Genomic DNA, 172743 nt, shown 5'->3' on the forward strand with positions numbered 1-172743 from the left:
CTCCAGCCAGATTTCCGGGGCACGATGCGCACGGGTGGCGAACTTCTCGCCATTCAATGTCAGCCGGCCATGAGCGCCGGGACCGACGCCGACATAGTCGCCATAGCGCCAATAGGTCAGGTTGTGGCGGCTTTCCTCGCCGGGGCGGGCGTGGTTGGAAATCTCGTAGGCCGGCAGCCCCGCCGCGCTCAACTGGCTCTGCGTCGCCTCATAGAGATCGCCGGCCAGTTCCTCGTCGGGCAGCACCAGATCGCCGCGGGCGTGCAGCGGATAGAAGGCGGTGCCCTCCTCGATCGTCAGCTGATAGACCGACAGATGGCCCACGGCGTAATCCAGCGCGCGCGCCAGCTCCGCCTGCCACGCCGCCACCGTCTGGCCGGGACGGGCATAGATCAGGTCGAAGGAGAAGCGGTCGAAGGTCCGCGCCGCCAGCTCGATGGCGCCGGTGGCCTCCGCCGCATTGTGCTGGCGGCCGAGGAACTTCAGGCTGGCGTCGTCCAGCGCCTGGATGCCCAGCGAGACGCGGTTGATCCCGGCGCTGCGGAAGGCGCGGAACTTGTCGGCCTCGACGGAGGTCGGGTTGGCCTCCAGCGTCACCTCCAGCCCGTCGGCAACCTGCCAGCGTTGGGCGACGCGGTCGATGATGGCGCCGACCGTTGCCGGTTCCATCAGCGACGGGGTGCCGCCGCCGAAGAAGATCGAGGTGACGGTGCGGCCGGCGGTCAGGTCGGCGTAATGGTCCAGCTCGCGCAGCAGCCCGGCCCGCCAGCGGTCATGGTCGACCCGCTCGCGGACATGGCTGTTGAAATCGCAATAGGGGCACTTCGACTTGCAGAAGGCCCAATGGACGTAGACGGCAAAACCAGGGTCAGACATGGTCACCGGAAACACCGCTCCACCAGCTGGCGGAAGGCGTCGGCACGGTGGCTCATCTCGTGCTTCCTGGCCGGATCCATCTCGCCGAAGGTCAGATCGTGGCCGTCCGGCAGGAACATCGGGTCATAGCCGAAGCCGTGGGGACCGCGCGGCGGCCACACCAGCGTGCCGTAGCAGCGACCCTCCACCGTCTCGACATGGCCGTCCGGCCAGGCGAGCGACAGGGCGCAGACGAAATAGGCGCTGCGGTCTGTCTTGCCGGCCCGAGACTGTTGGACGAGCCCGTCCTCGACCTTCCGCATCGCCATGGCGAAGTCCTTGGCCGGACCGGCCCAGCGGGCGGAATAGATGCCGGGATCGCCGTTCAGCGCCGGTACCACCAGCCCGCTGTCGTCGGCGAGCGCGACATGGCCGGCGGCCGCCGCGGCCTTCGCTTTCAGCTCGGCATTGGCGATGAAGGTGGTCCCGGTCTCTTCCGGTTCGGGCAGGCCCAGCTCCCCGGCCGAGGTGAAGGTGGCGACATAGGGGCCGAGCAGGTCGGCGATCTCGCGCACCTTGCCCTTGTTGTGGCTGGCGATGACGAGCGTGTCGCCGGTGAAGCGGCGGGGAGCGGACATGATGATGAACCTCTGGCTGATGCCGGCTTACTTGATGCCGAGGACCTGCTTCTGCAACGCCACCAGCTCGGTCACGCCCGTGCGGGCGAGCGCCAGCAGCTCCATGAACTGAGGCTCGGAGAAGGGGGTTTCCTCGGCGGTGCCCTGGATTTCGACGATGCCGGCCTTGCCGGTCAGGACGAAATTGGCATCGGCCTGCGCCTTGGAATCCTCGTCATAGTCGAGGTCGAGCACGGCGTTGCCCTGATAGAGGCCGCAGGACACGGCGGCGACCTGATCGGTCAGCGGCATGGTCTTCAGCGCGCCGATCTGCATCAGGTGCTGGAAGGCCAGATGCAGGGCGACATAGCTGCCGGTGATGGCGGCGGTGCGGGTGCCGCCGTCGGCCTGGATGACGTCGCAGTCGATCTTGATCTGCTTCTCGCCCATCGCCGAGCGGTCGGTGACGGCGCGCAGCGCGCGGCCGATCAGGCGCTGGATCTCCTGGGTGCGGCCGGACTGCTTGCCCTTTGCCGCTTCGCGGTCGGTCCGGCTGTGGGTGGAGCGCGGCAGCATGCCGTATTCGGCGGTGACCCAGCCGAGCCCGGTGTTCTTCAGGAAACGCGGCACCGTCTCGTCGACGCTGGCGGTGCACAGCACATGCGTGTTGCCGAAGCGCACCATGCAGGAGCCCTCGGCATAGCGGCTGAAGCCGGGCTCGAGGGAGACGGTGCGCAGTTGATCGAAGGCGCGGCCGGAGGGGCGCATGGGCATCATTCCGAAGGTCGTTTGCGGTTCGGCGGCAAGCTAACGGCTCTGCCCGCCCCCGTCCAGCACGGCGTCGGCGACCACCGGTACAGGTGCCGGTACAGGGGGCAAGCGCGTCGCCCGCTCCAGCCACAGCGTCAGCAGCGGCACGGCAAGCCCGATGGTGATGGAGAAGGTCGCCATGGTCGTCACATGCTCCAGCCGGCCGTCCGGCGCGTTGGTCAGAATCTCGGCCGACAGGAAGGCGCCGAAGGCGGAGCTGAGATGCTGCACCGCCGACACCAGCGCCATGAAGCCGGCGCGCTCCTGCGGGTCCGGCACGCGGGTGAAGGCGGCGCCGTTGGCGACCATGCGGATGCCGACGAAGGTCATGAAGAAGGGGAACAGCCCCAGCACCGGCATCCAGGGCCGATAGCCGATGAAAGCGAAGAAGATCACCATGCTCAGCCCCACCGTCGCCGCGAAGGTGACGGCGCTGGAGCCATGGCGGTCGACCAGCCGTCCGGCCCAGCGCGCGGCGAAGAAGCTCAGCGTGCCGCCGGTCATGTAGACCAGGCTCAGATGGTCGCGTGGGAAGCCCAGATTGCCCTGCACATAGGCGGCGATGTTGGGGACGATCATGAATTGCTGGACCTGCACCAGCGCGACGGTGACATAGGCCAGCCAGACCTTGCGGCGCGACAGCAGCGCCGCCATCCGCACCCATGCTCCGGTCTTCACCCCCACCCCGCCGAGATGGCCACGCTGCGGCGGCAGGATGGCGATGGCGGCGACGGCGACGATCAGACCGGCGAAGGCCACCGCGAAGAAGGGCAGCCGCCAGCCGCCATAGAGCGCCAGCTCCAGTCCCACCGGCACCCCGGCGATGGCCGACAGCGAGAAGGCCGACATGACGGCCCCCATCGCCTGCCCTCGCCGTTGCGGCGCCACCTGATCGGTCACCGTGGCGATGGCGACCGCGACGGCCGGGCCGCCGAACAGGCCGGCAAGCACGCGCGCCGCCAGCAGGGAGTGGAAGTCCCAGGCCAGCCCGCCCAGCGCGGTCGAGACGATCAGCCCGGCCATGGCGACGGCGAGCGCCCGGCGCCGGTCGAAGCGGTCGAGCACCATCGAGCCGATCAGTCCGGCCAGGGCCGCGGCGGCGGTGTAGCTGCCGCCGATATAGCCGATGTGCGCCGCCGGGATGTCCAGGGCCCGCGCGAAGTCGGGACCGAGCGGCATCACCATCATGAAGTCGAGGATGTTGATGAACTGCACCGCCGCGATGACCAGCGTGATGCGGCGTTCGTCCGGCGTCAGCGCGGCTGCGGATTTGGGGGCCAGGGACAAGATGGCGGCTCCGGCGGGCGGAATAGCGGGAGTTGTGTTTTGCACCGCATGATACCAGCCGCCTCCGGGCCTTCCCAACCGGCATGGTCATGCGTGGCGAGCGGATCAGATAGGACGTGCGGCAAACTGGATGTGTCGCCAATCGTCAAAAAATTGCATGATTCGTACAAAAAGCGGGCGTTGAAGGCTTGGCGAGTTGCGCGTGCGGCGTATACCATCGCGGCCCCACCGTCGGCAGCGCACCGCACAAAAGGCACCAACGAAGACCGACGGGCATCAGCACTCCGTTGAGGAACACGACATCCATGTCCGACACCAAGCGCGTCACCGACGAAGAGGCCCTGCTGCTGCATTCCAGCGGCCGGCCCGGCAAGCTGGAAATCACCCCGACAAAGCCGCTGACCACCCAGCGTGATCTGGCGCTGGCCTATTCGCCCGGCGTCGCCGCGCCCTGCCTGCGCATCGCCGAGGATCCGTCGCTCGCCTATGACTACACCGCCAAGGGCAACATCGTCGCCATCATCTCCAACGGCACGGCCGTGCTGGGGCTGGGCGACCTGGGCGCGCTCGCCGGCAAGCCGGTGATGGAAGGCAAGGCGGTGCTGTTCAAGCGCTTCGCCGATGTCGACGGCATCGACCTGGAGGTCGACACCCGCGATGTCGACGAGTTCGTCAACTGCGTGCGCTTCCTCGGCCCCAGCTTCGGCGGCATCAACCTGGAAGACATCAAGGCACCCGACTGCTTCATCATCGAAGAGCGGCTGCGCGAACTGCTGGACATTCCGGTCTTCCACGACGACCAGCACGGCACCGCGATCATCGCCGCCGCCGGCCTGATCAACGCCTGCGACATCACCGGCCGCCGGATCGAAGACGTGAAAATGGTGGTGAACGGCGCCGGCGCGGCGGGCATCGCCTGCGCCGAGCTGTTCTGCACGATGGGTGTTTCACGTGAAAACATCATCCTGTGCGACACCAAGGGCGTGGTCTACCGCGGCCGCACCAACGGCATGAACCAGTGGAAGTCGTCCTTCGCCGTCGACACCGACAAGCGCACGCTGGAAGAGGCGGTGGCCGGCTCCGACGTGTTCGTCGGCCTGTCGGCCAAGGGGGCGATGACGCAGGAGATGGTGAAGTCGATGGCGGCCAAGCCGATCATCTTCGCGCTGGCTAACCCCGATCCGGAGATCACGCCGGAGGATGTGAAGGCGGTGCGCGCCGACGCCATCGTCGCGACCGGCCGCTCCGACTATCCCAACCAGGTCAACAACGTCCTGGGCTTCCCCTACCTGTTCCGCGGCGCGCTGGACGTCCGCGCCACCACCATCAACGAGGCGATGAAGGTGGCCGCCGCCAAGGCGCTTGCGGCGCTGGCGCGCGAGGATGTGCCGGACGAGGTCGACGCAGCCTATTCCGGGCGCCGGCTGCGCTATGGCCCGGACTACATCATCCCGGTGCCCTTCGACCCGCGCCTGATCGTCACCGTCCCGGCCGCCGTCGCCCAGGCGGCGATGGAAAGCGGCGTGGCGCGCAAGCCGATCCTCGACCTGACCAGCTACAAGCACTCCCTGCGCACCCGCCTCGATCCGACCGCCGACAGCCTGGAACTGATCCTGGAGAAGGTGCGGACCAACCCGCGCCGCGTCGTCTTCGCCGAGGGCGAGGAGGAGCGGACGATCCGCGCCGCCATGGCCTTCCGCGCCCACGGCTACGGCATCCCGGTGCTGATCGGCCGCGAGGAGGTCATCAAGGAACAGCTGGTGGCGATGGGCCAGCCGCACATCCAGTTCGAGATCCACAACGCCCGCCTGTCGGATGCCAACCGGCGTTACGCCGACCACCTCTACCGTCGCCTGCAGCGCAAGGGCGCTCTGCTGCGCGACTGCCAGCGGATGGTCAACCAGGACCGCAACGTCTTCGCCGCCTGCATGGTGGCGCAGGGCGATGCCCACGCCATGGTGACCGGCCTGACCCGCAGCTTCGGCGTCGCCTACGAGGAAATCCGCCGCGTCGTCGATCCGAAGGCGGCCGAGCCGGTGTTCGGCCTGCACCTGTTCATCACCCGCAGCCGCACCGTCTTCATCGCCGACACCACCGTCCATGTCCGTCCCGACGGCAAGACGCTGGCCGACATCGCGGTCGGCGCCGCGGCCAAGGCCCGGCAGATGGGGCACGAGCCGCGGGTGGCGCTGCTGTCCTTCTCCAACTTCGGCCAGACGCCGCACCCGAACACCGATCCGCTGCGGGAAGCCCTGTCGATCCTCGACAGCCGCCGGGTCGATTTCGAGTATGACGGCGAGATGTCGGCCGACGTGGCGCTGGACTACCAGCTGATGAAGCGGGTCTATCCGTTCTCGCGGCTGTCCGGTCCGGCGAATGTGCTGATCATGCCCGGCCTGCATTCCGCCAACATCTCGGCCAAGCTGCTGAACAAGATGGCCGGCGGCCAGATGATCGGCCCGCTGCTGATCGGTCTGGACAAGCCGGCGCAGATCGTCAGCATGGGCGCCTCGGTCAACGACATCGTCACCGCCGCAGCACTGGCGGCACATGATTCGCTGCCGTGGTAAAGTAACGCTTTATCCAAGAGTCCCCTCTCCCCCGCTCTCGCGCAAACTCCGTTTGCGCTGACGCGACAGGCGGACCTTTGGTCCGCCGAAAGCGGGGAGAGGGTTAGGGTGAGGGGGGCGCACATACCGGACTGTCTTCGGCTGCGCCGAACCCCCTCATCCCGACCTTCTCCCCAGGGGGGAGAAGGAGAGTTCAGGCCTCACCCCAAAGCCTTGTAAAAAAACGTCGTGTCGCAGAGCCCACCCTGCGGCCACAGGGCGTAGTTCGGGATGACGCCGACCTTCACCCAGCCGGCGCGCTGGTACAGACGTTCGGCGTCGGGCGAGGCCGTGTCCAGCACCAGCAGGGTCTTGCCGGCGGCGCGGCCGGCTTCCTCGGCCGCCTGCATCAGGGCGGCGCCGACGCCACGGCGGCGGGCGCGGCGGTGGACCAGCATCTTCGACAGGTCGGCGCGATGCGGCTGGTTCGGGGGCTGGCCGACCACCAGCTGGACGGTGCCCAGCACGCCCTCCCCGTCTTCCGCCACCAGCAGGATGCGCTCCCCCTGCTCCACCCCGGCCACCACCTGGCCCCAGAAGCCTTCGGCGGTGGCGCGGTCGAGCGGCGCCATGAAGCTGACCGACGCACCGCCGTCCACGCAATCCAGCAGGACGTCGGTCAGCCCCGGCACGGCTGCGTGAGCCTCCGCGGAAGACAGCACGCGCACCGTCACGGCAGCGGCGCCGCTTTCCGCTCCGCGCTGGCCGGAGTCCAGGCAGGCACTGTCCATCGCATGCTCCTTTCAGCGTTTAACGGCGTTTAAGGAGGGGCGCCCGTCGGTGGTCAGCGCCACGATGTAGCGGACGGTGCGGTCGGTCGGATTGTGGAAGCCGGTCGGCCGGTCGAGCCGCATGGCGAGGCAGTCGCCGGTGGACAGCCGGTGCGTCACCTCCCCCACCGTCAGGTCGATGGTGCCGTCCAGCAGATAGACCTGCTGCTCCACGGCGGCGGCGCGGTTGCCGCTGTCGTAGGAGACGCGGGCGCCCGGCGGCAGTTCCACCTCCACCAGTTCGATCGGCGACGGATAGCCCGGCGGCGACAGGTTGCGGCGCCGATAACCGGTGGCGGGGTCGGCCCAGGCGATCTGGTCGGCGCGGCGGGCCACCGGACTGGCATCGGCGCGCTCGGCTTCCGCGAACAGGGCCGCCAACGTCACCCCCAATCCGGCGGCGAGCCGGTCGAGCACGGAAGCCGTCGGGCTGCTCTCCCCCCGCTCCACCAGCGAGATCATCGAGCGGCTGACGCCCGAGCGTTCGGCCAAGCCGTCCAGGGTCAGGCCCCGCTCCGCCCGCAAGGCACGCAGTCGGGTGGCTAGACGGCTGTCGATATCGTTTCCCGCATTTTCCATGAAGGTAGAATGATGATCCAGGATATTGGAGTCAACGATCGACCGCATTGTCATGGTCATGAATCTTTTATGACCGTCGCGCGGTGTGCGCGACGATGGTGTAGAAGGGCCGTGCAGGCGGGTGGTGTGGAAGGACCGACCGTCACGCCGCCCGCCCCTAATCCTTACCCGAACCCGGTGCCGAACCCATGCGCCCGAAGGCGTTGCCGCCCGCCCCGCTGTTGACCGCGATCCTGCTGATGCTGGTACCCATGGCCGGCGTGCTTGCCTGGGCGGTCCATGCCGGCGCGCTGCATGGCGTGCTGGCGCTGGTGGCTGGCGCCGCAGCGCTGGCGGGAGCGGTCCTGGTCCTGCGCACCTATCGCAGCAATGCCGATGCGATGACCGACTACGCCGCCCGGCTGGCCGAGACCGACGAGCCGCTGGCTCCGGCCGGCACGCCGCCCGCCTTGAAGGCGCTGGCCGCCACCATCGGCCGGCTGCACCGGGTCGGCCTGCGCCGGGCCGAGGGCGTGCGGCTGCAGCTCGACGCCGACGAGGCGGTGATCGACGCCCTGCCCGCCCCGCTGCTGCTGATGGATGCCGAACGGCAGGTGGTGCGCGCCAACCGAACCGCGCGGGAGCTGTTCGGCGACAAGGTCGTCGACCGCGACCTCGCTTCCTGTCTGCGCACGCCGGCGGTGCTGGAAGCGGTGGATTCGGTGCTGCGCGGCGGTGCGTCGCGTGTCATCGAGTTCACGCTGCCGGTTCCGGTCGAGCGCAGTTTCGAAGCGCAGGTGAAGCCCTTCCAGCGGCTGGTGCCCGAACCCGATCCCTCCCTGCTGGACGGCGATATCGAGGAGGAGCCGGCGCCGCGTCCGCCCACCGTCGCTCGCATGGCGATCCTGACGCTGCACGACGTCACCGCCGCCCGCCGGTCGGAGCAGATGCGCGCCGACTTCATCGCCAATGCCAGCCACGAGCTGCGCACGCCGTTGTCTTCGCTGCTGGGCTTCATCGAAACGTTGCGCGGCCCCGCCCGCGACGATCCGGAGGCGCAGGACCGCTTCCTGGCGATCATGCACGATCAGGCCAGCCGCATGACCCGGCTGGTCAACGATTTGCTGTCGCTGTCCCGCATCGAGCTGGACGAGCATATGCCGCCCAGCGGGCGGGTCGACGTGGTGGAGGAGCTGGAGAACGTCATCGCCGCGCTGCAGCTGAAGGCGGCGGAGCGCCGCATCCGCCTCCATCTCGAAGCGCCGGAGGACCTGCCGGCCGTCGTCGGCGACGAGGACCAGCTGACCCAGGTCTTCCAGAACCTCGTCAGCAATGCGATCAAATACACGCGCGAGGACACCGACGTCACCGTCACCGTCGCGCTGGCCGACGGAGCGGCGGTGGGCTTCACCGGCCTGCCCGCATCCGGCGGTGTGGCGAAGGACAAGCGTACGGCGCGCGGCGGCACTGCCATGGTGGCGGTTTCGGTGCGCGACCGCGGCGACGGCATCGCCCGCACCCATTTGCCCCGCCTGACCGAACGCTTCTACCGGGTCGATGCCGCGCGCTCCCGCGCCATGGGCGGAACCGGGCTGGGGTTGGCCATCGTCAAGCACATCCTGAACCGCCACCGTGGCCGCCTGACCATCGAAAGCGAGGTCGGGGTGGGCAGTGCCTTCACCGTCTATTTGCCGGCGGTGGGAGAGGCGGTTTCTCCCTCTCCCTGGGAGAGGGAGGCCGGGTGAGGGGACGCACTGCGTGTTTTCTCCAAAGCTTCCGCCGCGCTTCCCCTCCCTAACCTCTCTCCCCGGGGGAGAGGGGACTTGGCGGTATGTGAGAGGGACTGGCCATTCTGTGACGCTGTCATGAAAGTGTCATAAAAACGCAATCATTCGGTCGCCCTCCCGGTCTATGGTCCGCGCCATTCCGCTGGACCAGTCTCCGTTTCCTGAAGGAGGGGCACCCGTGACCACCCGGACGCATGTCTTCGCCGCGACCGCCCCGGCCCTGACTCTGGCCTTGGCGCTCGGTCTCGCCGCCGCCCCCGCATCGGCGCAATCGCGCGACCAGATCCGCGCGGTCGGCTCCTCCACCGTCTTTCCCTTCACCACCGCGGTGGCGGAGGCCTTCGGCAAGACCGGAAAGTTCAAGACCCCGGTGGTCGAATCGACCGGCACCGGTGGCGGACTGAAGCTGTTCTGCGCCGGCGTCGGCCCGGCCCATCCCGACATCGCCAACGCTTCGCGCCGGATCAAGAAGTCGGAGGTCGACCAGTGCGCCGCCAACGGCGTCACCACGATGACCGAGCTGAAGATCGGCTATGACGGCATCGCGCTGGCTTCGTCCAAGAAGGCGGCGCCGGTGTCGCTGTCGACCGTCGTGCTGTGGAAGGCGCTGGCGAAGGAGGTGCCGGTGAACGGTGCGCTGGTCGCCAATCCTTACCGGCTGTGGTCCGACATCGACCCGTCGCTGCCCAAGGCGGCGATCGAGGTGCTGGGTCCGCCGCCCACCTCCGGGACGCGCGACACCTTCAACGAATTGGCGATGCTGGAGGGGTGCCGGAAGGTGGCGGACGTCGCCAAGGCGGTTCCCGACGAGAAGGCGCGCGAACGCGCCTGCATGACCATCCGCGAGGACGGCGCCTATGTCGAGGCCGGCGAGAACGACAATCTGATCGTCCAGAAGCTGACCGCCAACCCCAACGCCTTCGGCGTCTTCGGCTACAGCTATCTCGACCAGAACCGCGACACGCTGCAGGCGGCGAAGATGGACGGGGTCGACCTGACGGCGGAGACCGTCGCCGCCGGCAAGTACGAGCTGGCGCGCCCGCTCTACATCTATGTCAAGAACGCCCATGCCGGCGTCATTCCGGGCATCCGCGAGTTCATCGGCGAATACACCTCCGAACGTGCGCTGGGCGACGACGGCTATCTGGTCGACAAGGGCCTGATCCCGGAGCCGAAGGCGCTGCGCGAGGCGGCCCGCGTCGAGGCGGTGAACCTGACCCCGCTCCAGTTTTGACCAGAGCCGTTCTCCGCCTGCCTCTTTTCCGCCTGCCCCTCTTCCGCCGAAGCGACCCGCATGCAGCTGACCTTCCTCGCCCTGATCCTGGCCCTGCTCACCGTGATCGGCTTCCTGATCGGCCGGTCGCGCGCGGCATCGTCGGTCGGCGGGCGGGTGGCGGAGCTGCATTCGGTCCCCTCCTACCATGGCGTCTATGTCGCGCTGTGGGCCGGTCTGCCGGCGCTGCTGCTGTTCGTCGCCTGGACGGCGTCGGAAGGCTGGCTGGCGATGCAGCTGGTGCTGTCGGCCTTGCCGGAGCGGCTGACCACCGGCGACGGCCAGTCGGTCGGCCTGCTGAAGGCCGACATCCTCAATCTCGCCCACGGCATCGCCACTGGGCGCGAGGCCGATCCGCTGGTGATGGAGGCGGCCCGTCGCTACGCCGCCTTGCGCGACCTTGCCGACTGGAGCCTGCTGGCCGTCGGCGCCAGCCTCGCCGTCGCCGGGCTGGCCTGGGGCCGCCATCGCATCGGCCCCGACCTGCGCGCCCGCCCGGCGGTGGAGCGGGTGGTGCGGGTGGCGCTGGTCGTCTGCTCGCTGGTCGCCATCCTGACCACGGTCGGCATCGTCCTGTCGCTGCTGTTCGAGGCGCTTCGCTTCTTCACCGTCGTCTCGCCGCTCGACTTCCTGTTCGGCACCCATTGGAGCCCACAGATGGCGATGCGGGCCGATCAGGTCGGGTCCAGCGGCTCCTTCGGCGCGATCCCGCTGTTCGCCGGGACGCTGCTGATCACCGTCATCGCGATGCTGGTGGCGGTGCCGGTCGGGCTGATGGCGGCGATCTACATGTCGGAATATGCCGGGCGCGGCGTGCGCACCTGGCTGAAGCCGGCGCTGGAGATCCTGGCCGGCATCCCGACGGTGGTCTACGGCTTCTTCGCCGCGCTGACGATGGCGCCCTTCGTGCGCTCGGTCGGCGAGGCTTTGGGGCTGGACGTCAGTTCGGAATCGGCGCTGGCCGCCGGCATCGTCATGGGGGTGATGATCATCCCCTTCGTCAGCTCCCTGTCGGACGACGTCATCAACGCGGTGCCGCAGAGCCTGCGCGACGGCTCCTACGGTCTCGGTGCCACCAAGTCGGAAACCATCAGGCAGGTGGTCCTGCCGGCGGCGCTGCCGGGCATCGTCGCCGCGGTGATGCTGGCGGTCAGCCGCGCCATCGGCGAGACGATGATCGTCACCATGGCGTCCGGCCTGACCGCCAACCTGACCGCCAACCCGCTGCAGGCGGTGACCACCGTCACCACCCAGATCGCCACGCTGCTGGTCGGCGATCAGGAGTTCGACAGCCCGAAGACGCTGTCGGCCTTCGGCCTCGGCCTCGTGCTGTTCCTCGTCACGCTCTGCCTCAACATGGTCGCCCTGCGGGTGGTCCGGACCTATCGGGAGAAATATGACTGACCTCGTCGAGCAGGACGTGGCGGCCGTGACGCCATCCTCCGCCCCCACCCCCGTGAAATCGCGCCTGCGTGGCGAGGCCTTCGCCCGCCGTCTGCGCGCCCGCCACGCCGCGGAGCGCCGCTTCCGGCTGGCCGGGGCCGCCGCGGTGGCGCTGGCGGCGCTGATCCTGGTGCTGCTGCTGGGCTCCATCGTCGCCAAGGGCGCCAGTGCCTTCCTGGAGGCGCGGATCCGGCTGGAGGTGACGCTGGACCCGGCGGAGGTCGCCGACCGCAACTACACCGCCCTGCTGCGCCGGGCGCTCTACGCCCAGTTCCCGCAGGTGACCGACCGCGCCGGCAAGCGCGTTTTGAACGACCTGCTGTCGTCGGGCGCGCCGTACGAGCTGGAGGCGATGGTCGCCAAGGACCCGGCGCTGGTCGGGACGACGCAGACCGTCTGGGTCCGCGCCGACGACCAGATCGACCAGCTGGTGAAGGGCGGCTACCGGCGCGACCTGCCGGAAAGCGAGCGCGGCCTCAGCGATGCCAAGGTTGCGGCAACCGACGCGCTGCTGGCCTCCGGCGCGCTGGCGCAGGGCTTCAACACCACCCTGTTCACCGCCGGCGACAGCCGCGAGCCGGAACAGGCCGGCATCGGCGGCGCCATCGTCGGCTCGCTGCTGACCCTGCTGGTGACCATGGCGCTGTCGGTGCCGGTCGGGATATCCGCCGCGGTCTATCTGGAGGAGTTCGCGCCGAAGAACCGCTGGACCGACCTGATCGAGGTGAACATCAACAACCTTGCCGCGGTGCCGTCGATCATCTTCGGCCTGCTGGGTCTCGCGGTGTTCCTCGGCTTCTTCGGCATGCCGCGCTCCGCCCCGCTGGTCGGCGGGCTGGTTATGGCGCTGATGACGCTGCCGGTCATCATCATCGCGTCCCGCGTCGCGTTGAAATCGGTGCCGCCGTCGATCCGCCAGGCGGCGCTGGGCATCGGCGCCTCTCCCCTGCAGACGGTGCTGCACCATGTGCTGCCACTGGCGATGCCCGGCATCCTGACCGGCACCATCATCGGCATGGCCCGCGCCCTGGGCGAGACGGCGCCGCTGCTGATGATCGGCATGGTCGCCTTCATCGTCGACATCCCCCACGGGCTGACCGACAGCGCCACGGTGCTGCCGGTGCAGATCTACATGTGGGCCGACAGCCCGGAACGTGCCTTCACCGAGCGCACCTCCGCGGCGATCCTGATCCTGCTCGGCGTCCTGATCCTGCTGAACGGGGCGGCCGTGATCCTGCGCAAGATTTTCGAGAGACGGTGGTGAGCGCCCCATGAGCATTCCAGGCAGCATGAAAAGCGGCATCCCGAGCCCGCTGAAGCTGCGGTCCCGTGGCGACCGGCAGCCGGACCGGGCGTCCGCCACCGCCCTGCCCGCCAAGATGACCGCCCGCGGGGTGAAGGTGTTCTATGGCGCCAAGCAGGCGTTGAAGGGCATCGACCTCGACATCCAGGAAAACCGGGTGCTGGCGCTGATCGGCCCGTCCGGCTGCGGCAAGTCGACCTTCCTGCGCTGCCTGAACCGGATGAACGACACCGTCGAGGGCTGCCGGGTCGAGGGGCGGATCGCGCTGGACGGCGAGGACGTCTATGGCAAGGCGGTCGATGCGGTTCAGCTGCGCGCCCGCGTCGGCATGGTGTTCCAGAAACCGAACCCCTTCCCCAAGTCGATCTACGACAACGTCGCCTACGGCCCGCGCATCCATGGCCTCGCGTCCGGACGGGACGAGCTGGACGAGGTGGTGCAGACCTCGCTGAAGCGCGCCGGCCTGTGGGCGGAGGTCAAGGACCGCCTGCGCGAACCCGGCACCAGCCTGTCCGGCGGCCAGCAGCAGCGGCTGTGCATCGCCCGGGCCATCGCCGTCAGCCCCGAGGTGATCCTGATGGACGAGCCCTGCTCGGCGCTCGACCCCATCGCGACCGCCCATATCGAGGAACTGATCGACGAGCTGCGGGCCAACTACACCATCGTCATCGTCACCCACAACATGCAGCAGGCCGCCCGCGTGTCGCAGCGCACCGCCTTCTTCCATCTCGGCGAGATGGTGGAGTGCGACGACACCGAGGAAATCTTCACCAACCCGCGCGACGAGCGCACCCAGGGCTACATCACCGGCCGCTATGGCTGAGCCGCTGTCCCTATGCCCGCCCCCCTTCCCTCCTGTGTTGAAAAGGCTGTGCCATGCCGGTTAACGTCGAGACGCGCGCTGTGAACGGAGCCACCATGAACGCGGCCCTCAAGCCGCTCGTCCTGATCGTCGAGGACGAGGCCGACATCCTGACGCTGCTGAAGTACAACCTGGAAAAGGAAGGCTTCCGCGTCGCCACCGCCAGCGACGGCGAGGAGGCCCTGCTGGCCGCCGGCGAACAGACGCCGCACATCGTGCTGCTCGACTGGATGCTGCCGCTGATGAGCGGGCTGGAGGTCTGCCGCCAGCTGCGCCGCAACGCCAAGACCCGCGACATCCCGATCATCATGCTGACCGCCCGCGGCGAGGAGGGCGACCGGGTGCGCGGCCTGAATTCCGGCGCCGACGACTACATCACCAAGCCCTTCTCCCCCACCGAGCTGGTTGCCCGCATGCGCGCCGTGCTGCGCCGCGCCTCCCCCGGCATGACCGACGAGGTGCTGACCTTCGCCGACGTGACGATGGATCTGGCGGCCCACCGCGTACGCCGCAACAGCCGGGACGTACATCTGGGGCCCACCGAATTCCGCCTGCTGCGCCACTTCATGCAGCATCCCGGCCGCGTCTTCTCGCGCGAACAGCTGCTCGATCTGGTGTGGGGCCATGACGTGTACGTCGAGCCGCGTACGGTCGACGTACACATCCGCCGCCTGCGCAAGGCGATGAACGAAGAGGACGAGCTGGACCTGATCCGCACCGTGCGGTCGGCGGGCTACGCGCTGGATACGAAGTCGGTGTGAGGGGAAGGTTGGGCATGCAAGGTTAGACCCCCACCTATCCTCCCCCGCTGGGCGGGGGAGGGACTGCCGCCGCTCTCCCAAACATGCACTTGTCCCCTCCCCCGCCCAGCGGGGGAGGGTTAGGGTGGGGGTCTAACGCAGCGGCACTGGTGAGATTGCCCGTCATGATCCTGCTCTTCACCGACTTCGGCCTCTCCGGCCCCTATACCGGCCAGATGAAGGCGGTGTTGGCGCAACAGGCACCCACCGTCCCCGCCATCGACCTGTTCGCCGACGCCCCGGCCTTCGACCCGCAGCTTTCGGCCTATCTGCTGGCCGCCTACGCCCCGGCCTTCCCCGCCGGCAGCGTCTTCCTCAGCGTCGTCGATCCCGGCGTCGGCACCGAGCGGCGGCCGGTGATGGTGGAAGCCGACGGGCGCTGGTTCGTCGGCCCCGACAACGGCCTGTTCGCCCTGATCGCCCGCCGCGCAACGTCGCTAAACGCCTGGAAAATCGACTGGATCCCGGACAACCTGTCCGCCAGCTTCCATGGCCGCGACCTGTTCGCTCCCGTCGCTGCGAGCCTCGCCACCGGCCGTCCTGTCGAGCGCAGCCCCCTTCCCGCCTCCGCCATCGACCGGCCGGGCTGGCCGGACGAGCTGCCGCGCATCGTCTATGTCGATGTCTACGGCAACGCCATGACCGGCCTGCGGGCATCCACCCTGCCCGCCGACGCGGTGCTGATCGCCGCCGGAACCCGCATCGCCCGAGCGCGCACCTTCGGTGCCGTCGGGCCGGGACAGCCACTGTGGTACGAGAATTCCAACGGGCTGGCGGAGATCGCCGTCAACCGCGGGCGGGCCGACCGGGTGCTGGGGCTGGCGGTCGGCGACCCGGTGACTGTGGAAACCTGAAGAAGCCCAAAAGAAAACCGCCCGGAAGCGGGTGCTTCCGGGCGGCTGTTGCTTGATCCGATGCCCTGGTCCGATGCTTGTCCGATCAGGCGTCTCGGGGGTCAGTCGTTGTTGCGCTGGCCCAGGAACTGCAGCAGGAACTGGAACAGATTGATGAAGTCCAGGTAGAGCGTCAGGGCGCCCATCAGGGCCAGCTTGCCGGTGCTCTCGTGATCGTAGCCCTCGGCGTAGCTTTCCTTGATCGACTGGGTGTCATAGGCGGTCAGACCGGTGAAGATCAGCACGCCGATGGCGGAGATCGCGAAGTGCAGGGCCGGCGACTGGAAGAAGATGTTCGCCAGGCCGGCGATCACCAGGCCGATGACGCCCATCATCAGGAAGGACCCCATCTTCGACAGGTCGGCCTTCGTGGTGTAGCCGTACAGGCTCATCGCCAGGAAGGTGGCGGCGGTGACGAAGAAGGTCAGCGCGATCGACGCCCCGGTGAAGACCAGGAAGATGGCCGACATCGACAGGCCCATGGCACCGCAATAGGCCCAGAAGATCATCTGTGCCGATGCGAAGGACAGGCGCTGGATGCCGAAGGACAGCACCATGACGAAGGCCAGCGGGGCCAGCATCACCACCCACTTCAGCGGCGTGCCGAAGATGGCCTGGAGCATGGCCGGGCTGGACGACACGAGCGCGGCGACCAGACCCGTCAGGATCAGGCCGGCACCCATGTAGTTGTACACGCGCAGCATGTGCTGCCGCAGGCCTTCGTCGAAGTATCCCCGATCTGTCGCGCGGCCTGCGGTCGCGAAGCGGTTATAGGTCGGGTCTGCCATGGTTTGGTTTCCTCGGTGGAATTGGGTGATCCCGTCGCAGGACATATTGGCGAGTCCGCCATGCGGTTCAATAGGAATCGACAGCGCTTTTTCTAGATGAAAAAGCTTTCACGATTCGTTTTTCCTGCGGCTTTCTGACGCGCGAATCATTCGTTCCGAAGCAATGGTGCCGAAGGCTGGCCCAAAGCCCGCCAAGTACCATAGAACCCGAAAGCGAGCGTGATCGCCGTGCTCAGCAATGCGGTGGTGACGACCGCCGACGGCAGGAAGCTCCATTCCCAATGCATGAGGAACGTCAGCACCGCCCAGGCGGTCAGCGTGCCGATGACACCGGCGATGAGCGCGGTCAGCAGGCCGAGCAACCCATATTCCAGCAGGAAGGCGCGCAGCACGTCGCCGCGCGTCGCCCCAAGCACCTTCAGCACCACCGCATCATAGACCCGGCGGCGATGCCCGGCGGCGACCGCGCCGGCCAGAACCAGCGTGCCGGCGGCCAGCGTGATGCCGGCGACGATGCGCACCGCGGTGCCGATATGGCCCAGCATCTCCGACACCGTGTCCAGCGCGTCCTTGACCCGCACCAAGGTGATGTTGGGAAAGCGTTGCAGCACGGCGCGCTGCACCTGCGTCTCGGCGTCCGGCGTGGCGCGGACGGTGGCGACCCAGGTCTGCGGCGCGCCTTCCAGCGTGCCGGGGGCGAAGACCATGGTGAAGTTGATCGCCATGCTGCTGAAATCGGCGGAGCGCACGTTGGCGACCTTCGCCTCGATGCTGCGGCCCAGGATGTTGATGGTCAGGGTGGCGCCGGGACCGATGCCGAAGGCCTCGGCCACGCTCTGGTGGATGGAGATCAGCGGCGGTCCGGCATAATCCTGCGGCCACCAGCTGCCGGCGGTGACGGTGGAATGCTTCGGCACCGTCGCGGAATAGGTGATGCCGCGGTCGCCGGCCAGGATCCAGGCTTGCTCCGGATTGACCAGCGCCTTTTCGGCCTCCTGCCCGTTCACCCGCTCGATCCGGCCGCGCAGGCTCGGCACCGCCTCGAAGGCGCTGGTGCCGGGAACGGCGGTGACGAGGTCGCGCAGGGGATCGAACTGGTCGCGCTGGATGTCGACGAAGAAGAAGGCGGGGGCGTCCTGCGGGATCGTCTCCGACACCCGGCGGGAGAAGTTGCCCTGGATCAGCGCGATGGCGACCAGCACCGTCAATCCCAGCCCCAGCGACAGCACCACCGCCGCCGTCGGGTTGCCCGGCCGGTGCAGGTTGGCGAGCGCCAGCCGGAGACCGGGGCGCCGGACGCGGCCCACCCGCTTCGCTCCCCAGGTGACCAGCGCCGCCGCGGCGCGGAAGGCGAGGAAGGTGGCGACGGAGCCGCCGACGAACCACAGCGCGAACAGCCTGTTGTGCGCCGTCAGCACCGCCAGCCCGGCGAGCGCCAGGGCCGACAGGATCATGGCGGCGGTATAGGGCGTGCGCGGCCGCCCGCCGGCCGGGGCGATGACGTCGCGGAACAGGGCGCCCGCCGGCACCTCGCGCGCCCGGCCGAGCGGCCACAGCGAGAAGGTCAGCGCCGTCAGCAGGCCATAGAGCGCGGCGAGCGCCAAAGCCCCCGGATAGACGCCGATGTGGGCCGACACCGGCAGCACGCCGTCGAGCAGCCGGCCCAGCGCCAGCGGCGCCACCGCGCCCAGCGCCAGCCCGATGACGATGCCCAGCAGCGCGAGCGCCAGGATCTGCGCCAGATAGAGCTGGAACACCAGCGCGCCGGGCGCGCCGATGCACTTCATCATGGCGATGGTGCGGGCGCGCGAGTCCAGATGGCTGCGCACCGCGTTGCCCACCCCGACGCCGCCGACCAGCAGCGCGGTCAGCCCGACCAGCGTCAGGAACAGCGTCATGCGGTCGATGAAGCGTTCGATCTGCGGCGAGGCGTTGGTGTAGTCGCGCATCCGCCAGGGCGCATCGGGAAAGCGGGCGCGAAGGGTCTCCTGCCACGCCTTCAGGTCGGTCTGCGGCGGCAGCGCCACCTTGGCGCTCCACCAGGTGAGGCTGCCCGGTTGCAGCAACCCGGTGCCCTGCAGCGACGGCAGCGCCACCATCAGGCGCGGCCCCAACGAGAAGGCGTTGGAGGACGCGCGGTCCGGCTCGCGGTCCAGCACGGCGGCGACGCGGTAGACGCCTTCGCCGACGCGGATGGTGTCGCCGGGCTTCACCCCCAGCCGGTCGGTCAGGCTGGCCTCGACCACCGCACCCCAGCGGCCGTTCTTCTGCGCCAGCGCGTCCTGCAGGTCGCCGCCGCCCTCCAGCGTGACGGTGCCGTAGAGCGGATAGAGGTCGTCCACCGCCTTCAACTCGACCAGGGAGGAGCGCGTCTCGTCGCCGGCGCGGGCCATCGCCCGCATCTCGGCGGAGGTCGACACCCGGCCATCGGCTTTCAGGGCGGCCATCTGGTCGCCGGACGGCGGGCTATAGAGTTGCCGCAACGCGACGTCACCGCCCAGGATCGACCGCCCGTCGCTCGCCAGCCCGTCGAGCAGCCCGCTCGACACCGACTGCACCGACGCAATGGCCGCCACCCCCAGCGCGAGGCAGGCGAGGAAGACCCAGAAGCCCTTCAGGCCGGTGCGCAGCTCCCGCCGGGCAAGGCGGAGCGCGAGGGTGAGGTTGGTCATCTTGCGGCCCCCTCACACCCGCACTCGTCCCCTCTCCCCCCCGGGGAGAGGGTTAGGGTGAGGGGGACGCGTGGCGAGGAGTATTCTGGTGAAAAGCGCATTGCGCGCCGAGCCACGCCACGCTGTGCGTCCCCCTCACCCCGACCCTCTCCCCGGGGGGGAGAGGGGGAAACGGCCCGTGTAAGTTCTCCCATCCCCCTCACTCCCCCGCCGCCTGCAGCTTCGCGCGGCGCGCCGCCTGCCCGTCGTCGGCGATGCGGCCATCCGCCAGCCGCACCGTGCGGTCGCAGCGGGCGGCCAGCGTCTGGTCGTGGGTGATCAGCACCAACGTCGTGCCGCGCCGCTCGGCAAGATCGAACAGAAGCTTCACGATGGTGGCGCCGGTGTCGATGTCGAGGTTGCCGGTCGGCTCGTCCGCCAGCAGCAGCGACGGCTCGGTGACGAAGGCGCGGGCCAGCGCGGTGCGCTGCTGCTCGCCGCCCGAAAGCTGACCGGGGTAATGGTGGATGCGGTGGCCCAGGCCCACCTGTTCCAGCCCGATGCGGGCGCGGTCGAAGGCGTCGGCGACCCCGGCGAATTCCAGCGGGATGGCGACATTCTCCAGCGCCGTCATCGTCGGCACCAGATGGAAGGCCTGGAAGACGATGCCGACATGCTGCCGGCGGAAACGCGCCAGACCATCCTCGTTCAGGCGCCCGAGATCCTGGCCGGCGACGCGGACGGTGCCGCCGCTGGGGCGTTCCAGACCGGCCATCACCATCATCATGGTCGATTTGCCGGAGCCGCTGGGACCGACCACGCCGACCCGCTCCCCGGCCGCCACCTGAAGATTCACGCCGCGCAGGATGTTGACGGGTCCGGCACCGCTGTCCAATTTCAGGTGGACGTCGTCGAGTTCAACGATGATTTCGTTGGAAGACCGGGCGATGGATTTTGACGACGTTGCAGAGGACTGAGCCTTGGACATGCGATTCTCGCACAAGCGGAACGGACCATCGCCATATGGCGCGACCCGCCGGGCTTTCAACATGGGCGCCCTCGCCGGGTCGCTGGCCTTCCTTTTCGCCGCAGGGGTATCGATGACCGTTCCGACCCGCGCGGATGCCGCGCAGCCGGTGAAGCTGCTGGCGCTGGGCGACAGCCTGACCGCGGGCTACGGGTTGCCGGAACAGCAGGGGTTCACCCGCCAGCTGGAAAAGGCGCTGGCCGCCAAGGGCTATGACGTAACCGTCATCAATGCCGGCGTGTCGGGCGACACCACAGCCGGCGGCCGGGCGCGTCTGGACTGGGCGCTGGCCGACAAGCCGGACGCCGCCATCGTCGAGCTGGGCGCCAACGACATGCTGCGCGGGCTCGATCCCGATCAGGCCAAGGCGAATCTCGACGTCATCCTGAAGACGCTGAAGGAGCGCAAGATTCCGACGCTGCTGGCCGGCATGCTCGCCTCGCCCAGCCTGGGCAAGCCCTACACCGACAAATTCAACGCCATCTATCCCGATCTGGCGAAGAGCTACGACCTGCCGCTCTATCCCTTTTTCCTCGATGGGGTGGCGCTGGACCGCTCGCTGATCCAGCCGGACGGGATGCATCCCAATGCCCAGGGCGTGGCGGTGATCGTGGAGCGCATCCTGCCCTCCGTCACTGCGCTGCTCGACGGCCTCCCCAATATGGGCAAGACTACAGCCAAGACCGGAGGCTGACCCATGACCGTGACCCTCGACAGCGACACCCGCTTTCACGCCGCCTGCGCCGCCGGGGCGGAATGGGGGCCGACGGTCAAGGCCTGTCTCGACCGGCTGGGGCCGGTCGCCGGCTGCAACCTGGGTTTCGTCTACTTGACCGACGGGCTGGCGGAGCATGCGACCAGCATCGTCACCCTGCTGCGCGGCGTCACCGGCATCCGCCATTGGGTCGGCACCGCCGGCATCGGCGTGATGGCCAATGGCGAGGCCCTGTTCGACGAGCCGGGGATGGCGATCATGGCCGCCCGCCTGCCGGAGGACAGCTTCCGCCTGTTCCCCACCCTGACCGACGGGCTGGAGCCGCTGCGCGGCAGCGCCGGCGGCTGGCTCGACAAGCATGGCGCGGCGCTGGCGCTGGTCCATGTCGACCCGCACCATGCCGACATGGCCGGGCTGGTCGCCCGTCTGTCGGAGGAGGCCGGCGTCTTCCTGGTCGGCGGCCTGACCGCCTCGCGCGGGGAATTCCCGCAGATCGCCGCCGGGGCCGAGGATGCCGATCCGGTCACCGAGGGCGGCGTGTCGGGCGTGCTGTTCGCACCGAACCTGCCGGTCGCCACCGCCCTGACCCAGGGCTGCCGCCCGATCGGGCCGACGCGCACCGTCACCGCCAGCGACGACAACGTGATCCTGGAAATCGACAACCGCCCGGCGCTGGAAATCTTCAAGGAGGACATCGGGCCGGAGCTTGCCGCCGACCTGCGGCAGGTCGCCGGGGTGATCTGCGCCGGGCTGCCGATTGCCGGCTCCGACACCCAGGATTATCTGGTGCGCGACCTGATCGCCATCGACCCGCGCGCCGGCTGGATCTCCATCGCCGAGCGGGTGACGACCGGCCAGCCGGTGATGTTCACCCGCCGCGATCCGGAGACCGCCACCGCCGACATGCGCCGGATGCTGGACAGCCTCAAGAAACGGGTGAAGGCGACGCCGAAGGGAGCGGTGTATGTCAGTTGCATCGCCCGTGGCCCCGGCCTGTTCGGCGCCGCGAACGCCGAGCTGTCGATGATCCGCGACACCTTCGGCGACATCCCGCTGACCGGCTTCTTCGCCTCGGGCGAGGTGTCGCACAACCGGCTCTATGGCTACACCGGCGTGCTGACGCTCTTCCTCTAAAAGATCATTACGGATAAGGAACGTTCCGGATGCAGTATCGTCCGCTTGGCCGCACCGGCCTGTCGGTCAGCGCCATCGGCCTGGGCACCATGACCTGGGGCCGCCAGAACACCGAGGCCGAAGGCCACGCCCAGATGGATGCCGCGCTCGACCGCGGCATCAATTTCTGGGACACGGCGGAGATGTACGCCATCCCGCCCACCGCCGACACCTATGGCAAGACCGAGGCGGTGATCGGCGGTTGGTTCCAGTCGCGCGGCAAGCGTGACAAGGTGATCCTCGCCAGCAAGATCATCGGCGCGCCGGCCGGCGGCTTCGGTTGGGTGCGCGAGGGCAAGTCGCGGCTCGACCGCGCCAACCTCTTCGCCGCGGTGGAGGCCAGCCTGTCGCGGCTGCAGACCGACTACATCGACCTCTACCAGATCCATTGGCCCGACCGCGTCACCAACCGCTTCGGCGTCCGCACCTACCGCCACAAGCCCGAACAGGACGGCGTGCCGATCGAGGAAACGCTGGCGGCGCTGGCCGAACTGGTTCAGGCCGGCAAGATCCGCCATGTCGGCCTGTCGAACGAAAGCCCGTGGGGCGTGATGCGCTGGCTGCGCGCCGCCGAGGTGGCGGGGTTGCCGCGCGTCGCCTCCATCCAGAACGCTTACAACCTGCTGAACCGGACCTTCGAGAATGGCCTGTCGGAAGTGGCCCTGCGCGAGGATGTCGGGCTGCTGGCCTATTCGCCGCTGGGGGCCGGCACGCTGACCGGCAAATATCTGAACGGCGCCGTCCCGCCGGGCAGCCGCCGCGCGCTCGACCACCGGCCGTCGCGCTACGCCACCGTCAATGCCGACGCGGCGACGGAGGCCTATCTGGACATCGCCCGCCGCCACGGTCTGGCGCCCAACCAGATGGCCATCGCCTTCACGCTGCAGCAACCCTTCGTCACCTCGTCCCTGATCGGGGCGACGACGATGGAAACGCTGATCTCCAACATCGACTCGATCGACGTGACCCTGTCGCCGGAGGTGATGGCGGAGATCGACGCCGTGCACAACCGCATGCCGGATCCGTGTCCGTAAGCTGCCTTACGGCCCACTCCCTTTTCCGAAAGGGGGTGGGCCGTAGCAGCACCCCCGGAGGTGTTCCATGCTCCGCCTGTTCGTCGCACTCGACCTGACGGAGGAGATTCGCCAGCGGCTGGCCGGGCTGGCCGGCGGGGTGCCCGGCGCGCGCTGGACCGAACCGGAGGCGATGCACCTGACCCTGCGCTTCATCGGCGAGGTGCCGGAGGATCAGGCGATGGACATCGACGCCGCCCTTGCGGAGGTCCGGGCGCCGGCGTTCCAACTCACCCTCGACGGCGTCGGCATGTTCGGCAGCGGACGCAGGGCGCGGGTGCTGTGGGCGGGGGTGGAGCGCAACGAGGCGCTGGCCCATCTGCAGGCCAAGGTCGAATCTGCCCTGGTGCGTTGCGGCCTGCCGGCGGAGGAGCGAAAGTTCTCCCCCCACATCACGCTGGCCCGGCTGAGGGACGCGCCGGCCGACCGCATCGGCCGCTTCCTGTCCGACCGCGGCCTGTTCCGTGCCGGGCCGATGCCGGTCGATCACATCACGCTCTACCGCAGCCATCTCGGCAACGGCGGTGCGGTGTATGAGGCGCTGCGGGACTATCCGCTGGAAGGTCAGGCGGTGATGCCGTCCCAGGGCTGAGCCTCGGCGGGGCCGTTGCCGCCGCCGGTGACCACACGATCCTTGCCGTCCTGCTTGGCGCGGTACATGCGCTGGTCGGCCAGTTCGACCAGGGACTCCCAGTCGGCGGGGCGGTCGGCCGTCTGTTCGGCGATGCCGATGCTGGCGGTCTGCAGGCTGCCGTCCGGCCGCTTGCCGAATCCGGCGCGCCGCATCCGCTCCACCGCGATCATCGCGCCTTCGACCGGGGTGTCCGGCATGACGACCAGGAACTCCTCCCCGCCCCAGCGCACCAGCGCGTCGGACTGGCGCAGCAGGCTGCGGATGGTGTTGGCGGCATGGCGCAGGACGCGGTCGCCCTCCTCATGGCCATAGCGGTCGTTGACCGCCTTGAAGTCGTCCAGATCGACGAAGATCGCCGACAGCGGCTGCGCCGCCCGTTCAGCGTGGGCGACCTGGAGCTTCAGCAACTCCTCGCCGATGCGGCGTGAGAAGGCCCCGGTCAGCGCGTCGTGCGCCGCCTGTTCCAGCAGCGCGATCATGAAATGCAGCTGGCTGATCGCCGCCAGCGTCGCCACCACCGCGATCAGCGCCAGCAGCCACAGCGCGCTGATGTAGGAGGGAAACGGCATCACCAGCGAGCCGTAGAAGCCGGCGGCCAGATGGGCGCCCAGCATCGGGGCGGCGAACAGCGCGCCCTCCAGCGCGGTCAGCGGAAAGACGCTGAGCCCCGCCACCATCACGAAGGGCAGATAGCCGTAGCCGGCGCTGACGGCGATGCGCAGGTCGTCGACACCCTGGTTGTAGAGCAGCGGGTGCGAGATGGCGAAGAACAGCGTCGGGATCGCCAGCAGCGCGGTCAGCCGCCACCAGGCGCAGGTCATGTCCTCGCACGACCGGCGGTCGAAGGCGAGCGCCAGGAAGGCGGCACTGGCGCTCAGACGCAGGACGATCAGCCAGACCGCCAGCCTCCATTCGAAGACGGTGACGTCGATGGCGATCCACAGCGGCGTCAGGACGCCGAAGATCAGCGCCACCATGCGCACGCGCGACTGGATCATCGCGGCGCGGCGGCGCTGCAGGATCGGCGTGTGACCGGCCGGACGGATCAGGTCGGGCAGTTCGTCGCCGCGGACGAAGGCGCCGAACAGGGCGGCAAGAAGCCTGTCAACCCGCATCAGGCAGCCTGCCCCCGGCACCGGCCGGACATGTCGCCAATGGATTAGCCATGCTGGGTGATTACACGGGCATGACCTCCCCTTCAACGGCTTTCGCGCTGAAACGGCTCATAAGTTGCCGGAAAACGCGGAAAGATCCCGGCATGCGACAAAAAGTAACGGGCGGCGCATCACCGATACGCCGCCCGTCGATAATTTTCGCATTGGTGAAGGATCAGTCCTTCAGGTCCTCCCAAAGCTCCTTCACCTTGGCGAAGAAGCCCTCCGACTGCGGGTTCGACCCTTCCTTAGCGGCGCCCTCGAACTCGCGCAGCAGTTCCTGCTGGCGCTTGGTCAGGTTCACCGGGGTCTCGACCACCGCCTGGATGTACATGTCGCCGCGCTGGGCGCTGCGCAGCACCGACATGCCCTTGCCCTTGATGCGGAACTGGTGGCCGGACTGGGTGCCCGGCGGCACCGTCACCTTGGTGCGGCTGCCGTCGATGGTCGGCACCTCCACCGAACCGCCGAGCGCCGCCGTGGTCATCGGGATCGGCACCCGGCAGTGGATGTTGGCGCCGTCGCGCTGGAAGATCGGGTGCGGCGCCAGCGCCAGGAAGATGTAGAGGTCGCCGGCCGGCGCCCCGCGCAGCCCCGCCTCGCCCTCGCCGGCCAGACGGATGCGGGTGCCGTCCTCGACGCCGGCGGGGATGTTGACCTGCAGGGTCTTTTCCTTGCGCAGACGGCCGGAGCCGCCGCAGTTCTTGCAGGCGTCCTTGATGACCTTGCCGGCGCCGTGGCAGCCGGGGCAGGTCCGCTCGATGGTGAAGAAGCCCTGCTGCGCCCGCACCTTGCCGTGACCCTGGCAGGTCGGGCAGGTGATCGGCTGGGTCCCCGCCGCGGCGCCGGAGCCGTTGCAGCTGTCGCACTGCACGGTGGTGGGCACGCGGATGGTGGTCTGGGTGCCCTTGAAGGCGTCCTCCAGCCCGATCTCCAGATTGTAGCGCAGGTCCTGGCCGCGGCCCGACGCACCGCCGCCGCCGCGGCGTCCGCCCATGAATTCGCCGAACATCTCGTCGAAGATGTCGGCGAAGCCGCCGCCGCCGCCGAAGTCGAAGTTGAAGCCGCCGGCGCCCGCACCCGGTCCCGGACCACGGCCGTTCTCGAAGGCGGCGTGGCCGAACCGGTCGTAGGCCGCGCGCTTCTGATCGTCCTTCAGGACGTCGTACGCTTCGCTGATTTCCTTGAACTTCTGCTCGGCGTCCTTGTCACCCTGGTTGCGGTCCGGGTGGTACTGCATCGCCATCTTGCGATAAGCTTTTTTCAGCTCATCCGCGCTGGCGTTCTTCGCCACACCGAGCAGCTCGTAATAATCCTGTTTCGCCATGGGGGCCGACCGCCTTTGAGTCGTTCTGGTCCAAACTGTCCGCGTCGCGCCGGAGCCTGACCCCAGCATACCGAAGGCCCGCCGCCGGGAAAAGGCGGCGGGCCATCGATGCTCGCGTCAGGTCCGTATCAAAAAGAAGCTGGCCTAACCTCAGGCCGACTTCTTCTTGTCGTCCTGGACCTCTTCGAAGTCGGCGTCGACGACGCCCGGCTCGTTCGGCTGGGCGCCCGGCGCCTCGCCGCCCGCAGCCGGGGCCTCGCCCTGGCCGGCCTTGTACATCGCCTCGCCCAGCTTCATCGAGACCTGGGCCAGCGCCTCGGTCTTCGCCTTGATGCCGTCCAGATCCTCGCTGTCCAGCACCGACTTCAGCTCGGCGACGGCAGCCTCCGCGGCGGTCTTGTCGGAGGCCGGGATCTTGTCGCCGTTCTCCTTGATGGTCCGCTCGGTGGTGTGGATCAGGGCGTCGGCATGGTTGCGGGCGTCGACCAGCTCGCGGCGCTTCTTGTCGTCGGCGGAGTGGGCCTCCGCGTCCTTGACCATCTTCTGGATGTCGGCGTCCGACAGGCCGCCCGAGGCCTGGATGCGGATCTGCTGCTCCTTGCCGGTCGCCTTGTCCTTCGCCGTGACGCTGACGATGCCGTTGGCGTCGATGTCGAAGGTCACCTCGATCTGCGGCACGCCGCGCGGGGCCGGCGGGATGCCGACCAGATCGAACTGGCCCAGCATCTTGTTGTCGGCCGCCATCTCGCGCTCGCCCTGGAAGACGCGGATGGTGACGGCGTTCTGGTTGTCCTCGGCGGTCGAGAAGGTCTGGCTCTTCTTCGTCGGGACCGTGGTGTTGCGGTCGATCAGACGGGTGAAGACGCCGCCCAGCGTCTCGATGCCCAGCGACAGCGGGGTGACGTCGAGCAGCAGGACGTCCTTGACCTCGCCCTTCAGCACGCCGCCCTGGATGGCGGCGCCGATGGCGACCACCTCGTCCGGGTTCACGCCGCGGTGCGGCTCACGGCCGAAGAACTGCTTCACCGCGTCGATGACCTTGGGCATGCGGGTCATGCCGCCGACCAGGATCACCTCGTCGATCTCGCTGGCCTTCAGGCCGGCGTCCTTCAGGGCCGCCTTGCAGGGCTCGATCGTGCGCTGCACCAGATCGTCCACCAGGGCTTCCAGCTTGGCGCGGGTCAGCTTGATGTTCAGGTGCTTCGGACCGGTCTGGTCGGCGGTGATGAAGGGCAGGTTGACTTCGGTCTGCGTGGTGGACGACAGCTCGATCTTCGCCTTCTCCGCAGCTTCCTTCAGGCGCTGCAGCGCGAGCTTGTCCTTGCGCAGGTCGATGCCCTGCTCCTTGTTGAACTCGTCGGCCAGATACTCGATGACCCGGCTGTCGAAGTCCTCGCCGCCCAGGAAGGTGTCGCCGTTGGTCGACTTCACCTCGAACACGCCGTCGCCGATCTCCAGCACGGAGATGTCGAAGGTGCCGCCGCCCAGGTCATAGACCGCGACGGTGCCGGTGCCCTTCTTCTCCATGCCGTAGGCGAGCGCGGCGGCCGTCGGCTCGTTGATGATGCGCAGCACGTCCAGGCCGGCGATCTTGCCGGCGTCCTTGGTGGCCTGGCGCTGGCTGTCGTTGAAGTAGGCCGGGACGGTGATGACCGCCTGCGTGACCTTCTCGCCCAGATAGTTCTCGGCGGTCTCCTTCATCTTGGTGAGGATGAAGGCGCTGATCTGGCTGGGGCTGTACTTCTTGCCGTGCGCCTCGACCCAGGCGTCGCCGTTGTCGCCGGAGATGATGCGGTAGGGAACCAGGCCCTGGTCCTTCTTCGTCAGCGGATCGTCGAAACGGCGGCCGATCAGACGCTTGATGGCGAAGAGGGTGTTTTCCGGATTGGTGACCGCCTGGCGCTTGGCGGGCTGGCCGATCAGCCGCTCGCCGCCCTGGCTGAAGGCGACCATGGACGGCGTGGTCCGCGCGCCCTCGGCGTTCTCGATCACCTTGGCGCTGCCGCCTTCCATCACGGCGACGCACGAGTTCGTGGTGCCGAGGTCGATACCAATCACTTTGCTCATGTTCAGCCTCTTTCGTTCGGCAGATGCGTGGCGGCCCGTCTGGTCCGGCACCGCCGCGATCCCCATAGGGTCGGTGAAACGTCGGTGGAGCGCGTGGGGGTCCGGCGCCCGGGGGAACGATGCTTGAGAGCAAGGCCCCCGGGTCCGGCCCGTGCTGGCGGAGATATAGGCGGAGCCGTTTCGGGCTGCAACAGGGTGGAGCGCCTTTCGACCCGCAAATACGGCGAAAAAGCGCTGCCGCGACATCCTCCGCCACGCCGTTGCCGTCCCGCTGCTCTTCGCAATAGAATACCGGTGTATTCAAGCAAGCGAAGGCGAGTATCCCGATAATCACCCTCTCTGATTCAAATCGTCACAGATGTTACAAGTGAATAATACTTCGATTATGAACCAACCAATGCAGTTAACCTTTCATTAACAAGCAATGGCGTGCAGAGCCTCTTCCAATCAATTCGCGGTTGCTGTGTTTATTCAAGTTCCAGAGAATCTATATAGTGAAAAACCAAAAGGAATATGCTATCTCCTTTGTGTCATAAGGGACGACCGCAAGGGATTGGGCCAGCGACGCTTCCGTCGCCGCCACCGGAGCATGCGGTTCCATGCAAAGCTGGTCACACAGGTGTGAAAGGGAAGCGCGATAATGGACGAACGACGCGATGTGGCACTGGCCATCAAGTCCTGCCTGGACAGCCTGATGAGCGACGCGACGCGCTGCGACCTCGACGACCTGGCGCGCTTCATCAGCCTCGCGGCCCTCGCCGCGGAAGAGGCGGCCGTCGCCCACGACCCCCAGGCCGTCCGCCTGAAGGCGCTGATGGCGACCGGGGCCGGCCACTGCTGACCGGCACCCCGGCCTGCCTTGAATTGCAGGGGCGGAAGCCCCTCTGCCCTACAGGATCCTGCCTTACAGGATCTGGGCGTTGCGGATGGCGTCGTCGATCCGGCCCAGCATCTCGGCACAGGATTCATCGCCATCCATCAGGTCGGGAAGCGCGAAGCTGAACATCGCGACCGCGGCCACACTCCCCGCCGCATCCGGCCGTTCCGCGCCGACCAGCCACAGATAGTGGGTCTCGGCGCGGCCTTCCTCCTCCGTCCGCATCATCGCCTGGGCGATCACGGCGCCGTCGGCGCGGCTGTCCACCGTCCGGTCGCCCGCCCGCGGGTCCTGCGGCCGGACGAAGCGCAGCGCCATCTCCTGCAGGGTGGCTGCCGTTCCGCCGGAGTCCGGCCGCGGCACCACCCGGTCGGTCACCAGCCGCAGCACGCCGGCGGCCGGCGGCGGCGGCCGGAAGGTGCCCACCGGCTGCCCTTCATGCTCTTCCACATCGACCGCCCAGCCGGCCGGCAGCCGGAACCGCACCGTGTCGGACCAGCCGATGTCGGAGCCGGGACCGTTCCCCTGCCCGTCCGGTGAATAGCTATCGTCGGCCATCGCCTGCTCCCGAAAAATCGCCGCGTGCTGCTGTGGCACGCCGGGACCGGCACCATAGGCGGCGGCCGTCCTTCCGCCAATGCCCGTTTGGACCGGTCGGGATTGCCGCCGCGACCGCTTGCGCCGGGATTTACTCGGGGATCAGGAACTGCACGCCCAGCCAGCGCCAGCGGCCGTCGGCGGCCGGCAGGGTGCAGTTGACGCGGGCGCGGCCCGGCGGGAAGGGATCCTTGATGCGGACCTCCACCCGATCCTCGGCGATGCGCTCCAGCGCGGTGCGGCCCTGGCCGGTGGCGAAGCAGGCGAGCTTGGAGCTGTCGCCCACCCCGTCGGCGATGGTGAAGCCCAGCGGCGGCGGGTTGACGGTGACCAGCGGGTCGTCGGGCGTCAGGTCCGACACCGGCAGCGGCAGCGCGTTGGCGGCCAGTTCGAAACGGTCGGCGCTGCCGTAGGTCTCGTTCATGACGAAGCGCGGCAGGCTCCAGGGATCGGCCTGCGGGTGCAGGACCCCCGACTGCTGGCCGAAGGCGGCGGTGAAGCCCTGGTCGACCACCAGCTGCCGCACGGCCAGCGAATATTCCCCCTGCGGATAGGCGAAGACCGCCGGGCGCTTGCCCAGTTCGGTCTGGAAGCGGTCGGACATCCGGCGCAGGTCGGCCGCCAGCTGGTCCGGGCTGCGCGCCAACATCGACTGGGTCGAGGTGCCGAGCGCCCCGATGGTGACCCCCGCCGCCGCCAGCTGGCGGATTTCGGCCCAGGTCATGTGGGTGGGAGCGCCACGATCCACCGCGTCGGTGGCGACGAACAGGGTAAAGGGCAGATTGGCCGCCTTCAGCCGCGGCCAGGCCTCGGTGAAGGCGGAGCGGCTGGCCTCGTCGATGGTGATCGCCACCGTGCGGTCGGGCAGCGGCTTGCCGGTGCGCAGGGCGTCCAGGATCTTCGGCAGCGGCAGGACGTGGTAATCGCCGTCGGTCAGCTCGTCGAGATGGGCTTCGAACTGGTCGATTCGGATGCTGATCGAGGGGTTCTGGTCCTCGCCGAAGCGGTCATAGGCGAAGACCACCGCGCTGGCGCCCAGCGGTGAAGCGGATTCGGCGGCGGCGGGCCGGGACACCGGCACGAACGCGGTCCAGACGGACAGCGCGGCGGCGGCGAGTACCCTGACGGCACGACGGAACGGCATGGCGGCCTGCGGAAAAGGCTGATCGGGGCGACCTTCGCCCAGACGCAAAGGATGTGCCATAGTCCCCGCCATGCGAACAAGCTCCGTCCACCGCTTTTCCACGGACGGCGGCGATGCGGTGCGCGCGTGCAACAATGGAAGACGTCCGCGCCGGCACAAGCCCCGATATAGGAGCCGGCGCCCAGCCCTTCCTACATCAGCCGGCCGCCGGCCGCCGCGTCGGTCAGCAGCGGGTAGCGCTCGGCATTCGGAAGCTGATAGTGCCACCATTCCGACGGGTAGTGCTCCCACCCGGCGCCGACCATCACGCCCAGCAGCAGGGCGCGGTTGCGCTGCTGTTCGGCGGTCAGGTCGCTGCGGCCATGGTGCGACCGCTCGGTCATCGCGTCGAAGCCGGTGCCCATGTCCAGGGCTGCGCCGGCGCCATCCACCAGCGTCAGGTCGACCGCGACGCCGCGGGTGTGGTTGGAGCCCAGCCGCGGGTCGGCGATATAGACGGGGTCGGGAAAGGCGTGCCAGAGCCTCCATTGCGCCTCCGCCGGGCGGAAGGCATCGTAAATCCGCAGGCGGCAGCCGATGCCGCGGGCCAGCCGGATGGCATCGCCGAGCCGGCGGGCCGCTTCGGGATGCAGCAGGCACACCGCCGAGCGGTAGATCGGCACGCCGGACAGGTTGTCGGCGGTGGCGTAGAGAAGCTCCAGATCGATGTCGAAGGCCGGGGGCGCGATCTCGGTCAGCATGGAATGGACAACCATGGGCGTATGAGGACAAGGATCGTCCTCTAGCATGGCCGCGGCGCCATCTGCCATGGTCACGGGTCTGCCATGCCGGAGGCGGTCTTTCCCGATGGAACGGTCCCGGTGTGGCAATCCAGGGAAGGCGTGTCTGCGTATTACACAGCGGCCGTCCGCGCGACGCGGCGGCCAGGAAGGCGGAGCGATGAAGGTTCTGGGTCTGGATACGGCCACGTCCGGCTGTTCGGCGGCAGTGTGGGAGGGAGTGTGCGCGGGAGCGGCCGGTCAGGCCGGCGGGGCGCGCGTGACCGTAAGGCGCAGCCCGCCGATGTCGCGCGGTCAGGCCGAGGTGCTGGTGCCGCTGGCGCAGGACGTGCTGGCCGAGGCCGGCGTCGGCTTCGGCGACCTCGACCGCATCGCCGTCACCGTCGGGCCGGGCGCCTTCACCGGGCTGCGCATCGCGCTGGCCGCCGCGCGCGGCATCGCCGTCGCCCAGGACCTGCCGGTGGTCGGGATCACCAGTTTCGACGCCATCGCCCATGGTGTGCCGGCGGCCGAACGCGCCGGCCGTTTCCTGCTGGTCGCCGTCGACAGCCGGCGGGCCGAGCCCTTCCTGCAGTTGTACGACGCGGCTCTGGCCCCCGTGGGCGAGCCGGCGATGCCCGACCCGTCGGCGATCGCCGGCTGGCTCGACGCGCTGTGCCCGTCCGGTCCGCTGCTGCTGGCCGGCGACGCGGCTGCGGCGCTGCTCCCGCTGCTGGATGGGCGGGCCGATGTCGTCCAGGCGTCCGGCGACGGGCTGCCGGACGCGGCGGTCGTTGCGGCGCTGGGGGCGGCCCGTCCCACCGGCCTGCCGGTCGAGCCCTTCTACCTCCGCCCGCCCGACGTCACTTTGCCGAAGTCGGTTGCCCGCAATCCCGCCGCCAAGCCGGAACCGGGAGCGGCGGCATGACCGCGCCCACCATCCGCCTCCACCCCGCCGGTCCGCTGGAGGCCGGGGTGGTCGCGGCCCTGCAGCAGGCCTGCTTTCCCGACGATCCGTGGGACGAGGCGTCGGTCGCCACCCTGTCAACGCCGCCGGCCGGCTTCGCCGTCATCGCGCTCGACCCGCAGGACCAGCCGGTCGGCTTCGTCATGGCCCGCGTCGCGGCGGAGGATGCCGAGATCCTGGCGATCGGCGTGCTGCCCCAGGCGCGCCGCGGCGGCATCGGCCGCCTGCTGGTCGAGGCTGCCGTCACCGGGGCGCAAGACCTGGGGGCGACTGCGCTGTTTCTTGAAGTCGCCGAGGATAATCCGGCGGCATCGAGTCTATACAAGGCCAGCGGCTTTTTTTCCGTCGGCCGCCGCCCCGGATACTACAGGCGTGTCGACGGCCGGGTCGCGGCGCTTGTCCTGCGCCGCAATCTGGATGGGGCATAGGGGTTAATTTTTCCGCACGATCAGGCGGTGGACTCCGTCAGGATCATCCAATCGTTCGGGGTGGACAGATAGAATGCTGTGACCCAACTCGACCAAGGATCGTGGAACGTTTTCCAAGGGTTCACCGGCATTCAGCCGGACTTCGAGTGTCTGCCCCGCGTCCATCCGCTCTACCATCAACTTGGTCTTGACGAAGGTTAACGGACAAACCTGCGAGGTGATGTCGAGAAACAAGTCTGCGGAGATTTTTTCGGTCACCGATTCCTCTTTGCGCCAAAGGATGGATATTGCACGATGCAGAAAACCTCTTTATATGGTGAGGTACGAATGCCGCGGAGCAAGCTTACATGAGCAACGGGTCCCCTTCCAACGCGCTGTTGTCTCTGACCACGGAGATCGTGGCGGCGCATGTCTCCAACAATACAGTCTCGCTGACCGATCTTCCGACGCTGATCGAACAGGTCTACAAGTCGCTGGCCAACGTCGGCACCGAACCGGTGGTGGCGGAGGAGCGGCCGCAGCCCGCCGTGCCGATCAAGAAGTCGGTCACGCCGGACTATATTGTGTGCCTGGAAGACGGCAAGAAGCTGAAGATGCTGAAGCGCCATCTCAAGACGGCGTACAATATGACTCCAGAAGAATACCGTGACCGCTGGGGCCTGCCGACCGACTACCCGATGGTCGCGCCGAACTATGCCCGCCAGCGCAGCTCGCTGGCCAAGCAGATCGGTCTCGGCACCCGCGCCCGCCGCGGCGCCTGACGGCCGGGGCTTCCGCAGGGCGGACCGGCGTCATGACGGCGCCGCCGCCCGTGCCTGCCCTCTCCCGCTTCTTCCTTCCGCATCGGTTGCCGGCATTGGCTGCCGGTACACCCGGAGCGCCGTAGCGGCTGCATCCCCGAAGTTCGCCGCAGGGTTCGGCTGACGGCACGCGACGATGTCGGTTGACCGGCAACCGGCGGATCGTGTTATGCCTTGTGGTGCGTGCGACGCTGTCCGTCCCGACCCTGGCCGCCGTGGCCCGGCGGCGGCAGACCGGCGCGGCGCACAGTCCCGAACCATCGCAGCGGACCGTCGACATGGCTGATGCAAGCTTGGACCAGCCGGGCATGATCCGGACTAGCCCGGAGCGGAGCGAGGCGTCCGCACCCGAGGCCGCCACCATCGAAAATGCGACCGCCGGCGAAAAGCTGACCGATGGCATCCGCCTCGGCACGCTGGAGGTGCGGCTTGCCCGTTCCGCGGAGGAGATCGACTGGGCGCAGGCCTTGCGCTACCGTGTCTTCTACGAGGAGATGGCGGCGATCCCCTCCCCCGAGATGCAGGCACGGGGGCGCGATTTCGACGATTACGACGGCGTCGCCGACCATCTGCTGGTCATCGACCACTCCCGCGGCAACGGTCCCGACATGGTGGTCGGCACCTACCGCCTGATCCGCCGTCCCGCCGCCGAGAAGGTCGGCCGCTTCTATTCCAGTGACGAGTACGACATCGGCCGCCTTGCCAGCTATCCCGGCGAGGTTCTGGAGCTTGGCCGGTCCTGCGTCGATGCCGGCTACCGCACGCGCGGCAGCATGCAACTGCTGTGGCAGGGCATCGCCGCCTACGTGTTCCAGCACGACATCGCCCTGATGTTCGGCTGCGCCAGCCTGCCCGGCACCGATCCGGACGCCATGGCGGAGCCGCTGTCCTACCTCTATCATCATCATCTGGCCCCGGCGGAGCTGCGGGCGACGGCCTTGCCGGAACGCTTCGTGTCGCTGGACCGCATGGCGAAGGAGCATATCGACCCGCGGCGGGCGCTGAACATCCTGCCGCCGCTGATCAAGGGCTATCTGCGGCTCGGCGGCTTCATCGGCGACGGTGCGGTCATCGATCACCAGTTCAACACCACCGACGTCTGCATCGTGGTGAAGACCGATCTGATCACCGACAAATACGCCAAGCATTACGAACGTCGCAGCCGCGACAGCCAAGCCGGCTGAGGCGATCCATGACCCGCACCGCCCGCGCCCTGGGGTCGTCCGGCCGCGGCGCCCTGCGCCTGACGCTTTACCTGCTGTGGACGCTTCTGCTGATCCCGCTGCAGGCACTGGCGGTGGCGCGCGGCTGGCGGCTGTGCCGTACCCTGCCGGCCTTCTACCACCGGGTCTGCACCCGGCTGATGGGGCTGGACGTGGTGGTGCGCGGCCAGCGTGCCGCCGACGGGCCGGTGCTGTTCGTGTCCAACCACTCCTCCTACCTCGACATCACGGTGCTGGGTTCGCAGATCCCCGGCTCCTTCGTCGCCAAGTCGGAGGTCGGGAGCTGGCCCTTCTTCGGCCTGCTCGCCCGGCTTCAGCGCACGGTGTTCGTCGAGCGCAAGGCGCGCAGCACGGTCGACAAGCAGCGTGACGACATCGGCAGCCGCCTGGATGCCGGCGACAGCCTGATCCTGTTCCCGGAGGGCACCTCCAGTGACGGCAACCGCACCCTTCCCTTCAAGACCGCGCTTTTCGCCGTTGCCGCCCGCCGCATCGACGGCCGTCCGCTGACCGTCCAGCCGGTCAGCATCGCCGCCACCCGGCTGGACGGCATCCCGATGGGCTTCGCCTTCCGTCCCTTCTATGCCTGGTACGGCGACATGGATCTGGCGCCGCATCTGTGGCAGGCCTTCCGGCTGGGCGGCATGACGGTGGAGGTGGAGTTCCATCCGCCGGTAACCATCGACGGGTTCAGCAGCCGCAAGGCCCTGGCCGAGCATTGCCAGCGCGTGATCGCCGACGGCGTCGCCCGCGCCATCTCCGGCCGCCCCGACGGGCCGGCCCCGGCAAAGCACGCCGTCGTCCCAGCCGCCGCCGGTGCCGCCGCCGGTGTTGCCACGCCTGCGCCGCCGGTCGCCGATCCCGCTCCCGGGAGTGCTTGATTCCGCTCTTGTATCCGCCGCGGCAGTCGCCTATAAACAGCGGGCGCGCGGGTGTAGCTCAATGGTAGAGCAGAAGCTTCCCAAGCTTACGACGAGGGTTCGATTCCCTTCACCCGCTCCAGACGCCATGCAGACTGCATGGCAGCCGGCCTTGAGCCGCTTCCATTCAAAAGCTCTTTGAAATCCGGTTTTCGCCGACGAGCGGTTCGCACCGATGGGTGCGGATGGGCGCTCTCCTTTGCGTTGGCGGTTCGCCGATGGCGCGGTTGCCGGGATCACCCGTAATCGCTGAAGCTGGGCGGCATTGTCCCTCAGCCGAAAGGAGAACGCCGATGCCGCCGATCGAAAGAGCCCGCCGGCTGAGCCGGTCCCTGCAGGCCCGCTTCCGCATCGACCTGTTCTCCGCCCTCGTGGAACGCGAATTCGAGCGGCGTCTGGCCGACGCCATTTTGGAGGCTGAGCGCGACGCCTACCGGCGCGGGCGCGAAGAGGCGCAGGCCGGAGCCAACGCCGGCACGGTCAGTCCATCTCCGCGGTCGGAAGCGGCGGTGCGGCCGGGCGGCCCGACCATGACCATGTGAGGCCGGCACGCTCTGCACAGTTATAGTGCCAGGGGTTCTGATGGCCATGTCCGGCCCAATGCGGGTCTCCGGCGCGGATCGGCCGGCCGCAGCCACAGCATAGATGCCCGCTGCGGCTGGCGCGGCCGGCATGGCCGCGCGCGTCGCCGGTCTTGCCCGATTTCGGCTTTGGTTCCCAGCCAAGCGAGGCAGGATGGCGGCCGTACAGCGCCATGATGGTTCCCCCAATTCGTCCGGATTGCGCCAATTACCGGCCAATCATCGGATGATCCCCCGATCCCGGTCCGCCAGCGCCGATAAAGACTTCGTCGATAACGATGCTGTCGTGACGGTGCGAGAATGCCGCTGTACGGCGTCAAAGCCAACGGCAAGGATGGGCAGGATCCCCTCCGAAATCGCCGGGCTGCCGCCTGACAAACCTTTCACAACCCTTTCCATGGGAGCGCTGCGGTGCAGAGGACACACAATAATAACGGGAGTTATCCATACGATCAACATGATTGAATTTGGAAACTGTCCGGGACATAGCGGCGACCATCTTTTGGTCTGTTTCCGGTCACATTGATATTCATATCTGCTTAACCATCCGGAACTAGCGTCCGCCGCCTTCGCTGCACTGCGGCATGTTCTTCATGCGAAGGCGCTCCATGACGGTATTTCTGCTCGATTATCTTCCGACCCTCTCGGCTTTCCCCGCGACGATCTCTCCGGTTGCAATGACCGGCATTGCCGGGTTGTCGGCCGCCACGCTGTCGACGCTTCTGGGCGGCCGGCGGGCGATTCTGCTGGCGCAGGCCGCGGCCGCCTCGCTGTTTCTGCTCCATTTTTTGCTGATGGGCGCCCGGACAGGCATGCTGATGTGCGGGTTGGGGCTGATCCAGATGGCGCTGAGCGTCCAACGGCAGCCCTCCCGGATGCTCGGGCTGCTCTATGGGCTGACGGTTCCGGCGGCTCTGGCCGTGGCCGCGCTGAGCTGGCAGGGACCGATGTCGGCACTGTCGGCCACCGGCTTCCTGCTGGCGACGCTCGGCCGCTGGCAGACGGCAGTCGGACGGATGCGGGTGTTCTTCATCATGGCGACCGTGGTCGGGGCGGGGCACAACCTGCTGGCGGGGTCGGTCTTCGGGTTGGTGTCGGACGCGATGGGGCTTTCCGGTCATTGCGTCAGCCTGTGGCGGGCCGGGCTGATCCGCCGCCGATCGCCCGCCGCGCACGGCCTTTCCGAGGCGTCGGCGTAAGGGGGCGGCACCCGGCATCGCACCCGTCTCTACCGGAGTGCTTCCGCTGGAAGGTGGGAACATTCAGCCCCGCGGCCGGGTTGTGGCAGCGTAGGGGACGCATGGGAGGGCCTGCCGCCATGGAAAAAGACGAGATCGTCGATACGCTCAATGACCTGATCCGCATCGTCGAGGACAGCCACGAGGGCTACCGGCAAGCCGCGGAATCCGCCGAGGACGAGGATCTGAAGGCTCTGTTCAACGATCTCGCCGCCCAGCGCGGCGCCATCGTGCGCGAGACACAACGGCTGGTCGCCGAACAGGGCGGGGCGCCCGACATGGGCGGCACCATGCTGGGCGGTGCCCACCGCTTCTTCCTGGAATTGAAATCCGCCGTGCTCGGCCATGACCGCGCCACCATCATCCAGGAGGTCGAACGCGGAGAAAGCGAATGCCTGCGCCGTTACGAAGAAGCGATGGCGAAAGAACTTCCCCTGCCCATCACCGCAGTGATCGCCCAGCATCTGGACCGCATCCGCGTCGACCGTGACCGCATGGCCGCCCTGCGCGGGGTGGTGGCGTGATGGTGCGTTGCAACATTGCGGGTGTGGGAAAGCGGGCGTAGGCTTTCATTGGTGGCTGCAACGCATTGATACGGCTTCATGGTCGTATCGCAGCCTCCGCCGATGAACGGCTCCGATCATCCGGCCCCGCCCGTCCAAAGCCGGCGGCCGGATGTCCACTCCATCTGGACATGGATTGATGAACAGCGACAAATCGAAGACTGCAGACCCGGTCGGCAACGATCTGGTGACGAAGGGCGCTTTCGCCCTGTACCGCGCCGAGAATGCCCACCGCGTGTCCGAGTTCCAGAAGTCCCAGAATGCCGAAGCGGCCATCGCCGCCGATTTCGACGCCTACCGCACGCGCTATCTGCGGAAGTTCAAGGACATCTTCGACAGCCTGTCCGAACAGGGCCTGACCGTCACACGCGCGGTCTGACCCCAGCCGATGGGGCCGGGGCGGCACTGAAACGAATGGGAAAGCCGCGGGGCCGCCGCTATACTGCGCGGCATGGCCCGTATGCTGTTCCTCCGCGACATCGACGCCGACGTGCAACTGCGCTGCCGCGCCTGCGGACATGGCGGTGTGCTGCCCCGTGCCATGCTGGAACGGCGCTTCGGCCCCAATTACCCGGTGCTGTCGATCGCGCCGCATTACCGCTGCTCGCGCTGCGACTCCCGCGACATCGAAAGCCGGCCGATCCTGCCCGAACCCCCGGCCGCCAATTCCCCCGTCGGGAATGACGAGCCGTCCTTCGATGCGCCGCTGGCAGCGCTGAACGGGCTGCTCGCCTCGCTGCGCGGTGGTGACGGCGGCCGGGACAGGACGGCCGATGCGGAGGAGCCGCCCGCCCCTCCTTCCCCCTCTCCTCCCCCTCCTCCGGCGCCTTTTCGCGGCAAGCCGGTGTCGGAACTGCCGCTGTCCGACCTTGTGGCCGACGGTCCGGCGGAGGATGGCGCCGCTCCATTGTGGGAACCCGTTTCGCTCGCCGACATGGCGGCGCGCCTTGGCCGTCCGTCGCCGGCGGATGATTGGTCCAACGATTGGGATGACGAGCCGGCGCCAAGCGATGTCAGGACTGCCGCCAACGACGAGGGGCCGGAGCCGGCCCGCGACGAGGTTGGCGATACCGCTGAGCCGGACGGCGCCGAGTCCGGGGATGTCGATCCCGACGACGATGGCGACGAGACGCTGATGGCGATGCGCCGGCTGCTGGCGCAGGCCTACGGCTCCGACGACGATGAGGACGACCCTGCGCCCGAGCCCCAAGCCGGCCGCGCTGCAAGCTTTGCCGCCCCCCCGTCCTTTGCCGGTTCCGCCGGCGACGGGCCGGACTTGCATGGCGGTGACCAGGACGAGGCCCCCCAGGACGTGGCCCGCCAGGACGAGGACGAGCCGCCGGTCTTCTCGCACAAGGTCCTGGTGCGCCGGGATTTCGAGGACGACGGCGCGGATGCGGGGGCCGATCCCTGGCACCTGGAGTCCGGGGACAGCGGCCGGGAGGATGATCCGGAAGACGACGATCCGGACGGCGACGATCTGGACGGCGAGGAACCGTCGGAGGACGAGATCCTGTCCTTCGCCATCCGCGATCCGGAGAAGCCCGTCCCGGCATCCGCCCCCCGCCCGGCCAAGCCCGCGCCGCCGCCTGCCGAGCCGCTCGACTTCGACCAGCATCGCGCCGAACGCCGGGCCCTGCGCCCGCCCCCGCCGCCCGAGGATGAGGAAGGCTTCGACCGGACCCTCGCCGCCCTGCGCTCCATGATCGAGGACGCGGCGAACGAGCCTGCGGAGGAAGAGGAGGAGGCTGCGCCGCCGCCGGCCAAGAGCCCGCGCAACGCCGGCAGGACGGTGGACAAGCCCGACCGCCGCGAGGATGCGCGCGAGGAGCCGGATGATCCGGCGCCGTACCGGGGCGGGGATGACTGGTCGGTGCCCGCCGGCTGGGGCGAGTCCGATCCGGCGCCGGAGGCCGCGGAACAGGAACCGGAGCCGTCACCCGCCGGCCGCCGCTCCGCCCAGGAGCGCGAGATCGAGGAGGCGATGAAGGCCCTGCGCGGGATGATCGAGGACGAGATACAGCCGGAGTCGCCGCCACCCGCTTCCCAGCCGAAGCCCCGCGCCGCCAAGCCGCGTCCGCCGGCCCGCAGCGGACCGGCCGCGCCGGAGACGGGGACGCAGCCCGGCGCCAAGCTGCCGGACGGTCAGCCGGAGACGGCAAAGCCCGCCAATCCTGACGCCAAGCTGGAGGTCAAACCCGGCGGCGAACCGACGCCGCTCAGCAAGACCATTGCCGCGCTGCGGGGCATGCTGGAACTGGACGGCCGCCGCAAGCGCTGAGGCGCCGCCCGGCCGCCGGCCTTCCGCTTACTTGCGCAGCCGCTTTTCCTGCATGATTTCCAGCTGCAGCTGCTGGATTTCGGTCAGCCGCTGCCATTGGCGCTGGATCAGATAGTCCATCTTCTCGTGCAGGTGCCGGATTTCCAGCTCGGCCTTCAGGTTGACGCGGTAGTCGTTTTCGGAACGCAGCCGGTCCTTCGCCTCCTGCCGTTTCTGGCTCATCATGATGACCGGCGCCTGGATGGCGGCCAGACAGGACAGCACCAGATTCAGCAGGATGAAGGGATAGGGGTCGAAGGCCCGCGTGTCCCCTTCCAGGATGTTGATGAGCATCCAAACGAACAGGACGACGGCGAAGGAGATCAGGAAAGCCCAGCTGCCGCCGAAGCTGGCAAGGCCGTCCGACAGCCGTTCGCCCAGCGTGCGGTGGTCGTCGTATTCCTCCTCCGGGTTCTCGGCCAGCGTCTCGTGCCGGGCGAGGCTTTCGGCGACCTCGCGGTCCAGTTCGCTGAGTTCGCCATGCTCCTCCTTCAGCAGTTCCGCGACATAGAGCGAGCGGTAGCGCGCCAGCTCCTGCCGGCTGATCTGCGCGTCAGGTTCCAGATGCGGGTGGTCGTGGCGGATGCGGTCGGCCAGGCTGGGGCGCAGCGCGTCCAGCGCGATCAGGTCGCGCTTCGGCCGGCGCTTGCCGCTGATGGCGCAGGGCTGGCGCTTGGACGACAGCGGGCCGCCGGCATCCTCCGGATCGGTGGACGGGAAGGTCGGTTCCGCGGAATCGTCACCATCCTGCGGCGGAAACTGATGATCGGACATGACGTCGCCCTCCCTGGCATGCGCGAACCGGCGCGGGCGACTTTATGCCCGATCTTTTTGACACGCCGGTTAAATCACCGACAGACAAAAGCGGCAGGTAAGGATGGCATCGCCTTGCAAAGGCTGAACCTTGGCCTTCCTGCCGCGGGAACCCGCCGCCAACCGGCTGGTTTCGGATGAATTCCCGTTCATCTCGGCCGCCACAATGGAAAAGGGGCCGCCTTGCGGCAGCCCCTATCCTTACCTGCTGACAGGCTTTTTGCCGATGGCGTGCGCCGGTCAGCCGATGCGCCAGACGTCCGGGCTGTTCTCCAGCCGCTTCAGGACGTTGACGCGCTGCTGTTCGATCTCTTCCGGCAGGCGGTCGCCGAAGCGGTTGAACAGTTCCTCCTGGTCCTTCGCCTCGGCCTCGGCCTCCTTGCGGTCGATGTCCATGATCTTGGCGAACTTGTCGGCCGGGAAGTTCAGGCCGGACCAGTTCAGATCCTGGTAGCGCGGGGAATAGCCGAAGGGCGATTCCGCCACGTCGGTGGCACGGCCGCGGACGCGGTCGACGATCCACTTCAGCACGCGCATGTTGTCGCCGAAGCCCGGCCAGACGAACTTGCCGTTCTCGTCCTTGCGGAACCAGTTGACGCGGTAGATGCGCGGCAGGCTTTCGACCTTGCCTTCCATCGACAGCCAGTGGTTCCAGTAATCGGCCATGTTGTAGCCGCAGAAGGGCAGCATGGCGAACGGGTCGCGGCGGATGGCGGCTTGGCCGACGGCGGCGGCGGTGGCCTCCGAGCCCATGGTCGCGGCCCAATAGACGCCTTCGCGCCAGTTGTAGGCCTCGAACACCAGCGGGAAGGTCTTCGACAGGCGGCCGCCGAAGATGAAGGCGCTGATCGGAACGCCGGCCGGATCCTCCCAGGCCGGGTCGATCGACGGGCACTGCGCCGCCGGCGCGGTGAAGCGGCTGTTCGGATGGGCGGCCGGACGGCCGCAACCCGGGGTCCAGTCCTTGCCCTGCCAGTCGATCAGGTGGGCCGGCGCCTCGTCGGTCAGGCCTTCCCACCACACGTCGCCGTCGTCGGTCAGGGCGACGTTGGTGAAGATGACGTTGTGGTCCAGCGTCTTCAGCGCGTTCGGGTTCGACTTCACGCTGGTGCCGGGGGCGACGCCGAAGAAGCCGGCCTCCGGGTTGATGGCGCGCAGCGTGCCGTCGGGCTGCGGCTTGATCCACGCGATGTCGTCACCGATGGTGCGAACCTTCCAGCCCTCGAACTCCTTCGGCGGGACCAGCATGGCGAAGTTGGTCTTGCCGCAGGCCGACGGGAAGGCGGCGCCGACATAGGTCTTCTCGCCGGTCGGGCTTTCCACGCCCAGGATCAGCATGTGCTCGGCCAGCCAGCCCTGCTCGCGGCCCATCGACGACGCGATGCGCAGCGCGAAGCACTTCTTGCCGAGCAGCGCGTTGCCGCCATAGCCGGAGCCGTAGGAGACGATGCGGTGCTCTTCCGGGAAATGGACGATGTACTTGTTGTCGGCGTTGCAGGGCCAGGCGACGTCCTGCTGGCCGGGCTCCAGCGGGGCGCCGATGGAATGCAGGCAGGGGACGAAATCGCCGTCGCCCAGGATGTCGAGAACCTTCTGGCCCATGCGGGTCATCAGCCGCATGTTGACCGCGACATAGGGGCTGTCGGAGATCTGCACGCCGATGTGCGCGATGTCGGAGCCCAGCGGCCCCATGCTGAACGGCACCACATACATGGTGCGGCCGCGCATGCAGCCCTCGAACAGGCCGTCCAGCTTGGCCTTCATCTCCTCCGGGTCCATCCAGTTGTTGGTCGGACCGGCTTCCTCGCGCGTCTTGGAACAGATGTAGGTGCTGTCCTCGACACGGGCGACGTCGCCCGGATCGGAGCGGCAGAGGAAGGAGTTCTGGCGCTTGGCCTCGTTCAGGCGGATGAAGGTGCCGGATTCCACCATCTCGTTGCAGAGACGGTCATATTCCTCCTGCGACCCGTCGCACCAGTGAACGCGCTCCGGCTTGCATTTCAGCGCGATCTCCTCGACCCAGGCCAGGAGCTTCTTGTTCCGCGTCCGCGTATGTCCAGTCATATCGTCCCTCTCGAAGGCTGGGCCGGTCCCCTTGCGCGCGTGCATGCCCCTCGCCGGGGGTCCCGCGGCCGGTCCGGCCATTCTTTCGTCCGTTGTCGTGTCGTCAGATGGAAGGCATCCGCCGCATCAGCGGGGCGCCGGTCCGAAGAGGCGGCCGGGCCGGAAACCCGCCGCGATGCGCTGCACCGGCGGGGTGCGGCGACGATACGGTGCAAAAGGCGGTCCTGAGGCGACAGGTCTGGGGGCCAATGGCCCGGACGGGAAACGGGTCGATCCGTTATGGTCCACTGAAGTGTTCTCCTGGTTGCGCGTGCCCGCGCGCCGCGTTCTTGTTTTTGGTGCGGCGCCCGGTGGTGTCGAAGCGACCTCTCGGCTGGTCGTTCAGGCTGACGGTTGGCTTCTCGTCTCTCTCGTTGTTTTCTTTTTGCTGACCGTTCTTCTTATTCTTCTTTTATCTTCTTGTTGTTATTTCCGACGCCGGGGTCCGTCAGGCACCCTCGTCGCCGGCTGTTGCGGTTCCAGCCTTTTCGGTCCCGGATGTCGATCCTCCGGGTTGTCCGGACCCGTCCTGCGGCCGGATCAGCGTGTCCAGCGTCAGTTTAGCCGATTCGGGGTCGTGGATTCTCTGCTCAAAATCGACGCGGGCGACGTACCCCCCGCGTCGCAGGTCGCATCCCTCCGGGTCGATCCCGGTCAGGCTCCAGCTTTCTCCATCGCCGTCCGTGGCTGGACCAAGCCGGGGGCCGTACCCCTCGCCGTTCAAGCGGTCGAGCAGCGCCGCCTCGCCCGCCGCCAGGGCGGGGGCTGCGGCAGGCAGGTCCAGCTCCGCGGCGGACAGCCAGTGGATGCGGCCGAAGCCGGCGACCAGATGGGCGCGCTCCACCGCCACGCGGTAGATCGCGAAGTCGGCGAAGCCGGCATAGAAGGTGGCGTCGGGATGGCGGCGCAGATAGCGCGCCCGGTGGATCGGATCGTCCGACCGCTCGGCCCGGCCCAGCACCGACAGGCGGGCGCCGGTCAGCGGCTGCGCCAGCCCGGCGGTGCCGTCGAACAGCAGCCCGACCCGGCCGTCGGCCAGCAGGTTGCGGGTGTGGTCGGCCAGCGTGGAGAGCAGAAGCAGCGGACTGCCGTCATGGTCGAACGCCACCAGGACCAGCGATGGGTAGGGCCAGCCGGCGGCGCCGGTTCCGGTGCCGTCATCGGCAGGCCGCTGGGCGGTCGCCAGCGCCGCGCGGTCGCAGGCGCGCATCAGGCGCCGGGCGCGCAAGGACGGAGCCATGGTTGCCGGAACCTGCATGGCGGAATCCGGGCCGCTCCGGCCGGTGCCCGGCGGCGTCGCGCCCTCCTTGCCGTCCGGCATGGCGCCGGCCGGAGAGGACGCGGGAAGGGCGTTCGAAAAACTCATTCCGAAACGAGTGCGTTCTCCCGCGCGGCACCGTTGTTCGGCGCCGCATTGCCGCCATATTGGACCATACAAATGCTGCGGGAAAAGGGAAAACTGCCTCTGGTACCTGGACTCTGGCATAAAGTATTGGAATGACCACTCCGCCTATGCCTGATGTTTCCGCTAACATTTCTGTGAACCGGCACTTCGACCGCCCCGCCCTGACCTGACCCGTTTCAATAGGATCTGTTACGACCATGGCCCACACCGTCGCCCTGGTGGATGACGACCGCAACATCCTGGCTTCGATCTCCATCGCCCTGGAGGCCGAAGGTTTCGACGTGCGCACCTACACCGACGGCGCCGAGGCGCTGCGCGGATTGAGCCAGCGCCCGCCCGACCTCGCCGTGCTCGACATCAAGATGCCGCGGATGGACGGCATGGAGTTGCTGCAACGCCTGCGCCAGACCAGCCAGATGCCGGTCATCTTCCTGACCAGCAAGGACGACGAGCTGGACGAGCTGATGGGCCTGCGCATGGGGGCCGACGACTACATCAAGAAGCCCTTCTCGCAGCGCCTGTTGATCGAGCGCATCCGCGCGCTGCTGCGGCGCGAGGCGTTGCGCGGCGAGACGGTGGAGGCCGATCCCGGCCAGCTGATCACCCGCGGCCCGCTGCTGCTGGACGGCGCCCGCCATGCCTGCAGCTGGAAGGGCCAGCCGATCGACCTGACCGTGACCGAATTCCTGCTGGTGCGCGCGCTGGCCCAGCGGCCGGGCCATGTGAAGAACCGCGACCAGCTGATGGACGCGGCCTATGGCGAGCATGTCTATGTCGACGACCGCACCATCGACAGCCACATCAAGCGGCTGCGCAAGAAGTTCAAGGCGGTCGACCCCGACTTCTCCCAGATCGAAACGCTCTATGGCGTCGGCTACCGGTACAAGGAATAGCGCGGTGTCCACCTTGGGCCGCGGCGGGACCAGACGGCGCGTGTCGCCGCTGACCCTGCGCATCCTTGCGGTGAACGTGCTGGCGCTGGTCCTGCTGATGGCCGGCCTGCTCTATCTCGGCCGCTATCAGGACCGGCTGATCCAGGCGGAGACCGAGGCGCTGGAGACGGAGGCGCGCATCTTCGCCTCGGCGCTCGGCGAAGGGGCGGTGAACCGCATCCTGACCGCCCCCTCCCCCACCGGCGACGAGGGGGGCGAGCGGTTCGAACTGGCGCCCGAACTGGCCCGGCCGATGATCCGCCGCCTGGCGGAGGCGACGGCGACGCGCACCCGCCTGTACGACATCGACGGGCGCATGCTGTCGGACAGCCGGGTGCTGGTGGGATCGCAGGGCCGCATCGAAATCCGCGAGCTGCCCTCCCCGCCGGCCGGCGACCCGCTGTCGCGTGCGATCAACGACCTCTACACCCGCCTGATCGACGTGGTGCCGAGCCGCGAGGGGCTGCCGGTCTACCGAGAGCAGCCGGGCGAGCCCAATCCGGATGTGGAGCGGGCGCTGGGCGGCGAGGCGGCGGCCACGGTCTGGCGCGTCGACGGCGCCGGCGGCGATCCCGAACTGCTGCTGACGGTGGCGGTGCCGGTCCAGCGCTACCGCGAGGTGCTGGGCGCGGTGCTGCTGACCCGCGGCGGCGGCGAGATCGACCGCGCCATCCGCTCCGTCCGCTTCGACATCCTGCGGGTGTTCGCGGTGGCGCTGCTGGTGACGGTCGCGCTGTCCTTCTATCTGGCCGGCACCATCGCCCGGCCGATCCGCCGGCTGGCCCAGGCCGCCGACCGGCTGCGCACCAGTCACGGGCGCCATGCCGAGATTCCCGACCTGACCCGGCGCGGCGACGAGATCGGCGAGCTGTCCGGCGTGCTGCGCGAGATGACCGACGCGTTGTGGACGCGGATGGACGCCATCGAACGCTTTGCCGCCGACGTCGCCCACGAGATCAAGAATCCGCTGACCTCGTTGCGCAGCGCGGTGGAGACCGCCGGCCGCGTCAGCGATCCGCGCCACCGCGACCGGCTGATGGCGATCATCGCCGACGACGTGCAGCGGCTGGACCGCCTGATCAGCGACATCTCCAACGCCTCCCGTCTGGATGCCGAACTGTCGCGGGCGGAACCGGAACCGGTGGACATCGGCCTGCTGCTGACCATGCTGGCCGAACTGCGCCAGACGGTCGCCGAAACCGTGGCCGAAACCGTGGCCGAAACCGTCGATGAACCGGTGGCGGCCGGCGGGACGGGAGAGGCCGGGCCTGCACCGCCACGCGTCGTCGTCGACGTGCCGGCGGGCGAGCGTCTGGTGGTGCCGGGACTGGAGGGGCGGCTGACCCAGCTGTTCCAGAACCTGATCGACAACGCCCTGTCCTTCTCGCCGCCCGGCGGTCTGGTGCGGCTGACCGCCCGTCGCAACGGCCGCAGCGTCACGGTGGTGGTGTCGGACCAGGGACCGGGCATCCCGGAGGGGAAGGAGGAGGCGATCTTCGACCGCTTCTATACCGAGAGGCCGGCGGGCGAAAAGTTCGGCACCCACTCCGGTCTCGGACTATCGATCGTGAAACAAATAGTCGGCGCGCACAACGGTTCAGTATTTGCGCAAAATAGGAAGATATCGGACGGGAGCATCAATGGTGCCGACTTCGTCGTGACCCTGCCTCTGCTGTAAGAAGCTCTGCGGAAATTCATACATCCTTTGCACTCTCGGCTAGACAAGCCGCCTGCAAGCACCGATCATGGCTCAGGTCGTTCTCTCCTGTCGGCTGCCGAGGCGCCCGGACCATGCCGGTTCGGTTGTTCCCGTCAGATCGACACGCCTGGAAGAGGGTGGCCACAGCCCGGAACAAGGATGTGGGGTTGCCATGCCTGAGTCCGCTCCACCCGACTCTCCCGTGCAGTTCCCGCTCAATCCCGGCCGCCGTCCCGCCGGCATCGACGCCGCTTCGGCGGAGGTCGTCGATCTGCGCCGTTACCGTCTGGCCCGCCTGATCCGCGATGCCGGCCGGCAGCAGGGGGAACTGGCGAAGCTGATGCGGGACTCCGCACATGAGCGGACGCAGCTGGCGGAGGCGCTTCATGGCGCGCAACGCCACCTCGCCAGCATCGCCGACAACTACAAGGTCCTGCTGGTGCGGCTGAAGCGGGAGAAGGACTTCCGCGACGCCTGCCAGGAGGCGGCGGAGCTGGAGGATCTGGACGAGATGATCCGGCGCCGCGACGCGCTGGCCCTGGAACTGGAGGCGATCCGCCGCACCCCCCGCGGCGCCGCTGGCGCCTGAGGAATCTCACCGCACGAGCAATCAGACCGAAAGAACGGTCGGAAGCGGATGGGGGAGCCCGGACAGGTTTCCCCGCCTGACATCAGGAGCCACCGTTCCGTTTCCATTGACAGAATCGGCGCCACGTCTCACCTTCGCCAGACTATGGTGACGATTCACGGCACCTGCGTCTTGCTCTCCGGAATCGGCGTGCTGCTGCGTGGAGAGTCCGGACGGGGAAAATCGGATTTGGCCTTGCGACTGATCGATGGCGGCGCCCTGCTGGTCGCGGATGACCGGGTGGCGCTGCAGAGCGAGCCCGGCCGCCTGACCGCCTCTTCCCCGCCCACGCTGGCCGGGCTGCTGGAGGTGCGGGGCGTCGGCATCCTGCCCGTTCCCTCGGCTCCGTCCGCTCCCGTCGGTCTCGTCGTCGATCTGGTTTCCCGTCCGGAGGTGGAGCGCCTGCCGGAGGCGGAGACCGAGACGCTGCTGGGCGTCGCCCTGCCCCGCCTCGGGCTCTGCGCCTTCGACGCCTCGACCCCCGCCAAGATCCGCCTTGCCGCCGCCAGCCTGCGCGGCGGCCGGCTGGACCGGGTGCCCGCCAGCCTGTCCGCCCAGCCGAGCCCGGTCACATCATGACATCTTCCGACGTGCCGTCTTCCGAAGGGCTGGGCGACTCCGCCACCACCGCTGCCTCCCGCGGGCGCGTCGTGCTGGTCACCGGCCTGTCGGGCGCCGGCATGTCGGTGGCGCTGAAGGCGCTGGAGGATCTGGGCTACGAGGCGGTGGACAATCTGCGCCTGTCGCTGGTCCCCGCCCTGATCCGGCAGGCCGACCCGAAACGCCGGCCGCTGGCCCTGGTGATCGACAGCCGAACCCGCGACTTTTCCGCGCAGAACTTCCTGGACGAGCTGGAGGAGTTGCGGGGCGACGGCGATCTCGACGTCAGTCTCGTCTTCCTGGATTGCGGCGACGAGGTGCTGCAGCGCCGCTTCACCGAGACCCGCCGCCGCCATCCGCTGGCGGAGGACCGCACGGTGCCCGACGGCATCCAGCGCGAACGGGCCCTGCTGTTCCCGCTGAAGGAGGAGGCCGACGTCACCATCGACACCACGCAACTGTCCATTCACGATTTGCGGCGCATCCTGTCCGGACATTTCCGGCGTGACGCCCAGGCAGCCTTGCAGGTGTTCGTGACCTCCTTCTCGTTCCGCCAGGGACTTCCGCGCGAAGCCGATCTGGTCTTCGACGTGCGGTTCCTGACCAACCCGCATTACGATCCGGAGCTTCGGCCGCTGACCGGCCTGCATCCGGCCGTCGCCGCGCGGGTGGAGGGTGACGCCGACTACCCGGCCTTCTTCCGGAACCTGACCGAACTGCTGCGCCCGCTGCTGCCGCGCTACAACCAGGAAGGCAAGAGCTACCTGACCATCGCCATCGGCTGCACCGGCGGCAAGCACCGTTCCGTCTTCATCGCCGAACGGCTGGCGGCCTGGCTGAAGGAGCAGGGGCTGCGGGTCAACCTGAGCCATCGCGAACTGGACCGGCAGGGCCTGCGCACCGGGGCTGGCGCCCTGGGCGGCAGTCAGGCCCCTTACCCGGCCCCCCAGCAGGCCCCTCACCAGGGATGATGCAAATTGCGCCTTGACGACCATACGTCCAACCAACGATCCAGATGCGATGAGCGCAGGCGCCTTGCGGCACCGGCCCTCGCGCAGGTCTCCGGGGAGGACCCAACCTTGAAGGATGTCCCATGATCGGTATGGTTCTTGTCACCCACGGGCGGCTGGCCGAGGAGTTCATCGCCGCGCTGTTCCACGTCGTGGGCGAACAGCAGCAGGTGCGCGCCGTGTGCATCGGGCCGGACGACGACATGGAACAGCGCCGCCAGGACATCCTGAATTCGGTGGCGGAGGTCGATGACGGGTCGGGTGTCGTGGTGCTGACCGACATGTTCGGCGGCACGCCCTCCAACCTCGCCATCTCCATCATGGACAAGGCGAAGGTCGAGGTGATCGCCGGCGTCAACCTGCCGATGCTGATCAAGCTGGCCAGCGTGCGCAAGACCGAGCCGCTCGACAAGTCGGTGATCGCCGCCCGCGACGCCGGGCAGAAATACATCAACGTCGCCTCCACCCTCCTGTCGGACTGAACCGCCCGCGATGAGCCACCCCGACGACATGGCGCCGACCGACGGCGAGATCCGCCGCACCGCCACCATCACCAACCAGCGCGGCCTGCACGCGCGCGCCTCGGCCAAGTTCGTCAAGCTGGTCGCCACCTTCAACGCCGAGATCTCGGTGCGCCGCGGCGATTCCGTGGTGTCCGGCGAATCGATCATGGGGCTGATGATGCTGGCCGCCGGTCCGGGGACCAGTGTGGAACTGCGCGCCAGCGGCGCCCAGGCCGACGCGGCGATGGATGCCCTCCTGGATCTGATCAACCGCAAGTTCGATGAAGAGTGACCTGCCCCCCGCCGTCCCGGCCGCCATCCCCACCGGCGGCCCGGTGGCCGGCCCCGACCGCGGCGGTTCGGGCGGAACACCGCCCCTCGACCAGCTGAGCGGATCGGCCAGCGGTTTCGGGCGGGCCCTGCGCGGCCTCGGCGTGTCGCCCGGCATCGCCATCGGCCCGGCCCATGTGGTGGAAAGCGGCGCCGTCGCCATCCCCGAATACATCATCGAACCCGACGCCGTCGAGGCGGAGGTCGCCCGCTTCAACGAGGCGGCGACCAAGGCGCGCCGCCAGATCAAGAAGCTGAAGAGCAAGGCGTTGGTCCTGCCCGACTCGGCGTCGGAGGAGATCGGCTTCCTGCTGGACGCCCACCTGTCGATGGTCACCAACTCGCGCCTGACCCGCGGGGTGGAACATCGCATCAAGCAGGACCGCGTCAACGCCGAGGCCGCCATCCAGGCGGAGATCGCCGCCATCGCCGCGACCTTCGCCGGCATGGACGACGCCTATCTGGCCGGCCGCATCGACGACATCCGCGAGGTCGGGCGGCGGCTGACCCGCAACCTGATGAAGCAGGAATACCGGGCCTTCAGCACCCTCGCTCCCGGCAGCATCATCCTGGCGGAGGAGCTGACTCCCGCCGACACCGCCCTGCTCGACCCCGCCGTCGTCGGCGGCTTCGCCACCGTGCTGGGCGGCGCGGAGGGGCACACGGCGATCCTCGCCCGCTCGCTCGGCCTGCCGGCGGTGTTGGGCGCGCCCGGCCTGCTCGCCGGCGTGCGCAACGGCGTGACGGTGATCGTCGACGGAATACAGGGCCGCGTGCTGATCGACCCGCCGGCCGATGTGCTGGACGACTACGGCGAACGCCGGGCCGCCCGCGAACGCGAGCGCCAGGGATTGAAGAGCTTGCGCAAGCTGCCCGCCGTCACCCGCGACGGCACCGCCGTGACGCTGATGGCGAACCTGGAGCTGCCCCGCGACCTGGACCAGGCGCTGGAACATGGCGCCCAGGGCATCGGCCTGCTGCGGACCGAGTTCATGTTCATGAACCGCGACCATCTGCCCGACGAGGATGAGCAGTACACCGTGCTGCGCACCATGATCGAGGGGATGGGCGGCCGCACCGTCACCGCCCGCACCATGGATCTGGGCGGCGAGAAGCTGGCCGGCTGGATGGCCGGGCGCTATGGCGAGCCGGCCAACCCGGCGCTGGGCCTGCGCGCCATCCGGCTGGGCCTGCGCGAACCGAAGCTGCTGGAGACCCAGCTCGCCGCCATGCTGCGGGCCGGCGCCCATGGGCCGCTGCGCATCCTGCTGCCGATGATCGCCTCGGTCACCGAGGTGCAGAAGGTGCGGGAGATGATGGGGCAGGTCGCCCGCCGCCTGCGCCGCCGCGGCGTCGCCATCGCCGACCCGCTGCCGCCGGTGGGCGTGATGGTGGAGGTGCCGGGCGCTGCGCTGGCGGCCGACGCGCTGGCCTATGCCGCCGACTTCTTCTCCATCGGCACCAACGACCTGACCCAATACACGCTGGCCATCGACCGTGCCGACGAACAGGTCGCCACCCTCTACGACCCGCTGCATCCGGCGGTGTTGCGGCTGATCCAGTTCACGGTGGAGGCGGCACTGCGCGCCCGCATCCCGGTGTCGGTCTGCGGCGAGATCGCCGGCGACCCGCGCTATTGCGCGCTGCTGCTGGGGTTGGGCGTGCGCGAGCTGTCGATGGCGCCGCTGTCGGTGCCGGCGGTGAAGAAGCGCATCCGCTCGCTCGACCTGATGGAGGCGGGCAAGCGCGCCCGCGTCATCATGGATCAGAGCGACAGTGGCCGCATCGCCACGCTGCTGGACGACTTCAACGCCATCCTGTAGCGCCCCCGCTCAAGGTGCCTTGCGTCCTGCCATGTGGCCGAGATAGGCGACGACGCGGTCCAGATCGGCATCGCTCAGCATCGCCGGATCGAAGCCCGGCATCTGCTGGCCCGGCCATGTCCGGACGGAGCGGGGATCGCGGACCAGCCGCTTCAGCCCGGCGGGGGTGAGGTATTCGGTCGGGTTCATCGGCCGGTTCAGGTCTGGCCCCATCGTGGCGCTGCCGGCGCCGTTCAGGGTGTGGCAGGCCATGCATTGGGTGATGAACACCGCCTGACCGGCGCGGATCGGCGAATCGGCGGCCAGTCCCGGCTCGACCGCCAGCTGCGGCCAGCGCCGCAGCGGATCGTCCGAAGCGACGATGCGGGCCAGCTGGTAGGGCCATTGTTCGCTGCGCACCCCCGACGCCTCCGGCCGCACCCACACCAGATAGAAGGGTCCGGCGGACACTTCCTTGCCCGGGAGGTTGGGCCAGGGCCGGTCGGCCGGTTCCACCGCCAGGAAGGCGACGGCTCCGTCGGGACCCGTGCGCAGGCACAGCTCCGGCGGCAGCTGCGCGGTGAAGCCGTCCGACGCCACCCCTTCCAGCATGGTACCGGGCGGGAAGTCATCGATGCCCAGCAGGCTGGCGAGCGGCACAGCGCGGTAGCGCATCGGCCGGCCATAGGCGATGTCGGCGGGTACGTCGACGGTCACCACATCGGGCCGGGCCAGCAGGGCGTCGCGGTCGAACACCCGCTCGGCCCCCGCCCCGGCCCCGGCAATGGCGATCGTCAATGTCGGCCCGCCGGCCAGCGCCCCATGCAGCGGCAAGGCGGCAAGAAGAAGAAACAAGAAGGCGGCGAGCAGGCGCCCGCCCCTACGCGCAATCGACGTCTTCATCATTCCGGGTCGTCCTCCGCTTCGTCCTCATCCCACGGGTCTTCATCGTCCGGCTTGGCGCTTCGCTGGGCGGAGGCCGGTTCCCGCTCCAGCCGCTCGATCTGTTCGGGATGGGTGATCTCGATCATCGGGCCGTTGCGCAGTGTGATCCAGCCGCGCACGCGCACGCGGCGGCCCTCATAGGACAGCGGGTCGATGCCGGCGCGGGTGACCTCGCGCATCGCGGCGCGGCCGATATGGACGGTGACATCGCTGCGCCAGTCGGCGCCGAAATCCAGCCAGGTCTCGCCGCCGCCCTTGGAGACCGCCAGCACCACCCCCTCCACCAGCTGGAAGCTGTCGCGGTCGCGGGCGAGTTCGTCGGCGTCGGCGGCATCGCGCACGGCATAGACCCGGCTGCGCCACAGCCCACGCCCGGCATCGCGCGCGGTAGTCTCGCCCGCCAGCAGCTCGGCGGCGTAGGCGCGGGCGTCGGGCCGGGTGTGGACCCGCGCCGTCCCGCGCACCAGCAGCGCCGACTGCAGCCACAGCCCATCCTCCCGCACCAGTTGGGCGAGCAGCCGGCCATGGCGGTCGACCGGCGCCGGCCCATGCAGCAGGATGCGGCGGTTCAGCGCCAGATCGCTCAGCGCCCGGGTCGCGGCCTCCGCCAGCGGCCAGACGCGGCCGTCGGCGGGATTGGCGCTTCGCGGCGGCTTGGCTGCCTCGATGCCGGCCAGCCGGACCTGTCGGCCGTCCTCCAGTTCCAGCGTATCGCCGTCCAGCACGGCGGTGACCCGCAGCGGCTCAGCCGCGGCGGCACCGGCCAGCAGCAGCAGCCAGCCCAGAAGCGGCAAGGCCAAGCTCACAAGCGGAAGCGTGACATATCGCATCGGGAATGCCGTCCTTGCGGAACATCCGCCGCCGGGCGGGGTTCTGACCGGTATGCCGACCCACGTCCCCTTCCGCAAGCCGTTCCGCATGGCGCTGGCCGCGATCTGGCTTGCCGCCACTCCCGTCCTGGCTCCGACTTCCCAGGCCGGGCTGCTCGACAACGTCCTGTCGGGCGGCGACGAGGCGGCGCTCGGCGCGCAGGAGCATCCCAAAATCCTGGCCCAGTTCGGCGGGGCGGTGAAGGATGCCAGGCTGCAAGGCTATATCGACCGGCTCGGCCGCAAGCTCGCCGCGACCACCGAGCGGGCGCGCGAGCCCTGGACCTTCACCGTGCTGGACAGCGACGTGACCAACGCCTTCGCCCTGCCCGGCGGCTATGTCTATGTCACCCGCGGCCTGCTGGCGCTGGCGGAGGACGAGGCGGAGGTGGCCGGCGTGCTGGCGCACGAGATCGGCCATGTCACCGCCCACCATTCGGCGCAGCGCCAGACCCGGCAGACCATCGCCGGCATCCTTGCCGCCGGGGTCGGGCTGGTGTTCGGCAACGACACGCTGGCGCAGCTGGCCGGGCTGGGCGGTACCGCCGTGGTCGCCAGCTATTCCCGCGAGCAGGAGCTGGAGGCCGACCGTCTCGGTGTCGAGACCCTGCAGCGCACCGGCTACGACCCTTTCGCCATGGCGACCTTCCTGGAGACACTGCGGCGCGACAGCCAGTATGAGGGCCTGCGCGCCGGCAACAAGGGCGAGGGCGGCTTCGACTTCCTCGCCAGCCATCCGGCGACCGAGGAACGCGTGCGCATCGCCGCCGACCTCGCCCGCAAGATGCCGCAGGGCGGCGCCCGGCCGCGCGATCCTTACCTCGCGGCGGTCGACGGCATGATCTATGGCGACAGCCCGGAGAACGGCTATGTCCGCGGCCGGACCTTCGCCCACCCGCAGCTCGGCATCGCCTTCACCGTGCCGCAGGGCTATTCGCTGCTGAACGGCGCCGATCAGGTGGTCGCCAAGGGGAAGAACGGCACCGCCATGGCCTTCGACGGCGGATCGGCCGCCGGTGTCTCCGACCCGGTCGCCTTCCTGACCGGCGTCTGGGGCAAGGGGGCCAACCTGTCCAATGTCCAGCGCATCACCATCGGCGGCATGCCGGCGGCGACCGCCACCACCCGCGGCGAGTCCAACGGCGACAGCGCCGACATCCGGCTGGTGGCGATCCGCGCGCCGGACGGCAAGATGTACCGCTTCACCTTCCTGGCGCCGGTGGGAACGCTGGCTCGTTTCGATACCGATTTCCAGGCGGCGGCCAACAGTTTCCATCGCCTGACCGCCGAGGAGGCTGCCCGCTACCGCCCACGTCGCGTCCAGGTGGCGGCGGTGCGGCCGGGCGACAGCATCGACGGCTTCGTCCGCCGCATGCCGCAGGAGCCTTACGCCGAGGAATTGTTCCGGATCATCAACGACCTGCCGCCGGGAACGCCGCTGCAGCCCGGCCAGCGGGTGAAGGTGATTGTCGGCGAATAGAGCCTTGCCCGGCGTGAGCGTGGCCGCATGAAATCCGCGTAAGGATACAGCCCGGCGGGTTGCCGCCGGACGGACGGGCGGGTAGGCTGCCGCGCATGTCCGACACCCCGTCAGCGCGCGCTCAGATCGCACCGGCCGTTCCGGCAAAGGCTGCGAAGCCGGCGCAGAAGCCGAAGCCCGCCGGGCGCCGGCGGCTGCGGCTGCCCATCGCCGCGGTGCTGGTGGCGGGGTTCGGCTCCCTGATGCTGGCGGCGGTCGCCAGCGTGCTCGTCCTGGGTCTGGTCAGCGCCACCACCAACACCTTCGCCCTGCTGAACGACAAGGCCGATCTGGCGCTGGCCGGGGTGGAGGTGCGGGTGCGCCACCAGCTCGACCCGGCGCGGGAGATGGCGCGCTTCGTCGCCGGGCTGGTGGAGCGGGGCGACCTGCGCACCGGCGACAGCACGGCGATGATCGACACGCTGCGCGGCGCGTTGGCCGGCGCGCCGGACGTCACCGGCCTCGCCTTCATCCGCCCCGACCTGACCGGGGTGCGCGTTGGCCGACTGAACGGCGAGCTGATCGCCGAGCCCTTCGACATGCAGGGCGAAAGCGACATTCCGCCGGAGGTTCTGGACGGTCCCAACCGCAGCGCCGCCAGCTGGGCCGAGCCGCGCTGGCTGAAGGAGGCGCAGAACAGCTTCGTCACCGTCTACCAGCCGGTGCGGCGCGACGGCCGCTATCTGGGGCAGGTGGCGGTCGGCGTCTCCTTGGGAGACCTGTCGCGCTTCCTGCAGGTCCTGTATGTGGAGCAGGGGCTGAACGCCTTCGTGCTGTACGACCACAGCCATGTGCTGGCCCATCCGGCGCTGGTCGGTCGGAGCTTCGATTTCTCCGGCAAGCTCGACGGCCCGCCGCTGCCGCGCATCGATCAGGTCGACGACCCGGCTCTGGCGGCGCTCTGGTCCGGCGGCGTGCCGGTCCAGTCGCTGAAGAAGCGGGTGGAGGCACGCGGCGTGCGCGTTCTCGGCAGCGACTACACCTTCCTGACCCGCAAGATGGCGGGATACGGCCAGCAGGACTGGATCATCGGCATCGGCTATCGCGACGGCGAGATGGGGGTGGAGATCCGCCGGCTCTACGTCACCGGTGCCGTCGGCTTCGCCATCCTGCTGGTGTCGGTCGGGGTGGCGCTGCTGGTCGGGCGGCGGATCAGCCGGCAGGTGGCGCGGCTGGCCGAGGCCGCCGACCGCGTCCGCGCCTTCGAATTCCGCGCCATCCCCGACCTGCCGGATTCCCGCCTGCGCGAGATGGCGCGGGCCGCCGCCGCCTTCAACGCCATGATCGCCGGCCTGCGCTGGTTCGAAACCTATGTTCCGAAGGCGCTGGTCCTGCGCCTGATGCGCCAGCGCGAGACCGAGGGCGGGCTCGATTCCGTACAGCGCGAGGTGACGGTGATGTTCACCGACATCCGCGGCTTCTCGCGCATGGCCGAGCATATGGCCGCCGCCGACACCGCCGCCCTGCTGAACGAGCATTTCACCCTGCTCGCCGCCTGCATCGAGGCGGAGGGCGGCACGGTGGACAAGTTCATCGGCGATTCCCTGATGGCCTTCTGGGGCGCGCCGGAGGCGCAGGAGGACCATGCCGTCCGTGCGCTGCGCGCCGCGCTGGCGATCCACCACGCCATCCGCGCCGACAACCGCCGCCGGGTCGCCGCCGGCCGGGCGCCGATCCATGTCCGCGTCGGGCTGCACAGCGGCCCGGTGGTGGTGGGCAACATCGGCTCCGACAGCCGGATCAACTACACCATCGTCGGCGACACCGTGAACGTCGCCGCCCGCATCGAGGAGCTGTCGGCCGCCCTCCAGGGCGAGGCCGAGGTCATCGTGCTGACCAGCGGCGTCACCGCCGCCAAGGGCAAGGACGCCGTCCCGCTGGTCCGCCAGGGCGGCCGGTCGCTGCGCGGTCGCACCGGCATGACCGAACTCTGGCGTCTGGTGCTGGAGGAAGAGAAGAAGGCCGCACCGCCGGCGGGGGAGAAGGCGATGCCATCTCTCCCCCTCCCTTCCCTTCCCGATGCGGGAGAAGGCGCGAAGCCGGCATTCGCAGGTAAGGATACACCCTAAATCTGGTCGGCACTTCCAGCTAACTCACTGATAAAGCTGGAACATCCCCTCGCCCATCCTTACGTCAACGCCAGCCGCGGCGGCCACCGCGACGGTCGTCCTCGTCGAACAGTTCGGCCAGCTTGTTCATCATCGTGCCGCCCAACTGCTCCGCGTCGACGATGGTCACGGCGCGGCGGTAGTAGCGGGTCACGTCGTGGCCGATGCCGATCGCCACCAGTTCCACCGGGGACCGGGTCTCGATCTGCTCGATGGTCTGGCGCAGATGGCGCTCCAGGTAATTGCCGGCATTCACAGACAGGGTGGAGTCGTCCACCGGCGCGCCGTCGGAGATCACCATCAGGATGCGGCGCTGTTCCGGCCGGCCGAGCAGCCGGTTGTGCGCCCATTGCAGCGCCTCGCCGTCGATATTCTCCTTCAGGATGCCTTCGCGCAGCATCAGCCCCAGATTCTTGCGGGCGCGGCGCCACGGCATGTCGGCCGCCTTGTAGACGATGTGGCGCAGGTCGTTCAGCCGGCCGGGATGCGCCGGCTTGCCGGCGGCGACCCAGGCCTCGCGCGCCTGTCCGCCCTTCCAGGCGCGGGTGGTGAAGCCCAGCACCTCCACCTTCACCGCGCAGCGCTCCAGCGTGCGGGCGAGGATGTCGGCGCTCATCGCGGCGATGGAGATCGGCCGGCCGCGCATCGAGCCGGAATTGTCGATCAGCAGCGACACCACCGTGTCGCGGAAGTCCATCTCCTTCTCCGCCTTGAAGGAGAGCGGCAGGACCGGGTTGGCGACGACGCGGGCCAGCCGGGCGGCGTCGAGGATGCCCTCCTCCAGGTCGAAGTTCCACGAGCGCTGCTGCTTGGCCATCAGGCGGCGCTGCAGCCGGTTCGCCAGCTTGGAGATCACGCCCTGCAGATGCTGCAGCTGCTGGTCCAGCAGGTGGCGCAGCCGTTCCAGTTCCGCCGGGTCGCAGAGGTCGGCGGCGTCGACCACCTCGTCATACTGGGTGGTGTAGGCCTTGTAGGCGTTGGGATCGGGCTCGTTGCGGCGGTTGACGTCGTTGCGCCAGGGCTGGCCGGGGCCGGCGGGCTCCTCCGCCCCCTCGCCCTCGCCCATCTCCATGTCGCCTTCCTCGCCGGCGCCCTCCTCGGCGCTTTCGCCGGCCTCCGACGAATCCTGCATGTCCGACGACGCCATGGATTCGGAGTCCGACTGGTCCTCGTCCTGGCCGCGGGTCTGGCCGTGCTGGGGCGACTCCTCGTCTTCGGAGGACTGGGTCTGCTGGTCCTCCTCCTCTTCCTGGTCGGCTTCCTGCCCGACTTCCATGTCGAGATCGGCCAGCAGGCGGCGGACGGCCTTGGCGTAGGCCTCCTGGTCGCCGGCATAGTTGGCCAGCCCCTTCATGTCCCGGCCCAGCCGCTCCTCGATCCAGGGGCGCCAGAGGTCGACGGCATGGGCGGCGGCGGGCGGCGGCGGCGCGCCGGTCATCGCCTCGCGCGCCATCAGCCGCAGCGCTTCGGACAGCGGAACCTGCCCGCGGTCCTCGACACGGTCGAGGCCCTGGCGGGTGTAGCGGTCGTCCAGCGCCGCTTCCAGGTTATGGGCAACGCCGGCCATGTCGCGGCTGCCCAGCGCCTCGCAGCGTGCCTGCTCCATCGCGTCGTAGGCCTGGCGCGCGGCATCGCCCAGCGGCATGCGGTGGGCATGAACGGTGGCGTCGTGATAGCGCAGCCGCAGCGCAACGGCGTCTGCCGCCCCGCGCAGCTTGGCGACCTCGACCGGATTCAGGTCGCGCGCCGGCAGCGGCACCCGCACCCGCTGGCCCGACAGGCCCGGCGGATCGGACGAAAAGCCCACCTGCACCTCCGCCCGCCGGGACATGGCGCGCACCGTGGCGGTGGTTGACCGCTTGAAGGCTTCGACGGGGGTGTCGTTCTGGGTGGTCATCGCGGGGGCGTCTTCGTTCTTGGGAGAGTTACGGCGCGGTGGGCAGGATCGACACCGAGCAGGGCATGGCTCTTACGGACATGCCGGGACGTGAACCGCTGATCAAGCTCTTGCCCGGAAATGCCGCCCGTCCCGATCCATGTGAATCCTTGTGTGCTGCGCCCCGACTTCACCGAAGATCAGGGCACAGCACGGACACTCACACGAGGTTCGCCTGGACCCCCGTCTCCGGCAGTTCGACGCCGAAGCAGCGCTGGTAGTATTCGGCCACCGTCGGCCGCTCCACCTCGTCGCACTTGTTGAGGAAGGTGATGCGGAAGGCGAAGGCGACGTCGTTGAAGATCTTCGCGTTCTCGGCCCAGGTGATGACCGTGCGCGGGCTCATGACGGTGGAGATGTCGCCGTTGATGAAGCCGGCGCGGGTCAGGTCGGCCAGCCGCACCATCGACGCCACCGTGTCACGGCCCTTGGCGTCGTCATAGGACGCGACCTTGGCCTGGACGATCTTCACCTCGGCATCGACCGGCAGATAGTTCAGCGTCGCCACGATGTTCCAGCGGTCCATCTGGCCCTGGTTGATCTGCTGCGTGCCGTGATAGAGGCCGGTGGTGTCGCCGAGACCCACGGTGTTCGCGGTGGCGAACAGGCGGAAGGCCGGGTGCGGACGGATGACGCGGTTCTGGTCGAGCAGCGTCAGCTTGCCCTCCACCTCCAGCACGCGCTGGATCACGAACATCACGTCGGGACGGCCGGCGTCATATTCGTCGAACACCAGGGCGCACGCATGCTGCAGCGCCCAGGGCAGGATGCCCTCGCGGTATTCGGTGACCTGCACGCCGTCGCGCAGCACGATCGCGTCCTTGCCCATCAGGTCGATGCGGCTGATGTGGCTGTCCAGGTTGACGCGGATGCAGGGCCAGTTCAGCCGGGCCGCGACCTGTTCGATGTGGGTCGACTTGCCGGTGCCGTGATAGCCCTGGACCATGACGCGGCGGTTGTAGGCAAAGCCGGCGAGGATGGCCAGCGTCGTGTCCCGGTCGAACCGGTAGGCGCTGTCGAGGTCGGGGACATGCTCCGAGCGCTGGCTGAAGGCCGGCACCTGCATGTCGCTGTCGATGCCGAAGACCTCGCGCACCGAGACCGTCGTGTCGGGTTTGTGGTCGAACAGGGCCGAGCTGGCCTGGGTCGCTCCTTGGGAAGCCATGGGTGGTTTCTTACGTTCCAGCGAGTGTCGGTTGTCCGGCGGCCGCGGGATCGACCCGGCCCGCCAACGGGGTTTCAGGCAGCATAACAGGCTTTCAGCGTATTGTAGGCCTGATTGATTTCTTTCAGGCGTTCTTCCGCAGCCTTGTCGCCGCCGTTGGCATCGGGATGATGCTTTTTCGCAAGCTCCCGATAGCGTGCCTTGATCCGTGTGAAGTCCACGGGCGGCGTCAATTCCAGGACCGCCAGCGCCTTTTCCTCGTCGGTGCGGGCGTGGTGGCGCCGGTGCGCCTTTTCCTCATCCTTCGTCTTGCCGGCTTCGTGGCCGAATTCGAAACTGAAGCCGTTGACCACGCGCTCGCGGATGAAGCGCTCCTGCGTCGCCCATTTGCCGAGAGGCCAGCTCGGCCGCTGCCAGGTGGTGTCGCGCCGCACCTCCGCCTCGATCTGGTCGGTCGACATGCCGGCGTAGTAATCCCAGGCGCGGTTGTATTCCCGGACATGGTCCAGGCAGAACCACCAGTACTCGTTGAGACTGCTGCGGCTTTTCGGCGCACGGTATTCGCCCGCGGCGACGCACTCGGGGTGGTCGCACACACGGGCGGCCGCACGCGGAGCGGCGTAGCTGTCGTAACTGGAGCGGGTGCGGTTCCTGGTCATCGGCCAAGTATGGGAAGAGCCGATGGCTCTGGCAAGCGCGCCGAATCGGGCTTCCGTCATCCGCAATCCGCGGGACGTTGCGCTTGACAGGCGCTTGACAGAAGCGGGGCTCGCACCCTCTCCTGGCTCGCGGCGCGGCCGTCGGGAACCGCTTCCCAGGCGCCGCTCGTCCCACGCATTCCCGACCAGTGCCCAGACATCAGGACCCGCCATGGAATACGCCACCCGTATCCGCGAAAAGCTGACCGCCGGACTGGCCCCGGACCGGCTCGAGGTCGTCGACGACAGCGCCCGTCATGCCGGCCATGCCGGGGCGGACGCCGCCGGGGAGACCCATTTCCACGTCACCGTCGTTTCCGCCGCCTTCGCCGGCAAGTCGCGGGTGGAGCGCCAGCGGATGGTCTACGCCCTGCTGGCCGACGAACTGCGCGAGCGTGTGCATGCGCTGGGCCTGACCACCAACGCCCCGGGCGAAGCCGGGGCCTGACCTTACCCAAGGGATCCGCCGCGGTCACGGATCGACCGTTCGCACGCTCAAAGTAATGGGCGGACGGACGGCGGAAATAGCATACATATGGATGCAACCAAGAGTCGATTTTAGGAAATCTTGTAAGAACGAAAGACGCTAGCGTGGTTGCAATTCCCGCCGCGTTTAGTAAAGTGCCAGATATGCAACCATTTATCGCGCCGTGGCGGACACAAACTTCGCATGTCCGCCGGCGGCTTCGTGGAAGGGGCTGCGGATGGCGAAGCGTGGGCCGAAGAAAAAGCGGGTGGACGCTCCCCAGACGGGGGTGGAACCGCTGAGGAGCCAGAACATCATGATCGGCGGGCACCGCACGAGCATGCGGCTGGAGCCGTCGATGTGGGATGCTCTGGAGGATATCGGCCGTCGGGAAGGTCTGACCGTCAACCGCCTCTGCACCCAGATCAAGGAGCGGATCGAAGAGCAGGCGCGCCGCCGGGGCATCAACCCGGAGGATGCGGATGTCACCCTGACGTCCGCGGTGCGTGTTTTCATTGCCTCCTATTACCGCCGGGCCTGCACGGAGGACGGCCATCAGCGCGCCGGGCACGGCGGCAGCGATCCGTTCGTCGGCACGCCGTTCGATCTGCCGCCCTCCGACGAGGCCGAAGGCATCCAGGCCGCGGTCGCTGTCGGCGGAAATTTCCCGTCACCCGGCCCGGTTCCGGCCGGTTCCGCCCATTCCCATCTGGACGCCTGAGCGGGATCTTCAGCGGCTTCGGTGCTTATTCCACCGCCTCTTCGCGGGCGTCCTCGTTTTCACCGCCGGTGTAGTGCGCAGGCCAGTGCTTGCGCACAACCTCCCCATTGCTGTCGAAGATGTGGCACATGTTCAGCAGGGCCGGCCGCTTGCCGTCGTCCAGGGTCGGCTTGCCGGCTGCCTTGGCGCGTTCCGCCGCCTCGCGCGCCAGGATCGGGTAAACGGTCTGGAAGGCGGTTGTCGCCAGCGGCCCCAGCAGCTCCACCAGATGGGTGCAGCCCTTCGGCCCGCCCAGCCGTTCCTTCACCGCGCGGGTCCAGCCCGGACCGATGCGCAGGCCGACCAGCTGCTGGAACCGCGGCGTAATGCTGCCGCAGGCCTTGTAGGGGCTGTGTTCGGTCACCGCCTCCACCGCCTGGACGGTCAGCTTGTCGTCCACCGTCAGGCGCATCCACATCTGGTGGATCGGCGTTCCTGGCTCCAGGTGGCCGCGCTCCTCGGTGTGGAAGCCGTAGCTCTTGACGTCGGTCAGGTGGCCTTCGATGTCCCACAGCCCGTCGGCGCGCCGGAAGCCCTGACAGGTGACGCGGCGGGTGTGGATCGGCTCGCGCGCGGCGGGGGCGGACAGCGAGGGCGCGGACATCGGGCGTTCCAGTTCAGCAGTGAGGGTGGCTCACCCTCGACTATCGGCGGGGCCGGGCGCCCGGTCAACCCGACCCCGCCGCAACGCAGCGTTACCTATAGGTCAACCTTGCGGTCATCCCAGGGTGGCTTCCGCCGAATAGCCGGTGCCGAACATGTAGGCTTCGCGGCTGCGCAGTTCGTCCTCCAGATGGGTGCGCACCACGGCGAACAGGTCGCGGATCGACACCATGCCGACGACCTCGCCGCCCACCGCGATCGGCAGGTGGCGATAATGGTGCCGTTCCATCAGGTCGAGCGCCGCCAGCGCGGTGGCCGAGGGTTCCAGCGTGTCCGGATCGGCGGTCATCACCGCGGACAGCCGGGTGGTGTCGGGGTCGAGGCCGGCGGCGACCACGCGGGCGGTCATGTCGCGCTCGGTGACGATGCCCTTCAGCGTGCGCCCTTCGGTGACCAGCACCGCGGCGATGCGCTTTTCAGCCATCAGCGTGGCGGCATCGCGCACGGTGGCGTCCGGCGGCAGGCAGGTCAGCTCCTGGTTCTTGATGACGTCAGGCATCAGTCGGCGTGTCGGCATGTGTCCCATCTCCCTCGTGATTGCAGGTTTTGTGGACGAACGATGCACTCGACCGCGATTTCGCAGCGCGGCATACCGATCCTGTCAGCTTAATGCGCGGATAGTCAATAGAACCGATTGCTGTAAACTTACCACATATCTTGGTATGTCTTTGCCGCCCGCCCGGTTATGGCCCGGTTATTGGCCGGATTCCAGCCGCTTGCGCAGCCCGTCGAAGCCGCTGGTGTAGATGCCGGCGATGGCCTTGCGGGCTTCGGCGTCGGAGGCGCCCTTGGCCTCGAACTTCGAGGACCAGGTGATGCGGGTGGTGTGGGCGTCCACCGCGCTCAGCCGGATTGTGGAGTTGTAGTTCTTCACCGGCAGCGGCCCGCTCAGCAGCGTGTAGCGCAGCCGGTGCTTGGCGGCGGACAGGCCGGTCAGCCGTTCCTGGATGGCGCCGCCGCCCTTCAGCGCAAGGTCGCGCTCCTGGCTTTTCCCGGTCTTGCGCAGGTTGCAGCTCTCGACCGCCGGGTGCCAGTCGCCGATGGCGCAGAAGGGGCCGATCTGCTTCCACACCTGCTCGATCGGCGCCTTGATCGTCGCCTGCTCGCGAACCTCAAGCGCCATGGCCGGCGCCGCCGCCAGCAGCACCGCCCCCACGGCCGCCCCCAAGGCCGCCGTTGGGGCCGACACACCCACCATTGCCTTCATCGCCCATCCTCCCGGTTCCCGCCGCGGCGGAATGGCCGCGGTCTTGTCGGGGGAGTATGGGCGGGCAATCGTCGGCGCGGCTATTGTGCGAAAGGCGGATTGTCAGCGATATGGTGGATCAGGCGGGCCGGACCGACTCCTCCAGCACGGCGCGGACGGCGGCGGCATCGACATCGCGGCGGGTGAAGGCGTTGCCGATGCGGTCGGCCAGGATGAAGGTGATGCGGCCGTCCTGCACCTTCTTGTCCTTGGCCATCGATCGCACCAGCCCATCGACGTCCCAGGCGACGCCGGGGATGTCGGCCGGGCGCACCGGCAGGCCGACCTCGGCCAGATGGGCGCGGGCGCGCCGGGCGTCTTCGGCCGGACACAGGCCCAGCCGGACCGACAGGTCGAAGGCCAGCACCATGCCGATCGCCACCCCTTCGCCATGCAGCAGGGTCTGGCCGAAGCCGGTCGCCGCCTCCAGCGCATGGCCGAAGGTGTGGCCCAGGTTCAGCAGCGCGCGGTCGCCGCTCTCGCGCTCGTCCACCCCGACGATGTCGGCCTTGGCGCGGCAGCTGACCGTCACCGCATGGCGCCGGGCGTCGCTGTCGCCGTCCACCACCCGCCGGCCGTTCCGCTCCAGCCACGCGAAGAAGTCGGGCTGGCGGATCAGGCCGTATTTCACCACCTCGGCGTAGCCGGCCAGAACCTCGCGGCGGGGCAGGGTGTCCAGCGTGGCGGTGTCGGCGATGACCAGGCGCGGCTGGTGGAAGGCGCCGATCAGGTTCTTGCCGTGGCGGCTGTTGATGCCGGTCTTGCCGCCGACCGAGCTGTCGACCTGGCTCAGCAGCGTCGTCGGCACCTGGATGAAGTCGATGCCGCGCAGCGCCGACGCCGCGGCGAAGCCGGTGATGTCGCCGATCACCCCGCCGCCCAGCGCCAGCAGGACGGTCGACCGCTCGATCCCGCGGCCCAGGATGTCGTCCATCAGCTGCTGGAAATGGGCGAAGTCCTTGGTCTTCTCGCCGGCCGGCAGGACGATGGCCGGTTGCGGCGCGATCCCCGCCCCCTGCATCGCCGCGTTCAACCGGTCCAGATGCAGCGGCGCCACGTTGGCATCGGTCACCACGATCGGCGCCCGGCCGCGGGTGACGGCGGCGATGCGCTCGCCGGATCGGGCCAGCACGCCGTCGCCGACCAGGATGTCGTAGCTGCGGGCGCCCAACTCCAGGCGGACGGTGTCGAGAGCGGCCGGGGTGGTGGCGGAGACGGAGGTCATCGGGGCAGTCCGCGAAGCTGGTGGTTCAGGGATAAGGATGGGAACGGCGGGTCAGGAGGCGTCCGTCTTGCCGGATTCGGTTTTGGTGGCGTCGCCCTTGCCGGGCCGACCGCCGCGCGGCGCACGGTGGGGAAGCTGGACGCCGAAATGCGCCTCCAGCGCGTCGATCACCAGCTCCACCGTCACGTCGGGCGGGCGTTCGTCGCTGACCACGGTCAGGTCGGCCTCGGCATAGATGGGATAGCGCTGTTCCATCAGCCGGCCCAGGATGGCGCGCGGGTCGCCCTGGTTCAGGATCGGGCGGTGGGTGCGCCGGGCGGTGCGGGCGACCAGCACGTCCAGTTCGGCACGCAGCCAGACCGACACGCCGTGCTCGCGGATGGCGGCGCGGGTCTCCGGGTCCATGAAGGCGCCGCCGCCGGTCGCCAGGATATGCACCGGCTCGTCCTTCACCAGACGGCTGATGATGCGGCGTTCGACGGAGCGGAAGACCGGCTCGCCGTCGCGGGCGAAGATTTCGGCGATCGTGCAGCCGGCCGCCGCCTCGATCTCGGTGTCGGCGTCGCGGAAGGGCAGGTGCAGGCGCGTCGCCAGCCGGCGCCCGATGGCGCTCTTGCCGGCCCCCATCAGCCCGACCAGCACCACGGTGCGCGGCAGCAGCGGCTCCGCATCCTCCGCCGCACCCGTGCCCGGACCTGTTCCCGGATTTGTCCCCGGGCCCTGGGCCGTCATCGCCTTGCGCAGTCCCATCACATCCATCCGATCCGCCACCCGTCCCCTTCGATGCCGGCAGGCCCAATTCCCCGCTCCAGGTCCCCGCCGGCCGTCATACCGCTGAAACAGACAACACTCATACCCGCCGACAGCTGGCCGGCACAAGCGCCCCGGCCTTGTCGGAAGATCGGGTGGACGGGTTGCGCCGCGATCCGACCTGTGGCTACACTGCGCCGCCTTCCGGCCCCCGGCCGGGGTCGCGGATGCTTTAGCAGAAAAGCCATTGCTTGTCCCAAGCCCTGCGGACGCAGGGCGTGGTAGCTCCGCTCCGCTCCTCCGTTTTTTCCGACACAACACGTCCCTGGTGCCATGAGCCGGTTTCTCTCCATCCTCCTCGTCCTGCTGTTGCTGGTGATCGCCGGTGGCATGGTGTTCCTCGCCTCGTGGGACCTGCCGGCTCCGTCGAAAACGGTGGAGAAGGTTCTGCCGGATGAGCGCTTCCCGCGCTGAACCCCGACCATCGGCCGGGGGCGTCCCCCGGATCGCGGTTCCGCTGCTGGCCGGGCTGCTGGCGGCCGGCTGTGCCGCGTTTGCCCACGCTCAGGCATTCGGCCCGCCGATCCGGCTGACGCCCGACGTGGCGTCCCCCGCACCCGCTCCGGCCCCCGCGCCGGCGGTCGTACCGGTCTATCCGCCCGTGGTGACCCCGCCGCCCGCCGTCTCCCCCGTGGTGGCGCGGCCGGCCCCCGTCGCGCGCGAGGCATTGGGCGCGCCCGACCCCGACGGCGCCGGCACCCTCAGCGGCGTGCAGGGGCTGGGCGGCGATCCCTGGCGCGGCATCGGCCGGGCGGAGCTTCTGCCGCTGATCGCCGCCCTTCCGGTCGATACCCCGTCCCCCACCGTCAAGGCGCTGGAGCGCCGGCTGCTGCTGAGCGCCGGCTCCCCCGCCGTCGCGACGGGTGAGGCGCCGCCGCCCCGCCGCTTCGGCGCCCTGCGCATCGAAAAGCTGGCGCGGCTCGGCGATCCCGCCGGGGCGGCCGATCTGGCCGACCTGCTGCCGGCGGCGCTGGCGGCGGACGAACCGGCGGCCAGGGCGCTGACCGATGCGGAGCTGGTGCGCGGCGGCCTGGACTGCACGCGGGCGCTGGCCCGCGGCCGGAGCTTTGCGTCCGCCTACTGGACCCGGCTGGCCCTGTTCTGCCGCGCCCGCGTCGGCGACCGGGCCGGCACCGACGAGGCGCTGGCCACGCTGCGCGGCGGTGGCCGGCGCTCCGACCCGTTCCTGATGGTTGCCGAGGCGCTGGCCGGCGCCGCCCCGCCGCCGGCCCGGATGCTGTCGCTGCAGGGTGACGGCGAGGGGCTGTCGCTGCTGCTCGCCGCCATGCGCACGGCGCGGATCGGCGTTCCGCCCGACCGGCTGCCGCTGGACAACCCGCCGGCGCTGGCCGCCATCGCCACCAACCCCTCCACCGATCCCACCACCCGCGCCGCCGCCGGCGAACGGGCGGCGGCCTCGCTGTTCCTCGACGCCCGCCAGTTGACGGACCTCTATGCCCAGGTTCCGGCGGTGGGGGACGAGCTGCTGCGGGTGCGCGACATCGCCCGGCGCGATCGCGGCGCCCGCACCCGCGCGCTGGTCCATCAGGCGATGGCGGCGGCGATGGATGGGCGGCGGCGCGTCGCGCTGGCCGCTCTGGCGGTGGAACTGGTCGATCCGCGGCTGCGCGCCGGGCCGGTCGGCAATGCCGCCGCCGGGCTGCTCGACAGCGTGTCGCCGAGCGGCGACGCCGCGGCGCTGGCCCCGGCGGCGACCCGGCTCTATTACGCGCTCGGCCGGCTCGATCAGGCGCGGCGCTGGCAGGATCTGGCCCTGCGCAGCGGGCGGAGCGCCGACACCGCCTGGCTGTGGCCGCTCTCCGTGGTCGCCACCGGTCGCGGTGCCGAGAATCCGCAAGCCCTGACCGCATGGCTGGACGAGGCGCTGCGCGGCGCCGACGGCCTTGCCCGCAACCGCATCGCCGGCCAGTTGGCGCTTCTCCAGGCCATCGGAGTAGCGATCCCGGACGAGGCGTGGATGAAGGCGACCGACGGCGCCGGCCCACCCAGCGGCAGCGATGCCGGCGTCGATCCGGCGCTGTGGCAGCGGCTGGGCGACGCCGCGGCCGGCGGTCGCATCGGCGAGACGGTGGCCGTCGCCCTGCTGCTGATAGGGGAGGCCGGGCCGGCCGCGCTGCCACCCGTCGTCACCGCCCGCGTCGCGGCCAACCTGAAGGCGGTCGGGCTGGAGCCGGACGCCCGCGCGCTGGTCCGCGAGGCGATGGCCGCCATCGCCGGCCCCTCCGTGCCCACCTCAACCGACGAATGACCTCATGTCCGGGAAGTCCACCACCACCATGACCGGCAGCAAGTCCTCCGCGAAGCCTCCCGCCAAGCGGCGCGGCCGGCCGTGCAAGCCGCGCACGGTCGCCACTTCGCCGCATCTGGACGCCTTCCTCGACATGCTGACGGCGGAGCGCGGGGCGGCGGTGAACACGCGGCTGGCCTACGAGCGCGACCTCGCCGACCTCGGCCGCTGGCTGGCCCAGCGCAGCGTCGCGCTGGAATCGGCCGGGACCGAGGACCTCCGCGCCTATCTGGCGGTGCAGAGCAAGGACGGCGCGCCGCGCACCGTGGCGCGGCGGCTGTCGGCGATGCGGCAGTTCTACCGCTTCCTGCTGTCGGAAGGCCGCCGCGTCGACGACCCCGCCTCGCCGCTCGACAGCCCCAAGCAGGGCCGCCCGCTGCCCAAGATCCTGACGGAGGCGGAGGTCGGCGCCATGCTGTCCACCGCCGAGGCGCGCGGCGGGCCGGAAGGCTTGCGGCTGGTGGCGCTGCTTGAGGTGCTCTACGCCACCGGCCTGCGCGTGTCGGAACTGGTCGGCCTGCCGATGACCGCGATCATGCGCGACGGCCGCGGCCTGTTGGTGCGCGGCAAGGGCGGCAAGGAACGCATGGTGCCGCTGTCCGATCCGGCGCTGGCGGCGCTGGCCGGCTACATCCCGTTGCGCGGCCACTTCATCCCGCCGACCGCCGGGGCAGGGGGTGAGGCCGGGCACAGCCCCTTCCTGTTCCCGTCACGCAGCTCCGCCGAAGGGCACCTGACGCGCCAGCGCTTCGCCCAGCTGTTGAAGCAACTGGCCATCGACTCCGGGATCGACCCGGAAAAGGTCAGCCCGCACGTGCTGCGCCACGCCTTCGCCACCCATCTGCTCGACCATGGCGCCGACCTGCGCTCCGTCCAGAAGATGCTGGGGCATGCCGACATCGCGACGACGCAGATCTATACGCACGTGGTGACCGAGCGGCTGAAGAAGGTCATGCACGACCACCACCCGCTGGCGCGCCGCAGGGTGGAAGAACCCTCGGAGGGGTAGGGGGGTAAGGATGGAGGGGAGGTGTCGGCTTCGATTGCCCCCACCCCAACCCTCCCCCGCTGGGCGGGGGAGGGGGCTAAGTGCTTGTTCGTTAAGGCGTCGGCAGTCCCTCCCCCGCCCAGCGGGGGAGGTTAGGTGGGGGCATCGTCAGCCAACTACTCCCCACAAACCCCTACTTCTTCTCCAGCATCAGCGTGCCCTGGCGGGTCACCTTGTTCTTGATCTTGTCGGCCAGCAGTGCCAGCGCCCAGGGCAGCTGCACCTCCATCTCGACGCTGTCGTCCAGCACGTCGATGTGGCCGGCGATGGTCTGGGCCAGGGCCACGACGCGAAAGTTCAGGCGGTCGTCTGTCCAACTGTCGTCGACGCTGGCCGCCACGGCGCTGAGGCGCGCCCGCACCTCGCCCATGCCGTCGACCAGCCGGCGCTTGGCCTCCGCCCGGCCGAGCGAGTGGGGGATGGACAGGGTCAGGGGCTTCGGCATGGTCGGCGGCTCCGCACGTCACAGGGATAGGGTAACGCCCGCAAGCGGGCGTTGGGTCCCGAACCCATACCCTCAGCGGTCGTGCAGCGGCGCCATCTGGTCCAGGCGGTGGGCGAAGTCGATGTCGGCCTGGGTCACGGCGTCGGCGCTGCGGGTGTAGAGGATCACCTCCACCCGGCCGACGTCGTTGAACCATTCGGGATGGTGGCCGGTCTTCTCGGCCAGCAGGGCGACCTGGGTCATGAAGCCCCAGGCGGCCGGGAAATCGGCGAAATGGTAGGTCTTGCGGATGGCGTCGCGTTCCAACACCTCCGCCCAGCCGTGCAGTTCCTTCAGCGCCGTCTGGCGGGGTACGCCGACAAGGCGATCGGACATGATGACCTCCCTTTCTTCCGTCTCTCTTTTGCCGCCCGCAGCTTCTTGGCGAACGGGCGGCGGTTCGCTACCTTCTGCGGCATGATACGGAAACCTTCAGGTCCCCATACGGTTCCGCCCACGGTCGAAGACCTGGAGCGCATGGCCGAAGAGGCGCTCGACACCATCCCGGCGGAGCTGCTCGCCCCGGTCGGGAACCTCGTCATCCATGTCGAGGATTTTCCCGATGAGGATACCGAGCGGGAGATGGAGCTGGAAAGCCCATTCGACCTGTTGGGGCTCTATCGGGGCGTGGATCTGACGCGGCAAAGCGTCGCCGACCTGCGCGGCGGGCCGGACATGATCTTCCTCTACCGCCGCCCGATCCTGGATTACTGGTGCGAGACGGGGGAGGAACTGCCGGCCATCGTCCGCCATGTCCTGATCCACGAGATCGGCCACCATTTCGGCTTCTCCGACGAGGACATGGAGCGGATCGAGACAATGGAGTAGGGGGAGGGGAACAGGGCGGGGCCGTTCAGCCCTCCAGCGCGTCCGCCACCCGGCGGCGCAGGGCCGGCACCAGTTCCTCCTCGAACCAGGGGTTCCGGTTCAGCCAGCCGGTGTTGCGCCAACTCGGGTGCGGCAGCGGCATGAAGGCCGGGCCGTACTCCCGCCAGCTCGCCACCGTCTCCGTCATCGTCGCCTTCCGCCGTTCACCGAGATAGCGCGCCTGGGCATACTGACCGACCAGCAGGGTCAGCCGCACCCCCGACAGGGCGTCGAGCAGCGGCGGGTGCCACAGCGGCGCGCATTCGGGCCGCGGTGGGTAATCGCCACCCTTCGGCATGGTTCCGGGATAGCACAGCCCCATCGGCACCACGGCGATGCGGGATTCATCGTAGAAGGCGGTGCGGTCCATCGCCAGCCACTTGCGCAGCCGGTCGCCGGAGGCGTCGTCCCAGGGGATGCCGCTGGCATGCACCCGCGCGCCGGGCGCCTGCCCGACGATCAGCAGCCGGGCGGTCGGGCTGCCGCGCACGACCGGGCGGCAGCCGTGGGGCAGCACCCCCGCGCACAGCGTGCAGGCGCGCACCGTCGCGAACAGGCGGTCGAGATCCGAACCGCCCTCGACCATGTCATCAGACACCGGTTCATCAGACAAGCGTCAGCAAATCCTGGACGAAGGCCGGCACCACCTGGGTCGCCGGGCCGTGGATCGAGCTGTGGAAATAGGAGGCGCCCTCCGACGGTTCCAGGTTCAGCTCGACCGTATAGGCGCCGGCCGACCGCGCCTCCGCCACGAAACCGGCGGCGGGGTAGACATGGCCCGACGTGCCGATCGACACGAACAGGTCGCATTCCTCCAGCGCCCGCTGGATGCGTTCCATCTGATAGGGCATCTCGCCGAACCACACCACGTCGGGCCGCATGCCGCCCTTGCGCCCGCAGGTCAGGCAATGGTCATGCACCGACAGGTCGCCCTGCACCTCCGTCACCGTGCGGCAGTGCAGGCAGAACGCCTTCAACAGCTCGCCATGCATGTGCAGCGGCGATTTCGACCCGCCGCGCTCGTGCAGGTCGTCGATGTTCTGCGTCACCAGCAGGACCTCGCCCTTCCAGCGCCGCTCCAGCTCCGCCAGCGCCTTGTGCGCCGCGTTGGGCTGCACCGCCGGGTCGGCGAGACCGCGGCGGCGGTCGTTGTAGAAGCGATGGACGAGGTCGGGGTTGCGCGCGAACCCCTCCGGCGTCGCCACATCCTCCAGATCGATCCGGCTCCAGATGCCGCCGGCGCAGCGGAAGGTGTCCAGCCCCGATTCCTTGGAGATCCCGGCCCCGGTCAGGATGACGATCGAGTCGGTCGGACGCAGTCGGTTGGTCAGCGCGGGTGAGGGCATGGCATTCCCTTGGTATTTGGCGATCGGATTCACGCTTCAAATCGAATTCGATTTTACGCGATCCGATCTAACGGTTCGGAAACCGGTCACATGGAAAACTGCTGCGGCGTACGCTCGTCGCGCCCGGAAGTAAAGCCGCTGAGAAGAAAGAAGGGGGATACCGCAGGTGGTCAAGGTCCTGTTCGTCTGCACGGGCAACATCTGCCGCTCGCCCACCGCCGAGGGGATGTTCCGCCATCTGGCCGAACGCGCCGGCCTCGGCAGCCAAGTGATCGCCGACTCGGCCGGTACTCACGGCTATCACGTCGGCGAGCCGCCCGACCCGCGCACCCAACGCGCGGCGCTGGCCCGCGGCGTCGACCTGTCGGCCTTGCGCGCCCGCAAGGTGACGGCGGCCGACTTCACCCGCTTCGACCATATCCTGGCGATGGACCACGGCCATCTCGCCCAGCTGCGCCGCCTCGTCCCGGCGAACGCAACAGCGGCGCTGCGCCTGTTCCTGGACGATGCGCCTGGGCTGGAGGGACGGGAGGTGCCCGACCCCTATTACGGCGGCCCGGACGGGTTCGAGCAGGTGCTGGACCTGTGCGAGGCCGGATCGCGCGGCCTGCTGGACCGCCTGTCGCGGGAAAGCGGGTTTCCGATTCGCGAAAGCATGGGGTAACGTGTCGCGGTTCCCCGGCCGCTTGGTCTATGCTGCCGGGACAAAGCCCATTCGGAGCATCCGTCAGCCATGACCAGCGCAGCCACCGGCACCACCACGCCCGGCGGGATCCTCGACGGCATCGTCCTGTTCGAGGCCTTCTCGCCGGAGGAGCGCGCTGCCGTGGCCTCGCGCGGGCGGGTGTTCGATGCCCCGGCCGGCACGGTGCTGATGCGCGAGGGCGACATCGCCAGTTCGCTCTACGTCCTGCTCGACGGCACGGTGCGGGTGGTACGCAACGACCCGTTCGGTGCCCAGGTTGAGGTCGGCTTCCGCCGCGCCGGCGACTGTTTCGGCGAGATGGCGCTGATCGACGGCGGTGCCCGTTCCGCCTCCGTCATCGCCGCCACGCCGGTGACGGTGTTCGAGCTGGAACGCGACCTGTTCCTGGCGCTGATCTCCCCCTCGCCCGACCTGCTGGCGAAGCTGCTGCGCGAACTCAGCCGCATGATCCGCGAGGTGTCGGAACGAGTGGTGCGCGAGGATCTGGAACGCCGCGCCCGCATCGCCGAATCGGCGCTGGCCCGTCAGCGCGCCATCACCCAGGCGGTGACCGGGTTGGCGCATGAACTGAACACGCCGCTCGGCGTCTGCGTCACCACCGCCAGCCACCTGCAGGATCTGGCCCGGCCCGGCAACGGCCCGCTGTCGTCCGAGGAATTGCGCGAACCGGCAGCATTGCTCGACGCCAACCTCGCCCGCGCGGTGGAGCTGGTGGAGGCGTTTTCCGCCATCGCCGCCTGCCAGAATTCCGAACCGCTGGAGGCGCTGGAACTGCGGCGCATGGCGGAGGACGCAGCGGCCCTGTTCACCGTCCAGCATCCCGACCTGCCGCTGGCCATCCGGATCGCACCGGGTCCCGCCTGCCCCTGGATCGGCTGTGCCGCGCATCTGGACCGCGTGCTGCACCACCTGTTCGCCAACGCCGCTGCCCATGGCTATGGTGGCGGTCCGGGCGAGGTCGAGGTGACGATCCGGCCGGCGATGCTGGAAGCCGTCCCGGCCTGGAGCCTGACCGTCCGCGACCGCGGCGCCGGCATCCCCGCCGGCAATCTGCCGACCCTGACCGACGCCTTCTTCACCACCGCCCGTGGTCGCGGCCACAAGGGGCTGGGGCTGGCGGTGGTGTTCAACACGGTGACCGGCCCGCTCGGCGGCCGGCTCGCCTTCGACAGCAGGCCGGGTGCCGGCACCGCCGTGACGATCACGGTGCCACAGGAGCTTTGACGGGCAGGAGGGAGAACCCCTCACCCGTGCAGGGCAAGCCCCTTCACCGTCTTGTCGACCGCCTTCTTCGGCCCGCGCAGGGCCAGCCCGACCAGATCGGGGGCGTCGGGGTCCTCGGCCCGGAAGGCGGCGCGGTTGGCGGCGTCATGGCCGGTGCCGAACATCGCGGCGACATAGGGCACCAGCGTCAGCCCCCGTTCCAGCGCGGCATCGCGGACGGCCCGCAGCTGCCCGCCGTCGGCGGTGAAGATCATCATCGGCTGGCCCAGCATCCGGCCATAGCGGCGGCCGGCGCCATCGACATACTCCTCCCCCAGCGCGTCCGGCGCCGCGGCGGCGATCCCGGTGGCGAGGAAGGCGGCGACGTTCAGCTTCTGCCACACGGCCAAATCGGCGCGGATGACCAGCGCGACCTTGGTGCCGAAGCGGACGGGGGCATCGGAGGACATCGTTTCGGTCATCAGGCTGTCGGGCATGGTGGTTGTCTCCTTTGCCCAACCAGATGCCGGATGATCGCGCCTCAGTCTGGAACGTTCGTGCACAGATCGCGATAGGCGGCTGGCGTCAGGCCATAGGCGCGGCGGAACCAGCGGCCGAGATGGCTCTGGTCGGCGAACCCGACCTCCGCCGCGACCAGGGCCGGCGCCTCTCCCTCGGCCAGACGGCGCCGGGCGGCGCGCAGGCGCAGCCGAACCAGATAGGCGTGCGGCGACAGGCCGAAGGCGGCGCGGAAGGCGCGGTTCAGCCGGAAGCGGTCGACGCCGGCCGCCGCCGCCAGCTCGTCCAGCCCGATATCCTCGGCCATCCGGGCATGAAGCAGCTCGCGCGCCAGCGCGGCGGCGCGGTCGGGACGCAGAGGCCGGCGCTCCTGTGGCGGCGTGAGATGGCCGGCCAGCCTCGCCGCCAGCCGGTCCACCGACAGGTCGCGGGCCAGCCGCCCCTCGCGCTGGTGCAGGGCCAGGAAGGCGGAGCGGATCGTCGCCGCAAGGCCGGGATCGTCGGCCAGCGTGTCGCGGAAGCCCAGCGGCAGACCGGTTCCGCGCGGCGTCAGGCTGCGCAACGCCTCGCTGCGGGCGGACAGCAGCGGCACCGGCAGATAGAGCATGGCATAGGTGAAGCCCTCTTCCCCCGGACTGTGGCCGTCATGGGCCTCGCCGGGTTCGATCAGGATGACGCGGCCGGGGACACTGGTGTGCAGCCGCCGCCGGCAGCGGAAGGCCTGCACCCCCTGCTCGGTGACGCCGACCAGAAGCTCGTCATGGTCGTGCAGGTCATAGGCATGGCCGCGGAAATGGGCGCGGATGGTTTCGATGCCGGTCTCCGCATCGCGGCGCACCGCCACCCAGTCGTCCTTTCCGCCGGGCACTCTATCCTCCCGATCAGTAGATCAGCTCGTTCTCGCCGCTGCCTTCGGCCAGGACCAGTTCGCCGCGGGCGGCAAGGTCCTTCGCCAACTGCACCATGTACATCTGCGCCTCGTCCACGTCGCGCACGCGCACCGGACCCATCGCCGCCATGTCCTCGCGCAGAATCTTGGCGGCGCGCTCCGACATGTTGGAGAAGAACAGATCCTTCAGCGTTTCCGACGCGCCCTTCAGCGCGGTGCCCAGCTTCTGCTTGTCCACGGTGCGCAGCATCGTCTGGACGCCGCTGGGGTCGAGCTTCGACAGGTCCTCGAAGGTGAACATCAACGACTTGATGCGCTCGGCGCTGTCGCGGTTGCGTTCCTCCAGCGCGGCCATGAAGCGGTGTTCGGTGGTGCGGTCCAGGCCGTTGAAGATCTCCGCCAGCATCTCGTGGCTGTCGCGGCGGCTGGTGCGGGCGAGGTTGGTCATGAACTCGGTGCGCAGGGTGCGCTCGACGTCGTCCAGAACCTCCTTCTGCACCGCCTCCATGCGCAGCATGCGCATGATGACCTCCATTGCGAAGCTTTCCGGCAGTTGGGTCAGCACGCGGCCGGCATGTTCGGGACGGATCTTGGACAGGACCACCGCGACGGTCTGCGGATACTCGTTCTTCAGATAGTTGGACAGCACCGACTCGTTGACGTTCGCCAGCTTGTCCCACATCGTCCGGCCGGCCGGACCACGGATTTCCTCCATGATCTGGTCGACCTTGTCCTTCGGCAGGGTCTTCATCAGCAGGCGTTCGGTCGAATCGAAGGAACCGACCAGCGATCCGGTGGCCGACATCTGCTCGGCGAACTCGACGAACAGTCGTTCGATCAGGTTGGCCGACACCGTGCCCAGGTTGGCCATCACCTGGGACAGTTCCTTGATCTCCTCGTCATCCATCAGCGAGAACAACCTGGACGAATGCTCCTCGCCCAGCGCCAGCATCATGATGGCGGCCTTTTCCGGGCCGGTGAGGGTCCGGTAATCCTCGCGAACCTTCAACGCCATCTGTCCGCCTCCGCCACTCCGCCCACCTCACGACGGGCGCGGGCGGTTCATTCTTATACGTCTGGTTTGCTGTTCTTCCGTTTTAATACGTTCCGCTTGCGCATTCCATCCCTTCGGGGGCGAAGGGCGGGGACAAATTCGGCCGATTCCCCGCCCCTCCTGCCGTTCTCCGCCGGCCTTACCGTCAGCCGAACCGCTTGGCGATCACCGCATAGGCGGCGCGCAGGCCCAGCGCCTCGCCGCCCTCCGGCCGGCCGGGCCGATTCGTCCCGTTCCAGGCATAGGTGTCGAGATGCGCCCAGGGCGTGCCCTTCGACACGAATTCCTGCAGGAACAGCCCGGCGGTGATGGCGCCGGCGAAGCCGTTGCTGGTGACGTTGTTGATGTCCGCCACCTTGCTGTCCAGCCCCTTGCGGTAGGGCGCCCACAGCGGCAGACGCCACATCGGGTCGTCGACCGCGGTCCCGGCCTCCGTCAAGTCGTTGGCCAGCGCATCGTCGTTGCACATCAGCGCCGGCAGGTCGGGCCCGAGCGCCACGCGGGCGGCACCGGTCAGGGTGGCGAAGTCGATCAGCAGCGCCGGCTTCTCCGAATCCGCCTCGGCCAGCGCGTCGCACAGGATCAGGCGCCCCTCGGCGTCGGTGTTGCCGACCTCGACCGTCAGGCCCTTGCGGGTCTTCAGCACGTCCTGCGGCTTGAAGCTGTCGCCCGACACGACATTCTCCACCGCCGGCACCAGCACGCGCAGCCGCACCGGCAGTCCGGCCATCATGATCATCCGGCCGAGCGCCAGCGCATGCGCCGCCCCGCCCATGTCCTTCTTCATGATCAGCATGGCCGACGACGGCTTCAGGTCGAGCCCGCCGGTGTCGAAGCAGACGCCCTTGCCGACGATGGTGACCTTGGGATGCTCCGGGTTGCCCCAGCGCAGGTCGATCAGCCGCGGCGCCCGCGGGCTGGCGCGGCCGACGGCATGGATGGCGGGATAGTCGCGGTCGAGCAGATCCTGCCCGACGATCACCTCGACCGCCGCGTCGAACTCGGCCGCCAGATCCTGCGCCGCCTGGGCCAGTTCCGCCGGCCCCATGTCGCAGGCCGGGGTGTTGACCAGATCGCGCACCATCCAGGTGGCGGTCGCCGCCCGCTCCACCTCGCCGTGGTCGGCCTCCGCCGGCCAGACCAGATTGGCGAAGCCCTTCTCCGGCGGCTTCCTGTAGCGGCTGAAGCGATAGCTGCCGAGCGCCCAGCCCAGCGCCGCCCGCGTCGCCGCCCGCGCGTCCATCGCCGCGTCGATCCGGTAGGAGCCGGCCGGCAGCGAGGCGGGCAGGCCGGCGAAGGCCCACAGGTCGTCGACCGCCGACACGCCGGCCAGCACATGGGCGACGGCGCCGTCCGGCCCCGGCAGGAAGACGGTCGATCCGGCCTCGCCGGTGAAGCCCACCGCCTTGACCCAGGAGGCGACGGCCGGCGATTGCCCGGCCAGCCAGTCGGCCAGCCCGGCCTTGGTCACGGGGGTGAGGGCGACGGTATCCGGACCGTCAACGGCAAGCAGGGTGGCGAGCAAGACTGGGGATCCTTCTCACGAGATCACGTCACGCATCCGACACGGATGCCCATCCCCCAAGGATGGCGCGCCGGGCGTCGGCTGGAAAGGGGGGCGATGCGCCGGGCAGGCATGGGCGGGTGTCAAGCAGGCAGCATCTGCAAATTGTGAAGAGCCAAATTGCTTGTCTTGTGGGTGGAGTCTTGCCACCCTGAGTAACGCCGCAGCCGATATGGACAACCGACCTTCGCTGAGCCCTCGATCCGCGACTGGTACGCCATGTCGGAGGGAACCGATGTGTCGGCGTGGTGGCCGTGCTCCGGAAATCCACACCCGGCGGCGGAAAGGAGGCCGGGAATGACGACTAACGAAGCTGTGGTCGTTGTGCTGATGATCGTCCAGATCGTCGTCGCTATCTGGGCGGCGAAACGGTGATCTAGGCCGGAAGGGCGCTTTCGAGGGAAGGCGCCCTTCCACCTCCGGAAAAGGAATGAGGCCCGCCGGTGGTGGACAGCGGGCCTCTGGCTTTGGAGGCCAGCATTCACTGACCGACTAACGAAGCTCCCTAGATATACGCTCGCTTCGGGTTTTCGGCAACGCCCCAGCGTCGCTATCAGCGGTAACGGCGCTAAGCGCCCCAACCGCCCGATGCCGGCTTACGGTCAGAATAGCGTGGGTTCGACCGCGTGGCAGGGCCGGTGATGTTCTCGTCCGGCGAGAAAACCATGCTTGTGTCCGGGTAGCCGGAGCAGCATCCTCATTCGCCGAACTTTACGCCCGATAGGATTTTTCAGCGATGTCCCACCTGACCCTGGTGATTGGGAACAAGACTTATTCCTCCTGGTCGCTGCGCCCCTGGCTGGCGCTCAAGCAGGCCGGGCTGGGCTTTGCCGAGACCGTCATCCCCCTGCGCCAGCCCGACACCGCTGCGCGCATCGCGGCGCATTCGCCGTCGGGCCGCGTGCCGTCCCTGATCCATGATGACCTGACGGTCTGGGATTCGCTGGCGATCTGCGAGTATGTGGCGGAACTGGCGCCGGAGGCCCGGCTGTGGCCGGCCGACCGGGCGGCGCGGGCGGTGGCGCGGGCGGTGTCGGCGGAGATGCATTCCGGCTTCGTCTCCCTGCGCACCACCATGTCGATGGACCTCAAGCGCGACCGCAAGGGCCAGGGCATGACCGAGGCGACCGCCGCCGACATCGCCCGCATCGAGGCGCTGTGGGCCGATGCCCGCGCCCGCTTCGGCAAGCCGGCGGGCGGGCCGTTCCTGTTCGGCGCCTTCACCATCGCCGACGCCATGTTCGCCCCGGTGGTGACGCGGCTGCAGACCTACGGCGTGGCGGTGTCGCCCGAGTCGCGCGCCTATATGGACGCGGTGCTGGCCCTGCCGGCGATGCGGGAGTGGATCGCGGCGGCCAAGGCGGAGCCGTGGGAATTCGAACCGTAAGCTCAGTCAAGCTTGCGCCTGGATATGCACGAGGCCGTCTGCGCGGACGGGACGATGCCGGAAACTGCGCCTTGAAAGATAGGAGATTATCTGTGGCTTAATTTTCTCCATAGTTGCATATGGAGAAAAGTGAATGCAAAAGAATGGCATTAATCCGACAAGACGCGCTCTTTTGGCGAGCGGGGCCGCGGTGGCCGGTCTGGCGGCGGTCGGCACTCCGATCCGGTTGGCGCAGGCCGCCACGGCCAACCGCCCCAACATCGCCACGCCGGCCGGGCAGGCGATGATCGCGATCTACGAGCAGGCCGTGAAGGCCATGAAGGATCCGGCGATCAACAACCCGCCGCAGCCGCAGAGCTGGACCTTCCAGGCCTACATCCATTCGCTTCCCTATAATCCGCAAGACCCCAATTCCGACGGCTATGTCAACGGGTCGGCCAGCTTCAAGGCGAAGATCGACCAGATCTATGGGAAGAACCCGACCGGGGCGGCGGCGTCCTGGAAGAAGGCGGCGCTTGCCTGCTGGTCGACCTGTCCGCACGGCAGCCCCTATTTCCTGCCCTGGCATCGCTGGTACATGTATTACTTCGAGCAGATCATCCGCTCGGTCAGCAAGCAGCCGGATTTCGCGCTGCCCTATTGGGATTACGGGGCGAGCACCAGCAAGTACCTGCAGCTTCCGCCGCAGTTCCAGGACCCGGCGAGTGCGCTGTACGAGCCGATCCGCGGCAACGGCTTCACCGATCCGCTGAAACTGGTTTCCCAGACCCAGCCGATGAACAAGAACGGCTATCTGGGCTTCCCGCTGGTGGATTACAGCGGTTCGCTGGTGGCGGCGGCCTATTATCCGGCCGATGCCGGCAGTCCGCTGGTCTTCCCGCCCTCGTCGGGCTGGTACGCCTACGGCTATACCGGGCGGACCGAGACGCAGCCGCACGACAACGTGCATGACGGCGTCGGCGGACTGATGGGCAATGTGCCGACCGCCGCCCATGATCCGATCTTCTACATGCATCACTGCCAGATCGACCATCTGTGGGCGAGTTGGCAGAGCTATCCCGGGAACGACACCATCAATTTCGCGCCTCCGGGCCAGGGCACGACGGCCCAGCCGAGCAAGGCGGACTGGGACGCCAAGGTCTTCTCCTTCGTCGACGGTATGGGCCGGCTGGTCACGGCGACGGCACAGGGCGCGCTGAATTACAAGGCCCTGGGCTATGGCTACGATTCCCTGGCGCCCAAGCCGGGCGACAGCGCAGTGATGGCGTCGACGCCGAAATCGGCCCCCGTCGCGGCACTGGCATCCGCCGGCGCGACCGCTTCGGTGATCCCGGTGTCCACGGTGGCCGCCAGCCAGAACGTGGCGGTGGGCGGCGGCGGCACCACGCTGACCCTGACCCCCGTCCCGCAGGCAAACCTCCAGGGAGCGGCGCGGGCGACCGCTTCGCCGGCAGCGCCGGAAACCCTGGTGCTCAAGGGGCTGACGGTGCAGAAGCGACCGCCGGCGCCGCTGTATGTGTTCGTCAACCTTCCGGCCGGCACCGCCGCCGCGGTGGGCGGCGATTATTACGCCGGCCCGATCAACCTGTTCAAGGTTGGGACCGTCGGCGCGGCCGGCGGCAATGCGGCGGGACCCGGTGGCACCGGGCATGCCGGCCATGGCGCCGGACACGGGATGGACACCGCCTCCTTCGTCTATGACGTCTCCAAGCTGCTGGAAACGCAACGCCAGAAGGGGATCTGGTCGGGCGGTCCGGTGACTGTGACGATCACCACCATCGGTCAGCAGCCGGGGGCGGGAACGACCTACGTCAACATCGGGTCGGTCGAGTTGAAGGACTGATCCGGGCTGCCCGCTTCGGCGGTTACGGTCGGAAAACGGAAAGGGCCTGCCTTCCGGGTGGCGAACCACCGGGTCGGCAGGCCCTTTTCCGTCGATGCCCAGGCCCGCGATCGGTTCGGCCGGGGCCGCCCGAACCGATCGCGGTGCGGCAGGTCACTCCGCCGGGATGGCGCGCGGCAGGGTCACCGGCACGGCCAGACGGTGCAGCATCTCCTTCGGAACCACCTGCCAGAAGTGGCCGAGTTCCCGCTCCCAGTCGTTGAGGATTTCGGCGGCGAAACGGCTCTGCGTCTCGGCGACGTGCTCCTCGATCAGGGCGCGGAGCTGGGCCTCGTAATGGGGCACCTCGATCCGCTGGAAGATGACGCTTTCCTCGTTGATGTGCAGCGGCAGCGAGTCCTCCGGGTCGTACAGGTAGGCCATGCCCCCGGTCATGCCGGCGGCGAAGTTGTCGCCGACCTTGCCCAGGATGACCGCCGTGCCGCCCGTCATGTACTCGCAGCCGTTGGAACCGCAGCCCTCCACCACCACGGTGGCGCCGGAGTTGCGCACCGCGAACCGCTCGCCGGCCTGACCGGCGGCGAACAGCTTGCCGGCGGTGGCGCCGTACAGCACCGTGTTGCCGATGATGGTGTTCTTGTTCGACTCCAGCGGGCTGCTGGTCGCCGGACGGACGACGATGGTGCCGCCCGACAGGCCCTTGCCGACATAGTCGTTGGCGTCGCCCATCACCTCCAGCTTGATGCCCTGGACCGCGAAGGCGCCCAGCGACTGGCCGGCGGTGCCGCGCAGGCGGACGGTGATGTGGCCGGGCTGCAGCCCGAACATCCCGAACTTCCGCGTCACCATCGAGGACAGCCGCGTGCCGATGGCGCGCTGCGTGTTGCGGGCGTTGTAGGCGAGCTGCATCTTCTCGCCTTCCTCGAACAGCGGGCGGGCGTCGGCGACGATGCGGGCGTCCAGCGTGTCCGGCACCTCGTTGCGGCCCTGCAGGGTGCAGTAGCGGGCGTTCTCGCCCGGATCGACCTGGGCCAGCAGCGGGTTGAGGTCGAGGTCGTCGAGGTGGGCGCCGCCGCGGCTGACCTGATGCAGCAGGTCGGTGCGGCCGATCACCTCGTTCAGCGAGCGGAAGCCCAGGCGGGCCAGGATCTCGCGGACCTCCTCGGCCAGGAAGGTGAAGAGGTTGACGACCTTCTCCGGCGTGCCGACGAACTTCTCGCGCAGCTTCTCGTCCTGGACGCAGACGCCGACCGGGCAGGTGTTGGAATGGCACTGCCGGACCATGATGCAGCCCATGGCGATCAGGCTGGCGGTGCCGATGCCGTACTCTTCCGCGCCCAGCATGGCGGCGATGACGATGTCACGGCCGGTCTTCAGGCCGCCGTCGGTGCGCAGCCGCACGCGGTGGCGCAGCTTGTTCAGCGTCAGGACCTGATGCACCTCCGACAGGCCCATCTCCCAGGGCAGGCCGGCGAACTTGATCGAGGTCTGCGGGGACGCGCCGGTGCCGCCGGAGTTGCCGGAGATCAGGATGATGTCGGCATTGGCCTTCGCCACGCCGGCGGCGATGGTGCCGATGCCCGACCGGCTGACCAGCTTCACCGTGACCTTGGCGTCCGGGTTGATCTGCTTCAGGTCATAGATGAGCTGCGCCAGATCCTCGATCGAGTAGATGTCGTGGTGCGGCGGCGGGCTGATCAGCATGACGCCCGGCGTCGAGTGACGCAGCCGCGCGATCATCTCCGTCACCTTGAAGCCGGGAAGCTGGCCGCCCTCGCCGGGCTTGGCGCCCTGGGCGACCTTGATCTCCAGCTCGCGGCACTGGTTCAGGTACTCGGCGGTGACGCCGAAGCGGCCCGACGCCACCTGCTTGATGGCGGAGTTCCAGTTGTCGCCGTTCTTGTCGGGGCGGAAGCGCGCCGGATCCTCACCGCCCTCGCCCGAGTCGGACTTGGCGCCGATGCGGTTCATCGCGACGTTCAGCGTGCCGTGCGCCTCAGGCGACAGGGCGCCCATCGACATGCCCGGCGTGATGAAGCGCTTGCGGATGGCGGTGATGCTCTCCACCTCGTCCACCGGAACGGCGGCCTTGGTGGTGCGGAACTCCAGCAGGTCGCGCAGCTGCATCGGCGGCCGCTTGTTCACCTGTTCCGAATACTTCTTGAAGGTGGTGTAGCTGTCGTTGGTGACGGCCTGCTGCAGGGTGTGGATGATCCCACCCTCCCAGCCATGGCGGTCGCCCGACTTGCGGAAGCGGTAGAAGCCGCCGACCGGCAGGGGCAGCGCCTCGCCGGCATAGGCCAGCGCATGCTGCTCCAGCACCTTCTTCTGGATGCCGTTCAGGCCGATGCCGGAGATGCGGCTGACCATCGCCGGGAAATGCTCGGCGACGAGGGCGCGCGACAGACCGATGGCCTCGAAGTTGCCGCCGCCGCGGTAGCTGCTGATGACCGAGATGCCCATCTTGGACATGATCTTCAGCAGGCCGTCGTCGATGGCCTTCTTGTAGTTCGTCATCGCCTTTTCCAGCGACAGCGAGCCGAGCAGGCCGCGGCGCTGGCGCTCGGCCACCGCCTCCTGCGCCAGATAGGCGTTGACGGTGGTGGCGCCGACGCCGATCAGCACCGCGAAGTAATGGGTGTCCAGGCATTCCGCCGTGCGCAGGTTCAGCGAGGTGAAGGTGCGCAGGTTGGAGCGGATCAGGTGGGTGTGAACGGCGCCGGTCGCCAGGATCGCCGGGATGGCGGCGCGGGCCGGGCCCATCGCCTCGTCGGTCAGGATGACGTGGTTGGCGCCGCCGCGCACGGCGTCCTCCGCCTCCTGGCGGATGCGGCGGAGCGCGTCGCGCAGCGCGTCGGGGCCGGCATCGACCGGGAAGGTCGCGTCGATCTCCGCCGCCGTCTCGCCCATATAGGCGCGCATGGCGCGGAATTCGGCGGTGGTCAGCACCGGGCTGTCGAGTTGCAGCAACCGGGTCTGGCTCTCATCCTCGTCCAGGATGTTGCCGAGGTTGCCCAGACGCGTCTTCAGGCTCATCACCCGGCGCTCGCGAAGCGAGTCGATCGGCGGATTGGTGACCTGGGAGAAGTTCTGGCGGAAGAAGTGATGCAGGCCGCGGTACTTGTCCGACAGCACGGCGATGGGGCTGTCGTCGCCCATCGAGCCGACGGCCTCCTTGCCGTCCTCCGCCATCGGGTGGAGGATCAGCTCCATGTCTTCCATGGCGAGGCCGAAGGCCATCTGGCGACGGCGCAGCTCCTCCTTCTCCATCTCCGACGCTTCGCCCTTCGACGCGGCGGTCTTGACCAGTTCGTCCAGGTGCGTGGTGTTCTTGACCCACTGGCCCCAGGGCTTCTGGGCGGCCAGATGGTCCTTCAGCTCGCGGTCGTTGAACAGCTTGCCGGCCTGCAGGTCGACGGCGATCATCTCGCCCGGGCCGAGGCGGCCCTTCTCGACGACCTGGTTCTCCTCGATCTTGACCATGCCGGTCTCGGAGCCGCCGATGATCAGGCCGTCGGTGGTGATGGTGTAGCGCATCGGGCGCAGGCCGTTGCGGTCCATGCCGCCGACGACCCAGCGGCCGTCGGTCATGGCGAGCGCGGCCGGGCCGTCCCACGGCTCCATCACCGAGTTGCAGTAGGCGATCAGCGCCTTGTGGTTCTCCGGCGTGGTCTGCGAGCTGGTCAGCGCCTGCGGCACCAGCATCATCTTGACCATCGGCGCGCTGCGGCCGGCGCGGACCATCACCTCGAACACGGTGTCGAGCGCGCCGGAGTCCGACAGGCCGACGCCGATCACCGGCTTCAGGTCGCCCATGTTGGCGCCGAACACCGGATGCTCCATCCGTGTCTCATGCGCCTTCATCCAGTTGACGTTGCCCTTCAGCGTGTTGATCTCGCCGTTGTGGGCGAGCATGCGGAAGGGCTGGGCCAGCGGCCAGGTCGGGAAGGTGTTGGTCGAATAGCGCTGGTGGTAGATGGCGAAGGACGACTCGAAGCGGTCGTCGGTCAGGTCCGGATAGAAGGTGGACAGCTGTTCGGCCAGGAACATGCCCTTGTAGATGATCGAGCGCGCCGACAGCGAGCAGATGTAGAAGTCGCTGATCTGTTCGCCATGCACCGCCTTCTCGATCCGGCGGCGGATGATGTAGAGGTCGAGTTCGAACTGCTCGTCCGACACGCCCTTCGAATTGCCGATGATGATCTGCTCGATCTCGGGCCGGGTCGCGTTGGCCTTCTCGCCGATGATGTCGACGTTGATCGGCACCTGACGCCAGCCATAGATGTAGTAGCCGAAGGCCAGGATCTCGGTCTCGACGATGCAGCGGCAGGCTTCCTGGGCGTCCAGGCTGATGCGCGGCAGGAAGACCTGACCGACCGCCAGGTTGTTCTCCGGCGGGGTGTGGCCGATGACCTTGACGTGGTCCTTGAAGAACTTCTGCGGCACCTGGACATGGATGCCGGCGCCGTCGCCGGTCTTGCCGTCGGCGTCCACCGCGCCGCGGTGCCAGACCGCCTTCAGGGCCTCGATGCCTTTCTCGACCACCGAACGGCGGGGCTTGCCGTCGATCGCGGCGATGAAGCCGACGCCGCAGGCGTCGTGCTCGTCGGCCGGATTGTAGGCGTGGGCAGTGGTCAGCGCCGCGGCGTTGGCGCGGAAATCGGCGACGAACTGCTCACCCTGGTTCAACGAGCCCTGGTTAAACTCGGCGGTCATGGAACGACCCTTTCACAGTCTGGACGTTGACCTGGGGGGCCGAAGGGAAGGCCCCCTGGGGTAGACGGTGGTTCTTCTTGGAGAGGGCAAACGGCCCCCTCCCTAACCCTCCCCCGCCTTTGGCGGTGGAGGGGACTGCCGCCGCCTTCCCGTAAGGCACCCTCTCCCGTGATCGGACCGGCCTTCGGCCGGCCGAGAGCGGGGGAGGGTTGGGGAGGGGGCAAGCGGCTTGGCGACGTAAGCGCCTTACTCCGCTGCGACCGCCAGCTTCGGCGCGCCGACGGTCTGGGCGTAGGCGTGCATGGCGTCGGCGGCGTCGCGGCCGTCGCGGATGGCCCACACCACCAGGGACGCGCCGCGGACGATGTCGCCGGCGGCGAAGACGCCGTCCAGGCTGGTCATCTTGGTGCGGTGGTCGACCAGCAGCGTGCCCCAGCGGGTGACGGTCAGGTCCGGCGACCCGAACATGCCCGGCAGATCCTCCGGCTCGAAGCCGAGAGCCTTGATGACGAGGTCGGCCGGCTCGGTGAACTCGGAGCCCTCGATCACCTGAGGGGTCTGGCGGCCGGTGGCGTCAGCCACGCCCAGATGGATGCGGACGGCGCGGACGCCGGTGACCACGTCATCGCCGGTGAAGGCTTCCGGCGCGGCCTGCCAGACGAACTCGACGCCCTCCTCCTCGGCATGCGCCACTTCGCGCTGCGAGCCCGGCATGTTCTTGCGGTCGCGGCGGTACAGGCACTTGACGGAGGTCGCGCCCTGGCGGATCGCCGTGCGCACGCAGTCCATCGCGGTGTCGCCGCCGCCGAGAACCACCACCTTCTTGCCGGCGGCGTTCAGCGAGCCGTTCTCGTAGGCCTCGACGGAGTCGCCCAGGCCGACGCGGTTGGAGGTGGTGAGGTATTCCAGCGCCGGCACGATGTTCTTCAGCCCCGCGCCGGGGGCCTTGATGTCGCGGGCCTTGTAGACGCCGGTGGCGACCAGGATGGTGACGTGGCGCTCGCGCAGCTCGGCCAGCGAGGCGTCGCGGCCGACCTCGAAATTCGAATGGAAGATCACGCCGGCATCGGCCAGACGCTGGACGCGGCGGGCGACGACGTCCTTCTCCAGCTTGAAGCCGGGGATGCCGTAGACCAGCAGGCCGCCCATGCGGTCGTAGCGGTCATAGACATGGACCTCGTAGCCCTTGGCGCGCAGCTCCTCGGCGGCGGCGAGGCCGGCTGGGCCGGCGCCGATCACGCCGACCGACAGCCCCAGCTCGCGGGCCGGCTTGCGCGGTTTGACCCAGCCGTTCTCCCAGGCGGTGTCGTTGATGTACTTCTCGACCGAGCCGATGGTGACGGCGCCGTGGGTCGACTGCTCGATGACGCAGTTGCCCTCGCACAGGCGGTCCTGCGGGCAGATGCGGCCGCAGATTTCGGGGAAGTTGTTGGTGGCCTGGGAGACCTCGTAAGCCTCCTCGAGACGCCCCTCGGCGGTCAGCTTCAGCCAGTCCGGGATGTTGTTGGAGACCGGGCAATGCACCTGGCAGAAGGGAACGCCGCACTGCGAGCAGCGGTTGGCCTGCTCGCCGGCGCGCTCGTCGCTGAAGCGGGCGTAGATCTCCGCGAAGTCCTGGCGGCGGTCGGCGGCAGACCGCTTGTCGGGCATCTTCTGCGCGGTGTGCACGAAGCCCAACATTTTCTGGTTCGCCATGACGTCTGCTCCTTCGCTTCGCGGCCCCGCCATCCGTTGCGGGGACATCGCCTTGCTGGGCCTGACCGGGGGCTGCGGCGTTGGCCTACACCGACCGGCTGGGTTGAAATCGAACGTCCGCAAAGTGGCGGACGCTCGTCATATAACGCATGAGCCGGGCCTGCGGAAGCACAAAAGCACCGATAGGTCCGGTTTGTTGACCTTTTCCTTCGCAAGGCTGGAATGCGTGGGCGTGGCGGTAGGGTGTCACAAAAACGAGACAGAAAATTAGTCCCGAAAAAGGACTATCACTCGAATAGGGGTACCGACCCCTCGCCGTCGCCAAGCATGGCCGTGGCCTGCTATAAGCACCGCAACATTCACCGTGCCGAAGGCTGCGTGCCGCGATGATGATCGATCAATATCTGGACGCCACACTCATGGGGCTGGTGGAGGGGCTGACCGAGTTCCTGCCCGTCTCCTCGACCGGCCATCTCATCATGCTGGACGAGTTGCTGGGCTTCCAGGGACCGCCCGGCAAGGTGTTCGAGGTGGTGATCCAGCTCGGCGCCATTCTGGCGATCTGCGTGGTCTATTTCCACCGGCTGTGGCGAGTTGCCACAGGGCTGAAGGACGATCCCGCCGCGCGGCGTTTCGTCATGGCGGTGCTGATCGCCTTCCTGCCGGCCATGGTGCTGGGCGCCGGGCTGCACGGCGTCATCAAGGCGGTGCTGTTCAACCCCACCGTGGTCAGCATCGCGCTGATCCTGGGCGGGGTCGCCATCCTGCTGGTGGAGCGGCTGATCCCGGTCGCCCGTTATCACCAGATCGAGAATTTCCCGGCCCCGCTGGCGCTGAAGATCGGCTTCTGCCAGTGCCTGGCGCTGGTGCCGGGCGTGTCGCGCTCGGGCGCCAGCATCCTGGGCGCCCTGCTGATGGGGGTCGACCGCAAGACGGCGGCCGAATTCTCCTTCTTCCTGGCGGTGCCGACCATGGCCGGCGCCACCGTCTACGACCTCTACAAGAACTGGTCGGTGATGAGCCTGGACAGCGGCCTGCTGATCCTGGTCGGCTTCGTCACCGCCTTCATCGCCGCGGCCCTGGTGGTGAAGACGCTGGTCGATTTCGTCGGCCGCTACGGCTTCACCCCCTTCGGCTGGTACCGCATCGCCATCGGCACCGGCATGCTGGCTTTCCTTTATCTGTAAGTTTTTTCCCTGCCGTCAAGCCGGCGGCCGCGGCACCGCACGGGCCGCGGCCGCCGCCATCCCCAGCACGAGTAGCGCGATCATCGCGAAGGCGGTGGCGAGGCTGGTCGCCTGGGCGATGAAGCCGACCAGCGGCGGACCGGTCAGCACGCCGGCATAGCCCATGGTGGACACCGCGGCGACCGCATGGTCGGGATGCCCGGTCTCCACCGCGCCCGCCGTGCTGAACAGCACCGGCACCATGTTCGACAGGCCGATCCCGGTCAGCCCGAAACCGGCGATCGCCAGCAGCGGCGTCCCGTCCGCGACCATTCCTCCCGCCAATACGAGTCCCAGCCCGGCCGCGGCCAGCAGCCCGCCGCCGCGCATCAGCGTCGCCCCTCCGAAGCGGTGGCGCAGCCGGTCGCCGCTGAACCGCCCAGCCGCCATGGCGGCGCTGAAAACGCCGAAGCCCATGCCGGCGACCGCGGCCGGTGCGCCGAGGTCGTCGCGCAGGTGAATGGCGCTCCAGTCCAGGATGGCGCCCTCGCTCATGAAGGACAGGGCGGCCAGCAGCCCCAGCAGCAGGGTCTTGCGGTCGGGCAGCACCAGCCCGCCGCCGCCGGCATTGCGGTCGGGCAGGAAACGCCCCTGCAACGCCAGGAAAAGGACGAGCAGCCCGGCCGACACCAGCGCGGCCTGCGCCGCCGCCGGCATCAGCGGCAGCAGCAGCCCGCCGAGGCCGGCGCCGGCCAGCCCGCCCAGGCTCCACATCCCGTGCAGCGACGACATGATCGGCCGGCCGAGCCGCCGCTCCACCAGCGCACCTTGCGCGTTCATGGCGACGTCCATGGTGCCGCCCGACGCGCCGAACAGCGCCAGCACGATGCACAGCGTCACCACGTCCGGCACCAGCGCCGGCAGCGGCAGCAGCCCGGCGAACAGCAGGGCGGTCACCCGCATCACCGGCGCGCTGCCGATCCGCCCCAGCAGCGGGCCGCTTGCGATCATCGCCGTCAGGGCGCCGACGGCAAGGCACAGCAGCGCCGCCCCCAGCACCGCCGGGCTGAGATCCAGCCGGTTCTTCAGCAGCGGGATCTGAGTCGCCCAGACGCCGAAGACGGTGCCGTTCAGGAAGAAGGCGGCGACGGTGGCCCAGCGCGCGGAGGCGGCATCAGCTGTGGCCGGATAGCCGGCTTCGCGGCCTTTTGTGACGTCGGACATCAATTTCCCAGAGGGTTCGACCCGGTTGCAAGGGATGACGCAGGCGGGAAGAGCGGAAGGCCAAGCCAAATGTTGCATCGGCTGAAACCTTTACAGCCAAGTCTGAAATGACGGCTGCCTTCCCGGAACCTTCCGATTAACGGGAGGAGATCGTTGATGAACTTATGCAAAATTGAGATGCCTCGTATGTCCTTCGACTTTCGCGGAGTGGGGAAAGGAAAACCCTTATTAATATCAGGGCCTTACAGAATAATCCGAAGTAAATTGAGTATTATTGTATGTGACAAAAAGTTAAGTTAGCGATGTGTGCGTATAAAAATCTGACTCGTAAGCATATCTCCCAAACTGCATAGTCTTCATGCCCCTTGGTTTTGAGGGGTGACACCGAAAGCCATCTTACTCGTGGAGGCCAATCTTGATAGATCGAGCAGTCCCCCAGAGTATCGCGCTTCTTTCCATCATGGCATTTGTCTTGACTGGAGAGGCGCAGGCTGAGGTCGTCACCATGGGGGGAGACATGGTGGTCGAAGCGCTCAAGTTCCGCTCCGAACAGGTCCGGGACTGGAACGTGACCACCACGTACTCTTCGTGGCTCTACTATGTCACTTTTCCGTTCTTCGCTTTAATATATGCTGTGCGGAAGTGGTATGGAGAGAACTGGACCAGATGGTTGATCGTACGGAACTTGATTGATGATCTTGAAGAGACGATCATCGTGACTTTCTGGAAGGTCATCCGGTGGAAGCTTATCGCCTTGATTGCGTTGTCTGCTTACTTGATCATTAAGTTGTTGCTCGGCTGATAAGGCGAAGCTCGGCGAGATGGGATAGTGCGACCCTGATCGATGGTGAGTGGCTGCATCCTGTTGGCGACTTTGGTGCCGGACGGAAACGTCGGGACAGCGCCTCCGGTCCTGTGACCGGAGGCGTTTTCCTTTTCAATTCTCATTCTCGGTGGGCTTGACATCCACGAACAATGGCGACGGAAACGGCGTCAATGCCGCCACATCCGGACGGCCGACAGCAGCAGGATCGCCGCCAGCACCGGCAGCAGCAGCGATTCCGGCACCACGCCCAGCAGCAGCCCGCCGATGAAGGCGCCGGCCAGCGACCCCGCCGCCATCAGCAGGACGAAATCCCGGTTCCGGGCGAGCACCGCCAGACTGCCGCCGCGGGCATAGCGGGTGAAGCCGACGACCATGGTTGGCAAACTGACCGCCAGCGACAGGCTGCCCGCCAGCTTGAGGTCCACCCCGAACAGCAGGACCAGCGTCGGGATCAGCAACTCGCCGCCGGCAACGCCCAGCAGCGAGGCGACGACTCCGATGGCGAAGCCGGCCATTGTCCCGACGACGGTCAGTGCCGGCCCCTCCAGCAGCGGCCCCGCCCCTCCCGTGAGGCCATGCCCGAACAGCAGCGCGGCGGCGATCAGCGCCAGCAGCGCGGCCATCACCCGCTGCAGCCGGGCCGCCTCCATCCGCATCGCCCATCCCGCGCCGATCCAGGCGCCCAGCAGGCTGCCGGCCAGCAGGGTGGCGACGACTCCGCCATTGGCGGCGACGAGGCCGAGCGGCACCGTCCCGGCGCGCAAGGGCAGGGCGGCGGCGACGACGACGAGGCTCATCGCCTTGTTCAGGATGACGGCGTCGAGCGCGGCAAAGCGGAAGGCGCCGATCAGCAGCGGCAGGCGGAACTCCGCCCCGCCCAGCCCGATCAGGCCGCCCAGCGTGCCGATGACCGCGCCGCAGACGAAGGCGGCAAGCGCGCGCAGCCAGGAAAACGCAAAAGCCCCGGCGCGGGGGCCGGGGCTTTCGGGAGTCATGGAACCGGACCTGCCGCTCAGTGGGCGTTTTTGGAGCGGGCGTTGTTGGTCAGGCCGCTGTATTTGCCGCCGACGATGAAGCGCGACAGGTAGGTCGGCAGGATCACCTCGCAGGTCGCCAGCTCGGTGATGCCCAGGTCCTTGAAGCCCAGCGCCGTCGGGGAGACGACGTTGTCCTGCTTCAGCAGCGCGACCTGATCGCGGGTCAGCGCCGGGGCCAGCAGCGGCACCTTCTCCAGGATGCCGCCCAGCGACTCGGCGGTGCTCCAGGGGATGGTCACCAGCGGACGGTGGCGCTGGATGTCCTTCTGGGTCAGCTCCAGCAGTTCGCGGAAGGTGTAGACGCGCGGGCCGCCCAGCTCGTAGGTCTTGCCGCGGGCAGCGTCGGACGCCAGCGCGGCGACGACGGCGTCGGCCAGATCGCCGACATAGACCGGCTGGAACAGGGTCTTGCCGCCGCCGATCAGCGGCAGGACGGGGGCCTTCTGCGCCATCGCCGCGAACTTGTTGAAGAAGTTGTCCTCCGGCCCGAAGACGATGCTGGGGCGCAGGATCGTCGCCGCCGGGAAGGCGGACAGCACCGCCTGCTCGCCGGCCGCCTTGGAGCGGGCATAGACCGACGGCGAGGCGGCGTCGGCGCCGATGGCCGAGACATGGATCATGCGGCTCACCCCGGCCTCGGCGGCCAGACGGGCGATGCGCGAGGCGGCGTCGACATGGACGCCCTGGAAGCTCTGGCTCCCGCGCTCGTACAGCACACCCAGCAGGTTGATGGCGATGTCCGCCCCCTGCAGGGCGCGGGCGACCGACAGGTCGTTGGTGCAGTCGGTGGCGAAGGGCACGATCTGGCCGACGGCGCCGGCCGTCTTCAGGAAGGCGGCCTTGCCCGGATTGCGGGTGGCGATGCGGATGAGGGCGCCCGACTTGGCGAGGCGCCGGATCAGGTGGCGGCCGATGAAGCCCGAACCGCCGAACACCGTGATAACCTGAGTGCGATAGGACATCGACCGTCTCCCGTGTCGTTGCGCGCCAAATCCAGGGGGGAACCGGGGTTTCCGCGCGGCGGCCTTTCCATGGTCCGCCTCGCGCCCCCCCCGCGCGTCGTCCGACTGTGTGTCGCCTGGATGACTGCTGAAACTGCGGCCATGCTTATAGCGAATGGACCGCCGCCAATCTAGGGACTGCATCGTCGCGCCCGCCGGCCGCGCGCGAAAACCCGCGATGCGGCAAAAAAATGAAAGGGGTCGAAAAAAAGCTGTTGACGCCCCCCGGCCGGATCATTAAACAACCGCCCACACACCGAGCACCGAGCCCAGGTGGCGGAATTGGTAGACGCGCAGGTTTCAGGTACCTGTGGCAGAAATGTCGTGGAAGTTCGAGTCTTCTCCTGGGCACCATTTCTTTCTACCCGGCTGCGCCGCATGCACGGCTCCTTCGATCGAGAGGGAGATAGTGCAGAGCGGCGTTCGTCGTTTCTAGGGTCCATGGCCGGGGGCCTGACCACCCCGGGACGCGACCATGCCCATCGACCTTCATGACGGCGACCTCCCCGACGGCCTCGACCTCGCCGCCGGCGCCCGCGACAACTGCGTGGCCATCGACACCGAGACCATGGGGCTGAACCCCCACCGCGACCGCCTCTGCCTCGTGCAGCTGTCGGCCGGCGACGGCGCCGTCCATCTGGTCCAGTTCCGCCCCGGCCAGTACGAGGCGCCGAACCTGAAGCGCCTGCTGACCGATCCCGGCGTGACCAAGCTGTTCCACTTCGCCCGTTTCGACGTGGCGGTGATGAAGGCCTATCTCGGCGTCAGCTGCCAGCCGGTCTATTGCACCAAGGTGGCCTCCAAGCTGGTCCGCACCTTCACCGACCGCCATGGCCTGAAGGATCTGTGCAAGGATCTGCTGGGCGTCGAGATCTCCAAGCAGCAGCAGTCCTCCGACTGGGGCGCGCCCGAGCTGACCACCGACCAGATGAAGTATGCGGCATCCGACGTGCTGCACCTGCATGACCTGAAGGCGAAGCTGGACGTCATGCTGGCGCGCGAGGGGCGCACCCATCTGGCCCAGGCCTGCTTCGACTTCCTGCCCGCCCGCGGCGAGCTGGACCTCGGCGGCTGGGAAACCCCGGACATCCTGGCGCACTGACGCCTGCGCCAATTGACGCGGATAGTCCCCTCTCCCCCCCGGGGAGAGGGTTAGGGTGAGGGGGACCCGCGGCTTGGATTCATTTGGCCGCGCCGGAGTTTGCCCCCACCCCGACCCTCCCCCGCTGGGCGGGGGAGGGGGAAATCTCTCCCCACCCACCCCCCGACCGGCCGTGGATTTGACCCGGCGTCCGCCGGGGGGCATACTGCGCGACGCGCCTGCCGGGAGTCCTCCGGGCAGGCGCCGTGTTTGTGAACGGCCCGCGGACGGGCCTTTTGAATGGAAGGCATGACAGCCTTGACCAGCGTTATCACCTCCAGCCTGACTGGCAGCCCGACCGACAGCTCCACCGCTTCGACGGAGTCCAGTGCCGTGGAGAACCGCGATCTCGCCTGCGCCACCCGCGTCCTGCGGACCGAGGCCGATGCGCTGGTCGCGCTGGCCGGCAGCCTCGACGGGGAGTTCCTGCGGGCGCTCGACATCCTGCAGGGCATCGAAGGCCGCGTCGTCGTCACCGGCATGGGCAAGTCGGGCCATGTCGCCCGCAAGATCGCCGCGACCATGGCCTCCACCGGCACGCCGGCCCTCTTCGTCCATCCGGGCGAGGCGAGCCACGGCGACCTCGGCATGATCGCGCGGATCGACGCGGTGGTGGCGCTGTCCAACTCCGGCGAGACGCACGAGCTGGCGGACATCATCGCCTACACCCGCCGCTTCGGCATTCCGCTGATCGGCATGACGCGGCGCGCCGCTTCCTCGCTGGCCGAACAGTCGGACGTGGCGCTGGTGGTGCCGCCGGAGCCGGAAGCCTGCCCGCTGGGGCTGGCGCCCACCACCTCCACCACCATGATGCTGGCGTTGGGCGATGCGCTGGCGGTGGCCCTGCTGGAACGGCGCGGCTTCTCCGCCGCCGATTTCCGCGAGTTCCACCCCGGCGGCCAGTTGGGCCGCGCATTGCTGAAGGTCACCGACATCATGCACAAGGGCGATGATTTGCCCCTGTGCCGTCTTGACTCGCCGCTGTCCGACGTCATCTTCGAGATGACGGCCAAGCGGCTGGGCTGCGTCGGGGTGACCGACGAAGCCGGGGCGCTGGTCGGGATCATCACCGACGGCGACGTGCGCCGTCATCTGACGCCGGAGCTTCTGGCGGAACGCGCGGACAGCATCATGTCGCCGCGGCCCAAGACCATCCGCCCGAAGGCGTTGATCGTCGAGGCGCTGCGCGAGATGAACGAAAAGAAGATCACCACCCTGTTCGTGATCGAGGCGGATCGGCCGCTCGGCATCGTGCACATCCACGATGTCCTGCGCGCCGGCGCCGCCTGACGCCGTTCCCGCCCATCATGGAAGCCAAGCGCCGAGCCGGAGGGACGAAGAGTTGAGCCTGGACGACCTGCGCAGCACCGACCGTACGGCAGCCGACCGCACCGCATCCGCCCCCATCGGCAGCGGTCGGGACGTCCGCATCCCGGCGCCGGCGGTGGAGCCGCCGACCGCGCTCCGGGCGCACCGGCGGCGCGACACCCGTCCGGTCAGCCGCGTCTACAGCCGCTTCGTCTCGGCCATGAAGTTCGTGCTGCCGGCGGCGGCGCTGGCGATGGTGGCGCTGCTGGCCGCATGGCCGTCGCTGAACAGTCCGCCGACCCCGCGCGTCTCCGCCGACGCCGGGCAGAGCGAGATGCTGAAGCCGCGCTATTTCAGCCTGGACGAACACAACCAGCCCTTCTCGCTGGTGGCCGCCAAGGCCGACAAGTCTGCCGACCAGCCCGACATCGTCCTGCTGGACGAACCGCAGGCGGAGATGACCGAGACCACCGGCACCTGGGTGACCATGCGGTCCGACAAGGGCTGGTACAACCAGAGCACCGGCATCCTGCTGATGCGCGGCAATGTCCATGTCCTGCGCGACGACGGCAACGAGTTCACCACCAGCGAGGCCGAGGCCGACATCCGCAAGGGCAACGCCTGGGGCGAAAAGGCGGTGACCGGCCAGGGTCCGCAGGGCGAGATCAACGCCGTCGGTTTCCGCATGACGGACCGTGGCAAGAACGTCGTCTTTCTCAACCAGTCGAAGGCCGAGGTCCAGGCCGCCGAGCGCCCCGGGAGCAAGAAGCCGTGACGTCCAAACGGTCGCCATTCCGTACCGTCTTGACCCTGTCGGCCATCCTGGCCGGCGGGTTTTTCTCTTTCTCTGCCCCGGCCTTCGCCCAGGGGCTGCCCGGCATGGGCGGCAAGCAGCCGGTGGAGATCAACGCCGATCAGGCGATCGAATGGCACCAGGACGTCCGCGCCTATGTGGCGCGCGGCAACGCGTCGGCCAAGCGCAACGACTCGACCGTCTTCGCCGACGTGCTGACCGCCTATTACCGCGAGGTTCCCGGCAAGGGCAACGAGGTGTTCCAGCTGGTGGCCGACGGCAATGTCCGCATCGTCAGCCCGACCCAGCAGGTGTTCGGCGACCATGGCGTCTATGACGTCGACAAGCAGGTGGCCGTCGTCACCGGCAAGGACCTGAAGCTGGTCACCACCAAGGACGTGGTCACCGCCCGCGACAGCCTGGAATATTACGAGGCGCAGGACCTGACCGTGGCGCGCGGCGACGCCGTTGCGGTGCGCGGCAACGACCGGCTGCGCGCCGACGTGCTGATCGGCCGGCTGAAGAAGATGCCGGACGGCACCACCCAGATGGAGCGGATCGACGGGTCCGGCAACGTCGTTGTCACTACCCCCACCGACGTGGCGCTGGCCGAAAAGCTGGTCTATTCCGTCGCCGACAACGTCGCGGTGCTGATGGGCAACGTCAAGATCACCCGCGGCGACAACCAGCTGAACGGCGAAGCCGCCGAGATGAACATGAACACCAAGATCAACCGCGTCATCGCCGGCCGCGATGCCGGCGGCCGTGTCAGCGGCCTGCTGATCCCCGGCGAGAAGAACGGACCCGGCGCCCCTGCGGGCAAGAAGCCGTGACCGTGCTGACCGCGAACGGACCCGGCGCCGCGCCCGCCGGCAGCAGCCCCACGGCATCGGTCCCGACCGAAGGGCTGGTGGCCCAGCATCTCGGCAAGTCGTTCAAGAAGCGGCCGGTGGTGCGCGACGTTTCCATCAGCGTCCAGCGCGGCGAGGCGGTCGGGCTGCTCGGTCCCAACGGCGCCGGCAAGACCACCTGCTTCTACATGATCACCGGCCTGATCGCCGCCGACTCCGGCACGATCACCCTGGACGGCCAGGAGATCACCGCCCTGCCGATGTACCGCCGCGCCCGGCTCGGCATCGGCTATCTGCCGCAGGAGGCCTCGATCTTCCGCGGCATGACGGTGGAGAACAACATCCGCTCCGTGCTGGAGGTGGTGGAGAGCGACCGCGACGCGCGCGAGGCGATGCTGGACGAGCTGCTGGCCGAGTTCTCGGTTACGCATCTCCGCCGCTCCCCCGCCCTGGCGCTGTCGGGCGGCGAGCGGCGGCGCGTGGAGATCGCCCGCGCGCTGGCCGGACAGCCGCACTTCATCCTGCTGGACGAACCGCTGGCCGGCATCGATCCCATTGCGGTGAACGACATCCGCGAACTGGTCGGCCATCTGCGCGACCGCGGCATCGGCGTGCTGATCACCGACCACAATGTGCGTGAAACGCTCGACCTCGTCGATCGGGCATACATTTTGCACGATGGTGTGGTACTAATGGAGGGACGGCCGGACGAGATCGTGGCGCACGAGGGCGTGCGCCGGGTCTATCTCGGCGACCGGTTCAGTCTGTAGCCCTCCGTTCCCACTGGTCCCGGTTCCACAGCCATGGCGCTTGCTCAACGTCTCGACCTTCGACAAGCCCAGACACTGGTGATGACGCCGCAGCTGCAGCAGGCGATCAAGCTGCTGCAGCTGTCGAACATCGAACTGTCGGACTTCGTCGACCGCGAGATCGAGCAGAACCCGCTGCTGGAGCGCGACAGCGGCCCCGGCGACGGCGGCAGCGATCCGGTTGTCGGCGACGGTGCCGGCGGCGAGGCGCCGGGCGGGCTGGACGGCCCCGGCGGCATGGAGGCGAACGGTCTCAGCATCGACGGGCTGAACGGCCGCGACGACGGGCCGGCCCTGCCGATGAGCGACGGGCGCACCCGCGACACCGTGGAGATGACCTCGTCGGACACGATGGCCTCCTCGTCGGAGGCGCCGCTCGACACCGACTTCGAGAATGTCTATGGCGACGACCGCTTTTCCGACGGCTCGGACGGCGGCAGCGAGGTCTACGGCTCCTATGGCGACCGCGGCGGTCGCAGCGGCTTCGACGATGACGACAGCAACCTCGAAGCGACGCTGACCAGCGAAAAGAACCTGCGCGACCACCTGACCGAGCAGCTGAAGATCGACCTGCCCGACCTCGGCGACCAGCTGATCGGGCTGGCCCTGATCGACATGCTGGACGAGGCCGGCTGGCTGGTCGGCTTCGACGCCCAGGCGATGGCCGAACAGTTGGGCTGCGACCCGGAGCGGGTGGAGCGGGTGCTGGCCGCCTGCCAGCGCTTCGACCCGCCCGGCATCTTCGCGCGGTCGCTGAAGGAATGCCTGGCGATCCAGCTGCGCGAGAAGAACCGGCTCGACCCGGCGATGGCGGCGCTGCTCGACAATCTGGAGCTTCTGGCCGCGCGCAACCTGCCGGCCATCATGAAGGTCTGCGGCGTCGATGCCGAGGACGTCGCCGACATGGTCGTCGACATCCGCAAGCTGAACCCGAAGCCGGCGCTGGCCTTCGACCACACCCCGGCCCAGCTGGTCACCCCCGACATCCTCATGCGCGCCAACCCCGGCGGCGGCTGGCTGATCGACCTGAACCCGGACACGCTGCCGCGGGTGCTGGTCAACCACCGCTATTTCGCCCGCATCTCCGACAGTGCCCGCAACAAGGCCGACAAGGAATACATCTCCGAACGCTTCCAGTCGGCGAACTGGCTGGTGAAGTCGCTGCACCAGCGCGCCACCACCATTTTGAAGGTGGCGAGCGAGATCATCCGGCAGCAGGACGCCTTCTTCATCCACGGCGTCTCGCATCTTCGGCCGCTGATCCTGCGCGACATCGCCGAGGCCATCGGCATGCATGAGAGCACCGTCAGCCGCGTCACCACCAACAAGTTCATGGCGACCCCGCGCGGCGTCTTCGAGCTGAAATACTTCTTCACCTCCGCCATCCAGAGTGCGGACGGCCAAGCGTCGCATTCCGCGGAAGCGGTTCGGCACCGCATCAAGACCATGATCGATGCGGAAAAGCCGGACGACGTGCTGTCCGACGACAAACTGGTGGAGATTCTCCGGGCGGAAGGGATCGACATTGCGCGAAGGACGGTCGCGAAGTATCGTGAAGCGATGAAAATACCGTCATCGGTGCAGCGGCGCCGTGCCAAGATGTCACGCATGTAAGCGGGTCGAACGGGGGAGGGCTCGATTGACAGTCAGATGCCCCTTGCCTATCGTCCCGGCCCGCAAGCGGCGGACCAGCATCTTCTAGCCGGCATCTTCGGGCGTCGTCTCTACACCGTCCCCAGCGGACCAATTTTTGGAAACGTTCCACCATGCAACTCTCCGTCAAAGGCAAGCAGCTCGATGTGGGCGACGCTCTGCGCACCCATGTGGCCGATAGCCTGAACGCCGTCGTCGGCAAGTACTTCGACAAGCCGATCGAGGCGAACGTCGTCCTGACCAAGGACGCGCATCTCTACAAGGCCGACATCCAGGTCCATGTGGGCCGCGGCATCGTCCTGCAGAGTGCCGGCGACGCCACCGAACCCTATCCGGCCTTCGACATCGCCTGCGAGAAGCTGGCCAAGCGCCTGCGCCGCTACAAGCGCCGCCTGCGCGACCACCACGCCGCCGAGAACGGCGCCGCCCTGCCGGCCAGCTACCGCGTGCTGGAAGCCGAGGCCGAGGAGCATCACGACGAGGTCGAGACGGCCGCCGACGGCGCCGCCAACCCGATGGTCGTGGCCGAGATGGAGACCAGCATCGCCACCCTGTCGGTCAGCGAGGCGGTGATGCGCCTTGAACTGGCGCAGGCCCCCGCCCTGATGTTCCACAATGGTGCGCATGGCCGCCTGAACATGGTCTATCGCCGCGCCGACGGGAACATCGGCTGGGTCGACCCGGCGGAGAAGGCCGGCGCCTGACGGCGCCGACCCGTCCTCCTGGTCAAGAAGCGTCATGCTCGACCTCATCTCTCCGCACGCCATCCTCCCGAACCTGAAGGCCGGCAACAAGAAGCAGGCCCTGCAGGAGATGGCGCGCAAAGCGTCCGAGCTGACCGGTCAGCACGAGCGGGCGATCTTCGACGTGCTTCTGGAGCGCGAAAGGCTGGGCACGACCGGCGTGGGCCATGGCATCGCCATCCCGCACGGCAAGCTGTCCAGCCTGGACCGCGTCCACGGCGTCTTCGCCCGCCTGGAGCGGCCCATCGATTTCGACGCGATCGATGAGCAGCCGGTCGATCTGATCTTCCTCCTCCTCGCCCCGGAACAGGCGGGAGCCGACCATCTGAAGGCGCTCGCCCGCGTGTCGCGCCTTCTGCGCGACCAGTCCATGTGCGAGAAGCTGCGCGGAGCCGAATCCGGCGACGCGATGTACGCGCTCCTGACCCAGCACGAGCCGACCCCGTCCAACTGACGGGCCGCCGGTGAAGGGGCACAGCATGCCGAAAGGGCCGTTGCACGGGCTGTGCGCGGCCCTTTTTCTTTGGCGACGGATGGGCCAAGTGGAGTGGGGTCGGGTGGGCTGGTACACTGGGCCGAGCCGGTTTTTTGACGGGGGCCAAAGCCATGGCAGGCGTATGGCGCAAGCCGTGGATTACGCCGCAGGACTATCTCGCCGCCGAGCGGGTCGTGGAGGTGCTGTCCGACAGCACCGAGGCCATCGACCGCCGCGAGAAGCGGACCAACTACCAGAAGATCCCGTCCCTGCGCGAAATCGTCCTGGTCTCGCAGACCGAGCGTCTGGTCGAGGTCTACCGGCGTGACGGCGCCGGCTGGACGATCGACATGGTGCGCGACGGCCCGGTCATGCTGGCCGCGTCGGACCTCTCTCTGCCGCTGGACGCTGTGTACGAGGATTGAGGGTAACCGGCGCTTTTTAAATCCCCCTCATTCGGCCGTCATCCCCGCGAAGGCGGGGATCCAAAGTTTCCAACTCAAGTGATCGCAATGACTAGATTCCCGCCTTCGCGGGAATGACGGTCGAAATGAAGCGGCGTCGGCTCCGGTCGGACTTCACCCCCTCACCCCCGCTCCGCCCAGCCCATATAGTTCACGTCCAGATCGCGCGGGTTCAGCCGGAACTCGTCGCTCAGCGGGTTGTACGTGATGCCGGTCAGGTCGCGTACGCTCAGCCCGTACGTGCGTACGGCGGCGTTCAGTTCGGACGGGCGCAGGAACTGGCGCCAGTTGTGGGTACCGCGCGGCAGCCAGCGCAGGATGTACTCAGCCCCGACGATGGCCAATGCGAAGGACTTCGGCGTGCGGTTCAGCGTCGCCAGGAACAGCACGCCGCCGGGGGCCAGCAAGTCGGACAGCGACTTCACGAACAGGTCCACGTCGGCGACATGCTCGATCACCTCCATCGCCAGCACCACGTCGAACTTTTCGCCGCTCGCCGCCAACGCCTCGGCGGTGGTGGCGCGGTAGTCGACGGTCGTGCCGGTCTCGGCGGCGTGGGTGGCGGCGGTCTTGATGTTCTTTTCCGACGCATCGACGCCGACCACCTCGGCACCCATCCGCGCGATCGGCTCGGCCAGCAGGCCGCCGCCGCAGCCGATGTCGACCACGCGCAGGCCCGCCAGCGCGTTGGGGGCCAGCGGGTCGCGGCCAAGCCGCTTGCAGACGCTGTCGCGGATGTAGGTCAGGCGCAGCGGGTTCAGCCGGTGCAGCGGCTTGAACTTTCCGGTCGGATCCCACCATTCGGCGGCGATGGCGGAGAAGCGGGCGACATCCTCCGGATCCACGGTTCCGCCGGCAGGAGCGGTTGCGGACGCGTGCGGGAAGGCGGAGGATGAGGCGGTCATGGTGAAAATCCGTAAACTGTGAGGCGGGACGGGTGCGGGCAACTTGCCTCGCTTCCACCGACGGAGTATGGATACGCCGCCCCGCGCCGGCAACGGTGGAGCGGGGGTGCGCTCAGCCGACCCGTATGATCCTGATGGCATGATCCTGATGGCATGACCGGGCGGCCAGACATGGTGTGAGGTATGGCGCGGATCGTCCTGAAGTTCGGAGGCACGTCGGTCGGCGACATCGACCGCATCAAGAACGTGGCCCGGAAGGTCGAGCAAGAGGTGAAGGCGGGGCATCAGGTCGCCGTCGTCGTGTCGGCGATGTCCGGCGTGACCAACCAGCTCGTCAAATACTGCAACGACATCGACAAGCTGCACGACGCGCGCGAATATGACGCAGTCGTCGCATCGGGCGAACAGGTGACCTCCGGTCTCCTGGCCATCGCCCTGCAGTCGCTCGGCATTCCCGCCCGCTCCTGGGCCGGCTGGCAGGTGCCGATCCGCACCGACGACACGCACGGCAAGGCGCGCATCGTCTCCATCGACACCACCGAGATGGAAAAGTCCCTGCAGACCGGCGAAGTCGCCGTGGTCGCGGGCTTCCAGGGCGTGTCGGAACAGGGCCGCATCGCCACGCTGGGCCGCGGCGGCTCGGACACCTCGGCGGTGGCGCTGGCGGCGGCGGTGAAGGCCGACCGCTGCGACATCTACACCGACGTCGACGGCGTCTACACCACCGACCCGCGCATCGTCACCAAGGCGCGCAAGCTCGACAAGATCACCTACGAGGAAATGCTGGAGATGGCCTCGCAGGGGGCCAAGGTGCTTCAGACCCGCTCGGTCGAGATGGCGATGAACCACCGCGTGCGCGTGCAGGTGCTGTCGAGCTTCGAAGCCGCTGCGGGCAGTTCGCTTCCCGGAACCCTGGTTGTTGACGAGGACGAGATCGTGGAAAAGGAAGTTGTTAGCGGCATCGCCTACAGCCGCGACGAGGCGAAGATCACCCTGGTGGGCGTCGCCGACCAGCCGGGCGTCGCCGCCGCCATCTTCGGTCCGCTGACCGACAACGCCGTCAACGTCGACATGATCGTCCAGAACGTGTCGGAAGACGGCAAGTCCACCGACATGACCTTCACCGTCGGCAAGGCGGACATCGCCCGCGCCGTGAAGGTGCTGGAGGACGCGCAGTCCACCCTGAACTACAAGCGCATCATCTCCGATGCCAACGTGGTCAAGGTGTCGGTCATCGGCGTCGGCATGCGCAGCCATGCCGGCGTCGCCCAGCGCATGTTCAAGGCGCTGGCCGACAAGGGCATCAACATCCAGGTCATCTCGACCTCGGAGATCAAGATCTCGGTCCTGATCGCCGAGGAGTATGCGGAGCTGGCGCTGCGCGCCCTGCACACCGCCTACGGCCTGGACGCCGCCTGAGCGCAGGTGGCGACCCGGGTGCCGGGGACCGCAACAGCAGGGGAGGGCCGGCCATGACCGACGCCACATCATACGCGGCGGCAGCATCGGCCCGGCTCGACCGGCTCTGGCAGCGGGGCCGGGAGTTCCTCGGCACCCGCACCGCCGTGATGGGCGGAGCCATGAGCTGGGTGTCGGAACGGCACCTGGTCTCCGCCATCTCCAACGCCGGCGGCTTCGGCGTGCTGGCCTGCGGCTCCATGGCCCCGGACCAGCTGGCGGTGGAGATCGCCGGCACCCGGGCGCTTACGACCAAGCCGTTCGGCGTCAACCTCATCAACATGCACCCGGCGCTGGACCAGCTGATCGACGTCTGCCGCGAGCAGCGCGTCGGCCATGTGGTCGTCGCCGGCGGCCTGCCGTCCGGTGCCACCCTGCGCCGCATCAAGGACGGCGGGGCCAAGGCGATGGCCTTCGCGCCGACGCTGACCGCCGGCCGACGGCTGGCGAAGCACGGCGCCGACGCGCTGGTGATCGAAGGAACCGAGGCCGGCGGCCATATCGGCCCGGTCTCCACCACCGTGCTGGCCCAGGAAATCCTGCCCGAGCTGCGCGAGGTGCCGGTGTTCGTCGCCGGCGGCATCGGCCGGGGCGAGACGATCCTTTCCTATCTGGAACTGGGGGCGGCCGGCGTGCAGGTCGGCACCCGCTTCGTCTGCGCCACCGAATGCGTGGCCCATCCCAACTTCAAGCAGGCCTTCATCCGGGCGTCGGCCCGCGACGCCCAGCCGTCGGTGCAGATCGACCCGCGCTTCCCGGTCATCCCGGTGCGGGCGCTGGCGAACGAGGCGTCCAAGCGCTTCATGGAGTTCCAGCGCGAGGTCATCGCCAAGGTCGATTCCGGCGTCATGAGCCGTGACGAAGGCATGCTGGAGATCGAGCATTTCTGGGCCGGGGCCCTGCGCCGCGCGGTGATCGAAGGCGATGTCGAGACCGGCTCGCTGATGGCCGGGCAGAGCGTCGGGCTGGTCACCCGCGAACAGCCGGTGTCCGACATCCTGGCCGAATTGATCGCCCAGGCCGAATCGGCTCTGGCCCGGCGGGCGATGGATGAGGCATCGTTGACGGGATTGGGGAGCCTGATGGCGGAGCCGCCCGTGGGAGCGCTGTAGCGACATGACCGACACCCTCGACACGGCATCCGGTGGCGGCGGTATGGAGGGGGGAATGGACGTCCGTTTCGACGGCACCTCGTCGCGCCGGCTGCTCGCCCGGCTGCGTGACATCATGGCCGGGTCGGGGTCGGGGCAGGACCGGCTGGACAAGATCGTCACGCTGATCGCGGCGGAGATGAAGGCCGACGTCTGCTCCTGCTACGTCATGCGCGCCGGCGAGGTGCTGGAGCTGTTCTCCACCGAGGGCCTGAACAAGACCGCCGTCCACAACACCCGCCTGCGCGTGGGCGAGGGCATCGTCGGCTACATCGCCGGCCACGCCCGCCCGGTGGCGCTGGACAACGCGCCCTCCCACCCCAGCTTCGCCTACCGCCCGGAAACGGGGGAGGACCCGTTCCAGTCGCTGGCCGGCGTGCCGATCCTGCGCGGCAGCAAGGTGCGCGGCGTGCTGGTGATCCAGCACAAGGACCGCCGCCGCTATGTCGAGGAGGAGGTGGAAACCCTCCAGACCATCGCCATGGTCGTCGCCGAGCTGGTGGCGCAGAGCGAACTGGTCAACCCGGTGGAGGTCACCACCACCGGCGACCCCGTGCTGCTGCCGGCCCGCCTGTCGGGCACGGCAATGAGCGCCGGGCTGGCCATCGGCCTCGCCGTCATCCACCGGCCGCAGTTGACCGTCCGCCAGATGGTGGCGGAGGATGCCGATGCCGAGCTGGAGCGCTTCAACACCGCGCTGCAGACCATGCACAGCGCCATCGACGACCTGCTGGAAGCGGCGTCGCTGGCGGGCCTCAGCGAACCGCGCGACATCCTGGAGACCTACCGGATGTTCGCCGAGGACCGCGGCTGGCTGTCGCGCATCCGCGAGGCGATCCGCGTCGGCCTGACCGCCGAGGCGGCGGTGCAGCAGGTGCAGAACGACACCCGCGCCCGCATGAGCCATCTGACCGATCCCTACATCCGGGAACGGTTGATGGATTTCGAGGATCTGACCAACCGGTTGCTGCAACATCTGGCCGGCAAGACCACCGGCACGGACAGCGCGACCCTGCCCGACGACATGATCCTGGTCGCCCGCTCCATGGGGCCGGCGGAGCTGCTGGATTACGACCGCTCGCGCCTGCGCGGCCTGCTGCTGGAGGAAGGCTCACCGGCCAGCCATGTCTGCATCGTCGCCCGCGCGCTGAACATCCCGGTTGTGCAGGCGGCCGACGCGCTGAACCGGATCGAGCCGCTGGACCAGTTGATCGTCGACGGCGACCACGGGCAGGTCTTCATCCGCCCGGCCGAAGACATCCAGATGGCCTTCGGCGAAGCGGTGGCGTTGCAGCACCGCAAGGAGCAGATGTATGCGGAGATCCGCAAGTTTCCGTCGGTGACGCGCGACGGGGTGCCGATCTCCCTGCATCTGAACTGCGGCCTGCTGATCGACCTGCCGCACCTGACCGCCAGCGGGGCGGAGGGCGTCGGGCTCTACCGCACCGAAATCCCCTTCATGGTCCGCGCCTCCTACCCCGACGTGAAGGCGCAGACCGACCTTTACTCCCGCATCATGGACGAGGTCGGCGAGAAGCCGATCGTCTTCCGCACGCTGGATGTCGGCGGCGACAAGATGCTGCCCTACATGACCGGCGGCGAGGAGGAGAACCCGGCGCTGGGCTGGCGCGCCGTGCGCATCGGGCTGGACCACCCGTCGCTGCTGCGCCAGCAACTGCGCGCCCTGCTGCTGGCCGCCGCCGGCCGGCCGCTGTCGGTGATGTTCCCGATGATCGCCGAGGTCGCGGAGTTCGACGGCGCCCGCCGCCTGCTGGACCTGGAACTGAAGCGGCTGGATTCGCAGGGGATCGCGCGGCCCGACGGACTGCGCGTCGGCACGATGCTGGAGGTGCCGTCGCTGTTGTGGCAACTTCCGGCGCTGCTGCCCAAGCTGGATTTCCTGTCGGTCGGCTCCAACGACCTGACCCAGTATCTGTTCGCCGCCGACCGCGGCAACCCGCGCACCTCGACCCGCTACGACCCGCTGTCGCCGTCGATGCTGTGCGTGCTGCGCCGGCTGGTCGACGAATGCGCCCGGCACAAGGTGTCGCTGAGCATCTGCGGCGAGATGGCCGGCCGGCCGCTCGACGCCATGGCGCTGATCGGCGTCGGCTTCCGCACCCTGTCGATGTCGCCGCCATCGGTCGGTCCGGTGAAGTCGATGCTGCGCTCGCTCGAGGTCGCGGCGCTGCGGGATTACATGAGCGGGCTCTACACCGGGGCCGATCACAGCCTGCGCGACAAGCTGAAGACCTTCGCCAAGGACCATGGCGTGATGATCTGAGGGCTTCCTTATGGACCAAGCCCTGCTGGCGGGTTTACCGGTCGATTTGATTCGGGCGGCCTACGAGGAAGCGCCGGGCAACGAGATCGCCAGCGGGAAGTTATTCAGCCCGGAGTCTTCGTCGGCTCTGGTCGCAAACACATTTGGGCTGTTCCTTGATCGTCCGGGCGATCTGCCGGCGTTGCCCAACTGTGATAATCTTGACTGGCCGGCGACGTCGGTTCGTCTAGAGGCTATCGTTCGCTTCCCATGGTCCGGAGGCCGCCATCCATGCCTGGATGTGCTGGTGGAGACGCCCACGGCTTTGATCGGTATCGAATCAAAACGCTTTGAGCCGTTCCGGTCGAAAGCTCATCCGGCAATGTCGGAGGCTTACTGGCGACCGGTCTGGGGCGATGCAATGGCGGGCTATGCTTGTGTCCGTGACGGGTTGAGGGACGATGTCCTAGCATTTTGTCACCTCGACGCCGGCCAACTGGTCAAGCATGCATTCGCACTTCGCACAGCCGTCCACCGTGCGGGGACTTCCTTCGGAAAACGAGCGGTGCTGCTCTATCTGTACGCAGAGCCTTCCGCGTGGCCGGACGGCAGGCCGATTCCAGATGCGGACGTGGCGCTGCACAACGCCGAGATCGCTTGGTTCACCTCGATTGTGGGCGAAGACGAGGTCGCGTTCAGACACTGCACCTATCGTCAATTGCTCGACAGTTTGGCGGCTTGCGGAGAAGCGATCATCGCAATGCACGCAGAGGCGGTTCGCGCGCGTTTTAACTTACCCTGACCTACGCTCTTGGAATTCTTTCATCTGAAGCAAGAACCACGACGTTTCTGAGGCTTGCATATAAAAAGGCGGAGCCTCGCAGCTCCGCCTTTTTCGTTCTTTATACCGCCAGCCCAAGTAACGGGGCGACGCAAAGACACACACCGATCACACGTCCAGGTTCGACACCTTCAGCGCGTTGTCCTGGATGAACTCGCGGCGCGGTTCGACGATGTCGCCCATCAGGGTGGAGAAGACCTCCTCCGCCTGATCGGCGTGATTGACGCGGACCTGCAGCAGCGAGCGTTTGGTCGGGTCCAGCGTGGTTTCCCACAGCTGGTCCGGGTTCATCTCGCCCAGGCCCTTGTAGCGCTGGATGGTGACGCCGCGGCGGCCAAGCTCCATCACCGTGTCGAACAGGGCGACGGGGCCGGTCAGGGCGCGGGTTTCCTTCTGCTTTTCGAAGGCCTTGCCGGCGGTGCCGAACACCCGCTTCAGGTCGGCGGCCAGCCCGTCGAGACGGCGGGCCTCGCCGCTCTTCAGCAGGTCGGCGTCGAACAGATGGCGGTGAGTGACGCCGCGGCGGGCGCGGATCACCGCATAGCCGCCCTGGGGCAGCGCCTCGCCGCGCCAGCCGCCGTCGGCGTCCATCGCGTTCATCCGCTCGGCCACCGCCTTGGCCGCAGCCTCCGCCGCCGCCTTGTCGTCGGCCAGCGCGGCGGACAGGGCGCCGGCGACCGAGGCCTGCTCCACCACCATGGCGTTGCCGACCTTGCGGGACAGCGTGTCGATCGCCGGCCGCGCGGTGCGGGCCTGATCGACCAGACCGGACAGCTGCTCGCCGATCAGCAGGGTGCCGTCGGACAGCTGGACCGACAGGTCGCCCAGAGCCGCCTCGACCAGATACTCTTCCAGCGCCCGGTCGTCCTTCAGGTAGCGTTCCTTGGCGTTGCCGCGCTTGATGCGGTAGAGCGGCGGCTGGGCGATGTAGAGATAGCCACGCTCGATCAGGTCGGGCATCTGCCGGAAGAAGAAGGTCAGCAGCAGGGTGCGGATGTGGCTGCCGTCCACGTCCGCGTCGGTCATGATGATGATCTTGTGGTAGCGCGTCTTGTCGGCGTTGAACTCGTCGCGGCCGATGCCGGTGCCGAGCGCCGCGATCAGCGTGCCGATCTCCGCCGAGCCCAGCATCTTGTCGAAGCGCGCCCGCTCCACGTTCAGGATCTTGCCGCGGAGCGGCAGGATGGCCTGGAACTGGCGCGAGCGGCCCTGCTTGGCCGAGCCGCCGGCCGAATCGCCCTCGACGATGAACAGCTCCGAAGACGCCGGGTCGCGTTCCTGGCAGTCGGCCAGCTTGCCGGGCAGCGAGGCCATGTCGAGCGCGCCCTTGCGGCGGGTCAGCTCGCGCGCCTTGCGGGCGGCCTCGCGGGCGGCGGCGGCCTCCACCACCTTCTGGACGACGCGGCGGGCGTCGGCCGGATGCTCCTCGAAATACTGGGCCAGCGCCTCGCCCACCACCGCCTCGACGACGGGACGGACTTCCGACGAGACCAGCTTGTCCTTGGTCTGGCTGGAGAATTTCGGATCGGGCACCTTCACCGACAGGACGCAGGTCAGGCCTTCACGGGCGTCGTCGCCCGACAGGTTGACCTTCTCCTTCTTGGCGATGCCGGATTCGTTGGCGTAGTTGTTGATGGCACGGGTCAGCGCCGCACGGAAGCCGGCGAGGTGGGTGCCGCCGTCCTTCTGCGGGATGTTGTTGGTGAAGCAGAGCGTCGTCTCGTGGTAGCTGTCGTTCCACTGCAGCGCGCATTCCACCGTCACCACGCCGCCATGTTCGGTCGGGCGTTCGTTCTTCAGGGTGATCGCCGGCTTGTGCAGCGGCGCCTTGGAACGGTCGAGCCAGTTGACGAAGGCTTCCAGGCCGCCTTCGTAATGCAGGTCCTGCACCTTCGGCTCCACCCCGCGCGCGTCGGTCAGCACCAGGCGGACGCCGGAGTTGAGGAAGGCCAGTTCGCGCAGCCGGTGTTCCAGCGTGGCGTAATCGAACTCGATGTTGGTGAAGGTCTCGGCAGAGGGCATGAAGGTGACTTCGGTGCCCGACAGCTGCTTGCCCTTCTCCGGCACCATCGGCGCCTCGCCGACATCGGCCAGCGGCGCCTCGGCGACGCCGTGGCGGAAGCGCATGGTCCAGGTGCGGCCGCCGCGCCAGATGCGGAGATCCAGCGTTTCGGACAGCGCGTTCACCACCGACACGCCGACGCCGTGCAGGCCGCCGGAGACCTTGTAGCTGTTCTGGTTGAACTTGCCGCCGGCATGGAGCTGGGTCATCACGACCTCGGCCGCCGAGACGCCTTCCTCCGAATGGATGTCGGTCGGGATGCCGCGTCCGTTGTCGCGCACCGTGACCGATCCGTCGGCGTTCAGCAGAACCTCGACCTTGTCGCAATAGCCGGCCAACGCCTCGTCGATGGCGTTGTCGACCACCTCGTACACCATGTGGTGCAGGCCGGACCCGTCGTCGGTGTCGCCGATGTACATGCCGGGGCGTTTGCGCACGGCATCGAGCCCGCGCAGAACGGTGATCGACTCCGCCCCATAGTCCGCCTGTTGGGGCTCCGACTGCGGGAGGTCGTTCTTCAGTGCTTCCTGTGCCATGCGTCGACTATAACAGATTCGGTTGTGGATTCGGCGGTTTAGCGTGCGTGAACACGGCTTTTTTTTGGGTCTTGGCCCGAATTTCCACCCCTATCCGGGGCGGATGTGGGCGTCTTCGATGCGGAACCGGCGGGCGTCCTCGCCGAGCGGGTCGAAAACCCCTTCGTCGGTGCCGGTCATCCAGGCCTGGGCGCCCAATGCCAGGATTTCGCCGAACAGCGCGGCACGCCGTTCGGGGTCGAGATGGGCCGCCACCTCGTCCAGCAGAAGGATGGGCGCCGCCCCGCGTTCGGCCGCCAGCAGCCGGGCGTTGGCCAGCACGATGGCGATCAGCAGCGCCTTCTGCTCGCCGGTGGAGCAGAGCGCCGCCGGCATGTCCTTGGGCGCATGGCGGACGGCGAGGTCGCTCTTGTGCGGCCCCACCGTTGCGCCGCCGCCGTCGGCATCGGCGCGGCGGCCGATGCGCAGGCTGTCGCGCAGCGCATCCTCCGCCGCCAGCGCCGGCCCTTCGTCCAGCCAGCGTTCCACCGTGCCGGCGACGGCGAGGTCGGCGCCGGGGAAGGGGCCGACCGAGCGGGCGCAGGCGGCGCGCAGCCGCTGCACCACCTCGCGCCGGGCCGCGGCGACGGCGATGCCGGTGGTCGCCATCTGGTCCTCCAGCGCGCCGAGCCAGCCCTCGTCGAAGCGGCCGTCGCGCAGCAGCCGGGCGCGTTCGCGCAGCGCATGTTCATAACGGGACAGCCGCCCGGCATGGGCGGGGTCGAAGCCGAAGACCAGCCGGTCGAGGAAGCGCCGCCGTCCGCTCGACCCTTCAAGGAACAGGCGGTCCATCTGCGGGGTCAGCCAGACCATGGCGACATGGTCGGCCAGCGCGGTCTGGCCCTTGGCCGGATGGCCGTCGATGCGGACCAGCCGGCGGTCGCGGTCGGAGGCGCGGTTGCCGTCATGGGGTTCGCGGCCGGTGCCGATCTCCACCGGACCCAGCGGGGTGTCGAGCATCGCCGCCACCGCCCAGCCGGCGCCGGGGGGCGAGCCCAGCCGCTCCACCTCGGCCAGCCGGGCGCCGCGGATGCCGCGGCCGGGGGCGAGGAAGCTGACCGCTTCCAGCAGATTGGTCTTGCCGGCGCCGTTCGGGCCGATCAGGGCGACGGGCCGGCGGTCGGGCTCCAGCCGCGCAGAGTCGTAACCGCGGAAGCGCGTCAGCGTCATCCGCCGCACCGCCAGAGCGGGGGCAAAAGCCGAATTGGTGGCGGACACCGGGGTGCCGCCGCTCATCGAGACTGCCGTGTGCTGCAACTGGTCCGTTCCGCCTGGGGCGGGGAGGATCCCCGCAGCCCCATCACACACGCATCGGCATCAGGACGTAGAGCGCGGTGGAGTCGGCGACGTCGCGGATGATGGTCGGCGACGCGGCGTCGGCCAGCGTGAACTGGGCGCCCTCGCCCTCGATCTGCTGCGTGATGTCCAGCAGATAGCGAGAGTTGAAGCCGATTTCCAGCGGGGTCTCGGCGTAATTGACCTCCAGCTCCTCGGTGGCGCTGCCCGATTCCGGGCTGGTGGCCGACAGGGTCAGGGCGCCGCGAACGAGCGACAGTTTCACCGCCCGGCTCTTCTCGGTGGAGATGGTGGCGACGCGGTCGACGGCGGCGGCGAACAGCTTGGCGTCCACCTCCATCACCTTGTCGTTGCCGACCGGGATCACCCGCTCATAGTCGGGGAAGGTGCCGTCGATCAACTTGGAGGTGACGACCACGCTGTCGAAGCCGAAGCGGATCTTGTTGTCGGACAGCGACAGCTCGATGCGGTCGGCAGCCTCGTCGACCAGCTTGCGGATCTCGGTGACGGTCTTGCGCGGGATGATGACGCCGGGAATGCCCTCGGCCCCGTCCGGCAGCGGCATCTCGACCCTCGCCAGCCGGTGGCCGTCGGTGGCGACGGCGCGCAGCACCGGCGACTCCAAGCTGCCCATCTTGCTCTTGGCGGAGTGCAGGTAGATGCCGTTCAGGTAATAGCGCGTCTCCTCCGTGGAGATCGCGAAGCGGGTGCGGTCGATCAGCGCCCGCAGGTCGGCGGCGGCGACCGAGAAATTGTGCTTCAGCTCGCCGCTGGACAGCTGCGGGAAATCCTCCACCGGCAGGCAGGACAGCTTGAACTGCGACCGGCCGGCGCGCAGCGTCAGGATGGTGCCGTCGCCGGCGATGTCCAACTCCACCTGACTGCCGTCGGGCAGCTTGCGGACGATGTCGAACAGGGTGTGGGCCGGGGCGGTGGTGCCGCCGGGACGGCCGACCGTCGCCGGGACCGTCTCGACGATCTCCAAATCCATGTCGGTGGCGGCCAGCGACAGTTCGCCGTCGCCCGCGCGCAGCAGGACGTTGGACAGGATCGGAATGGTGTTCCGCCGCTCGACCACACTCTGCACGTGACCCAGGGAACGGAGAAGGGCGGCGCGTTCGATGGTGATGTTCATGCTGGCGTCGTCTCGGCGGGAGGAGTGACTGGAATGCGGGTCCACCGGGGTTGCGGGCCGTTGTCCGGCCGTCCCGCCCCGAGCGGGCGCGCATCATACCACATCGATGGTTGCGTCGAACCAAATTGTTGCGGCCGAGGCCATCGGCCGAGGGGTGGTTGTGGGAGTTCCCGCTCGATGCCCCCACCCTGACCGTCCCCCGCCCAGCGGGGGAGAAAGGTGGGGGTCTAGCTTTCCCTCAAAGCGACTCCCCTCGCCGCCGCCCCTCGTGCAGCCGCAGAATGTCGACGAAATCGGCGCTCTGCCAGTTGCGCGACCGGCTCAGCTCGCTGCGGACGCTGGCGACGAAGGCGTCGATCACCGCCCATTCGTCGTCGGCGATCTCGTCCACATCCTCCAGATAGCTGAAGACGACCCGGTGCAGGCCCTGGCTGACCGGGCTGATCCAGCCGTCCACCGTCTCGCCCATCGCCGCCATCAGCCGGCGGATGCGCAGCATGTGCGCCATGCGGTGGGCCGGCTTTTCCTGCGGTTCGGCCTTCATCGCCTGGATGAAGGCGAGGCGGCCAGTCTCCACCGCATAGAGGCGCAGCGACTTCAGTTCCGGGTTGGCGTAGCCGGCATTGCCGAGATAGCGGCCCCAGCGCCACACCAGCTCCAGCAGCCAGACGATGTCCTCATGGTCGGGCACCGGGGCGTGGCGGGCGTTCATCGCCGCCTGCAGCCGCGCGGCCAGCGCCGGCATCACCGTGCCGGTCAACTCGCGGCTGACCGCCGCCAGCTCCGCCCGCAGAGCCGGGCCGGTCGAGCGGCTGGCGAGGAAGCCGGTGCCGGACAGCGCCGTCAGCGCCCGGTCGAAGCGCTCCACCGCCTCGTGCAGCAGAGCGCGGGTCGGGGCGGGGGCCGACAGCACGCCGCCGTCCTGAATCTCCATATCGCCGAACATGCCGTCCACCACCTCGCGGATGGTGATGCAGGCGGCATTGAAATGGCAGAGCAGGGCGCGCAGCAGCGGGTGCGACTCGCGCACCGCGGGACCGCCATGTTCGCGCACATGGCGCAGGAACACGTCGTAGCGCCGCTTGACGTTCAGGCCGTAGAGCGGAGCGAACCAGGCCAGCAGTTGCGACTGGTCGCGGAAGGGCAGGCCGAGATCGCGCACCCGGCGGACGAAGCCGACCATCAGCGCCGACTGGCAATCGACCTCGGCGGGATTTGGGGCGGCCGACCGGGGATCGCCGGTGCCCTGCATTTCCCCCATCCGCATTTCATCGATGTCGCGGCGCATCCGCTCGGTCAGCGGCACCAGCACCTCGTTGTGCTCCAGCAGGGCGCGGACGAAGCCCAGCAGGTCGCCGTCGATCGGCGCCTTGCGGCCGAGATACTGGGTGCGCAGCCGGGCGTCGTGGTGGGCCTCCTCGTTCGCCAGCGCCAGGAAACGGTCGGTCAGCTTGCGGTCGCCGGCCATGGCGTAGAGGAAGTCGAGCGCTTCCCGACGCATCAGCTCGCGCATCACCATGGCGTCGGGGCTGGCCAGCACGGCGTCCAGCATCGCCTCGCGCGCCATGGCGTCCAGCCGGCTCTGCACCTCCGCCGCCAGGCCCGGAAAGGCATAACGGGTGAGCGCCGCCCAGATGCCGCCCATGTCGACCCGCTGGATCAGCGCCGGCACCGACTCGGGCGAGCGGTAGAGGATCGGGTCGTCGACCAGGAAGGGTTCGAACAGGCTGGTGAACAGGCGGCGCGCCTTCATCGGCCGCAGCCGGTTGAAATGATCGACCAGCGCGTCGCGCAGATGCCGCGCCCGCTCGCCGTTTGGGCTGGGCGCCCCTTCGACCGCGTCCAGCACCGACCGGATGGCGTGCATGGGGATGCGGGCGACGACCTCGTCCATCTGGCGGCGGAAAGCGGTGGCATCCATCATGTCCCTCGCCGCCATGTCCTTGGCCGCCGGAAGACCGGCGGAGGGGAGGGAGGTCGTGACCGTCGGCGTGCTGCTCATGCGCCCAACACCTCGCAGGATCGTCGTCGCCTGGACGCTCATGATCCCGGGAGATTATTAAATAACCTTTGCTATTTCCATGCGTGTCTTCGGTCGGGTTTTATGATTATCGGAATATGACGGGTAATTGCTTTGTAATCTCAGGTTTACTTTTTGTCCGAGTCTTCGGCTACAGCCCGGCCGCCAGCTGCGCCTCCAACCCGGCGCGGTAGTCGGGATAGGTCAGGGTGACGCCAAGCTGGCGCTTGATGCGGTCGTTCTTCACCCGGCGGCAATCGGCGTAGAAGCTGGCGGCCATCGGCGACATCTCCGCCTGATCGAAGGGCACCAGCGGCGGCGGCTCCACCCCCAGCAGACGGCAGGCGTATTCCACCACCTCGTGCGATGGGCTGGGCAGATCGTCGGCGACGTTGTAGATGGCGCCCAGCGTCGGCCGCGCCATCGATGCGCGCAGCGTGTTGGCGATGTCGTCGACATGGATGCGGCAGAAGACCTGACCCGGCTTGTCCACCCGCTTGGCGATGCCGTCGCGCACCGAATCGATGGCGCTACGGCCGGGGCCGTAGATTCCGGCCAGCCGGAACAGATGCATCGGCACGCCATATTGGCGGTACAGGTTCAGCCAGCCGCGTTCCGCCTCCACCCGCCGCTTCTGCCGCTCGCCGGTCGGCTTCAGCCAGGACGCTTCGCTGACCCACTCGCCGCCGGTGTCGCCATAGACGCCGGTGGTGGAGAGATAGCCGCCCCAGTCCAGCGTGCGCAGGTCGGCCAGATCGCGGGAATGCTGGTCCAGCACCGGATCGCCCTTGCCGTCCGGCGGGATGCTGACCAGCAGATGGGTGGTGCCGGCCAGCGCCGCCTTGGCATCGGCCAGCGGCCGGCCGCGGTCGAACAGGAAGGCCTCGATGCCCCGGGCCTCAAGCTCCGCCTTCTTCTCCTCGCTGCGGCAGGTGGCGGCGACGCGCCATCCCTCGGCGCGCAGCCGGTCGGCGAAGACGCGGGCGCTGTAGCCGGGGCCGAAGACGAAAAGGCGGGGATCGGTCATCGCGGGCGTTCCGGTTGGGGCAGGGAACTTTGTAACGCCGGGGCTCGGCCACCGGATTGGTGTGGGGGGCTTGCACCCTGCCCGGCGATGGCGGAGTGTAAAGGCATCATGACCCGACGCAATCCTTACCTTTCCGCCGCCCTCGCGCTGGGGCTTCTTGCCGTCCTGCCGGCTCCCTCGCAGGCGGCACAGGCGGCCTCCTCCGGGCCGTCCTCCGGCCTCGACCGCAACCGCGAGCTTCAGGCCTGCGCCGCCAAGGCGGAGGCCAACCCCGACGGCGCCAAGGCCGACGCCATGCGCTGGCAGGAGCAGGGCGGCGGCGATTTCGCCAAGCTCTGCTACGCGCTGGCGCAGTTCCATGCCGGCGAGTTCAAGGCGGCCGGAACCCAGATGGAGGCGCTGGTGCCGACGCTGGGCAAGGACGATCCCAGGGCCGCCGCCTCGCTGCTCGGCCGGGCCGGCTGGGCGTGGCTGCGCGCCGGCGACCAGGGGCGGGCGGAGCGGCTCTACAGCGCGGCGCTCGACAAGACGCCGGGCGACGTCGACCTGCTGATCGACCGCGCCTTCGCCCGTGCCGAGGGTGAACGCTTCTGGGACGCCATCACCGACCTCGACGCGGCGCTGGCCCGCGACCCGCGGCGGGCGGACGCCTATCTCTACCGCGCCACCGCGCAGAAGGCGCTGTCCAACTACCGGCAGGCGCTGGCCGACATCGACCATGCGCTGGAACTGAAGCCCGGCGATCCGGAGGCGATCCTGCTGCGCGGCAACGTCAAGGCGCTGGGCGGCAACCTGCCCGCCGCGCGCGACGACTGGTCGCTGGCCCGCCGCGTCTCCCCCGACAGCGAATGGGGCCGCGCCGCCGCCGACAACCTCGCGCGGACGGCGGAACTGGCGGGCGGTGCGGGTAAGGATAAGGTGAAGGAGAAGAAGGTGCAGTGAGGGAGTGACGGGTGCCCCCACCCCGACCCTCCCCCGCTGGGCGGGGGAGGGAGGCAGGAGCTTTGTCGGGGTGCAGCGGCAGTCCCTCCCCCGCCCAGCGGGGGAGGATAGGTGGGGGTCTAACTTCACCTAGAGCCGACACCCCCCAACGAAAAAGCCCCGCCGCGGCGACCGCGGGCGGGGCTTTTCCTTACCTGCAACTCGAATCGCTTACAGTGCCGAGTCGACCCACTGGAACAGCGCACCCTTAGGCAGGGCGCCGATCTTGGTGGCGGCGACGCTGCCGCCCTTGAACAGCATCAGCGTCGGGATGCCGCGCACGCCGTACTTGGTCGGGGTGTCCGGATTCTCGTCGATGTTCAGCTTGGCGACGGTGACCTTGCCATCATACTCGCCGGCCAGCTCGTCGAGCGCCGGGGCGATCATCTTGCAGGGGCCGCACCATTCCGCCCAGAAATCGACCAGGACCGGGCCGTCGGCCTTCAGGACGTCCTGCTCGAAGCTGTCGTCGGTAACCTTGATGGTGGTGCTCATGTGACCTCTTGCCTGGATTCGGAAGCGCCGCGGACCGGTTGTGTAAGGCCGGCGGCCATCGCCCCGTCAGTGGAATTGAGCAAAATGTAGGGCGGAGGCGCCCGGCCGGTCAAGTCACCCCATCTTTCGGGGGACCCGCCGGCCCTCCCTCACCCCGGCCTTGGCCCCAGTCCGGCCGCCGCCGCATCCAGCACCGAGGGCGGCAGCTCCATGGTGTAGGGGCCGTCGGTCCACAGCAGCACGCAGCGGACCCGCCGCCCCGGATAGACCGCCCGCAAGGCCTCGCGGTAGGCCGCCATCTGACGCCGGTAAACCATTGGCACGTCTTCCAAATCCCGCGGCGGCGGCCGGTTGGTCTTATAGTCGACGATCCACACCGTATCCCCGGTCAGCGCCAGCCGGTCGATACGGCCGGCCAGCGCCCGGCTGCCGTCGCCCAGCGCCACCAATCCTACCAGCGGCACCTCCGCCCGCGAGTCCGGGCCGAACAGATGCGCGAACTCCGCATGGCTCAGCACCGCCAGCGTCTCGCGCGCGATGGCGTCCTGCTGCTCCGGCGTCAGCTTGTGCGCCGGCCGGGCCAGGAAGCGGCGGCAGGCGGCCTCCCGCGCCTCCCCGGCCAGATTGGGCAGGGTCTGCAGCAACCGGTGGACCAGCAGGCCGCGGCGGAAGCGCTGGCCATCGTCGTTGCCGAGCGGGGAGCGCACCGCCGGTTCCTCGCCATCGGGGCGCGACGGGGTCAGCGGGCGCGACGGCTCCGGCTCGCCCGGCGGCGGTTCGGCGATCCAGGGCGGCGGCGGCTCGGCCGATGCGCTCTCCTCCGTCTCGACATGGCGCGGCACCACGGCGGTCTGGGCGCCGACCAGCCGCCAGCCGTCGCCGGCCCAGCCGTCGGGGCACAGGCCGGTGAAGTCGAAGTCATGCGGCACGCCGTTGTCGCGCATCGCCTCCTCGACCAGCCGGTACCAGCAATCGTCGGACGGCTCGCGCTTGCCCTGATGGCCGCAGATGTAGAGCCGGTCCTCCGCCCGCGTCAGCGCGACATAGAGCAGCCGGCGGTATTCCTGGTCGCGCCGCCGGTTGGCCCGCGCCCGCGCCTCGGCGCACAGCGCGTCCTCCTGGGACCGGCGGGCGGCGAACAGCGGCACCGGGCAATCCTCGTCCGGCCACAGGATCGGCGGGCTCTGGGTCGGGCTGCCCAGCGTGTCGGGCAGGAAGACGATGGGCGCCTGCAAGCCCTTGGAGCCGTGGACCGTCATGATCCGCACGGTGCCGCCGCCCTGCTCCAGCTCGCGCTTGATCTCCGCGTCGCTGGCCGCCAGCCAGGCCAGGAAATTCTGCAGGGACGGCGGTTCCGTCTTCTCGAAGGCGAGGCAGACGGCCAGGAACTCCTCCAGCGGGTCCTGGGCGTCGGGGCCGAGCCGCTTCAGGATCGCCCGCCGCCCCGACCGCCCGTCGGCCGGGCAGGGCCGGTTCAGCAGCCCGGCGAACAGCTCGTAGGGGGCTGAGAAGTCGGTGCGCGCCAGCAGGTCGCCGAGATAGCGGCGGGCCGGGCGGAACTCCGGTTCCGTCTCCGCCAGTGCCACCAGCGAGCGCCACAGCGTGCCGCGCCGGCCATGGGCGACGCGGAACAGCTCCTCCTCGGTCAGCCCGATCAGCGGCCCCTTCAGCACGGTGGCGAGCGTCAGGTCGTCGTCGGGCAGCAGCAGGAAATCGGCCAGCGCCACCAGATCCATCACCGCCAGCTGTTCGGTCAGCACCATGCGGTCGACGCCGGCCACCGGCACGCCGCGGTCCTTCAGCGCGCGGACCAGTTCGGTGACGAAGGCGGTGCGGCGGCGGACCAGAACCATCACGTCGCCGGGCTGCACCGGCCGGCCCTTGGCCTCCAGCGTTTCGCCGCTGTCGATCCAGCGATGCACCGTCGCCGCGATGACCGAGGCGAGGCGGGCCGACGGCGAATCGGCGGACTCGCGCGCCACCGGCGGCGCCCAGGCCGGCGTCTCGAGGGCTTCGGCCGGCTTCACCGGCGGCCACAGTTCGACCAGACCGGCCTGTCCGCGCCGGAAGGCGCGGTGGCGGATGACCGGGCTGGCATCGGACGCCACGCCGTCGCGGGCGCGGTCGATGGCGAAGACGGCGTCCACCGTTTCCAGCACCGCGGAGGTCGAGCGGAAGGAGATGTCGAGGTCGACGCCCGCCCACAGCCGCTCCGCCGACTCGGCCTTGTCCTGGAAATGGCGGCGCATGCGGGCGAATTCGGCGGGATCGGCGCGCTGGAAGCTGAAGATCGACTGCTTCTCGTCACCCACCGCGAAGACGGTGCGGATCTTTCCGTCGGGTGCCGCGGCCTCCAGTTCGGCGAAGAACTCGCCGGCGAGCGCGGCGACGATGGCCCACTGGTCGGGGTTGGTGTCCTGCGCCTCGTCGATCAGGATATGGTCGAGGCCGCCGTCCAGCTTGTAGAGCACCCACGGCACCCGCGGCGCCTTGCCGTCGCCGCCGCTCAGCAGCCGGTTGGCCGCCAGGATCAGGTCGTCGTAATCCAGCAGCGCGCGCGCCGCCTTGCGGTCGCGGTAGGCGTCCAGCATCGCCTGCGCCAGCGTCAGCAGCGCGGTGGTCGAGGCGGCGACCCCGGCGGCCTTGACCCGCTCCGAAATCTCCACCAGCCGCTCCGCCTCCTTCTGCAAGGACAGCAGCGCCTGCGGGTAGGCGGTGGCCGGCTTCTTGGTCATCAGCGTCTTGCGCGGGCTGCCTTCCGCCGTCAGGAACAGCCGCTTGTAGGCGTCGAAGGCGCGGACCCGGCGGTCGGCGGCGTCCAGCCACTGCTGGATGGCGATGCCGCGTTCCTGGTCGCCTGCGCTGCCGCCCGACAGCGCCCGGCAGGCTTCGCGCAGGGCCGGCGGGTCGCACTGGTCGTCACGGCAGGCGTGGGTCAGGATCGACTCCTCGGTCACGCCCGGCGGCACGCCCAGCCGGTCGTGGATGGCGTCGATCAGCCCGTCCAACCCGTGGAAGTCCTTCAGCAACCGTTCCACCTGTCCGCGCTGGCTCGCCAGCTCCGCCAGCAGCCCGGCGAAATCCTCCGCGTTCAGGTCGCCGGTCAGCCGGCCCATGGCGCGGCCGAGCGGGCTGTCCGGCTCCGTCCGGCCGGCATGCAAAACGGCGTCGCGGGCCTCGGTCAGCAGCCCATCGGCGGTGCGCTCGTCCATCACGTCGAAATGCGGCGCCAGCTCGGCTTCCAGCGGGAAGCGGCGCAGCAGCGACTGGCAGAAGGCGTGGATGGTCTGGATCTTCATGCCGCCGGGGCAGTCCACCACCTGGGCGAACAGCCGCCGGGCGTTCAGCCGCGCCTCCATGCTGGGCCGCTCGCCGCACAGGTCGGCCAGCCGGTCCTCCAGCGCGTCGTCGGGCAGGGTGGCCCACAGGCCGAGCGTCCGGTTGATGCGGATCGCCATTTCGGCGGCAGCGGCCTTGGTGAAGGTCAGGCAGAGGATGCGCGCCGGCGGCGTGCCGGACAGCATCAGCCGCAGCACCCGGTCGGTCAGCACCTTGGTCTTCCCCGACCCGGCCGAGGCACCGACCCACACCGACGCCGTCGGATCGGACGCCTGCCGCTGCGCCACGTTGGGATCGAGCGGCAGGGTACGGGGGGACAGGTCGGTCATGGTCATGGGCAGAGCTTCCGCAGATCCCCTCTCCCCCCCGGGGAGAGGGACATTGCCCCGGACTGGAGTGCCCCGCATCACTCACCCTCTCCGCCGCCCGACGACCATTCCTGAACGCGGGCCAGATGGGCATAGTCTGTGTAGCGCGGCGCCATTGCCGGGCGCGGACGGGAGCGGTAGGGCGTGTTCGGGTCGTCGAATTGCGCGATCAGCGCCTCCAGCCCGGCTCGCGCCTCCTCGCCCAATGCCGCCGGGTCGCCCTTCACCGGCTTCTCCTCGCCGGCCGGGTCGCCGCCGGACAGGCGCCAGAAGGTCAGTTCGGCCACGGCGCCCTTGTCCACCCCGCTGAAGCCGCCCGCCGCCGCGATGGCGGCCTCCAGCGGCAGCTGCGGGGCGAAGCCCAGCTCGATCTCCCGCGCGCTCGGCGGGGTGCCGGTCTTGTAGTCGATCACCACCAGCCCATCGGGGCCGCGGTCGATGCGGTCGGCCTTGGCGGTCAGGGTGAAGGGGCCGCCGGGGCCGGACAGCTCCAGCCGGCCCGGCACCTCGGTCGCCAGCGGACGGATGCGGGGGCGGCGCTCGCGCTCCAGATCGACGAACCAGCCGGCGACCCGCTCGAAGCGCGGCCACCAGAAGGCCCAGACGTCGGGATGGCTGCGCAGCAGCGGGCCGAAGCGCTCGCGCCCCAGCGCGATCAGCCGGTCGAGCGCATCATGGGGCAGGGGGCCGGGATACTCGCGGACGAAGGCGTCGAGCGTGTCGTGGATGATCTGGCCGCGGTCGGATGCCCCCGGATCGGCGGCGATGGGGTCGAGCGCCCGCAGCCGCAGGGCGTGGCGGGCATAGATGGCGTAGGGATCGCGCATCCAGGTCTCGATTTCCGTCACCGACAGCTTGCGCGGCCGGGCGGTCAGCGGCGGCCGCGGTTCGGGCGCCGACACCGGCTGCACGCGGTCGGGTTCGTCCAGCCCGCGCGCCCAGCCGAGCCAGCAGGCGCCGCGCTCCTCGATCACGCCGTCCAGATCGACCGCCTTCAGCACGGTTTCGAGCCGCAGCAGCCAGCGCGACGGCACGGTCGGCGTGCCCTCCACCCGCGCGGCGCGGGTCAGCACCACTTCGGGCGCGCCGCAGGCGTGGGCGAAGTCATGGGCCGACATGCCGACCAGCCGTTCCGGGCTGGGCAGGCCGAAATCGCGCCGCATCGGCCGCGACATCCAGGGATCGGCGGAGGCGGCCGGCGGCCAGGTCCCCTCGTTCAGCCCACCCAGGATGGTCAGGTCGAGATGCTGGAGCCGCGCCTCCATCGGACCCAGGATGAACAGGCGCGGGTGCAGGCCATAGCGGGGGCGCACCGCCCGCGCGCTCATCAGCGCATCCAGCAGCGCCGGGTAATCCTTGGCCGGGATGGCCGGGAATCCCTCCGCCGCGTCCAGCAAATCGTGGACGAAGCGCGCCGCCTCCTCGCCGTCGTCCTGCCGCCACAGCCGCTCCGCCCCGGTCAGCGCGTCGTCGGCGGCCAGGGATTCGCAGAAGGCGACATGGGCGCGCACGAGGTCGGCCAGCGGCGTGTCGGTGGTCAGCGCCTCCAGGAAGGGGGCGGCGCGCTGGCCGATGTCGACCAGCCAGCCGCGCAGGAACTCCTGTTGTTCCTCATGGTCGAAGCGGTCGGCCTGTTCCAGCGCCGCCAACACGCCGTCGAACCCCTCGGCCGGGCGCGGGCCGCGCAGCACGATGCGCTCCAGCGCGCGGGCGGCGGCGCGGAAATCCGCCGAGTCGCGGCCGCCCGCCGCCATCGGATGCTTGGCGAGCGCAAGCAGGGCCAGCGGATGGACACGGCTCGCCACCAGCTCCGCCGTCAGCCGCAGATAGGTGCCGACCGCGGTGTGGGCGAGCGGCTGGCCGCCGGAGTCGTTGACCAGAATGCCCCAGCGCGCCAAAGCCATGGCGACCCGGCGGCCCAGGTTGCGGTCGGGGGTGATGAGGGCGGCGGTCTTCGTCGGCGTCTCCAGCGCATGGCGCATCAGCAGTGCGATGACCTGCGCCTCTTCCTCCGACGTGGCGGCGTCGATGCGGGTCAGCCCGTCCAGCGCCGAGGCATCCACGCCCGACAGCTCGCGCCAGCCCTCCGTGGTCGCCGCAGGGCGCATCGCCTCGGCGATCAGGCGGGCGCGGGCGCCGCGCGGTTCGACGGCGTCGGTCCAGGGCTGAACCTCGGCGCGGGTGACGCCCAGCAGATGGATCAGCTGTGACAGCCCATGCTGCGGGTGGGACTCGTCGGCGGCGATGGCATCCCAGATGGTGTCGTCGGCGCCGGTGTCGAGGCCGGGAAGCACCACCGCCCCCTGCGGCAGCCGGGCGATGACCGCCAGCAGTTCCGTCGTCGCGGCGATGGAGCCGGTGGAGCCGGCGGCGATCACCATGCCCGGCGGCGGAGCGGCCTGCCAGAGGGCGGCCTGGGTTTCCAGCGCCAGATTGCGGCGCTTGGCCGGGTCGGTCTCGCCGGTCGACTCGAGGATGGCGGGCCAGACCTCGGTGATGATGCGCAGGAATTTCAGCGTGACCTGCCAGTGCTCGGCATAATCCTCCGGCACCAGCGACTCGAGCTTCTCGAAGCCGGCGCGCTCGGTCCACACCGCGTCGATCAGCCGGCCGAGATCGGCGCCCAGCCGCACCGCCTGCGCCGTGGTCGCCGACAGTCCGTCGGCGCCCAGGATCAGCCGCGCCAGCGTCATCTGCCGGTTCAGGGGCGAGATCGCTTCCGGCAAATCGAGCGGGACGTCGGGCAGCTCCTCCTCGGTCAGGCTGAGGTCACCGGCGTCGAGTTCGCCCAGCGGCGCCATCCGCGGCAGCAGGGTCGGCTGTCCGCCGGAGCGGCGCAGGAAGGCCGCCTGCAGCGCTCGGCAGGCACGCCGCGTCGGCAGCAGCACCGTGACCCCGGCCAGCGCCATCGGGTCGCCGCCCACCCGTTCCATGATCCCCGCCGCCAGCATGTCGACGAAGGGCGCGCCTGCGGGGATGCTGTAGACTTTGGGGTGGGTCATTGACTGTCCGGACTGGTGCTTGATGGTGCAGGCGCCGAGTGCCCCCTCCCCAACCCTCCCCAACCCTCCCCCGCCCTCGGCCGCCCTCGGCCGGTCCGATCGCGGGAGAGGGAGTAAGTGCAAGGGCGGCGAAGTTCCCTCTCCCTCGAAGAGGGGGAGGGTTAGGGAGGGGGCAAAACGTCCCGTTGAGTATAGCTCAGCTCCGCCCTCAATGCGCCACCGCCCGCACGCCGCCGATGGCCAGCAGATCCTCGGCCTCTTTCAGCCCGGCCGGCGTGCCGATGTGGAACCACAGCCCGTCATGGGCGAGGCCGAACAGCCGCCCCGCCGCCTGCGCGCGGTCCCAGATCAGGTTGGTGGAGAAGGCGCCGTCCGGCGTGTCCGCCCCGAACAGCTCCGGCTTGACGATCTGCACCCCGGCATAGACGAAGGGCGCCAGTTCGCGCTCGCCCCGCCGGGTCAGGCCGCCCAGCGGGTCCATGTGATAGTCGCCGAGCCCGTCATAGCCGACCGACTTGGTCGTCGCCATCAGCAGCAGCAGCGCGTCCATCTCCGCCGGGTTCCAGTGCGATGCTAGACGGCGCAGGGCCGGCACCGGCCCGTCCAGCCAGAAGATGTCGGCATTCACCGTGTAGATCGGCGCGGATCCCAGAAGGGGCAGGGCGTTCTTCACCCCGCCGCCGGTCTCCAGCAGCGTGTCCTCCGGCGACAGGGTGATGGCGGGGGAGGTCCGGCCCTTCAGATGATCGCCGATCATGGCGCCCAGATAATGGCTGTTGACCACCGCGCGGCCGACGCCGGACTCGGCCAGCCGGTCCAGGGCATGGTCCAGCATCGGCTTGCCCAGCACCGGGATCAGCGGCTTCGGCCTGTGGTCGGTCAGCGGACGCATACGCAGACCCTGGCCGGCGGCCAGCACCATGGCTGTCTGGGGAATGGTCACGGTCATCTCAGATCGTCTCCGGAACGACGAAGGCGGCACGGGCCTCGGGCGGCAGATGGCGGTCGAACCAGGCGGCGACGGGCGCCAGTTCCGGTTTCGCCAGTTGGGCCTCCAGCAGGCGCCAGACCCGCGGCAGATGGACAAGATAGGACCGCCGCCCCTGGCTCAGCGCCAGACGGACGAAGATGGCGACGATCCGCGTGTGGCGCGCCGCCCCCAGCACCGCCATGGCGCGGCGGAAGGCGGCGGCATCGGTTTCGGGGAAAGCGGCGAGGTAGCGCGCGACCATCGCCTCGGCCAGATCGGGCGCCACGTCGCGCCGCGCATCCTCCAGCAGCGACACCAGATCGTAGGCCCGCGGTCCCCAGCCGGCGCTCTGGAAGTCGATCAGGCCGGCCGCCCGTACCCCCGGCCGATCCAGCCGCATCAGATTGTCGACGTGGTAGTCGCGCAGCAGGAGCGACGGCGCTCCGGCGCAGACCGGCTCCAGCACCGTCCGCCAAGCCGTATCGAAACCGGAACGATCATCGTCGCTCAAGGGCTTTCCCAGCACCACCGGCATATAGGCGTCGATGAACAGCCGGGTCTGGGCGATGAACAGGTCCGGATCGTAGACGGGCAGGGCCAGCCGCTGCGCCGCCCCCTCGGGCCAGCCGCGGTGGATGGTGACCAGCGCATCGGTCGCCATCTCATAGAGCGGTTGAGGATCGGAAGCGTCCACGAGCAGGCGGGAGAATGTTTCGCTTCCGAAATCTTCCTGGATCGCCAATCCCCGTTCCACATCCGACGCAAGCACGGCGGGCACCGACAGCCCGATGGCTGCCAGTTCGGCGCCGATGGCCATGAAGGGAACGAGGTCGTCCGCCGGGGCGGGCGTGTCCACCAGGATCAGAGTTGCGCCGTCCGCCTTGCGCAGGCGCTCGTAGCGCCGGGCGGAGGCATCGCCGGCCAACGGCTCCCGCGCAGCATCGGACAGGCCGTTGGCGGCGAGGAAGGCGGCGATCTCCGCTTCCCGTGCGGAAGAGACAGCCGCCATCACAGCGTCCAGTCGGCGGCGGCCACCCGCGCCGCCAGCGCGCCATGGCCGGTCAGCGTGGCGCGTCGGGCGTCGGGGCCGTCATGCTCCATCGTCACCTCGACCCGGTCGGGCGGCAGTAGCGGACCCAGCCGATCCGGCCATTCGACCAGCGCCACCGCCTCGGCCCGCGCGTCGTCCCAGCCCAGCTCATACACCTCGTCCGGCCCCGACAGGCGGTAGAGGTCGAAATGCCAGACCGGGCCGATGGCGGTGTCGTAGGTCTGCACCAGGGTGAAGGTGGGGGACGGCACCTCGGCGTCCTCGTGGGTGACGCTGCGGATCAACGCCCGCGACAGCGCCGACTTGCCGGCGCCGAGATCGCCGCGCAGAGCCACGAGGTCGCCCGGCCGCAGCAGGACGCCCAGCCGGCGGCCCAGCGCCGCGGTGGCGGCCTCGTCAGGCAGTTGGATCGCAATGGTGTGAAGGGGAGTGTCCGACATGGCGCGGATACTGTGCGAAGCCGCCGCCCGCCCGCAAGCCGGAAAGAAGGGTGGGTCAGCGGCAGACTTACCGGCCGATCCTTACCGGCCGATCCTTACCGGCCGATCCTTACCGGCCGATCCGCCGCTTGGGCGACAGGCGGTCGCCCGCGCCCGCGCCAACTCCCTCTGCCGCGCCGGCCACCACCAGCCGCGGCGCCTTGTTGAAGTTCATGGTGATCATCAGCGTCAGCGCGCCGTTGATCAGGTGCAGCATCTTGTCGGACGCCACCGGCAGGGGGATGCGCCGGCCCATGCAATAGCCAACCAGCGCCGCCGTCACCTCGGTGTCGGCCAGCACCAGCTCGGTCACCGCGCCGTCGTCGTCGGTGATGCTCAGGCGGGTTTCGATGCCCTCCTGCTCCGGCCCCTCGTTGCGGTGATAGACGACCTTGGACACGGTGCCGACCGGCAATGTGTCCTTCACCCGCCGCCGGCGGTCCAGCACGGCCCGCACCACCTCCTGGTCGGTGAAGACCAGACACCGAAGTTCCTTCATTCGGACCTCCACCCGACCGGCCTCCAGGCAAAGAAAGCCCGGTTATCCGCCGCCGACCTTCACTTTCCGCTTCGCCACCGCCGCGTGCAATCGACAAATTTAAGCGAATTTATGCGAAATTGTTGCTCGGTTCCGACGATCCGTCGTCCTGCCTCGCACGCGACACAGGATCGCTTTCCCTTTGCGGGGGGTTGACCCGGCCGGGAAATGCGGACAATGGAAGGATCGTTCGCCGACCCTTCCGCATCATCCTCCAACCGGCACCCCGTCTCAAGGAATTGGCTTTCATGTCGCAGACCGCCTCCAGCCACGATGTCCTCACCACCGATGTCGTCATCGTCGGCGCCGGCCCCGTCGGGCTGTTCGCCGTATTCGAATGCGGCATGCTGAAGATGCGCTGCCACGTGGTGGACGCGCTGGACATGGTCGGCGGCCAGTGCACCGCGCTCTACCCGGAAAAGCCGATCTACGACATCCCGGCCCATCCCTCGATCGAGGCGGCCGACCTGATCGACCGGCTGGCGGAGCAGGCGGCCCCCTTCTCGCCCACCTATCACCTGGGCCAGCAGGTGGAGAAGCTGACGCGCCAGGACAGCGGGCGCTGGCTGGTGGAGACCAGCATCGGCACGAAGATCGACACCCAGGCGGTGATCATCGCCGCCGGCAGCGGCGCCTTCGGTCCCAACCGCCCGCCGCTCGACGGGCTGGAGGCCTATGAGGGCAAGTCGGTCTTCTACATGGTGCGCCGCCGCCAGGACTTCGCCGGCAAGAAGGTGGTGATCGCCGGCGGCGGCGACAGCGCGGTCGATTGGGCCATATCCCTGGCCGACGTGGCGGAGCGTGTCTATGTCGTCCACCGCCGTCCGAAGTTCCGCGCCGCCCCCGAAAGCGTCGCCCGCATGGAAGCCCTGGTGCGCGAGGGGCGCGTCGAGATGGTGGTGCCTTACCAGCTGTCCGGCCTGGACGGAGAGAACGGCCAGCTGACCGCGGTGCGCGTCGCCACGCTGGACGGCGAGGAAAAGGCGCTGCCGGCCGACGCGCTGCTCGCCTTCTTCGGCCTGTCGATGAATCTCGGGCCGATCGCCGACTGGGGGCTGGATCTGGAGCGCAGCCATATCGCGGTGGCCCAGCCCGGCTGCGCCACCAACGTTCCGGGCGTCTTCGCCATCGGCGATATCGCGACGTATCCCGGCAAGCTGAAGCTGATCCTCTGCGGCTTCGCCGAAGCAGCGCAGGCCGCCCACGCCATCCGCCCGCTGGTCTATCCCGGCGAGGCGCTGCACTTCGAATATTCGACCTCGAAGGGCGTCCCCGGCGCGGCGTGAGTTGAGATGCCCTCTCCCGTCCCGGGAGAGGGAGGGGACCCGCCGAAGGCGGGGAGGGTGAGGGGTGATCCAAGAAACCTGAACCGCATGGCCCCGAAGCGCGAGCTTCGTGCCTACCCCCTTGTGTAATTGAAAGTTCCTAGATTGCTCCCTGGACGGCTTGTCATGAGCAAGCCGTCCAGGGTTGCCGACCCCGTATGCCCCTTGGTTTGGAAACCGTGGGTGAGCTTGGGGCGGCCTCCCTTCCTTGAAGTCCGAACGGTTGCTCGGGTTTGAGCCCGCACCACAAGGAAGGAACCAAGGATGTCGACCATCGCTGTCACCGCAGGGATCGACTGCGGCAAATCCCGTCTGGATGTTGCGCTCTTTGGGGCGGAAGACAAGTTCCACGTCGTCAACACTGGCGATGGGCATCGTGAGCTGATTGCCCGGCTGACCAGCCATGGCGTCTGCCGTGTCGGGATGGAAGCCAGCGGCGGCTATGAGCGGGGCGTCCGGACCGCTTTGCGCGACGCCGGGCTGCCGGTCACGGTATTTGATCCCGCCCGGGTTCGCTGCTTTGCCAAGGCCAAGGGACTGCGGGCGAAGAATGACCGGATCGATGCGGCTGTGATCGCCGAGTTCACGGCCTCTGCCCTTGCCCTGGCTGACAGCCTGAGCGATCCCGAACACGAAGAACTGGCCGGCTACGTGAGGCTGCGCCGCCTGCTGAGCGACAAGCGGGCCGATCTCAAGCGGGTCGCCGCCATGCTCGATGGTGAAGCCCGGGGGATCCTGGCGACAGCGATGGAGGGTTTGGATCGGGCGATCGAGGCGGTGGAGGTCAAGCTTCGGGAACGTACCCGTGCGCAAACGGCTCTGGGAGCCACCATCGAGCGGCTGTGCAGCGCGCCTGGGATCGGGTGGATCACCGCAATGAGCTTGGCCGTACTGCTTCCAGAACTAGGGCGGATCAGCAGCAAGCAGATCGCCGCTCTGGCCGGGGTGGCGCCCTTCGATCGCGACAGCGGCCGCTGGCACGGCCAGCGTCACATCGCCGGAGGACGGGCCGACGTCCGGCGTACGCTCTACATGGCCGCACAGGTCGCCGCGACCCGAACCTCCGGAGCCATCGCCGATTTCTACAACCGCCTGCGAGCCAAGGGAAAGCCGGCCAAGGTCGCTTTGACTGCCTGCATGCACAAGCTGATCGTCCGTCTCAACGCGATGATCGCCAAAGGCCAGGACTGGACAGTCAAAAGCGCTTGACCCAGCAGCGGTCGGCGCTTGCCGTCGACCGCATGCCAAGCCAAACGAACCGGGCGCGCGCACCCGTCAAGGCCGGAGCCGCCCGAAGGGCGGGCGCGCGCTAGCGCGAGCCTTGACGGGGAGCACGAACGGTTCAGTTCGCGCTACCGAAAAATACGGTTGCTCACCCTTCCCATGCTCCGCATGGGCCCCTTCCCTCTCCCGGGGCGGGAGAGGGAGGTATTTTACTCCCCCTACTCCGCCTTCACCCCGTTCACCGGCGCGCGCACCGGCATGATGCAGCGGACATGGGCGTTGCGGTAGACCCCGGCGGCGCCGGTCTCGTCCAGTTCCAGCCGGCCGCCATGCAGTTCCACCACGTTGCGGGCCAGCGACACGCCCAGCGCCGCCGCACCCTGCGGGTCGGCGTCGGGCGCCGCGGCGCCGCTGACCGACAGGGTGATGCTGCCGTTCAGCCGCTCGCCGGCCAAACGGATGCGGCGGTCGGGCGGCGGGTGGCGGATGGCGCCCACCACCAGGGTGAACAGCGCCTGCTTCAGCCGCTTGCCGTCGCCCTCCATCTCGCCAAGCGCGTCCGGCGCCACCACCTCCAGCCGCAGCCCCTCGCGCCGCGCCCAGTCGCGGGTCAGGCCGGCCACCGACTCGAGTAGGTCGGGCAGGTTGACCGCGCCGCGCTCCAGCGTGGTGACGCCGGCGCCCAGGCTGGTCAGGTCGACCACGTCGTCGATCAACTCCAGCAGGCGCTGGCCGGCCGTCAGCATGCTGCGCACATACTCCATCTGGCGGTCGTTCAACTCGCCGAAATACTGGTTCGCCAGCATCTCGGCGAAGCCGATGATGCCGTTCAGCGGCGTGCGCAGATGGTGGGAGACGTTGGCGATGAACTCGCTCTTCAACTGGTCGGCGGCCTCCAGCGCGGCGTTGGAGGCGCGCAGCGCCGTCTCCAGCCGGGCACCGTCGGTGACGTCGAGATAGCTGTTCAGCACCGCCCCGTCGGGCAGCGGCAGGGTGGAGAACTCCACCACCGACCCGTCGCTGCGCTCCACCCGGCCGGAACGGACGCTGCGCTCCAGCGTGGCGCCGACCAGCTCCTCCTTCACCGCCTCCCAGGTGGCGGCCTCGCCCGGCCTGTCGGCGACCTTTTCCGCAATCCTGTCCGCCCCCTTGTCCGCCGGTTGCATCTCCAGCAGCGGGCGCATGCGCTCGATGACGTCGGCGATATGCGGTTCGCCGTGCAGGTCGCCGTCGGCCAGATCCCAGATGCGGGCGAAGGCCGGGTTGGACAGCTTCAGCCGGCCGTCGCCGCCGAACACGGCGATGCCCTCCGCCAGATTGTCCAGCGTCTCCTGCTGCACCGCCATCAGCGTGTTGTAGGAGGATTCCAGCGCCAGCGTGTTGGTCACGTCCTCCAGGATGGTGATCAGCCCGCCCTGCGGGTGCGGCGCCGCCAGATGGCGCAGCGTGGTGCCGTCCGGCAGGTGCAGCATCTCCTCCACCGGCTCCACCAGATGGGTGTAGCGGGTCAAGCGCTCGCGCTTGAAGGTCTGGTAGTCGGCATATTCCGGCAGGCGGCGGCGGGCGCGCAGCTCCTCCAGCAGTTCGGCGTTGGTCGGTTCGGTGCGCAGCCACCCCTCGTCCAGCTCCCACAGCCGGGCATAGGCCTGGTTGAAGAAGGTCAGGCGGGTGTCGGGGCCGAAGATGGCGATGGCGGTGCCCAGCCGTTCCAGCACCTCTGCATGGGCGGTCAGGTGGCGGTCCAGCTCGCCGCGCAGCTCCTCCAGCGGGGTCAGGTCGAGGGCATAGCCGACCACCAGCGTGCCGCCACCGTCGGTCAGCGGCAGCGGCGCTTCCGTCACCTCCAGCAGGCGGCGTTCGGTGCCGATCACCACGGGAGCGCGGTCGGACTGGGCGAAGCCGCCGCTGCGCGCCCGTTCGGCCAGCGCGCGGCCGGCGGCGGTCAGCTCCCGCCCCTCCGTCACCACACTGTCGGGATCGCCGTCGACGGCGCGGGCATAGGCGCGGTTGCACCAGGACAGCCGCAGCGAGCGGTCGCGCATCCACACCGGCACCGGCAGCGCATCGGCCATCGCCTGCAGCTCGGCAAGGCGGGAGCGCGCCGCCCCGGTCGCCTGCTCCTGACGCCGCGTGGCGTCGTTGGCGGCGTCGCGGGCGACGGTCACATCCTCGATCCACACCACGTCGCAATGGGTATCGCCGGCCCGGCCGCGCCGGCCGGTCAGCACCAGCCGCCGCCCGTCGGATGCCGCCGCCTCGCAGCGGAAGGGCTCGCCGTCACGGCGCAGGCGGGAGAGTGCGGGAGCGAAGTCCGGCACCTTCAGGCAAGCGGTCAGGTCGTCGGCATTGCAGATGCCCAGAAGGGCCGCCGCGTCTTCGGATAACGCGCTGTCGCCCTGCTCCGTCCATGCGCACCAGGGATGCGGGGCGGCAGCCAGCATGGCCCGCCATCGGTCACGGTCTGCGGCGGCGTGATCGGCTTGGCGCCGGGTTTCCTTGTTCCAAAAGAAGCCAGCGAGACCGACCACGCTTTTCACCCCCGGGACCGCCGGGCTTGTCGCTTGCCCGGCCGAATCTGTCGAAATGAATCAAGAAGCGCAGAGTAGTTCAGCCCTCTCCCACCGACAAGCGAACAGCCGTCCGCTTTGCGCCTTTTCGAGATTTCCTTCCCGCCCAGGTAGTTTTCGCTCCGGCACGTCCGGTTACGCCATGCTCTCTTCCGGGCTGGGCACCGTCTCTTTCGTGTGACGCAGGTCGTGAATCGCCTTTTCGACCTTCGGGAAGGCGGCGGCCATCGCTCGGGCGTGCCGTTCCACATCCGACGCGCGCGCCTCGACAATGGCGCGTTCCAGCGCGGTGCAGGCGGCGGCCAGTGCCCGCGCCCCTGCCGTCCGCGCCGCTCCGGCGGCCGAATGGGCGGCGGCCCGCGCCTCCTCCATCTCCCCGGCATCGAGGGCCTGCCGCACCCGCTCCAGCGTGGGCTGCGTCGTTTCGATGAAGAAATCCATCATGTCGAGCGTGCCGGCGTCCAGGCCGCTTCCCTCCATGCCCCCAAAGGTCTCGCGCACATGGTCGAGGTCGAGCACCGGCAGCGCCTCCTCCTCCTCCGTCGGCGCCGGCTGCGGCTCCGGCGTCCGCGCCTCCGGGACCGTGCGGGGGTCGAGCCAGCGGGCGAGCACGCGCGCAAGCTGCGCCAGCGTCACCGGTTTGGCGAGGTAATCGTCCATGCCGGCGGCCAGGCAGCGTTCCATCTCGCCGGACAGGGCGTTGGCGGTCATGGCGACGATGGGGGTGTGCCGCGGTCCCCCATCCCGCTGCCCATCCTCTTCCGCCCGGATGCGGCGGGCCAGTTCATAGCCGTCCATCGCCGGCATGTGGCAGTCGGTGATGACCAGCCGGTGCCGTCCACGCCGCCATGCCGCCAGCGCCTGCTCGCCGTCGGCCGTCAGCTCCGCCGCATAGCCCAGCCGGCGCAGCTGGCGCAGCACGACCTGCTGGTTGGTCGGGTGGTCCTCCGCCACCAGGATCGGGCCGGAATCGGCGGGAACCGGCGACGGCAGGCATGACGGCAGGCAGGGAGCCTCCAAGGCGGGGCCGGCGGCATCGGGCGCGCAGCGGCCGGTCAGGATCGCGGCGGCGCGGATCAGGGCGGTGCGGTGGACCGGCTGCACCAGTCCGACGGTCTGGCCCGATGCCGTCTGGACTGGTGTCGCGTGGGGAGAGGCGACCGCCACGCCGCCGCCCGTCCTGCCGTCGCCCAGCAGAAGCCGCGGCAGGCCGGGACAGCGGGCGCCGGCCAGCGGCTCCAGCCGCCCGGCCAGCGCCGTGGTGGTGACCAGAAGCCCGAATCCGCCGCGTCCCAGCTTCGATGCGGCATCGGCCACCGTGGCGGCGGTCGTCACGGTCGCACCGCCCTGTTCAAGATAGCGGGCCAGCACCGCGCGCTGCACCTCGTCCTCGTCGACCGCCAGAACGGACAGGCCGTCCAGCGGCGCCGGAGCGGGCGACAGGGCGGGCGCCGGCTCCGCCGCGCGCGGCAGGTCCACCGTGAACCAGAAGGTCGACCCGCGACCGGGCGCCGAGGAGACGCCGATCCGCCCGCCCATCCGCTCGACCAGCCGGGTGCAGATCGCCAGCCCCAGCCCGGTGCCGCCGAAACGCCGCGTGGTGGAGCTGTCGGCCTGGCTGAAGGGCTGGAACAGCCGGGCCTGCCCCTCCGGCCCGATGCCGATGCCGCTGTCCTCCACCGCCACATGCAGGCGGACATGCTCCGGTCCCCCTGGATGGGATCGGGCCGGATCGGAAAGGGCGCGGACGCGCAGCACCACCCGGCCGCGGTCGGTGAACTTGATGGCGTTGCCGGTCAGGTTGAACAGGATCTGGCGCAGCCGGCCGGAGTCGCCGCGCAGCCGCTCCGGCACCGAGCGGTCGATGTCGCAGATCAGCGCCAGCCCCTTCTGGTGGGCCTGGGGCGCCAGCAGGTCGGCGACCCCCTCCACCAGCTCCGCCGGGCGCAGGTCCAGATCCTCCAGCTCCAGCTTCCCGGCCTCGATCTTCGACAGGTCCAGGATGTCGTCGATGATCCGCAGCAGCGCCGCCCCGCTGTCCCGCATGGTGGAGACCAGCGTGCGCTGCTCCTCGTCCAGCGGGGTCAGCGCCATCAGCTCCAGCATGCCCAGCACGCCGTTCATCGGGGTGCGGATCTCGTGGCTCATCGTCGCCAGGAATTCCGCCTTCGACCGGGCGGCGATCTCCGCCTGCTCCTTGGCGGCGCGCAGCGCCTCCTCCGCCTGCTTGCGCGCGGTGATGTCGTAGCTCCAGGCCAACACCGCCGGCTCGCCCTCGAAGCTGGTGCGCTGGAGCGTCTTCAGCGCCCAGACCCGGCTGCCGTCGGGGCGGTTCACCGCCGCCTCGGCATCGCGCACCAGCACGCCGCCGCTCTCCGGCTCCCGGCCACCCTGACCAACTGCCCCGGCGGGCAGGACCGGCGCGTGGCGGCTGCCGACGAACTCCTCCAGCGGCCGGCCGGCCAGCTCGGCGGCGCGGGCGTTGGCGAAGGCGACGGTGCCGTCGGCGCGGCGGATCGAGACGCCGACCGGGCTCTGCTCGAGGATGGTGCGCAGCCTGCGCTCGCCCTCGGCCAGCGCGCTTTCGCGGGCGCGGATGGCGGTGACGAAATAGGCCAGCGCGCGGGCCATCTCGCCGATCTCGTCGCGGCTTTCGGCCGGGGTGACGGCGGGAAGGTCCAGATCGGGCATCCCTGCCGGCTCGGCCGTCTCCACCGCCTGCATGGCGCTGCGCAGCCGGCGCAGCCGCGCCACCACGTTGCGATGGATGTAGGCGAAAATGGCGGCGGCCCCCAGGATCGACAGCACCGCCATGGCGATCACCGCCCGCTTGCCGTCGCGGATCACCCGCTCGAACTCGGTCGACCGGCGGGCGACGTCCTGCTCCACCGCCAGGAAATAGTCGGACACGATGCCGACCAGCTGGTCGGAAACCGCCTGGTTGCGCGCCGCCGACCGCTTGATCGCCCGTTGCAGCGACAGCTCCGCCTCGCGCAGCGCGAACAGGGGGGATGGACCGAAGGCCTGATCCACCACCTCGCGCTGCAGCGGCTCCAGCCGCGCCGCCCGCTCGGCCGGCAGCAGGGCCAGCGCCTCGGCCGCCCTGTCCAGCGCGGCGCGGGTGTCGGCCCGGAGGCGGTCGAGCTGGCCGTCGCCGCTGCTGTCGCCCTTACCGTCGCCCTTGCTGTCGCCCTCTGCCCGCAGCACCGCCAGCAGCGCGGTCGCCGCCCCGGTCAGTTCACGGCGCCAGCGTTCCAGCGCCGCGCGGCCGCGGTCCGCCGCCTCCGCATCGGGCAGGCCGGCCCGCAGTTCCATCGGCCAGGAGGCGTCGGCCTCCCGCGTGCCCGCCGCCGCCAGCCGGGCGGTCAGGGCGGCCAGCGCCTGGGCGCGGGCGCGGGTCTCTGCGTTCAGGGACAGCTGCTGCCGGACCTGGGCGTTCAGGGTCAGCAGCGTGCCGACCAGTTCGTTCTTGCGGCGGTCCAGCTCGCCCAGATCGGCCCTGCTGTACTCGGCCCTGCTGTACTCGGCTTGGCCGGCTCCGGCTCCGGCCCCGGCCCGGTCGGCACGGCGCATGGTGCCGCCCCCGGTGCCGCCAAGGTCGATCAGCCTGGCCGTCAACTCCTCCAGCCGCGCCAGCTGCCCGTCCATGCGCGCCATCACCGCGTCGCGCGCGGTCTGGTCGGGGGCGGCGACCAGGGCGGGGGCGATGGCGGCGACGGCGCCGCTCTGCTGCACCAGCTGGGCGGCGGCGACCAGCCCCGGCACCTTGGCGGTGGCGATCTGCTCGTAGCCCTGGTGGAAGCGCGAGAACAGCGAGACGGCGACGACGCTGGTCGCCGCGGCCAGCCCGCCGATGACCGTCAACCCCGCCAGGATGCGGAACGCCACGCTCCGCCCCAGGGGCCGCCCCAGGATTCGCCGGGGACTCCGCATGCCCACCCCCACGCTCGCCGCCGACCCAGCCATCTCGGCTGGCCGATCATGCCATAGAAAGCGGGGCGGGGGAGCGGGAAGTCAGGCGACGCCGGTGGAGCCGAAGCCGCCCGCGCCGCGCGCGGTCTCGTCCAGCGAGGCGACCTCGACCAGCACCGCCTGCGGCGCCGCGGCGATCACCGCCTGGGCGATGCGGTCGCCGCGGGCGATGGTGAAGGGCTCCTGGCCCAGATTGATCAGGCAGACGCCGACCGGGCCGCGGTAGTCGCAATCGACGGTGCCCGGCGTGTTCAGCACGGTGACGCCGTTCTTCACCGCCAGCCCGGAGCGCGGCCGGATCTGCATCTCCCACCCCGCCGGCAGCCCGACGGCGAAACCGGTCGGCACCAGCACCCGCTTGCCGGGATCGAGCACGACCGGGGCATCGGCCGGCACCGCGGCGCGCAGGTCGAACCCGGCGGCCCCGTCGGTGGCGTAGGAGGGCAGCGGCAGGTCGTCGTTGCCGGGCAGGCGGAGGAAGGCGACGGTGGGGGGCATGGGTGGTTCCTGTGGTGTTGACGTTCAGGCTTACGATTGCCCCCACCTAACCTCCCCCGCTGGGCGGGGGAGGGACTGCCGCCGCTTTCCCGTACAAGCGATTGTCCCCTCCCCCGCCCAGCGGGGGAGGGTTGGGGTTGGGGCACCGCAGAGTGGGGGCGCCGGTAGACGCTACTTCCCCTCGAAATACCCCGCCACCGCCTCGGCCAGCCGGGCGGCGACGGCGTCCTTGGGCAGGGTCGGCCAGCTTTCGACGTCGTCGGCGCGGATCAGGTGGACGGTGTTGTCACTACCGCCGAAGGTGCCGGTGCCGGGAGAGACGTCGTTGGCGACGATCCAGTCGCAGCCCTTGCGAGCGCGCTTGGCGGTGGCATAGGCCAGCACGTCGCCGGTCTCCGCCGCGAAGCCGACCACCAGCGCCGGACGGTGCCCGCCCGGCCGAGACAAGGTGGCGAGGATGTCCGGGTTCTCGGTCAGGGCCAGGGCCGGCGGGCCGCCGCCGTCCTTCTTCAGCTTGCGGTCGGACGCACCGTCGACGCGCCAGTCCGCCACCGCGGCGGCGCAGACCGCGATGTCGGCCGGCAGCGCCGCCTCGCAGGCCGCCAGCATCTCCCGCGCCGTCTCGATATGGACGACGCGGCAGCCGGCCGGGTCGGGCAGGCGGGTCGGGCCGCTGACCAGCGTCACCTCGGCTCCCAGCGCCGCCAGCGCCGCGGCGATGGCGTGCCCCTGCTTGCCCGACGAGCGGTTGGCGATGTAGCGCACCGGGTCGATCGGCTCGTGCGTCGGGCCGCTGGTGACGATGGCGCGCCGGCCGGCGAGCGGCCCCTGGAGACGGCTCGCCTCCTCCGCGAAGAAGCCGGCGATGGCGTCGACGATCTCCATCGGCTCGGCCATGCGGCCGGGGCCGAATTCGTTGCAGGCCATCACCCCGTCGTTGGGGCCGATCCGCCGCACGCCGCGGCTTTCCAGCAGGGCCATGTTGGCCTGGGTGGCGGCATGCCGCCACATGCGGACATTCATAGCGGGGGCGACCAGCACCGGCTTGTCGGTGGCCAGCAGCACGGTGGCGGCCAGATCGTCGGCCATGCCGGCGGCCATGCGCGCCAGCAGGTTGGCGGTGGCCGGCGCCACCACCAGCAGGTCGGCCTCGCGCGACAGGCGGATGTGGCCCATCTCCGACTCGTCGGTCAGCGACCACAGGTCGCGGTAGACGGTATCCTCGGTCAGCGCCTGTACCGACAACGGGGTGACGAAGCGGGCGCCGGCCTCGGTCAGCACCGCGCGCACCGTCACGCCGCGTTCGCGCAGGCGGCGGATCAGCTCCAGGCTCTTGTAGGCGGCGATGCCGCCGGCGATGACCAGCAGCACGCGCTTGCCGGCCAGAATGGCGTGATCGGCCATGGCGAACCCCTCTTCCCGACGCCCCGATGCCCGTTGCTGATAGTTCATCGCGTCAGCCCCGGCAAGCGGCGCCGCCGCGACATACTCTGTCCCGCGGCGATTTCGATGTGTTCGCGCTGTCGGCCATGCGCGTAAAGGTGGGATTTTCAGAATTATCTGTTAGACAATAGGAGCTGTTCCGTCCCCACCCTTCGCGTGTCACCCACAGCATGCCGCCAGGTTCTATTCCCGTCCTGCTGATCGAAGACACGCCGTCGCTGGCCCGTGTCTATGCGGAATACCTTAAAAAGGAATCCCACACCGTCATCTCGGTGGAGACCGGGGCCGATGCGCTGGCGCAGCTGAACGGCGGCGCGCCGATGGTCGTGCTGTTGGATCTGCAGCTGCCGGACATGAACGGGATGGAGGTGCTGAAACGCATCGACACCCAGGCGCTGCCCTGCGCCGTCATCGTCATCACCGCCCACGGCTCGGTGAAGGCGGCGGTGGAGGCGATGCGCTACGGCGCCTATGATTTCCTGGTGAAGCCCTTCTCCGCCGACCGGCTGGTGGTGACGGTCCGCAACGCGATGGAGCGGCTGCGGCTGGCCCAGCTGGTCGACACCTTCGAGAAGGACCTGAACCGCGCCCGCTATCACGGCTTCATCGGCTCGTCGCTGGCGATGCAGGCGGTCTACCGCATCGTCGACAGCGCCGCCTCCTCGCGCGCGACCGTCTTCATCACCGGCGAATCCGGCACCGGCAAGGAGGTCTGCGCCGAGGCGATCCACCGCCAGAGCCAGCGCGCCGCGCGCCCCTTCATCGCCATCAACTGCGGCGCCATCCCGAAGGATCTCATGGAAAGCGAGATCTTCGGCCATGTGAAGGGCAGCTTCACCGGGGCGGTGTCCGACCGCGAGGGTGCGGCGGCCCGCGCCGACGGCGGCACCCTGTTCCTGGACGAGATCTGCGAGCTGGCGCCCGACCTGCAGACCAAGCTGCTGCGCTTCATCCAGACCGGCACTTTCACCCCCGTCGGCGGATCGAAGCTGGAGAAGGTCGATCTGCGCATCGTCTGCGCCACCAACCGCGATCCCCTGCGCGAGGTGGAGGAGGGGCGGTTCCGCGAGGACCTGTACTATCGCCTGCACGTCATCCCCATCCACCTGCCGCCGCTGCGCGAGCGCGAGGACGACGTTCTGGAGATCGCCCGCCATTATCTGGCGGAGTTCGCGAAGGAGGAGAAGAAGGGCTTCACCCGCTTCTCGCCCGAGGCGGAGCATGCCCTGCGCCACTATCACTGGCCCGGCAACGTCCGCCAGTTGCAGAATGTCGTGCGCATCGTCGCCGTGCTGCATGACGGCGACACGGTGATGCCGGAGATGCTGCCGCCGCCGCTGGGCACGCCGCAGCCGGTGCCGGTCCATGCCGCCACCGCCGTCGTGCCGGCCGGCGCCCTGTCGGCCCCGCGCCCGCATGTTCCGCCCTCCCCGGACTCGATCAAGCCGCTGTGGGAGGTGGAGAAGGACGCCATCGAGGATGCCATCGCCGCCTGCGACGGCAACATCCCGCGCGCCGCCGCGCTGCTGCAGATCAGCGCCTCGACGATCTACCGCAAGCGTCTGGCCTGGCAGGCCGAAGGGAAAATCTAAGCCTTTATTTCAGCAAGGATTTCTTACCGGCTCTCCTGGCACCGCAAGAAACGGGCTAATACCCTTCGACAAAGCATTGACGCCTTGGTCGTAATTCCGCTCCGAAGGCGGACGTCGTTGGTCCTATGCCGTGAGATGGAATTGCCCGCAACCGCAGCATGCGGCTAGCCTCCCCGCACAATGTCTTGGTTCCGCTTGCCCGGCAGGCCTCACGGCGCGGCCGATGCCGGCGATCCCGGACCCATGTGCTTTGCAAAGACCAGCTTCGCAGTGACTAGGGGGAGGCCCATGACAAACGGCACCGTCAAATGGTTCAACACCACCAAGGGATACGGCTTCATCGCGCCGGAGGCCGGTTCGAAGGACGTGTTCGTTCACATCACCGCGGTCCAGCGCTCGGGCCTGCATGCCCTGTCGGAAGGCCAGCGCGTCCAGTTCGAGGTCGCCCGCGGCACCAACGGCAAGGATTCGGCGGTGAACATCAGCGTCGTCGAGTGACCCGTCCAAACTGAGTCAGACCGGATATCCGGCGGCGCGGTAGGCCGCGATGGCGTCCCCGGCCAGTTGGGGAATCTCGCCGCGCAGCCTCTCCACCGCGTCCGCCGCCCCGTCTCCGACCCCTTCTCCTTTCGCCCCCTTCGGTTCCGCGACGGATGCCCGGCACGCCATCTCCAGCGCGCGGGCGGCGCTGCACAGGGCGCGGGCGCCGAAGGTCCCGGCGGTGCTTTTCAGCGTGTGCGCCTCCCGCGTCAGAACGGCGCGGTCGGTCTCCCCGGCGATGCGCGCCACCCGTTCCCGCGTCTCCTCCACGAACTGCCGCAGCACGTCGGCCAGCAGTTCCGCCTCCAGATCCTGGGCCAGCTGGGCCAGCACCTCGCGGTCCAGCACCTCGCCCGCCGCCGCCGGCGCCGCCGGGGCGCAGGGGCCGAAACCGGCGGTCCGGCCCGGTGCCTGCACCGCACGCAGCCATTTCTCCACCGTTTCCAGCAGCACCGCCCGGTCCACCGGCTTGGCGACATGGTCGTTCATGCCGGCATCCTGGCAGCGGACGCGGTCGGCCTCGTCGGTGTCGGCGGTCATGGCGACCACCGGCACCCGGCCGGCCGGCCCCGGCAGGTCGCGCAGCAGCCGGGTGGCGGTCAGCCCGTCCATCTCCGGCATCGACAGATCCATCAGGATCAGGTCATAGCCGCCGGCCTGCGCCGCCATCAGCGCCTCCAGCCCGTTGTTGGCGGTGTCGGCGCGATGGCCGGCCTGGGCGAGGATGGCGGTGACCAGCATCTGATTCAGCGGACTGTCCTCCACCACCAGAATCCGGCAGGAGGCCGGCTGAAGATCCGTGGGGAGAAGCGACGGCGGCGTCCGCTGCGTCATCGGAAGGAGGCTCCGCGATAAAGGAAGGGCCAGTGTAAGGGCGCGGCCTTGCCGGTGCAAAGCCCCGCTCCATCTATGCGGAATGCAGGCGGATGGGTGGTTTTCGCGGATCTCCGCGGCCCGGCGCTTCAAATCGGCGCGTCCCGCCGGTATGGTGTCGCGCTTGGCCGGTGTCCGGACCCGATGCCGCCCCCTGACTCCAGCTTCCCTTCGACTTCAGGCAGTGCCGCAGACGATGACCAAACTGAACACCTACCGCTCCGGTCCCGACGAGCGCGGGCATTTCGGAATCTTTGGCGGCCGCTTCGTCGCCGAGACGCTGATGCCGCTGATCCTGGAGGTCGAAAAGGCCTATCGCGAGGCGCGGGCCGATCCCGCCTTCGAAGGCGAGATGCGCCAGCAGTTGAAGCAGTATGTCGGCCGGCCCAATCCGCTCTATTACGCCGAGCGTCTGACCGAGCAGTTGGGCGGCGCCAAGATCTACTTCAAGCGCGAGGAGCTGAACCACACCGGCGCGCACAAGATCAACAACTGCATCGGCCAGATCCTGCTGGCGCGGCGCATGGGCAAGACCCGCATCATCGCCGAGACGGGCGCCGGCCAGCACGGCGTGGCGACCGCGACGGTCTGTGCGCTCTACAACATGCCCTGCGTCATCTACATGGGCGAGACCGACATCGCCCGCCAGCAGCCCAACGTCTTCCGCATGAAGCTGCTGGGCGCCGAGGTCCGCCCGGTGACGTCGGGCAGCGGCACGCTGAAGGACGCGATGAACGAGGCGTTGCGCGATTGGGTCACCAACGTCGCCGACACCTTCTACATCATCGGCACCGCCGCCGGCCCGCACCCCTATCCCGCCATGGTCCGCGACTTCCAGTCGGTGATCGGCGACGAGGTGCGCACCCAGATGCAGGAGCTGGAAGGCCGGCTGCCGGACAGCCTGGTCGCCTGCGTCGGCGGCGGATCGAACGCCATCGGCCTGTTCCACCCCTTCCTCGACGAGTCCTCGGTGCAGATGATCGGCGTCGAGGCCGCCGGCCGCGGCATCGAGAAGGGGCCGCTCGACCATGCCGCCTCGATCAACGGCGGGCGTCCGGGCGTGCTGCACGGCAACCGCACCTACCTGCTGCAGGACGAGGACGGCCAGATCCTGGAAGGCCACTCGATCTCCGCCGGCCTCGACTATCCCGGCATCGGGCCGGAACACAGCTGGCTGCATGACGTCGGCCGCGTCGAATACGCCTATGCCACCGACCAGGAGGCGCTGGACGCCTTCCAGCTCTGCGCCCGCACCGAGGGCATCATCCCCGCGCTGGAATCCGCCCACGGCCTTGCCGAGGTCATCAAGCGCGCACCGAAACTGCCCAAGGACCACCTGATGGTGCTGTGCCTGTCGGGCCGCGGCGACAAGGACATCTTCTCCGTCGCCAAGCATCTGGGAGTGGAACTGTGAGTGCCGACATTTTGGCCGATGGCCGCATCGCCCGCCGGTTCAATGCGCTGAAGGCGGAGGGACGCGCCGGTCTGGTCACCTTCATCACCGCCGGCGATCCCGATCCCGCCGTCTCGCAAGCGGTGCTGAACGGCCTCCCGGCCGCCGGCGCCGACCTGATCGAGCTGGGCATGCCCTTCACCGACCCGATGGCCGACGGCCCGGCGATCCAGGCCTCCTCGCTGCGCGCGCTGAAGGCGGGGATGACGGTGCGCAAGACGCTGGAGATGGTCCGCGGCTTCCGCAAGCAGGACGCCGACACGCCGATCATCCTGATGGGCTATTTCAACCCGATCCACGCCTATGGGGTGGAGCCCTTCCTGGCCGCCGCGCGCGAGGCCGGGGTCGACGGCCTGATCGTCGTCGACCTGCCGCCGGAAGAGGACGAGGAGCTGTGCATCCCGGCGCTGAAGGCCGGCGTCAGCTTCGTCCGCCTGACGACGCCGACCACCGACGAGGCGCGCATGCCGGCCGTGATGCGCAACACCTCGGGCTTCGTCTATTACGTGTCGATCGCCGGCATCACCGGCACCGCCAGCGCGTCGAACACCGCCATCGACGCGGCGGTCGCCCGGTTGAAGCGCCACACCGACCTGCCGGTCGCCGTCGGCTTCGGCATCAAGACGCCGGATCAGGCCGCCGAGGTCGCCCGCGTCGCCGATGCCGCCGTGGTCGGCTCTGCCATCGTCACCCGTCTGGCCGATGGCCTGGCCGCCGGTGTCGACGGAGCGGCCGCGGTCGAGGACGTGCTGGGCTTCGTCGGCGAACTGGCCAAGGGCGTGCGCGCGGCGCGGGGGTGAGGGACGGACGGTTTACAACGGCCGCAAACCGCTTTACGACACCTGCAACACGATCGCTCATGGCGACGAACGGCTGAAGAGCCCGGTGCGGCACGGACCCGATGTCCGGCCGGCGCCGGGCTTCGGCGTACCGCCATGTCGTTGAAAGGCGTTCCATGAACTGGCTTACCAACTACGTCCGTCCCAAGATCCGCGCGCTCTACGCCCGTAAGGAAGTGCCCGACAACCTCTGGCACAAGTGCCCGAGCTGCGAGTCGATGCTGTTCCACCGCGAGCTGGAAGAGAACCTGCACGTCTGCCAGCATTGCGGCTTCCACATGCGGCTCGACCCGGTCAAGCGGCTGGAGTCGATGTTCGATGACGGCGCCTATGAGGGTGTCGAGCTGCCGAAGTCGGTCGCCGACCCGCTGAAGTTCCGCGATCAGAAGCGCTACACCGACCGTCTGAAGGAGGCCCAGACCAAGACCGGCCGCACCGACGCCATCGTGGTCGGCGAGGGCCGCATCGGTGGCCATGCCGCCGTGGTCGCCGCCTTCGACTTCGGCTTCATGGGCGGGTCGATGGGCATCGCCGTCGGCGAAGGGCTGCTGACCGCCGCCCGGCTGGCGGTGGCGAAGAACGCGCCGCTGATCGTCGTTCCGGCCTCGGGCGGCGCGCGCATGCAGGAAGGCATCCTGTCGCTGATGCAGATGCCGCGCACCACCATCGCGGTGGAGATGGTCAAGGAAGCCGGCCTGCCCTACATCGTCGTGCTGACCGACCCGACCACCGGCGGCGTCACCGCCAGCTTCGCCATGCTGGGCGACATCCACATCGCCGAGAAGGGCGCGCAGATCGGCTTCGCCGGCGCCCGCGTGATCGAGAGCACGATCCGCGAGACGCTGCCGGAAGGCTTCCAGCGTTCCGAGTACCTGATGGAGCACGGCATGGTCGACATGGTCGTCCACCGCCGCGACCTGCGCCCGACGCTGGTCCGCACCATCGGCCTGCTGATGACGCCGCGCATCGACGCGGTGGTGGAGGACCTCGACCTGTCCGCCGCCCAGGCCGCCGACGGCGAGCCGGCACACCTTCCCGCCCAGCCGACCGCGGCCCAACCGGCGGCGATGCAGCAGGCGTCCACCCAGCCGTCGGCTCCCGTCCAGGCCGGCGACGACTGACCGGCACCCCTCGCCCATCCGACCAGAGACGATCATGACCGACGCCGCCCTTCCGCTCGCCAACCCGCCTGCCGGGCCGGCCGCGACCCGTTCCGACCCGGTGCTGGACCGGCTGAAGGGGCTTCATCCCAAGGTCATCGACCTGTCTCTGGACCGGGTGCACCGTCTGCTGGCGGCGCTGGACCATCCGGAGCGCAAGCTGCCGCCGGTGGTCCATGTCGCCGGCACCAACGGCAAGGGATCGACCGTCGCCTTCCTGCGCGCGATGCTGGAGGCGGCCGGCCACCGCGTCCATGTCTACACCTCGCCGCACCTCGTCCGTTTTCACGAGCGCATCCGTCTGTCCGGCCGGCTGATCGACGACGACCATCTGGCCGCCCTGCTGGAGGAATGCGAGGTCGCCAACGCCGGCAATCCGATCACCTTCTTCGAGGTGACGACGGTTGCGGCTTTCCTTGCCTTCTCCCGCATGCCGGCCGACGTGGTCCTGCTGGAAACCGGGCTGGGCGGTCGGCTGGACGCCACCAACGTGGTGGACAAGCCGGCGGTGACGGCGGTCACCCGCATCTCCTACGACCACCGCCAGTTCCTGGGCGAATCGCTGCTGGAGATCGGCAGCGAGAAGGCCGGCATCTTCAAGCCCCATGTCCCGGTGGTGCTGGCCCCGCAGCCGGAAGCCGACGCGCTGAGGGTGCTTAAGCTGCGCGCCAACGCCATCGCCGCGCCGATCCAGAGCTGGTCGGTGGAGGAGCGTCCGGACGGCTTTCGCTTCGAGAGCGCGAAGCGCAAGCTCGACCTGCCGATGCCGGGACTGGCCGGCGTCCACCAGATCACCAACGCCGGCGTCGCCATCGCCTGCCTCGACCACCTGCCGCTGGCGGTGGACGACGACGCGGTGCGCCGAGGCCTCGCCACCGTCGAATGGCCGGGGCGCCTGCAGCGCCTGACCCGCGGCCCGCTGGCCGCGAGCCTGCCGCCGGGCTGGGAACTGTGGCTGGACGGCGGCCACAACGATTCCGCCGGCGAGGTTCTGGCCCGTCAGGCGGTCGACTGGTCACGGGGCCAGAAGCCTGACGAGGGATCGGGGGGCGGCCCGGCCCTGCCGCTTCTGCTGATCTACGGCATGTTGTCCAGCAAGGACCCGTTCGAGTTCCTGGGCCCGCTGGCTCCCTTCACCCATGCCCTGCGCGCGGTGGCGATTCCGGGTGAGGAGGCGAGTTTCACCGCCGAGGAATCCTGCGAGACCGCCAAGCTCTGCGGCATCCGCGACCACGGCGCCGCGGACAGCGTGGGCGCCGCATTGGCCGATCTGGTGGCAGGCCGGCAGACCCCGGCGCGCGTGCTGATCTGCGGCTCGCTCTACCTCGCGGGCTCGGTGCTGGCGGAGAACGGTTGAGGATCTCAGGGTTTTGATCGGAGTTGCCGGCGGGACAACGGGTTCGCCGGCAATCTTCGCCGTGGGCAGCCATGTCGCCGTACCTATCTCAAGCCGTCTGACTTGCTCCGAAAAAGAAATGTGCTCGGCCAGTCGGTCAAAGGTCGTCGCGTATTTATGCTTCTTCGGCGGAGTTGCGTTTTTGAAAGCCGAAGCCATCGGAATTCTGCGTCTGCCTTCCGGCTCGCTGAATGGCATCGGCCAGTAGGTCCCATTGAGCATCCGGCAGCCGGGACAAGCCTTCGGACAGGGATTCGCGCCATTTCGGGCCCCTCAACCATGCCTCGATCCAGGCATCGGCAAGATCATGGTGATGCCTGCGGGCCATGGCGTCGATCAAAATTCCGGCTTGAATCAGGTCCTTGTCGGCTTTCAAGCGACCGCTTGGGTCGGCTCGCCGCCGTGCTGCGACGATCAGCTTATGCACGGCATACCGTTCCGGTGCTGGCACCCGGACCGGCACACCGCCGGCGTGAAGCAGAACCGACCGGACTGGGGTGTGGATTAGAAAGTCGAGGAACCGCAGGGGCTGGGCGGCCGCCCCGCCCAAGGCCGGCATGGCGGTGGGCTTGCCCTGATACTCGTCCTTGCCGGTGTTGGGCACCAGGAATTCCACCAGGAAACCTTTGCGGTTCCGGAACGCCGTGGCTTGACGGGCATCGGCCTGATGCGGCACCTCCTGGAAGCTGGCGTCCACCTGTCGGAGCACGTCGAGAATGGGCGGCAGGCTGTCCTCGACGGAAATCGACACCGAGTGGAACTGCGCGATGTCCATGTCCCCGGTGCGGAGATGGGCGGCGGGCAACCGGACCCCCAACAGTCCGGCGTAGCACTGAAAGGCCAGCGTGCCGACCAGCACGCCACGCAGCCTGAATACGCCGGCCTGCCACAGGGCCTCGGCAAGGTCGCCAGTGAAGGCGTCAGGCGACGGCAGCCCGGCGGCCTTCAGTGCCGACACCATTCGCCGCCGCTCGGTGAAGTCCGCCTTCAAGTCGCGGAACCTCTCGACACGGGCAGTGATCTCCGGGTCGTCGGCGGGGCCGACGTAGCGGCTGTAGCGGTGCCCATCCTTGTAACCTTGGAAGTACCAGTATCCTCGACCCTTGCGCTCCTTATTCGAGAAGCTGCCGGTGGCAGGAAATGCCGCGTCGAACTCGGCGTCCAGGCATCGCTGCTCCAGGTCGGCGAACATGGTCTGCATGGCCAGTCCGATTTCCCGCACAAGCTCCTCCAGCCCGGTTGCCTTCAAATTCGGATTTTACAGGCAACCAACGGGCTGACAAGTTTGGACATTACCGTCGGGTTTCGTCTGAAGGGCGATCGATATGCCTGTTGCCGGCCTGACGCCCAAACACAAAAAAGCGGGCCAGATGCCGTTCCCGGCAACGCCCGCTGACGATCCATCGACTTGTCTTACCCTTCCAACGAAGGGGGAAATGGTGGAGCCGAGGAGGATCGAACTCCCGACCTACGCATTGCGAACGCGTCGCTCTCCCAGCTGAGCTACGGCCCCACACTCACACCGTGGCGTCTTCGTCGTCCCGGCGTGGCGCGGATATTGTCCATCACCGGGGGTGCTGTCAAGCGCTTGATTCAGAAAAAATGAAGCGGGTGTGGGAGGGCGCGGCACGGGGCATAGGACGGCCCATCCGCCGCAGGCCGCTCGGCCGATCTGCGGGCCGCCGTACTGGACAGGTCTCCGCGCTTATGCTTAGGGTGCCCGGAAAAGGCTGGCGCCCGCAGCGCAACGCTCTGCGCGCGGCCGTCGCAAAAACCGCACTGGAGCTGGCCCGGCATGATCGCGCTGTATTTGCTCATCAACACCATCCTGGACCTGTTCTTCTGGGTCCTGATCCTGTCGGCGATCCTCAGCTGGCTGGTGGCCTTCAACGTGGTGAACACGCGCAACCGCGCGGTCTATCTGATCGGCGACTTCCTGTACCGCATCACCGAGCCGGTGCTGCGCCCCATCCGCCGCGTCCTGCCCAACATGGGCGGGCTGGACCTGTCGCCGATCGTCGTGCTGCTGGCGATCTCCTTCATCCAGAACCTGCTGGCGCAATACTGGCCGCGCTTCTGACCGTGGCGTCCTCCTCCCCCATCGAGGCGGTGGCCGACGGCCTGCGCGTCGCGCTCCGGGTGACGCCCAAGGCGTCGCGCAACGCGGTGACCGGCACCGCCGACACCGCGGGCGGGGGGAAGGTTCTGAAACTGGCGGTCACGGCGGTGCCGGAAAACGGCAAAGCCAACGAGGCCGTCATAAAACTGTTGTCGAAGGCATGGAAACTGCCCAAGACCAGCCTGACGGTGGTGGCCGGCGCCACCGACCGGAACAAGATTCTGCATGTGGCGGGCGACCCGGCAATTCTGCTGCCGCGGCTGTCCGCTCTGATCGACGATGTGGGTAGCGAGGGTGGAGAGTAGCATGGCGGACGCGAAGATCATCGACGGCAAGGCCTTCGCGGCCGGCCTGCGTGCGCGGGTGGCGGACGGTGTGGCGGCGCTGAAGGCCAGCCATGGCGTCACCCCCGGTCTGGCCGTCGTGCTGGTGGGCGAGGATCCGGCCAGCCAGGTCTATGTCCGTTCCAAGGAGCGGGCGTTGGTCGAACTCGGCATGAACAGCTTCGACCATCACGAGCCGGCCGACATGGCCGAAGCCGACCTGCTGGCGCTGATCGACCGCCTGAACGCCGACCCGGCGGTGCATGGCATCCTGGTCCAGCTGCCGCTGCCCAAGCACATCGACAGCCAGAAGGTGCTGGCCCGCATCGTCCCGGAAAAGGACGCCGACGGCTTCCACGTCGTCAATGCCGGCCTGCTCGCCACCGGCCAGCCGGGCGCCATCGTGCCCTGCACCCCGCTGGGCAGCCTGCTGCTGATCCGCGACACGCTGGGCCGCGATCTGAAGGGCAAGCGCGCGCTGGTGCTCGGCCGCTCCAACATCGTCGGCAAGCCGATGGCCCAGCTGCTGCTGCAGGCCGACTGCACGGTGACGATGGCCCATTCCCGCACCGTCGATCTGCCGGCGGAATGCCGCCGCGCCGACATCCTGGTCGCGGCGGTCGGCCGGCCGGAGATGGTGCGCGGCGACTGGATCAAGCCGGGCGCCACGGTGATCGATGTCGGTATCAACCGCGTCGCGGCGGCGGAGCCGGGCAAGACCCGTCTGGTCGGTGACGTCGCCTTCGACGAGGCGGTGAAGGTCGCCGGCGCCATCACGCCGGTGCCGGGCGGCGTCGGCCCGATGACCATCGCCTGCCTGATGCTGAACACGCTGGCCGCCGCCTGCCGCGCCGCCGGCGCACCGGTGCCGGAAGAGGCGAGCCTGGGGGCTGCGCGTTGATCACCGTCCACGCCCGTGCCGAAGACGGGCGGGTGGTGCGCCAGCCGCTGGAGCTCGGCGAGGATCTGCCGGGCGGCGCGGTCTGGATCGACCTCCTGCGTCCGACCGAAGCGGAGCGCGCCCATGTCGGCGCGCTGACCGGCTGCGACCTGCCGACGCGCGAGGAAATGAAGGAGATCGAGGCCTCCAGCCAGCTCTATGTCGAGGGGGAGGGGATCTACATGACCTCTCCCATCATCTCGCGCGCCACCTCGCCCCATCCGGAGCAGGGCGAGCTGACCTTCGTGCTGACCCCGCGCCATCTCATCACGCTGCGCTACACCGAACCGCTGCCGGTCATCACCTTCGCCGCCCGCTGCGTCCGCCAGCCGGAACTGCTGGCGACGGGGGAGAGCGCGCTGTTCGGCCTGCTGGATGCGGTGATCGACCGGGTCGCCGACGTGCTGGAGCTGGTCGGCGGCCGCATCGACGAGCTGTCGGCCCGGGTCTTCGACGATTCGCTGGATGGCGGCGGCTTCGGCAAGGCGGCCAAGAAGCCGGACGAATTGCAGGACGTGCTGCGCGGCATCGGCCGGGCCGGCGACCTGACCCACAAGGTGCGCGACAGCCTCGCCGGGCTCGACCGGCTGGTGGTGTTCATGACCTCGGTCAGCGGTGGCCGGCTGAACAAGGAACAGAAGACCGCGCTGAAGACGATGACGCGCGACTTGCGCTCCCTGACCGAACATGCCGGCTTCCTGGCGCATGAGGCGAACTTCCTGCTCGACGCCACGCTGGGCCTGATCAACATCGAACAGAACGCCATCATCAAGATCTTCTCGGTCGTCTCGGTGGCGCTGATGCCGCCGACGCTGATCGCGTCCGCCTATGGCATGAATTTCAAGCACATGCCCGAACTGGACTGGGACTTCGGCTATCCCATGGCCATCCTGCTGATGGTGCTGTCGGCGGTGGTCCCGCTCTGGTACTTCCGCCGGCGCGGCTGGCTTTAACAACGGAAACTCCGATGACGACCATCCTGCCCGCCGCCGCCCTCGACGCGCTTCTGGCGCAGGATGTTCCCTACGGCGACCTGACCACCGACGCGCTCGGCATCGCCGCCCGCCCGGCGCGGATGAGCTTCGCCGCCCGCGGCACCATGGTGCTGGCGGGGACCGAGGAGGCGGCGCGGCTGGTGGAGAAGGCCGGCGGCCATATCCTGCGCGTGGAGCCCAGCGGCACCGCCGCCGATACCGGCGCGGTCTTCCTCGAGGCGGACGGCCCGGCCGGGGCGCTGCATCGGGCCTGGAAGGTGGCGCAGACCCTGGTGGAATACGCCTCCGGCATCGCCACCCGCGCCCGGCGCATCGTCGAGGCCGCTCCCGGCGTCACCGTCGCCTGCACCCGCAAGAATTTTCCAGGATCCAAGGACCTCAGCGTCAAGGCGGTGCAGGCGGGCGGGGCGGTGATGCACCGGCTGGGCCTGTCGGAAACGCTGCTGGTCTTCCCTGAACACCGCGCCTTCCTGACCGAACCGCCGGAGGCGTGGATCGCCGCGCTGCGCCGCAAGGCTCCGGAAAAGAAGATCGTGGTCGAGGTCGGATCGGTGGAGGAGGCGGTGGCCTTCGCGCAGGCCGGCGCCGACGTGATCCAGCTGGAAAAGCTGCCGCCCGACGCCGCCCGCGCGGTGATCGAGGCGACAAGGCACCTGACTCCGCCGCCGGTTGTCGCCCCGGCCGGCGGGGTGACCGAGGCGAACGCCGCCGCCTATGCCGCCGCCGGCTGCCGCCTGCTGATCACCTCCGCCCCCTTCTTCGGCCAGCCTGCCGACGTGAAGGTGGTGCTGAAGCCGGCGTGACGGTGAAGCCCGCGACGGCACGTCGCAGCTCTTCATAATCCTGATTTTGCGAGTGAAATTTCTTCCGCAATACCTATGCGTGCGCCACAGTGGCGGCGCGGACGGGATGGCGGACTGGCCGCCATCCCCGCCGCTTACGAGGAGTGAAGAGGATGTCGCAAATCCTCAAGCTCCTGATCCTCGTGCTGGAGATCGTCAAGCGGCTGCTTGACCTCTACCGGTAAGGATCGGGCCGGCGGGCAGGGGATAGGCGCCCCTGCCCGCCAAGCCTGATATTGCCCTATCCGCGCCCGTAGTCAACCGCCGGTATAGGAACCTTCACGCCGCCAGCCCGCCGCCCAGTTCGATCCGCACTTCCACCACGCCGGGCTCGTCCAGGTTCTCCTTGCGGACGAATCCCAGGGCGCGGCACATGTTCAGCATGTTGGTGTTCTCGCGCAGAACCTCGCCATAGACCTCCTTGATGCCGCGCGAGCGGGCGTAATCCAGGATCTTGTTCATCAGGATATAGCCCAGCCCCTGGCCCTTCATGTCGGACCGCACCATCACCGCATATTCGGCGCGGCGGTTGTCGGGGTCGGCGGTGATGCGCACCACGCCATACATGATGGTCTCACCGGTTTGCGGGTCGGGACCGACGGCGATCAGCCCCATCTCGCGGTCGTAGTCGATCTGGGTCAGGCGCGCCGCCGCCTGATGGGACAGCCGCTTCAAGGGCGCGAAGAAGCGCAGGCGCAGGTCTTCGGCCGTCTGGTTCTCCACCAGATGGTGCACCAGCGGCTCATCCTCCGGCAGGATCGGGCGGACGAAGAACTGGCGGCCATCCTTGATGGTGATGCGGTCTTCCAGCGACTTCGGATACGGCCGGATCGCCAGCCTTGCCGCGCCGGCCAGCACCGGCACGCCGACCTTGATGCGGGCGTCCAGCGCCAGCACGCCGTCGGCATCGGCCAGCAGCGGGTTGATGTCCATCTCCGCGATCTCGGGGAAATCGACCACCAGCTGGCTGACCTTGTTCAGCGTCAGCGCCACCGCGTCCAGATCGACCGCCGCGCGCGAGCGGTAGCCCTGCAGCTGGCGATGGATGCGGGTGCGGCTCATCTGCTCGGCCGCCAGCTTCATGTTCAGCGGCGGCAGGGCCAGCGCGTAATCCTCCACCACCTCGACGCCGATGCCGCCCTCGCCGAACAGCAGGACCGGGCCGAACATCTCGTTCTCGGTCATGCCGACGATCAGCTCATAGGCGTCGGGGCGGACGGCCATCTCCTGCACGGTGAAGCCCTCGATCTTTGCCTCCGGCGCCAGTTCGGCGACGCGGGCCAGCATCGCCTCCGCCTCCGTCTTCACGTCCTCCGGGCTGGTCAGGCCCAGAGCGACGCCGCCGACGTCGGATTTGTGGGTGATGTCGTGTGACAGTATCTTCAGCGCGATCGGCCCGCCGATGACGCGGGCGGCGTTGGCCGCCTCCTCCGGCGTCTCGGCGACGCGGGTGTCGACCACCGGGATGCCGTAGGCCGCCAGCACGCGCTTGGCCTCATATTCGCTGAGCCACTCGCGCTTCTCGGCCATGGCACGGGAGACCACCTTCTTCACGGTGATCTCGTCGGGCTGGAAATCCTCCGCCACCGACGGCGGGGTCTCCATCAATAGCTGCTGGCTGCGGCGGTAGCGCACCAGATGCATGAAGGCGCGCACCGCGTCGGACGGGCCGTTGTAGGTCGGGATGCGACTTTCGGCGAACAGCTTGCGCGCCTCCATCGCCGACTGGTCGCCGATCCAGCTGGTGAGCACCGGGTGGCGGCGCGCCTTGTTGGCCTGCACCGTTTCCGTCACCGCCTGGGCGATGGCCTCGCTGTCGGTCAGGGCGGACGGGCAGTGCAGGACCAGCACCGCGTCGTTGCCGGTGTCCTGCATCAGCGCGTTCAGCGCCTCGGCATAGCGTTTGGGCGTGGCGTCGGCGCCGATGCGCAGCGGGTTGCGGAAGGGCGCACCGCCCGGCTGCGGACCCAGCGCCTTGGCCAGAGTCTCCTGCGTCTCAGGCGCCAGGGCGGCGAGCTGGCCGCCGGCCTGGATCAGCTTGTCGGTGGCCATGACGCCCATGCCGCCGCCGTTGGTCAGGATCGCCAGCCGGTCGCCGGTGATCGGCACCCCGGTGCCCAGCGTCCCGGCGGCGTCGAACAGCTCGGCCAGATCGTTCACCCGCAGCACGCCGGCCCGGCGGAACACCGCGTCATAGACGGCGTCCGACACCGCCAGCGCCCCGGTGTGCGACGCCGCCGCCTCCTGCGCCTCGTCGGAGCGGCCGGCCTTGATGACGATCACCGGCTTCTGGCGCGAGGCGGAGCGGGCGGCCGACATGAATTTGCGGGCCTGCGTGATGCTCTCGATATAGAGCAGGATGGCGCGCACCGTGACGTCGGAGGCGAGATAGTCCAGCAGGTCGCCGAAATCGACGTCGCCGCGGTCGCCCAGCGACACCAGATGCGAGAAGCCGATCCCGCGCGAGGTCGCCCAATCGGCAACCGAGGTCAGCACCATGGAGCTTTGCGCCACCAGCGCCACGTCGCCCTTGCGCGGCGCCACCGGTGCGAAGCTGGCGTTCATGCCGCGGCCCGGCACCATTGCACCCAGGCTGTTGGGGCCCAGCACCCGCATCAGATAAGGCTTCGCTGCGTCCAGCATCGCCTGCGTCTGCTCGGCCGACATGCCGTTGGTCATGACGATGGCGGCCTTGGTCCCGCGCTTGCCCAGCGCGTCGATGGTCGCCGCCACCGTGGCCGGCGCCGTGCAGATGACGCCCAGGTCCGGCGTGATCGGCAGGCTGTCCACCGTCTTGTAGGTCAGCACCCCTTCCACCGCGCGTTCGGTCGGGTTGACCGGCATCACCGGCCCGTCGAATCCGGCCTGGAACAGGTTGCGGGCCACCACGGCCCCCACCGTGCCCGGCTTGCGGCTGGCGCCGATCAGGGCGATCGAGGCGGGCTTGAACAGCTTGTCGAGGTTGCGAACGGTCATGACCGGATCCGGTGCTGGGAAAAGGCGCCGGCCCCCAGTCTGCCACGGGATGCCGACGGTTTTGATGACGAACAGCGCCGGCCCGGACTTTCATCCCCGCCATTTGCTGCGGCGCAACATTACGGGCTGGTATGACCATTGGGCAAGGGGGCGTTTCGTCGCGCCTATGCAAAACCGCCCGCCAAAACCCGCAAGCGGTCCGATGCGTACTTGCGGACGGGCGCCGTCCCTCGCCAAGCTGTCCGCCGGACCAGTCGTCAACCTGCGCAAAGGAGCCTGTTCATGAAGGTCGGAATCGTCGGGGCCGGGTTCGTCGGCAGCACCGCCGCCTTCGCCATGGTGACCACCGGTGCGGCGAGCGAGGTCGTGCTGGTCGACATGAACGAGGCGCTGGCCCAGGCCCAGGCCCAGGATATCGCCCATGCCGTGCCCTTCACCCATGCCGTCACCGTCCGCGCCGGCACCTACGCCGCGCTGGAGGGGGCGGGCGTGGTCGTGCTGTCGGCCGGCGTCGCCCAGAAGCCGGGGGAAACCCGGCTGGAGTTGCTGGAGCGCAATGCCAAGGTGTTCGGCGCCATCATTCCGCAGGTGCTGAAGGCCGCCCCCGACGCCGTGCTGCTGGTCGCCAGCAACCCGGTCGACGTGATGACGCAGATCGCCACCAGGATCAGCGGCCTGCCGCGCAACCGGGTCATCGGCTCCGGCACCGTGCTGGATACCGCCCGCTTCCGCGCCCTGCTGGCGGAACAGCTGGCGGTGACGCCGCGCTCCGTCCACGCCCATGTGGTCGGCGAGCATGGCGACTCGGAGGTTCTGCTGTGGTCGAGCGCCACCGTCGCCGGCTTGTCCGTCGAGCAGGCGGCCGCCCAGCTGCGCCGCAGCCTGACGGCGGAGGACCGCGCCGCCATCGACGAGGGGGTGCGCCGCGCCGCCTACCGCATCATCAACGGCAAGGGCCACACCGCCTTCGGCATCGGCGGCGGGCTGGCCCGGCTGGTGTCGGCCATCGGCGCCGACGAACGGCTGGTGGCGACCTGCGCCATGCTGACCGACGATGTCTGCGGCGTCCAGCAGGTGGTGCTGTCGCTGCCGCGCGTCATCGGCGCCGGCGGCGTGGTGGACACCGTGCTGCCCAACCTGTCGGCGGAGGAGGAATCGGCACTCCGCCACAGCGCCGAGATCCTGAAGGAGGCGGCGGACGGGGTGGAGCGCCGGATGGGCTGGGGCGGCTGAGACGATCCGGTAAACGCAAATCGGCCGGCGTCAGGTCACCGACGCCGGCCGCTTCACGGGCGATCAGAGGGGGCGATCCGAAATCGCCGCTACCTTCAGACCACCGGACCCGGGGTGCCCTTGTTGGCTTCCAGGGCGCGGGCCAGGCCTTCCTCGATCTTCTTGGCGGCCTCTTCGGCGTTGCCCCAGCCGCGGACCTTCACCCACTTGTTCTTCTCGAGATCCTTGTAGTGCTCGAAGAAGTGGGCGATCTGCTCGATCACGATGGACGGCAGGTCGGTGTAGTCCTTCACGTCGGTGTAGAACGGGTGCAGCTTGTCGACCGGAACGGCCAGCAGCTTCTCGTCCTCGCCGGCCTCGTCCTCCATGTACAGGACGCCGATGGGGCGCGAGCGCAGGACCGCGCCGGGGACGACGCCGTGCTGGCCGACGACGCAGACGTCCACCGGATCGCCGTCACCCGACAGGGTGTGCGGGATGAAGCCGTAGTTGCAGGGATAGAACATGGCGGTGTGCAGGAAACGGTCGACGAACACCGCGCCGGAGTCCTTGTCGACCTCGTACTTCACCGGCTGGCCGCCGATCGGAATCTCGATGACGACGTTGACGTCCCAGGGGGGATTCTTGCCCGCGGCGAGCTTGCTCAGATCCATGTATCGCGTTCCTTCGACTGGCGTATTCAGGGCACGTTCTTGTTTTGGCGCCGATGCCCGGTCCCGGCGCCACGCGGGGCGGGAGTTTAGGCGGAACGCACCCTGAGTCCAAGGAACTTGCGCTGGCTCTTGCGCAGGTGCGGCAAAGCGGCAACCCTGACGGCCATGGCCCGCCCGATCCTTCTTCTCCTCACCCTTCTGGCTCTGCTGGCGCCCCTGTCCGCAAGGGCTGACTCGCCCAATCACGGCATCGCCCATCACGGCATCGCCATGCATGGCGACCTTGCCCTGCCGCCGGACTTCACCGCCTTGCCATACGTCAACCCGGCGGCGCCCAAGGGCGGCACCATCCGGCAGGCGGTGACCGGCAGCTTCGACAGCCTGCATCCGCACATCGTCAAGGGCGTGCCGGCGCTGGGGATGGGCTATGTCTTCGAAACGCTGCTGACGCGGTCGTGGGACGAGCCCTTCTCGCTCTACGGGCTGCTGGCCGACCGGGTCGATGTGGCCGACGACCGCTCCGCCGTCAGCTTCCACATCAACCCCAAGGCGCGCTGGCATGACGGGACGCCGGTGACCGCCGCCGACGTGCTGTTCTCGCTGGAGGCGCAGCGGCAGCACGGCACCCCCAACCGCCGCCTGTTCTACGCCAAGGTCACGGCGGCCGAGGCGCCGGACCCGCAGACCGTCCGCTTCACCTTCGCACCCAATCCAGACGGCAGCATCGACCGCGAGATGCCGCTGCTGATGGGGCTGATGCCGATCCATTCCAAGGCCTTCTGGTCGACCCGCGACTTCAGCCGCACGACGCTGGAACCGATCCTGGGCAGCGGCCCCTACCGCGTCGCCTCGGTCGATCCCGGCCGCCGCATCGTCTATGAGCGGGTGACCGACTATTGGGGCCGCGACCTGCCGGTCCGCGTCGGCCAGTTCAACGCCGACCGGCTGGAGTTCGACTATTACCGCGACGATTCCGTGGCGCTGGAGGCCTTCAAGGCAGGACAGGGCGACGTTCGTTACGAAAGCGATCCGGCCAAATGGGCCACCGGCTACGACGGCCCGGCGCTCAGCGATGGCCGCATCGTTCGGGAGGAATTGCCGAACAACCGCCCCGAGCCGGCGCGCGGCCTGATCTTCAACACCCGCCGGCCGGTCTTCGCCGATGTCCGGGTGCGCCGGGCGCTGGGGATGGCGACCGATTTCGACTGGATCGGCCGCAACCTGTTCCACGGCCTGCTGACCCGCACCGCCAGCTACTACCCCAACTCCGAACTGGCCGCTCGCGGCCTGCCGGACGGCGAGGAGTTGCGGGCGCTGGAGCCCTTCCGCGACCGCCTGCCGCCCGACCTCTTCACCAAGCCCTTTGCCCTTCCCGAAACCGGCGGCGGCCCCGCCGGCCTGCGCGCCAACCGGCGCGAGGCGATGCGGCTGCTGGAGCAGGCCGGCTGGCGGGTGCGCGACGGCCGGCTGGCCGACGATGCTGGAAACCGTTTCGCCTTCGAAATCCTCCTGTCCGAACCGTCGGAGGAACGGGTGGCGCTGGAATTCGCCCGCTCGCTGGAACCGCTGGGGATCGAGGCGCGCGTCCGCACGGTGGACAGCGCGCAGTTCCAGGCCCGGCTGGACGGTTTCGATTTCGATATGACCATGCGCTGGTGGGCGTCCAGCCTGTCGCCGGGCAACGAGCAGCTCTATTATTACGGATCCGATGCGGCGGGGCAGGAGGGCAGCCGCAACCTTGCCGGCATCCGCGACCCGGTGGTCGACGCGCTGGCCCGCTCCATCGCCGCCGCCACCACGCGGGCGGCGCTGGTCGGCCGGGTGCGGGCGCTCGACCGGGTGCTGCTGTGGGGGCATTACATGGTCCCGCTGTTCCACAGCCCGGTGGACCGCATCGCCCGCTGGTCGACCCTGCACCGTCCAGCCGTCACCCCGCTCTATGGCCCGATGCTGGAAAGCTGGTGGGTGGAATAGCCGCAGGGGCAATGGAAACCGGCGGCGGCTTCGCTTGCGCTCTCCCGCGCCGCACCGCATCATCGCGGCAACGAGAACGTCGGCAACGACGAGACGGGGGAGTTTGCCAACCATGTCGACCGCCAAGCAGCGCTTCACCCTGGCTGCCGCAGCAGCCACCTTCGCGTCCCTGGCGCTGGCCGCCACCTCCCTGACGGCAGCGGCCCAGCCGCGCACCGACCTCGTCGTCGGCATGGCGCTGGAGCCGCCGCATCTGGACCCGACCGCCGGTGCGGCCGGCGCCATCAAGGAAGTCACCTATGCCAACCTGTTCGAACCGCTGCTGCGCGTCGATGCCGACGGCAAGCTGATCCCCGGTCTGGCGGAAAGCTGGACGGTGTCGGACGACGGGCTGACCTACCGCTTCACCCTGCGCCCGAATGCCAAATTCCATGACGGCACCGCGGCCGATTCCGCCGACGTGAGGTTCACGCTGGACCGCGCCCGCGCCGCCGATTCCGTCAACGCCCAGAAGGCTTATTTCGCCCCGATCTCCAAGGTGGAGACGCCGGATCCGCAGACGGTGGTCGTTACCCTGTCGCGTCCGGACGGCCTGTTCCTGTTCCATATGGCGAGCGGCGACGCCGCCATCGTCGCGCCTGAATCGGCGGCGACCAACAAGCAGAAGCCGGTCGGCACCGGTCCATTCAAGTTCGACCGCTGGGTCGCCGGCGACCGCGTCGTGCTGGTCCGCAACGGCGACTATGACGGCGCGAAGCCGAAGCTCGACCGCGTCACCTTCCGCTTCATCAGCGACCCCGCCGCCCAGGTGGCGGCGCTGAAGGCCGGCGACATCGACGCCTTCACCCTGTTCAGCACTTACGAGGCGCTGCCGGAATTCCGCAACGACCCCGCCTTCACGGTGACGGTCGGCTCGACGGAAGGTGAGACGATCCTGTCGACCAACAACGCCCGCAAGCCCTTCGACGATGTTCGTGTCCGCCGCGCCATGGCCCATGCCATCGACCGCAAGACGCTGATCGACGGCGTGCTCTACGGCAACGGCGTCGCCATCGGCAGCCATTTCCCGCCGCATCGCGAGGGCTATGTCGATCTGACCGGCATGTACCCCTACGACCCGGCCAAGGCGAAGGCGCTGCTGGCCGAGGCGGGATATCCCAACGGTTTCGACACCACGCTGCGCCTGCCGCCGCCGCCCTACGCGCGGCGCGGTGGGGAACTGGTCGCCGCCATGCTGGCGGAGGTCGGCATCCGTGCGAAGATCGAGCCGGTGGAATGGGCGGCGTGGCTGGAAAAGACGTTCAAGGGCAAGGATTACGACCTGACCATGATCGCCCACACCGAGCCGCTGGACATCGACATCTACGCCCGGCCCGACTACTACTTCAATTACAGGAGCGAGCGCTTCAACGCCCTGAACGACGAGCTGAACCGCACCCAGGACCCCGCCAGGCGCAACGCCCTCTATGGCGAGGAGCAGAAGCTGCTGGCGGAGGATGCGGTCAACGGCTTCCTGTTCATGCTGCCGTCGGTGACGGTGCAGAAGGCCGGCCTGACCGGCATGTGGGTGAACCGCCCGATCCAGGCCAACGACGTCACCGGCGTCTCCTGGAAGTAACGTAAGCCAAGTAAGGTAAGGATAGCCCCGCGTGCTTGCGTTCCTGCTGCGACGGCTGGTCAGCCTGATCGTCACCGTCTGGCTGGCCAGCATCGTGGTCTTCGCGGTGCTGCAGCTGGTTCCCGGCGACCCGGCGCTGCTGATGCTGGGCGTCAACGCGCAGCCCGACACGCTGGCGGCCCTGCGCGGCCAGATGGGGCTCGACCAGCCCATCCTTACCCGCTACCTGCAGTGGGCCGGCGCGCTTGCCCGCGGCGACCTCGGCGTCAGCCTGACCTACGCCCGCCCAGTGGCGGAACTGGTGGCGGAACGGCTGGCGGTGACCCTGCCGCTGGCCCTGCTGTCGCTGGCCATCAGCACGGCGCTGGCCTTGCCGCTCGGCCTGCTGGCGGCGGCGCGGCGGGGCAGGGGCGGGGACTGGGCGGTGCTGGGCTTCTCGCAGCTCGGCGTGTCGATGCCCAGCTTCTGGATCGCCATCCTGCTGATCCTGCTGTTCTCGCTGACCCTGCACTGGTTCCCGGCCGGCGGTTTTCCCGGTTGGACTGGGCCCGGCTGGGGCGGCGGCATCGGCCCGGCGCTGCATGCGCTGCTGCTGCCGGCGCTGGCGCTGGCACTGCCGGAGGCCGCCATCCTCGCCCGCGTCACCCGCACCGCCGTGCTCGACACGCTGGCCGAGGACCACATCCGCACCGCCCGCGCCAAGGGGGTCAGCCGCAGCGCGGTCCTGCTGCGCCACGCCCTGCCCAACGCGCTGATCCCGGTGGCGACGGTGCTGGGCCTGCAGATCTCCTTCCTCGTCGCCGGGGCGGTGGTGGTGGAGAATGTCTTCACCCTGCCGGGGCTGGGCCGGCTGCTCTATCAGGCCATCGGCCAGCGCGACCTGATCGTGGTGCAGGGGGTGGTCGTGCTGCTGGCCCTGTTCGTGGTGGTGGTGAACGCCCTGGTCGACATCGCCTGCGCGCTCGCCGATCCGCGGCCGAAGGAAGGAGCGTGGTGAAACGGCGCCTTCCCCTCTCCCTCCATCTCGGCGCAGCGCTGACCCTGCTGCTGGTCGCCATGGCGCTGCTGTCGCTGCTGTGGACGCCCTACCCGGCGGAGCAGGTGCGGGTGATCGCCCGGCTGAGGCCGCCCAGTGCCGCCCATTGGCTCGGCACCGACCATTTCGGGCGCGACGTGCTGTCGATGGTCATGGTCGGCGCCCGCAACTCGCTGGCCGTCGGCGCGGCGGCGGTCGGGCTGGGGCTGCTGGGCGGGGTTCCGCTCGGGCTGCTCGCCGCCGCGCTCGGCCGCTGGGGCGACGAGGTGGTGGCGCGGCTGGGCGATCTGGTCTTCGCTTTTCCCGCGGTATTGACGGCAATCCTGCTGACCGCGGTGCTGGGCGCCGGGGCGGTCAATGTCGTGCTGGCCCTGGCGCTGTTCAACGCCGCGGTGCTGGCCCGCGTCACCCGCGGCGCAGCGCTGGCGGTGTGGCGGCGGCCCTTCGTCGGCGCGGCGCTGGCACTGGGGCGGGGGCCGGCGTCGGCGACGCTGGTGCATGTGCTGCCCAACATCGCCGGCATCGTCGTGGTCCAGGCCACCGTGCTGTTCGCCGTCGCCATCGTCAACGAGGCGGCGCTGAGCTATCTCGGCCTCGGCATCCAGCCGCCAAGCCCCAGTTGGGGCCGGATGCTGGGCGACGCCCAGACCTACCTGTTCACCGCACCCCTGCAGGCGGTATTTCCGGGTGTGGCGATCGCGCTGAGCGTCATGGGGCTGACGATGCTGGGGGATGGCTTGCGCGACTGGCTCGACCCACGGCACCGGTCGTCGGGGGTGATGTGAGGGCGTGTGAGTTTTTGGGAACGTCCTTCGGCCGTCATCCCCGCGGAGGCGGGGATCCAGGCTGATCCGCTTAAGCCTCTGGAACGTCTGGATTCCCGCCTTCGCGGGAATGACGCCCGACAAAAGCTCATAATGAAGTGTTCAAGGGGGAGGCGATGACCCCTCACCCCACCTGCCGCGTCCGCTCCGACAGTTCGATCAGATCCATCAGCTCGTTGCTCTTCCAATAGCGCGACTTGCCGACCTCGGTGCGCGCGGTGGCGACGAGGTCGTCGATGATCGCCTGCTCCTCCGCGCCCAGATCGCCGCCGCGCTCCAGCCGGTGCGACAGCAGGCGGGTCATGTTGTGGCTGAAGGTGGGGATCCAGGCGCTGACGCGCTGGCCGAACACGCCGGCGATGCCGTCGATGCGCAGGAGATGCTCCATCCGCTCGTCCAGCGGATCGGTCTCCTCGAACTTCATCGCCTTCTCGACATTGGCGCGCAGCTCCTCCAGCAGGCTTTCGCGCCACTTCACCAGATCGTAGGTCTCGAACCCGAAATCGCGCGACATCCCCTGCCAGCGCCACAGCAGCCGGTCGAGCCACACGATGTCGGCATGGTCGATCACCGGCTGGCGCCGGGCGGCGGCGGCCTGGGCGGAGCGTTCCATCGCCACCGCGGCGACGCGCGACCCGATGATCTTCGCCGCCTGGGTCCAGGCGTTGCGGAAGGCCGGTTCGCTGCGGCGGTCCTCCATCAGCCCGGCGGAGGTGGCGGCGTGGACCAGCTGGTCCAGCCGCTGCACCAGCGCCTCCAGCCGCGCCTTCTCCTTCGCGCTGGGCCGGATGGCGGAGCCGGGGACCCGGTCGTTCAGCTTCAGGATGACGGTCAGCGCCGCGGTCAGGGCACGGGTGACGCCGATGAAATGGCCGGTCAGCGCCGCGGTCATGGCGTCGCCGCGTCCGGGATCGACGCCGCTCTGCCGGATATACAGCGCCGCCACCGGATAGTTGCGCTTCACCGTCAGCACCGACAGCGGCAGCAGGTTGGCCAGATCGTCGCCGCAGCGGTCGCGCAGCTGGTCCGTCGCGTCCAGCAGCCGGTCGGCCAGCCGGTTCGCCTCCGCTTCGCCGTTGCAACTGGCGGGGAACTCCTCCAGCCGGTCGGCGACCGGCTTGGCAGCCCCCTCGGCATGGGTCAGCACCAGATGCATCAGCCGCAGCGTGTTGACATCGATGGACGGCGTCTTTTCCAGGAAGCCCGACATCAGCCGGGTGCGGCGCGGCCGGTTGCGCGACATGCCGGCCAGCAGCTCCTCCGTCGCCTTCTTGTTGGCCAGCACGGCGTCCAGATGCTTCACCGCGGCGACGCGCATCCGCTCCTTCATCACCACGGCGACGGGGGAGCGCAGGATGCGGTCGATCACCTCGCCGCGCGCCATCTCGTCCAGCGTCTCCTGCGCCTCCACCGCCAGCAGCGGGAAGGCGTCGCGGCTCAGCGCCTCCCACAGGGCGCCGACATCCACCCGCTGCAGCATGCCGGGGATGGCGACGCCGCCGTGATAGAGCACGTCGTCGTCGATCAGGAAGGCTTCGAACAGGTTGGTGAAGAGGCGCCGGGCGCGGTTGGTGCGCTGGCGGTTCAGATACTCGATGACATATTGGCGGACGAGCTGGACCCGGTCGGTCGGCTCGCTGTCCATGCCCTCGATCTCGCTCAACAGGCTGTAGACGAGGCTGGCCGGCAGCCGCGCCACCAGGGCGTCGATCTTGTGCCGCAGCTCGTCCTGGTGCAGCTCTTCCGGGCGTATTTCGTCGGTCATGCGCGGGCCGCCACGCGATATTGAAATGCGATAGGCGGGCGCACAGGCGCCGCCGCGCGTCATTTAGGACGCAAACGGTAAATTTTTATGTAATGAACCGAAGAGACCACGGGGCTTCGGCGCGGCCCGCCGGTTGCGGAAGGCCGCGCCGTGGACGGAACCGCTCAGCCCTGCCGCAGCTTGGCGATCGGCTGCGAGAACTGCAGCTCGATGTCCCAGGGGAAGTGGATCCAGGTGTCCTGGCTGACTTCGGTGATGAAGGTGTCGACCAGCGGCCGGCCGGCCGGCTTGGCGTAGACGGTGGCGAAATGCGCCTTCGGCAGCATCTTGCGCACGACTTCCGCCGTCTTGCCGGTGTCGACCAGGTCGTCGATGATCAGCCAGCCCTCGCCGTCGCCGGCGTTGGCGCCCTCGACACCCTTCAGCACCGTCGCGTTGCGCTGCTGCTGGTGGTCGTAGCTGGAGACGCAGACGGTGTCGATCATGCGGATCTCAAGCTCGCGCGCGATGATCGCCGCAGGAACCATGCCGCCGCGCGTGATCGCGATGATGCCCTTCCACGGGCCGCGGTCGATCAGGCGCCAGGCCAGCGCCTTGGCATTGCGGTGGAGCTCTTCCCACGACACCGGGAAATGCTTGTTGAAGGGGGCTTCGGCCACGGTACTGACTCTCCAAAAACAGCAAGCGGACTGTATAACCCAGCTGCCGCCGCCCGGCAATCGGGGGCGATTCGTATGCACTGGACCTGCGGTCGCAGGAGGGGCGCTGACCGGGCGAAAATTCGTGAAAAAAGCGCTTGCGGGGCAGGGGGGCTTTGAGTATGTTGCGCGCCTCGACGCCGACGGCCTGCCGCCGACGCCGGGATGGATGAACGGCGATATGGCCGGACATCGCAGAATACACAGCGCGCCCGTAGCTCAGCTGGATAGAGCATCAGACTACGAATCTGAGGGTCAGGAGTTCGAATCTCTTCGGGCGCGCCATTCTGCTTCGAATACAGGTCCTGAAAATCCGGTGATTTGACAGCAGGCGGCCCTTCGGCCGCTTTTTCTGTTTTCAGGCTTCGCCATCCTTCCCTTGCCGGCCCATCCTGCGCCGGATTTGGGCCGCCGGAATTTGGCCACTGGACTTCGGCCGTCCGGCCTATGCCCCCGAAATTGCTGTTGCGTCTTCGGTTGCCCTCATACAGTCGCACTCCGATGCGGTTTTTTGGCGAGCGGAAGAGAGGGGCATGGCATCCGGTCTCACGCTTTCGGACCAGCAGGTCGAAACGCTGGCGGTGGAAGGGTTCCTGTGGAAGATGACCCGCATCCTGACGCAGTCGGATCCCAAGGCCGGCCCGGTTCTCGACACTGCCGAGGGACGGCAGACCCTGCGCCAGCAATATGAGCGGGCGCGGGGATACGGGCTGGAGGCGGAGCGCGACCTGGGCCGCTATATCGTCACCGCCTGGACGATGGGGATCGACTTCGATCGCCGCTTTCCGGCCATGTCCCAAATCCTGAACGATCCGGCGCTCTCGCCGACCGATAAGGCCGATGCGGTCGAGCGCACCGCCCTGACCCTTTTCGCCCTGTTGGCGGAAGGGCGGAAGGACGGCGCGGCATGAGCTGGGGCGATGCCTTGGCCGAAGCCTATGCGGCGGCCTCCGACGCCGCGCGCCAGGCCGCGGTGCGGGCCGCGTCCTCCGCGCAGGCTGCCGCGTCGGCGGCTGCCGATATGGCTTCGACGGCAGCCGACATGGCCAAATCGGCGGCCGTTGCCGCGGGCGATGCGGTGGTCGAGACCGCCAAGGCCACCGGTCGCGTTGCCGGCTTTGGCATGCGCGCCGCCGCCGAGACCGGGAAGGCGGCGGTCCAGGGCACCGCTTATCTCGCCGACAAGGCGATGGAGTCGCATCCGGTGGTCGGCCGCCTCTACAAGGCGGCGAAGGAGCAGCTGTCCCCGGCCCGCACGCCGCGCCGGCGGGTGGTCGAAGCCTGCCCGAACTCGGTCGAGGCCAAGATCGACCGGCTGAACCAGCGCCATTCCCTGATCGACAAGGGGCGCGGCGCCGGCAGCACCCCGGCGCAGAAGGCGGCGGCCGAACGGCTGGCCCGCGACAACCGGGCGGTGGAACTGGCCCGCCTGTCGGGCGACACCTACGACCAGTACGGAAAGCCGCCCAAGAACGAGCCGCCGCTCGGCTGGACGGCGATGAGCGAGGCGGAACTGAACGAGGCCGGCATCGATCCGGCGCTGCTGGAAAAGGCCAAGGCCAAGATCTACCGCACGCCGGCGGACTGGCCGGGCGGCCAGCAGACGGTCCTCGCCTTCCGCGGCACGGTGCCGAGCGAGATGGAGGATCTGCAGACCAACATGGATCAGGCGCTGGGCGGCGAGACGATCCAGTACAAGGCGGCGGCCAAGCTTGGCGCCAAGGTCGCCAACAAGCTTGGTCCCGACGTGCTGGTCACCGGCCATTCACTGGGCGGCGGCAAGGCGCAGGCGGCGGGCGTGTCCGGCGGACTGACCGGCATGATGTTCAACGCCGCCGGCCTCAATCCCAAGACGGTCGGCGGCGACACCGGCGACCCTTCCGACTTCCTGCAGTTCCGCACACCCGGCGATCCCCTGACCGGCGTCCAGAATTCGGCCGCCCTGCAATCCGGGGTCGGGCTGCTGGCCGGCGGTCTGGGGTCCGGGATCGGCATGCCGGTGGCCGCCGGCAACTTCGTCGCCGACAAGCTGGGCTTTCCCTTTCTTTCACCCGACACGCGCCAACTGGTGGAAGGCGGAACCACCGCTTTCCCCCGCGCGTTGAAGAATCTCGTCAGTCAGGGCAACCTGCTGCCGCCGGCCATCGGCCCGGTCGTCACCGTCCCGGCGCTCGACGATGCCGGCAAACCGGTGCCGATGACCAGCCCGGGCGGGCAGCATTCCATCATCAGCGCCATCAACGGCATCGAGCGCGAGAAGAGCGAGGACGTGGCCACTCTGCAGGATGCACCGGGGCAACAGGCATCGGGGCAGGGGGTGTCCGGATGAGGTTCCGGCTGGTCTTCCGTGTGATGCTGGCGGTCGTCCTCGCCGTCGGATGTGCAATCAGTCAGGAGAACAACGCCATGGGCGCCACCGCCCGCAGACTGGACACCAGCCGCTATTTCGACGATCCGAGGCTGGCGTCCCTGGCCGACGACGTGCAGGAAGGCCGCGTGTCCAAGGTGGTCGAGGCTCTGCGCGGCGGCGTCGATCCCAACGGCGTCGGCCGCGACGGTTTCCGCCCGATCTTCTTCATCTTTCCCGCTCCGACCAACGAGACGGCCAAGGCGCTGCTGGCCGCCGGGGCGGACGCGAATGTGAAGTCGGCGGCCGGCGAACCGCCGCTGATGTACGCGGTGCGCCTGGAGGACCCCGCCTTCACCCGCGTCCTGCTCGCCGGGCGGGCCGATCCCAACGCGCGCGGCGCCCACGACCAGCCGGTGATCCACGAGGCCGTGAGTTCCGACCAGCCGGAGCATCTGCGGCTGCTGGCCCGTGCCGGCGTCGATCTCAATGTCGTCTGGGGCAATTCGACGCCGCTCATGGCGGCGGTGGAGAGCATGAGCTGGGCGAGCGCCACGGCCCTGCTCGACCTGGGGGCCGACACCGGGTGGCGCAGCCCCGGCGGCCGCACCCAGTTCACCGCCGGCGAATCCTTCTGCAACTTCTTCACCAGACAGCGCCCCTTGCGCATTCCGCCGGCCCATCGCGAGGCGGTGCGCGGCCTGTTCGCCGCCTTTGCGCGGCGCGGCGTGGTGCTGGATTGCGCCGGGATGGCCGACCGGCTGTAGGAGGAATCGGGCCGGGCGGCGCGCCGGATTTTTTTCGAAGAAAAGCGCTTGCGCCCGGTGAAGCTTTTGAGTAGGTTGCGCGCCTCGACGCCGACGGCCCGCCGCCGGTGCCGACAGGAAAGAAGACACAGCGCGCCCGTAGCTCAGCTGGATAGAGCATCAGACTACGAATCTGAGGGTCAGGAGTTCGAATCTCTTCGGGCGCGCCATCTTCCCTGAAAAGACATGATCGACACGCAAGGCCGCCTTCGGGCGGCCTTTGTCGTTTGGCGTGACGCTTCCCGACTTCGTCGCGCTGGCGCAAGCCCCGGTGGCTCCTCTACACTTGTGGCCCGCACCACTGGATGCATGGCCATGCCCCGCAGCGACTTCTATCCGCCCATCGACCCGTTCCAGACCGGCACCCTCGCCGTCGACGGGATCCACACGGTCTATTGGGAACAGGCGGGCAACCCGCGCGGCGTGCCGGTGATGTTCCTGCATGGCGGGCCGGGGGCCGGCGCCTCGCCCACCCACCGCCGCTTCTTCGACCCCGCCCATTACCGCATCGTCGTGATGGACCAGCGCGGCGCCGGCCGCTCCACCCCGCTGGGCGAAACGCGGGAGAACACCACGGAGAGGCTGGTCGAGGACATCGAGACGCTGCGCCGGCATCTGGGCATCGAGCGCTGGCACCTGTTCGGCGGCTCCTGGGGCTCGACGCTGGCGCTGGCCTATGCCCAGACCCATCCCGACCGCTGCCTGGGCCTGATCCTGCGCGGCATCTTCCTGATGCGGAAGGCGGAGATCGACTGGTTCCTCTATTCCATGCGCATCCTCTTCCCCGAGGCCTGGACCGCCTTCGCCGGCCACATCCCGGAGGACGAGCGCGACGACCTGCTGGAGGCCTACTGGAAGCGGCTCGATTCGGCCGACCCGATGGTGCGCATGGCCGCGGCGCGGGTGTGGAGCGTCTATGAGGGCAGCTGCTCCTCCCTGCTGCCGTCGCCCGACCTGATCGCGGCCAGCGGCGAGGACCGCCACGCCCTGGGACTGGCGCGGATCGAGGCGCATTACTTCCGCTCCAACCGCTTCACGCCGGAGGACAAGCTGCTGCGCGACGTGTCGCGCATCCGCCATCTGCCGGGGGTGATCGTCCAGGGCCGCTACGACATCGTCTGCCCGGTGATCTCCGCCGACGCGCTGCACCGTGCCTGGCCGGAAGCCGACTACCGCATCGTTCCCGACGCCGGCCATTCCGCCATGGAACCCGGCATCCGCGCCGCGTTGATCCAGGCGACGGAGCGGTTCAAAGAATATCGGTGAGGGGTTTAACTTCCACTCCACCCACCCCACACTTTGCCGATGCCTGAACTTCCCGAAGTCGAGACGGTGTGCCGGGGCCTCGCCCCGCATCTCGAAGGCCGGCGGCTGGTCCGTGTGGAGCAGCGGCGGCCCAACCTCCGCACTCCCTTTCCGCCGCGCTTCTGCGAGCGGCTGACCGGCCGACGCGTCGAGTCGGTGCGGCGGCGGGCGAAATACATCCTGATGCATCTGGACGACGGCGGCGTGCTGATCGCCCATCTCGGCATGTCCGGCCGCATGATCATCGCGCCGGAACGGCCGGATGTCTTCGACAAGCACGATCATGTGGTGTTCGAGACCGATGCCGGCACCGTGGTGACCTTCAACGACGCCCGCCGCTTCGGGTTGATGGACCTGACGGTGGCCGACGCGCTGGGCGACCACCCGATGCTGCGCAACCTGGGACCGGAGCCGTTGGGCAACGAGTTCTCCGGCCCCGACCTCGCCCGCCGGCTGGCCGGCAAGATCACCCCGATCAAGGCGGCGCTGCTCGACCAGAGCATCGTCGCCGGGCTCGGCAACATCTATGTGTCGGAGGCGCTGTACCAGTCCGGCATCCTGCCGACCCGGACCGCCGCCAGCCTGAAGGCGGCGGAGGTCGACCGCCTCGCCACTGCGGTGCGCGAGGTGCTGGAGCGCGCGATCGCCGCCGGCGGCTCGTCGCTCCGCGACTACCGGCAGGCGTCGGGGGAACTGGGATACTTCCAGCACCAGTTCGCCGTCTACGACCGGGAGGGGGAGGGGTGCCCCGATTGCGACTGCGACCGCACCCGGACGGGGGGCGTTCAGCGGATTGTACAGTCCGGCCGCTCGACTTTCTTTTGTGCGGCGCGCCAACGGTGATATAGCTGGGGCATGACGGCTCTACCGGCCATGCTCCGGGCGGCGTCCGCCGCTTTCCTCCTTGCCGGCCCCGCGGTCGCGGGCCTGGGGAGCTTCCTCGTTCCCATTCCTCCGGCTCTTGCGGCCCCACCGGCTGTCGCCGACTCCGGGCCGTTCGTGCCCGGCTTCACCGACGTTCCGGTGATGCCCGGTCTGGCGACCGCCGAATCGGAACCGCTGGTCTTCGACAAGCCGGGCGGGCGGATTGTCCAGGCCGTGCTGTCGGGGGAGGTGCCGCGTCAGGCGGTGCTGGCCTTCTACGACCAGACGCTGCCGCAACTGGGCTGGCGTCGGACCGCCGACCGCGTCTTCGTCCGCGAGGGCGAGGAACTGCGGCTGGAATTCCCCAAGCCGGCAGGCCAAGGCGCCGGGCAGAAGGCCGCGACCGCCGTCCGCTTCACTTTGACGCCGCGCTGATCGCGGGGACACCCGCCATACTCGCGCCGGTTCAGGATCGAACATCTCAACAACCACGAGTCCCGGAGGCAACCGGGCTCGCCCCATCGGGAGAGTGCTGCAGCCATGTCCTATGAAACCATCCTCGTCGAGACCCGCGGCCCGGTCGGCCTGATCACGCTGAACCGTCCGAAGGCGCTGAACGCGCTGTGCGACCAGCTGGTGACCGAGCTGGGCCAGGCCCTGGACGAGTTCGAAGCCGACGGCGCCATCGGTGCCATCGTCGTCACCGGGTCGGAGCGCGCCTTCGCCGCCGGCGCCGACATCAAGGAGATGGCCGGCTTCTCCTATATGGATGTCTACAATTCCAACTTCATCACCGCGAAGTGGGAACGGCTGGCCAAGTGCCGCAAGCCGACCATCGCCGCGGTCGCCGGCTTCGCGCTCGGCGGCGGCTGCGAGCTGGCGATGATGGCCGACTTCATCCTGGCCGCCGACACCGCCAAGTTCGGCCAGCCGGAGGTCACCATCGGCACCATCCCCGGCGCCGGCGGCACCCAGCGCCTGACCCGCTTCGTCGGCAAGTCCAAGGCGATGGAGATGGTCCTGACCGGCCGCATGATCGACGCCGCCGAGGCCGAGCGCTGCGGCCTCGTCTCCCGCGTCGTCCCGGCCGCCGAACTGGTCGAGGAGGCGGTGAAGGTCGCCACCAAGATCGCCTCGCTGTCGCAGCCGGTCATCGCCATGGCGAAGGAGGCGGTCAACGCCGCCTACGAGACGACGCTGGCCGAGGGCGTCCGCTTCGAACGCCGCCTGTTCCATTCGACCTTCGCCACCGAAGACCAGAAGGAAGGCATGGCCGCCTTCGCCGAGAAGCGCCAGCCCGGCTGGAAGAATCGCTGAGTCGTCGACACAGCGTTGACTCTGCCGTTGGATCCGTCCCCTGCATCTTGCGGGGGACGGACCAGATCCCATCAAGATGTCGTTTAAGTACGATTAGTCAAAATCAACGGGCGACCACGCCTTGACTCGTAGTGCGCTGCCGCGTATAAGGCGCGCTCGCATCACGACAGCCGTGTCGTTCGGAGTAGGGTTTCCATGGCCAATCATAAGTCCGCTGAAAAGCGCATTCGTCAGACCGAGCGTCGCACGGAAGTCAACCGTGCCCGCATCAGCCGCATCCGTTCCTTCGTGAAGAAGGTCGAGGGCGCGATCCAGAGCGGCGACAAGTCCGCCGCCGCCGAGGCGTTCAAGTCCGCTCAGCCGGAACTGATGCGCGGCGTGTCCAAGGGCGTGCTGCACAAGAACACCGTGTCGCGCAAGCTGTCGCGTCTGTCGGCTGCGATCAAGGCTCTCTGATAGAGTCTTCATCCGCTGGTTTCAAAAAGCCGCGCCCGTGACTCGGGGCGCGGCTTTTTGCGTTTAAAGTAAATATGCGGATGCTCGACAATTGTCTTAGATTGTTCTTAGGGTCGCGTATGAGATTCGGGATCGGTCTTGTGGTCAAAGCGAACGTTTTTATCTTTTTGGGCCGTTCGCCATCTGTCCCATTGCCAGATTTCTGCGGCATGGTTAGACTTTTGATCCATTCGGCCGGACGAATTGGGGTGATGCAACACTCTGTGTCCGGTTGAACACAGCAGTGAAATACTGAAGGTCTTACGCCGGATCAGGGCTTGTTGAGTCCCGGTCGTTCGCACGATCTTCTTTTACTTACAAGCTGTCGTGCTTGGGGCGGGATTTACGATCCCGTCGACTCTTGCGCGTGCTTTTTGGGTATAGTGTTCCGTTCGGGGTTATCCGTGCCTGGAGTCTTCCGGGCTGGACCAGATGGGCGGCTATTCCGGTTGCGGAACCGGTTGCGGGGTGATCCCGCGCCGCCACGGCGGTGGGGCCGGCCGGCGGAAGGAGCGGGAGTAAGGGAGC

The 172743-nt window shown here is 68.8% G+C and carries 150 protein-coding genes and 5 tRNA genes (1 of these 155 running past the window's edge); 89 read left to right on the forward strand and 66 right to left on the reverse strand.

What is annotated here, in order from left to right:
* The 4 genes in view from hemW to PWS46_RS13245 are tightly spaced (at most 39 nt apart) and all read right to left on the reverse strand, a layout consistent with a single transcriptional unit that may run on beyond the window.
* Positions 1-876, reverse strand: the 5' portion of a protein-coding gene (gene hemW, locus PWS46_RS13230) for a radical SAM family heme chaperone HemW (protein WP_434615971.1). It extends 279 nt beyond the left edge of the window; 876 of the gene's 1155 nt are visible here — the first part of the coding sequence; it begins with the start codon at positions 874-876; the stop codon falls past the left edge of the window.
* Between the two features lie 2 nt (positions 877-878).
* On the reverse strand, positions 879-1493 hold the full coding sequence (gene rdgB / locus PWS46_RS13235; RefSeq protein WP_434615974.1) for an RdgB/HAM1 family non-canonical purine NTP pyrophosphatase: 615 nt from the start codon (positions 1491-1493) through the stop codon (positions 879-881).
* A 27-nt stretch (positions 1494-1520) separates the two neighbouring features.
* Positions 1521-2240, reverse strand: coding sequence for a ribonuclease PH (gene rph / locus PWS46_RS13240; protein ID WP_434620011.1), 720 nt, complete (start codon positions 2238-2240; stop codon positions 1521-1523).
* A gap of 39 nt (positions 2241-2279) precedes the next feature.
* Entirely contained in the window at positions 2280-3569 is a 1290-nt protein-coding gene (locus PWS46_RS13245) for an MFS transporter (protein ID WP_434615977.1), read from the reverse strand.
* A gap of 305 nt (positions 3570-3874) precedes the next feature.
* Between PWS46_RS13245 and PWS46_RS13250 the strand changes: the two genes are divergently transcribed.
* Entirely contained in the window at positions 3875-6139 is a 2265-nt protein-coding gene (locus tag PWS46_RS13250; protein ID WP_434615980.1) for an NADP-dependent malic enzyme, read from the forward strand.
* Between the two features lie 200 nt (positions 6140-6339).
* Here the strand turns inward: PWS46_RS13250 and PWS46_RS13255 are convergent, their stop codons facing one another.
* On the reverse strand, positions 6340-6909 hold the full coding sequence (locus tag PWS46_RS13255) for a GNAT family N-acetyltransferase (protein ID WP_434615983.1): 570 nt from the start codon (positions 6907-6909) through the stop codon (positions 6340-6342).
* A gap of 12 nt (positions 6910-6921) precedes the next feature.
* Positions 6922-7527, reverse strand: a complete 606-nt coding sequence (locus PWS46_RS13260; RefSeq protein ID WP_434615985.1) for a helix-turn-helix domain-containing protein — start codon at positions 7525-7527, stop codon at positions 6922-6924.
* 188 nt (positions 7528-7715) lie between these two features.
* On the opposite strand from PWS46_RS13260, the gene PWS46_RS13265 reads away from it, so the two are divergent.
* The 7 genes from PWS46_RS13265 to PWS46_RS13295 all read left to right on the forward strand — a co-directional run bounded on the left by PWS46_RS13265 (position 7716) and on the right by PWS46_RS13295 (position 15828).
* A complete protein-coding gene (locus tag PWS46_RS13265) occupies positions 7716-9251 on the forward strand; it encodes an ATP-binding protein (RefSeq protein ID WP_434615988.1) in 1536 nt (511 codons plus the stop codon).
* 220 nt (positions 9252-9471) lie between these two features.
* Positions 9472-10527: a PstS family phosphate ABC transporter substrate-binding protein gene (locus PWS46_RS13270; RefSeq protein WP_434615991.1), complete on the forward strand. Its 1056-nt coding sequence runs from the start codon at positions 9472-9474 to the stop codon at positions 10525-10527.
* Positions 10528-10587: 60 nt separating this feature from the next.
* On the forward strand, positions 10588-11970 hold the full coding sequence (gene pstC, locus PWS46_RS13275) for a phosphate ABC transporter permease subunit PstC (RefSeq protein WP_434615994.1): 1383 nt from the start codon (positions 10588-10590) through the stop codon (positions 11968-11970).
* The gene (pstA, locus tag PWS46_RS13280) at positions 11963-13273 is read left to right on the forward strand and encodes a phosphate ABC transporter permease PstA (RefSeq protein WP_434615997.1); all 1311 of its coding nucleotides are present in this window, start codon (positions 11963-11965) and stop codon (positions 13271-13273) included. Before pstC ends, pstA begins: the two co-directional genes overlap by 8 nt.
* A gap of 115 nt (positions 13274-13388) precedes the next feature.
* Positions 13389-14135, forward strand: coding sequence for a phosphate ABC transporter ATP-binding protein PstB (gene pstB / locus PWS46_RS13285; RefSeq protein ID WP_434620014.1), 747 nt, complete (start codon positions 13389-13391; stop codon positions 14133-14135).
* A 95-nt stretch (positions 14136-14230) separates the two neighbouring features.
* Positions 14231-14935: a phosphate regulon transcriptional regulator PhoB gene (gene phoB / locus PWS46_RS13290; RefSeq protein ID WP_295831640.1), complete on the forward strand. Its 705-nt coding sequence runs from the start codon at positions 14231-14233 to the stop codon at positions 14933-14935.
* Between the two features lie 164 nt (positions 14936-15099).
* Complete coding sequence (locus PWS46_RS13295; RefSeq protein WP_434616000.1) at positions 15100-15828, forward strand: SAM hydrolase/SAM-dependent halogenase family protein; 729 nt, start codon at positions 15100-15102, stop codon at positions 15826-15828.
* A 101-nt stretch (positions 15829-15929) separates the two neighbouring features.
* On the opposite strand, the gene PWS46_RS13300 is transcribed toward PWS46_RS13295, so the two are convergent.
* The 3 genes from PWS46_RS13300 to PWS46_RS13310 all read right to left on the reverse strand — a co-directional run bounded on the left by PWS46_RS13300 (position 15930) and on the right by PWS46_RS13310 (position 20294).
* Positions 15930-16655, reverse strand: a complete 726-nt coding sequence (locus PWS46_RS13300; protein WP_149200796.1) for a Bax inhibitor-1/YccA family protein — start codon at positions 16653-16655, stop codon at positions 15930-15932.
* Positions 16656-16801: 146 nt separating this feature from the next.
* Positions 16802-19327, reverse strand: coding sequence for an ABC transporter permease (locus PWS46_RS13305; RefSeq protein ID WP_434616004.1), 2526 nt, complete (start codon positions 19325-19327; stop codon positions 16802-16804).
* 199 nt (positions 19328-19526) lie between these two features.
* Complete coding sequence (locus tag PWS46_RS13310; RefSeq protein ID WP_434616007.1) at positions 19527-20294, reverse strand: ABC transporter ATP-binding protein; 768 nt, start codon at positions 20292-20294, stop codon at positions 19527-19529.
* Positions 20295-20406: 112 nt separating this feature from the next.
* On the opposite strand from PWS46_RS13310, the gene PWS46_RS13315 reads away from it, so the two are divergent.
* The 4 genes from PWS46_RS13315 to thpR all read left to right on the forward strand — a co-directional run bounded on the left by PWS46_RS13315 (position 20407) and on the right by thpR (position 23886).
* Positions 20407-21027: an arylesterase gene (locus tag PWS46_RS13315; protein WP_434616010.1), complete on the forward strand. Its 621-nt coding sequence runs from the start codon at positions 20407-20409 to the stop codon at positions 21025-21027.
* A gap of 3 nt (positions 21028-21030) precedes the next feature.
* On the forward strand, positions 21031-22182 hold the full coding sequence (locus tag PWS46_RS13320) for an FIST signal transduction protein (protein WP_434616013.1): 1152 nt from the start codon (positions 21031-21033) through the stop codon (positions 22180-22182).
* Positions 22183-22211: 29 nt separating this feature from the next.
* A complete protein-coding gene (locus tag PWS46_RS13325) occupies positions 22212-23255 on the forward strand; it encodes an NADP(H)-dependent aldo-keto reductase (RefSeq protein ID WP_434616016.1) in 1044 nt (347 codons plus the stop codon).
* 67 nt (positions 23256-23322) lie between these two features.
* Entirely contained in the window at positions 23323-23886 is a 564-nt protein-coding gene (gene thpR, locus PWS46_RS13330; protein ID WP_434616019.1) for an RNA 2',3'-cyclic phosphodiesterase, read from the forward strand.
* On the opposite strand, the gene PWS46_RS13335 is transcribed toward thpR, so the two are convergent.
* The 3 genes from PWS46_RS13335 to dnaK form a co-directional block, all read right to left on the reverse strand.
* Positions 23859-25043: a diguanylate cyclase gene (locus tag PWS46_RS13335; protein WP_434616022.1), complete on the reverse strand. Its 1185-nt coding sequence runs from the start codon at positions 25041-25043 to the stop codon at positions 23859-23861. The two genes, thpR and PWS46_RS13335, sit on opposite strands and share 28 nt — an antisense overlap.
* Before the next feature lie 214 nt (positions 25044-25257).
* The gene (gene dnaJ / locus PWS46_RS13340; protein ID WP_434616025.1) at positions 25258-26409 is read right to left on the reverse strand and encodes a molecular chaperone DnaJ; all 1152 of its coding nucleotides are present in this window, start codon (positions 26407-26409) and stop codon (positions 25258-25260) included.
* A 150-nt stretch (positions 26410-26559) separates the two neighbouring features.
* Positions 26560-28476 (reverse strand): molecular chaperone DnaK, encoded by a 1917-nt coding sequence (dnaK, locus tag PWS46_RS13345; RefSeq protein ID WP_434616028.1) that lies wholly within the window; start codon positions 28474-28476, stop codon positions 26560-26562.
* 640 nt (positions 28477-29116) lie between these two features.
* On the opposite strand from dnaK, the gene PWS46_RS13350 reads away from it, so the two are divergent.
* Positions 29117-29317: a hypothetical protein gene (locus PWS46_RS13350; protein ID WP_434616030.1), complete on the forward strand. Its 201-nt coding sequence runs from the start codon at positions 29117-29119 to the stop codon at positions 29315-29317.
* 63 nt (positions 29318-29380) lie between these two features.
* On the opposite strand, the gene PWS46_RS13355 is transcribed toward PWS46_RS13350, so the two are convergent.
* The 3 genes from PWS46_RS13355 to ddpX form a co-directional block, all read right to left on the reverse strand.
* A complete protein-coding gene (locus tag PWS46_RS13355; RefSeq protein WP_434616033.1) occupies positions 29381-29911 on the reverse strand; it encodes a hypothetical protein in 531 nt (176 codons plus the stop codon).
* A 130-nt stretch (positions 29912-30041) separates the two neighbouring features.
* Positions 30042-31094, reverse strand: a complete 1053-nt coding sequence (locus PWS46_RS13360; protein ID WP_434616036.1) for a polysaccharide deacetylase family protein — start codon at positions 31092-31094, stop codon at positions 30042-30044.
* Positions 31095-31285: 191 nt separating this feature from the next.
* Positions 31286-31834: a D-alanyl-D-alanine dipeptidase gene (ddpX, locus tag PWS46_RS13365; RefSeq protein ID WP_434616039.1), complete on the reverse strand. Its 549-nt coding sequence runs from the start codon at positions 31832-31834 to the stop codon at positions 31286-31288.
* A 199-nt stretch (positions 31835-32033) separates the two neighbouring features.
* On the opposite strand from ddpX, the gene tsaB reads away from it, so the two are divergent.
* Together tsaB and PWS46_RS13375 are read left to right on the forward strand one after the other, a co-directional pair.
* On the forward strand, positions 32034-32780 hold the full coding sequence (gene tsaB / locus PWS46_RS13370; protein ID WP_434616042.1) for a tRNA (adenosine(37)-N6)-threonylcarbamoyltransferase complex dimerization subunit type 1 TsaB: 747 nt from the start codon (positions 32034-32036) through the stop codon (positions 32778-32780).
* Positions 32777-33247, forward strand: coding sequence for a GNAT family N-acetyltransferase (locus PWS46_RS13375; protein ID WP_434616045.1), 471 nt, complete (start codon positions 32777-32779; stop codon positions 33245-33247). Before tsaB ends, PWS46_RS13375 begins: the two co-directional genes overlap by 4 nt.
* A 3-nt stretch (positions 33248-33250) precedes the next feature.
* On the opposite strand, the gene PWS46_RS13380 is transcribed toward PWS46_RS13375, so the two are convergent.
* Positions 33251-33505 (reverse strand): sulfurtransferase TusA family protein, encoded by a 255-nt coding sequence (locus tag PWS46_RS13380; RefSeq protein WP_085087002.1) that lies wholly within the window; start codon positions 33503-33505, stop codon positions 33251-33253.
* 89 nt (positions 33506-33594) lie between these two features.
* Between PWS46_RS13380 and PWS46_RS13385 the strand changes: the two genes are divergently transcribed.
* The 9 genes from PWS46_RS13385 to PWS46_RS13425 all read left to right on the forward strand — a co-directional run bounded on the left by PWS46_RS13385 (position 33595) and on the right by PWS46_RS13425 (position 40853).
* The gene (locus PWS46_RS13385; RefSeq protein ID WP_085087004.1) at positions 33595-34008 is read left to right on the forward strand and encodes a MucR family transcriptional regulator; all 414 of its coding nucleotides are present in this window, start codon (positions 33595-33597) and stop codon (positions 34006-34008) included.
* A gap of 317 nt (positions 34009-34325) precedes the next feature.
* Complete coding sequence (locus PWS46_RS13390) at positions 34326-35231, forward strand: GNAT family N-acetyltransferase (protein WP_434616048.1); 906 nt, start codon at positions 34326-34328, stop codon at positions 35229-35231.
* A gap of 8 nt (positions 35232-35239) precedes the next feature.
* Positions 35240-36151 carry a lysophospholipid acyltransferase family protein gene (locus tag PWS46_RS13395; protein WP_434616051.1) on the forward strand — a complete coding sequence of 304 codons (912 nt, stop codon included), beginning with the start codon at positions 35240-35242 and terminating at the stop codon, positions 36149-36151.
* Between the two features lie 47 nt (positions 36152-36198).
* Positions 36199-36272 (forward strand) — tRNA-Gly (locus PWS46_RS13400).
* Positions 36273-36483: 211 nt separating this feature from the next.
* The gene (locus PWS46_RS13405) at positions 36484-36732 is read left to right on the forward strand and encodes a hypothetical protein (protein WP_434616054.1); all 249 of its coding nucleotides are present in this window, start codon (positions 36484-36486) and stop codon (positions 36730-36732) included.
* 647 nt (positions 36733-37379) lie between these two features.
* A complete protein-coding gene (locus tag PWS46_RS13410) occupies positions 37380-37970 on the forward strand; it encodes a YgjV family protein (RefSeq protein ID WP_434616057.1) in 591 nt (196 codons plus the stop codon).
* Between the two features lie 119 nt (positions 37971-38089).
* Positions 38090-38533, forward strand: a complete 444-nt coding sequence (locus tag PWS46_RS13415) for a ferritin-like domain-containing protein (protein ID WP_434616060.1) — start codon at positions 38090-38092, stop codon at positions 38531-38533.
* Between the two features lie 178 nt (positions 38534-38711).
* The gene (locus tag PWS46_RS13420) at positions 38712-38951 is read left to right on the forward strand and encodes a hypothetical protein (RefSeq protein WP_434616063.1); all 240 of its coding nucleotides are present in this window, start codon (positions 38712-38714) and stop codon (positions 38949-38951) included.
* 81 nt (positions 38952-39032) lie between these two features.
* Complete coding sequence (locus tag PWS46_RS13425) at positions 39033-40853, forward strand: hypothetical protein (RefSeq protein WP_434616066.1); 1821 nt, start codon at positions 39033-39035, stop codon at positions 40851-40853.
* Between the two features lie 27 nt (positions 40854-40880).
* On the opposite strand, the gene PWS46_RS13430 is transcribed toward PWS46_RS13425, so the two are convergent.
* The 3 genes from PWS46_RS13430 to PWS46_RS13440 form a co-directional block, all read right to left on the reverse strand.
* Positions 40881-41666: a DUF1003 domain-containing protein gene (locus tag PWS46_RS13430; RefSeq protein WP_434616069.1), complete on the reverse strand. Its 786-nt coding sequence runs from the start codon at positions 41664-41666 to the stop codon at positions 40881-40883.
* Between the two features lie 279 nt (positions 41667-41945).
* Positions 41946-43769: a phosphoenolpyruvate carboxykinase (GTP) gene (locus PWS46_RS13435; protein ID WP_434616072.1), complete on the reverse strand. Its 1824-nt coding sequence runs from the start codon at positions 43767-43769 to the stop codon at positions 41946-41948.
* Between the two features lie 487 nt (positions 43770-44256).
* Entirely contained in the window at positions 44257-45174 is a 918-nt protein-coding gene (locus PWS46_RS13440) for a HugZ family protein (RefSeq protein WP_434616075.1), read from the reverse strand.
* A 236-nt stretch (positions 45175-45410) separates the two neighbouring features.
* Here PWS46_RS13440 and PWS46_RS13445 point away from each other — a divergent pair, with 236 nt between their 5' ends.
* The 8 genes from PWS46_RS13445 (at position 45411) to ptsP (PWS46_RS13480) (ending at position 52738) form a co-directional block, all read left to right on the forward strand.
* Positions 45411-46106: a response regulator transcription factor gene (locus tag PWS46_RS13445; RefSeq protein ID WP_109152051.1), complete on the forward strand. Its 696-nt coding sequence runs from the start codon at positions 45411-45413 to the stop codon at positions 46104-46106.
* 4 nt (positions 46107-46110) lie between these two features.
* Entirely contained in the window at positions 46111-47823 is a 1713-nt protein-coding gene (locus tag PWS46_RS13450; protein ID WP_434616079.1) for a stimulus-sensing domain-containing protein, read from the forward strand.
* Between the two features lie 193 nt (positions 47824-48016).
* Positions 48017-48433 (forward strand): hypothetical protein, encoded by a 417-nt coding sequence (locus tag PWS46_RS13455; protein ID WP_434616082.1) that lies wholly within the window; start codon positions 48017-48019, stop codon positions 48431-48433.
* A gap of 144 nt (positions 48434-48577) precedes the next feature.
* Entirely contained in the window at positions 48578-49051 is a 474-nt protein-coding gene (locus PWS46_RS13460) for an HPr kinase/phosphorylase (RefSeq protein WP_434616085.1), read from the forward strand.
* A complete protein-coding gene (rapZ, locus tag PWS46_RS13465; RefSeq protein ID WP_434616088.1) occupies positions 49048-50043 on the forward strand; it encodes an RNase adapter RapZ in 996 nt (331 codons plus the stop codon). Before PWS46_RS13460 ends, rapZ begins: the two co-directional genes overlap by 4 nt.
* 122 nt (positions 50044-50165) lie before the next feature.
* On the forward strand, positions 50166-50564 hold the full coding sequence (locus tag PWS46_RS13470; RefSeq protein ID WP_042690507.1) for a PTS sugar transporter subunit IIA: 399 nt from the start codon (positions 50166-50168) through the stop codon (positions 50562-50564).
* A gap of 10 nt (positions 50565-50574) precedes the next feature.
* Positions 50575-50877 carry an HPr family phosphocarrier protein gene (locus tag PWS46_RS13475; protein WP_085087032.1) on the forward strand — a complete coding sequence of 101 codons (303 nt, stop codon included), beginning with the start codon at positions 50575-50577 and terminating at the stop codon, positions 50875-50877.
* Positions 50867-52738 (forward strand): phosphoenolpyruvate--protein phosphotransferase, encoded by a 1872-nt coding sequence (ptsP, locus tag PWS46_RS13480; protein WP_434616093.1) that lies wholly within the window; start codon positions 50867-50869, stop codon positions 52736-52738. Before PWS46_RS13475 ends, ptsP (PWS46_RS13480) begins: the two co-directional genes overlap by 11 nt.
* A 9-nt stretch (positions 52739-52747) precedes the next feature.
* On the opposite strand, the gene PWS46_RS13485 is transcribed toward ptsP (PWS46_RS13480), so the two are convergent.
* A complete protein-coding gene (locus PWS46_RS13485; protein ID WP_434616095.1) occupies positions 52748-53623 on the reverse strand; it encodes a c-type cytochrome in 876 nt (291 codons plus the stop codon).
* Entirely contained in the window at positions 53620-54456 is an 837-nt protein-coding gene (locus PWS46_RS13490; RefSeq protein ID WP_434616098.1) for a thermonuclease family protein, read from the reverse strand. The genes PWS46_RS13485 and PWS46_RS13490 overlap by 4 nt, the downstream gene beginning before the upstream one ends.
* An 88-nt stretch (positions 54457-54544) precedes the next feature.
* On the opposite strand from PWS46_RS13490, the gene PWS46_RS13495 reads away from it, so the two are divergent.
* Positions 54545-56011, forward strand: coding sequence for a M48 family metalloprotease (locus tag PWS46_RS13495; RefSeq protein ID WP_434616101.1), 1467 nt, complete (start codon positions 54545-54547; stop codon positions 56009-56011).
* A 95-nt stretch (positions 56012-56106) separates the two neighbouring features.
* Positions 56107-58119, forward strand: a complete 2013-nt coding sequence (locus tag PWS46_RS13500) for an adenylate/guanylate cyclase domain-containing protein (RefSeq protein ID WP_434616104.1) — start codon at positions 56107-56109, stop codon at positions 58117-58119.
* 64 nt (positions 58120-58183) lie between these two features.
* On the opposite strand, the gene cobT is transcribed toward PWS46_RS13500, so the two are convergent.
* From cobT to PWS46_RS13515, 3 genes are all read right to left on the reverse strand, one after another.
* Positions 58184-60055, reverse strand: coding sequence for a cobaltochelatase subunit CobT (gene cobT, locus PWS46_RS13505; RefSeq protein WP_434616107.1), 1872 nt, complete (start codon positions 60053-60055; stop codon positions 58184-58186).
* 199 nt (positions 60056-60254) lie between these two features.
* On the reverse strand, positions 60255-61259 hold the full coding sequence (cobS, locus tag PWS46_RS13510) for a cobaltochelatase subunit CobS (RefSeq protein ID WP_252138415.1): 1005 nt from the start codon (positions 61257-61259) through the stop codon (positions 60255-60257).
* A 74-nt stretch (positions 61260-61333) separates the two neighbouring features.
* A complete protein-coding gene (locus PWS46_RS13515; protein ID WP_434620016.1) occupies positions 61334-61918 on the reverse strand; it encodes a DnaJ domain-containing protein in 585 nt (194 codons plus the stop codon).
* Positions 61919-62129: 211 nt separating this feature from the next.
* Here PWS46_RS13515 and PWS46_RS13520 point away from each other — a divergent pair, with 211 nt between their 5' ends.
* On the forward strand, positions 62130-62405 hold the full coding sequence (locus PWS46_RS13520) for a BolA family protein (RefSeq protein ID WP_434616111.1): 276 nt from the start codon (positions 62130-62132) through the stop codon (positions 62403-62405).
* Between the two features lie 256 nt (positions 62406-62661).
* Positions 62662-63144 carry a ribbon-helix-helix domain-containing protein gene (locus PWS46_RS13525; RefSeq protein ID WP_434616114.1) on the forward strand — a complete coding sequence of 161 codons (483 nt, stop codon included), beginning with the start codon at positions 62662-62664 and terminating at the stop codon, positions 63142-63144.
* A 25-nt stretch (positions 63145-63169) separates the two neighbouring features.
* Here the strand turns inward: PWS46_RS13525 and PWS46_RS13530 are convergent, their stop codons facing one another.
* From PWS46_RS13530 to PWS46_RS13550, 5 genes are all read right to left on the reverse strand, one after another.
* On the reverse strand, positions 63170-63787 hold the full coding sequence (locus tag PWS46_RS13530) for a DUF2889 domain-containing protein (protein WP_434616117.1): 618 nt from the start codon (positions 63785-63787) through the stop codon (positions 63170-63172).
* Between the two features lie 114 nt (positions 63788-63901).
* Positions 63902-64363, reverse strand: a complete 462-nt coding sequence (locus tag PWS46_RS13535; protein WP_434616120.1) for a CBS domain-containing protein — start codon at positions 64361-64363, stop codon at positions 63902-63904.
* 177 nt (positions 64364-64540) lie between these two features.
* Entirely contained in the window at positions 64541-65053 is a 513-nt protein-coding gene (locus PWS46_RS13540) for an SRPBCC family protein (protein WP_434616123.1), read from the reverse strand.
* A 118-nt stretch (positions 65054-65171) separates the two neighbouring features.
* A complete protein-coding gene (gene aroB, locus PWS46_RS13545; protein ID WP_434616126.1) occupies positions 65172-66317 on the reverse strand; it encodes a 3-dehydroquinate synthase in 1146 nt (381 codons plus the stop codon).
* A 51-nt stretch (positions 66318-66368) separates the two neighbouring features.
* Complete coding sequence (locus PWS46_RS13550) at positions 66369-67076, reverse strand: shikimate kinase (protein WP_434616129.1); 708 nt, start codon at positions 67074-67076, stop codon at positions 66369-66371.
* A 324-nt stretch (positions 67077-67400) separates the two neighbouring features.
* Here PWS46_RS13550 and PWS46_RS13555 point away from each other — a divergent pair, with 324 nt between their 5' ends.
* From PWS46_RS13555 to PWS46_RS13565, 3 genes are read left to right on the forward strand one after another with little or no spacing between them, the layout of a single operon-like run.
* Positions 67401-67541, forward strand: a complete 141-nt coding sequence (locus PWS46_RS13555; protein WP_174757190.1) for a hypothetical protein — start codon at positions 67401-67403, stop codon at positions 67539-67541.
* Positions 67522-69396 (forward strand): hypothetical protein, encoded by a 1875-nt coding sequence (locus PWS46_RS13560; RefSeq protein ID WP_434616133.1) that lies wholly within the window; start codon positions 67522-67524, stop codon positions 69394-69396. Before PWS46_RS13555 ends, PWS46_RS13560 begins: the two co-directional genes overlap by 20 nt.
* A 4-nt stretch (positions 69397-69400) precedes the next feature.
* Positions 69401-70444, forward strand: coding sequence for a site-specific tyrosine recombinase XerD (locus PWS46_RS13565; protein ID WP_434616136.1), 1044 nt, complete (start codon positions 69401-69403; stop codon positions 70442-70444).
* 172 nt (positions 70445-70616) lie between these two features.
* Here the strand turns inward: PWS46_RS13565 and PWS46_RS13570 are convergent, their stop codons facing one another.
* Both PWS46_RS13570 and PWS46_RS13575 read right to left on the reverse strand, forming a co-directional pair.
* Positions 70617-70928 (reverse strand): polyhydroxyalkanoic acid system family protein, encoded by a 312-nt coding sequence (locus tag PWS46_RS13570; RefSeq protein ID WP_085087065.1) that lies wholly within the window; start codon positions 70926-70928, stop codon positions 70617-70619.
* A 72-nt stretch (positions 70929-71000) separates the two neighbouring features.
* Positions 71001-71303: a 4a-hydroxytetrahydrobiopterin dehydratase gene (locus tag PWS46_RS13575; protein ID WP_085087067.1), complete on the reverse strand. Its 303-nt coding sequence runs from the start codon at positions 71301-71303 to the stop codon at positions 71001-71003.
* Positions 71304-71444: 141 nt separating this feature from the next.
* Between PWS46_RS13575 and PWS46_RS13580 the strand changes: the two genes are divergently transcribed.
* Positions 71445-71795, forward strand: coding sequence for a metallopeptidase family protein (locus tag PWS46_RS13580; RefSeq protein ID WP_083896940.1), 351 nt, complete (start codon positions 71445-71447; stop codon positions 71793-71795).
* 25 nt (positions 71796-71820) lie between these two features.
* Here PWS46_RS13580 and PWS46_RS13585 read toward each other — a convergent pair whose 3' ends face one another.
* Positions 71821-72420 (reverse strand): uracil-DNA glycosylase family protein, encoded by a 600-nt coding sequence (locus PWS46_RS13585; RefSeq protein WP_434620018.1) that lies wholly within the window; start codon positions 72418-72420, stop codon positions 71821-71823.
* Between the two features lie 19 nt (positions 72421-72439).
* Entirely contained in the window at positions 72440-73180 is a 741-nt protein-coding gene (gene cobB, locus PWS46_RS13590; RefSeq protein ID WP_434616141.1) for a Sir2 family NAD+-dependent deacetylase, read from the reverse strand.
* A 166-nt stretch (positions 73181-73346) separates the two neighbouring features.
* Between cobB and PWS46_RS13595 the strand changes: the two genes are divergently transcribed.
* Positions 73347-73844, forward strand: a complete 498-nt coding sequence (locus PWS46_RS13595) for a low molecular weight protein-tyrosine-phosphatase (protein WP_434616144.1) — start codon at positions 73347-73349, stop codon at positions 73842-73844.
* Positions 73845-73913: 69 nt separating this feature from the next.
* A complete protein-coding gene (locus PWS46_RS13600) occupies positions 73914-75110 on the forward strand; it encodes a sensor histidine kinase (protein WP_434616147.1) in 1197 nt (398 codons plus the stop codon).
* A 20-nt stretch (positions 75111-75130) separates the two neighbouring features.
* Here PWS46_RS13600 and PWS46_RS13605 read toward each other — a convergent pair whose 3' ends face one another.
* The 4 genes from PWS46_RS13605 to PWS46_RS13620 all read right to left on the reverse strand — a co-directional run bounded on the left by PWS46_RS13605 (position 75131) and on the right by PWS46_RS13620 (position 79076).
* On the reverse strand, positions 75131-75586 hold the full coding sequence (locus tag PWS46_RS13605) for a DUF2000 family protein (protein ID WP_434616150.1): 456 nt from the start codon (positions 75584-75586) through the stop codon (positions 75131-75133).
* A 44-nt stretch (positions 75587-75630) separates the two neighbouring features.
* A complete protein-coding gene (locus PWS46_RS13610; protein ID WP_434616153.1) occupies positions 75631-76476 on the reverse strand; it encodes an AraC family transcriptional regulator in 846 nt (281 codons plus the stop codon).
* 13 nt (positions 76477-76489) lie between these two features.
* Positions 76490-77512 carry a flagellar motor switch protein FliG gene (fliG, locus tag PWS46_RS13615; protein WP_434616156.1) on the reverse strand — a complete coding sequence of 341 codons (1023 nt, stop codon included), beginning with the start codon at positions 77510-77512 and terminating at the stop codon, positions 76490-76492.
* Between the two features lie 184 nt (positions 77513-77696).
* Positions 77697-79076 (reverse strand): leucyl aminopeptidase family protein, encoded by a 1380-nt coding sequence (locus PWS46_RS13620; protein WP_434616159.1) that lies wholly within the window; start codon positions 79074-79076, stop codon positions 77697-77699.
* 775 nt (positions 79077-79851) lie between these two features.
* On the opposite strand from PWS46_RS13620, the gene PWS46_RS13625 reads away from it, so the two are divergent.
* Together PWS46_RS13625 and PWS46_RS13630 are read left to right on the forward strand one after the other, a co-directional pair.
* Positions 79852-80502: a glutathione S-transferase family protein gene (locus PWS46_RS13625; protein WP_434616162.1), complete on the forward strand. Its 651-nt coding sequence runs from the start codon at positions 79852-79854 to the stop codon at positions 80500-80502.
* Between the two features lie 172 nt (positions 80503-80674).
* Positions 80675-82345, forward strand: coding sequence for a tyrosinase family protein (locus PWS46_RS13630; protein WP_434616165.1), 1671 nt, complete (start codon positions 80675-80677; stop codon positions 82343-82345).
* A 153-nt stretch (positions 82346-82498) separates the two neighbouring features.
* On the opposite strand, the gene gltB is transcribed toward PWS46_RS13630, so the two are convergent.
* Together gltB and PWS46_RS13640 are read right to left on the reverse strand one after the other, a co-directional pair.
* Positions 82499-87061 (reverse strand): glutamate synthase large subunit, encoded by a 4563-nt coding sequence (gene gltB, locus PWS46_RS13635; protein WP_434616168.1) that lies wholly within the window; start codon positions 87059-87061, stop codon positions 82499-82501.
* A gap of 246 nt (positions 87062-87307) precedes the next feature.
* A complete protein-coding gene (locus tag PWS46_RS13640; RefSeq protein ID WP_434616171.1) occupies positions 87308-88756 on the reverse strand; it encodes an NAD(P)-dependent oxidoreductase in 1449 nt (482 codons plus the stop codon).
* 386 nt (positions 88757-89142) lie between these two features.
* Here PWS46_RS13640 and PWS46_RS13645 point away from each other — a divergent pair, with 386 nt between their 5' ends.
* The gene (locus tag PWS46_RS13645) at positions 89143-89943 is read left to right on the forward strand and encodes an undecaprenyl-diphosphate phosphatase (protein ID WP_434616174.1); all 801 of its coding nucleotides are present in this window, start codon (positions 89143-89145) and stop codon (positions 89941-89943) included.
* Between the two features lie 15 nt (positions 89944-89958).
* Here the strand turns inward: PWS46_RS13645 and PWS46_RS13650 are convergent, their stop codons facing one another.
* The gene (locus tag PWS46_RS13650; RefSeq protein WP_434616177.1) at positions 89959-91146 is read right to left on the reverse strand and encodes an MFS transporter; all 1188 of its coding nucleotides are present in this window, start codon (positions 91144-91146) and stop codon (positions 89959-89961) included.
* A 415-nt stretch (positions 91147-91561) separates the two neighbouring features.
* Here PWS46_RS13650 and PWS46_RS13655 point away from each other — a divergent pair, with 415 nt between their 5' ends.
* Complete coding sequence (locus PWS46_RS13655) at positions 91562-91948, forward strand: hypothetical protein (RefSeq protein WP_434616180.1); 387 nt, start codon at positions 91562-91564, stop codon at positions 91946-91948.
* Positions 91949-92139: 191 nt separating this feature from the next.
* Here the strand turns inward: PWS46_RS13655 and PWS46_RS13660 are convergent, their stop codons facing one another.
* Both PWS46_RS13660 and PWS46_RS13665 read right to left on the reverse strand, forming a co-directional pair.
* The gene (locus PWS46_RS13660) at positions 92140-92967 is read right to left on the reverse strand and encodes a TSUP family transporter (RefSeq protein WP_434616183.1); all 828 of its coding nucleotides are present in this window, start codon (positions 92965-92967) and stop codon (positions 92140-92142) included.
* 17 nt (positions 92968-92984) lie between these two features.
* Positions 92985-93971, reverse strand: coding sequence for a complex I NDUFA9 subunit family protein (locus PWS46_RS13665; RefSeq protein ID WP_434616186.1), 987 nt, complete (start codon positions 93969-93971; stop codon positions 92985-92987).
* A 306-nt stretch (positions 93972-94277) separates the two neighbouring features.
* On the opposite strand from PWS46_RS13665, the gene PWS46_RS13670 reads away from it, so the two are divergent.
* The 10 genes from PWS46_RS13670 (at position 94278) to PWS46_RS13715 (ending at position 102208) form a co-directional block, all read left to right on the forward strand.
* Positions 94278-94364: transfer RNA gene (locus tag PWS46_RS13670), tRNA-Leu, on the forward strand.
* A 121-nt stretch (positions 94365-94485) separates the two neighbouring features.
* Positions 94486-95112: a ribonuclease D gene (locus tag PWS46_RS13675; protein WP_434616189.1), complete on the forward strand. Its 627-nt coding sequence runs from the start codon at positions 94486-94488 to the stop codon at positions 95110-95112.
* A 288-nt stretch (positions 95113-95400) separates the two neighbouring features.
* Positions 95401-96441 carry a KpsF/GutQ family sugar-phosphate isomerase gene (locus tag PWS46_RS13680; protein ID WP_434616192.1) on the forward strand — a complete coding sequence of 347 codons (1041 nt, stop codon included), beginning with the start codon at positions 95401-95403 and terminating at the stop codon, positions 96439-96441.
* Positions 96442-96493: 52 nt separating this feature from the next.
* Positions 96494-97234, forward strand: a complete 741-nt coding sequence (lptC, locus tag PWS46_RS13685; RefSeq protein ID WP_434616195.1) for an LPS export ABC transporter periplasmic protein LptC — start codon at positions 96494-96496, stop codon at positions 97232-97234.
* Positions 97231-98085, forward strand: coding sequence for an LptA/OstA family protein (locus PWS46_RS13690; protein ID WP_434616198.1), 855 nt, complete (start codon positions 97231-97233; stop codon positions 98083-98085). The genes lptC and PWS46_RS13690 overlap by 4 nt, the downstream gene beginning before the upstream one ends.
* The gene (gene lptB / locus PWS46_RS13695; RefSeq protein ID WP_434616201.1) at positions 98082-98873 is read left to right on the forward strand and encodes an LPS export ABC transporter ATP-binding protein; all 792 of its coding nucleotides are present in this window, start codon (positions 98082-98084) and stop codon (positions 98871-98873) included. Before PWS46_RS13690 ends, lptB begins: the two co-directional genes overlap by 4 nt.
* Positions 98874-98906: 33 nt before the next feature.
* The gene (rpoN, locus tag PWS46_RS13700) at positions 98907-100526 is read left to right on the forward strand and encodes an RNA polymerase factor sigma-54 (RefSeq protein WP_434616204.1); all 1620 of its coding nucleotides are present in this window, start codon (positions 98907-98909) and stop codon (positions 100524-100526) included.
* 152 nt (positions 100527-100678) lie between these two features.
* Complete coding sequence (gene hpf, locus PWS46_RS13705) at positions 100679-101269, forward strand: ribosome hibernation-promoting factor, HPF/YfiA family (protein ID WP_085087112.1); 591 nt, start codon at positions 100679-100681, stop codon at positions 101267-101269.
* A gap of 34 nt (positions 101270-101303) precedes the next feature.
* Positions 101304-101762 (forward strand): PTS IIA-like nitrogen regulatory protein PtsN, encoded by a 459-nt coding sequence (gene ptsN, locus PWS46_RS13710; RefSeq protein ID WP_109074398.1) that lies wholly within the window; start codon positions 101304-101306, stop codon positions 101760-101762.
* Between the two features lie 152 nt (positions 101763-101914).
* On the forward strand, positions 101915-102208 hold the full coding sequence (locus tag PWS46_RS13715) for a Uma2 family endonuclease (protein ID WP_434616209.1): 294 nt from the start codon (positions 101915-101917) through the stop codon (positions 102206-102208).
* A gap of 161 nt (positions 102209-102369) precedes the next feature.
* On the opposite strand, the gene ubiG is transcribed toward PWS46_RS13715, so the two are convergent.
* On the reverse strand, positions 102370-103152 hold the full coding sequence (ubiG, locus tag PWS46_RS13720; protein ID WP_434616212.1) for a bifunctional 2-polyprenyl-6-hydroxyphenol methylase/3-demethylubiquinol 3-O-methyltransferase UbiG: 783 nt from the start codon (positions 103150-103152) through the stop codon (positions 102370-102372).
* Between the two features lie 183 nt (positions 103153-103335).
* On the opposite strand from ubiG, the gene PWS46_RS13725 reads away from it, so the two are divergent.
* The 4 genes from PWS46_RS13725 to PWS46_RS13740 are packed head-to-tail and all read left to right on the forward strand — an operon-like array spanning position 103336 to position 108826.
* Positions 103336-104571, forward strand: coding sequence for an aspartate kinase (locus PWS46_RS13725; RefSeq protein WP_434616215.1), 1236 nt, complete (start codon positions 103336-103338; stop codon positions 104569-104571).
* 53 nt (positions 104572-104624) lie between these two features.
* Entirely contained in the window at positions 104625-105722 is a 1098-nt protein-coding gene (locus tag PWS46_RS13730; RefSeq protein WP_434616218.1) for an NAD(P)H-dependent flavin oxidoreductase, read from the forward strand.
* A 43-nt stretch (positions 105723-105765) separates the two neighbouring features.
* Positions 105766-108045: a phosphoenolpyruvate--protein phosphotransferase gene (gene ptsP, locus PWS46_RS13735; protein WP_434620021.1), complete on the forward strand. Its 2280-nt coding sequence runs from the start codon at positions 105766-105768 to the stop codon at positions 108043-108045.
* A gap of 10 nt (positions 108046-108055) precedes the next feature.
* Positions 108056-108826 (forward strand): hypothetical protein, encoded by a 771-nt coding sequence (locus PWS46_RS13740; protein ID WP_434616221.1) that lies wholly within the window; start codon positions 108056-108058, stop codon positions 108824-108826.
* A gap of 147 nt (positions 108827-108973) precedes the next feature.
* Here the strand turns inward: PWS46_RS13740 and gyrB are convergent, their stop codons facing one another.
* From gyrB to PWS46_RS13765, 5 genes are all read right to left on the reverse strand, one after another.
* On the reverse strand, positions 108974-111463 hold the full coding sequence (gene gyrB, locus PWS46_RS13745; protein WP_434616224.1) for a DNA topoisomerase (ATP-hydrolyzing) subunit B: 2490 nt from the start codon (positions 111461-111463) through the stop codon (positions 108974-108976).
* A 90-nt stretch (positions 111464-111553) separates the two neighbouring features.
* Entirely contained in the window at positions 111554-112738 is a 1185-nt protein-coding gene (gene recF / locus PWS46_RS13750; RefSeq protein ID WP_434620024.1) for a DNA replication/repair protein RecF, read from the reverse strand.
* A gap of 64 nt (positions 112739-112802) precedes the next feature.
* Positions 112803-113933 carry a DNA polymerase III subunit beta gene (dnaN, locus tag PWS46_RS13755; protein ID WP_434616227.1) on the reverse strand — a complete coding sequence of 377 codons (1131 nt, stop codon included), beginning with the start codon at positions 113931-113933 and terminating at the stop codon, positions 112803-112805.
* Positions 113934-114171: 238 nt separating this feature from the next.
* Entirely contained in the window at positions 114172-115935 is a 1764-nt protein-coding gene (locus PWS46_RS13760; RefSeq protein WP_434616230.1) for a hypothetical protein, read from the reverse strand.
* A gap of 169 nt (positions 115936-116104) precedes the next feature.
* Positions 116105-116980 (reverse strand): SDR family oxidoreductase, encoded by an 876-nt coding sequence (locus PWS46_RS13765; protein WP_434616233.1) that lies wholly within the window; start codon positions 116978-116980, stop codon positions 116105-116107.
* A gap of 108 nt (positions 116981-117088) precedes the next feature.
* On the opposite strand from PWS46_RS13765, the gene PWS46_RS13770 reads away from it, so the two are divergent.
* Positions 117089-117922, forward strand: a complete 834-nt coding sequence (locus tag PWS46_RS13770) for a hypothetical protein (protein WP_434616236.1) — start codon at positions 117089-117091, stop codon at positions 117920-117922.
* Positions 117923-118132: 210 nt separating this feature from the next.
* Here the strand turns inward: PWS46_RS13770 and trxA are convergent, their stop codons facing one another.
* The 7 genes from trxA to PWS46_RS13805 form a co-directional block, all read right to left on the reverse strand.
* The gene (gene trxA, locus PWS46_RS13775) at positions 118133-118456 is read right to left on the reverse strand and encodes a thioredoxin TrxA (protein WP_098740783.1); all 324 of its coding nucleotides are present in this window, start codon (positions 118454-118456) and stop codon (positions 118133-118135) included.
* A gap of 149 nt (positions 118457-118605) precedes the next feature.
* The gene (gene addA, locus PWS46_RS13780; protein WP_434616239.1) at positions 118606-122130 is read right to left on the reverse strand and encodes a double-strand break repair helicase AddA; all 3525 of its coding nucleotides are present in this window, start codon (positions 122128-122130) and stop codon (positions 118606-118608) included.
* A gap of 71 nt (positions 122131-122201) precedes the next feature.
* On the reverse strand, positions 122202-125165 hold the full coding sequence (addB, locus tag PWS46_RS13785; RefSeq protein ID WP_434616242.1) for a double-strand break repair protein AddB: 2964 nt from the start codon (positions 125163-125165) through the stop codon (positions 122202-122204).
* A gap of 208 nt (positions 125166-125373) precedes the next feature.
* Positions 125374-126114, reverse strand: coding sequence for a nucleotidyltransferase family protein (locus PWS46_RS13790; protein ID WP_434616245.1), 741 nt, complete (start codon positions 126112-126114; stop codon positions 125374-125376).
* A 1-nt stretch (position 126115) separates the two neighbouring features.
* Positions 126116-127144: an aminoglycoside phosphotransferase family protein gene (locus tag PWS46_RS13795; protein ID WP_434616248.1), complete on the reverse strand. Its 1029-nt coding sequence runs from the start codon at positions 127142-127144 to the stop codon at positions 126116-126118.
* Positions 127144-127626 carry a tRNA (adenosine(37)-N6)-threonylcarbamoyltransferase complex ATPase subunit type 1 TsaE gene (tsaE, locus tag PWS46_RS13800; RefSeq protein WP_434616251.1) on the reverse strand — a complete coding sequence of 161 codons (483 nt, stop codon included), beginning with the start codon at positions 127624-127626 and terminating at the stop codon, positions 127144-127146. The genes PWS46_RS13795 and tsaE overlap by 1 nt, the downstream gene beginning before the upstream one ends.
* Before the next feature lie 109 nt (positions 127627-127735).
* Positions 127736-128164, reverse strand: coding sequence for a hypothetical protein (locus PWS46_RS13805; RefSeq protein ID WP_434616254.1), 429 nt, complete (start codon positions 128162-128164; stop codon positions 127736-127738).
* A 287-nt stretch (positions 128165-128451) separates the two neighbouring features.
* Between PWS46_RS13805 and PWS46_RS13810 the strand changes: the two genes are divergently transcribed.
* Together PWS46_RS13810 and PWS46_RS13815 are read left to right on the forward strand one after the other, a co-directional pair.
* Complete coding sequence (locus PWS46_RS13810) at positions 128452-129489, forward strand: NAD(P)/FAD-dependent oxidoreductase (RefSeq protein WP_434616257.1); 1038 nt, start codon at positions 128452-128454, stop codon at positions 129487-129489.
* Positions 129490-129792: 303 nt separating this feature from the next.
* Positions 129793-130737, forward strand: a complete 945-nt coding sequence (locus PWS46_RS13815; protein ID WP_434616260.1) for an IS110 family transposase — start codon at positions 129793-129795, stop codon at positions 130735-130737.
* A gap of 233 nt (positions 130738-130970) precedes the next feature.
* Here the strand turns inward: PWS46_RS13815 and PWS46_RS13820 are convergent, their stop codons facing one another.
* From PWS46_RS13820 to coaBC, 4 genes are all read right to left on the reverse strand, one after another.
* Positions 130971-133193: a PAS-domain containing protein gene (locus PWS46_RS13820; RefSeq protein WP_434616263.1), complete on the reverse strand. Its 2223-nt coding sequence runs from the start codon at positions 133191-133193 to the stop codon at positions 130971-130973.
* 261 nt (positions 133194-133454) lie between these two features.
* Positions 133455-137207 carry an ATP-binding protein gene (locus tag PWS46_RS13825; protein ID WP_434616266.1) on the reverse strand — a complete coding sequence of 1251 codons (3753 nt, stop codon included), beginning with the start codon at positions 137205-137207 and terminating at the stop codon, positions 133455-133457.
* 126 nt (positions 137208-137333) lie between these two features.
* Positions 137334-137789, reverse strand: coding sequence for a dUTP diphosphatase (gene dut, locus PWS46_RS13830; protein WP_434616269.1), 456 nt, complete (start codon positions 137787-137789; stop codon positions 137334-137336).
* 171 nt (positions 137790-137960) lie between these two features.
* Positions 137961-139193 carry a bifunctional phosphopantothenoylcysteine decarboxylase/phosphopantothenate--cysteine ligase CoaBC gene (gene coaBC, locus PWS46_RS13835; protein WP_434616272.1) on the reverse strand — a complete coding sequence of 411 codons (1233 nt, stop codon included), beginning with the start codon at positions 139191-139193 and terminating at the stop codon, positions 137961-137963.
* Positions 139194-139402: 209 nt separating this feature from the next.
* Here coaBC and PWS46_RS13840 point away from each other — a divergent pair, with 209 nt between their 5' ends.
* Positions 139403-140824, forward strand: coding sequence for a sigma-54-dependent transcriptional regulator (locus PWS46_RS13840; protein ID WP_434616275.1), 1422 nt, complete (start codon positions 139403-139405; stop codon positions 140822-140824).
* A 288-nt stretch (positions 140825-141112) separates the two neighbouring features.
* A complete protein-coding gene (locus tag PWS46_RS13845) occupies positions 141113-141322 on the forward strand; it encodes a cold-shock protein (RefSeq protein WP_014249082.1) in 210 nt (69 codons plus the stop codon).
* Between the two features lie 15 nt (positions 141323-141337).
* Here the strand turns inward: PWS46_RS13845 and PWS46_RS13850 are convergent, their stop codons facing one another.
* A complete protein-coding gene (locus PWS46_RS13850; protein ID WP_434616279.1) occupies positions 141338-142198 on the reverse strand; it encodes a response regulator in 861 nt (286 codons plus the stop codon).
* Between the two features lie 235 nt (positions 142199-142433).
* On the opposite strand from PWS46_RS13850, the gene trpB reads away from it, so the two are divergent.
* From trpB to PWS46_RS13870, 4 genes are all read left to right on the forward strand, one after another.
* The gene (gene trpB / locus PWS46_RS13855) at positions 142434-143651 is read left to right on the forward strand and encodes a tryptophan synthase subunit beta (protein WP_434616282.1); all 1218 of its coding nucleotides are present in this window, start codon (positions 142434-142436) and stop codon (positions 143649-143651) included.
* Positions 143648-144490 (forward strand): tryptophan synthase subunit alpha, encoded by an 843-nt coding sequence (gene trpA, locus PWS46_RS13860; RefSeq protein WP_434616285.1) that lies wholly within the window; start codon positions 143648-143650, stop codon positions 144488-144490. Before trpB ends, trpA begins: the two co-directional genes overlap by 4 nt.
* A gap of 155 nt (positions 144491-144645) precedes the next feature.
* A complete protein-coding gene (gene accD / locus PWS46_RS13865) occupies positions 144646-145650 on the forward strand; it encodes an acetyl-CoA carboxylase, carboxyltransferase subunit beta (RefSeq protein ID WP_434616288.1) in 1005 nt (334 codons plus the stop codon).
* A gap of 34 nt (positions 145651-145684) precedes the next feature.
* Positions 145685-147046, forward strand: coding sequence for a bifunctional folylpolyglutamate synthase/dihydrofolate synthase (locus PWS46_RS13870; protein ID WP_434616291.1), 1362 nt, complete (start codon positions 145685-145687; stop codon positions 147044-147046).
* 154 nt (positions 147047-147200) lie between these two features.
* Here the strand turns inward: PWS46_RS13870 and PWS46_RS13875 are convergent, their stop codons facing one another.
* Complete coding sequence (locus tag PWS46_RS13875) at positions 147201-148286, reverse strand: nucleotidyltransferase family protein (protein WP_434616294.1); 1086 nt, start codon at positions 148284-148286, stop codon at positions 147201-147203.
* A 236-nt stretch (positions 148287-148522) separates the two neighbouring features.
* Positions 148523-148598 (reverse strand) — tRNA-Ala (locus PWS46_RS13880).
* 282 nt (positions 148599-148880) lie between these two features.
* Here PWS46_RS13880 and PWS46_RS13885 point away from each other — a divergent pair.
* Genes PWS46_RS13885 through modD form a run of 5 tightly spaced genes read left to right on the forward strand, consistent with a single transcriptional unit; the run spans position 148881 to position 152265 of the window.
* Positions 148881-149165 carry a YggT family protein gene (locus PWS46_RS13885; RefSeq protein ID WP_109073245.1) on the forward strand — a complete coding sequence of 95 codons (285 nt, stop codon included), beginning with the start codon at positions 148881-148883 and terminating at the stop codon, positions 149163-149165.
* A gap of 29 nt (positions 149166-149194) precedes the next feature.
* Positions 149195-149509: a DUF167 domain-containing protein gene (locus PWS46_RS13890; protein ID WP_434616297.1), complete on the forward strand. Its 315-nt coding sequence runs from the start codon at positions 149195-149197 to the stop codon at positions 149507-149509.
* 1 nt (position 149510) lies between these two features.
* Positions 149511-150428 (forward strand): bifunctional methylenetetrahydrofolate dehydrogenase/methenyltetrahydrofolate cyclohydrolase FolD, encoded by a 918-nt coding sequence (folD, locus tag PWS46_RS13895; protein WP_434616300.1) that lies wholly within the window; start codon positions 149511-149513, stop codon positions 150426-150428.
* On the forward strand, positions 150425-151420 hold the full coding sequence (locus tag PWS46_RS13900; RefSeq protein ID WP_434616303.1) for a magnesium transporter CorA family protein: 996 nt from the start codon (positions 150425-150427) through the stop codon (positions 151418-151420). The genes folD and PWS46_RS13900 overlap by 4 nt, the downstream gene beginning before the upstream one ends.
* A gap of 14 nt (positions 151421-151434) precedes the next feature.
* Positions 151435-152265 (forward strand): ModD protein, encoded by an 831-nt coding sequence (gene modD, locus PWS46_RS13905; RefSeq protein WP_434616306.1) that lies wholly within the window; start codon positions 151435-151437, stop codon positions 152263-152265.
* Between the two features lie 318 nt (positions 152266-152583).
* On the opposite strand, the gene PWS46_RS13910 is transcribed toward modD, so the two are convergent.
* Positions 152584-155280 (reverse strand): bifunctional acetate--CoA ligase family protein/GNAT family N-acetyltransferase, encoded by a 2697-nt coding sequence (locus tag PWS46_RS13910; protein WP_434616308.1) that lies wholly within the window; start codon positions 155278-155280, stop codon positions 152584-152586.
* Between the two features lie 282 nt (positions 155281-155562).
* Here PWS46_RS13910 and PWS46_RS13915 point away from each other — a divergent pair, with 282 nt between their 5' ends.
* Entirely contained in the window at positions 155563-156513 is a 951-nt protein-coding gene (locus PWS46_RS13915) for an L-lactate dehydrogenase (protein WP_434616311.1), read from the forward strand.
* A 95-nt stretch (positions 156514-156608) separates the two neighbouring features.
* Here PWS46_RS13915 and ppa read toward each other — a convergent pair whose 3' ends face one another.
* Positions 156609-157166 carry an inorganic diphosphatase gene (ppa, locus tag PWS46_RS13920; protein WP_434616314.1) on the reverse strand — a complete coding sequence of 186 codons (558 nt, stop codon included), beginning with the start codon at positions 157164-157166 and terminating at the stop codon, positions 156609-156611.
* A gap of 165 nt (positions 157167-157331) precedes the next feature.
* Between ppa and PWS46_RS13925 the strand changes: the two genes are divergently transcribed.
* The 4 genes from PWS46_RS13925 to PWS46_RS13940 all read left to right on the forward strand — a co-directional run bounded on the left by PWS46_RS13925 (position 157332) and on the right by PWS46_RS13940 (position 162579).
* Positions 157332-159140: an extracellular solute-binding protein gene (locus tag PWS46_RS13925; RefSeq protein ID WP_434616317.1), complete on the forward strand. Its 1809-nt coding sequence runs from the start codon at positions 157332-157334 to the stop codon at positions 159138-159140.
* Positions 159141-159252: 112 nt separating this feature from the next.
* Complete coding sequence (locus tag PWS46_RS13930; RefSeq protein WP_434616320.1) at positions 159253-160758, forward strand: ABC transporter substrate-binding protein; 1506 nt, start codon at positions 159253-159255, stop codon at positions 160756-160758.
* A gap of 31 nt (positions 160759-160789) precedes the next feature.
* Positions 160790-161755 (forward strand): ABC transporter permease, encoded by a 966-nt coding sequence (locus PWS46_RS13935; protein ID WP_434616323.1) that lies wholly within the window; start codon positions 160790-160792, stop codon positions 161753-161755.
* Complete coding sequence (locus PWS46_RS13940) at positions 161752-162579, forward strand: ABC transporter permease (protein ID WP_434616326.1); 828 nt, start codon at positions 161752-161754, stop codon at positions 162577-162579. The genes PWS46_RS13935 and PWS46_RS13940 overlap by 4 nt, the downstream gene beginning before the upstream one ends.
* 163 nt (positions 162580-162742) lie before the next feature.
* Here the strand turns inward: PWS46_RS13940 and PWS46_RS13945 are convergent, their stop codons facing one another.
* Positions 162743-164383 (reverse strand): hypothetical protein, encoded by a 1641-nt coding sequence (locus PWS46_RS13945; protein WP_434616329.1) that lies wholly within the window; start codon positions 164381-164383, stop codon positions 162743-162745.
* 164 nt (positions 164384-164547) lie between these two features.
* Positions 164548-165042 (reverse strand): xanthine phosphoribosyltransferase, encoded by a 495-nt coding sequence (gene gpt / locus PWS46_RS13950; protein ID WP_252138488.1) that lies wholly within the window; start codon positions 165040-165042, stop codon positions 164548-164550.
* Between the two features lie 247 nt (positions 165043-165289).
* Here gpt and PWS46_RS13955 point away from each other — a divergent pair.
* The 10 genes from PWS46_RS13955 to rpsT all read left to right on the forward strand — a co-directional run bounded on the left by PWS46_RS13955 (position 165290) and on the right by rpsT (position 172176).
* A tRNA-Arg gene (locus PWS46_RS13955) sits at positions 165290-165366 on the forward strand.
* A 248-nt stretch (positions 165367-165614) separates the two neighbouring features.
* Positions 165615-165992: a hypothetical protein gene (locus PWS46_RS13960; protein WP_434616332.1), complete on the forward strand. Its 378-nt coding sequence runs from the start codon at positions 165615-165617 to the stop codon at positions 165990-165992.
* Positions 165989-167410, forward strand: a complete 1422-nt coding sequence (locus tag PWS46_RS13965; protein WP_434616335.1) for a hypothetical protein — start codon at positions 165989-165991, stop codon at positions 167408-167410. The genes PWS46_RS13960 and PWS46_RS13965 overlap by 4 nt, the downstream gene beginning before the upstream one ends.
* Positions 167407-168195 carry an ankyrin repeat domain-containing protein gene (locus PWS46_RS13970; RefSeq protein ID WP_434616338.1) on the forward strand — a complete coding sequence of 263 codons (789 nt, stop codon included), beginning with the start codon at positions 167407-167409 and terminating at the stop codon, positions 168193-168195. Before PWS46_RS13965 ends, PWS46_RS13970 begins: the two co-directional genes overlap by 4 nt.
* A 132-nt stretch (positions 168196-168327) precedes the next feature.
* Positions 168328-168404: transfer RNA gene (locus PWS46_RS13975), tRNA-Arg, on the forward strand.
* 145 nt (positions 168405-168549) lie between these two features.
* The gene (pip, locus tag PWS46_RS13980; protein WP_434616341.1) at positions 168550-169500 is read left to right on the forward strand and encodes a prolyl aminopeptidase; all 951 of its coding nucleotides are present in this window, start codon (positions 168550-168552) and stop codon (positions 169498-169500) included.
* 39 nt (positions 169501-169539) lie between these two features.
* Complete coding sequence (gene mutM / locus PWS46_RS13985; RefSeq protein ID WP_434616344.1) at positions 169540-170382, forward strand: bifunctional DNA-formamidopyrimidine glycosylase/DNA-(apurinic or apyrimidinic site) lyase; 843 nt, start codon at positions 169540-169542, stop codon at positions 170380-170382.
* A 156-nt stretch (positions 170383-170538) separates the two neighbouring features.
* The gene (locus tag PWS46_RS13990; protein ID WP_434616347.1) at positions 170539-170838 is read left to right on the forward strand and encodes a hypothetical protein; all 300 of its coding nucleotides are present in this window, start codon (positions 170539-170541) and stop codon (positions 170836-170838) included.
* Between the two features lie 105 nt (positions 170839-170943).
* Complete coding sequence (locus PWS46_RS13995) at positions 170944-171720, forward strand: enoyl-CoA hydratase (RefSeq protein ID WP_434616350.1); 777 nt, start codon at positions 170944-170946, stop codon at positions 171718-171720.
* A gap of 195 nt (positions 171721-171915) precedes the next feature.
* Positions 171916-172176, forward strand: coding sequence for a 30S ribosomal protein S20 (rpsT, locus tag PWS46_RS14000; protein ID WP_085087297.1), 261 nt, complete (start codon positions 171916-171918; stop codon positions 172174-172176).
* The last annotated feature ends 567 nt before the right edge of the window (positions 172177-172743 follow it).

Origin of the sequence: Azospirillum sp. B2RO_4, from assembly GCF_051124815.1 — a bacterium.
GTDB lineage: Bacteria > Pseudomonadota > Alphaproteobacteria > Azospirillales > Azospirillaceae > Azospirillum.

What these genes read in the sequence shown, in the direction of transcription:
- rdgB (WP_434615974.1), bottom strand. Translation starts at nt 1,493, where the DNA reads ATGTCCGCTCCCCGCCGCTTCACCGGCGACACGCTCGTCATCGCCAGC.
- rph (WP_434620011.1), bottom strand. Translation starts at nt 2,240, where the DNA reads ATGCGCCCCTCCGGCCGCGCCTTCGATCAACTGCGCACCGTCTCCCTC.
- PWS46_RS13250 (WP_434615980.1), top strand. Translation starts at nt 3,875, where the DNA reads ATGTCCGACACCAAGCGCGTCACCGACGAAGAGGCCCTGCTGCTGCAT.
- PWS46_RS13255 (WP_434615983.1), bottom strand. Translation starts at nt 6,909, where the DNA reads ATGGACAGTGCCTGCCTGGACTCCGGCCAGCGCGGAGCGGAAAGCGGC.
- PWS46_RS13260 (WP_434615985.1), bottom strand. Translation starts at nt 7,527, where the DNA reads ATGGAAAATGCGGGAAACGATATCGACAGCCGTCTAGCCACCCGACTG.
- PWS46_RS13265 (WP_434615988.1), top strand. Translation starts at nt 7,716, where the DNA reads ATGCGCCCGAAGGCGTTGCCGCCCGCCCCGCTGTTGACCGCGATCCTG.
- pstC (WP_434615994.1), top strand. Translation starts at nt 10,588, where the DNA reads ATGCAGCTGACCTTCCTCGCCCTGATCCTGGCCCTGCTCACCGTGATC.
- pstA (WP_434615997.1), top strand. Translation starts at nt 11,963, where the DNA reads ATGACTGACCTCGTCGAGCAGGACGTGGCGGCCGTGACGCCATCCTCC.
- pstB (WP_434620014.1), top strand. Translation starts at nt 13,389, where the DNA reads ATGACCGCCCGCGGGGTGAAGGTGTTCTATGGCGCCAAGCAGGCGTTG.
- phoB (WP_295831640.1), top strand. Translation starts at nt 14,231, where the DNA reads ATGAACGCGGCCCTCAAGCCGCTCGTCCTGATCGTCGAGGACGAGGCC.
- PWS46_RS13295 (WP_434616000.1), top strand. Translation starts at nt 15,100, where the DNA reads ATGATCCTGCTCTTCACCGACTTCGGCCTCTCCGGCCCCTATACCGGC.
- PWS46_RS13300 (WP_149200796.1), bottom strand. Translation starts at nt 16,655, where the DNA reads ATGGCAGACCCGACCTATAACCGCTTCGCGACCGCAGGCCGCGCGACA.
- PWS46_RS13305 (WP_434616004.1), bottom strand. Translation starts at nt 19,327, where the DNA reads ATGACCAACCTCACCCTCGCGCTCCGCCTTGCCCGGCGGGAGCTGCGC.
- PWS46_RS13310 (WP_434616007.1), bottom strand. Translation starts at nt 20,294, where the DNA reads ATGTCCAAGGCTCAGTCCTCTGCAACGTCGTCAAAATCCATCGCCCGG.
- PWS46_RS13315 (WP_434616010.1), top strand. Translation starts at nt 20,407, where the DNA reads ATGACCGTTCCGACCCGCGCGGATGCCGCGCAGCCGGTGAAGCTGCTG.
- PWS46_RS13320 (WP_434616013.1), top strand. Translation starts at nt 21,031, where the DNA reads ATGACCGTGACCCTCGACAGCGACACCCGCTTTCACGCCGCCTGCGCC.
- PWS46_RS13325 (WP_434616016.1), top strand. Translation starts at nt 22,212, where the DNA reads ATGCAGTATCGTCCGCTTGGCCGCACCGGCCTGTCGGTCAGCGCCATC.
- thpR (WP_434616019.1), top strand. Translation starts at nt 23,323, where the DNA reads ATGCTCCGCCTGTTCGTCGCACTCGACCTGACGGAGGAGATTCGCCAG.
- PWS46_RS13335 (WP_434616022.1), bottom strand. Translation starts at nt 25,043, where the DNA reads ATGCGGGTTGACAGGCTTCTTGCCGCCCTGTTCGGCGCCTTCGTCCGC.
- dnaJ (WP_434616025.1), bottom strand. Translation starts at nt 26,409, where the DNA reads ATGGCGAAACAGGATTATTACGAGCTGCTCGGTGTGGCGAAGAACGCC.
- dnaK (WP_434616028.1), bottom strand. Translation starts at nt 28,476, where the DNA reads ATGAGCAAAGTGATTGGTATCGACCTCGGCACCACGAACTCGTGCGTC.
- PWS46_RS13350 (WP_434616030.1), top strand. Translation starts at nt 29,117, where the DNA reads ATGGACGAACGACGCGATGTGGCACTGGCCATCAAGTCCTGCCTGGAC.
- PWS46_RS13355 (WP_434616033.1), bottom strand. Translation starts at nt 29,911, where the DNA reads ATGGCCGACGATAGCTATTCACCGGACGGGCAGGGGAACGGTCCCGGC.
- PWS46_RS13360 (WP_434616036.1), bottom strand. Translation starts at nt 31,094, where the DNA reads ATGCCGTTCCGTCGTGCCGTCAGGGTACTCGCCGCCGCCGCGCTGTCC.
- ddpX (WP_434616039.1), bottom strand. Translation starts at nt 31,834, where the DNA reads ATGCTGACCGAGATCGCGCCCCCGGCCTTCGACATCGATCTGGAGCTT.
- tsaB (WP_434616042.1), top strand. Translation starts at nt 32,034, where the DNA reads ATGAAGGTTCTGGGTCTGGATACGGCCACGTCCGGCTGTTCGGCGGCA.
- PWS46_RS13375 (WP_434616045.1), top strand. Translation starts at nt 32,777, where the DNA reads ATGACCGCGCCCACCATCCGCCTCCACCCCGCCGGTCCGCTGGAGGCC.
- PWS46_RS13385 (WP_085087004.1), top strand. Translation starts at nt 33,595, where the DNA reads ATGAGCAACGGGTCCCCTTCCAACGCGCTGTTGTCTCTGACCACGGAG.
- PWS46_RS13390 (WP_434616048.1), top strand. Translation starts at nt 34,326, where the DNA reads ATGGCTGATGCAAGCTTGGACCAGCCGGGCATGATCCGGACTAGCCCG.
- PWS46_RS13395 (WP_434616051.1), top strand. Translation starts at nt 35,240, where the DNA reads ATGACCCGCACCGCCCGCGCCCTGGGGTCGTCCGGCCGCGGCGCCCTG.
- PWS46_RS13405 (WP_434616054.1), top strand. Translation starts at nt 36,484, where the DNA reads ATGCCGCCGATCGAAAGAGCCCGCCGGCTGAGCCGGTCCCTGCAGGCC.
- PWS46_RS13410 (WP_434616057.1), top strand. Translation starts at nt 37,380, where the DNA reads ATGACGGTATTTCTGCTCGATTATCTTCCGACCCTCTCGGCTTTCCCC.
- PWS46_RS13415 (WP_434616060.1), top strand. Translation starts at nt 38,090, where the DNA reads ATGGAAAAAGACGAGATCGTCGATACGCTCAATGACCTGATCCGCATC.
- PWS46_RS13420 (WP_434616063.1), top strand. Translation starts at nt 38,712, where the DNA reads ATGAACAGCGACAAATCGAAGACTGCAGACCCGGTCGGCAACGATCTG.
- PWS46_RS13425 (WP_434616066.1), top strand. Translation starts at nt 39,033, where the DNA reads ATGCTGTTCCTCCGCGACATCGACGCCGACGTGCAACTGCGCTGCCGC.
- PWS46_RS13430 (WP_434616069.1), bottom strand. Translation starts at nt 41,666, where the DNA reads ATGTCCGATCATCAGTTTCCGCCGCAGGATGGTGACGATTCCGCGGAA.
- PWS46_RS13435 (WP_434616072.1), bottom strand. Translation starts at nt 43,769, where the DNA reads ATGACTGGACATACGCGGACGCGGAACAAGAAGCTCCTGGCCTGGGTC.
- PWS46_RS13440 (WP_434616075.1), bottom strand. Translation starts at nt 45,174, where the DNA reads ATGAGTTTTTCGAACGCCCTTCCCGCGTCCTCTCCGGCCGGCGCCATG.
- PWS46_RS13445 (WP_109152051.1), top strand. Translation starts at nt 45,411, where the DNA reads ATGGCCCACACCGTCGCCCTGGTGGATGACGACCGCAACATCCTGGCT.
- PWS46_RS13455 (WP_434616082.1), top strand. Translation starts at nt 48,017, where the DNA reads ATGCCTGAGTCCGCTCCACCCGACTCTCCCGTGCAGTTCCCGCTCAAT.
- PWS46_RS13460 (WP_434616085.1), top strand. Translation starts at nt 48,578, where the DNA reads ATGGTGACGATTCACGGCACCTGCGTCTTGCTCTCCGGAATCGGCGTG.
- rapZ (WP_434616088.1), top strand. Translation starts at nt 49,048, where the DNA reads ATGACATCTTCCGACGTGCCGTCTTCCGAAGGGCTGGGCGACTCCGCC.
- PWS46_RS13470 (WP_042690507.1), top strand. Translation starts at nt 50,166, where the DNA reads ATGATCGGTATGGTTCTTGTCACCCACGGGCGGCTGGCCGAGGAGTTC.
- PWS46_RS13475 (WP_085087032.1), top strand. Translation starts at nt 50,575, where the DNA reads ATGAGCCACCCCGACGACATGGCGCCGACCGACGGCGAGATCCGCCGC.
- ptsP (WP_434616093.1), top strand. Translation starts at nt 50,867, where the DNA reads ATGAAGAGTGACCTGCCCCCCGCCGTCCCGGCCGCCATCCCCACCGGC.
- PWS46_RS13485 (WP_434616095.1), bottom strand. Translation starts at nt 53,623, where the DNA reads ATGATGAAGACGTCGATTGCGCGTAGGGGCGGGCGCCTGCTCGCCGCC.
- PWS46_RS13495 (WP_434616101.1), top strand. Translation starts at nt 54,545, where the DNA reads ATGCCGACCCACGTCCCCTTCCGCAAGCCGTTCCGCATGGCGCTGGCC.
- PWS46_RS13500 (WP_434616104.1), top strand. Translation starts at nt 56,107, where the DNA reads ATGTCCGACACCCCGTCAGCGCGCGCTCAGATCGCACCGGCCGTTCCG.
- cobT (WP_434616107.1), bottom strand. Translation starts at nt 60,055, where the DNA reads ATGACCACCCAGAACGACACCCCCGTCGAAGCCTTCAAGCGGTCAACC.
- cobS (WP_252138415.1), bottom strand. Translation starts at nt 61,259, where the DNA reads ATGGCTTCCCAAGGAGCGACCCAGGCCAGCTCGGCCCTGTTCGACCAC.
- PWS46_RS13515 (WP_434620016.1), bottom strand. Translation starts at nt 61,918, where the DNA reads ATGACCAGGAACCGCACCCGCTCCAGTTACGACAGCTACGCCGCTCCG.
- PWS46_RS13520 (WP_434616111.1), top strand. Translation starts at nt 62,130, where the DNA reads ATGGAATACGCCACCCGTATCCGCGAAAAGCTGACCGCCGGACTGGCC.
- PWS46_RS13525 (WP_434616114.1), top strand. Translation starts at nt 62,662, where the DNA reads ATGGCGAAGCGTGGGCCGAAGAAAAAGCGGGTGGACGCTCCCCAGACG.
- PWS46_RS13530 (WP_434616117.1), bottom strand. Translation starts at nt 63,787, where the DNA reads ATGTCCGCGCCCTCGCTGTCCGCCCCCGCCGCGCGCGAGCCGATCCAC.
- PWS46_RS13535 (WP_434616120.1), bottom strand. Translation starts at nt 64,363, where the DNA reads ATGCCGACACGCCGACTGATGCCTGACGTCATCAAGAACCAGGAGCTG.
- PWS46_RS13540 (WP_434616123.1), bottom strand. Translation starts at nt 65,053, where the DNA reads ATGAAGGCAATGGTGGGTGTGTCGGCCCCAACGGCGGCCTTGGGGGCG.
- aroB (WP_434616126.1), bottom strand. Translation starts at nt 66,317, where the DNA reads ATGACCTCCGTCTCCGCCACCACCCCGGCCGCTCTCGACACCGTCCGC.
- PWS46_RS13550 (WP_434616129.1), bottom strand. Translation starts at nt 67,076, where the DNA reads ATGGATGTGATGGGACTGCGCAAGGCGATGACGGCCCAGGGCCCGGGG.
- PWS46_RS13555 (WP_174757190.1), top strand. Translation starts at nt 67,401, where the DNA reads ATGAGCCGGTTTCTCTCCATCCTCCTCGTCCTGCTGTTGCTGGTGATC.
- PWS46_RS13560 (WP_434616133.1), top strand. Translation starts at nt 67,522, where the DNA reads ATGAGCGCTTCCCGCGCTGAACCCCGACCATCGGCCGGGGGCGTCCCC.
- PWS46_RS13565 (WP_434616136.1), top strand. Translation starts at nt 69,401, where the DNA reads ATGTCCGGGAAGTCCACCACCACCATGACCGGCAGCAAGTCCTCCGCG.
- PWS46_RS13570 (WP_085087065.1), bottom strand. Translation starts at nt 70,928, where the DNA reads ATGCCGAAGCCCCTGACCCTGTCCATCCCCCACTCGCTCGGCCGGGCG.
- PWS46_RS13575 (WP_085087067.1), bottom strand. Translation starts at nt 71,303, where the DNA reads ATGTCCGATCGCCTTGTCGGCGTACCCCGCCAGACGGCGCTGAAGGAA.
- PWS46_RS13580 (WP_083896940.1), top strand. Translation starts at nt 71,445, where the DNA reads ATGGCCGAAGAGGCGCTCGACACCATCCCGGCGGAGCTGCTCGCCCCG.
- PWS46_RS13585 (WP_434620018.1), bottom strand. Translation starts at nt 72,420, where the DNA reads ATGGTCGAGGGCGGTTCGGATCTCGACCGCCTGTTCGCGACGGTGCGC.
- cobB (WP_434616141.1), bottom strand. Translation starts at nt 73,180, where the DNA reads ATGCCCTCACCCGCGCTGACCAACCGACTGCGTCCGACCGACTCGATC.
- PWS46_RS13600 (WP_434616147.1), top strand. Translation starts at nt 73,914, where the DNA reads ATGACCAGCGCAGCCACCGGCACCACCACGCCCGGCGGGATCCTCGAC.
- PWS46_RS13605 (WP_434616150.1), bottom strand. Translation starts at nt 75,586, where the DNA reads ATGCCCGACAGCCTGATGACCGAAACGATGTCCTCCGATGCCCCCGTC.
- fliG (WP_434616156.1), bottom strand. Translation starts at nt 77,512, where the DNA reads ATGGCGTTGAAGGTTCGCGAGGATTACCGGACCCTCACCGGCCCGGAA.
- PWS46_RS13625 (WP_434616162.1), top strand. Translation starts at nt 79,852, where the DNA reads ATGTCCCACCTGACCCTGGTGATTGGGAACAAGACTTATTCCTCCTGG.
- gltB (WP_434616168.1), bottom strand. Translation starts at nt 87,061, where the DNA reads ATGACCGCCGAGTTTAACCAGGGCTCGTTGAACCAGGGTGAGCAGTTC.
- PWS46_RS13640 (WP_434616171.1), bottom strand. Translation starts at nt 88,756, where the DNA reads ATGGCGAACCAGAAAATGTTGGGCTTCGTGCACACCGCGCAGAAGATG.
- PWS46_RS13645 (WP_434616174.1), top strand. Translation starts at nt 89,143, where the DNA reads ATGATGATCGATCAATATCTGGACGCCACACTCATGGGGCTGGTGGAG.
- PWS46_RS13650 (WP_434616177.1), bottom strand. Translation starts at nt 91,146, where the DNA reads ATGTCCGACGTCACAAAAGGCCGCGAAGCCGGCTATCCGGCCACAGCT.
- PWS46_RS13660 (WP_434616183.1), bottom strand. Translation starts at nt 92,967, where the DNA reads ATGACTCCCGAAAGCCCCGGCCCCCGCGCCGGGGCTTTTGCGTTTTCC.
- PWS46_RS13665 (WP_434616186.1), bottom strand. Translation starts at nt 93,971, where the DNA reads ATGTCCTATCGCACTCAGGTTATCACGGTGTTCGGCGGTTCGGGCTTC.
- PWS46_RS13675 (WP_434616189.1), top strand. Translation starts at nt 94,486, where the DNA reads ATGCCCATCGACCTTCATGACGGCGACCTCCCCGACGGCCTCGACCTC.
- PWS46_RS13680 (WP_434616192.1), top strand. Translation starts at nt 95,401, where the DNA reads ATGACAGCCTTGACCAGCGTTATCACCTCCAGCCTGACTGGCAGCCCG.
- rpoN (WP_434616204.1), top strand. Translation starts at nt 98,907, where the DNA reads ATGGCGCTTGCTCAACGTCTCGACCTTCGACAAGCCCAGACACTGGTG.
- hpf (WP_085087112.1), top strand. Translation starts at nt 100,679, where the DNA reads ATGCAACTCTCCGTCAAAGGCAAGCAGCTCGATGTGGGCGACGCTCTG.
- ptsN (WP_109074398.1), top strand. Translation starts at nt 101,304, where the DNA reads ATGCTCGACCTCATCTCTCCGCACGCCATCCTCCCGAACCTGAAGGCC.
- PWS46_RS13715 (WP_434616209.1), top strand. Translation starts at nt 101,915, where the DNA reads ATGGCAGGCGTATGGCGCAAGCCGTGGATTACGCCGCAGGACTATCTC.
- ubiG (WP_434616212.1), bottom strand. Translation starts at nt 103,152, where the DNA reads ATGACCGCCTCATCCTCCGCCTTCCCGCACGCGTCCGCAACCGCTCCT.
- PWS46_RS13725 (WP_434616215.1), top strand. Translation starts at nt 103,336, where the DNA reads ATGGCGCGGATCGTCCTGAAGTTCGGAGGCACGTCGGTCGGCGACATC.
- PWS46_RS13730 (WP_434616218.1), top strand. Translation starts at nt 104,625, where the DNA reads ATGACCGACGCCACATCATACGCGGCGGCAGCATCGGCCCGGCTCGAC.
- ptsP (WP_434620021.1), top strand. Translation starts at nt 105,766, where the DNA reads ATGGAGGGGGGAATGGACGTCCGTTTCGACGGCACCTCGTCGCGCCGG.
- PWS46_RS13740 (WP_434616221.1), top strand. Translation starts at nt 108,056, where the DNA reads ATGGACCAAGCCCTGCTGGCGGGTTTACCGGTCGATTTGATTCGGGCG.
- gyrB (WP_434616224.1), bottom strand. Translation starts at nt 111,463, where the DNA reads ATGGCACAGGAAGCACTGAAGAACGACCTCCCGCAGTCGGAGCCCCAA.
- recF (WP_434620024.1), bottom strand. Translation starts at nt 112,738, where the DNA reads ATGAGCGGCGGCACCCCGGTGTCCGCCACCAATTCGGCTTTTGCCCCC.
- dnaN (WP_434616227.1), bottom strand. Translation starts at nt 113,933, where the DNA reads ATGAACATCACCATCGAACGCGCCGCCCTTCTCCGTTCCCTGGGTCAC.
- PWS46_RS13760 (WP_434616230.1), bottom strand. Translation starts at nt 115,935, where the DNA reads ATGAGCAGCACGCCGACGGTCACGACCTCCCTCCCCTCCGCCGGTCTT.
- PWS46_RS13765 (WP_434616233.1), bottom strand. Translation starts at nt 116,980, where the DNA reads ATGACCGATCCCCGCCTTTTCGTCTTCGGCCCCGGCTACAGCGCCCGC.
- PWS46_RS13770 (WP_434616236.1), top strand. Translation starts at nt 117,089, where the DNA reads ATGACCCGACGCAATCCTTACCTTTCCGCCGCCCTCGCGCTGGGGCTT.
- trxA (WP_098740783.1), bottom strand. Translation starts at nt 118,456, where the DNA reads ATGAGCACCACCATCAAGGTTACCGACGACAGCTTCGAGCAGGACGTC.
- addA (WP_434616239.1), bottom strand. Translation starts at nt 122,130, where the DNA reads ATGACCATGACCGACCTGTCCCCCCGTACCCTGCCGCTCGATCCCAAC.
- addB (WP_434616242.1), bottom strand. Translation starts at nt 125,165, where the DNA reads ATGACCCACCCCAAAGTCTACAGCATCCCCGCAGGCGCGCCCTTCGTC.
- PWS46_RS13790 (WP_434616245.1), bottom strand. Translation starts at nt 126,114, where the DNA reads ATGACCGTGACCATTCCCCAGACAGCCATGGTGCTGGCCGCCGGCCAG.
- PWS46_RS13795 (WP_434616248.1), bottom strand. Translation starts at nt 127,144, where the DNA reads ATGGCGGCTGTCTCTTCCGCACGGGAAGCGGAGATCGCCGCCTTCCTC.
- tsaE (WP_434616251.1), bottom strand. Translation starts at nt 127,626, where the DNA reads ATGTCGGACACTCCCCTTCACACCATTGCGATCCAACTGCCTGACGAG.
- PWS46_RS13805 (WP_434616254.1), bottom strand. Translation starts at nt 128,164, where the DNA reads ATGAAGGAACTTCGGTGTCTGGTCTTCACCGACCAGGAGGTGGTGCGG.
- PWS46_RS13810 (WP_434616257.1), top strand. Translation starts at nt 128,452, where the DNA reads ATGTCGCAGACCGCCTCCAGCCACGATGTCCTCACCACCGATGTCGTC.
- PWS46_RS13815 (WP_434616260.1), top strand. Translation starts at nt 129,793, where the DNA reads ATGTCGACCATCGCTGTCACCGCAGGGATCGACTGCGGCAAATCCCGT.
- PWS46_RS13820 (WP_434616263.1), bottom strand. Translation starts at nt 133,193, where the DNA reads ATGCTGGCTGCCGCCCCGCATCCCTGGTGCGCATGGACGGAGCAGGGC.
- dut (WP_434616269.1), bottom strand. Translation starts at nt 137,789, where the DNA reads ATGCCCCCCACCGTCGCCTTCCTCCGCCTGCCCGGCAACGACGACCTG.
- coaBC (WP_434616272.1), bottom strand. Translation starts at nt 139,193, where the DNA reads ATGGCCGATCACGCCATTCTGGCCGGCAAGCGCGTGCTGCTGGTCATC.
- PWS46_RS13840 (WP_434616275.1), top strand. Translation starts at nt 139,403, where the DNA reads ATGCCGCCAGGTTCTATTCCCGTCCTGCTGATCGAAGACACGCCGTCG.
- PWS46_RS13845 (WP_014249082.1), top strand. Translation starts at nt 141,113, where the DNA reads ATGACAAACGGCACCGTCAAATGGTTCAACACCACCAAGGGATACGGC.
- PWS46_RS13850 (WP_434616279.1), bottom strand. Translation starts at nt 142,198, where the DNA reads ATGACGCAGCGGACGCCGCCGTCGCTTCTCCCCACGGATCTTCAGCCG.
- trpB (WP_434616282.1), top strand. Translation starts at nt 142,434, where the DNA reads ATGACCAAACTGAACACCTACCGCTCCGGTCCCGACGAGCGCGGGCAT.
- accD (WP_434616288.1), top strand. Translation starts at nt 144,646, where the DNA reads ATGAACTGGCTTACCAACTACGTCCGTCCCAAGATCCGCGCGCTCTAC.
- PWS46_RS13870 (WP_434616291.1), top strand. Translation starts at nt 145,685, where the DNA reads ATGACCGACGCCGCCCTTCCGCTCGCCAACCCGCCTGCCGGGCCGGCC.
- PWS46_RS13875 (WP_434616294.1), bottom strand. Translation starts at nt 148,286, where the DNA reads ATGCAGACCATGTTCGCCGACCTGGAGCAGCGATGCCTGGACGCCGAG.
- PWS46_RS13885 (WP_109073245.1), top strand. Translation starts at nt 148,881, where the DNA reads ATGATCGCGCTGTATTTGCTCATCAACACCATCCTGGACCTGTTCTTC.
- folD (WP_434616300.1), top strand. Translation starts at nt 149,511, where the DNA reads ATGGCGGACGCGAAGATCATCGACGGCAAGGCCTTCGCGGCCGGCCTG.
- modD (WP_434616306.1), top strand. Translation starts at nt 151,435, where the DNA reads ATGACGACCATCCTGCCCGCCGCCGCCCTCGACGCGCTTCTGGCGCAG.
- PWS46_RS13910 (WP_434616308.1), bottom strand. Translation starts at nt 155,280, where the DNA reads ATGACCGTTCGCAACCTCGACAAGCTGTTCAAGCCCGCCTCGATCGCC.
- PWS46_RS13915 (WP_434616311.1), top strand. Translation starts at nt 155,563, where the DNA reads ATGAAGGTCGGAATCGTCGGGGCCGGGTTCGTCGGCAGCACCGCCGCC.
- ppa (WP_434616314.1), bottom strand. Translation starts at nt 157,166, where the DNA reads ATGGATCTGAGCAAGCTCGCCGCGGGCAAGAATCCCCCCTGGGACGTC.
- PWS46_RS13925 (WP_434616317.1), top strand. Translation starts at nt 157,332, where the DNA reads ATGGCCCGCCCGATCCTTCTTCTCCTCACCCTTCTGGCTCTGCTGGCG.
- PWS46_RS13930 (WP_434616320.1), top strand. Translation starts at nt 159,253, where the DNA reads ATGTCGACCGCCAAGCAGCGCTTCACCCTGGCTGCCGCAGCAGCCACC.
- PWS46_RS13945 (WP_434616329.1), bottom strand. Translation starts at nt 164,383, where the DNA reads ATGACCGACGAAATACGCCCGGAAGAGCTGCACCAGGACGAGCTGCGG.
- PWS46_RS13960 (WP_434616332.1), top strand. Translation starts at nt 165,615, where the DNA reads ATGGCATCCGGTCTCACGCTTTCGGACCAGCAGGTCGAAACGCTGGCG.
- PWS46_RS13965 (WP_434616335.1), top strand. Translation starts at nt 165,989, where the DNA reads ATGAGCTGGGGCGATGCCTTGGCCGAAGCCTATGCGGCGGCCTCCGAC.
- PWS46_RS13970 (WP_434616338.1), top strand. Translation starts at nt 167,407, where the DNA reads ATGAGGTTCCGGCTGGTCTTCCGTGTGATGCTGGCGGTCGTCCTCGCC.
- pip (WP_434616341.1), top strand. Translation starts at nt 168,550, where the DNA reads ATGCCCCGCAGCGACTTCTATCCGCCCATCGACCCGTTCCAGACCGGC.
- mutM (WP_434616344.1), top strand. Translation starts at nt 169,540, where the DNA reads ATGCCTGAACTTCCCGAAGTCGAGACGGTGTGCCGGGGCCTCGCCCCG.
- PWS46_RS13995 (WP_434616350.1), top strand. Translation starts at nt 170,944, where the DNA reads ATGTCCTATGAAACCATCCTCGTCGAGACCCGCGGCCCGGTCGGCCTG.
- rpsT (WP_085087297.1), top strand. Translation starts at nt 171,916, where the DNA reads ATGGCCAATCATAAGTCCGCTGAAAAGCGCATTCGTCAGACCGAGCGT.